Origin of the sequence: Pantoea sp. CCBC3-3-1 (genome assembly GCF_007981265.1) — a bacterium.
Lineage (GTDB): Bacteria > Pseudomonadota > Gammaproteobacteria > Enterobacterales > Enterobacteriaceae > Erwinia.
In genome coordinates this window covers 4,700,404-4,931,089 of record NZ_CP034363.1, presented here as the reverse complement: position 1 = coordinate 4,931,089, position 230,686 = coordinate 4,700,404, and the positions used below count along the sequence as shown (strand labels likewise).

At 52.8% G+C, this 230,686-nt stretch carries 201 protein-coding genes, 10 tRNA genes, 5 rRNA genes, 1 other RNA gene, 1 pseudogene and 1 riboswitch (1 of these 219 cut by a window edge); of the genes and pseudogenes, 120 read left to right on the top strand and 98 right to left on the bottom strand.

Going from position 1 to position 230,686, the window contains the following annotated elements:
• Window positions 1-197 precede the first annotated feature (197 nt).
• The gene (gene polA / locus EHV07_RS23115) at window positions 198-2,984 is read left to right on the top strand and encodes a DNA polymerase I (protein WP_147200415.1); all 2,787 of its coding nucleotides are present in this window, start codon (window positions 198-200) and stop codon (window positions 2,982-2,984) included.
• Between the two features lie 672 nt (window positions 2,985-3,656).
• On the opposite strand, the gene yihA is transcribed toward polA, so the two are convergent.
• Window positions 3,657-4,292 (bottom strand): ribosome biogenesis GTP-binding protein YihA/YsxC, encoded by a 636-nt coding sequence (gene yihA / locus EHV07_RS23110; RefSeq protein WP_147200414.1) that lies wholly within the window; start codon window positions 4,290-4,292, stop codon window positions 3,657-3,659.
• A 555-nt stretch (window positions 4,293-4,847) separates the two neighbouring features.
• Between yihA and yihI the strand changes: the two genes are divergently transcribed.
• Window positions 4,848-5,375 (top strand): Der GTPase-activating protein YihI, encoded by a 528-nt coding sequence (gene yihI / locus EHV07_RS23100; protein ID WP_147200412.1) that lies wholly within the window; start codon window positions 4,848-4,850, stop codon window positions 5,373-5,375.
• Between the two features lie 267 nt (window positions 5,376-5,642).
• Entirely contained in the window at window positions 5,643-7,001 is a 1,359-nt protein-coding gene (gene hemN, locus EHV07_RS23090; protein ID WP_147200708.1) for an oxygen-independent coproporphyrinogen III oxidase, read from the top strand.
• 141 nt (window positions 7,002-7,142) lie between these two features.
• Here the strand turns inward: hemN and glnG are convergent, their stop codons facing one another.
• From glnG to glnA, 3 genes are all read right to left on the bottom strand, one after another.
• Window positions 7,143-8,552, bottom strand: a complete 1,410-nt coding sequence (gene glnG, locus EHV07_RS23085) for a nitrogen regulation protein NR(I) (protein WP_147200410.1) — start codon at window positions 8,550-8,552, stop codon at window positions 7,143-7,145.
• A 7-nt stretch (window positions 8,553-8,559) separates the two neighbouring features.
• Window positions 8,560-9,609, bottom strand: coding sequence for a nitrogen regulation protein NR(II) (gene glnL / locus EHV07_RS23080; RefSeq protein ID WP_147200409.1), 1,050 nt, complete (start codon window positions 9,607-9,609; stop codon window positions 8,560-8,562).
• Between the two features lie 146 nt (window positions 9,610-9,755).
• On the bottom strand, window positions 9,756-11,165 hold the full coding sequence (glnA, locus tag EHV07_RS23075) for a glutamate--ammonia ligase (RefSeq protein WP_147200408.1): 1,410 nt from the start codon (window positions 11,163-11,165) through the stop codon (window positions 9,756-9,758).
• 431 nt (window positions 11,166-11,596) lie between these two features.
• On the opposite strand from glnA, the gene typA reads away from it, so the two are divergent.
• From typA to fabY, 5 genes are all read left to right on the top strand, one after another.
• Window positions 11,597-13,420, top strand: coding sequence for a ribosome-dependent GTPase TypA (typA, locus tag EHV07_RS23070; protein WP_147200407.1), 1,824 nt, complete (start codon window positions 11,597-11,599; stop codon window positions 13,418-13,420).
• Window positions 13,421-14,169: 749 nt separating this feature from the next.
• Window positions 14,170-14,778: a glucose-1-phosphatase gene (gene yihX / locus EHV07_RS23065; RefSeq protein ID WP_147200406.1), complete on the top strand. Its 609-nt coding sequence runs from the start codon at window positions 14,170-14,172 to the stop codon at window positions 14,776-14,778.
• A complete protein-coding gene (locus tag EHV07_RS23060; protein WP_147200405.1) occupies window positions 14,765-15,634 on the top strand; it encodes a virulence factor BrkB family protein in 870 nt (289 codons plus the stop codon). The genes yihX and EHV07_RS23060 overlap by 14 nt, the downstream gene beginning before the upstream one ends.
• Window positions 15,631-16,068 carry a D-aminoacyl-tRNA deacylase gene (gene dtd / locus EHV07_RS23055; RefSeq protein WP_147200404.1) on the top strand — a complete coding sequence of 146 codons (438 nt, stop codon included), beginning with the start codon at window positions 15,631-15,633 and terminating at the stop codon, window positions 16,066-16,068. Before EHV07_RS23060 ends, dtd begins: the two co-directional genes overlap by 4 nt.
• 47 nt (window positions 16,069-16,115) lie before the next feature.
• A complete protein-coding gene (gene fabY / locus EHV07_RS23050) occupies window positions 16,116-17,066 on the top strand; it encodes a fatty acid biosynthesis protein FabY (RefSeq protein ID WP_147200403.1) in 951 nt (316 codons plus the stop codon).
• On the opposite strand, the gene rluF is transcribed toward fabY, so the two are convergent.
• The 3 genes from rluF to EHV07_RS23035 all read right to left on the bottom strand — a co-directional run bounded on the left by rluF (window position 17,063) and on the right by EHV07_RS23035 (window position 21,265).
• Window positions 17,063-17,941, bottom strand: coding sequence for a 23S rRNA pseudouridine(2604) synthase RluF (rluF, locus tag EHV07_RS23045; protein WP_147200402.1), 879 nt, complete (start codon window positions 17,939-17,941; stop codon window positions 17,063-17,065). The two genes, fabY and rluF, sit on opposite strands and share 4 nt — an antisense overlap.
• Before the next feature lie 120 nt (window positions 17,942-18,061).
• Window positions 18,062-19,744, bottom strand: a complete 1,683-nt coding sequence (locus EHV07_RS23040; RefSeq protein WP_147200401.1) for an AsmA family protein — start codon at window positions 19,742-19,744, stop codon at window positions 18,062-18,064.
• A 132-nt stretch (window positions 19,745-19,876) separates the two neighbouring features.
• Window positions 19,877-21,265 carry an NCS2 family protein gene (locus tag EHV07_RS23035; RefSeq protein WP_147200400.1) on the bottom strand — a complete coding sequence of 463 codons (1,389 nt, stop codon included), beginning with the start codon at window positions 21,263-21,265 and terminating at the stop codon, window positions 19,877-19,879.
• Window positions 21,266-21,424: 159 nt separating this feature from the next.
• Here EHV07_RS23035 and EHV07_RS23030 point away from each other — a divergent pair, with 159 nt between their 5' ends.
• A complete protein-coding gene (locus tag EHV07_RS23030) occupies window positions 21,425-22,087 on the top strand; it encodes an NAD(P)H-binding protein (protein ID WP_147200399.1) in 663 nt (220 codons plus the stop codon).
• Window positions 22,088-22,092: 5 nt separating this feature from the next.
• Here EHV07_RS23030 and recG read toward each other — a convergent pair whose 3' ends face one another.
• From recG to gmk, 5 genes are read right to left on the bottom strand one after another with little or no spacing between them, the layout of a single operon-like run.
• On the bottom strand, window positions 22,093-24,174 hold the full coding sequence (gene recG, locus EHV07_RS23025; RefSeq protein WP_147200398.1) for an ATP-dependent DNA helicase RecG: 2,082 nt from the start codon (window positions 24,172-24,174) through the stop codon (window positions 22,093-22,095).
• Window positions 24,171-24,869 carry a tRNA (guanosine(18)-2'-O)-methyltransferase TrmH gene (trmH, locus tag EHV07_RS23020; protein WP_147200397.1) on the bottom strand — a complete coding sequence of 233 codons (699 nt, stop codon included), beginning with the start codon at window positions 24,867-24,869 and terminating at the stop codon, window positions 24,171-24,173. Before trmH ends, recG begins: the two co-directional genes overlap by 4 nt.
• Window positions 24,870-24,872: 3 nt before the next feature.
• Complete coding sequence (gene spoT, locus EHV07_RS23015) at window positions 24,873-26,993, bottom strand: bifunctional GTP diphosphokinase/guanosine-3',5'-bis pyrophosphate 3'-pyrophosphohydrolase (protein ID WP_147200396.1); 2,121 nt, start codon at window positions 26,991-26,993, stop codon at window positions 24,873-24,875.
• A 22-nt stretch (window positions 26,994-27,015) separates the two neighbouring features.
• The gene (rpoZ, locus tag EHV07_RS23010) at window positions 27,016-27,291 is read right to left on the bottom strand and encodes a DNA-directed RNA polymerase subunit omega (RefSeq protein ID WP_016191359.1); all 276 of its coding nucleotides are present in this window, start codon (window positions 27,289-27,291) and stop codon (window positions 27,016-27,018) included.
• A gap of 53 nt (window positions 27,292-27,344) precedes the next feature.
• On the bottom strand, window positions 27,345-27,968 hold the full coding sequence (gene gmk / locus EHV07_RS23005) for a guanylate kinase (protein WP_147200395.1): 624 nt from the start codon (window positions 27,966-27,968) through the stop codon (window positions 27,345-27,347).
• A 249-nt stretch (window positions 27,969-28,217) separates the two neighbouring features.
• Here gmk and ligB point away from each other — a divergent pair, with 249 nt between their 5' ends.
• On the top strand, window positions 28,218-29,912 hold the full coding sequence (ligB, locus tag EHV07_RS23000; protein WP_147200394.1) for an NAD-dependent DNA ligase LigB: 1,695 nt from the start codon (window positions 28,218-28,220) through the stop codon (window positions 29,910-29,912).
• Here ligB and EHV07_RS22995 read toward each other — a convergent pair.
• On the bottom strand, window positions 29,887-30,504 hold the full coding sequence (locus EHV07_RS22995; protein WP_147200393.1) for a trimeric intracellular cation channel family protein: 618 nt from the start codon (window positions 30,502-30,504) through the stop codon (window positions 29,887-29,889). The two genes, ligB and EHV07_RS22995, sit on opposite strands and share 26 nt — an antisense overlap.
• A 275-nt stretch (window positions 30,505-30,779) precedes the next feature.
• Between EHV07_RS22995 and EHV07_RS24620 the strand changes: the two genes are divergently transcribed.
• Window positions 30,780-30,938, top strand: coding sequence for a hypothetical protein (locus EHV07_RS24620; protein WP_168199661.1), 159 nt, complete (start codon window positions 30,780-30,782; stop codon window positions 30,936-30,938).
• A gap of 112 nt (window positions 30,939-31,050) precedes the next feature.
• Here EHV07_RS24620 and EHV07_RS22990 read toward each other — a convergent pair whose 3' ends face one another.
• A complete protein-coding gene (locus tag EHV07_RS22990) occupies window positions 31,051-31,389 on the bottom strand; it encodes a zinc ribbon domain-containing protein YjdM (protein WP_147200392.1) in 339 nt (112 codons plus the stop codon).
• 265 nt (window positions 31,390-31,654) lie between these two features.
• On the opposite strand from EHV07_RS22990, the gene EHV07_RS22985 reads away from it, so the two are divergent.
• Window positions 31,655-32,275, top strand: a complete 621-nt coding sequence (locus tag EHV07_RS22985; protein ID WP_147200391.1) for an SHOCT domain-containing protein — start codon at window positions 31,655-31,657, stop codon at window positions 32,273-32,275.
• A 339-nt stretch (window positions 32,276-32,614) separates the two neighbouring features.
• Here EHV07_RS22985 and EHV07_RS22980 read toward each other — a convergent pair whose 3' ends face one another.
• The 8 genes from EHV07_RS22980 to EHV07_RS22940 all read right to left on the bottom strand — a co-directional run bounded on the left by EHV07_RS22980 (window position 32,615) and on the right by EHV07_RS22940 (window position 41,362).
• Window positions 32,615-35,809, bottom strand: coding sequence for an SIR2 family protein (locus EHV07_RS22980; RefSeq protein ID WP_147200390.1), 3,195 nt, complete (start codon window positions 35,807-35,809; stop codon window positions 32,615-32,617).
• 339 nt (window positions 35,810-36,148) lie between these two features.
• Window positions 36,149-36,397: an ogr/Delta-like zinc finger family protein gene (locus EHV07_RS22970; protein WP_147200388.1), complete on the bottom strand. Its 249-nt coding sequence runs from the start codon at window positions 36,395-36,397 to the stop codon at window positions 36,149-36,151.
• Window positions 36,394-37,110, bottom strand: a complete 717-nt coding sequence (locus tag EHV07_RS22965; protein ID WP_254446284.1) for a hypothetical protein — start codon at window positions 37,108-37,110, stop codon at window positions 36,394-36,396. The genes EHV07_RS22970 and EHV07_RS22965 overlap by 4 nt, the downstream gene beginning before the upstream one ends.
• A 369-nt stretch (window positions 37,111-37,479) precedes the next feature.
• Entirely contained in the window at window positions 37,480-40,143 is a 2,664-nt protein-coding gene (locus tag EHV07_RS22960; RefSeq protein ID WP_147200387.1) for a TOPRIM and DUF927 domain-containing protein, read from the bottom strand.
• Window positions 40,144-40,152: 9 nt separating this feature from the next.
• Window positions 40,153-40,527 carry a DUF5375 family protein gene (locus EHV07_RS22955; RefSeq protein WP_147200386.1) on the bottom strand — a complete coding sequence of 125 codons (375 nt, stop codon included), beginning with the start codon at window positions 40,525-40,527 and terminating at the stop codon, window positions 40,153-40,155.
• Window positions 40,524-40,802, bottom strand: a complete 279-nt coding sequence (locus EHV07_RS22950; protein ID WP_147200385.1) for a hypothetical protein — start codon at window positions 40,800-40,802, stop codon at window positions 40,524-40,526. Before EHV07_RS22950 ends, EHV07_RS22955 begins: the two co-directional genes overlap by 4 nt.
• A gap of 31 nt (window positions 40,803-40,833) precedes the next feature.
• On the bottom strand, window positions 40,834-41,190 hold the full coding sequence (locus EHV07_RS22945) for a hypothetical protein (RefSeq protein WP_254446283.1): 357 nt from the start codon (window positions 41,188-41,190) through the stop codon (window positions 40,834-40,836).
• The gene (locus tag EHV07_RS22940; RefSeq protein ID WP_105630453.1) at window positions 41,183-41,362 is read right to left on the bottom strand and encodes a host cell division inhibitor Icd-like protein; all 180 of its coding nucleotides are present in this window, start codon (window positions 41,360-41,362) and stop codon (window positions 41,183-41,185) included. Before EHV07_RS22940 ends, EHV07_RS22945 begins: the two co-directional genes overlap by 8 nt.
• A 136-nt stretch (window positions 41,363-41,498) precedes the next feature.
• Here EHV07_RS22940 and EHV07_RS22935 point away from each other — a divergent pair, with 136 nt between their 5' ends.
• On the top strand, window positions 41,499-41,687 hold the full coding sequence (locus tag EHV07_RS22935) for a toxin-antitoxin system HicB family antitoxin (protein WP_105630452.1): 189 nt from the start codon (window positions 41,499-41,501) through the stop codon (window positions 41,685-41,687).
• A 31-nt stretch (window positions 41,688-41,718) separates the two neighbouring features.
• On the opposite strand, the gene EHV07_RS22930 is transcribed toward EHV07_RS22935, so the two are convergent.
• From EHV07_RS22930 to EHV07_RS22915, 4 genes are all read right to left on the bottom strand, one after another.
• Window positions 41,719-41,865, bottom strand: coding sequence for an AlpA family transcriptional regulator (locus tag EHV07_RS22930; RefSeq protein WP_254446373.1), 147 nt, complete (start codon window positions 41,863-41,865; stop codon window positions 41,719-41,721).
• Between the two features lie 475 nt (window positions 41,866-42,340).
• Window positions 42,341-43,051 (bottom strand): hypothetical protein, encoded by a 711-nt coding sequence (locus EHV07_RS22925; protein WP_147200382.1) that lies wholly within the window; start codon window positions 43,049-43,051, stop codon window positions 42,341-42,343.
• Window positions 43,051-44,271 carry a site-specific integrase gene (locus EHV07_RS22920; protein WP_147200706.1) on the bottom strand — a complete coding sequence of 407 codons (1,221 nt, stop codon included), beginning with the start codon at window positions 44,269-44,271 and terminating at the stop codon, window positions 43,051-43,053. The genes EHV07_RS22925 and EHV07_RS22920 overlap by 1 nt, the downstream gene beginning before the upstream one ends.
• Before the next feature lie 169 nt (window positions 44,272-44,440).
• Complete coding sequence (locus EHV07_RS22915; RefSeq protein WP_147200381.1) at window positions 44,441-45,304, bottom strand: YicC/YloC family endoribonuclease; 864 nt, start codon at window positions 45,302-45,304, stop codon at window positions 44,441-44,443.
• A gap of 177 nt (window positions 45,305-45,481) precedes the next feature.
• On the opposite strand from EHV07_RS22915, the gene EHV07_RS22910 reads away from it, so the two are divergent.
• On the top strand, window positions 45,482-45,898 hold the full coding sequence (locus tag EHV07_RS22910) for a DUF3574 domain-containing protein (protein WP_147200380.1): 417 nt from the start codon (window positions 45,482-45,484) through the stop codon (window positions 45,896-45,898).
• A 101-nt stretch (window positions 45,899-45,999) separates the two neighbouring features.
• On the opposite strand, the gene EHV07_RS22905 is transcribed toward EHV07_RS22910, so the two are convergent.
• Window positions 46,000-47,184, bottom strand: a complete 1,185-nt coding sequence (locus EHV07_RS22905; RefSeq protein WP_147200379.1) for a NupC/NupG family nucleoside CNT transporter — start codon at window positions 47,182-47,184, stop codon at window positions 46,000-46,002.
• Window positions 47,185-47,382: 198 nt separating this feature from the next.
• Between EHV07_RS22905 and rph the strand changes: the two genes are divergently transcribed.
• The gene (gene rph, locus EHV07_RS22900; protein WP_147200378.1) at window positions 47,383-48,099 is read left to right on the top strand and encodes a ribonuclease PH; all 717 of its coding nucleotides are present in this window, start codon (window positions 47,383-47,385) and stop codon (window positions 48,097-48,099) included.
• A 47-nt stretch (window positions 48,100-48,146) separates the two neighbouring features.
• Entirely contained in the window at window positions 48,147-48,788 is a 642-nt protein-coding gene (gene pyrE / locus EHV07_RS22895; RefSeq protein WP_147200377.1) for an orotate phosphoribosyltransferase, read from the top strand.
• Window positions 48,789-48,830: 42 nt separating this feature from the next.
• On the opposite strand, the gene slmA is transcribed toward pyrE, so the two are convergent.
• The 3 genes from slmA to coaBC all read right to left on the bottom strand — a co-directional run bounded on the left by slmA (window position 48,831) and on the right by coaBC (window position 51,197).
• On the bottom strand, window positions 48,831-49,427 hold the full coding sequence (slmA, locus tag EHV07_RS22890) for a nucleoid occlusion factor SlmA (RefSeq protein WP_147200376.1): 597 nt from the start codon (window positions 49,425-49,427) through the stop codon (window positions 48,831-48,833).
• A 119-nt stretch (window positions 49,428-49,546) separates the two neighbouring features.
• Complete coding sequence (gene dut, locus EHV07_RS22885) at window positions 49,547-50,005, bottom strand: dUTP diphosphatase (RefSeq protein ID WP_168199660.1); 459 nt, start codon at window positions 50,003-50,005, stop codon at window positions 49,547-49,549.
• Window positions 49,983-51,197, bottom strand: a complete 1,215-nt coding sequence (gene coaBC, locus EHV07_RS22880) for a bifunctional phosphopantothenoylcysteine decarboxylase/phosphopantothenate--cysteine ligase CoaBC (RefSeq protein ID WP_147200375.1) — start codon at window positions 51,195-51,197, stop codon at window positions 49,983-49,985. Before coaBC ends, dut begins: the two co-directional genes overlap by 23 nt.
• 189 nt (window positions 51,198-51,386) lie before the next feature.
• Between coaBC and radC the strand changes: the two genes are divergently transcribed.
• The 4 genes from radC (at window position 51,387) to mutM (ending at window position 53,655) form a co-directional block, all read left to right on the top strand.
• Window positions 51,387-52,058, top strand: coding sequence for a DNA repair protein RadC (gene radC / locus EHV07_RS22875; RefSeq protein WP_147200374.1), 672 nt, complete (start codon window positions 51,387-51,389; stop codon window positions 52,056-52,058).
• A 282-nt stretch (window positions 52,059-52,340) separates the two neighbouring features.
• Window positions 52,341-52,577, top strand: coding sequence for a 50S ribosomal protein L28 (gene rpmB, locus EHV07_RS22870; protein WP_147200373.1), 237 nt, complete (start codon window positions 52,341-52,343; stop codon window positions 52,575-52,577).
• A 16-nt stretch (window positions 52,578-52,593) separates the two neighbouring features.
• Window positions 52,594-52,761: a 50S ribosomal protein L33 gene (gene rpmG, locus EHV07_RS22865; RefSeq protein WP_001051798.1), complete on the top strand. Its 168-nt coding sequence runs from the start codon at window positions 52,594-52,596 to the stop codon at window positions 52,759-52,761.
• An 84-nt stretch (window positions 52,762-52,845) separates the two neighbouring features.
• Window positions 52,846-53,655, top strand: a complete 810-nt coding sequence (gene mutM, locus EHV07_RS22860) for a bifunctional DNA-formamidopyrimidine glycosylase/DNA-(apurinic or apyrimidinic site) lyase (protein ID WP_147200372.1) — start codon at window positions 52,846-52,848, stop codon at window positions 53,653-53,655.
• Window positions 53,656-53,665: 10 nt separating this feature from the next.
• Here the strand turns inward: mutM and coaD are convergent, their stop codons facing one another.
• The 8 genes from coaD to EHV07_RS22820 form a co-directional block, all read right to left on the bottom strand.
• On the bottom strand, window positions 53,666-54,157 hold the full coding sequence (gene coaD, locus EHV07_RS22855; RefSeq protein WP_147200371.1) for a pantetheine-phosphate adenylyltransferase: 492 nt from the start codon (window positions 54,155-54,157) through the stop codon (window positions 53,666-53,668).
• Window positions 54,154-54,936, bottom strand: a complete 783-nt coding sequence (locus tag EHV07_RS22850; RefSeq protein WP_147200370.1) for a glycosyltransferase family 2 protein — start codon at window positions 54,934-54,936, stop codon at window positions 54,154-54,156. Before EHV07_RS22850 ends, coaD begins: the two co-directional genes overlap by 4 nt.
• Complete coding sequence (gene waaA / locus EHV07_RS22845) at window positions 54,937-56,211, bottom strand: lipid IV(A) 3-deoxy-D-manno-octulosonic acid transferase (protein ID WP_147200369.1); 1,275 nt, start codon at window positions 56,209-56,211, stop codon at window positions 54,937-54,939.
• A gap of 103 nt (window positions 56,212-56,314) precedes the next feature.
• Complete coding sequence (locus tag EHV07_RS22840) at window positions 56,315-57,448, bottom strand: glycosyltransferase family 4 protein (protein ID WP_147200368.1); 1,134 nt, start codon at window positions 57,446-57,448, stop codon at window positions 56,315-56,317.
• Entirely contained in the window at window positions 57,441-58,529 is a 1,089-nt protein-coding gene (rfaQ, locus tag EHV07_RS22835) for a putative lipopolysaccharide heptosyltransferase III (protein WP_147200367.1), read from the bottom strand. The genes EHV07_RS22840 and rfaQ overlap by 8 nt, the downstream gene beginning before the upstream one ends.
• 70 nt (window positions 58,530-58,599) lie before the next feature.
• A complete protein-coding gene (locus EHV07_RS22830; RefSeq protein WP_254446372.1) occupies window positions 58,600-59,550 on the bottom strand; it encodes a glycosyltransferase in 951 nt (316 codons plus the stop codon).
• Between the two features lie 53 nt (window positions 59,551-59,603).
• Window positions 59,604-60,704, bottom strand: coding sequence for a glycosyltransferase family 9 protein (locus tag EHV07_RS22825; RefSeq protein WP_147200365.1), 1,101 nt, complete (start codon window positions 60,702-60,704; stop codon window positions 59,604-59,606).
• 217 nt (window positions 60,705-60,921) lie between these two features.
• Window positions 60,922-62,007, bottom strand: a complete 1,086-nt coding sequence (locus tag EHV07_RS22820) for a glycosyltransferase (protein ID WP_147200364.1) — start codon at window positions 62,005-62,007, stop codon at window positions 60,922-60,924.
• Window positions 62,008-62,332: 325 nt separating this feature from the next.
• Between EHV07_RS22820 and EHV07_RS22815 the strand changes: the two genes are divergently transcribed.
• A complete protein-coding gene (locus tag EHV07_RS22815) occupies window positions 62,333-63,313 on the top strand; it encodes a polysaccharide deacetylase family protein (protein ID WP_147200363.1) in 981 nt (326 codons plus the stop codon).
• Window positions 63,314-63,388: 75 nt separating this feature from the next.
• On the opposite strand, the gene EHV07_RS22810 is transcribed toward EHV07_RS22815, so the two are convergent.
• From EHV07_RS22810 to envC, 8 genes are all read right to left on the bottom strand, one after another.
• Window positions 63,389-64,306 (bottom strand): glycosyltransferase family 2 protein, encoded by a 918-nt coding sequence (locus tag EHV07_RS22810; RefSeq protein ID WP_147200362.1) that lies wholly within the window; start codon window positions 64,304-64,306, stop codon window positions 63,389-63,391.
• The gene (rfaC, locus tag EHV07_RS22805; RefSeq protein WP_147200361.1) at window positions 64,299-65,282 is read right to left on the bottom strand and encodes a lipopolysaccharide heptosyltransferase RfaC; all 984 of its coding nucleotides are present in this window, start codon (window positions 65,280-65,282) and stop codon (window positions 64,299-64,301) included. Before rfaC ends, EHV07_RS22810 begins: the two co-directional genes overlap by 8 nt.
• Window positions 65,270-66,331: an ADP-heptose--LPS heptosyltransferase RfaF gene (rfaF, locus tag EHV07_RS22800; RefSeq protein ID WP_147200360.1), complete on the bottom strand. Its 1,062-nt coding sequence runs from the start codon at window positions 66,329-66,331 to the stop codon at window positions 65,270-65,272. The genes rfaC and rfaF overlap by 13 nt, the downstream gene beginning before the upstream one ends.
• Window positions 66,332-66,347: 16 nt before the next feature.
• Complete coding sequence (rfaD, locus tag EHV07_RS22795; RefSeq protein WP_147200359.1) at window positions 66,348-67,280, bottom strand: ADP-glyceromanno-heptose 6-epimerase; 933 nt, start codon at window positions 67,278-67,280, stop codon at window positions 66,348-66,350.
• A gap of 148 nt (window positions 67,281-67,428) precedes the next feature.
• Window positions 67,429-68,337, bottom strand: a complete 909-nt coding sequence (locus EHV07_RS22790; RefSeq protein WP_147200358.1) for a hypothetical protein — start codon at window positions 68,335-68,337, stop codon at window positions 67,429-67,431.
• A complete protein-coding gene (locus EHV07_RS22785) occupies window positions 68,330-69,565 on the bottom strand; it encodes a glycosyltransferase (RefSeq protein ID WP_147200357.1) in 1,236 nt (411 codons plus the stop codon). Before EHV07_RS22785 ends, EHV07_RS22790 begins: the two co-directional genes overlap by 8 nt.
• Before the next feature lie 66 nt (window positions 69,566-69,631).
• Window positions 69,632-70,555 carry a divergent polysaccharide deacetylase family protein gene (locus EHV07_RS22780; protein ID WP_147200356.1) on the bottom strand — a complete coding sequence of 308 codons (924 nt, stop codon included), beginning with the start codon at window positions 70,553-70,555 and terminating at the stop codon, window positions 69,632-69,634.
• A 3-nt stretch (window positions 70,556-70,558) separates the two neighbouring features.
• A complete protein-coding gene (gene envC, locus EHV07_RS22775; protein ID WP_147200704.1) occupies window positions 70,559-71,866 on the bottom strand; it encodes a murein hydrolase activator EnvC in 1,308 nt (435 codons plus the stop codon).
• A 327-nt stretch (window positions 71,867-72,193) separates the two neighbouring features.
• On the opposite strand from envC, the gene EHV07_RS22770 reads away from it, so the two are divergent.
• From EHV07_RS22770 to cysE, 5 genes are all read left to right on the top strand, one after another.
• Window positions 72,194-72,625 (top strand): rhodanese-like domain-containing protein, encoded by a 432-nt coding sequence (locus tag EHV07_RS22770; RefSeq protein ID WP_147200355.1) that lies wholly within the window; start codon window positions 72,194-72,196, stop codon window positions 72,623-72,625.
• 17 nt (window positions 72,626-72,642) lie between these two features.
• Window positions 72,643-72,894 carry a glutaredoxin 3 gene (gene grxC / locus EHV07_RS22765; protein WP_147200354.1) on the top strand — a complete coding sequence of 84 codons (252 nt, stop codon included), beginning with the start codon at window positions 72,643-72,645 and terminating at the stop codon, window positions 72,892-72,894.
• Between the two features lie 50 nt (window positions 72,895-72,944).
• Entirely contained in the window at window positions 72,945-73,409 is a 465-nt protein-coding gene (gene secB / locus EHV07_RS22760) for a protein-export chaperone SecB (RefSeq protein ID WP_147200353.1), read from the top strand.
• Window positions 73,409-74,428, top strand: a complete 1,020-nt coding sequence (gene gpsA / locus EHV07_RS22755; RefSeq protein WP_147200352.1) for an NAD(P)H-dependent glycerol-3-phosphate dehydrogenase — start codon at window positions 73,409-73,411, stop codon at window positions 74,426-74,428. The genes secB and gpsA overlap by 1 nt, the downstream gene beginning before the upstream one ends.
• Before the next feature lie 67 nt (window positions 74,429-74,495).
• Complete coding sequence (gene cysE / locus EHV07_RS22750; protein ID WP_147200351.1) at window positions 74,496-75,317, top strand: serine O-acetyltransferase; 822 nt, start codon at window positions 74,496-74,498, stop codon at window positions 75,315-75,317.
• A 3-nt stretch (window positions 75,318-75,320) separates the two neighbouring features.
• Here cysE and trmL read toward each other — a convergent pair whose 3' ends face one another.
• The 3 genes from trmL to cpxR are packed head-to-tail and all read right to left on the bottom strand — an operon-like array spanning window position 75,321 to window position 77,917.
• A complete protein-coding gene (trmL, locus tag EHV07_RS22745; protein ID WP_147200350.1) occupies window positions 75,321-75,791 on the bottom strand; it encodes a tRNA (uridine(34)/cytosine(34)/5-carboxymethylaminomethyluridine(34)-2'-O)-methyltransferase TrmL in 471 nt (156 codons plus the stop codon).
• Window positions 75,792-75,845: 54 nt separating this feature from the next.
• On the bottom strand, window positions 75,846-77,222 hold the full coding sequence (cpxA, locus tag EHV07_RS22740; protein ID WP_147200349.1) for an envelope stress sensor histidine kinase CpxA: 1,377 nt from the start codon (window positions 77,220-77,222) through the stop codon (window positions 75,846-75,848).
• Entirely contained in the window at window positions 77,219-77,917 is a 699-nt protein-coding gene (gene cpxR / locus EHV07_RS22735) for an envelope stress response regulator transcription factor CpxR (protein WP_147200348.1), read from the bottom strand. The genes cpxA and cpxR overlap by 4 nt, the downstream gene beginning before the upstream one ends.
• Window positions 77,918-78,068: 151 nt before the next feature.
• Here cpxR and cpxP point away from each other — a divergent pair, with 151 nt between their 5' ends.
• From cpxP to EHV07_RS22700, 7 genes are all read left to right on the top strand, one after another.
• The gene (gene cpxP, locus EHV07_RS22730; protein ID WP_147200347.1) at window positions 78,069-78,578 is read left to right on the top strand and encodes a cell-envelope stress modulator CpxP; all 510 of its coding nucleotides are present in this window, start codon (window positions 78,069-78,071) and stop codon (window positions 78,576-78,578) included.
• Window positions 78,579-78,829: 251 nt separating this feature from the next.
• Entirely contained in the window at window positions 78,830-79,222 is a 393-nt protein-coding gene (locus EHV07_RS22725) for a polymorphic toxin type 44 domain-containing protein (RefSeq protein ID WP_147200346.1), read from the top strand.
• A complete protein-coding gene (locus EHV07_RS22720; protein ID WP_147200345.1) occupies window positions 79,200-79,631 on the top strand; it encodes a hypothetical protein in 432 nt (143 codons plus the stop codon). The genes EHV07_RS22725 and EHV07_RS22720 overlap by 23 nt, the downstream gene beginning before the upstream one ends.
• A gap of 237 nt (window positions 79,632-79,868) precedes the next feature.
• The gene (gene fieF, locus EHV07_RS22715; protein ID WP_147200344.1) at window positions 79,869-80,765 is read left to right on the top strand and encodes a CDF family cation-efflux transporter FieF; all 897 of its coding nucleotides are present in this window, start codon (window positions 79,869-79,871) and stop codon (window positions 80,763-80,765) included.
• A gap of 208 nt (window positions 80,766-80,973) precedes the next feature.
• Entirely contained in the window at window positions 80,974-81,936 is a 963-nt protein-coding gene (gene pfkA / locus EHV07_RS22710) for a 6-phosphofructokinase (protein ID WP_147200343.1), read from the top strand.
• 145 nt (window positions 81,937-82,081) lie between these two features.
• Complete coding sequence (locus tag EHV07_RS22705) at window positions 82,082-83,074, top strand: sulfate ABC transporter substrate-binding protein (RefSeq protein ID WP_147200342.1); 993 nt, start codon at window positions 82,082-82,084, stop codon at window positions 83,072-83,074.
• Window positions 83,075-83,271: 197 nt separating this feature from the next.
• Entirely contained in the window at window positions 83,272-84,024 is a 753-nt protein-coding gene (locus tag EHV07_RS22700) for a CDP-diacylglycerol diphosphatase (RefSeq protein ID WP_147200341.1), read from the top strand.
• Between the two features lie 38 nt (window positions 84,025-84,062).
• On the opposite strand, the gene yhjD is transcribed toward EHV07_RS22700, so the two are convergent.
• Window positions 84,063-85,064: an inner membrane protein YhjD gene (yhjD, locus tag EHV07_RS22695; protein WP_147200340.1), complete on the bottom strand. Its 1,002-nt coding sequence runs from the start codon at window positions 85,062-85,064 to the stop codon at window positions 84,063-84,065.
• A 57-nt stretch (window positions 85,065-85,121) separates the two neighbouring features.
• Window positions 85,122-86,021, bottom strand: coding sequence for a LysR family transcriptional regulator (locus tag EHV07_RS22690; RefSeq protein WP_147200339.1), 900 nt, complete (start codon window positions 86,019-86,021; stop codon window positions 85,122-85,124).
• Between the two features lie 114 nt (window positions 86,022-86,135).
• Here EHV07_RS22690 and EHV07_RS22685 point away from each other — a divergent pair, with 114 nt between their 5' ends.
• On the top strand, window positions 86,136-86,894 hold the full coding sequence (locus tag EHV07_RS22685; protein WP_147200338.1) for an SDR family NAD(P)-dependent oxidoreductase: 759 nt from the start codon (window positions 86,136-86,138) through the stop codon (window positions 86,892-86,894).
• Between the two features lie 57 nt (window positions 86,895-86,951).
• Here the strand turns inward: EHV07_RS22685 and EHV07_RS22680 are convergent, their stop codons facing one another.
• A complete protein-coding gene (locus EHV07_RS22680) occupies window positions 86,952-87,803 on the bottom strand; it encodes a PhzF family phenazine biosynthesis protein (protein WP_147200337.1) in 852 nt (283 codons plus the stop codon).
• A 153-nt stretch (window positions 87,804-87,956) separates the two neighbouring features.
• Between EHV07_RS22680 and EHV07_RS22675 the strand changes: the two genes are divergently transcribed.
• Window positions 87,957-88,580: a glutathione S-transferase family protein gene (locus EHV07_RS22675; protein ID WP_147200336.1), complete on the top strand. Its 624-nt coding sequence runs from the start codon at window positions 87,957-87,959 to the stop codon at window positions 88,578-88,580.
• 6 nt (window positions 88,581-88,586) lie between these two features.
• Here EHV07_RS22675 and EHV07_RS22670 read toward each other — a convergent pair whose 3' ends face one another.
• A complete protein-coding gene (locus EHV07_RS22670) occupies window positions 88,587-90,044 on the bottom strand; it encodes a PLP-dependent aminotransferase family protein (RefSeq protein ID WP_147200335.1) in 1,458 nt (485 codons plus the stop codon).
• A 137-nt stretch (window positions 90,045-90,181) separates the two neighbouring features.
• Here EHV07_RS22670 and EHV07_RS22665 point away from each other — a divergent pair, with 137 nt between their 5' ends.
• Complete coding sequence (locus EHV07_RS22665; protein ID WP_147200703.1) at window positions 90,182-90,766, top strand: LysE family translocator; 585 nt, start codon at window positions 90,182-90,184, stop codon at window positions 90,764-90,766.
• Window positions 90,767-90,840: 74 nt separating this feature from the next.
• On the opposite strand, the gene EHV07_RS22660 is transcribed toward EHV07_RS22665, so the two are convergent.
• From EHV07_RS22660 to EHV07_RS22645, 4 genes and pseudogenes are all read right to left on the bottom strand, one after another.
• Complete coding sequence (locus tag EHV07_RS22660) at window positions 90,841-93,240, bottom strand: phosphoketolase (protein WP_147200334.1); 2,400 nt, start codon at window positions 93,238-93,240, stop codon at window positions 90,841-90,843.
• Window positions 93,241-93,468: 228 nt separating this feature from the next.
• Window positions 93,469-95,040: pseudogene (mqo, locus tag EHV07_RS22655) on the bottom strand (malate dehydrogenase (quinone)); the annotation flags it as partial.
• A gap of 550 nt (window positions 95,041-95,590) precedes the next feature.
• A complete protein-coding gene (gene tpiA, locus EHV07_RS22650) occupies window positions 95,591-96,355 on the bottom strand; it encodes a triose-phosphate isomerase (protein WP_147200332.1) in 765 nt (254 codons plus the stop codon).
• Between the two features lie 119 nt (window positions 96,356-96,474).
• Window positions 96,475-97,068 carry a YiiQ family protein gene (locus EHV07_RS22645; protein ID WP_147200331.1) on the bottom strand — a complete coding sequence of 198 codons (594 nt, stop codon included), beginning with the start codon at window positions 97,066-97,068 and terminating at the stop codon, window positions 96,475-96,477.
• A gap of 92 nt (window positions 97,069-97,160) precedes the next feature.
• Between EHV07_RS22645 and EHV07_RS22640 the strand changes: the two genes are divergently transcribed.
• Complete coding sequence (locus EHV07_RS22640; protein ID WP_147200330.1) at window positions 97,161-97,604, top strand: DUF805 domain-containing protein; 444 nt, start codon at window positions 97,161-97,163, stop codon at window positions 97,602-97,604.
• On the opposite strand, the gene fpr is transcribed toward EHV07_RS22640, so the two are convergent.
• Entirely contained in the window at window positions 97,595-98,341 is a 747-nt protein-coding gene (fpr, locus tag EHV07_RS22635) for a ferredoxin--NADP(+) reductase (protein WP_147200329.1), read from the bottom strand. The genes EHV07_RS22640 and fpr overlap by 10 nt on opposite strands.
• Window positions 98,342-98,636: 295 nt before the next feature.
• Between fpr and emrD the strand changes: the two genes are divergently transcribed.
• Entirely contained in the window at window positions 98,637-99,815 is a 1,179-nt protein-coding gene (gene emrD / locus EHV07_RS22630; protein ID WP_147200328.1) for a multidrug efflux MFS transporter EmrD, read from the top strand.
• A gap of 87 nt (window positions 99,816-99,902) precedes the next feature.
• On the opposite strand, the gene glpX is transcribed toward emrD, so the two are convergent.
• The 3 genes from glpX to EHV07_RS22615 form a co-directional block, all read right to left on the bottom strand.
• Entirely contained in the window at window positions 99,903-100,913 is a 1,011-nt protein-coding gene (glpX, locus tag EHV07_RS22625) for a class II fructose-bisphosphatase (protein WP_147200327.1), read from the bottom strand.
• Window positions 100,914-101,013: 100 nt separating this feature from the next.
• On the bottom strand, window positions 101,014-102,528 hold the full coding sequence (gene glpK / locus EHV07_RS22620) for a glycerol kinase GlpK (protein ID WP_147200326.1): 1,515 nt from the start codon (window positions 102,526-102,528) through the stop codon (window positions 101,014-101,016).
• A 32-nt stretch (window positions 102,529-102,560) separates the two neighbouring features.
• Window positions 102,561-103,406, bottom strand: coding sequence for an MIP/aquaporin family protein (locus tag EHV07_RS22615; protein WP_147200325.1), 846 nt, complete (start codon window positions 103,404-103,406; stop codon window positions 102,561-102,563).
• A gap of 27 nt (window positions 103,407-103,433) precedes the next feature.
• Here EHV07_RS22615 and EHV07_RS22610 point away from each other — a divergent pair, with 27 nt between their 5' ends.
• On the top strand, window positions 103,434-103,838 hold the full coding sequence (locus EHV07_RS22610; RefSeq protein WP_147200324.1) for a hypothetical protein: 405 nt from the start codon (window positions 103,434-103,436) through the stop codon (window positions 103,836-103,838).
• 15 nt (window positions 103,839-103,853) lie between these two features.
• Window positions 103,854-104,093 carry a cell division protein ZapB gene (zapB, locus tag EHV07_RS22605; RefSeq protein ID WP_147200323.1) on the top strand — a complete coding sequence of 80 codons (240 nt, stop codon included), beginning with the start codon at window positions 103,854-103,856 and terminating at the stop codon, window positions 104,091-104,093.
• 54 nt (window positions 104,094-104,147) lie between these two features.
• Here zapB and rraA read toward each other — a convergent pair whose 3' ends face one another.
• From rraA to priA, 7 genes are all read right to left on the bottom strand, one after another.
• Window positions 104,148-104,633, bottom strand: a complete 486-nt coding sequence (gene rraA / locus EHV07_RS22600) for a ribonuclease E activity regulator RraA (RefSeq protein ID WP_147200322.1) — start codon at window positions 104,631-104,633, stop codon at window positions 104,148-104,150.
• A 105-nt stretch (window positions 104,634-104,738) separates the two neighbouring features.
• The gene (locus tag EHV07_RS22595) at window positions 104,739-105,668 is read right to left on the bottom strand and encodes a 1,4-dihydroxy-2-naphthoate polyprenyltransferase (RefSeq protein WP_147200321.1); all 930 of its coding nucleotides are present in this window, start codon (window positions 105,666-105,668) and stop codon (window positions 104,739-104,741) included.
• A gap of 215 nt (window positions 105,669-105,883) precedes the next feature.
• Window positions 105,884-107,215 (bottom strand): HslU--HslV peptidase ATPase subunit, encoded by a 1,332-nt coding sequence (gene hslU, locus EHV07_RS22590; protein ID WP_147200320.1) that lies wholly within the window; start codon window positions 107,213-107,215, stop codon window positions 105,884-105,886.
• Window positions 107,216-107,226: 11 nt separating this feature from the next.
• Window positions 107,227-107,757, bottom strand: coding sequence for an ATP-dependent protease subunit HslV (gene hslV / locus EHV07_RS22585; RefSeq protein ID WP_147200319.1), 531 nt, complete (start codon window positions 107,755-107,757; stop codon window positions 107,227-107,229).
• Window positions 107,758-107,844: 87 nt separating this feature from the next.
• Entirely contained in the window at window positions 107,845-108,825 is a 981-nt protein-coding gene (gene ftsN, locus EHV07_RS22580) for a cell division protein FtsN (RefSeq protein WP_147200318.1), read from the bottom strand.
• A 166-nt stretch (window positions 108,826-108,991) separates the two neighbouring features.
• A complete protein-coding gene (cytR, locus tag EHV07_RS22575) occupies window positions 108,992-110,029 on the bottom strand; it encodes a DNA-binding transcriptional regulator CytR (protein ID WP_147200317.1) in 1,038 nt (345 codons plus the stop codon).
• Between the two features lie 204 nt (window positions 110,030-110,233).
• Window positions 110,234-112,432 (bottom strand): primosomal protein N', encoded by a 2,199-nt coding sequence (gene priA, locus EHV07_RS22570; protein WP_147200316.1) that lies wholly within the window; start codon window positions 112,430-112,432, stop codon window positions 110,234-110,236.
• Between the two features lie 213 nt (window positions 112,433-112,645).
• Between priA and rpmE the strand changes: the two genes are divergently transcribed.
• Window positions 112,646-112,858, top strand: coding sequence for a 50S ribosomal protein L31 (rpmE, locus tag EHV07_RS22565; RefSeq protein WP_147200315.1), 213 nt, complete (start codon window positions 112,646-112,648; stop codon window positions 112,856-112,858).
• A gap of 129 nt (window positions 112,859-112,987) precedes the next feature.
• Here rpmE and EHV07_RS22560 read toward each other — a convergent pair whose 3' ends face one another.
• The 3 genes from EHV07_RS22560 to metJ form a co-directional block, all read right to left on the bottom strand.
• Window positions 112,988-114,586 carry a filamentous hemagglutinin N-terminal domain-containing protein gene (locus EHV07_RS22560; protein ID WP_147200314.1) on the bottom strand — a complete coding sequence of 533 codons (1,599 nt, stop codon included), beginning with the start codon at window positions 114,584-114,586 and terminating at the stop codon, window positions 112,988-112,990.
• A 74-nt stretch (window positions 114,587-114,660) separates the two neighbouring features.
• On the bottom strand, window positions 114,661-116,388 hold the full coding sequence (locus tag EHV07_RS22555; protein WP_254446282.1) for a ShlB/FhaC/HecB family hemolysin secretion/activation protein: 1,728 nt from the start codon (window positions 116,386-116,388) through the stop codon (window positions 114,661-114,663).
• Window positions 116,389-116,647: 259 nt separating this feature from the next.
• Window positions 116,648-116,965 carry a met regulon transcriptional regulator MetJ gene (gene metJ / locus EHV07_RS22550; protein WP_013200201.1) on the bottom strand — a complete coding sequence of 106 codons (318 nt, stop codon included), beginning with the start codon at window positions 116,963-116,965 and terminating at the stop codon, window positions 116,648-116,650.
• Between the two features lie 242 nt (window positions 116,966-117,207).
• On the opposite strand from metJ, the gene metB reads away from it, so the two are divergent.
• The 3 genes from metB to metF all read left to right on the top strand — a co-directional run bounded on the left by metB (window position 117,208) and on the right by metF (window position 121,922).
• On the top strand, window positions 117,208-118,368 hold the full coding sequence (gene metB, locus EHV07_RS22540; protein ID WP_147200312.1) for a cystathionine gamma-synthase: 1,161 nt from the start codon (window positions 117,208-117,210) through the stop codon (window positions 118,366-118,368).
• Between the two features lie 2 nt (window positions 118,369-118,370).
• On the top strand, window positions 118,371-120,800 hold the full coding sequence (locus EHV07_RS22535; RefSeq protein WP_147200311.1) for a bifunctional aspartate kinase/homoserine dehydrogenase II: 2,430 nt from the start codon (window positions 118,371-118,373) through the stop codon (window positions 120,798-120,800).
• Window positions 120,801-121,016: 216 nt separating this feature from the next.
• Window positions 121,017-121,922, top strand: coding sequence for a methylenetetrahydrofolate reductase (gene metF / locus EHV07_RS22530; RefSeq protein ID WP_147200310.1), 906 nt, complete (start codon window positions 121,017-121,019; stop codon window positions 121,920-121,922).
• A gap of 134 nt (window positions 121,923-122,056) precedes the next feature.
• Here the strand turns inward: metF and ppc are convergent, their stop codons facing one another.
• A complete protein-coding gene (gene ppc, locus EHV07_RS22525; RefSeq protein WP_147200309.1) occupies window positions 122,057-124,708 on the bottom strand; it encodes a phosphoenolpyruvate carboxylase in 2,652 nt (883 codons plus the stop codon).
• A gap of 245 nt (window positions 124,709-124,953) precedes the next feature.
• Window positions 124,954-126,105, bottom strand: a complete 1,152-nt coding sequence (gene argE / locus EHV07_RS22520) for an acetylornithine deacetylase (RefSeq protein WP_147200308.1) — start codon at window positions 126,103-126,105, stop codon at window positions 124,954-124,956.
• Between the two features lie 176 nt (window positions 126,106-126,281).
• Between argE and argC the strand changes: the two genes are divergently transcribed.
• The 4 genes from argC (at window position 126,282) to argH (ending at window position 130,752) form a co-directional block, all read left to right on the top strand.
• Window positions 126,282-127,286, top strand: coding sequence for an N-acetyl-gamma-glutamyl-phosphate reductase (argC, locus tag EHV07_RS22515; RefSeq protein ID WP_147200307.1), 1,005 nt, complete (start codon window positions 126,282-126,284; stop codon window positions 127,284-127,286).
• A gap of 15 nt (window positions 127,287-127,301) precedes the next feature.
• Window positions 127,302-128,078 (top strand): acetylglutamate kinase, encoded by a 777-nt coding sequence (gene argB, locus EHV07_RS22510; RefSeq protein ID WP_147200306.1) that lies wholly within the window; start codon window positions 127,302-127,304, stop codon window positions 128,076-128,078.
• Between the two features lie 19 nt (window positions 128,079-128,097).
• The gene (locus tag EHV07_RS22505) at window positions 128,098-129,312 is read left to right on the top strand and encodes an argininosuccinate synthase (protein WP_147200305.1); all 1,215 of its coding nucleotides are present in this window, start codon (window positions 128,098-128,100) and stop codon (window positions 129,310-129,312) included.
• A 66-nt stretch (window positions 129,313-129,378) separates the two neighbouring features.
• The gene (gene argH, locus EHV07_RS22500) at window positions 129,379-130,752 is read left to right on the top strand and encodes an argininosuccinate lyase (protein ID WP_147200304.1); all 1,374 of its coding nucleotides are present in this window, start codon (window positions 129,379-129,381) and stop codon (window positions 130,750-130,752) included.
• Window positions 130,753-130,857: 105 nt separating this feature from the next.
• On the opposite strand, the gene EHV07_RS22495 is transcribed toward argH, so the two are convergent.
• Window positions 130,858-131,589: a glutathione peroxidase gene (locus tag EHV07_RS22495; RefSeq protein WP_147200303.1), complete on the bottom strand. Its 732-nt coding sequence runs from the start codon at window positions 131,587-131,589 to the stop codon at window positions 130,858-130,860.
• A 137-nt stretch (window positions 131,590-131,726) separates the two neighbouring features.
• Here EHV07_RS22495 and oxyR point away from each other — a divergent pair, with 137 nt between their 5' ends.
• Window positions 131,727-132,644, top strand: coding sequence for a DNA-binding transcriptional regulator OxyR (gene oxyR / locus EHV07_RS22490; protein WP_147200302.1), 918 nt, complete (start codon window positions 131,727-131,729; stop codon window positions 132,642-132,644).
• On the opposite strand, the gene sthA is transcribed toward oxyR, so the two are convergent.
• Window positions 132,627-134,027 carry a Si-specific NAD(P)(+) transhydrogenase gene (gene sthA, locus EHV07_RS22485; RefSeq protein WP_147200301.1) on the bottom strand — a complete coding sequence of 467 codons (1,401 nt, stop codon included), beginning with the start codon at window positions 134,025-134,027 and terminating at the stop codon, window positions 132,627-132,629. The two genes, oxyR and sthA, sit on opposite strands and share 18 nt — an antisense overlap.
• 192 nt (window positions 134,028-134,219) lie before the next feature.
• On the opposite strand from sthA, the gene fabR reads away from it, so the two are divergent.
• Window positions 134,220-134,861 carry an HTH-type transcriptional repressor FabR gene (gene fabR / locus EHV07_RS22480; protein ID WP_147200300.1) on the top strand — a complete coding sequence of 214 codons (642 nt, stop codon included), beginning with the start codon at window positions 134,220-134,222 and terminating at the stop codon, window positions 134,859-134,861.
• 12 nt (window positions 134,862-134,873) lie between these two features.
• A complete protein-coding gene (locus EHV07_RS22475) occupies window positions 134,874-135,227 on the top strand; it encodes a YijD family membrane protein (protein WP_147200299.1) in 354 nt (117 codons plus the stop codon).
• 34 nt (window positions 135,228-135,261) lie between these two features.
• Here EHV07_RS22475 and trmA read toward each other — a convergent pair whose 3' ends face one another.
• On the bottom strand, window positions 135,262-136,362 hold the full coding sequence (gene trmA, locus EHV07_RS22470; RefSeq protein WP_147200298.1) for a tRNA (uridine(54)-C5)-methyltransferase TrmA: 1,101 nt from the start codon (window positions 136,360-136,362) through the stop codon (window positions 135,262-135,264).
• 124 nt (window positions 136,363-136,486) lie between these two features.
• Window positions 136,487-136,663: riboswitch (cobalamin riboswitch) on the top strand.
• Window positions 136,664-136,731: 68 nt separating this feature from the next.
• Here trmA and btuB point away from each other — a divergent pair.
• From btuB to EHV07_RS22425, 9 genes are all read left to right on the top strand, one after another.
• Window positions 136,732-138,600: a TonB-dependent vitamin B12 receptor BtuB gene (gene btuB, locus EHV07_RS22465; RefSeq protein WP_147200297.1), complete on the top strand. Its 1,869-nt coding sequence runs from the start codon at window positions 136,732-136,734 to the stop codon at window positions 138,598-138,600.
• On the top strand, window positions 138,545-139,396 hold the full coding sequence (gene murI, locus EHV07_RS22460; RefSeq protein ID WP_147200296.1) for a glutamate racemase: 852 nt from the start codon (window positions 138,545-138,547) through the stop codon (window positions 139,394-139,396). Before btuB ends, murI begins: the two co-directional genes overlap by 56 nt.
• 376 nt (window positions 139,397-139,772) lie before the next feature.
• Window positions 139,773-141,315: ribosomal RNA gene (locus EHV07_RS22455) — 16S ribosomal RNA — on the top strand.
• 74 nt (window positions 141,316-141,389) lie between these two features.
• A tRNA-Ile gene (locus EHV07_RS22450) sits at window positions 141,390-141,466 on the top strand.
• 151 nt (window positions 141,467-141,617) lie between these two features.
• Window positions 141,618-141,693: transfer RNA gene (locus EHV07_RS22445), tRNA-Ala, on the top strand.
• Window positions 141,694-141,898: 205 nt separating this feature from the next.
• Window positions 141,899-144,805 (top strand): 23S ribosomal RNA (locus EHV07_RS22440).
• 103 nt (window positions 144,806-144,908) lie between these two features.
• Window positions 144,909-145,024 (top strand): 5S ribosomal RNA (gene rrf, locus EHV07_RS22435).
• Together the 16S, 23S and 5S rRNA genes with 4 tRNA genes alongside form the textbook arrangement of a ribosomal RNA operon.
• A gap of 101 nt (window positions 145,025-145,125) precedes the next feature.
• Window positions 145,126-145,202: transfer RNA gene (locus EHV07_RS22430), tRNA-Asp, on the top strand.
• A gap of 7 nt (window positions 145,203-145,209) precedes the next feature.
• Window positions 145,210-145,285: transfer RNA gene (locus EHV07_RS22425), tRNA-Trp, on the top strand.
• A 139-nt stretch (window positions 145,286-145,424) separates the two neighbouring features.
• Here EHV07_RS22425 and hdfR read toward each other — a convergent pair.
• Window positions 145,425-146,249, bottom strand: coding sequence for an HTH-type transcriptional regulator HdfR (gene hdfR, locus EHV07_RS22420; protein WP_147200295.1), 825 nt, complete (start codon window positions 146,247-146,249; stop codon window positions 145,425-145,427).
• A 121-nt stretch (window positions 146,250-146,370) separates the two neighbouring features.
• Between hdfR and EHV07_RS22415 the strand changes: the two genes are divergently transcribed.
• On the top strand, window positions 146,371-146,709 hold the full coding sequence (locus EHV07_RS22415) for a DUF413 domain-containing protein (RefSeq protein WP_147200294.1): 339 nt from the start codon (window positions 146,371-146,373) through the stop codon (window positions 146,707-146,709).
• A 72-nt stretch (window positions 146,710-146,781) separates the two neighbouring features.
• Here the strand turns inward: EHV07_RS22415 and EHV07_RS22410 are convergent, their stop codons facing one another.
• The gene (locus tag EHV07_RS22410) at window positions 146,782-148,302 is read right to left on the bottom strand and encodes a YifB family Mg chelatase-like AAA ATPase (RefSeq protein ID WP_147200293.1); all 1,521 of its coding nucleotides are present in this window, start codon (window positions 148,300-148,302) and stop codon (window positions 146,782-146,784) included.
• 339 nt (window positions 148,303-148,641) lie between these two features.
• On the opposite strand from EHV07_RS22410, the gene EHV07_RS22405 reads away from it, so the two are divergent.
• From EHV07_RS22405 to ilvA, 6 genes are all read left to right on the top strand, one after another.
• A complete protein-coding gene (locus EHV07_RS22405; protein WP_147200292.1) occupies window positions 148,642-148,740 on the top strand; it encodes an IlvGEDA operon leader peptide in 99 nt (32 codons plus the stop codon).
• 140 nt (window positions 148,741-148,880) lie between these two features.
• Entirely contained in the window at window positions 148,881-150,527 is a 1,647-nt protein-coding gene (ilvG, locus tag EHV07_RS22400) for an acetolactate synthase 2 catalytic subunit (protein WP_147200291.1), read from the top strand.
• The gene (gene ilvM, locus EHV07_RS22395) at window positions 150,524-150,781 is read left to right on the top strand and encodes an acetolactate synthase 2 small subunit (protein ID WP_147200290.1); all 258 of its coding nucleotides are present in this window, start codon (window positions 150,524-150,526) and stop codon (window positions 150,779-150,781) included. The genes ilvG and ilvM overlap by 4 nt, the downstream gene beginning before the upstream one ends.
• 18 nt (window positions 150,782-150,799) lie before the next feature.
• Window positions 150,800-151,726: a branched-chain amino acid transaminase gene (locus EHV07_RS22390; RefSeq protein WP_147200289.1), complete on the top strand. Its 927-nt coding sequence runs from the start codon at window positions 150,800-150,802 to the stop codon at window positions 151,724-151,726.
• Window positions 151,727-151,786: 60 nt separating this feature from the next.
• On the top strand, window positions 151,787-153,637 hold the full coding sequence (ilvD, locus tag EHV07_RS22385; RefSeq protein WP_147200288.1) for a dihydroxy-acid dehydratase: 1,851 nt from the start codon (window positions 151,787-151,789) through the stop codon (window positions 153,635-153,637).
• Window positions 153,638-153,642: 5 nt separating this feature from the next.
• Window positions 153,643-155,187 (top strand): threonine ammonia-lyase, biosynthetic, encoded by a 1,545-nt coding sequence (gene ilvA, locus EHV07_RS22380; protein ID WP_147200287.1) that lies wholly within the window; start codon window positions 153,643-153,645, stop codon window positions 155,185-155,187.
• A gap of 12 nt (window positions 155,188-155,199) precedes the next feature.
• On the opposite strand, the gene ilvY is transcribed toward ilvA, so the two are convergent.
• Window positions 155,200-156,081 carry an HTH-type transcriptional activator IlvY gene (gene ilvY / locus EHV07_RS22375; protein WP_147200286.1) on the bottom strand — a complete coding sequence of 294 codons (882 nt, stop codon included), beginning with the start codon at window positions 156,079-156,081 and terminating at the stop codon, window positions 155,200-155,202.
• 161 nt (window positions 156,082-156,242) lie between these two features.
• On the opposite strand from ilvY, the gene ilvC reads away from it, so the two are divergent.
• On the top strand, window positions 156,243-157,721 hold the full coding sequence (gene ilvC, locus EHV07_RS22370; protein ID WP_147200285.1) for a ketol-acid reductoisomerase: 1,479 nt from the start codon (window positions 156,243-156,245) through the stop codon (window positions 157,719-157,721).
• A 114-nt stretch (window positions 157,722-157,835) separates the two neighbouring features.
• Here ilvC and ppiC read toward each other — a convergent pair whose 3' ends face one another.
• On the bottom strand, window positions 157,836-158,117 hold the full coding sequence (ppiC, locus tag EHV07_RS22365) for a peptidylprolyl isomerase PpiC (protein ID WP_034938966.1): 282 nt from the start codon (window positions 158,115-158,117) through the stop codon (window positions 157,836-157,838).
• An 88-nt stretch (window positions 158,118-158,205) separates the two neighbouring features.
• Between ppiC and rep the strand changes: the two genes are divergently transcribed.
• The gene (gene rep / locus EHV07_RS22360; RefSeq protein WP_147200284.1) at window positions 158,206-160,224 is read left to right on the top strand and encodes a DNA helicase Rep; all 2,019 of its coding nucleotides are present in this window, start codon (window positions 158,206-158,208) and stop codon (window positions 160,222-160,224) included.
• A gap of 65 nt (window positions 160,225-160,289) precedes the next feature.
• Here the strand turns inward: rep and gppA are convergent, their stop codons facing one another.
• On the bottom strand, window positions 160,290-161,774 hold the full coding sequence (gppA, locus tag EHV07_RS22355) for a guanosine-5'-triphosphate,3'-diphosphate diphosphatase (RefSeq protein WP_147200283.1): 1,485 nt from the start codon (window positions 161,772-161,774) through the stop codon (window positions 160,290-160,292).
• Between the two features lie 7 nt (window positions 161,775-161,781).
• Complete coding sequence (gene rhlB / locus EHV07_RS22350; RefSeq protein ID WP_147200282.1) at window positions 161,782-163,074, bottom strand: ATP-dependent RNA helicase RhlB; 1,293 nt, start codon at window positions 163,072-163,074, stop codon at window positions 161,782-161,784.
• A gap of 117 nt (window positions 163,075-163,191) precedes the next feature.
• Between rhlB and trxA the strand changes: the two genes are divergently transcribed.
• From trxA to EHV07_RS22260, 18 genes are all read left to right on the top strand, one after another.
• Window positions 163,192-163,524, top strand: a complete 333-nt coding sequence (gene trxA, locus EHV07_RS22345) for a thioredoxin TrxA (RefSeq protein ID WP_067709696.1) — start codon at window positions 163,192-163,194, stop codon at window positions 163,522-163,524.
• 350 nt (window positions 163,525-163,874) lie between these two features.
• The gene (gene rho, locus EHV07_RS22340) at window positions 163,875-165,134 is read left to right on the top strand and encodes a transcription termination factor Rho (RefSeq protein WP_147200281.1); all 1,260 of its coding nucleotides are present in this window, start codon (window positions 163,875-163,877) and stop codon (window positions 165,132-165,134) included.
• 311 nt (window positions 165,135-165,445) lie between these two features.
• Entirely contained in the window at window positions 165,446-166,525 is a 1,080-nt protein-coding gene (gene wecA, locus EHV07_RS22335) for a UDP-N-acetylglucosamine--undecaprenyl-phosphate N-acetylglucosaminephosphotransferase (RefSeq protein WP_147200280.1), read from the top strand.
• A gap of 46 nt (window positions 166,526-166,571) precedes the next feature.
• A complete protein-coding gene (gene wzzE, locus EHV07_RS22330) occupies window positions 166,572-167,600 on the top strand; it encodes an ECA polysaccharide chain length modulation protein (protein WP_147200279.1) in 1,029 nt (342 codons plus the stop codon).
• A 43-nt stretch (window positions 167,601-167,643) separates the two neighbouring features.
• Window positions 167,644-168,774: a non-hydrolyzing UDP-N-acetylglucosamine 2-epimerase gene (gene wecB, locus EHV07_RS22325; protein WP_147200278.1), complete on the top strand. Its 1,131-nt coding sequence runs from the start codon at window positions 167,644-167,646 to the stop codon at window positions 168,772-168,774.
• Window positions 168,771-170,033, top strand: a complete 1,263-nt coding sequence (gene wecC, locus EHV07_RS22320) for a UDP-N-acetyl-D-mannosamine dehydrogenase (protein ID WP_147200277.1) — start codon at window positions 168,771-168,773, stop codon at window positions 170,031-170,033. The genes wecB and wecC overlap by 4 nt, the downstream gene beginning before the upstream one ends.
• Before the next feature lie 17 nt (window positions 170,034-170,050).
• Complete coding sequence (gene rffC / locus EHV07_RS22315; protein ID WP_147200701.1) at window positions 170,051-170,743, top strand: dTDP-4-amino-4,6-dideoxy-D-galactose acyltransferase; 693 nt, start codon at window positions 170,051-170,053, stop codon at window positions 170,741-170,743.
• A gap of 4 nt (window positions 170,744-170,747) precedes the next feature.
• Window positions 170,748-171,878, top strand: coding sequence for a dTDP-4-amino-4,6-dideoxygalactose transaminase (rffA, locus tag EHV07_RS22310; protein ID WP_147200276.1), 1,131 nt, complete (start codon window positions 170,748-170,750; stop codon window positions 171,876-171,878).
• 1 nt (window position 171,879) lies between these two features.
• Window positions 171,880-173,130: a lipid III flippase WzxE gene (gene wzxE / locus EHV07_RS22305; protein WP_147200275.1), complete on the top strand. Its 1,251-nt coding sequence runs from the start codon at window positions 171,880-171,882 to the stop codon at window positions 173,128-173,130.
• The gene (locus EHV07_RS22300; RefSeq protein ID WP_147200274.1) at window positions 173,127-174,200 is read left to right on the top strand and encodes a TDP-N-acetylfucosamine:lipid II N-acetylfucosaminyltransferase; all 1,074 of its coding nucleotides are present in this window, start codon (window positions 173,127-173,129) and stop codon (window positions 174,198-174,200) included. Before wzxE ends, EHV07_RS22300 begins: the two co-directional genes overlap by 4 nt.
• A complete protein-coding gene (wzyE, locus tag EHV07_RS22295; RefSeq protein ID WP_147200273.1) occupies window positions 174,197-175,543 on the top strand; it encodes an ECA oligosaccharide polymerase in 1,347 nt (448 codons plus the stop codon). The genes EHV07_RS22300 and wzyE overlap by 4 nt, the downstream gene beginning before the upstream one ends.
• A gap of 30 nt (window positions 175,544-175,573) precedes the next feature.
• Window positions 175,574-176,314 (top strand): lipopolysaccharide N-acetylmannosaminouronosyltransferase, encoded by a 741-nt coding sequence (gene wecG, locus EHV07_RS22290; protein WP_147200272.1) that lies wholly within the window; start codon window positions 175,574-175,576, stop codon window positions 176,312-176,314.
• 179 nt (window positions 176,315-176,493) lie between these two features.
• Window positions 176,494-176,570 (top strand) — tRNA-Arg (locus EHV07_RS22285).
• Between the two features lie 72 nt (window positions 176,571-176,642).
• Window positions 176,643-176,718 (top strand) — tRNA-His (locus EHV07_RS22280).
• A gap of 15 nt (window positions 176,719-176,733) precedes the next feature.
• Window positions 176,734-176,820: transfer RNA gene (locus EHV07_RS22275), tRNA-Leu, on the top strand.
• Between the two features lie 34 nt (window positions 176,821-176,854).
• Window positions 176,855-176,931 (top strand) — tRNA-Pro (locus EHV07_RS22270).
• Between the two features lie 76 nt (window positions 176,932-177,007).
• Window positions 177,008-177,084 (top strand) — tRNA-Pro (locus tag EHV07_RS22265).
• 32 nt (window positions 177,085-177,116) lie between these two features.
• Window positions 177,117-177,230, top strand: a non-coding RNA gene (locus EHV07_RS22260) — RtT sRNA.
• 547 nt (window positions 177,231-177,777) lie between these two features.
• On the opposite strand, the gene hemY is transcribed toward EHV07_RS22260, so the two are convergent.
• From hemY to hemC, 4 genes are read right to left on the bottom strand one after another with little or no spacing between them, the layout of a single operon-like run.
• Window positions 177,778-178,968: a protoheme IX biogenesis protein HemY gene (gene hemY / locus EHV07_RS22255; RefSeq protein ID WP_147200271.1), complete on the bottom strand. Its 1,191-nt coding sequence runs from the start codon at window positions 178,966-178,968 to the stop codon at window positions 177,778-177,780.
• 2 nt (window positions 178,969-178,970) lie between these two features.
• Entirely contained in the window at window positions 178,971-180,101 is a 1,131-nt protein-coding gene (hemX, locus tag EHV07_RS22250; protein ID WP_147200270.1) for a uroporphyrinogen-III C-methyltransferase, read from the bottom strand.
• A gap of 23 nt (window positions 180,102-180,124) precedes the next feature.
• Window positions 180,125-180,865 carry a uroporphyrinogen-III synthase gene (gene hemD / locus EHV07_RS22245; RefSeq protein WP_147200269.1) on the bottom strand — a complete coding sequence of 247 codons (741 nt, stop codon included), beginning with the start codon at window positions 180,863-180,865 and terminating at the stop codon, window positions 180,125-180,127.
• Entirely contained in the window at window positions 180,862-181,803 is a 942-nt protein-coding gene (hemC, locus tag EHV07_RS22240; protein WP_147200268.1) for a hydroxymethylbilane synthase, read from the bottom strand. Before hemC ends, hemD begins: the two co-directional genes overlap by 4 nt.
• A 287-nt stretch (window positions 181,804-182,090) precedes the next feature.
• Between hemC and EHV07_RS22235 the strand changes: the two genes are divergently transcribed.
• The 9 genes from EHV07_RS22235 (at window position 182,091) to corA (ending at window position 191,667) form a co-directional block, all read left to right on the top strand.
• Complete coding sequence (locus tag EHV07_RS22235) at window positions 182,091-184,646, top strand: class I adenylate cyclase (RefSeq protein ID WP_147200267.1); 2,556 nt, start codon at window positions 182,091-182,093, stop codon at window positions 184,644-184,646.
• Between the two features lie 149 nt (window positions 184,647-184,795).
• A complete protein-coding gene (locus EHV07_RS22230) occupies window positions 184,796-184,990 on the top strand; it encodes a lipoprotein (RefSeq protein WP_147200266.1) in 195 nt (64 codons plus the stop codon).
• Window positions 184,991-185,016: 26 nt separating this feature from the next.
• Window positions 185,017-185,841, top strand: coding sequence for a diaminopimelate epimerase (gene dapF, locus EHV07_RS22225; protein WP_147200265.1), 825 nt, complete (start codon window positions 185,017-185,019; stop codon window positions 185,839-185,841).
• A gap of 25 nt (window positions 185,842-185,866) precedes the next feature.
• Entirely contained in the window at window positions 185,867-186,574 is a 708-nt protein-coding gene (locus tag EHV07_RS22220; protein WP_147200264.1) for a DUF484 domain-containing protein, read from the top strand.
• Complete coding sequence (gene xerC, locus EHV07_RS22215) at window positions 186,571-187,479, top strand: tyrosine recombinase XerC (RefSeq protein ID WP_147200263.1); 909 nt, start codon at window positions 186,571-186,573, stop codon at window positions 187,477-187,479. The genes EHV07_RS22220 and xerC overlap by 4 nt, the downstream gene beginning before the upstream one ends.
• Entirely contained in the window at window positions 187,479-188,195 is a 717-nt protein-coding gene (gene yigB, locus EHV07_RS22210) for a 5-amino-6-(5-phospho-D-ribitylamino)uracil phosphatase YigB (protein ID WP_147200262.1), read from the top strand. Before xerC ends, yigB begins: the two co-directional genes overlap by 1 nt.
• A 57-nt stretch (window positions 188,196-188,252) precedes the next feature.
• Window positions 188,253-190,415 (top strand): DNA helicase II, encoded by a 2,163-nt coding sequence (gene uvrD, locus EHV07_RS22205; RefSeq protein ID WP_147200261.1) that lies wholly within the window; start codon window positions 188,253-188,255, stop codon window positions 190,413-190,415.
• Window positions 190,416-190,519: 104 nt separating this feature from the next.
• A complete protein-coding gene (ysgD, locus tag EHV07_RS25240; RefSeq protein ID WP_370569929.1) occupies window positions 190,520-190,576 on the top strand; it encodes a YsgD/CorL family protein in 57 nt (18 codons plus the stop codon).
• Window positions 190,577-190,713: 137 nt separating this feature from the next.
• Window positions 190,714-191,667: a magnesium/cobalt transporter CorA gene (gene corA / locus EHV07_RS22200; RefSeq protein ID WP_147200260.1), complete on the top strand. Its 954-nt coding sequence runs from the start codon at window positions 190,714-190,716 to the stop codon at window positions 191,665-191,667.
• 134 nt (window positions 191,668-191,801) lie between these two features.
• Here the strand turns inward: corA and rarD are convergent, their stop codons facing one another.
• Together rarD and EHV07_RS22190 are read right to left on the bottom strand one after the other, a co-directional pair.
• The gene (gene rarD / locus EHV07_RS22195) at window positions 191,802-192,701 is read right to left on the bottom strand and encodes an EamA family transporter RarD (RefSeq protein WP_147200259.1); all 900 of its coding nucleotides are present in this window, start codon (window positions 192,699-192,701) and stop codon (window positions 191,802-191,804) included.
• Window positions 192,702-192,785: 84 nt separating this feature from the next.
• Entirely contained in the window at window positions 192,786-193,256 is a 471-nt protein-coding gene (locus EHV07_RS22190; protein ID WP_147200700.1) for a thioesterase family protein, read from the bottom strand.
• 173 nt (window positions 193,257-193,429) lie between these two features.
• Here EHV07_RS22190 and pldA point away from each other — a divergent pair, with 173 nt between their 5' ends.
• Both pldA and recQ read left to right on the top strand, forming a co-directional pair.
• The gene (gene pldA, locus EHV07_RS22185) at window positions 193,430-194,308 is read left to right on the top strand and encodes a phospholipase A (protein ID WP_147200258.1); all 879 of its coding nucleotides are present in this window, start codon (window positions 193,430-193,432) and stop codon (window positions 194,306-194,308) included.
• A gap of 52 nt (window positions 194,309-194,360) precedes the next feature.
• Window positions 194,361-196,184, top strand: coding sequence for an ATP-dependent DNA helicase RecQ (gene recQ / locus EHV07_RS22180; RefSeq protein ID WP_147200257.1), 1,824 nt, complete (start codon window positions 194,361-194,363; stop codon window positions 196,182-196,184).
• Window positions 196,185-196,250: 66 nt separating this feature from the next.
• Here recQ and rhtB read toward each other — a convergent pair whose 3' ends face one another.
• Window positions 196,251-196,874, bottom strand: coding sequence for a homoserine/homoserine lactone efflux protein (gene rhtB, locus EHV07_RS22175; protein WP_147200256.1), 624 nt, complete (start codon window positions 196,872-196,874; stop codon window positions 196,251-196,253).
• Window positions 196,875-196,979: 105 nt separating this feature from the next.
• Here rhtB and pldB point away from each other — a divergent pair, with 105 nt between their 5' ends.
• Both pldB and yigL read left to right on the top strand, forming a co-directional pair.
• Window positions 196,980-197,972 (top strand): lysophospholipase L2, encoded by a 993-nt coding sequence (gene pldB, locus EHV07_RS22170; protein ID WP_147200255.1) that lies wholly within the window; start codon window positions 196,980-196,982, stop codon window positions 197,970-197,972.
• A 65-nt stretch (window positions 197,973-198,037) separates the two neighbouring features.
• The gene (yigL, locus tag EHV07_RS22165; protein WP_147200254.1) at window positions 198,038-198,838 is read left to right on the top strand and encodes a sugar/pyridoxal phosphate phosphatase YigL; all 801 of its coding nucleotides are present in this window, start codon (window positions 198,038-198,040) and stop codon (window positions 198,836-198,838) included.
• Between the two features lie 41 nt (window positions 198,839-198,879).
• Here yigL and glpQ read toward each other — a convergent pair whose 3' ends face one another.
• Both glpQ and glpT read right to left on the bottom strand, forming a co-directional pair.
• Window positions 198,880-199,926 (bottom strand): glycerophosphodiester phosphodiesterase, encoded by a 1,047-nt coding sequence (glpQ, locus tag EHV07_RS22160; protein WP_147200253.1) that lies wholly within the window; start codon window positions 199,924-199,926, stop codon window positions 198,880-198,882.
• Entirely contained in the window at window positions 199,923-201,290 is a 1,368-nt protein-coding gene (gene glpT / locus EHV07_RS22155; RefSeq protein WP_147200252.1) for a glycerol-3-phosphate transporter, read from the bottom strand. The genes glpQ and glpT overlap by 4 nt, the downstream gene beginning before the upstream one ends.
• A 284-nt stretch (window positions 201,291-201,574) precedes the next feature.
• Between glpT and EHV07_RS22150 the strand changes: the two genes are divergently transcribed.
• Window positions 201,575-202,429 carry a carboxylate/amino acid/amine transporter gene (locus EHV07_RS22150; RefSeq protein WP_147200251.1) on the top strand — a complete coding sequence of 285 codons (855 nt, stop codon included), beginning with the start codon at window positions 201,575-201,577 and terminating at the stop codon, window positions 202,427-202,429.
• Window positions 202,430-202,483: 54 nt separating this feature from the next.
• Here EHV07_RS22150 and EHV07_RS22145 read toward each other — a convergent pair whose 3' ends face one another.
• The 3 genes from EHV07_RS22145 to metR all read right to left on the bottom strand — a co-directional run bounded on the left by EHV07_RS22145 (window position 202,484) and on the right by metR (window position 204,445).
• Window positions 202,484-202,729: a hypothetical protein gene (locus tag EHV07_RS22145; RefSeq protein WP_147200250.1), complete on the bottom strand. Its 246-nt coding sequence runs from the start codon at window positions 202,727-202,729 to the stop codon at window positions 202,484-202,486.
• A 199-nt stretch (window positions 202,730-202,928) separates the two neighbouring features.
• Window positions 202,929-203,408 (bottom strand): DUF1456 family protein, encoded by a 480-nt coding sequence (locus EHV07_RS22140; protein ID WP_147200249.1) that lies wholly within the window; start codon window positions 203,406-203,408, stop codon window positions 202,929-202,931.
• A gap of 95 nt (window positions 203,409-203,503) precedes the next feature.
• Complete coding sequence (metR, locus tag EHV07_RS22135) at window positions 203,504-204,445, bottom strand: HTH-type transcriptional regulator MetR (protein WP_147200248.1); 942 nt, start codon at window positions 204,443-204,445, stop codon at window positions 203,504-203,506.
• A gap of 135 nt (window positions 204,446-204,580) precedes the next feature.
• Here metR and metE point away from each other — a divergent pair, with 135 nt between their 5' ends.
• Window positions 204,581-206,851: a 5-methyltetrahydropteroyltriglutamate--homocysteine S-methyltransferase gene (metE, locus tag EHV07_RS22130; protein WP_147200247.1), complete on the top strand. Its 2,271-nt coding sequence runs from the start codon at window positions 204,581-204,583 to the stop codon at window positions 206,849-206,851.
• A gap of 28 nt (window positions 206,852-206,879) precedes the next feature.
• Here metE and EHV07_RS22125 read toward each other — a convergent pair whose 3' ends face one another.
• Window positions 206,880-207,707 carry a dienelactone hydrolase family protein gene (locus tag EHV07_RS22125; protein WP_147200246.1) on the bottom strand — a complete coding sequence of 276 codons (828 nt, stop codon included), beginning with the start codon at window positions 207,705-207,707 and terminating at the stop codon, window positions 206,880-206,882.
• Between the two features lie 275 nt (window positions 207,708-207,982).
• On the opposite strand from EHV07_RS22125, the gene udp reads away from it, so the two are divergent.
• The 9 genes from udp (at window position 207,983) to tatD (ending at window position 216,195) form a co-directional block, all read left to right on the top strand.
• Complete coding sequence (gene udp / locus EHV07_RS22120) at window positions 207,983-208,744, top strand: uridine phosphorylase (RefSeq protein WP_147200245.1); 762 nt, start codon at window positions 207,983-207,985, stop codon at window positions 208,742-208,744.
• Between the two features lie 205 nt (window positions 208,745-208,949).
• Entirely contained in the window at window positions 208,950-210,482 is a 1,533-nt protein-coding gene (gene rmuC / locus EHV07_RS22115) for a DNA recombination protein RmuC (RefSeq protein WP_371419656.1), read from the top strand.
• Between the two features lie 74 nt (window positions 210,483-210,556).
• A complete protein-coding gene (gene ubiE / locus EHV07_RS22110; protein WP_147200244.1) occupies window positions 210,557-211,312 on the top strand; it encodes a bifunctional demethylmenaquinone methyltransferase/2-methoxy-6-polyprenyl-1,4-benzoquinol methylase UbiE in 756 nt (251 codons plus the stop codon).
• A gap of 12 nt (window positions 211,313-211,324) precedes the next feature.
• Window positions 211,325-211,930, top strand: coding sequence for an SCP2 domain-containing protein (locus EHV07_RS22105; RefSeq protein ID WP_147200243.1), 606 nt, complete (start codon window positions 211,325-211,327; stop codon window positions 211,928-211,930).
• Window positions 211,927-213,564 carry a ubiquinone biosynthesis regulatory protein kinase UbiB gene (gene ubiB / locus EHV07_RS22100; protein ID WP_147200242.1) on the top strand — a complete coding sequence of 546 codons (1,638 nt, stop codon included), beginning with the start codon at window positions 211,927-211,929 and terminating at the stop codon, window positions 213,562-213,564. Before EHV07_RS22105 ends, ubiB begins: the two co-directional genes overlap by 4 nt.
• 107 nt (window positions 213,565-213,671) lie before the next feature.
• Window positions 213,672-213,917: a Sec-independent protein translocase subunit TatA gene (tatA, locus tag EHV07_RS22095; RefSeq protein ID WP_147200241.1), complete on the top strand. Its 246-nt coding sequence runs from the start codon at window positions 213,672-213,674 to the stop codon at window positions 213,915-213,917.
• 3 nt (window positions 213,918-213,920) lie between these two features.
• Window positions 213,921-214,571 carry a Sec-independent protein translocase protein TatB gene (tatB, locus tag EHV07_RS22090; RefSeq protein WP_147200240.1) on the top strand — a complete coding sequence of 217 codons (651 nt, stop codon included), beginning with the start codon at window positions 213,921-213,923 and terminating at the stop codon, window positions 214,569-214,571.
• A gap of 2 nt (window positions 214,572-214,573) precedes the next feature.
• The gene (tatC, locus tag EHV07_RS22085) at window positions 214,574-215,332 is read left to right on the top strand and encodes a Sec-independent protein translocase subunit TatC (RefSeq protein ID WP_147200239.1); all 759 of its coding nucleotides are present in this window, start codon (window positions 214,574-214,576) and stop codon (window positions 215,330-215,332) included.
• 68 nt (window positions 215,333-215,400) lie between these two features.
• The gene (gene tatD, locus EHV07_RS22080) at window positions 215,401-216,195 is read left to right on the top strand and encodes a 3'-5' ssDNA/RNA exonuclease TatD (protein ID WP_147200238.1); all 795 of its coding nucleotides are present in this window, start codon (window positions 215,401-215,403) and stop codon (window positions 216,193-216,195) included.
• Window positions 216,196-216,224: 29 nt separating this feature from the next.
• Here tatD and rfaH read toward each other — a convergent pair whose 3' ends face one another.
• Complete coding sequence (rfaH, locus tag EHV07_RS22075) at window positions 216,225-216,713, bottom strand: transcription/translation regulatory transformer protein RfaH (protein WP_147200237.1); 489 nt, start codon at window positions 216,711-216,713, stop codon at window positions 216,225-216,227.
• A gap of 292 nt (window positions 216,714-217,005) precedes the next feature.
• Here rfaH and ubiD point away from each other — a divergent pair, with 292 nt between their 5' ends.
• Window positions 217,006-218,508 carry a 4-hydroxy-3-polyprenylbenzoate decarboxylase gene (ubiD, locus tag EHV07_RS22070; RefSeq protein WP_147200236.1) on the top strand — a complete coding sequence of 501 codons (1,503 nt, stop codon included), beginning with the start codon at window positions 217,006-217,008 and terminating at the stop codon, window positions 218,506-218,508.
• Between the two features lie 21 nt (window positions 218,509-218,529).
• Window positions 218,530-219,231 (top strand): NAD(P)H-flavin reductase, encoded by a 702-nt coding sequence (gene fre, locus EHV07_RS22065; RefSeq protein WP_147200235.1) that lies wholly within the window; start codon window positions 218,530-218,532, stop codon window positions 219,229-219,231.
• A gap of 55 nt (window positions 219,232-219,286) precedes the next feature.
• On the opposite strand, the gene fadA is transcribed toward fre, so the two are convergent.
• Together fadA and fadB are read right to left on the bottom strand one after the other, a co-directional pair.
• Window positions 219,287-220,450 carry an acetyl-CoA C-acyltransferase FadA gene (gene fadA, locus EHV07_RS22060; protein ID WP_147200234.1) on the bottom strand — a complete coding sequence of 388 codons (1,164 nt, stop codon included), beginning with the start codon at window positions 220,448-220,450 and terminating at the stop codon, window positions 219,287-219,289.
• Window positions 220,451-220,460: 10 nt separating this feature from the next.
• Entirely contained in the window at window positions 220,461-222,647 is a 2,187-nt protein-coding gene (gene fadB, locus EHV07_RS22055; RefSeq protein ID WP_147200233.1) for a fatty acid oxidation complex subunit alpha FadB, read from the bottom strand.
• A 179-nt stretch (window positions 222,648-222,826) separates the two neighbouring features.
• Here fadB and pepQ point away from each other — a divergent pair, with 179 nt between their 5' ends.
• The 7 genes from pepQ to EHV07_RS22020 form a co-directional block, all read left to right on the top strand.
• Window positions 222,827-224,158, top strand: coding sequence for a Xaa-Pro dipeptidase (pepQ, locus tag EHV07_RS22050; RefSeq protein ID WP_147200232.1), 1,332 nt, complete (start codon window positions 222,827-222,829; stop codon window positions 224,156-224,158).
• Complete coding sequence (locus tag EHV07_RS22045; protein ID WP_147200231.1) at window positions 224,158-224,769, top strand: IMPACT family protein; 612 nt, start codon at window positions 224,158-224,160, stop codon at window positions 224,767-224,769. Before pepQ ends, EHV07_RS22045 begins: the two co-directional genes overlap by 1 nt.
• Window positions 224,770-224,887: 118 nt before the next feature.
• Entirely contained in the window at window positions 224,888-226,339 is a 1,452-nt protein-coding gene (gene trkH / locus EHV07_RS22040; protein ID WP_147200230.1) for a Trk system potassium transporter TrkH, read from the top strand.
• A 17-nt stretch (window positions 226,340-226,356) separates the two neighbouring features.
• The gene (gene hemG / locus EHV07_RS22035) at window positions 226,357-226,890 is read left to right on the top strand and encodes a menaquinone-dependent protoporphyrinogen IX dehydrogenase (RefSeq protein ID WP_147200229.1); all 534 of its coding nucleotides are present in this window, start codon (window positions 226,357-226,359) and stop codon (window positions 226,888-226,890) included.
• 414 nt (window positions 226,891-227,304) lie between these two features.
• Window positions 227,305-228,845: ribosomal RNA gene (locus EHV07_RS22030) — 16S ribosomal RNA — on the top strand.
• Window positions 228,846-228,934: 89 nt separating this feature from the next.
• Window positions 228,935-229,009: transfer RNA gene (locus EHV07_RS22025), tRNA-Glu, on the top strand.
• A 217-nt stretch (window positions 229,010-229,226) separates the two neighbouring features.
• Window positions 229,227-230,686, top strand: a 23S ribosomal RNA gene (locus EHV07_RS22020) (it continues 1,450 nt past the right edge of the window).

The following is a 230,686-nucleotide window of genomic DNA, read 5'->3' as shown; positions in this document are numbered from 1 at the left end:
GGATTTCGATCTTCGATTATATATTTATACTTATGTGTTATGAATTTTACACACAAACTTATCCACAGCTTTTCATTGCGAGGCTGACCGCAGAACCGTCACATTTTACCGGTTAACCCGCGGAGTTATTTCATTTTTCAGGTGTAGCTGTGGCATCCTTACCGCATTGTTTAAATCAACGAAGAACGTGACAACTTATGGCACAAATTGCAGAAAACCCGCTTATTCTTGTGGATGGATCTTCTTACCTTTATCGCGCTTATCACGCGTTCCCTCCACTGACCAATAGCGCCGGTGAGCCTACTGGAGCGATGTACGGCGTGCTGAATATGCTGCGCAGCCTGCTGTTGCAATATAAGCCCAGCCACGTTGCTGTGGTTTTTGATGCCAAAGGTAAAACGTTCCGTGACGAATTGTTTGAGCATTATAAATCCCACCGTCCACCGATGCCGGATGATTTGCGGGCTCAAATCGAGCCTCTGCATAATATGGTCAGGGCGATGGGACTGCCCTTGCTGGCGGTATCGGGTGTAGAAGCAGACGATGTTATTGGGACGCTGGCGCTGGAGGCTGGCCGTAAAGGGATACCGGTTCTGATCAGTACGGGTGATAAAGATATGGCGCAGCTGGTGACGCCAGATATCACGCTGATCAACACCATGAATAACGCCATCCTTGGCCCTGAAGAAGTGATCACCAAATACGGTATCCCGCCTTCGCTCATTATCGATTTTCTGGCATTAATGGGTGACTCCTCGGATAACATCCCGGGTGTGCCCGGCGTGGGAGAGAAAACAGCCCAGGCCTTACTACAGGGACTCGGTGGTATCAAAGATATCTATGAGAACCTTGATAAGGTCGCTGAGCTTTCTTTCCGCGGTGCAAAAACCATGGCCGCTAAACTTGAGCAAAACAAAGAGGTCGCTTTCCTTTCTTATCAGCTAGCGACCATCAAAACCGATGTACAGTTAGATCTCACCTGCGAGGAACTCACGGTCAGTGAGCCTGCCGTCGGGGAACTTGTTGGTCTGTTCCGCCATTACGAATTTAAACGCTGGATCGCTGACCTTGAAGAAGGCAAGTGGCTTCAGGGCAAAAAGAGTCATCCGGCCGCTCAGAAAGCGCTGGTCGAACAGGTTGAAGAGCAACCCATTGCGACCAGTACGCTTTCCTCCGATGGGTATGTCACCATTCTTGATGAAGCGACTTTCGACAGCTGGCTGGATAAGTTACAGAGCAGCGCGCTGTTTGCCTTCGACCTGGAAACCGACTCACTTGATACGCTGAGCGCCAACATTGTCGGCATTTCTTTTGCAGTAGCGCCAGGCGAAGCTGCTTATCTGCCGGTGGCGCATGATTATCTGGATGCGCCAGCGCAGTTGGATCGCCAAAGCGTGCTGGCACGTCTGAAACCCTTACTGGAAAACAGCGATTTGTTGAAAGTCGGGCAAAACCTGAAGTATGACCGCGGCGTGTTAAAAAATTACGATATCGAACTACAAGGCATTAAATTCGATACCATGCTGGAATCCTACGCGCTGAATAGCGTGGCAGGACGACATGATATGGACACATTGGCATCACGCTGGCTTAATCATAAAACGGTGACCTTCGAAGAGATCGCCGGGAAGGGTAAAAAGCAGCTGACGTTCAATCAAATCGCGCTGGAGCAGGCAGCGCATTATGCGGCGGAAGATGCGGATGTGACGCTACAGCTGCATCTGAAAATGTGGCCTGAACTGGAAAAAGAGCAGGGTCCGAAGCAGGTATTTGAAGAGATTGAAATGCCTCTGGTTTCGGTAATCTCGCGTATTGAACGCAACGGGGTGCTGATCGATCAGGGGATTCTGGCTAAACATTCGCAGGAACTAACCACGCGACTGGCGGAGCTGGAGTTAAAGGCGCATGAGCTGGCAGGCGAGCCGTTCAACCTCTCGTCAACAAAGCAGCTGCAAACTATCCTCTTTGAAAAACAAGGTATTAAGGCGACCAAAAAAACGCCTGGCGGCGCGCCTTCCACTTCAGAAGAAGTTCTGGCCGAGCTGGCGCTGGATTATCCACTGCCAAAAGTGATCCTGGAGCATCGTGGCCTTTCGAAGCTGAAATCGACCTATACCGATAAGCTGCCGCTGATGATTAATCCGTTAACAGGACGCGTTCACACTTCTTACCACCAGGCAGTGACGGCCACGGGCCGTCTTTCCTCTACCGATCCTAACCTGCAAAATATCCCGGTTCGTAATGATGAGGGACGACGCATTCGTCAGGCTTTTATTGCCTCAAAAGATCATCAAATTGTTGCTGCGGACTATTCTCAGATTGAGCTGCGCATCATGGCTCATCTCTCTCAGGATAAAGGGTTACTGAGCGCCTTCTCTGAAGGTCAGGATATCCACCGCGCCACCGCAGCAGAAGTATTTGGTATGGCACTGGATAAAGTTACCGGTGAACAGCGACGCAGTGCTAAGGCAATCAACTTCGGTCTGATTTATGGCATGAGCGCCTTCGGTCTTTCACGTCAGTTAAATATTGGTGCCGGCGAAGCGAAGAAGTATATGGATCTCTACTTTGAACGCTACCCTGGCGTGCTGGAGTATATGGAAAGTACCCGCCAGCAGGCGGCAGAAAAAGGTTATGTTTCCACGCTCGATGGGCGTCGTCTCTATCTGCCAGATATTAAAGCCAGCAATGCGATGCGTCGTAAGGCGGCAGAGCGTGCGGCAATTAACGCACCTATGCAGGGAACGGCTGCCGATATTATCAAAAAGGCGATGATTGCCGTTGATGAATGGCTGACGCCACAGAAGAAACCTGAAGTGAAAATGATCATGCAGGTTCACGATGAACTGGTGTTTGAAGTTAAAACATCGGAAGTGGAAGCCGCAACGGCAAAAATTCGCCAGTTAATGGAAGGGAGTATGCTGCTGGATGTACCGCTTCGCGTTGATGTTGGAGTGGGCAATAACTGGGATGAAGCGCATTAATTCTTACCGGTAAAGGGCTAATGAGGCTGATATGACATCAGCCTCATTCCATACTCTTTATCTCAATGATTAATCCTGGCGCGTATTTAATAAAATTATGAACGTGCAGGAAATAATATAAGCTATCTCGTTATTTATTGATTTATAAAAATGATTTTTAAATTTAATTTAATAATATTCAAAATTGATATTTTCTTATAAAAAATAAGCATTGCCGGAGATGTAAAAGTTTTTTTCGCCATTGCAGTACCTCTCATAATCAGCTCCGCTATAAAGCGCTGGGCAGTAAGCATCCTACCCTGACTGTTTTTTCCGCCATGCCTGCAAAGCTCGTCGTATCGGCGTCCAAAGCCGATAAACGATGTACATTAGTGCTCAGATATTCGCCTAAGCCGTTATCGTGCAAGCATTTTTCTTGTAATTAAGCTACAAGCAATACTTTTTTCTGTGAGCTGGATTAGATAACAGACGGACTTTTATGAAAATTAACTACAAAAAACCCTTTTGAGGGTGCGCAAAATCATGTAGAGTTTAAGACGTAGGGTACAGAGGTAAGATGTTCTATCTTTCAGACCTTTTACTTCACGTAATCGGATTTGGCTGAATATTTAGCCGCCCCAGTCGTTATGACTGGGGCGTTTTTTATTGGGCGCTATTCAGGATTTCCAGCCATTACTCCGCGGGAAAATCTGCTTCTGTCGCAGGGGGGATTTCTCTGAACCAGTCATCCAGCTTAAAGCGCAGCTTATCCACTCCAATCTTTTTCAGGGATGAGAACATCTCAACCTGCACATCACCGACAAAGCCTTTTGCCGCTTCACGTACCAGATTCAGCTGAGCTTTACGGGCACCGGAAGCGAGTTTGTCAGCCTTGGTTAAGAGTACCAGCACCTGAATGCCGCTCTGCACTGCCCACTGAATCATCTGCTGATCGAGATCTTTCAGCGGATGGCGAATGTCCATCAGTACGACTAACCCTTTCAGACACTCACGCTGTTGCAGGTATTCTGCCAGCGCGCGCTGCCATTTCAGCTTCATCTCTTCCGGGACTTCGGCGTAGCCGTAACCGGGTAAATCGACCAGACGATAGCCTTCAGCAACCTGGAACAGATTGATTAGCTGCGTCCTTCCTGGCGTCTTACTGGTACGGGCCAGGCTTTTCTGATTGGTCAGCGTATTCAGCGCGCTGGACTTGCCCGCGTTAGAACGTCCGGCAAAGGCAACTTCAATACCCAGATCGGGTGGAAGGTGACGAATGTCAGGTGCGCTGGTGACAAAATGGGTAACGTGATAATTCCAGCCAGACAAGATAAAAACTCCAGATAATAAGAACAATTGCGCAGAGTATACCCTGTATAGATTGAAAGCGCCCAGCCGAGCGCAGCCTGGCCAGGATTTTGTGAGAGATCGGCTATTATCAGTGCCAGCCGTTTCCTCTTTTTTGAGCAGGTTTAAATTAAAAATAACTTTAATATCAAAACATTAATAATCTTAAGTGCATAAAAAATTAAATTACTTCACTACCTAACTTGTTAGTTTATCCATATGGTCTACATTAGTTGACAGAACCATGAAGGTTCACTTCAGGATGAAGCGCTCAGGGAACATCAGGAAGATGTAGAGCAGGGAAGGAAAGGCATCAGGGATGCATGTCTGTAAAGGAAGAGGAAGCGTCCGGAGGGACGACCTGGCAAAGGAAAACCGGGACGTTGTATGCTAAAAAGGATGCTGACTAAGTCAGTCCTTCTGCGGAAGGTGTGAAAAAAGGCGACAGGGTGACCTGGCGCCTTTTTTCTTTGTCTGCTTTCTGCTAGATTCCGCCGCAATTCTATACTGAAGATAAATAGTCTGAGAGCAGAAACCATGAAACAACCTGCACGCGAGCCCCAGAAGAAAAAACCGGCGGCCAAACGCAAAACGCGCGATGAAATCAACACGGAAGCACGCGATCGTAAACGTGATAAAAAACATCGCGGTAACGCATCGGGAAGTCGTGCCAATCCAGTGACGGCTGAAAATAAAAACGGCGGAAAAAACAAAGATCAGGATCCCCGTATCGGCAGCAAAAAGCCCGTTGCGTTGGGCGCCGCGGCGGCACAGGCCCAGCCAGCGAAAAAAAGCGTCAAGCCAGCCAAAGCTGCGGTAGAAAAAAAACCGAAGCTGGCGCCGGAAGAAGAACTGGCCATGCTGGAAAATGACGAGCGCCTGGATGAGCTGCTGGATCGTCTGGAAAAAGGCGAAACCTTAAAAGCAGAAGATCAGGCATGGCTTGATCAAACGCTCGATCGCATCGATGTGCTGATGGAGCAGCTCGGCATCGCGCTGGATGATGATGTTGAAGATGAAGAAGCAGAAGAAGACATGTATCGCTTGTTGAAAGGCGGCAACTGATCCTCTGAGCACGCTTTTAGACGCTAAACCGGGGGACGCCTGTAAGCGTCCCCCCGTTGCAAAAGGTTTCTCTGGCAATGAATTGGCCTGGATCAATTTACATGCTGATTCTGCTCTGCGGGCTCGGCTGGGTCTTCGTTAAACTACGTCGTCTGTCCAGGCTGAAAAAACGCCTGCGCAGAACGACCGTCTCTCCGCCTTCAATGGCTCCATTCGTCCGACGGTCTGCATCCCGGCGCCAGCGAAGGAGTGAATACCGTGACACAGATGATTGAGTGGGATCAGAACCTGATCCAAAAGTATAACGTCTCCGGACCTCGCTACACTTCTTATCCTACCGCGCTGGAATTTCATCAGGACTATGACGAGTCCGCTTTCATACATGCCAGCCAGCGTTATCCCGATCGCCCGCTCTCACTGTATATTCATATTCCCTTTTGTCACCGGCTTTGCTATTTCTGCGGCTGCAATAAGGTTATCACCCGACATCCGCATAAAGTCGATGACTACTTGCAGGCGCTGGCCGTTGAAATTAAAGCGCGTTCCACGTTGTTCAGGCACCGTATCGTCACGCAAATGCACTGGGGAGGCGGCACGCCCACTTACTTGAGCAAAGCGCAGATAACCCGGTTAATCGATCTGTTGAAGCAACATTTTACCTTTAGTGATAACGCTGAGTTATCCATTGAAGTGGATCCGCGCGAGATTGAGCTGGATGTTCTGGACCATCTTTACGCCGCGGGTTTTACCCGCCTGAGCATGGGCGTGCAGGATTTTAATAAAGAAGTGCAGGAGAAGGTTAATCGCATTCAGGATGAAGAGACCATTGTCGCTCTGCTTCAGCGTGCGAAACGGCTGGGGTTCACTTCGACCAATCTGGATCTGATTTATGGCTTACCAAAGCAAACCCCGGAAAGCTTTGCTTTTACGCTACAGAAGGTTGTCAGCCTGAAGCCGGATCGGCTCAGCGTATTTAACTATGCGCATATGCCGATGCTTTTCGCCGCCCAGCGTAAAATCAAAGAGGCCGATCTGCCTGACACTCAGCAAAAGCTGACGATTTTGCAGCAGTCCGTCGCCTTTCTGACGAAAGAAGGCTATCAGTTTATCGGCATGGATCACTTTGCGCGTCCTGATGATGAACTGGCGATAGCCCAACGAGAAGGGCGTCTGCACCGCAACTTCCAGGGATATACCACTCAGGGCGACACGGATTTACTGGGGATGGGCGTTTCAGCAATTAGTATGATCGGCGACAGCTATGCACAGAATCAAAAAGAGCTGAAAAGCTGGTATGCCGCAGTCGCAGCGCAGAAAACCGCGCTCTGGCGTGGCGTAAAGCTTACGGAAGATGACTGTCTGCGGCGAGAGGTCATTAAAACGTTGATGTGTAATTTTTCTCTGGAATTTTCCCGTTTTGAAACGGCAGAAAGACCATTTCAGCGCTATTTTGCGGAAGATTTGGCGCTGCTGGCGCCTTTTATTGAAGATGGGCTGGTGGAATGCCACAGAGACGGCCTCCAGGTCACGCCTCAGGGGCGAATGCTGGTCAGGAATATCTGCATGTGCTTTGACGTTTACCTGCGTCAGAAGGCGCGCAGGCAGCAATTCTCGCGGGTCATCTGAAGCGCTCAACAAGAAAAGCCGGCATCCATTTTTGATGCCGGCTTTTTTAGTCAGAATCCTACAGCGAATCCGCTTTTACGAGCGGAATACCACAGGCTGAAAGGGATTTCCCTCCAGGGGAGGGAAATTTTTGGCTGACACCTACTCCATTCCCAGCTCTTTCAGCTTGCGGGTCAGGGTGTTTCGTCCCCAGCCCAGCAGCCTGGCCGCCTCCTGCTTGTGACCCTGCGTATGGCGCAGAGCCGTGGTCAGCAGCGTTCGCTCCATCTCTGGCTGCGCTTCCGACAGCAGATTTTGATGACCGGAACGCAGCGCGCGGTCGGCCCACTGCGCCAGCAGCGTTGCCCAGCTGTCCGGCAGGGACTGTACCGGGTTATCAGGCGTTGAGGTTTCGAACAGCTCAGGCGGCAGGTCCTGAATCAATACTTCCTGCCCCGCCGCCATAACGGTTAACCAGCGGCAGGTGTTCTCAAGCTGGCGAACGTTACCCGACCAGTGCAAACGGGTTAGCGCCGTTTCTGTTTCCGGATGCAGAATTTTCGCTTCCACACCCAGTTCGCGAGCGGCAACCTGCAGGAAATAGCGTGCCAGCCGTGGAATATCCTCACGGCGCTCGCGCAGCGGGGGAAGATGCACGCGGATCACGTTCAGGCGGTGGAATAAATCCTCACGGAATTTGCCTTCCTGCACCCGAAGCTCCAGGTTTTGGTGGGTTGCGGCGATAATGCGTACGTCCACCTTAACCGGCGCGTAACCGCCAACGCGATAGAACTGGCCATCAGCCAATACGCGCAGCAGGCGAGTCTGCACATCCAGCGGCATATCGCCGATTTCATCCAAAAACAACGTGCCGCCATCGGCTTGCTCAAAACGCCCCTGACGAATCTGATTTGCGCCGGTAAACGCCCCCTTTTCATGGCCGAACAGCTCCGACTCAATCAAATCTTTAGGGATCGCAGCCATATTCAGCGCAATAAAAGGGGCCTTTGCTCGTGGACTGTGCCGGTGGAGTGCATGAGCCACCAGCTCTTTACCTGTACCGGATTCGCCATTAATCAGTACGCTGATCGAAGAGCGTGAAAGACGGCCGATAATGCGGAAAACGTCCTGCATCGCCGGGGCTTCACCGATGATATCCGTCGTTGGTCCACTGACAGGCTGATTGCGCGGCTGCTGCTGCTCCTGATAGTGACTGATAGCGCGTTCGACGAGCGCTACCGCTTCATCAATATCAAAAGGTTTCGGTAGATAATCAAATGCCCCTTGCTGATAGGCGCTTACTGCTGCATCCAGATCGGAATGCGCCGTCATTATGATGACCGGAAGCATCGGGTGACGCTGTTTTATCTGTTTCAGTAATGCCAGTCCGTCCATGCCGGGCATACGAATATCTGAAAGTAAAACGTCTGGGGTTTTGGTGGCAAGGGCATCCAGCACCTCGTTACCGCTGTCAAAGGTCGCACAGCTTAAACCGGCTCCAGTGAGCGCGCGTTCAAGCACCCAGCGGATGGAGCTATCGTCATCGACGATCCAAACTATCCCTCGTTGCATAGAAACCTCACTGGCGAATAGGCAGAAAAACCGAGAATTCAGTGTGACCAGGCCAGCTGCTGAACTCTATTTTTCCCGAATGCTGGTCAATCAGGCTGCGGGCTATCGATAAACCTAACCCCGTACCGCCCTCACGACCGCTCACCATCGGGTAAAACAGCGTATCCTGCAGCTGAGCAGGAATACCCGGGCCGTCATCTTCAATATCAATGCGGGCCACCAGGCGATAACGTACGCCGTGCAGCGTGAGTTGAAACGCTGTGCGGGTACGGAGTGTTATAGTTCCGCCACGCTCACCCAACGCTTGCAGCGCGTTGCGTACCACATTCAACAGAACTTGTTCGATTTGATCCGGGTCGTGCGGTAACTCTGGCAGGCTGGGATCGTAATCCCGCACCAGCGTTACGTTATCCGGAAGCTCCATCGATACCAGGTTAACCACGCGTTCGGCCACCTGATGGATACTTTGCGTTACGTGCATACCTGGCTGTTGCGGGCCAAGAAGACGATCGACCAAATTGCGCAGGCGATCGGCCTGTTCAATGATCACTTTGGTGTATTCAGTTAACGAAGGATCGGGCAGGGCTTTCGCCAGCAGCTGTGCTGCACCGCGTAAACCACCCAGCGGATTTTTAATTTCATGCGCCAACCCCCGAACCAAATCACGGGCGGCCACCTGCTGAGCATGTTGGATCTGTTCCTGGCTGAGACGGCGTTGATTATCCATCGGTGCCATTTCCAACAAAATTAAGCCATCGGGTAAAAGCTGCGCGGTTAACGACATAATATGTGCGCGACTGTCGACAACCAGTGTCACTTCGCTGTCGGTAAAACCCTGTCCTGCATTCAGACTCTCGCGCATTACGTCGATATTTAAAGAAAAATATCCCATCAGGTCTGGCAGTGGCGTACCAAACAGCTTGCGGGAACTTTGCGCTAACAATTGCTGTGCCGCGGGGTTGGCGTAATGAACAACCAGCTCGCTATCTACCAACAATATACTGTTAATCAAAGAATTAAGAATCTGCCCGGCATCGGGCAGCATGCCAGTTGCCATGCACACACTCCTGCACCATTTTAGTGCATTATAGTCATGGAACCCGAGATCCGTCTCCCTGAACAATGATTTCGTGGAGAAAAAAGCCCATCCTGAGATGGGCTAGAGTTTCCACGGCAACAATCCCTGAGAACTTACAGCTTTTATTACACGCTGTAGTACAGTTCGAACTCAACCGGATGCGGCGTCATACGAACGCGGTCCATCTCGGATTTACGCAGTTCGATGTAGGCATCGATGGTGTCGTCAGTGAATACGCCGCCACGAGTCAGGAACTCACGGTCTTCGTTCAGCGCATTCAGTGCTTCTTCCAGTGAACCCGCTACTTTTGGAATCTCAGCTTCTTCTTCCGGCGGCAGGTCATACAGGTTTTTGTCCATCGCGTCGCCAGGATGGATTTTGTTGATGATGCCGTCCAGGCCAGCCATCAGCAGCGCAGAGAACGCCAGGTATGGGTTTGCTGCTGGATCTGGGAAGCGAGCTTCGATACGACGCGCTTTCGGGCTGGCAACCACTGGGATACGGATAGAAGCAGAACGGTTACGTGCAGAGTAAGCCAGCATAACAGGCGCTTCATAACCCGGGACCAGACGCTTGTAGGAGTTGGTCGTTGGGTTTGCCAGGGCGTTGATGGCTTTAGCGTGTTTGATTACGCCACCAATGTAGAACAGCGCCATTTCAGACAGGCCGCCGTATTTGTCGCCAGCGAACAGGTTGGTGCCGCCTTTAGACAGAGACATATGGCAGTGCATACCTGAACCGTTGTCGCCAAAGATTGGTTTTGGCATGAAGGTCGCAGTTTTGCCGTAAGCGTGTGCCACGTTGTGAACGACATATTTGTAGATCTGAATTTCGTCCGCTTTTTTAGTCATGGTGTTGAAGCGGGTTGCCACTTCGTTCTGACCTGCGGTCGCCACTTCGTGGTGGTGAGCTTCAACAACCAGGCCCATCTGCTCCATGGTCAGGCACATTGCAGAACGGATGTCCTGTGCGGAGTCGACTGGTGGAACCGGGAAGTAACCGCCTTTCAGACCTGGACGGTGACCTTTGTTGCCGCCTTCGTATTCTTTACCGGTGTTCCAGCACGCTTCGATATCATCGATAGCAACGTGTGAACCGGAAGTGGTTGCGCCAAAACGCACGTCGTCAAACAGGAAGAATTCTGGCTCTGGTCCAAACAGGACGGTATCGGCGATACCTGAAGAGCGCAGGAAATCTTCAGCGCGTTTAGCGATAGAACGTGGATCGCGATCGTAGCCCTGCATGGTGCCTGGCTCAAGAATGTCGCAACGGATGATCAGCGTAGAATCTGCGAAGAAGGGGTCAATGACAGCAGTAGTTGCGTCAGGCATCAGCACCATGTCGGATTCGTTGATGCCTTTCCAGCCACCAATCGAGGAGCCGTCAAACATTTTGCCTTCTTCGAAGAAGTCAGCGTTAACCTGATGAGCAGGAATAGTAACGTGCTGTTCTTTACCTTTGGTATCGGTAAAGCGCAGGTCAACAAATTTGACTTCGTGCTCGTTCATCATCGACAGAACGTGTTCAGCGGACATACTTAACTCTCCTGGATTTTGCCATTGTCATCGTAGTGAGAGAACTTTTGCGATGGACTTTGCTTATCTTACGCAGTCGACCGATAATTAAGTTCTCTGACAGGCTACCGTTGTGGAAACGGGTAGTTTTCGCTTAGTAAGATAAAGCGAAATCTATGCCAACTTTCTCAATTAGCGAAAAAAGCGCTATGATGCGCCCTCTCGTGTAACGAGACCTGCACCATGATGGAAGTCGCGCACCATTTTGGTGCTTCTGAGTGCCTGAAGAGCACTATTCTGGTGCATTTTTTCGATGAAGTGCAATTCTTGCACTGAAAATGGCTCTGAAAGCAATCCTGACAGTTATCTTTAATTGAAAACTGTGATCCTGTTCAGTCCTTCGATTAATCCGTGTACAATAGCGCGCTATTTCTAATGCCTGAGGCAAAGCTGTGATCGAAAATTTGCGTAACATCGCCATTATTGCCCACGTTGACCATGGTAAAACTACCCTGGTTGATAAGTTGCTGCAGCAGTCCGGTACCTTTGATGCCCGTACTGAAGCAACCGAACGCGTAATGGACTCCAACGATTTGGAGAAAGAGCGTGGGATTACCATCCTCGCAAAAAACACCGCCATTAATTGGAAAGACTACCGCATCAACATCGTTGATACCCCAGGACACGCCGACTTCGGCGGTGAGGTAGAGCGTGTGATGTCAATGGTCGACTCGGTGCTGCTGGTTGTGGATGCAACGGATGGCCCTATGCCGCAAACCCGCTTCGTGACCAAAAAAGCCTTCGCTAATGGTCTGAAGCCGATCGTGGTAATTAACAAAGTTGACCGTCCGGGCGCACGTCCTGACTGGGTTGTGGATCAGGTATTCGACCTGTTCGTTAACCTGGATGCGACCGATGAGCAGCTCGACTTCCCGGTTATCTATGCATCTGCACTGAACGGCATCGCCGGTCTTGATCATGCCGATATGGCTGACGACATGACCCCGCTGTATCAGGCTATCGTGGATCACGTTTCACCTCCACAGGTTGAAATGGATGCGCCATTCCAGATGCAGATTTCCCAGCTGGACTACAACAACTACGTTGGTGTGATCGGCATCGGCCGCATCAAGCGCGGTAAAGTGAAGCCAAACCAGCAGGTTACGTTGATCGACAGCGAAGGCAAAACCCGTAACGGTAAAGTCGGTAAAGTACTGACTCACATGGGTCTGGAGCGTATCGAAGCGACCGAAGCTGAAGCGGGCGATATCATCGCTATTACCGGTCTGGGCGAGCTGAACATCTCTGACACCATCTGCGATACGCAGAATGTGGTCGCGCTGCCAGCACTGAGCGTTGATGAACCTACCGTAACCATGTTCTTTAACGTCAACACTTCTCCGTTCTGCGGTAAAGAAGGCAAGTTCGTTACCTCACGTCAGATCCTTGACCGTCTGCGTAAAGAACTGGTGCACAACGTTGCATTGCGTGTTGAAGAAACTGAAGATGCTGATGCATTCCGCGTTTCTGGTCGTGGTGAGCTTCACCTGTCCGTTCTGATCGAAAACATGCGTCGTGAAGGTTTCGAGCTGGCGGTATCCCGTCCGAAAGTTATCTTCCGCGAAATCGACGGCCGTAAGCAAGAGCCGTTCGAGAACGTAACGCTGGACATCGAAGAACAGCATCAGGGTTCTGTGATGCAGGCGATGGGCGAACGTAAAGCCGACATGAAAAACATGGATCCAGATGGCAAAGGTCGCGTACGTCTTGACTACGTTATCCCAAGCCGTGGTCTGATTGGCTTCCGTAACGAATTCATGACCATGACGTCTGGTACCGGTCTGCTGTACTCCACCTTCAGCCACTACGACGATATCCGTCCAGGCGAAGTGGGCCAGCGTCAGAACGGCGTACTGATCTCCAACGGTCAGGGTAAAGCTGTTGCGTTTGCACTGTACAGCCTGCAGGACCGCGGTAAGCTGTTCCTGGGTCACGGTGCGGAAGTCTACGAAGGCCAGATCATTGGTCTGCACAGCCGTTCTAACGACCTGACAGTTAACTGTCTGACCGGTAAAAAACTGACCAACATGCGTGCTTCCGGTACTGACGAAGCAACCACGCTGGTTCCAGCTATCAAGATGACGCTTGAGCAGGCTATCGAGTTCATCGATGATGACGAGCTGGTAGAAGTTACGCCACAGTCAGTACGTATTCGTAAACGTCACCTGACTGAAAACGATCGTAAGCGCGCAGGCCGCGGCAGCAAAGAATCTTAATCTTTGATGTGATCTGATATGCAACGCTCCCTGGGAAACCGGGAGCGTTTTTTATATCAGCTGGCAAACCCTTTCAACTGCAAATAATCTTATTTGAGGGTTGTTCAAGTCCAGACCATTCAGCACAGCAGGATTATGTGAGGTAAACAGGATTTGCTGTCTTTTCTGGCTCAGAATCCACTTTGACATTTTTCTTATTAACAGAGAAGCCAGCTTTAGATTAATCGCCATATCAATATTATCTATAGCGAAGCACTCATAAATCGATAAATAAACTTAATACTCTCTGTCGTTCTTCCTACCGAAGGTGATAATAGCGATCCGGGTTGAGAAGTCGTCGTAATATCACTCACTCAGTCAAATTGCAAATTGTTGCAGTGTTTCCATCAATATCCAGGCCGGATTATCACGCGTTAACTCAATTAGTTTGAGTGCAGCAAGTCCAGACGTTGCATCAAGATCAATTTTTTCCTGACACTATTAAGCTTCAGTGAGTGAAGGGATTTAAACCCCTCAATTTTCAGTTCATCAATCATGAATGCTCCTTGTTCTGACGATAATGCATCATAAGATGATATGAGAAATTTTATAAATGTTTTATGTCAGATGATTGTCAGGTTCGCGAGGCTTTGTCAGTAACAAAGATTTATATAACCTGCGAGCTTTTGTACAGATGCGTAAGGTGTCACTGTTCAGTCACCCTTTTTACCGCTAGAGTGAATAGCTCACCGGAACAAATGGAGATGACCATGCTGTATATCTTTGATTTAGGTAACGTCATTGTTGATATTGATTTTAACCGGGTGCTGGGCGTGTGGAGCGATCTGGGACGTGTTCCGCTTTCCACACTACAGAGTCATTTTACGATGGGAGAGAACTTTCATCGTCATGAACGGGGTGAAATCAGTGATGAAGCTTTTGCTGAGCAAATGTGCGATGAGCTGGATCTGGCTTTAAGCTACGAACAGTTTGTCGCGGGCTGGCAGGCCGTCTTTGTCGACGTTCGCCCGGAAGTCATTCAGCTAATGAAAAAGCTGCGTGAACGCGGCGATCGCGTGGTGATTTTATCCAACACTAACCGTCTGCATTGCAGCTTCTGGCCAACGCAGTACCCGGAAGTGCAGCAGGCCGCAGATAAACTCTATCTTTCGCAGGATATGGGTATGCGTAAGCCTGAAGCGCGCATCTACCAGCAGGTGCTGCGGGAAGAAGGCGTTACGGCCGATCGGGCGATCTTCTTTGATGATAATCAGGAGAACATTGACGCGGCGCGTGCGGCAGGTATTCAGAGCATTCATGTCACTGATGCCGGCGTAATCCCAACTTTCTTTGCCAAAGCTGAACATGTCACTGATTAATCATTACCATCATCGCATGCGGGCTTTCTGGCAATGGATAAAACTGCTGTGGCAGCGTATTGATGAAGATGGCATGACCATTCTGGCCGGTCATCTGGCCTATGTGTCGCTGCTATCCCTGGTGCCGTTAGTTGCCGTTGTTTTCGCCCTGTTCGCTGCATTCCCGGCTTTTTCCGAGGTCAGCAGGCAGTTAAAGCTTTTTATTTTCAGCAACTTTGTGCCGGCATCAGGGACGGTTATCCAGAGTTACCTTGAACAGTTTGTCGCCAACGTCAATAAAATGACGGCAGTGGGTGCCTGCGGGCTAGTCGTGACCGCGCTGCTACTGATGTATTCCATTGATAGCGCGTTGAATACCATCTGGCGCAGCAAGCGTAAGCGGCCCGTGGTCTACTCCTTCGCCGTGTATTGGATGATCCTGACGCTTGGCCCAATGCTTGCCGGAGCAAGCCTGGCAATCAGTTCCTATCTGCTTTCACTGCGTTGGGCTTCTGTCACCGGCGTCAGTTGGCTGGTTGATTATGGGCTACGGGTTTTTCCGCTGCTGCTCTCCTGGCTGACCTTCTGGCTGCTTTACAGTATTGTCCCGACTCGCCAGGTGCCGGGTAGAGATGCGTTGGTGGGCGCGCTGGTGGCCGGGTTGCTGTTTGAACTGGGGAAAAAAGGATTCGCGCTTTACGTGACGATGTTTCCCTCATACCAGCTTATCTATGGCGTGCTGGCCGTGATCCCCATCCTGTTCCTGTGGGTCTACTGGACCTGGTGTATTGTCTTACTTGGCGCTGAAATTACCGCCACGCTGGGCGACTATCGCCAGCTCAAACAACAAGAACAAGAAAGGGAAAACGAAGAATGATTGCCTTAATTCAACGCGCGTTGAACGCCAGCGTCACGGTCTCTGGTGAGACCATCGGTGAAATCGGCCCGGGATTGCTAATCTTATTAGGTGTGGAAAAAGGCGACGATCGGCAAAAAGCGCAGCGGCTTTGCGATCGCGTGCTGGGCTACCGTATTTTCAGCGATGAGCACGGCAAAATGAATCTTAATGTGCAGCAGGCTGGCGGCAGCGTGCTGGTCGTTTCGCAGTTTACGCTGGCCGCCGACACGCAGAAAGGAATGCGTCCTGGCTTCTCTGGCGGGGCAGAACCCGCAGCAGCAGAACAGCTGTATACGTTTTTTGTCGACTGCTGCCGTGATAAAGGTATTAGTACCGAAACCGGTCGCTTTGCGGCCGATATGCAGGTCGCGCTGGTTAATGATGGGCCCGTAACCTTCTGGCTGCAGGTTTGAAGCGGGCGGAACGGCAGGGAAGCGGCCCGGAACGAGAGAACCATTATATGTATCATCTTCGAGTACCTGAAACCGCAGAAGAGCTGGATGCTTACTATCAGTTCCGCTGGGAAATGCTGCGCAAACCGCTTCATCAGCCAATGGGCTCTGAACGGGATGCATGGGATGCGCTGGCGCATCATCAAATGGTTGTGGATGAGCGGGGCGAGCCGGTTGCGGTAGGGCGGCTTTATATTAATGCCGAGAACGAAGCGGCTATTCGCTTTCTTGCCGTGCATCCCTCGGTGCAGGGAAAAGGACTGGGAACGCTGGTGGCCATGACGCTGGAGTCCGTCGCGCGTCAGGAAGGTGCCAAGCGGGTAGTCTGTAGCGCTCGTGAAGATGCCGTCGAGTTTTTCTCTAAGCTCGGGTATCACAATGAGGGTGAAATTACCGCGCCGCAAACGACCCCGGTTCGCCACTTTCTGATGATCAAACCGGTCATCACGCTGGATGATATTCTGCATCGCGCTGACTGGTGTGGGCAGCTGCAACAGGCCTGGTATAACCACATCCCGCTGAGTGAAAAAATGGGCGTGCGCATTTTGCAGTACACCGGCCAAAAATTTATCACTACCATGCCTGAAAACGGCAACCAGAACCCGCACCATACACTTTTCGCTGGCAGCCTGTTTTCTCTGGCTACGCTAACCGGCTGGGGGCTGATCTGGCTGCTGCTGCGTGAACGTCATCTGGGCGGGACGATTATCCTGGCGGACGCGCATATTCGCTACAGCCATCCGATTACGGGAAAACCTGGCGCGATTGCCGATCTTGGCTCGCTGAGCGGCGATCTGGATCGCCTCGCTCGCGGCCGTAAAGCGCGCGTACAGCTCGAAGTGGAGCTGTACGGCAACGAAGAGTGTGGCGCGGTATTTGAAGGCGTCTATCTGGTGCTGCCAGCCGATCCGGATGGCCCGCTGGAGCCAGCCGGTTCTAACCACTGGCCGGAGCCTTAACGCCCTTTCTTTTTACGGCCTGGCTGGACAAAGCGTTTACGAGATGCCGCGTTGCCAGCCGGTTTTTCCGCACCTTTAACGCCGCCTGCCGACGGTTTCCTGGCTGCGGGCGCTTTGGCTTTAGCCGGTGCCTTCTTCGCGGGTTTATCTTCTGAAGACGAGTTTTCCAGCAGCTTAAAAAGCTCAATCAGTTCATCGTCGGTGAGATCGCGCCATTCACCCAGCGGCAGTCCTTTCAGGTTGACGTTCATAATTCGCGTACGTTCAAGCTTAGTGACTTCATAACCAAAGTGCTTACACATACGGCGGATCTGACGGTTAAGACCTTGTACCAGCGTGATGCGGAACACAAAGGGCGCTTCGCGGGTTACTTTACATTTTTTGGTAACGGTGCCCAGCATCGGAACGCCTGCGCTCATGCCCTGAATAAATTCATCGGTGACCGCTTTGTTGACCGTGACCACATACTCTTTTTCGTGATTGTTCCCGGCACGCAGGATTTTATTCACCAGATCGCCGTGGTTGGTCAGGAAAATTAGCCCCTGAGAGTCTTTATCGAGACGGCCGATAGGAAAGACGCGCTTGCTGTGATTAACAAAATCGCTGATGTTATCCCGCTCGCCTTCTTCCATGGTGGTGATAATGCCAACCGGCTTATTCAGGGCGATAAGCACCAGATCTTCTTCATCACGCGGCTCAATCAGCTGACCGTTTACCTTCACCACATCGCCGGGGAATACCTGATCGCCTACGGCAGCTCGCTTGCCGTTAATAAAAACGTTGCCCTGTTCGACATAGCGATCGGCGTCACGACGAGAACAGATACCGCTCTCGCTAATGTATTTGTTAAGACGAATAGATGAGTTGGTCAGCATGGTTCCTCCGTAAAAAAGCGGACTATACCTTACCCGGGTTGTGTTGCGAACAGGGGTAGCCCGCTTATGTGCAGATAAATCGCCGCGGCTGCGGCGATTGGGCGGAAAGAGTGGCTGATTTTACTGCGAACCGGCGACCTGGCCCGCCTGCATGGTTTGCTGCAAGGATTTGTCGCCAGCGGAAACGGAAAGCGTGCCGTTGACGGTTGGACGTAATGGCATCTCCTGTGCCAGGCTGGCCTGTGCCTTCAGCTGCAAATCACCGTTTCCTTCTAAAGAGAGCGCTGGCCATCCCCAGTCATGCAGCAGGTTCACCGGCACCTGGCGACCATTCAGCGTTAACGACAGCGCTCGCCGTGGCTGCTGTGAAATTGTCGCTGTCCCTTCAACCATCCCTTCTCCGGCAAAAGCGCTCAGTTCAGTGAGGTTGATAGTGTTGCCATCGGCATTGAGCGCCACGGAAGGATGGCGTAAATCGACGCGATTGAACGTCGCTTCCGCGGCATTGAAACTTAACTGTCCTGACCAGATGCCCCATTGACGATCGCGGGCCAGCAGTAAATGGCTGCCGTTACCATCCAGCGAAGTCATTTGCAGCGGGAAGGCCGGATCGATATCAATAATCAGATTGTGGCTGGCGGAGAATTTTGTCAGTTCTACGCTGTTCAGCCAGGCGGGGAGGTTAGCCTGCCAGCGCTGACGCCAGTTGCCCGGCAGAGTATATTCCATGCCCGCGATTGCCAGTTCATCCAGCGTTAGTTTTTTGTCGCTGCGGGTCCAGTTACCGGAAGTACGAATCAGTCCATTCGCCCAGCGAGAACTGGCCTGCGTGAGAGCGATGCCGGTCGGTGAAAAGGTCATGTTCACAATGGGATCGTTCAGTTGCAGGCTGCCGTTAACAAAGGTGCTGGCATTCATCGACAGCGCCCCGTCATCGCTCTGCCAGTCGCCATCCTGTAGCCTGATGTTTTTCAGCGCTAAATCCAAATCGGTGATGGCCCAGTCGTTGCCTTCCAGGCGGGCATCGGTGATATCCACGCGATCAAAATGCACGGAGGGGAGCGTCATTAGCGGTGCAAGGAAATCGTTGAGCGAAAGCTGACTTTGCAGACGAATACTGTTCAACCGTAAAGACGCTACCTGCCAGTTATTCTGTGCGTCGCGTTGCGCGCTGGCGGTGATGGAACCTAACGCCACGTCAGCGCCAAAATTATCAATCGCCAGCTGTTTATTGCTGGTACGGCCTTGAAGCAGCAAATTAGTGACAGGAATACCTTTAACGTTCAGCGAGGCGGCGCTCAGCTGGAACCGAGCATCGTTACCAATGAAATCATTAGCGGCAGGTTTCCACGGCATCACACCGCCGTCCACGCCTTGCGCGGTGATGGGAAATTCGCCATATGCCCTGTTGACCGCCATCTTGTTAAGTTGCAGACGGTTTGCAGAAAGGGGCACAGATCGGGAATGCTCTGCCAGTGTCAGCGAGCCCTGTTCCAGCCAGATGCTGGCAAAATGCAAGGGCTCGGTAAACTGTACGACGCTCAGGCCCAAATCGACTTTTTTTGCTGTTAGCGTGGCGGGCCGATCTCGCTCACCGAACGAGACGTCATTGAGGATCAGATGCGCGGGATCGGAAAAGTTGTGCTCCATTTTGCTGAAAGTCAGGTGCCAGGCACTGTTTGCACTGATCGTGGCGCTGATCCAGCGTGCGCCAGGCCGGGTTTGTAGCAACAGGTAGATCACCACTATTGCCAGCAGTACGAGCAGCAGCAGCGACAGCAAAATTTTCCCAATTGATTTCATTGCACTTGTCCCTATGAGCTTTCTGATAAAGGGGTGTTATGCCTTAAACCGGCTCAAAGCTCAACCTTCCGTTAGCCGCAGGCGAAGTGGAGATCGCCTGCGGTTTATGGGGCAGAGTGACGGCAGAAGGGATTATTTCTCGTGAGGAAACAGCAGATTCAGAATGATGGCGGTGATGCCGCCCGCCGCAATACCGGAAGAGAGCAGGGTTTTCAGCCAGTCTGGCGCAAACTGCAAAATCAACGGCTGTTGTGACACGCCAAGGCCAACTGCCAGCGACAGCGCAATAATCATGATAGCGCGGCGGTTCAACGGCTCGCGGGAGACGATACGCACGCCGGATGCTGCGATAGTGCCGAACATCACAATGGTTGCACCGCCGAGTACTGGCTCTGGAATATGCTGCACAAATCCGCTCACCGCCGGGAACAAACCCAGTACGATCAGCATGAGCGCGACAACAAAGCCCACGTAACGACTGGCTACGCCGGTCAGCTGGATCACACCATTGTTTTGACCGAAGCAGGAGTTAGGGAACGTGTTGAACAGCGCGGAAACACAAGAGTTCAGGCCGTTAGCTAACACGCCGCCTTTCAGCCGCTTCATATACACAGGCCCACTCACCGGCTGTTCAGAAACATCAGAGGTGGCAGTGATGTCACCGATTGTCTCCAGTGACGTGACCATAAAGACCAGCATCAGCGGCACCAACAGATTCCAGTCGATCCCCAGTCCGTAATAGAACGGCATCGGGACCGTAATTAACGGCTGACCGGTTGGCGTACTGCTTTCCGGCAGCATGCCCATCGCCCAGGCCAGCAGATAACCCACGGCCATTGCGATCACCAGCGAAGCCACGCGTAAATAAGGATTACGCTGGCGATTAAGCAGAATAATCACCAGCAACACGCTGCCCGCCAGTAACAGATTTTTCGGCGCACCGAAGGTATGGTCGCTCATTGCAGCAAAACCACCGCCAATGGAAGTCAATCCGACCTGAATCAGCGACAGACCGATGATCATCACCACAATGCCGGAAACCAGCGGCGTAATAATACGCCGGGCAAGATGCAGCACGCGTGACAGCACCATCTCCGTACAGGACGCCAGCATCAGGGTGCCAAAGAGCGCGGCCATCATCGTTTTTACGTCCGCGCCGCCATTTTTGAGCGCCATACCGCCCATGATCAGCGGGGTAACAAAGTTAAAACTGGTGCCCTGAATCGACAGCAGACCGGAACCGACCGGCCCCCAGGTTTTGATTTGCAGAATGGATGCCACGCCGGAAGCAAACAGCGACATGCTGATAATATGCTGCGTATCCTGCGCTGGCAGGCCAAGCGCCTGGCAAATCAATAGCGCGGGCGTAATAACCGCCACAAACATCGCCAGCAGATGCTGACAGGCGGCAAACAGGGTCTGCGGCAGCGGAGGACGATCCTCAAGGCGATAAATCAGTTCACTTTTTGCAGTGGGAATAGCGCTGCGGTTGACATCGGCATCGGAGGTGTTGACGGACATTCTGACGGAACCCTTGCGAGCAAAGAGGCGATTTTAATCTTATAACCGCCAAAAGCAAACGATTGCCAGTAGTGAAAGTTCTCACGTGTAGAGGATACACAGCAAAATTGGCCAGGATTCACTAAGATCGGTACAGACCAAAACAACAAGGGGAACACTATGCAGGTATTTATTATTGGTGCGACAGGAGGCGTGGGTCGCCGTCTGAGAAGACGCCTGGTTAACGCGGGCCATCAGGTTGCCGGAACGCACCGCCGTGACAGTCAAAAAGAACAGCTGGAAACCGATGGCGTAACGCCGGTGAATATCGATTTAATGAATACCAGTAGCGAAAGGCTGGCGGCGGCAATGCAGGGCAGTGACGTAGTGGTATTCTCTGCGGGCGCGGGCGGTGCAGGCGTTGATCTGACCGACGGTATTGATGGTCGCGGCGCACGCTTTGCGGCAGAAGCGGCGCGGCTGGCTGGCATCAACCGTTTTCTGCTGGTCTCAGCCTTTCCCGATGCCGGACGCGGAAAAGCGCCGTCGCCGGGGTTTGAGCATTATATGCAGGTGAAGAAGCAGGCTGACGTCATGCTGGCGGCCACGCCGCTGGACTGGGTGATTTTGCGGCCGGGCACGCTGGTTAACGAAGCCGGAACCGGCAAAGTACGTACCGGGCTGGCCATCCCTTACGGTACGGTACCCAGAGATGACGTTGCCGCCGTGCTGCATGCTCTTGTTGAACAGCCAGAAGTAAAAAGGGTGATTATTGAACTGACCGCCGGCGAGCAGGATGCCAGCGAAGCGGTTGCCGCTATGGCAGCCTTCAGCGGGCGTTAGCCGCCTCAGGCGTTAGTATAGCGCTGCGTTTCCGGCAGCCAGCGTTCAATCAGCGCCTGTGCCTGTTCGGGGTAGTGTTGATGAATGTGGCGGGCGACACGCTGGACTTCAGGGATCATCGCGCCGTCGCGCAGCAGATCGGCAACTTTGAATTCAGCATTGCCGGTCTGTCGCGTGCCCAGCAGTTCGCCAGGCCCACGAATTTCCAGATCGCACTGGGCAATCACAAAACCGTCGTTGCTGTCCCGCAGAACCTGAAGACGTTTTTGCGCCGTTTTGCTGAGGGGCGCTTTATACAGCAGAACACAGTGTGAAGCGACAGAACCTCGGCCTACCCGGCCTCTGAGCTGATGCAGCTGCGCCAGGCCAAGACGCTCAGGATTCTCGATAATCATCAGGCTCGCGTTAGGCACATCCACGCCAACTTCAATAACCGTGGTGGCGATAAGCAAGTGGATCTCACCCTGTTTGAACGCCTGCATGACGGCCTGTTTCTCAGCCGGCTTCATGCGGCCGTGCACCAGCCCAACCTGCAATTCAGGCAGCGCCAGCTTCAGTTCTTCCCAGGTTGCTTCCGCCGCCTGAGCTTCCAGCTGTTCCGATTCCTCAATCAATGTACAGACCCAGTAAGCCTGGCGTCCTTCGCCGCTACAGGCGCTCTTCACCCGGTCGATGATATCGGCACGGCGGGTATCGGGGATCGCAACCGTCGTAACCGGCGTCCTGCCAGGCGGCAGTTCATCAATGGTCGACGTTTCCAGATCGGCATAGGCCGTCATCGCCAGCGTACGTGGAATGGGCGTGGCGGTCATGATCAGCTGATGAGGATGAAAACCCTGTTCTTCCCCTTTTTCCCACAGCGCCAGCCGCTGGTGGACGCCGAAGCGGTGCTGTTCGTCGATAATGACCAGCGCCAGCCCGTTAAACTGTACCTGTTCCTGGAAAATAGCATGGGTGCCGACAATCATCGAAACCTGCCCGCTGGCGATAGCTTCCTGCTGCGCGAGGCGTGCTTTTCCTTTCTGCTTACCGGCCAGCCAGCCAACCTCAATGCCCAGCGGTTCAAACCACTGGCGGAAGTTATTGGCATGCTGCTCGGCCAGCAGCTCAGTCGGTGCCATTAGCGCGACCTGCTTGCCCCAGGCGATAACTTCAAGTGCGGTCAAAGCGGCCACCAGCGTTTTGCCCGATCCGACATCGCCCTGCACAAGACGCATCATTGGGTAGTCCTGCGCCAGGTCCTGTTCAATTTCTCGCACTACACGTGCCTGAGCGCCTGTCGGCTTGAATGGCAAACTGGCCAGCAGCTTATCGCACAGCTCGCGGCGAGCCGGCATTGGCAGTGCGTGATAACGCTGCGCGCCAGCACGTACGGCCAGCATGCTGAGGTTATGCGCCAGTAATTCTTCCATAATCAGACGGCGTTGTGCAGGATGCGTACCGCTATCCAGATCGGCCAGCGCCATATCCGGCGGTGGGCGGTGCAGCGTACGCAGCGCATCCGGCAGGCTGATCATGCCCCGGCTCAGTTCAGGCGGGAGCAGTTCGGCGATAGGGCAGGTTTTCAGCAGCTCAAGCGCCTGATCGGTAAGATTGCGCAACGTAGCCTGACGAATGCCTTCCGTTGTGGAATAAACTGGCGTCAGCGTTTCCTGCAATTCCACACCGCTGTTTTCACCCTGCACGCGATACTCAGGATGAATAATCTCCGCCCCGCGCTGGCCGCGTTTAATTTCACCATAGGCGGTCACGCGCCGTCCTGCGGCAAGGCTGTTTTTCATGCCAGCATTAAAATTGAAAAAACGCAGGGTGAGAACGCCGGTGCCATCGCTAATCTGACAGGTCAGCATGCGACGACGGCCAAAAGAGATGTCGCTTTGCAGGACTTCGCCTTCAACCGTGGCATAGATATTCGGCAAAAGATCGTTGATAGCGTAAAGCTGGGTGCGGTCTTCGTAACGAAGCGGCAGATGCAACAGCAGATCCTGCACGGTTGCCAGGCCCAGCTTCGCCAGCTTGCCGGTCTGGCTTGCGCCAACGCCGGAAAGCGTACTGAGTGGGATGGCATCCAGCAGGCGGCCCATCATTTTTTACGTACCGACGCTTGCATGGTTGCCCACCATTCCGGGCTGGCAACCACCTGACCCGTGTCGCTGATTTCCGGGTAAGGCAAACCTTTATGTTTCGCCACTCGCGCCAGCACCGGGTAGCCGCCTTCAAACAGCAGGCGCTGCTGCTCGTCATAAGGCAGATCGCTTTCCTGACGCTGATACATGCCCGCATTCTGCCGCTGGCGCTGCGCTTCATACAGGATAAGCGCAGAGGCAACGGAAACGTTGAGCGACTGTACCATGCCGATCATCGGAATAATGATGTCCTGGTCGGCGAGATCCAACGCTTGCTGAGTAATACCGGTTTTTTCCTGACCCATCAAAATGCAGGTCGGGCGGGTATAGTCGATTTCCCGAAAGTCTACCGCGTCGTCGGAGAGGTGCGTGGCCAGAATTTGCATTCCCTGGCCTTTCAGGTGACTGACGGCGTCGGTGATGGTGGTGTGCGTTTTGACCTGCACCCAGCTGTTGCTGCCCGCAGCAGAAGAAACCATGGTTCGCATTCGGCTGCCGGGCCACACCGCATGGACTTCGTGTACCCCAACTGCATCCGCCGTACGAATAACGGCGGAAACGTTATGCGGTTTATGCACCTGTTCCATACAAACGGTCAGATCGTGCTGACGAGCGGCCAGCATCTCCTGGATACGGGCAAAGCGTTGAGCATTCATGCACTAATTTCGATTACGGTGAACTTTAATCACATCCGGCATTACGCGGATTTTACGCATAATGTTCGCCAGATGGACGCGATCGCGGGCTGTCAGACGGATAAAGGCGCAGTAAACACGGCCATCTTTCTCTTCCGTATTCAGGCTCTGAATATTGGATCCTGCCGTATTGATGGCTGCCGTGAGGTTCGCCAGCGCGCCCTGGTGGTTAAACATATCCACTTTGATCTCCGCGACAAATTCCTGCTCGGTGTCTTTATCCCATTCCACCGCCATAAACTTCTCTGGCTCTTTCTGATAGCCACGAATATTACGGCAGGATTCATGGTGCACCACCAGCCCTTTACCGGGGCTGACATGCGCCACGATGGGGTCGCCAGGAATTGGGCGGCAGCACTTGGCAAAGGTGATAAGCACGCCATCAGCGCCCTTAATCGGTAATTTGCTGCGCGACGGCGTGTTGGAAGTCTGAGTCACCGGGGCAGGCTGATCGTTCTGCTGAAGATTTTTCGCCACTACCACGCTCATGGCGTTGCCAAGGCCAATTTCGGCCAGCAGATCGTCCAGCGTAGCCAGCTTCATACGTTCCAGCTCGTGCTGAACGCTTTCCGGCGCGATTTCAGCCAGCTTGCGGCTACCGCCTAACGCATGATTCAACAGGCGGCGTCCCAGGCTGACCGAATCTTCCCGCTTGAGGTTTTTCAACAGCTGGCGAATTTTTGCACGCGCTTTTGAACTGACCACAAAGTTAAGCCAGGCAGCGTTAGGACGCGCGCCGGGTGCGGTAATGATTTCGACAGTCTGCCCGCTGGTCAACGGCTGCGACAGCGGATAAGGCTGACGGTCGACGCGCGCGCCGACGCAGGCATGGCCGATATCGGTATGAACGGCGTAAGCAAAGTCTACCGGTGTGGCATCGGCGGGTAGCTCAACGATACGGCCTTCTGGCGTAAAGACGTAAATTTCATCCGGGAACAGATCGGATTTAACGCTCTCAATAAACTCAAAGGAGCTACCGGCACTCTGTTGCAGTTCCAACAGGCTTTGCAGCCAGCGTTGGGCACGGATTTGCGCCGTGGTGCTGCTTTCACCCTGTTCTTTATAAGCCCAGTGCGCAGCCACACCCATTTCAGCCATCTGATCCATATCTTCTGTGCGGATCTGCACCTCAACCGGCACGCCATGTGGCCCGATCATTGAGGTATGCAGCGACTGATAGCCGTTAGCTTTGGGAATGGCGATATAATCTTTTACTCTGCCAGGACGAGGCTTGTAGAGGCTGTGCATCTGTCCAAGCACCCGATAACAGGTGTCGACATCGCTGACGATGACCCGGAAAGCGTAGATATCCATAATTGAATGGAAGCGCTGCTCTTTCAGGTGCATTTTGCAATAAATCGAGTAGAGGTGCTTTTCCCTTCCGCTGACGCGGCAGGGGATACCCGCTTCCTGAAGGCGACCGTCAATTTCAGAAAGGATCTTTTGAATCATCTCTTTACGATTGCCACGGGCCGCTTTCACCACTTCTTTGATGACGCGGTAGCGGTTGGGGTAGAGCGCTTCGAAGCCCAGCTCTTCCAGCTCGGTTTTCAGGTGATGAATACCCAGCCTGTGGGCCAGCGGACTGTAGATTTCCAGCGTTTCCAGCGCAATACGGCGCTTTTTATCCGGGCGTAATGCGCCCAGAGTCCGCATGTTATGCGTACGGTCGGCCAGTTTGATCAGAATGACGCGAATATCCTGCACCATTGCCATGATCATTTTGCGGAAGTTTTCGGCCTGCGCTTCTTTCTTATCGCGGAATTTCAGCTTATCGAGTTTGGAAACCCCTTCAACCAGTTCAGCTACGGTTCGGCCAAAAAGCTGTTCCATATCCTGATAGGTGGCGGGGGTGTCCTCGATAACATCGTGCAAAAGCGCGGCCATGAGTGTTTCATGGTCGAGCTTCATTTCCGCCAGGATGCAGGCAACGGCAACCGGGTGGGTAATGTAAGGCTCACCGCTGGAGCGCGTCTGTCCCTCGTGAGCATCACGTGCGACAAGGTATGCTTGCTTGAGGCGCTTTATCTGGTCCTCAGGCAAGTATTTTTCAATCAGTTGATTGAGACTTTCAAACAGATACAAGGGCGAGCCTTCCGGCTAATAATTAACGACGACCTTCAGCGATAGCGGTAACAGCCTGTAACTCAGCGGCTTCCTGCTCTTGCTGCTCCTGACGATCACGCACATCCAGAATCTGGTTGGTGATCAAACCTTCTTCGATCTCACGCAGTGCGATTACGGTAGATTTATCGTTTTCTTCCGGAACCAGCGGATCTTTACCGCCAACCTGCATCTGGCGAGCGCGACGAGCGGCGACCAGAACCAGGTCAAAACGGTTACCAATTTTTTCTACTGCGTCCTGTACGGTTACGCGTGCCATAAGTGTGATACTCCACGGTTGACGAAATGACTGGGCATCATACTGAGTTGTCCTCAGTCTGCCAACAGTTTGCTGATTAAAGCATCATGACGGGACTTTTGACGGCCCATTCGCAGACGCTCGGCGCGAATAATGGTTTTCAGATCGGACAGCGCCAGATCGAAATCATCATTCACAATGAGGTAATCATATTCTGCAAAGTGGCTCATTTCCGCGACGGCTTGCGCCATTCGTTTGGTGATAACCTCTTCGCTGTCCTGGCCGCGGCCACGCAGGCGGCGATCCAGCTCATCTTTTGATGGCGGCAGGACAAAAATAGTGCGTGCCTGCGGCATCTTTTGGCGAATTTGCTGGGCACCCTGCCAGTCGATATCTAAAAAGACATCCACGCCGGTAGAAAGCACCTGTTCAATCGCTTTACGGGAAGTACCGTAATAATTGCCAAACACTTCAGCATGTTCCAGAAAAGCTTCTTCTTCGATCATGCCACGGAATTCGTCGTGGTTGACGAAATAGTAGTGTTCACCATGATTTTCACCCGGACGTATTCCCCGTGTGGTATGGGAAATAGAAACTTGGGTGTCGTATAACGGTTGTGTCTTCAGCAGTGCATGGATCAGGCTGGATTTACCCGCGCCGCTGGGAGCTGAAACAATAAAAAGTGTGCCTTGAGCCATGATTCTTCTTGATATGCCAGTCGGAGTCTACTTCCTGCACAGTATACACGGCTGCCACTCATCATGCAGCGTTTCAGGCCGGTCAGAACGTTTTTTCTCAGAAAATGCGATGCGTCTCGCGGCGAAGATGAAGCATTTCATGCTAGGGCGAAAACTTTTCGAGGCGATTCCCGTCATTACAGCTCGCCCCTCGCAAGCTCCAGCGATCCGGTTTTTAATCCGCCTTGCAGAGTAACAGGGGGTAAAGAGATGCGAAGAAGCCTGATGTTAATTATCGGCTTGTGCTGTAGCGCGGCGCAAGCTATCTGCCCGGTTTGGGCACCTGGTCGCGCTGAAATGGAAATGGGGGCGTTGCAGGAACAGCTGAGCAAATGGGACGATGCCTATTATCGACAGGGGCTCAGCCTGGTTGAGGACGAGCGCTATGATGCGCTGGAAAAGAAATACCATGACTGGCAACGTTGTTTTCGACCGCTAAGTGAACTCCGCCTGCCTGAATTAATGCAAGGCGGTAAAGTTGTGCATCCTGTTGCGCACGTTGGTGTTAAAAAACTGGCGGACAAACAGGCGGTGGCGCGCTGGATGGCGGGAAAGAACGCGCTTTGGGTGCAGCCAAAGGTAGATGGCGTTGCCGTTACTTTGCATTACCAGCGGGGGAAACTGGTCAGGCTGATCAGTCGGGGAGATGGATTGCATGGCGAAGACTGGACGGAGAAGGCGAAAGCGATAACGGCTATTCCTCAGCAAATTCCGCTGGTTGCGCCTTCTGTCGTTTTGCAGGGAGAGCTATTCTTGCAGATGACCGATCATCATCAGGCTGAACAGGGCGGCATCAATGCCCGATCGTTAGTCGCAGGCGCAATGAGGCGTAACGAAGCATCAACAGTCCTGCAAAAGCTTGGCATTTTTATCTGGGCATGGCCTGAAGGGCCGAGAGCGATGCCACAGCGGCTGGATCAGCTGAGCAAAGCCGGATTTGGCGTCGCGGCTAACTGGAGTAAACCCGTCGCCAGCGCTGATGACGTAGCGATATGGCGTGAGCGCTGGTTGCATGAGCCGCTGCCTTTTGTTACCGATGGCGTGGTCATTCATGCCACGCCGCCTGACGGGGCAAACTGGCGTCCGGGGGATAATACCTGGTCCGTAGCCTGGAAATATTCTCCGGCAAAGGCCAATACGGGAGTTCGTTCCGTCGAGTTTCCTGTGGGGCGCACGGGAAAAATTAGCGCGGTACTCAATCTGGAACCTGTACAGCTGGATGATAAAAAAGTCAGTCGGGTCAGTCTCGGTTCATTCAGACGCTGGCAGCAGGCTGATATTATCGCAGGCGATCAGGTTGCTATCAGTCTGGCGGGCCAGGGAATCCCGCGCCTGGATGGTGTTACATGGCGTGTAGCGCAGCGTGACGTTCCGTCGATACCCGATATTACTGCGTTCAATGCAACAAGTTGCCTGGTTTATACCCCTGCCTGCCGCGAACAGTTCCTGGCAAGGTTAGTTTGGCTAAGTGACAAAAATGTCCTGGCACTGTCTGGCGTGAGCCGCAGTCGCTGGCAGCAGCTGATGCAAAGCGGACTGTTAACGCATCTTTTTTCCTGGCTGGAGCTTTCGCGACAACAGCTCGACGCTATTGAAGCGCTGACGCCGAACCGGGCGGAGCAGCTCTATCATCAGTTTTCGTTGAGCCGCCAGCAGCCCTTCAAACGCTGGGTAAAGGCGTTGGGCGTGCCTCTCCCTGCGGGCGCGCTTAATGCGATGCCTGACGACAACTGGCAAATGCTGCTGGCAAGAAGTGAGGCTGCGTGGCAGCAATTGCCCGGCGTCGGTAAACGCCTGTCACAACAGGTCGTACAGTTTCTTCATCATCCTCAGGTTCAACCATTGATTACGTTTTTGGAAAAAAATCAACAGGCACAATTTAGTGATCGCCATGTGGATAATTAAAAATGGGTAAACCCAGCCGGAACCGCAGCGCCAGCAGACGAGCCGTGAAACCGAACAGTAAGGTAATGAGGACGATTAGCTCATGGGAAAGCGCGGTTTTCAGCAGGAGGATATAAAGCCAGCCCGAAGCAAAAGCGATGCCTGCATACAGCTCTTTTTGAAAGACCAACGGAATGCGGTTGCAAAACATATCGCGCAGCACGCCGCCAAACACGCCGGTAATGACTGCGCAAATCGCGGCTATGATCGAAGCATGACCCATATCCAGCGCAACTTTCGTGCCGATAATGGAGAAAACCGCCAGCCCCAGCGCGTCCAATACCAGGAAAACTTTGCGCAGGTGCGGCATCAGCGGCGCAAGCTGAGTGGTTATGACCGCCGCCGCCGCAACAATCATGATGTATTCAGGATGTTGTACCCAGCCGAGCGGATAGTGACCCAGCAGCATATCGCGAACCGAGCCACCGCCAATAGCGGTAACGGAAGCGATGATAATAACGCCGAACATATCCATTTTTCGGCGGCCCGCTGCCAGTGCGCCAGTCATAGCTTCTGCCGTAATACCAACAATATAGAAAACAGTAAGTAACATAGCCCGCTCCTGAGGAATCGGCGGCAAGCCTGAAGCATCTGTCACAGGCTGGCGATTGAATTTTTTTAACGATCAATTTCCAGATTATTTTAACTAATGCGAACACTGAATTTCTTAAGCGGACATTTGATAATAATGATTATTTATTAGCGGGTTACAAATATATAAAGCGCCACCAAAGATTAGCCTGTCAGGGTGCTGTCAGCTAAAAATGATCATGATGGCGGTTTTACTCAGGGCTCACAGAGCATTCCATCATTTAAGGAGAAAACGCAATGATGGCTGGAGAAGTACTCAGGCTGCTGGCAAAAGGGATCCATCCTGAGACAGGCGAACCTCTTACACCGGGAGCGGTAGTTCACAGCCCGGAGGCTATAAGATTATTGTTCCTGCTGGCCGAAAAATTCAGCTTTACCCATTTTTGTTCGGTTTGAACAATTTACGAGAGGCGATATCGCTCTGTGGAAGAGTGAAGCTAAACAACCGTTACTGCTTTACTATCAATTTACAAACCAGTAACGGCTTATGAAGAGAGACGGTTTAGGGTTAGTTTTTCTTCACGAACTCTGATTTCAGCTTCATTGGGCCAAAGCCATCGATTTTGCAATCGATATTATGATCGCCTTCAACCAGGCGAATGCTTTTCACTTTTGTGCCGATCTTGAGGGGAGTGGAACTTCCTTTCACCTTAAGGTCTTTGATGACGGTTACGCTATCGCCATCAGCCAGCAGATTGCCGTTCGCGTCTTTTACTATCAGCGTATCTTCTGTGGAAGCGTCTGCGCCCTCAGTCCATACATGTCCGCATTCCGGACAATTATTGAGCTCGCCATCCTGCCAGGTATATTCAGAATGACATTTAGGGCAGGGAGGAAGGGTTTGCATAGTCAGCCTCAAATTAATCCATAAAAAAATAGGGGGCATTTTAGCCTGGTAAGGTAGATTAGCCTATTCATCTTTAACGCTTCGGCGTTTAATCTTTTAAGACTGCCATCAGCGGAGCCTTACCCGTACCCTCAAGCTGTCTGGCAAAAAAGTTTACAATTCGGTAGACAACCGGGCAGATAGTAAATATTTTTTAATAAATCATCGTAAAAAAAGTCTATTTATCGCGATCTCATTTGATTGCTATCACACAGCAGGAGCCTTTATGAGTAGTACTGATACACAGCAAACCATTGTTCCAGAAAAGGGATTAGAGAAAGCGTTCAGCTACCTCACTTCTATGCTGGTGCCGGGCGAATCATTATTAAAAGTTGCCATTCAGCGCCGGTTGTTTGCGCTAACCCAACGCAGAATAATAGCCAGTGCGACATCAGGACGTTTTATTGGCATGAGCCGGGGTTTACTGGGTGGCTTCACACCTGTTGACGTCCGTTGGCAGGATTTAAAAAACATGCAAATCAAAGCAGGGATTTTTGGTAGCACCCTGTATATAAGTGCCCTGGAACAGCCCGATCTGGCCACAGAAGGTAAAGTCGTTCGTTACCAACTTAACGGATTACGTAAAGACGAAGCCCAGGAAATCTACAAGATTGGCCAGGAGCATGAGCAGTCCTGGCGTGAAAAAAGACGTCTGCGTGAACTGGAAGAGCTGCGCGCTAAATCAGGTGGTTTTGGTAACTTCGGAAATCATTCGCCTGCCGTTGAACCAGATAAGGAAAGCAGCGCAGTGGAACGCCTCAAAAAAGCGAAGAAATTACTCGAAGAAGGTCTGATTAGCGATTCAGAATATGAAACGACCAAAGCAAAGATCATCAATGAACTGTGATCAACCTGCTGCGTGCTTTGTAATAAGCGCTGTAAAACGACGCGGGTGATCAAAACCTAAGCATACTCAAATAACGGTCTGCATAAATGAGAGTGGGTAGTTTCTAAATCAGATTTTTTAGAGGTCGGTTATCAGAATATTTTAAGCTGATAATAAAGAACACAGACTGCCTTTTTTTATAGAGCAGCCTAAACATTGAAACAATAAAACCCGCAAATCGCGGGTTTTATCAGACGTAAATTCCGTACGTTAAAGAGACACGAACTTACTCGATATTCTGGATCTAATTGCTGACTCATTATTATATAATTGAAATATATACATTTTTTCTTATAATGTTTATTTTGGTACATCAATTGGTACATTTGAGAGTGGCATCCTTTTAAGATCATCGCCTTCATTGTGACTGATTCTAGTAATTAGAAGGTTATGAAATAATGCAGCCACTTCAGAGCTTTCAAATTCGGCTCTCCTTTCATATAAATAATTTAAGTATTTCGTATCATTTTCAGTATCACCATTTAGCCCCCAGATGATTGAACTATGCCTATATAAGTTTAATAAGGACTGAATGTTTTTTTCTTGATTGTAAACTTCCCATAATACTTCGTGGCAGATTATGGTTAGTTTATCAAGGCGCTGAGTAAAAAGATATATATATGCATTCTTCACTTCTTCCTTATCTTCTATTGTAATCGTGTCAAAAGATTCATTTTGTATATTGTTTTTAGCTTTGTTTATGATAGCCCTTATTTTAGTATATTCATCTTTGCTCTTTTTTATCACACTATCATAAAGCATTGCTTTCTCAGTCTTATCATTTAAATTTTTAGCTATCTGTAATACTATGTTGTTTTCCCTGAAAATTAAATTAAGATTTTTAGCCTTTCTCCTAAGGTATTTTAATCTTTTTATTCTTGCCTCTTTTGGAATGTAATTTGATAATATACTTTCGATACCTATCCAATAAGAGCTTTTATTATGAGTTAAGGACTTAACAATGTTAGCATATTTTTTCACAGCCTCCTCATCTGAAAAATGGTCTCTGATATGTGCTAACTCAATATAAATCCCTATTTTTTCATTCTTAGTGATTTTTACTTTGCTATTTATTATTTCGGTTAATATAGTCTCAGCTTCAGAATGCATTTCAAGCATCCTCATTGAATCAGCCTTCCTAACAAGGAACTTGTAAGTACAAAGGTCATTTTCTTTTAAACTAAACAAATAATTAATTTCTTCTGCTGCCAAATATGCATCGTTAAATCTCCCTTTATCATATAAAAGATCGATATAACATAAAGAACTATAAAATATAGCCTTATATTCTCTTTCTAAATTCATTTTAAGAGCGTTTTTCAAAAAAACACACATTAATGAGTGTACATTTCCAGGTCCAGAATGATGTGGTTCAAGTATCTGCTCTATAACGGTATGATTAAATTTTATATTTCCCGACATCCATTCATTGCCTAGTAATAATTCTAGGGCTTGTTTAACTAATTCATTTTTTTCTTGAGGCTGAATAAGGGTGTCAACGTAATTGAATATTAGTGGGTTGATGGTTATTATTATAGAACCGTGGTTATTTATTTTTCTTGGTATGTTCACCATTCTATGACTAATGTTAACCAAGCCGTGGTTTAATAACCAATGCATTGAGGTTAATTTAAATTTGTAACTAGAGTAATATCTTTTTATATTTGAAAAGGTCTCACCAAACTCTAGGATTGTTAATATTTTTAATAACGATAAGATATCTTTGTTCTCTTTCTTTTCGGAAAGGGATAAGTCGTTAATAAGCTCTTTATAATAGCTTGGTACATGAATGAATGAGTTGATTTTCCTTTCATCGTCATCTTGAAAACTTTGCTCATCATTAATGTAATCTTCCAACGTTATTAAGGTTAAGTCATAGAAAAGAGAATCTATTTTTTCTGGAAGAGATTGTGTTATATCTTTTATTTTATAATAACTAGAGCTCTTAAGGGATATGTCATCAAAACGAGAGTGATTGTTGATGTAAGAATAAAAATCAGGCGCATCGAGAGCCGTAATATTTACTAAAGGTAGAGAAAGAAGATTTAAGGTGTTATCGCCAGATATAATTAACTTTATACTTGATTTTCTATTTATAGTATCTATTATCGTAGTGAAACTTTCACGCCAATTAATCAGGTCTAAAAGCATTACATTGTCAACAATTAGTATACAGCTGTTCTTTTCATTATGCATGCTGATAAATGGTGCTAAGTTCACTCCAATTTGTTTTTCAAACTCCTTATTAAAATCGTTAATGTCATCAATCTTGGAGAGGTCAACTTTATAAACATCTAAGCTAAATAATTCTTTGGTGTTATAAATAAGCGAACTGATAAATCCATATCTATCGCTACCTAGCGTTGATGTAAGGGAGATTATTCTTTTATTTTCTAGAGATGAAGAGGCATATTGCCTCTCCTTTAACCTTATAAAGTCATGGTTTCTTTTTTTTTCAATTAAAATTTTTTTTGTTAACGTATCCTGATTTATTATCGTTGATTGATTAAATTGTTTAGGGGGTTTAAGATTATCTTGAGCAATAACTATTGCATCTTCATTTATAGATGGGGGAAAGTTATTTTTTTCTGAAATAAAATCGTTTAACTCTTTAAATAATGTTTTGCAATTAACCCCGCCATAGCATCTAAACTTGTTTTTTAAAATACCTCTCGAAACTGCTGATAATAATTTACTATATCTATCATTTATATTTATACTCTCGCTTTCATAAAAGGACAAAATAATGTCTCCATTTATTTTTTTTGTTTCAAAAACACTCTTTAGGGATTCGGTGAAAATATCATCCCATCCTCCGTATCCTAGAACTAAAAGCGTGGAATCCCCTATAATCTCTTTTAATGAATCAGAAAGGTGACTTCTTTCATGCGTTAACTGGCTAATTGTATGAAGCGTATCTGAGTCCCTCCAGAATCCATGGATATGATAAATATCAATCACTTCAGAATTTGTACCTTGCGGGCGCTGTATAAAACCCTCATCATCTAACACATAATAATTGTATTTTATCCCATTCTTATCAAAGCACGCTTGAATAAGTGGATCAAAGTTTGTAGTTATAATTGCTTGTGGTTTTATTTTTTCGTTTTTTATGAATTTTGCAAAGTCATTTATTGAATTAGGGTAATTTAATGTTTCCCCGTTATCATTTGAACATCCAGTAATTACAGCTTCTTCAATAATGGAGTTGGCGACTTCCTGGTCGTGCCATCCACATATGTACTCGAAAGATTTCTGATATTTTTCAGCAGGATGTGTTGCTTGTGTATTTTCTTGATAATCATCAAATGAGTTAAGCTCTCTCATTCTTTTTTCAATTATTTTTATTATGCCATTTACATCGGGAACGCCGGGCCCGCCCGGTTCATCTGGCATTGTAAAAGGTGAACCAAAGACGAAAGAAATCTTTTTTTCCTTGTCAAGGAAGTTATAGATTGTGTTTAATAAGGCTTTCTTGGGATATACTTTAGCCAATTCATTTCACCTTTAACTGTGTAATATCAGATGTCCGGAAATTTACGTTTGTCGAATTATGGACGTAGCTTTTATTGAAAAGCTATTGCGTCAGCCTCTGCGCGCAATGCTATCCCCGCCACGCCTGCCCGCTTTATGCATTGCTTTTCATGCAGCTGCATGCACAGGCTCCGGCCGCGCCGGTACTGGCCTCGTTCGTGCTTCTCACGCGCATTTTTTGCATGCAAATCCATGCAGCTCTTGCATGCATTACTATTTATACTCGTCACCGTGCAGAAAATCTTTAGCTTTGCGCAAAAAAATCCCCGCCGGATGGCAGGGAGCGAATTAGGTTTTGGTTCAGTGGCGGAACGCGCTTCCGTAGCGTCCCAGCGTCTGGGACTGGCGCTGAAGCGGCGGTGGAGGCGGCGCCGCGCAGACTTCGGGCTGCGGCGGCGCGGTGATTACCCGGGTGATACTTTCGCTGGTTTTGAACGCGCAGGAACAATCGAGATTGGTGCACTGATGATAACGTTCCTTAACCTGTTCGGACATGTAGCGGCTTGACCTGGCGTGCGCCGGGCTTTTGCAGTACGGACAGTGCATCATGCCTGGCTCTCCTTCTGCTGTTTCTCAAGCTTCTCTTTACGTCCCTGTACCAGCAGGTGCATAGCGCACGGACTCTTATACAGCTTCATATCTACGCCGGTCAGCGCCGGACGATAAACGCCAATCTCCGACACGACAGGCTCCGCGTCCATATCCAGCCGCGCGGCTTCCGCCTTATCGGCCAGCACCTTACCGACCTCACGGGCGAGTATGGCTTCCGGCTCCTGATGACGCGGGTCAGTATGGCGTCCCCGGTCGTTGAGCCGGAGCGACAGCAGCTTAAGACGGACAGCGCGTACCAGCGTCGGGCTGAGGTTGCGCATGGCGGCCTCCCACTGGCCCTCCACGTACTGCGTAAAGGCCGCGTTGTGCGCGTTAACGTAAGCGTGACCGGTGTGCACCGCCTTTATCATCTCCCCCTCGTGCTCAAACTCCAGCTCCTCAATCAGGCCGGTGAACTCTTCGGCCAGCTCGCGGCTGACGATGCGCTGGCTGTGCTGCGCCCTCAGCTCGTCGGTAAGGTTGCCGCGCAGGCTGCGAAAGCGGGTGCGCCAGTTGGTTTCCGCTTCTTTCCCGTTCTCGATGGCCGCCTCGCGCTCTTTCTTGCTGCGGGCAATGGCGGCGGTGATATCGTTGATTTTCATCATCTGCGCGGTGTGTTCGGTTCTGGCTTCGGTCAGGCGGATGACGGCGGGGCTTTTATTCTCGCTCATGATAATTCTCTCTCTGTAAAGGATGTTTGTATTCTGCCGTGGCCCAGCGGACAACGCCTGCTTTCCCCGTCTGCTCATGGCTCAGCAAACAAACCCGGTGGCCCGCCAGGAAAAAGGCCCGGAAGGGCGTGTTGGCCGCGTCTCTGTCGGTATTGGGGTGTAACAGGGGTAACACGGGTTACATCGCTGTTTTAATTGCGTTTTCATGAAATACTTCTGTGTAACAACATGGGTTACAGCGGGTAACAGATGTGGTGTTACACCTGTTACCCTTTTGCTTTTATGCGGTGTAACAGCGCCAGCGCCCGGCTGACGCGGTTGTTACACCTGTTACCTCTGTAACCCTTAATGAATAAGACTCGCGCACCATTAGCCCGGCACCTCGCTGTTAAAGACGTAGAGCCTGCGCACGTTCATCTCTGGCGGGCGAATGCTGGTCTGTAGCTTGCCGTCGTTGGCCGCCAGCAGGTATCCCTTGTCCGCACAGAGTCGGGCCACCTTGCGCGGGTCAAAGCCCCGGCAGATTTCCTTCCAGCCCGACGGCATCACGTAGAAGGTGGTCACCGTTTCCCGGCCCTGCGCGGCGTTGCCTTTTTCCACCCTGCGCCAGCCCACCATGTTGCCGGGGCGGTTGCGTTCGTCGTGCCAGTCGGCAAAGCGGCTGTACTGGTTGGCGGTGAAGAAGGTGCGCACCTGCTCCAGCGCGGCCATGTCTTCCTGGTTGGCCGTGTGTCCCCGGTCTTTCAGCCAGGCGTTCAGGCAGACGCGCGTTGCCCGAAGCGCCTCGCCCTCCGGCCAGCCGGTGATACCCATGCGCGTCGCCAGCTCCCCGGCCATCGCCACCAGGGCAAAGCGGTTGACCGCGCGACCCACCTGATTGCCCGCGTCCTGCGGGGCCAGCGCGGCGGTGTACTCCTTCATCAGCGCCTTTGCCTGCGTCGTCAGCCCGTTGAGGTCGGCGGTCAGCGCCTTCAGCCACTCGCGGAACGGCGAGCCGTAGTAGCTGGCCGTGGCCCATTCCAGATGCTCCGCCAGCGCCTTGCCGCTCTCAAAGCCGTGCAGCTCCTCAAACACGCCGAACTTACCGGAGTCGCTGGGTATCTGTATCATCCTGACCTCCATCCCGGCGAAGGTGCGCTCGCCCGCCTTCGCGGCATGCTCCGTCAGCGACAGCTCGCCCGTGGACAGGAACAACAGCCGCCACTGTTTGCGGGTGCGCAGCTCGCCGTCGGTTCCGGCCCGGCCCTTGCCCTGGCCGTTTGCCAGCATGTAGGCAATGTTGCCCGCCTCACGCCCGTCCACCTCGCGGATTTCATCGAGCATCATCGCCGCGTCGTTGCGGCGGCTGGCGGAGCCTTCCAGCGAGTTGCCGGTAGCCCGCCACGTCTGCCAGTAGTCCGGGCCGCCGCATACCGAGGTGGCCGCCTTCATGGTGGTGGTCTTGCCGTCGGTGGATTCGCCCTTCAGGTGGTAGCCGCCGCCGTCCATGCCAATCAGGCGCAGCAGCGGCGCGGCAAAGGCCAGGCTCACCGCAAAGGCCACGCGGGAGTTGCCGGTACAGTAGCGGGAGACGTGCTCGCGCCACTCCTCCGTCGTGCCCGCCACCCGGAAGTCGCGGCCCTGCACCGAGGTGGTCTGGAGAATGACGCCCTCTGCGTCCTCGCCGTTCACCTCGTCCTGAAGCACGTAAACCTGCCCGTGCCAGCCGGTGCGGCTCACGCAGGTAACGCGCCGCTCCGGCTTGCACAGCGAGATATACTCCATCAGCCGGGCGCGGGCCTCGCCGGTGGTACTGATGTACGACAGGCCGTTAACCAGCAGCACCCGGCGCAGCTCCTCGCCGCTGCCGCTGAGCATTTCCATCGGCATCGCCCACCTGCGTCGCTCGCCCCAGGTATCCTCCCACTCCAGCAGGCGGCCAAAGTTGCCGCCGTCGGCGTCGCAGGTAATGGCGGTGACGCGCAGCGGGTTGCAGATTTTCACGTTCTGGATTTCCGTTTCGCCGTTGCGCTGCACCTGCTTTTCATACCAGAGGTAATCCTGCGTCAGCCGGAACCCCTGCGGCAGACGCGTGCGGCCCTCACCGGATATCACCAGACCGTTACGGAAGGCTTCGCGGGCGCGGGTCACGCCGTGCTGGCGGTGAAAGTCGTTCCAGTCGGCGCGGATTTCGCCCGGTGGCAGCGTCACCCAGCCGCCCACCGCCTTCGCCGCCTTTTCCGCGAACGCCTTGCCGGGATTCTCACCGCCGTCCTGAAAGTCGTTGTCCCCGGCAAGGATGATTTTCACCTCCGGCCAGCGGGCGCGCAGCGCCTGCGCCACGTTCGGCAGGTTCCCGGCCGACACGGCTGCCACCACGTACCCGGCGGTCAGCTGGCTCACGGTCAGCGCCGTGGCCCAGCCTTCGGTAATCACCGCCTGCACCGGCGGCTCAGCGGGCAGCGGGGCGAGCGTCACGAACGCGCCCTTCATGCTGCTGCCCGGCAGCAGGCTTTTTTCCCCACCGGGCGCTATCAGCTGCGCGCCGGTTATCGCGCCGTCCGTGGCCACCAGCGGCAGCAGCACGGAACCCGCCGGGAACGTCGTGCCGCTGATGCGCTGCGCCTGGCCGGTCAGCGTGACCGGATGGCCGGTAAAGCCTTTTGCGGTCAGATAGTCGCTCTCGCCGGTGTGGCCTGCTGCCAGCAGCGCGTTCACCGTGGCGGTCATGTCGCGCTTCGGGGCTTTTTCCCTGGCAGGCTTAACCGGCGCGTCCTGCACGTCGCGGAACGCCAGCACCTGCGCCACGGCCTGCGCCGCTTTTTTTACGCTGTCGCCCGTAACCCGTTTTACCAGGTCGAGGCCGTCGCCGTTGCCGCAGTGGCTGCAAATCCACGTCCCGCGCCCCTCCATATCGTCAAAGCGAAAGCGGTCTTCTCCGCCGCAGTGCGGGCAGGGGCCGTGCCGGCCGTTGTCCGGCACCGTAATACCCAGCAGCGGCAGGATAACCGGCCAGCGGCCCCGTGCGGCCGTGGCAATCTGTGTCACAGTCATAGCTCCCCCTTACCGGTCGTACAGCGAAATGCCGGTATCGCAGAAATCATCGAAGGCCGCCGGTAATACCTGATACAGCTCCGTCATCACCTGCACGCCGCGCTCCGTGAGTACCGGTGGCGCGGTCAGCAGCTCCGGCCTCACCATATCGCTCATGAGCGCCAGCGCGGCGGCGGCACCCTGCGCCTCGCCATATTCGTTCACCATCACGCTTTCAATGTGCAGGGCGACGGCCATTTCGATGCGCTCCACCGACAGCTTGTGCGGCCCCAGAATTTCGCTGCCGGTGTCGGCCAGCATCTTTGCCCGCCAGGCGGAAGCGATGGCGCGACGGTACAGGGCGGTGGTCAGCTCCGCCGGGAAAACCGATACGTGATGGTTCATACCTTTGCCTCCGTCAGCGGGGCACAGTGGCGCGCCACCTCTTTCAGGTCGGCGTACAGGTAGTCCATCAGCGCGGCCACGCCCGGTACGTTGCCGCCGAACGGCAGACCGTCGTTCTGCGGGTGCTGCGCAAACAGCTGTTGCAGCAGGTCGCAGGCGTCTTTGGCCCGCTCCAGCTTCTCGAATGCGTCTTCCGGCAGGCCGTAGGCGTAGAAACGGCGGTTTAACGGCAAGGGGCGGCCCTGAGCAGCATGCTGCCCGTTTGATGTGTTCATGGATAACTCCGTTACTGAAGGCGGTTACGGCTTACAGAAAGCGCGAATAGTGGTCTGCGCCCGGTGTCGGGCGTGAGCTGACGTCGGCGGTACGCTGGCGAACAAGCGTCACGGACGGATGCAGAGACAGGGGGCTGGAGCCGCCTTTCCCGCCGGTAGCGTCGGTCAGCCTGCGCGGTGCCGCCGAGATACGCTGATAGCACGCCTCAAACCATGCCAGCGGGCCGGACGTCAGCTGGCCGTCGCTGTCGTGGCGATACAGCACCTCATGGCTGAACGCCGGGTTGGCGGTCGCCACGGCAAAGGGCGCGGCGGTCAGGCGGATAATACAGACCGTCCAGCCCTGCTTATGCTGCCAGCGCTCGCCGGGTTGCGGATAATTACGCATGACGACCTCCCCGGCACGGCAGACGACCGGCAAAAAACAGCACATAATCGGCGGCCAGACGACGGCGGGCGCTGCGCTCGTCGTTTGCGGTTACCCGCAGCATCACCGGACGGCAGGAGCGCTGCGCACGGTTGATTGCGGCAAAGATCCAGGTACACTTTGATGTAGCCATATATGTGACTCCCAAGTTCATTTGTGGTCAGGCTTTGTGAGGTATTGCGAGTACCTTACAGAGCCGCTTGTTTTCATAAGCTTTGTTGTATAAGGTACGTACCTTATGGTACTTATTAAAGTAAAAGGTACGTACAATGTCAAGAGCTAAAGATCGCACTCCCAAAACCGGCGGCAAATCGCCGACCTTCCAGATCCGTATTAATCCTGAGCTAAGAGAACAACTCGATCTCGAAGCGGCCAAAGACCAAACCACTCTCGGCAACTGGTTCAAAGAGGTTGCAAGACAAGAACTTAAACGTCGTGGCATTGAACCTAAAGGATGATGTTTCGCGGTGATGCGTCGCCGCATATCTATCAATGAGCACACTGCTGACCTATCCATTCTTTTACCTCCTCGGCACGCCAGGCAGTGATACGGGCGGAAATTTTTATCGGCTTTGGAAATGATCCAGACGCGACCCGCCTCCACAGTGTTGCTGACGAAAATGGTAGGCAGTGCATTAACTGTTTTTGCCTGACAAACCCGGTTTCGGGGATGATTCCGTAGGGTGTTTGATTCAAAGAATGATCTCCTATCTCGTTGATTACAAATGGTGTGGGGTGAGACTAACGGAGACGAGGTGATCTATTCCACTGAAAATGGAATTCCATCAAGAAACGAGGAATTCCATATATAAAATAGGATTCCAGCAAGATGCCAATGATAGGTAGCGTAGGAGGGATTTTTTAATCTTCTGAATTATAAGGTTTTTATTTTAAAGGGAATCTCTCTGCCTGTTATTGCCCTATATATCCATTTATATACTCACAGGTTCAACAAAATTGGCCAATACCGGCCAATACCGACCTCACACCGACCAATACCGATATCAGAAGCATCGTTAAAGGTACTTTGTAGGTATGGTTTGGCACATTGACGCACATTCTGACTGTAAGCATGGCGCCCTGACATCCTCACACCGGGCGCGGTAAATGTTTATTCGTCATAGAGTGAGGTAAGCGACGTTCGCAACTTGTCGTAGAAAGAAGATTTACCCATCCCCTTTTTGCTTATGCCATTTGATTCCGCATAGTCGTTTAACAGCTTGTGCAGAGGTTCAATGCTGGGAGAACCGGCTTTGTTAATCCATTTCGTCGACCCGCTAGTCGACTTCTCCATAGCCAGATTGATCGCGAGCAGCCCTATGATTTTATGTAGAGATGCATTTTCCTCATTTTTCTTATGCTCGCCGCGCTTATCCTGGAAATTTTCTTTAGCGATCGAAAGAGCCTTGTCATCTCCACACTGCAAAATGAGCTTTTCTCCATACTTTTTATACATGCGGCATAAAGAGAAAATACATCGTTCAGATAAAATTTTTGGTGTTATATCTTCTTCTATAAGATTAATGCAGGATGCAAAAATTATATTTGCTTCTATAGGGCTATTAGTTGCAATAGGCTTTGGATAAAATAAATCCAGCTCTTTTTTCTTCTCATTTGATTTCAAGAAAGCATAAATGCTTCTGTTAACCCGGATAAGATAATCAGAGTATGCACTGACTATACCTATCTTATCTTCTGGCAAGTCTTCAGTTTTCGTATACGGATCAACATTAGCTAAAGCCCTTGCCAGCTCCTTTATTTCAATCTGGGGGTAATAGGTCAGCCTGTCAATAGCGCTACCCTTTGAAAAACTAAAATGCATTATACTGCCGCCTCTATTCCAGCCAGAAAATCAGCCATTTTATTTAGCGCTAATTTCCTTTCATTAAAATAATTATGTCGGTTGTAGATGCCTTCAACACCTTTGATGCGGTGGTTAAGACAACGCTCTGCCACCACAGGATCGATACCTAAAAAGGCCAGATGCGTTCTGGCGGTTCGCCTGAAATCGTGGATAGTAAAGCCTTCTACACCTTCCATATGCGGCTTAAGCTTCGCCAGTGCCACAGGAAGGGTGCTTTCTGCAATATGAGGTATCATCCTGTTCTGCATCTTTCTTGCCGGGAGAACCCATTCGCTGCCTAAGGAGAGCTGCTTTAGCTCATTCAGCCAAATCAGAGATAATTCAGGAAGAGGGATATCGAGATTATCGCCGTTCTTAGTGTTTTTTAAAAACCACACGCCTTCTTCAAGATTGAAGTCTTCCCATTTAGCTGAACACAGCTCCATTTTTCTACAGCAAAGAAGTAAAAGTAACTTAAAAGTTATCTCATTCTGTCGGCTAAATCCTTTAGCCATTTTCATCGCGCGGAAAAGTAATACAAGCTCTTCTTCTGACAGAAAACGATCTCTGGATTTTTCCTGACCACCTGCATCATTGTTATCAAACGCTGCCGCTGGATTAACACTCAAATACTGACGCTTTATACCGTAATTAAATATGCGTTTTATCCAACGTAACACGTCATTAGCGATAGTGGGCGCGCCCCGTTGGACGATGCTCTGCAACATCCTATCAATATCCCCGGGCTTAACGTCTTCTACCTTTATGTTACCTATGTGAGGATTGATATCTTTTTCAATACGCCTGCGAAGAATATCAGGGTGTTTCCAGCGCCCCACAATTTGCTTTTCGTAGTACTCAAGCGCCAGGTCAGCAACTCGACGAGCATTCTTCTCTTTCTCGATTTTGGCAAGGGTAGAGGCCTTACGCTCCTGCTTCTCTCCGGCGACGTCATAGCCTAAAGCGACTCGTGCCGATAACTCTCTGGCTCTTTCACGCGCTTTTGCAAGGGTTAGATCACCATACGAACCGATCCACATTGCACGCGCCTTGCCTCCATAGCTGTAGCGAAAACGCCATTTTGGGATTGAGAACTCTTTTCGGTAGCACAGATACAATCCGTTTCCGTCAGAGCGTCCCTCAAAGCGTTCCTGCGACCTTAGCCAGGCTTTTATCTGTATGTCTGATAGCTTTCCCATTCTTCCTGCTTGTACCAAAACGATAACGGTAAAAAATGTAATTGGTACATCGTATGGTACAGCAAAATCGGGAGATTTGGCGAGAAGGGATGATTCTTCATGAGACAATAAAACCCGTAAGCTACGGGTTTTATTGGCATTATGACATCATATGAAATCTGATGAGATTTTACTCAATATTCTGGATCTGTTCGCGCATCTGCTCAATCAATACTTTCAGCTCAATAGCTGAGGTAGTGACTTCAGCATTAATCGACTTCGACGCCAGCGTATTCGACTCACGGTTAAACTCCTGCATCATGAAGTCGAGGCGACGGCCAACGGCCTCTTTCTTCTTCAGGATGTTATAGGTTTCCTTAACGTGTGCCTCGAGGCGATCTAACTCTTCCGCCACATCAACACGCTGAGCCATCATGATCAGTTCCTGCTCCACGCGATTACCGTCCAGCTGCACCTGAGCTTCTTCCAGCTTGGTAACCAGGCGCTCGCGTTGCCATTTCAGCACGTCGGGCATTTGCGCGCGCACTTTGGTGACTTCGGTGCTGACGCCTTCCAGGCGCTGCTCAATCAGTGATTTTAACGCTGCGCCTTCGGTTTCACGCGAGGTGATAAAGTCATCCAGAGCCACGTCCAGCGCTTTTAGCAGCTCGGCAGAAATAGCATCCAGATCCTGTTCTTCTGCCGACATAACGCCGGGCCAACGCAGAATATCGACCGGGTTGATTTCCCCTTCATCACTCTGCATTTTTACCCATTTCGCTGCTTCAACCAGCTGGATAGCCAGCTTCTCGTTCAGCACCAGCGAACTCTGCGCGCTCGGGTCAGCCTCAAAGCGAAGGTTACATTCGATTTTTCCGCGCGTCAGGCGGTTACGAATACGTTCACGGATTACCGGCTCAAGGCCACGAAACTGCTCGGGAAGACGGATATAGGTTTCTAAGTAACGCTGGTTGACGGAACGAAGCTCCCAGGCTGCGCTGCCCCATTCGCCTTTCGTTTCACGCCGTGCGTAGGCGGTCATGCTGCGGATCATTTTGCGTACTCGTTTTAGAAGTAAGATGAGGGGATTATAGCGGCGCGGGCGTTGGCTTAACAGGCATTCGCTCAAAGTGCTGTAAATCAGCCGTTACCTGTGAATTTTTATCAGCAGGGGATTAAGCTTTAGCCTGCAAAATGCGTAGCATTTAATAACTGGATCGAAAGGAAGCTAATGAAAACCACGTCTCTAATGATTGCTCTCTGTGCTTTTACGCTGGCTGGTTGTAACACACCTGCGCATCTGACGCCCACTCACTGTAAAACAGGCGATGTGATGACACAGACGACACTGTACTTTGGCCTGAGCAGGCCGCATGGCGCTGATATTTCCTCGACCGAGTGGCAATCTTTTGTGGATAAGCAAGTGACGCCGCGTTTTAAAGCCGGCTTAACGGTTTTTGCTGCAAATGGTCAGTGGCTGGGTGAGGATGGCAAAGTGGCGCGCGAACAGAGTAAGGCGTTGCTGCTTATTCATCCGGATACGCTGCAAAACGAAAAGGATATTGAGGCATTACGGACCGGTTATAAACAACAGTTCCAGCAGGAGTCAGTTATGCGGGTGGATGAGCCAGTCTGCGTAGCATTTTGATGCTTAAACAGCGCTAAGAACCGCTCGCGCCCGATGTGGAACTCCAGCCGGAACAGGCACGATCGCCTCTGCCTGTTCCGGTAGCATATCCCTTCTGCGAGTTAGAGCACTAACCCGGCAAAAGCGGCGGAAAGCAGGCTGACCAGCGTGGAGCCATAGACAAGTTTCAGTCCATAACGTGACACAACGTTGCCCTGTTGCTCGTTCAGGCCTTTGATCGCCCCCGCTACAATGCCGATTGAAGCGAAATTGGCAAAAGAAACTAAAAAGACGGACAGTATCCCCAAACCGCGCGGGGAAAGTCCTGCGGCCACTTTTTTCAGCTCAATCATTGCCACAAACTCATTAGCGACCAGCTTAGTCGCCATGATGCTTGCTGCCTGTAAGGCATCGGCCGCTGGAATGCCAATCAGCCAGGCGAATGGCCAGAAGACATAGCCCAGCACCTGTTGAAAACTGATGCCAAAAATCGTCGAAAACAGCGCGTTTACGGCAGAAATTAAGGCAATAAAACCAATCAGCATCGCCAGGATGATCATGGCTACCTTAAAACCGGCAAGTATGTATTCACCCAGCATTTCAAAAAAGCTCTGATCTTCGTGCAGCTTTTCAAGAACGATTTCCGGCTCATCGCCTGGCGGAATCGGATTGATAATCGACAGAACAATAAACGTGCTGAACATATTGAGCACCAGCGCGGCAACAACATAACGCGGCTCGATCATCGACATATAAGCGCCCACGATGGAGAGAGAAACGGTCGACATCGCGGCGGCAGCCATCGAATAAAGTCGGCGCGGAGAGATATCAGCCAGAATGCCTTTATAGGCAATGAAGTTTTCTGACTGCCCTAAGATCAGCGTACTCACAGCATTAAAAGACTCCAGCTTGCCCATGCCATTCACTTTAGAGAGCACGGTACCCACTACCCGGATCAGCACGGGTAAAATGCGGAGATGCTGCAAAATGCCAATAAGCGCAGAGATAAAAATAATTGGGCACAGCACGCCAAGGAAAATAAACGCCAGCCCCTGACTGCTCATCCCGCCAAAAACAAAATCAGAACCGTTGGCGGCAAATTTTAGCAGGGTGGTGAAAAAGTCGGACACTGCCGCAACCAGCGTGAGGCCGCTGGCAGCATGCAAAAAGAACCAGGCCAGTGCCCCTTCGATAACAAGCAGTTGAAAAATTACGCGCGGGCGGATTTTTTTGCGGTCATGACTAAACAGCAGCGCCAGCAAAAAAATAGCCGCAACGGCCAGAATAAAATGAAGTATCTCAGGCATATCAGCACTGTCCAACAGAAGGAAGAAGGCTGCATTTAGCCATATTTTCTGTCCTGTTTCATTCAACCTTGCGATATCTTGTTATTTTGTTCCGGGTTAAGTACCGGCGTGCATAAGAAGCGGCGGCTGTCATAGGCATTCGGCAGTGAAATCCGTATAATGCGCAGCCAAACATGATTCGTAAGCCGGAGAGAAACCATGCGTCCAGCAGGCCGTAGCGCACAACAGGTGCGTCCCGTCACACTGACCCGCCATTACACCAAACACGCAGAAGGTTCAGTTCTGGTTGAATTCGGTGAAACTAAAGTTCTGTGTACTGCCACCATTGAAGAAGGTGTGCCTCGTTTCCTGAAAGGTCAGGGACAGGGCTGGGTAACGGCTGAATACGGTATGTTGCCGCGTGCCACCCACAGCCGTAACGCGCGTGAAGCCGCTAAAGGTAAACAAGGCGGTCGTACACTGGAAATCCAGCGCCTGATTGCTCGCTCTTTGCGTGCTGCACTGGATTTAAAGGCGTTAGGTGAGTTCACTATTACGCTGGATTGCGATGTACTTCAGGCGGATGGCGGTACCCGTACCGCTTCTATCACCGGTGCCTGCGTGGCGCTGGCCGATGCGCTTAACCACCTGGTCTCTATCGGTAAGCTGAAAGCGAATCCGATGAAAGGCATGGTTGCGGCTGTTTCCGTTGGGATCGTGAAAGGCGAAGCGCTTTGCGATTTAGAATATGTCGAAGATTCTGCCGCAGAGACCGATATGAATGTGGTGATGACCGAAGATGGCCGCATGATTGAAGTGCAGGGCACGGCAGAAGGTGAGCCCTTCACTCATGATGAGCTACTGACGCTGTTGTCCCTGGCAAGAGGCGGCATCGATACCCTGATTCAGGCACAGAAAGCAGCGCTACAAGACTGATTTTTCCAGGCGAGCCGCCTTTTTTATAACTGATTGAGGATTGAGACATGAAAGCCTGGCAGCGCCAATTTATCGAGTTCGCCATCAACAAGCAGGTGCTGAAGTTTGGTGAGTTTACGCTGAAATCAGGGCGTAAAAGCCCTTATTTCTTTAATGCCGGCCTGTTTAATACTGGCCGCGATCTGGCGCTTCTGGGCCGTTTTTATGCTCAGGCGCTGGTTGATTCCGGCATCGATTTCGATCTGGTTTTTGGCCCGGCCTACAAAGGCATTCCAATTGCGACTACCACTGCCGTCGCGCTGGCCGATCATCATGACCGCGATGTGCCTTACTGCTTTAATCGCAAAGAGGCAAAAGACCACGGCGAAGGCGGTACGCTGGTCGGCAGTCCGCTTCAGGGACGCATTATGCTGGTAGATGATGTGATTACTGCCGGGACGGCTATTCGTGAATCGATGGAAATCATCGCGGCGAATCAGGCTACGCTGGCAGGCGTGCTTATCTCCCTCGATCGGCAGGAACGCGGACGTGGGAAGGAGTCAGCAATTCAGGAAGTGGAGCGTGATTACGGCTGTAAAGTGATCGCAATCATTACGCTGAATGAGCTCATTACTTATCTCGAAGAAAAGCCCGAACTGGCTGACCACCTTGCCGCGGTTCGTGCCTATCGCAAAGAGTACGGTATCTGAATCCGATGCGGGCCAACCGTTGTGGCCCGCTTGCTTTCCCGGCTACACCAGCTGGGATGCCATTAATGGCCAGCGCGTCTCGAATTCTACCGTAGGGCGGTAGCGGAATCCTGAGCGGACAAAGCGCGACAGCAAGCCCTCACAAAAAGCCAGAAGCTGACTGGCCAGCAGCGCCTCATCCGTTTTAAAACCTTCGCCATCACGCATCTTTTGCTCACGTAGCACCTGGCGTAGCTGGACTTCTATGCGTTCAAACAGCTGATTGATCCGTCCCTGCAAACGATCCTGTTCAAACATCAGCGCGTGGCCGGTCAGAATACGCGTTAAACCCGGATTACGCTCACCAAAGCCCAGCAACAATTGAATAATCAAACGCAGACGCGGCTGCGTCTCTTTTTCGTCTTTCAAAATCAGATTGATGCGCGTAATCAGGCTGTCTTCAATAAACTCGATCAGGCTGTCGAACATTCGAGTCTTGCTGGGAAAATGCCGGTAAAGCGCAGCTTCAGAAACGCCAACATTCGCCGCAAGCTTAGCGGTTGTAATCCGCTGGCTGCCGTCACTCGATTCCAGCATTTGCGCCAGCGCCTGCAGTATTTCTTCGCGACGATTCCGTTTCGCACTCTTTTTTTCTGCCATGTCCTGAAAGACCCCTGAAATATCACCGTGTACGGGCAAGCGCCCACGCAACGTCCGTGAGCGCAGGCTCACGGCGGAATTAAGGATTAATTAACTGCTTCGGCGTGCCGGGCTGGTGGCTATTGGCGACCAGAATGGCCGAATCCACCTTCACCGCGATCGCTGGTATCAAAATCGTTTACCAGATTGAATTCAGCCTGCACAACCGGCACAAATACCATCTGGGCAATGCGCTCGCCGGGTTCAATGCTGAACGCGTCCTGGCTGCGGTTCCAGACGGAAACCATCAGCTGCCCCTGATAGTCTGAATCAATCAGGCCAACCAGATTACCCAGCACCACGCCATGTTTATGACCTAAGCCCGAGCGAGGCAGGATGACCGCCGCCAGCTGCGGATCGCCGATGTGAATAGCCAGTCCGGTCGGCACCAGCGTAGTGGCACCAGGCGCGAGCTGGATGGCTTCATCCAGACATGCACGCAGGTCAAGACCCGCCGAACCAGAGGTGGCATAAGCGGGTAGTGGAAAAGTCGTACCCACGCGCGGGTCTAAAATCTTAACGTCGATTTTTTTCATCATAACGGCTGACTATCTCGTCTAGTAAATGTTGGCCAAGGAGTTGCTTATCGCTGAGCGGTAAGACTTTCTCTCCTTCCTGCCAAAAAAGATGCAGGGCATTGTTGTCGCTGTTAAAGCCTTGCCCGGCCTTAGATACATCGTTGGCACAGATTAGATCAAGATTTTTCCGTACCCTTTTTTGTCGGGCGTATTCTTCCACATTCTGGGTTTCTGCTGCAAATCCCACCACAAAAGGCCGGCTTTGCTGCATCGCCCCTACGCCAGCGACAATGTCAGGATTTTTCACCATGCTCAGGGTGATGACATCCCCTTGTTTCTTGATTTTTTCCGCCGCGACTTCGGCCGCGCGGTAATCTGCAACGGCTGCGGTAGCAATGAAAATATGCTGATTAGCCGCCTCTGCCATAACTGACCGTTCCATTTCTAAAGCGGTCAGCACATCGATTCGCTTAACACCTGGTGGCGTTTCTAAGGCAACAGGGCCAGCAACGAGCGTCACATCAGCACCACGTTTAGCTGCTGCCGCCGCGATGGCGAAGCCCATCTTACCCGAGCTGTGATTGCTAATGAACCTTACCGGATCGAGCGCTTCGCGCGTTGGGCCAGCGGTAATCATGATTTTAAGGTGCTGTAAATCTTTAGCCGGCAGCGCCCAGTTTACGGCTTCATCTACAATTGCCAGTGGATCTAACATTCTGCCAGGGCCAATGTCGCCACAGGCCTGACTTCCGCTGTCAGGTCCCCAAATCATCACGCCGCGTGAAGCCAGCATCTGAAGATTATGCTGCGTCGGCAGCGCCCGATACATTTGCTGGTTCATGGCGGGCACCACCGCGATCGGGGCGGCTGTAGCAAGGCAAATCGTGGTGACCAGATCGTTTGCCATCCCTGCGGTTACGCGGGCGATAAGATCGGCCGTCGCCGGTGCCAGAATCACTAAATCGGCCCATTTTCCCAGCTCGATGTGGCCCATTGCCGCCTCGGCTGCGGGGTCAAGCAGATCGTCAGAGACCGGATAGCCAGAAACCGCCTGCAGGCTGAGCGGAGTAATAAACGCTTTTGCCGCGTCGGTCATAACGACCCGCACTTCCGCGCCACGATCGCGAAGGCGCCTGACCAGTTCAGGCGCTTTATAAGCGGCAATACCGCCACTGACGCCCAGAACAATGTGTTTACCGGTTAATCCTGCCATGTTGATCCGCCCATTGAGTCAGATTGACGCGACGTGTGCGTCGGAATCCTGCCATTTTATCACACTCTCTGTCTTCGCCTTCAGGCACGGTAATGCCTTTGTGACGCTTCACGAAGAGTCGCGAAAAATGCATGGAAAACTACTGTATATAATGCCATGCTTTTGTCGATTGAGGAAGGAGGGATGCAAATGGAAAAGCAATGGGTAACACAGCCACCGCGTGAAAAACTTATGCAAAGCGGGGCGGGGGCGCTGACGGATACAGAATTACTGGCGATTTTTCTGCGAACCGGCGCGAACGGGGTGCATGTAATGACGCTGGCGCAGCAGCTGCTTGATGAATTTGGTTCGCTTTACCGCTTGATGAGCGCCGGAGAGCAGGCGTTCAAACAGATTAAGGGCGTGGGAATCGCTAAATATGCGCAGCTGAATGCGATTGCGGAGCTGGGACGGCGCTTCTTTACCTGCAATGAGAAGATTGAAAAACAGGTGATGCAAAGCCCGGTTGATATGGTGAATTTCCTGTCCAGCAAGCTTGCACACCGCGAGCGCGAGATTTTTATGGTGATCTTTTTCAATAATCAGCACCAGGTGATTCATTGCAGCGAAATGTTTTCCGGCACCATCGCCAGCGTAGAAGTTCACCCACGCGAAATCGTGCGTGAAGCGCTGAAACATAACGCTGCGGCTCTGGTGCTTGCACATAATCATCCCTCAGGGTTATCCGCGCCCAGCGTGGCCGATCGCGATGTAACTCAACACGTTATCGAAGCCTGCCAGCTGTTAAGCATTCGCGTACTTGACCATATAGTGGTAGGGCGGGGAGAATATACGTCCTTTGCGGAACTGGGCTGGATTTAGCGGGCGGCCAGGAAGCAAATTGCGCTTTTTCACCCCTTGTCGGCGTCAGATTTCGGTTCAAATGGAGCAATTTTGCACGATCCACAGGGATCTTTATCTGTTCGGGACTTGAGCACCGGCCTTGCAGGGCGTATACTACGCCACCTTTGAGAATCTCGGGTTTGGCATTTGGGCCTGCTCAGCGGGTTCACATAGAACTCGCCTGGATGGGCTAAGAGCCTGACGAGGCGGCCAAGACCTTATTTTTAAAGCTCGAGCTTATTTGATTTTTGGAGAATTGACATGTCACGAGTCTGCCAGGTAACTGGAAAGCGCCCGGTGACGGGTAACAACCGTTCCCACGCAATGAACGCGACGAAACGCCGTTTCCTGCCGAACCTGCACTCTCACCGTTTCTGGGTTGAGAGCGAAAAGCGCTTCGTTACACTGCGCGTATCTGCCAAAGGCATGCGCGTAATTGATAAAAAGGGTATTGAGACGGTTCTGTCCGATCTGCGTACCCGCGGTGAGAAGTACTAAGGTAAGGAACTGAAACATGGCTAAAGGTATTCGTGAGAAGATCAAGCTGGTTTCTTCTGCTGGTACAGGTCACTTCTATACCACCACGAAGAACAAGCGTACTAAGCCGGAAAAACTGGAACTGAAGAAATTCGATCCTGTTGTCCGCCAGCACGTGATCTATAAAGAAGCTAAAATCAAGTAATTGAATTTAGTGGATGAAAAACCTCGCTTCGGCGGGGTTTTTTCTTTTGTGGGAAACGAAAAGTTTATCAGCAGGAGGTCATCAATGCCGGAACTACCAGAGGTTGAAACCAGTCGACGCGGTATTGAGCCGCATCTTGTTGGCGCCACTATTCTGCATGCGATTGTTCGCAATGGCCGCCTGCGCTGGCCGGTCTCTCATGAAATTCACAGCCTCAGCGATCAGCCCGTACTCAGCGTACAGCGTCGGGCGAAATATCTGCTGCTGGAGCTGCCTGCCGGCTGGATAATTATCCACCTTGGCATGTCCGGCAGCCTGAGAGTGTTACCGGAAGATTTACCCCCCGCTAAGCATGACCACGTCGATCTGGTGATGAGCAACGGCAAAGTTCTGCGCTATACCGACCCGCGACGCTTCGGAGCGTGGCTGTGGAGCACCGATCTGGCTGCCAGTAACGTTCTGGCTCATCTCGGCCCGGAGCCGCTGAGCGAAGCGTTCAGCGCCGATTATCTGTTTGAAAAATCGCGCAGCAAGCGTACGCCCGTTAAGCCGTGGCTGATGGACAACAAGCTGGTGGTAGGCGTGGGGAATATTTACGCCAGCGAGTCGCTGTTTGCGGCCGGGATCCATCCCGATCGACCGGCAATGGCGCTGACAAAGGAAGAGGCGGAGCTGCTGGTTGCTACCATCAAAGCTGTGCTTTTGCGGTCGATTGAGCAGGGCGGCACAACGCTGCGGGATTTTTTACAATCGGACGGCAAGCCAGGCTACTTTGCGCAGGAACTCCAGGTTTATGGTCGTGCTGGCGAACCTTGCCGCGTTTGCGCCACGCCAATCATGAGCGCCAAACACGCTCAGCGTAGCACTTTCTTTTGCCCGGTCTGTCAGAAGTAAGGCTGAGCGACTATCCGTTCGGCAGCGCCAGCTTTGTCAAAAGCGCCGTATAGACCGGCTCAGGCAGGAAGGCGCTGACGTCGCCGTTATGGCGCGCGACTTCCTTGACCAGCGTTGAAGAGATGAAGGAATACTCTTCAGAGGGCATCATAAAAACGCTTTCGAGGCTTGAGAGCAGATGGCGGTTCATCTGCGCCAGCTGCATCTCATATTCAAAATCAGAAACTGCTCGCAGGCCACGCACCAGCACGTTTGCCTGCTGATCGCGGGCAAAATTCGCCATCAAATCACTGAAGCCCACCACTTCTACATTCGGCAAATGTGCCACCACCTGCTGTGCCAGCGCCACGCGCTCTTCCAGTGAAAAAAGCGGCTTCTTGCTCGGACTGGCAGCGATAGCTAACACGATGTGGTCGAACATCAGCGCAGCGCGGGTAACGATATCAAGATGACCATTGGTCATCGGGTCGAAGGTGCCGGGATAGATCGCTTTCGTGCTCATAAGCCGCCCTTGCTGGAAGCGTGAGAAGAGTGATTTAGCGCCCAAAGCGCCGTGTACTTATTAAAAGTATACTGCGCGTTGACCACGGCCAGTAGCCAGCCCTGCTTTCCATCCAGAAAACCGGCACGCAGTATCAACGTTTTACAGAAGGCGCCAAGCGTGTGGGTAAACACTGACAGAATGCTGCAACGTTTGCCCTGGTGATAGCGCTGCTTTGCCCAGGCTTCCGCATAGGCGAACTGCTTCCACTGAAAAGCGGAAAAATCACGGCAGGTCAGATGAAGGAGGTCGCCCTTTAGCGCCACAACGGGTGCGTTCTGGGTTTCAAGTGATTCATGAACCTGATGATCGTTATAGCTGAAGTCGGCAGGGTACAGACGGACAACGCGATCCGGATACCAGCCGCTGTGCCGCATAAAACGCCCAAGAAACAGATTACGGCGCCCGATGCTGTAGACCGTGTTTGAGGCGGGCTGCTGCAAAACATGCTCGATAGCCTGCTTCAGATGTGGCGTCACCCGCTCGTCGGTATCGATCATCAATATCATCGGGTGCGTGGCATAGCGTTGGGCCAGCTGTCGCTGTTTGCCGTAGCCGTGCCATTCGGTGGAATGAAAAACTTTCGCGCCGTGTCGGGCGGCTATTTGCGGTGTTCCGTCGCTGCTCCCGGAGTCCAGCAGGACGATCTCATCCGCCCAACTGACAGACTCCAGGCATTCCGGCAGTAGTTCAGCTGCGTTTTTAGCAATGAGTACGACGGAAAGAGGCCTTAAAGACATTTAGTGATTCCGCTGTGGCAGATAAGGTTCGAGTAACTGTAGCAGACGCTGCAACGCGCCCTGATTCTGATGAAGCACTTCAACGGCATGGCGGCCGTAGTAGAGCCGGTAGTCTTCATCCGTCAGCAGCGTACCAATCTCTTTATCCAGCGAAGCGGCATCGGTGACGGTAATCAGGCCATCGGCCTGCTGTAATTTGGCGCAGATATCTTTAAAGTTGAAGATATGCGGCCCCATTAAGACCGGAATGGCATGTGCTGCCGCCTCCAGAGGGTTATGTCCGCCTCGTTCAACCAGGCTGCCACCCACGAAGGCCAAATCGGCAATGCCGTAAAGCAGCATCAGTTCGCCCATGGTATCGCCAATCACCACCTGCGTGTCGCCTGACGGGATTTCACCGCTGCTGCGCAGGGTGTAGCTGAAGCCGGCTTTCTGCGTCATTTCACGGGCGGTAGCAAAGCGTTCCGGGTGACGCGGCACCAGAATGAGCAGCAGCGTCGGGAAACGTTCCAGCAGCTTACGGTGCGCTTCCAGAATCACGCTCTCTTCACCTTCATGAGTACTGGTTGCAATCCAGACCTGGCGGCGTGGCGCCCACTGGCGGCGCAGCGTAATGGCGCGAGCGGCCAGCTCAGGCGTTACCGAAATATCAAATTTCAGGCTGCCGGTCACGGTCAGTTGAGATCGCTTCAGGCCAAGCGTGATAAAACGTTCACCATCTTCGGCATTTTGCGCTGCGATCAGCGTAATTTGTTGCAGCAGGCGGCGCATAAATTTGCCGAGCTTGCCGTAACCTTTCGCGGATCGTTCCGACAGACGGGCATTGGCAATGACCAGAGGGATGTTGCGAGCGTGCAGCTGGGCGATCATATTCGGCCACAGCTCGGTTTCCATGATGATAACCAGCCGCGGATTCACGTTGTTGAGAAAGCGATTCATGGAGCCTGGTAAATCGTAAGGCAGATAAACGTGGTCAACGTCTTTGCCGAAAGCTGAGGCGGCCCGTTCAGATCCTGTCGGCGTCATCGTGGTTACGGTGATGGGCATCGAGGGATAGCGATGACGTAGCGCCCGCACCAACGGCACGGCCGCCAGCGTTTCTCCTACCGAAACGGAATGCAGCAGAATACCGTCCGGCTTAACTTTGCCTTTACAAAAACCGTAGCGCTCCGCCCACCGCTTACGGTAGGCAGGGGCTTTTCTGCCTCGCAGCCAGAGCCGAAGCCAGATGAGAGGCTGAATAAGGTACAGCAGGGCGGTATAAATTGTTGTCATCACAGTGTTTACGAAGTACGGAGAAACTCGCGCCAGAAAATGCTGGAAAAGAGAAATATTACCGCATGTTAGCAGATAAGTCGTTGCCGCTCACACCTTCTTCTCAGGGCTGCTGCAACACGTGTTGATACAGCGCATGGAGTTGGTCTGCCAGCCGCTGTGGCGAACAGGGTAGCACGCGTTGACGCGCTGCATCGCCCATTCGCGCATCCACAGTTCTCAACGGGATGGCTTGTGCTGCTGCCGTAAGGGCGGCGACATCAAGCGCATCGCAAACGAATCCCTGTTCACCTTCCACGATAAACTCGGCACCACCGCAGGTAAAACTGGTAATGACTGGCAACCCGCAGGCCATCGCTTCCAGAATGACATTAGGAAAAGGATCGTAAAGCGTCGGCAGCATCAGGCCGTCAGCCGCATGATAATAAGGAATGACGTTATGCTGTACGCCCACAAAATGAACCCGCGTTTCACAGCCCAGGCTGCGTGCCAGGCTGACATAGCGTGACTGCTGTTTATCCTGCCCAACGACGATTAGATGGGCATCGGTCGCGGCCAGCGCGGTAATACTGGCGTGCAAGCCTTTGCGCTCAAAGCCCGAGCCAACATAGATAAAAACCTTGGCCTCAGCAGGAAGGTTCAGCTGCGCGCGTGATTTCTGGCGCTCGGCAGGTGTGGCTGGCTCAAACCGCTGGCAATCGATAGCGTTATAGATGACCGCAAATTTCTCTTCCGGCACCTGAAAACAGCGGATGATGTCGTTTTTGACCATCACAGAGTTGCAGATAATTTTCTTGAGCGACGGCGAACGGAACATCTCCTCTTCTGCCGCCATAACATAGCGGTGATAGGCGCTCAGGCCGGCCAGCATACGTTGCAGCGGCGAAACGATACGTGCCCGTTGCTCAAGCCATACGCGATGCACGCCGTCGCCCGCACGGAAAATATCACAGCCTGCAATGCGTTCATGGCTTTGCACTATATCGAATTCCTCCCGTTGCCAGCAGGCACGGGCCGCTTGTGCAAAGCCACGTTCGCGTGAGATTCGGCCCCACTTTTTCGGGTTGCAGATATGCAGGTGCCAGTCTGGCTTAGGTTCGCCCTGCCAGCTGCGCGTGATAATATTCAGTTCGAGACTGCCATCTTCCAGCGCTTCCAGCGCACGGGAAATAAAGCGCTCTGCGCCGCCATCTGGACGATATTTCTGCCGTACTATTGCCAGTCGAACTTTACTCATCCAGAGATTTCCTTGCGGCTTTGATCACCTCTTCCAGCGGGATTGCCGAGAGATAACGGGTTTCAGTTTTTGTATCAATACTGTCCGGTGCGGGAAGCGGAGCATAGTCGCCAGCCCAAATCACCTGGTTATTCTCCCCCCACGGACGCCACTGCTTCAGCTTCGTTGGCCCGAACAGGGCGATGCAGTGAGTATCCAGCGCGGCGGCCATATGCATTGGCGCTGAATCTACGCCGATAAACAAGCGTGCGTGATCGATCAGGGCAGCCAGCTGCGGCAGCGTTAGCTTGCCCGCCAACGAGATAACCCGCTGTTCCGGGCAAAGAGAGCGGATATGGTCAATCATCGCCAGCTCTTTTTTGTCGGGTGCGGCAGTCAGGACGATATCCCTCTGATCCGATGCCAGCGCAGTAATCAGCCCGGCAACCTTCTCATCTTCCCAGCATTTAAATATCCAGCGTGAGGTCGGTTGAATCACAATATAGGGTCTGGGCGAAGGCTGACGCTGGGCCAGTGCGGCCTGAGTATGTTCCCAGTCGGCGGCGCTGTAATGCATAGCCGCTGGAAATCCGCTAAAAGGGATATTTAGCGGCTGGAGCGCGGAAAGATTTTGCTCAACGGTATGCAGCTGGGCGTGATTTTCTGTCGACACCCGATGCGTGTGGGCATATTCCCACAGCTTATTGCGCCGTTTATGGTAATCGAATCCGATACGGACTTTCGCACCCGAGAGACCGGTAATGATTGCGCTACGCCACTGATCGGCAAGATTAATCACCAAATCATAGTGCTGCCGGCGAATGGCCCGCACTAACGCGACCTCATGCCGAATGTGCTGCCAGCTTCCCTCTTTTTTCCAGTTACGATCGATAAAATGAATGTGACGGATTGACGGATGGGCTTGCAGCATCGGGCGCGTCTCTTTATAGAGCAGCACGTCGATATTCGCCTGCGGATACTGCTGGCGAAGCGCCTCAATGACCGGGGTGGTAAGCAGCATGTCACCATGATGGCGTAGCTTAATCAGCAAGATATTCAGCGGCGTAAACGAGATCATCGATTGAGGAGTAGCCATACTCATTGCATCTCAAAGTGAAGTGGACCGATTGTAAGGGAAACCCCTGGCAGGGAAAAGCCGCAGCACTGCAACATTACTGCTTACGCCAGCGATAAATGCGGCTCAGCCAGAGCAGCAGTTGGTACCACTGACGAAGGCCGCGAGCATTGCGCAACATTCGGCCTGGCGTTTTGCTGGCAATCAGATCGGCGATCATTGCCTGTCGCGCTGCTTCATCCGGCTCACGACGAATGGAGTGGCAGACCGTTAACGCTTCTTTCGTGACCTGACGATACAGCGCGGAGCCGATTTTTACTTTGTGCCGATAACGCTGGTTAATTTCATCCAGCATGCGGGCTATTTTCAGGTAGTGGCGCTGATAGGCAACGTTTGCCTGGCCCGTGCGCTTTTGATTACTGATTGACTGGTCGTGAACGTAATAGCAATACATCACCTCGTCGGTATAGCGTACACGCTGGGCGTTTAACATCAGTTCCGTTGTCCAGGGAATGTCCTGATGATGCAGACCAGGTTCAAACAGCAGGTTCAGCTCGGCGATCAGCGATCGGCGATAAATGCCCAGCCAGACCACGTGAAGATAGCGATTGGTGGCCAGCGCTTTGCTCAGCCACTCTGCACCGCTAAGCACTGAAGTCGACTGCAGGCGGTCGGTTGGAATAAGCGTTTTGGCCTTGCCAGATCCCCAAAAAACGCGCTCAGCATTACACTGTGCGACATCAAGATCGTCTTTTTCCGCCATCGCGATAAGCGTGCTGTACATCTCCGGGTTAAGCGTATCGTCCGCATCCGGAAAGGTCACGTACTTGCCACGCGCAACCGCCAGGCCAGCGTTACGTGCACGGGATACGCCGCCGTTCTGCTGATCGATGACCTGCACGTGCTCATATTGATCGGCATAGCGGTGAGCCATCAGCGCCGATTCATCGGTAGAACCGTCGTTAACGATAATAATCTCAATTGACTGGAGCGTTTGCGCCAGTGCTGACTCAATGAATGCCTTGAAACTCTTCCCGGCGTTATACATTGGAACAATGATGCTCAGCTGAGGCGCTGAGGTTTTATCATGCGGCTTCATACTCAGGATAGGGTCTTCTTCTCAGCAAACTGCGGCGTACGCGCGCAAATAAAATCGTAAATATCATCCAGCTTACGCTGATCAAGCTCAAAAAGTTGTTCAACAGGATGGTTGAATTTATACAGGGCATGGAACACAAAAGACGAGGGTGCAATATGGTTAGGGCCGATCAGCAAGACATCGCCTAAAGGACGCTGTTCTTCCACGCAACAAGGGCCATAAATCAGGATCACCGGCACATTTTGTGAATCCGCGATGTACACATTGCCGGAGTCGGACGCCACGTAAAAATCCATCTGGCTGAGAGCATAAGGCAGTCCTTCCAGCGAGACTTTACCAATCAGGTTAACGATATTATCACGCTCACCAACGACTTTATTGAGCTCATTCAGGCGGGTAAGTTCATTCGGCGCACCAAAAACATAAAACAGACAGGGCAGCGTGCTCAGGCGATCGAAAAACTTCTTCCAAATTTCCGGCGGGATGGTTTTCGCCTGATTGCCAGCGGAGATGCTCAGGCCGATTTTAATTTTATCGGTGCGGAAAACCTCTGGCGGCGTATCGTCCGGCTTGAACAGTGGCAGCGTGGCATGTTTAGGGTAGCTCTCTTTAGTAAGGGAACGATCTGCCAGCTTGAGATAGTTTTCCAGCGTCAGTGAGGTTTTTTCATGCTCTACCGTACCGCTCGCGGTGAGATAGAAAATGCCCTGATACCATTTTCTGCGATACATCGACAGGAACTGTTTGTTGTCGGCATTGCAGCAGGCTGCATAAAACAGGTTGATATTATTGGGGTGCAGAAGGTAGACGTTTTCATAACGGTTCATCAGTTTGAACGCCAGTTTCAGCTTGCTGAACGTGCTGGTTTTGAAATCTTCTACATAGAAAATTTCGTCCAGAGTCGCATCATGCTGCGCCAGCGGCGCAACGGTACGACTAAGGAGCGCGTCGCTGCGCTCAAGATGACTAAGTAACGGCGTGATGTTGATAAAATCACCGATCTTAGCCGTCTGAATAACCAGATTGCGTTTTGGCTTTTTATGACCCAGTTTCAGCAGCAGTTTTACAGGCAGCAGAAGTAAAAATAACAGCACGTAATTCAAGCTCTTTTCTCCCTGAGCAAAGACGTCGGTATACCAGTTGGCACTACGGGCAAGGCTGGATGCTGCACCGTGCTTTGATATCCGTTCTGGGTTATGAGCGTTATCATGGGCTGAAACCTTAAATAGTAAAAACACACTTACCTGAATCTGAATCGGGCAATTTTTGAAAGGCGCTAGTTTATCCTGAACTTACGCAGTGATATGCCTGTGCAGTGCCTTAATGCGCGCTGAGTTCCAAATATTTTTGGCATATGGTTTCTACGCTATAGGCTTCCAGCTGAAGTTGTGAAACATCAGGCGGGTTCAGATAAATTTCCCGTATCGTTGCGGCGAGCGACTCATCATTTAACGCTGCCAGCCCCCGAGCCAGATCGCCCGTTAGAATTGAAACGGGTCCGCCAGGGCAGCTTGTGCTGACTACCGGCGTCTGGCAAATCAATGCTTCAACAATGACGTTACCAAATCCTTCGCTGTCAGAGCTCACCACCAGCAGCTTTGCATGGCGTATCCACGGATAAGGATTACTGATAAATCCTTTAAAAATAACCCGTTCTTCAATTCCCAGCTCGACGGCCAGCTGCCTGACCGCCGCCGTGGCTTCGCTGCTACCCTGACCAATAAGTACCAGCGGCGCACTCACCCCGGATTTTGCATAGGCACGTAACAAACGGTCATGCCGTTTGGTTTTGTGAAAGCGCCCAACGTGGATCAGGTAATCCTCACCTGCCATCTTGCAAGGTTCGAGTGACTGCTGGTGGATAGCGTCAAAGTCAAAGGGATTAAAAACAATCCGCTCCTGCTTTGGCTGCACATTAAAAGCCCGTTTCAAATCATCAACCACGTACTGGGACACACCCAGGACGTTTCGGTTCTGATAAACGCGGTGTGTTTTGACTTTTTTTTGCCACAAAGAGAAACCCTTGCGATGGGCAAGGTAGGAGGCTGAAAAAACGCCATGCAAACAAAACCAGGTTTTATCCGGCTGTAAACAGCGGCAGCGGCTGACAATGCGATCGGTCTTATGCAGATGAGAAACGATTAAATCAAAAGGATCATCCTGCGACTCTGCTTTAACTATGGCTTTATCAAGTTGAGCGGCACGTCGCCGCAGTTCGGTTAGCTTTCTCCAGGGAGATTTGCACTGGTCTTGAATCACCTGATAATCAATCCCTTCGGGGATCGTGTAATCACATATGGCCCGAAGGGAAAACAGCGATACGCGGTGGCCGCGCTCAATTAACCCGCGCGACAGCGTCAGCACGACTTTTTCTGCGCCACCACCGGGTAGACCATCAATGATCATCAATATGCGCCTGGACAATTTTTCACCCTTAAGCAAAGAACAATTATGTGGCGAGAGTCCGTTCCTCGCTTGCATTCACATAAGTAGAAAACCTTTTTTTATCTTTTCAGGCAGTTCCTTTGCCGAACCCAATTCGTTCTGTTTTGCTTCGCGGCCTAATCTACAAGGATTTACCCTCTTCCTCTAATGAGGGTATCTTAGAAAAATAAAAAAGATAGCGCTACAGCGAATCGGTAACGTGTCGTCTTAACCGGCAAATCTCTTTGCGTCAGTCGGAGCGGCTGCGTAACATACCGACAGGAATAATACGGAGCCTGAAACTGGCATGAAAAAACCGGCATTTTTGATCACCATAGATACCGAAGGTGACAATCTCTGGCGTAATCGCACGGGCATTGTAACCACTCAGAACGCAGCTTATCTCTCTCGCTTCCAGCAACTGTGCGAAAAATACGCCTTTAAACCCACCTGGCTGACCAACTATGAGATGGCAATTGATCCGGTTTATATCGATTTCGCCAGCGACGTTATTGCTCGCGGGCAAGGTGAAGTTGGCATGCATCTGCATGCCTGGAACAGCCCGCCCGCGTATCAACTCACCGATAATGACTGGCAGCATCAGCCATATCTGATCGAATACCCACGTGAAGAGATTCGCAAAAAAGTTATATTCATGACTGAACTGCTGGAAAAAACGTTTGGGGTAAAAATGCTCAGTCACCGGGCTGGTCGCTGGGCGTTTAACGAATATTACGCTCAGCTACTGATTGAGTTTGGCTATCAGGTGGATTGCTCCGTCACGCCTAAGGTGAACTGGGCGTTTTCATCTGGCGCGCCTCAGGGGAACGGCGGAACGAACTATACTCACTTCCCGTCTGGAGCCTATTACCTTGATGCGGAAAATATTGCGCGGCCAGGCTCATCGCCACTGCTGGAAGTACCAATGAGCATCCAGTACAAGCATTCAGGCCTGATGAACAGCCTTAAGCAGGGCTACGATCGCCTGCGAGGGAAACAGCGTAGCCCTTCCGTACACTGGCTGCGGCCTGTTGGCGGTAATGTTGAGCAGATGATTGCCGTGGCGGAAAAAACCCTGGCCGGGGGGGCGGATTATGTCGAATTCATGCTGCATTCCAGCGAGTTTATGCCCGACGGTAGTCCGACGTTCAAGAATGAAGCGGATATCGATCGCCTTTACAGCGATTTGGAACAGCTGTTCAGCTGGCTGCAAGGCAGAACGCAGGGCATGACGTTAGCGGAGTATGCGGCTGAAAAACATCACAGCAGTGCCGCATCGGTAAGCTGACCATCGCTTTTACAGCATGTTTTGGGTTGCGAAAACCCAAGCCAGAACCGCTTATCCGGGTTTCGGGCGGGGTGGTTACAAGCCCCGCTTACGCACCTTCAGCATCTTTCTTTTATAGCTCGTCCTGATTTTTCCGTTCAGTAAGAATCGCATCAGGCTAACGCGTGCGATCCGTTCCCCAATCCGCCTGCCCTGTGGCGTTCCCTGAAGCATCTCGTGGTAACGATTAGCGATATCTAACCAATGGCAGGTAATCAGATGTTCATACTGCGCGGGCAAGACATCATCCATATGCGCGGTGGCGTCGATCAGACAGGTAATTTTACGCTCGTCGATAGCGGAGGACAGGCTTTGCTGATGTTTACGATAGAGATAAAAACCGGCGCGGGTAAACAGCGTTTTTTTACTTTTGGTCAGTAATAGCGGAAACAGCCAGGTGTCTTCATAACAGATAAAGTCCGGAAAGGCATGTTGCTGCAACAGCTGACGCGCAAAAAACTGCCCAATGAAATGGGCCTGGTAGTCTTTATGGATCAGAAAACGCTCGATAGCCTGATGCTGCGTCAGATCCTCATACCCGGAAACCTGCCATTTCAAATCGGCATCGGGGTCACGAACTTCAATGATATGACTCAGAAAAATATCCGGCGCGGTTTCCTGAACCGTAGCGAGCTGGGTTTCCAGTGCGCCAGCAAGCAGCACGTCGTCGCTATCGACCATCAGAATATAATCACCCGATGCCAGCTGTACGGCGTGATTACGCACTTTACCGACATTACGAAAATCGGTGCGGCTGCTTTTGAGCTGGGGCAGACGTCTGGCGTAATCATCAACGATCGCCTGGGTGTTATCCGTTGAGGCATCATTGACGACGATAATTTCGGTGGTTGCCAGTGCATTGCCCAGTGACGAGACGATGCTGTCGAGCGTGGCGGCCAGATAATTACCGCAGTTGTGTGCGGCAATCAGGATGCTTAGCTGAACGTTATTCATTGGTGCCCGGCGGAATGAGAAGCGCATTAAGCTGGGTTGCTACGCTCTCCGGGGAGATATCAGCCATGTTATTACCCTGGGCCGGACGCAGTACAAACTGGTTTTTACCATAGCCGCCAATCAAACCCGGATCGGTTGGACCATAAAGCGTGATATTAGGTCGGTCCAGCGCGGCCGTTAAATGGCTAAGGCCGGTATCAACTGAGACGACCGCTTTGGCACCCGCCAGCGTACGGGCCACCTGCTCCAGAGTCAGCTTAGGCAGCACTTCAACGTGCTCAAAGCCTTCTGCCAGGCGTTTTGCCCGCTGATGTTCATGTTCGGCCCCCCACGGCAGTTTGATTTTCATGCCGCTGCCGAGCCGCTCAATCAGCTGCCGCCAGTTTTCTTCAGGCCAGTGTTTTTCATCACGCGTGGTGGCGTGCAGGAAAACCAGATATTGTCCTGCATCGACGGGCGGCTCTGCCAGAAAATGCCCGGCAATCGCATAGTCGCCGGTACTCTCCGGCAGCGCGTAGCCCAAACTTTTCGCGAAGAGTTCGCGTGTACGCTGCACGGCATGCTGCTGCCGGTTGATCTCATGACGCTTGTCATACCACCAGCTGGCAAAAGGCTCGCGCGCGCTACGACTGTCCTGCCCATGTTTAACGCCTTTGGCAATACGCGTCACCAGCGCAGCGCTTTTGATCAGACCCTGAGCATCGATCACCAGATCATACTGACGTGACTGCACTTCACGCTTAAACAGGAAACGTTCTTCACGAACTTCACTGCCAAACCAGTGCTTGCGCCAGCGACGAATCGCAACGGGAATGACGCGATCGACGGCCGGATGCCAGCCCGGAATTTGTGCAAAACCTTCTTCCACCACCCAGTCAAAACGGATACCTGGAATGGCCTGCATGGCGTCGGTCAGCGCAGGCAGCGTGTGTAACACATCTCCCATTGAGGAAGTTTTCACAATCAGGACGTGCATGTATTCTCCTGGCTTTTATCCAGCAACGTAGCCAGTTCGGCGATGACCCGCTCGGGTTGAATATCAATCAGGCTTTGATGATAGCCCTCGGCAGCATCCCCTTTACGCACCTTGTGATAACCGGTAATCAGCCGGATAACGCGGGCCTTATCTGACAGCGGTGGCGTGAAGTCAGGGCTGCTTGGACCATATAATGCAACCAACGGGCGATCCAGCGCGGCAGCAATATGCATTAACCCGGAATCATTACTGACCACGGCGCGGCAATGTGCCAGCAAAATGACCGCCTGCTCAAGCTGGGTTTCCCCCGCCAGATTGTGGCAGTGCTGGCGGGAATCTGCCTGCAAGCTCTGCATGATTTGCTCGCCGGTCTCTTTATCTTTCGCCGAGCCAAACAGCGCAATCTGGTAGCCGTCATCAATCAGCTTTTGCGCCAGCGCGGCATAGTGATAATGCGGCCAGCGCTTAGCCGGGCCAAATTCTGCGCCGGGGCAGAAGCCAATAACTGGCCGTGCCGCAGAAAGCCCAAATTGTGCAGCAGTAGCCTGTTTCTCTGGCTCGTGAACGGAGAGAGCAGGCCACAAGAGCGGCTGGGGAAGATCGGCTGCGCTACGAATACGCGCTTTATCGTAGGCCAGCGCCACATAGCGTTGAACCATCAGTGGGAAGGCGGTTTTATCCAGTACCCGAACATCGTTCAGCAAGCCGTAACGCATCTCGCCACGCCAGCCTGTGCGGGTTTTGATATCGGCGAAAAAGGGTACCAGGGCCGATTTAAACGAGTTTGGCAGGACATACGCCCGGTCATAACCTTTATCACGCAGGGCTTTACCCAGACGTCGACGTTCGCCAAGCTCCAGCGCGCCATGACCTAACGGCATCGCCAGCGCTTCATTGACTTCAGGCATACGCGACAGTAATGGACGGCACCAGGCGGGCGCCATCACATCGATCACGGCATCAGGATTCTCTGCCTTCAGCGTGCGATAGAGACTTTGCGACATCATCATATCGCCGACCCAGGAAGGACCGATAACCAGAATTTTCATTGCCGGATCCGTCCCGTTATGCGTTGCGGTTCAGCCAGGCCATATAGTCAGCCACGCCTTCTGCAACGGTTTTGAAAGGCTTGTCGTAGCCAGCTGCACGCAGTTTGGTTTGGTCCGCCAGCGTATAAGCCTGATAACGGCCCTTCAGTTTTTCCGGGAAAGGAATGTATTCAATTTCGCCTTTCTGATGGAAATTCAGCGCGGCATCAGCCACTTCCTGGAAAGATTCGGCGCGGCCTGTACCGCAGTTGAAAATACCGGATACGGCGTTTTCCCAGAACCACAGATTAACGGCAGCCACATCTTCCACGTAGATGAAGTCGCGTTTAAACGTGTCGCTACCTTCGAACAGCTTAGGGTTTTCACCGTTGTTCAGCTGGGTGTTCAGATGGAAAGCGACGCTGGCCATGCTGCCTTTATGACCTTCACGCGGGCCGTAAACGTTGAAGTAACGGAAACCGCATACCTGAGAGGTCGCTTCTGGCAGGATCTCACGGACGTAATGGTCAAACAGCATTTTCGAATAGCCATAAACGTTCAGCGGCTCTTCATACTGGCGCTCTTCAATAAAGTTATCATTACGGCCGCCGTAGGTGGCTGCGGAAGAGGCATACAGGAACGGGATCTGGCGCTCAAGGCAGTAATGCAGCAGCTCTTTTGAGTACTGATAATTGTTATCCATCATGTACTTGCCGTCCCACTCGGTGGTGGATGAGCAGGCACCTTCATGGAAAACCGCTTCCACGTCGCCAAAATCTTCATCGGCAAGAATAGCGATCAGGAAATCTTCTTTGTCCATGTAGTCGGCAATGTTCAAATCCACCAGGTTGGCGAACTTAGTGCCGTCTTTCAGGTTGTCGACCACCAGAATATCGGTGTGGCCTTTATCATTCAGCGCTTTGATAATGTTGCTACCGATAAATCCTGCGCCGCCAGTAACGATAATCATGAGTTTTAACCTTTAAAGAGTGTGGGTGAAACGGAGGGTTTCACGCGCTAATGCCTGTTATCATAACATCTCATTACGCCTCAGGCAGCCGGATGACTCCGTAAGCATTGGTAAATACGGTGCTGCCTGAATGTGACGGGCTGTCAGATTATTTTAACTTTTCCGCATCGGTCAGATAACGTACTTTGCGCGTATAGTCCTGGCCTTTAAAAGAGAGCTCGCTGCGGGATGACTGCAAATACTTCTGCCATTCGGCCAACGGGAAACCACCGTGTGCGCCCACCACTTCCTCAGGTATTACTGCCGTCGTACCGCCAATTTTTTTCGAAACTGGCCAGTTCATCCAGTCACCCAGATTCACCGTTTTTAAGTCCAGCAAATCGAGCAGTGCAGCCAGTGGCAGCTGATCTGTGGGGGGCTGAGAGTCGTCCATCAGCTCCCAGGTATCCTGGAATAGCGTTAGCCAAAGCGGACAAATACGTTTCCAGGTTTGCCGTGTAGCGGCCAGAAAAGCGCCATTAACATGGTCGACCATAAACGGGCGAATGCTGTTGCGGTAATAGGCGGGGCGATTTTTCTCAGGCGCATTCATCAGCTTGGCAATCATTCTCCCCTGACGAAAGCTGGAATAGAGATGGCTTTCGAGCATATTAATGACCGGCATTTGCAGCAGATTAAGATCGGAATCGATCATCAAAACCCCTTCGGTACGAGCTTGCAAAGGTGCTTGTAGCTTGATCAGCCGGCTGCGATAAATCTGCTTATAGCGATAGCTTTCTTCCCGCAAAGGCACGTCCAGCGTAACGACCCGCGTTTTGTCCGGCAATTCGCCAAACTGTTCTGCGGATTGGTCGCTCACAATGACGATTTCTTCGGCCGCAGGCGCAAAGCGGGAAGCAAACAGCGCGCTTAACTTCGCTTCTTCGACAAAGTCTGCGCCCGTGCAGGGGATCACAATTGAAGTGACCGGCACCTGTCCCTGTACCTCTTTTTGCTGATAAGCGAGATTATGACGGGCACGAATATGACGGAACTGAGGATTCAAAAATTCAAACATGCGAAGAGCTTCCATTAGGCGCATTTTTCAAAATGGTTTCCACGCCAGCCACATAATGTTCAATGGCATAGTGTTCTCTGACGTGAGTATTGGCCTGCTGGAGTAGCAGGTTACGCTTTTGGGCATCAAGCCACAGCGTTTTCATTTGTTCAAACAGATCCTGCACATCGCCATAGTCAAACAACAGGCCTGTTTTATCATGTTCGATGAGTTCAGCTGTGCCGGTCACGCGTGAGCCAATGACGGCGGTTTTCAGCAGCATTGCCTCAAGAACGACCCGAGGCAGGCCTTCACTTTTCGAAGCCAGAATAAAGACATCGAAAGCCGCAAGATATTCCATTGCGTTGCTGCAAAATCCGGTAAATATTACGCGATCCTGCAAGCCCGCCTGTTGCGCCTGACGTTGCAGAGCATCGTGTTCCGGGCCTTCGCCAAGGATAACCATGCGCCAGTTGGCATCGGGAAAAGCGGCGACGAATTTAGCCAGCGCCTGAAGAATATGGTGGTTTGATTTTCTGGCAATGAGTGAGCCAATGCTGCCGAACACAAAGGTGTCATCGTTTACGTCCAGCAGCTGGCGGCGCATGGCCTCACGTTCCGGTAGCGGCTGCCAGATATCGATCGCATTAAAGACGGTGAAGCATTTTTTTGCCTCGACGCCATGCTGTAGCAATACGTCACGGACGCCGTTGGAAACGGCAATCACCGCGTCAGCACGCTGATTGACCATATTTACCAGCGCCTGATTCAGTACCGGTTCGATACGGCAGTGCTGAACGACGGCGACAGGCAGATCGGCGGCGGCCAGATAGCCTTCAGCATTCGATCCCGGCTGGTTATTCATGTAAAGCATATCGCTTTGTTGCTGAACGAGAAGCTGGCGAATTTTCTGGGCGTTAGGACGGATTCGCCACAGCGTGTCGATGTAGCGTGTGGCTTTCAACCGTAAAGGCCGATGAAAAAACACCAGCGAACGCAGTAGCTCTTTAGCTATTTTTGCCCATCGCGGCTGTTTACGTTGAGCAATAAACGTAACCGGGATGCCCAGCGAGGCCAGCACCTGAGCAATAGAGTCGCCTTTACCTCGCGTATAGTTTTGATAGAAGCAACAGCCGATCTCAAACTGGTTGCGATCGATGCGTTTCAACAACTCCAGCATGCTGTTCGTGCCGCCGCCCCATTCATTACCGGTATCCAGTAACAGGATTTTCTTTCGCTGTTGCTCCATGGCGAGCTTACCCTTCCGTTCAGTCTGCGCCAGTCGCACAGGGCGCAGGACGCAGCAGAAAATTAATTATTTCCCCAGATCGAGCGTCAATCCGGAAAAATAAGTATTGATGTAGCGTACGCCAGCACTGTCGGTGACGCTTTCGGTCATGACGGCCACTGCACGGCTGGCTGGAACGGGCACCACTTTTACCGGACAGGTCGTCACACCGTGGAACGGGTTACGCGCGGGCTGGCGCTCAGACGGCAGCGGCTTGCGGTTAATATTTTGCGGCTCGTTCAGCAGCTGGCTCGGCCGTACAAGAGTAATATCAGCAGGCAGCGTGGGCAGCATTTCCTTTAGAACTTTTACCGTAGTCGGGTGCGGATGACCAATAGCGATGGCTGAACCATCACGCTGCGCCAGATGCACCGCGCGCATAAATTGTTTACGAATATCCGCTTCGTTTTGCGTATCGTCCAGGAATACCCGACGTTTAATGACTTTTACACGGGTGCCCACTGCGGCGCGAGTGGACTGACTGTTGCCGATAGTCATGCTGTCGAGAAAGTAAAAGTTATAGTTGTTCAGCACCTGCATAACTTTCTGCATGCCCGGCAAACTGGAGGTCATCGCGCTGCCCATATGATTATTCAGCCCGACAGCGAAAGGCACGTTGGCTATGGCTTCGCGGATGATCCTCTCAATTTCGCCACTGGACATATCGGGCCGCAGGGTATTTTTCTCAAGTGGCTGCTTGCTGAGCGGCGCCATTGGCAGATGGATCAACACTTCATGGCCGCGCTGATGGGCTTTGACGGCCATTTCATGTGCATGGGTCGCATCAGGCAACACCGCAACAGAAATGGCGGCAGGCATTTGCAGCACCTGATTTTCCTGCTGAGGACGATAACCAAAGTCGTCAATAACAATCGACAGTTTTCCAGCATGAGCCGAGCAGGCCATCAGCAGACCTGCCAGCACGCCGCTAAGTTTATGCAGTGATGACAAAAGCTATTTCCCTAACCATGGAAGTGGATTAACCGCCTGTCCCTGACGACGGATTTCAAAATAGAGTGACGGCGTACCGCGACCTCCGCTGGTGCCAACCAGCGCGACAGGTTGTCCTGCCTTCACCTGAGTGCCGACAGTGACTAATGCGCTCTGGTTATAACCATACAGGCTCATATCACCTTTACCGTGTTCCACGACCACAACCAGCCCGTAGCCTTGCAGCCAGTCGGCCATCAGAACACGACCATCGGCAATGGCTTTAACTTCTCTGCCTTCCGGTGCATCAATAACCAGACCTTTCCAGCGCAGTTCGCCCTGGAGCTGTTCGCCAAACCGGTGCTCAATACTGCCGCGGACTGGCCATAACAGCTGGCCGCCAGGACGGCCCAAACCGCCAGTACGGGCCATTAGCGAGCGCTCACCTTCGGTTGGTTTGTAGGTTGAACCTTTACTCTTCGCCTGGGCTTCACGTTCGCGAACGCGTTGCGCCTCGCGAGCTTCCTTTTCTGCCCGGGCGCGCGCTTCCCGCTCGGCTTTGGCGATTTTATCGCGCAGGCGACTTTCGTTCTGACGCATCTCAACCAGCTGCGCCTGATCTTTTTCCAGCGACGATTCCAGCGTGGTTAATGTTTGCTTACGCGCTACGCGCGCGCCTTCCAGTTTCTGCTGCTGTGCTTCCTGCTGAGCTAACAGGTTTTTTTGTTTAGCCTGTTTATCAACAAGGGCCGCTTTCTGGTCGGCCAGATCGCTGCGGGTTTGTTTCAGATCGTCAATCGACTTCTGACGCGCGTCATTAAGATAGCCGAAATAAGCCAGCATACGTTCGCTACGCAAACTCTCTTCATTGCTCAGCAGCAGCTGTAGGCCATTATGCTGACCTTGACGAAAAGCGGCATCAAGCTGTTCAGCCAGTAGCTTTTCCTGACGAGCCTGCTGGCTTTGCAATTTGCCGATTGAGGCCGTCAGCGAGGCGATATCCTGATTGGTTGCGGTGAGGGTAAGTTGAGTGTCACGCAATTGCCGACTGGCCTGAGCGATGATTTTTTCCTGACTTTGCAGCTGATCCAGCAGTTTTCCACGCTGTTGCTTTTGCTGCAGGACGCTTTTTTCCTTGGCGGCGATATCCTGCTGAAGGCTGGAGAGCACGGATTTATTATCGTCAGCCGCCTGGCTGTGAAAAGGCAGCAGCAAAAGACCCGCATACAGCACGCTGGCGGGCAGGGTGAAAATGCCAGATCGTAACGTTACGCCTGCGGCCAATCCGTTACCTCGGGTTCGTTGAAATGAAACTGTCGCTTTTTCCCTCATAGGAGGAGGATTATTCCACGATGAACAGCGGCTTACCAGTATCCATAGCGGGTTTTGCGTTTCCATCGGTGACAAACCGGGGATGATAAGAGGTCGACAACCTGAACCCAGGCCTGTAGCGCAGTGATAATTTGAACAACAAATAACCGCTCAAGATTGACGCTATCCTGACCCTGGTGAACGATTTGCACTTAAGGCAATTTTTTTTGAGAATCTTCCCCAGAAAACGCAACTCTGGCCGCAACACGACTGTACATGACAGTCCTGGCAGGTATACTCAGAAGCCTTGTTTTCGCTTATTAACCCTTTCGGGAGTTGTTACCCCTCATGCAAGATATTATGCAGTTCGCAGGCAGCCATACCATCCTTAGTCTGGCGTGGGTTGTCCTGCTGGTTTTGGTGATCGTGACCACCGTTAAGGGCATGTTCTCCAAAGTAAAAACGATTAGCCGTTCTGAGGCGACGCGTTTAATTAATAAAGAAGAAGCCGTGGTAGTCGACGTGCGTGGACGTGATGACTTCCGTAAGGGCCATATTTCAAATGCGATCAACCTGCTGGCTGCCGACATCAAAAAAGGCAGCGTTAGCGAACTGGAAAAACATAAAGCTCAGCCGATCATCATTGTTGATGCTAACGGCACAGCAGCGGCAGACTCTGCTGCACAGCTGAATGCGGCTGGCTTTGAGCACGTTTTCATCCTGAAAGATGGCGTTTCTGGCTGGAGCGGTGAAAACCTTCCGCTGGTACGCGGCAAATAATCTCTGGAGATTAAGGTATGGCTAACGTTGAGATCTACACCAAAGCAACTTGTCCCTTCTGCCATCGCGCCAAGGCGCTGCTGAGTCAAAAGGGCGTGAACTATCAGGAAATCGCTATTGATGGTGATGCCGATAAACGCGAAGAGATGATCAAACGAAGCGGTCGTACCACCGTCCCGCAGATTTTTATCGATGCACAGCACGTTGGCGGCTGTGACGACCTGTATGCGCTCGACGGCCGTCAGGGCCTCGACCCGCTATTAAAATAAACCGGGCGAGTGGCGCAATAACGGATTATTAACCCATAGGATTACGTAACATGTCAGAACAAAACAATACCGAGATGTCTTTCCAGATCCAACGCATCTACACTAAAGATATCTCTTTTGAAGCGCCTAACGCGCCTCAGGTTTTCCAGAAAGAGTGGGAACCGGAAGTTAAGCTGGATCTGGATACCGCTTCCAGCCAGCTGGCAGATGACGTGTACGAAGTGGTTTTACGCGTCACCGTGACCGCAACGGTTGGTGAAGATACGGCATTCCTGTGTGAAGTTCAGCAGGCAGGTATCTTCTCTATCTCCGGTATCGACGGCAATCAGATGGCGCATTGCCTGGGTGCATACTGCCCTAACATTCTGTTCCCGTATGCGCGCGAATGCATCACCAGCCTGGTTTCCCGCGGTACTTTCCCGCAGCTTAACCTGGCACCGGTTAACTTTGACGCGCTGTTCATGAATTATTTACAGCAGTCAAACGAAGGCGCCGCACCTCAACAGGATGCATAATGCCTCACGCTAATGCTGCAATGAGCGTTATCGGTGCCGGATCTTACGGCACCGCTTTGGCTATCACGCTGGCCCGTAACGGCCACGACGTGGTGCTGTGGGGACATAACCCCCAACATCTGGCACAGCTTCAGGCTGACCGCTGCAACGCGGCTTTTCTGCCCGATGTTCCCTTTCCCGACTCGCTAAATTTAGAGCAGGATCTGGCAACGGCAATTGCTGCCAGCCGCGATCTGCTGGTGGTTGTTCCCAGCCATGTGTTTGGCGATGTATTAAAGCAAATCCAACCCTTCCTGCGCGCGGACTCGCGAATTGTCTGGGCGACAAAAGGCCTCGAAAAAGAGACGGGCCGTTTGTTGCAGGAGGTCGCGCGCGAAATCCTGGGCGATGACATACCGCTGGCAGCGATCTCCGGCCCGACATTTGCCAAAGAGCTGGCCGCAGGCTTGCCTACTGCGATTGCGCTGGCCGCGACAGATGCCGCGTTTGCAGACGACATACAAGAGTTACTGCACTGCGGTAAAAGTTTTCGGGTCTATAACAATCCCGATTTTATTGGCGTGCAGCTTGGTGGCGCGGTAAAAAACGTGATTGCGATTGGTGCCGGAATTTCAGATGGTATCGGTTTTGGCGCAAATGCCCGTACCGCATTGATTACCCGTGGTCTGGCAGAAATGAGCCGACTGGGAGCCGCTCTGGGTGCCGATCCTACAACCTTTATGGGCATGGCGGGGCTGGGCGACCTGGTGCTGACCTGTACTGATAACCAGTCGCGCAACCGTCGTTTCGGCATGATGCTGGGGCAGGGAATTGATGTGGAATCTGCGCAAAACAATATTGGTCAGGTTGTGGAAGGTTTCCGTAATACGAAAGAAGTGAAGGCACTGGCCGCGCGCTGCGGCGTTGAGATGCCTATCACCGAGCAAATTTACCAGGTGTTGTATTGCGAAAAAAACGCCCGGGAGGCAGCATTGAGCCTGCTCGGACGCACAAGGAAAGACGAAAACAGCAGCAGCTAAGTCAGGGAAGCATCGCGCCGTAGCATTCTGGCGTCCACAGGACGCTATATTTGATGGGGAGAGAGTAATGCCGTGTGTTGAGCCTGAATTGATCTGGGATTATATCAAAGAAGAAGCGCGAGCCCTGGCGGAGTGCGAGCCAATGTTGGCCAGTTTTTACCACGCCACGCTGTTAAAACATGACGATCTTGGCAGCGCACTCAGCTATATGCTGGCCAACAAGCTCGCTAATCCCATCATGCCTGCCATCGCCATACGTGAGATTGTTCAGGAAGCCTACAAGCAGGACTTCTCCATGATTGTTTCTGCTGCCTGCGATATTCAGGCTGTGCGCCAGCGTGACCCTGCTATCGACAAATACTCCACGCCTCTGCTGTACCTTAAAGGTTTCCATGCTTTGCAGGCTTATCGCATTGGTCACTGGCTCTGGAATGAGGGCCGTCGTGCGCTTGCCATCTACCTGCAGAATGAAATCTCCGTCTCCTTCGCGGTGGATATCCACCCGGCGGCAAAAATCGGCCGTGGCATTATGCTCGATCATGCGACCGGCATTGTGGTGGGAGAAACCGCCGTCATTGAAGACGACGTTTCTATTTTGCAATCCGTGACGCTGGGCGGTACCGGGAAAACCAGCGGCGATCGCCACCCTAAAATACGTGAAGGCGTAATGATTGGCGCAGGTGCTAAAATCCTTGGCAATATTGAGGTCGGACGCGGTGCAAAAATCGGTGCAGGATCTGTCGTGTTACAACCCGTGCCGCCGCATACAACTGCGGCTGGCGTGCCCGCGCGTATTGTGGGCAAACCCACCAGCGATAAGCCTTCCATGGAAATGGATCAGCATTTCAATGGTATGGTGCCGGGTTTCGAGTTCGGCGACGGCATCTGAGTTTTATTTAATCAGCGCGCCAGCATAATCCAGCTGGCGCCAGGCCTCATAAACCACCACTGAAACCGCATTCGACAGGTTCATACTGCGGCTGTCTGGCTGCATTGGAATGCGGATCTTCTGCTCTGCTGGCAGCGCATCTAAAATCGTTGCGGGCAGGCCTCTGGTCTCCGGACCAAACAGTAAATAATCTCCCGCCTGATAGCTTACTGCGCTGTGCGCAGGCGTTCCTTTAGTGGTTAATGCAAAGAGGTGCTGCGGATCTTCTGCGGCGAGAAAAGCGGCATAATCAGCATGACGTGCAATAGCGGTGAACTCGTGATAATCGAGGCCAGCACGGCGCAGTCGCTTATCATCCCAGGTAAAGCCCAGCGGCTCGATTAAGTGCAGGCGAAAGCCAGTATTAGCGCACAGGCGTATGATATTGCCTGTGTTAGGTGGAATTTCAGGTTCAAATAATACGATATTTAGCATCGACAGCGGCCCTCAGTCAGAAGGGCCGCAGCATAGCAAATTATCCGCAGCGGATCAGTTGTTGCTGGTATAGAGCGGCAACCAGAGCGTCAGCCGCAGGCCTCCGAGCGGGCTGTCATCTGCTTTTACCCAGCCGCGATGCTGTTGGATAGCGGTTTCCACAATTGCCAGCCCAAGCCCGGTGCCGCCAGATTCACGATCCCTCGCTTCATCGGTGCGATAAAACGGGCGGAAGATTTGCTCACGATCTTCGGCACTGACGCCAGGGCCATCATCATCAACATGAATGGTAATGCCTTGTTTATCGACGGAAAAGCTAACTGATATTTTCGAATTTGAATAGCGTAAGGCGTTGCGCACGATATTTTCCAGCGCGCTATCCAGGGCGCTCGGATTACCGTACAGCGGCCACGGCCCGGGCGGATAAGGGATTTCCAGCGTTTTTCCCATCTGCTCGGCTTCAAATTTGGCATCATCCAGGACACCAGACCAAAGATGATTCGCTTTCATCGCTTCGCTGACCAGTGCGTTTTTATGCTGGGTACGAGACAGGACTAACAAATCGTTGATCATGCCGTCCAGGCGCTGGGCTTCCATTTCAATACGCTGTAGCTCTTTGCCCTCGCCCTGACGTCGCCGCATTAACGCTGTCGCCAGCTGTAAGCGCGTCAACGGCGTACGCAGTTCGTGGGAAATATCAGAGAGCAGCCGCTGCTGCGCCGTCATCATTCTTTCCAACGCACTGACCATCTGGTTGAAGCTTGATCCTGCCGCCAGAAATTCCTGCGGGCCTGCCTCCAGTTCCGGACGCTGACGCAGATTTCCGGCTGCCACGTCATCAGCAGCATGCTTAAGCTTACGAGCCGGTTTCGCCAGGCTCCATGCCAGCCAGAGCAGCAGCGGTGAGCTGATCAGCATGGTGACAATCAGCAACAGCAACGGGCGGTCGAACAGCAGGTTGATAAAGTCGAGCTGGGAGCTGCTCGCTGGCCTGATCAGATAGAGCTGATAGTTATCTTCCCCATCACGTACGGAGAAAGGCCCAATCATTTCCACCCGGCCATATTTTTTCTTTTGCGGGTGATCGGCATTGTCGGACTGGCCGATAAAGTTACGGATCACCTGCATTTCATTATGCTGTGCGCCAATGACCCGACCTTCGCTGGTGACCAGCAGCAGACGTTGGCCAGGGGGCGCCCATTTATCTATTGCGCGAAACAGCCTGCGCCACCACATCAGGTCATTGGGCGGATCCTGCATCAGCTCCGCTTCAACATGCTGTTCGATCATCGTACCCTGCCGCTGTTCATTATCGAGCAGCGGCGTCATCTGGCGCGTGTCCAGTTTAGGCACCATCAACACCAGCATCAGTACCAGTGCCAGCGTCAGCCAAAAAATAGCGAAAATACGGGTGGTCAGGCTGGAGATCATGTTGCAGAAACCATCAAATAGCCTCTGCCGCGTAACGTTTTAAACCACGGATGTCCATCTTTGCGATCGGGCAGTTTGCGGCGCAGATTGGAAATATGCATATCGATAGCGCGGTCAAAAGGCGTCAGGCGTTTACCAAGCACTTCCTGACTCAAATGCTCGCGGGAAACGACCTGTCCCAGGTGCTGAGCAAGAAGATAAAGCAGGGTGAACTCCGTCCCTGTCAGATCCAGCGTCAAATCGTCAAAACTCGCTTCCTGGCGGCCTGGATTCAGGCGCAGGTGATCCACTTCAAGCGTAGGAGAACTGTTGTCGTGATGCTGTTGCTGCTCGCTCCAGTTTGAACGACGCAGGATAGCGCGTATCCGAGCCACCAGCTCGCGGTCGTTAAAAGGCTTAGGCAAATAGTCATCTGCGCCCAGTTCCAGCCCCAGAACCCGATCCAGTTCGCTACCGCGAGCGGTTAACATAATGACCGGTGTCTGGTGCTGCTGACGCAGTTCTTTCAGGGTATCAATGCCGTTTTTCTTCGGCATCATGACATCAAGTAACAACAGATCAACAGAGTTATCAAGCAGGCTCAGCGCCTGTTCACCGTCACCGGCAACCAGGACATCAAACCCTTCCATTTCAAGCAATTCTTTCAACAGCGAAGTTAATTCGCGATCGTCATCAACCAACAGGATCTTATTCATTTTTATTACCCTCCGTAGGCAAAATACCGTGAACGAATGCTGTCAATCCATGACTTTACGTACTTTTACACCCCCTGACGCATGTTTGCAGCGGGGTCCGTAGACTGGCTTTCGTTGAATCGAAATATGGAAACCAACCTGGGAGTTAGCGATGCGCAAAGTTACCGCCGTCGTTGTGGTTCCGGCGCTGATACTCAGTTTCTCCGCCGCATGGGCTGCAGAAGTGACGACGAATGACGAGATGCATCAGGACGGCGCGGCGCTACGCAGTATGACGCAAATTCCGCAAAGTCACATGTTTGATGGCATCAATCTCACAGAACAACAGCGTCAACAGATGCGAGATTTGATGCAGCAGGCTCGCCACGAGCGTTCTTCCATAAGTATTAACGATTTAGAACAGCTGCACGAGATGATTATTGCAGATAAATTCAACGAAACGGACTATAAAGCGCGGCTGGACAGGATTGCAAAAGAAGAAGTAACGCGACAGGTCGAAATGGCCCGTGTACGCAATCAAATGTATCACCTGTTAACGCCAGCTCAGCAGGACGTTTTGAAGCAGAAACATCAGCAGCGCATGAGTGAAATGCGCAAGCTGGCCCAGATGCAGCAGGCTGTATCACTGCAGGCAGTGAGTAGTCCCGAGAGTAAGCAGTAACTCAGTATCCCTTTTTTCCTTGCCATAGACACCATCCCTGTCTTCCCCCCGCATGATGCGGGGGTTTTTTTTATCCATTATTACATCCTGGCCCATGAAAAACTCATTCTTAAAAAGCCACCTTAAAGGCGGTGCTTAATCTCTCAGGATGTGATTGTGATTTTCTTTTGGCCAGCACAAGCATGCTATTTTATCAGCCATAAAGTTAGAAGGAATTTCACTTATCAACTCTGTCAGGAAGACAAATTATCATGGCTGTTATCCCGCTTATGCCCTCAGGAGAGTTCTCTCTTTTAGCAAAAAACCTTTTGGAAGCTCGCCATCGTGGAATGCCGCGTAATATGGCCTCACCAACTGTATATTACTGGTTTTATCATCAAGTACGTAACAAGGGACCTTGGGATTACAAGCAGCAGGGGGCGAAATATCAGAATTTTGGCAATTTTAATTACGGTGCAACGGGTATTGTTGCCGGTATACCTGAAGGGATATTGTTGCGTGAGGCTGGCTGGGCGCAGAGCAGAGCTGGTACTGCCGATCCCCGATGGGGATACTGGTATAAAAACATCCCGTATGGGGATGACCCACGTGACCAGTACTGGATCCAACAGGGAATAGATTATGCCAATCAACATCGCTATTAAGTGGGGACACAGGGCACTAACAACCGTTCTGTTGCTCATAGTGATTTTAGGAGGGCTATTTGGATATTGCGGAAACGCCTCTCGAAATGACCTTCTGGTCAGTCAGAAACAGCTATCAGAAAATGTCTGGCTGTACGTGACAAAATATCAGGATGCCGGGGCGACTGACTCTGACGTTTATCGTTACTATCTTAACAAATATCTCAGCGATCCGATGGCGGTACTGCAGAAATCCGCGCCGTTTCTGCAGGCTGATGTCGGTAATGCGACCGTCACGGCTGTTGGCGATCACGTATTAGTAAAACTGACAGGCAAGGTTAACTCCTTCTCTAACTCGGCTTTTTACTATGACGGTAACACACCTGTGATGCCTCGTATCGATCTGAATGCTTATGCTTCTGACCCCTAGAAATAGCACCGAGCAGGCGCTTTGTTACATGCAGGCCGCTTCTTACTGCCAGATATTGCGCACACCATCCCTGTCTTCCTCCCGCATGATGCGGGGGTTTTTTTTATCTTAAATTCCGTCGCATAATTGCAATCCGCTTTGGAAAAAGCCCGTTAAAACAAATTGAACGGCTGCCGCTTTTCCCGCAGTAACGCAAATCCGGTATACTTAAGGTCATTGACCTGAACGGAGTGTGGTATGGAACAACACTATGCGCGCCTGGTAAACTCTGCCGCGCTTGCTGCAACAGTTCTGGCTTCGATGCTACTTTTGGTAAAAATTGTTGCCTGGTGGTACACCGGCTCGGTCAGCCTGCTTGCCGCGCTCGTTGATTCTCTGGTTGATATTGCCGCCTCCCTGACCAACCTTTTTGTGGTTCGCTATTCCCTTCAGCCCGCCGATGAAGAACACACTTTTGGTCATGGCAAAGCCGAATCACTGGCGGCGCTGGCGCAAAGCATGTTTATTTCCGGCTCGGCGCTGTTTCTGTTTCTCACCGGTTTACAGCATCTGACCACGCCTGCTGAAATGCGAGCGCCGCTGGTGGGGATAATCGTAACGCTGATTGCGCTATTTTCTACACTGCTTCTGGTCACTTTTCAGCGCTGGGTGGTGCGCAAAACCCGCAGTCTCGCCATCCGTGCAGATATGCTTCACTATCAGTCTGACGTTATTATGAACGGGGCCATTCTGGTGGCGCTGGCGCTTAGCTGGTACGGTTTTAAACGTGCTGATGCTTTATTTGCGCTAGGGATCGGCGTGTGGATTTTATATAACGCGCTGCGTATGGGCTACGAGGCGGTGCAGCTGCTGCTCGACAGAGCGTTGCCGGAAGCGGATAAAGAGCACATTGAAACGATTGTTGTTAACTGGCCTGGCGTAGAAGGCGTTCATGATATTCGTACCCGCCAGTCAGGCCCGACACGCTTTATTCAGCTGCATCTTGAGCTGGACGACCATCTCACGCTTTTCGACGCGCACCTGATTGCTGAGCAGGTAGAGCGTGAATTACTGAAAAAATTTCCCGGTTCTGATGTGACCATCCACCAGGATCCCTGCTCGGTGGTTCCCGAAAAGCCGCCCGGTGAGCTATGATTTTTAATCAAATAAATGCGTTAGCTGAAAGGCAGCACACCATGTTATTTTGCGTTAAAAAAATAGCACAGGGTTCACTGACCTGAATCAATTCAGCCCAATGGCTTTGATATACTATTGCCAACATTAGATAACAGATCGCTCGCGTGCGCCGGTCCCCATGGCGTTCAGAATGTACAATTTTGCATTAACAAGTTCAGAGGTTGTCATGATCAAAAAAATCGGTGTACTGACAAGCGGCGGTGACGCGCCTGGTATGAACGCAGCTATCCGGGGCGTTGTCCGTGCCGCGCTGAGTGAAAATCTGGAAGTTTTTGGCATTTATGATGGTTATCAGGGACTGGTAGAGGACCGGATGGTCAATCTGGACCGCTACAGCGTGTCAGATATGATTAACCGTGGCGGTACGTTCCTTGGCTCAGCGCGCTACCCGGAGTTCCGTGAAGAAGCGACTCGTGCCATGGCTATCGATAACATGAAAAAACGCGGTATCGACGCACTGGTGGTTATCGGCGGAGATGGCTCCTACATGGGGGCGAAACGCCTGACCGAAATGGGGTTCCCATGTATTGGCCTTCCGGGCACGATTGATAACGATGTGGCCGGGACGGACTACACGATTGGCTACTTCACCGCGCTGGAAACGGTAGTAGAAGCAATTGACCGCCTGCGCGACACCTCTTCCTCACACCAGCGTATTTCTATTGTCGAAGTGATGGGCCGCTACTGTGGCGATTTGACGCTGGCGGCTGCAATTGCGGGCGGCTGTGAGTTTATCGTACTGCCAGAAATCCCCTACACGCGTGAAGAGCTGGTGCAGGAAATCAAAGCGGGTATTGCGAAGGGTAAAAAGCATGCCATCGTGGCGATTACCGAGCACATTTGCGATATCGATGAGCTGGCAAAATATATCGAATCGGAAACCAAACGGGAAACGCGCTCAACGGTTTTAGGCCATATCCAGCGCGGTGGTGCGCCAGTGGCTTACGATCGAATTCTGGCTTCACGCATGGGCGCTTACTCGATTGAGCTGCTGCTACAGGGCTATGGCGGTCGCTGCGTCGGCATCCAAAACGAAAAAATGGTGCATCACGACATCATTGACGCTATCGAAAACATGAAGCGTCCGTTTAAAGGCGACTGGCTGGATACCGCCAAGAAACTTTACTGACAGAAATCAAGGCGCTATCCCGAAGCGCCTTTTTTATGCAAAACGTTATTCCATTCGGTTATGAAAGCTATTTTTTAATTCTTTAAATCGTGAATCACTTTGTGTCACGCTCTCTTACAGCAAAAAAACCTTTGGGAGATGCGTGATGAAGAAGTGGAGTGTCGGATTAACCCTGTTACTGGCATCAACAAGTGTTCTGGCGAAGGATATCCAGCTGTTAAACGTCTCTTACGATCCGACTCGTGAGCTGTACGAACAGTACAACAAAGCCTTCAGCGCGCATTACAAGCAGGAAACCGGCGATAACGTGGTGATTCGTCAGTCACATGGCGGCTCGGGCAAGCAGGCAACTTCGGTGATCAACGGCATCCGTGCCGATGTGGTGACGCTGGCACTGGCTTCTGATGTTGACGCCATTGCACAACGCGGACGTATTGATAAAAATTGGATAAAGCGTATGCCGGACAATTCCGCGCCTTATACCTCAACAATTGTTTTCCTGGTCCGTAAAGGCAATCCCAAACAGATTCATGACTGGCAGGATTTGATCAAGCCGGGCGTTTCCGTGATTACGCCTAACCCGAAAACATCCGGTGGCGCGCGCTGGAACTATCTCGCAGCCTGGGGATGGGCGCTGGATGAAAACAACGGCGATGCTTCGAAAGCAGAAGACTACATCAAAGCGCTGTTCAAAAACGTTGAGGTACAGGATTCAGGTGCGCGTGGTGCAACCAATACGTTTGTAGAGCGCGGCATTGGCGACGTGCTTATCGCATGGGAAAACGAAGCTTACCTGGCGGTGAATAAACTGGGTAAAGATCAGTTCGAAATCGTGACGCCGAGCGAATCTATCCTGGCGGAGCCAACGGTTTCCGTGGTTGATAAAGTCGTGGATGAGCGCGATACCCGTAAAGTAGCCGACGACTACCTGAAGTATCTCTATTCTCCGGAAGGCCAGGACATTGCGGCGCAGAATTTCTATCGTCCACGCGACCCCGCCGTGGCGAAGAAATACGCTGATAAATTTGCACCAGTTAAGCTGTTCACCATTGACGATCCTAAGTTCGGTGGCTGGACAAAGGCGCAGAAAACGCACTTTGCTGATGGTGGTACCTACGACAAGGCCATGCAGCGCTAATCGCTATTCTCTGTTTCACAGGCCGATCTCAGATCGGCCTTTTTGTTATCATCGTTTCAATCCATTCCCCCAACGCCTGCCTATGTGACTGAATTTTCACCGCTTCCGTGAAATAGTCACTCTTGTTAACTATTTAACATGACCTTAGCCAACAGTTCGTTTACATTATGCCCAGTAACAGACCAGAGGTTTTGATCATGCAGGGACGAAAGCGTGTCCTGATTGTGGCGACAGTTATCCTGATCCTGACGGCAGGATGTGCTTCCGTAGCCATGAATTTCCACCATAATTCCAATGCGCTATGGAAAATAGTTAGTCAGGAATGCATCCCTAATCAGCAACAAAATAACGATCCGACACCTTGTCGACAGGTCGATATTCGTAATGGTTATGTGGTACTGAAAGATCGCGATGGTCCACTGCAATTTTTACTGCTGCCGACGGAAAAAATTAGCGGTATCGAAAGTCCCGAGCTGCTTAACCCGTCCACGCCTAATTTCTTTGCCGAGGCATGGCGTTCACGTCATTTCATGGAAGAACGACGAGGCTCGCCGGTCGATGACAGTGCTGTGGCGCTGAGTATTAATTCACAGCGTGGCAGAACGCAGAATCAGCTTCATATCCATATTTCCTGCCTGCGTCCTGATATTCGCCAGCGGCTGGATAGCCTGGATGCTTCGCTGACCAATCGCTGGCAGCTGGAGCAGTTAGGTGAGCATCAGTATCAGGTCAAAATCATTACCAGAGATGAATTTAAGCGAACCAGTCCGTTTATCCGTATTGCTAACGAACTGCCTGATGCCCGTGAAGAAATGGGGAAATACGGTGTGGCGGTGGCAGCGATGCCGAATGGTCGGCGTGCGCTGATGGTGATTAAACGTAATTTGCTGTTGTTGAATCAGGGTTCGGCAGAAGAACTTCAGGATCACAGCTGCAAAATATTGAAATGAAAAGGGAGCACGAAGGCTCCCCTTTAGATCGCCAACCTTTAAACCTGTTCGGCTTCCTCTTCAGGTTTATCATCGGCATATTTTGCGGTGGCTATCCAGGCGGCGCAGAACAGCGTCAAACGGGCGAAGAAGTAGAAAAACGCCATCAGGCCCAGTACTGAACCAAATGCGGCACCAGAAGGCGAAGAAGCCAGTTTTGGCAGCGTCAGCGTCATGATAAATTTAATCACCTCAAAGCCAATTGCCGCCAGCAGCGTGCCGCGGAACAGCGCTTTTTTGCGAGGTTTATGGCGCGGTAATCTCCAGAAAATCCACAAGAACAGCAGATAGTTGGCCAGAATTGAAATCGACAGCGCGATAAGCGTCATCACCGGCCGCAGCCATTCAATACCGTCCAGGCCAAGCGCGCGGACTATGGCATCCTGTGCTGCACCCGCCACGGAGGTGAGTGAAATGGTGATAATCAGCGCCAGCACCAGCCCAATCAGCGAGATGAAATCGCGAGTATATTTAAAATAAATTTTTTCTTCGTCCTGCTCGTTACGTTCCCAGACATCGCGTGACTGAGCGCGAACCGCTTCACGCAAATTGCCCATCCAGCTGATGCCGGAATAAAGCGCCACAAGCAATCCGGTAATCCCTACGGTTGTACGCTGCTGAACCGCCGTGGTAACGGTATTTTTTAGCGTGGTAGCCAGCGTAGGATCGCTGATACTGTTTACCAGCTTATTGATTAACTCCGTAAGCAAATCCTGGTTGGAAGCCAGCACAAAACCCACTGCGGCGAACGACACCATCAGAATGGGGATCAGTGACAAAAAAGAGAAATAGGTGATGGCCGCGCCAAACTGGCTGCCCAGCCGATCGCTAAATCGTTCCCCGGCACGGATGAAATGTGCCACCGTTGGAATGGCCTGAAACCAGCTAACCAGTCTGGAAACCCGGGTAATCGATTTATCGACGGTTTTGTTTCCGGTTTTAATATTGATCAGTGGCTTATCGTCGCCTTTAGCGCTATCTGCTGGTTTATTTTCCGTCATGAAGCCTTCTTCATATCCTTTAAGTGTTTAGATTAAAGACAAATTATAGCCAGGTGGTCAGGCTACGTAAGCTTTCATTGCTTTTGTCAGCCATTCCATAAAAACGTGAACGCGACGAGCAAGGTTACGTCGGTGCGGATAAATTAGCGAAACGGGCATCGGCTCGGCGCGAAAATGCGGCAGGATTTCGACCAGTTTTTTCTGTTTTAGCGCTTTACGCATGCCGCTTTCCGGTGCCTGAATAATGCCAAGGCCCGCCATGCAGGCGTTGCGATAGGTTTCGGTGCTGTTAACAGTCAGCGTGCCGCCGGTCTTCACGTAACGGCAGATTTTACCATCGTAAAATTCAAAACCCGGCGGTGGCGCACCCAGCTGCTGACCGTAATGCACCATGGCATGCGCTGAGAGGTCTTCCAGCGTGGTCGGTGTACCAAAACGTGAAAGGTAATCGGGGCTGGCGCAGTTAATAAGGGTCAGTTTCCCCAACGGTCTTGCAATAAGTCCTGAACTCTCCAGCGTGCCAACGCGAACAACGCAGTCAAAACCTTCGCGGATCACATCAACACGGCGATCGCTGCTGCTTAACTCCAGTTCAATACCGGGGTAGTGCTGCATAAAGTCGGGCAGCAGCGGCAAAATATAATCACAAGCCAGGCTAACCGGCATATCGACCCGCAGGCGGCCGCTGAGCGTGGCAGGATCTTGCTGGAAAAGTGAATCCATCTCTTCAAGCGTTGCCAGCACGTCCCGACAGCGCTCGTAATAAACCAGTCCGTCCTGCGTCAGCTGCACGCGCCTTGTCGTACGATGAAGCAGCTGCGCACCCATGGTGTTTTCCAGCGCCTGAATTTGTCGCGAAAGGCTACCTTTTGGCAACCCCATGCTTTCTGCGGCACGGGTAAAACTTGCTAATTCGGTTACTCTGACAAAGATTTGCATCGCATGAATTTTATCCACTTGTGCGCCTTTTGTTGTTTGAAATGAAACAGTGATGCGTATCTGAGAGTATTTATAGATCGGATTGCAGGCAATATGCTGTTTTTTATCCACAGTAAACTGGAGGTAGATCAAATGAGCCATAAAATCGCGATTATTACCGGCGGAAGTCGGGGCCTGGGCCGAAATGCGGCGCTAAAACTGGCTGAAAAGGGTGTTGATATTATTTTGACCTGGCGTAATAAAGAGGCTGAAGCGCTGGACGTCGTTAAGGCCATTGAGGCGCTCGGCGCCCGTGGGCTGGCGCTTCAGCTGGATGTAGGCGACAGCGATGCCTTTTCTGATTTTGCCAGTGAGGTTCAGAAACAGCTTAAAACGCTTTGGCAGCGTGATAGTTTTGACTACTTATTAAACAATGCCGGATCGGGGCTGCATGAACCCTTTATTTCCACTTCCGAAGCGCAGTTTGATGAGATGGTGAATATTCATTTCAAAGGGCCTTTTTTCCTCACGCAAAAACTGCTGCCACTGATGGTAAATGGTGGAAGGATTTTGAATATCTCCAGTGGTCTGACTCGCTTTAGCCAGCCCGGTTCGGGAACCTATGCCGCAGTGAAGGGCGCGATAGAAGTCCTGACCCGTTATCAGGCCAAAGAGCTGGGTGCGCGGGGTATTACGGTAAACGTACTGGCGCCTGGCGCGATTGAAACGGATTTCAGCGACGGCAGAGTGCGTGATAATCCTCAAATTAACGCCTTTATCTCCTCGGCTACCGCATTAGGCAGGGTTGGATTGCCGGATGATATTGGCAATGCCATTGCGCTGATCCTTAGCGAGGAGAGTGGCTGGATAAACGGTCAGCGTATTGAGGCGTCAGGTGGCATGTTTCTCTAAGCAGGCAGATGCGGTTTTCCCCGGCTGGCCTGCGCCGCCGGGGAGGCAAGAGCGGCATCAGAGTTTGATGGTACCGTTGATTACCGTTACCGTATGGCCACCAATCCACACGCCGTCGGCAGCCCATGTGACGCTTAACCGACCTGCACGCTGCATGGCCGTACCCTGACGAACCCGATAGTCTAACTCCACGCCCTGCGCCTGAAGATAGCGGGCGAGACACGCATTGGCGCTGCCGGTAACGGGATCTTCACTCAGCGATCCCTGTTCAATCAGCAAGCCACGCACCTCATACTGTTCCTCCTGATCCTTCAGCGGGCCAAAAGGCATCACGCCCGTCACGCGCGCTTTTTTAAGCAGGCGCTCAAACTCAATCGCATTGGGCTTAATAGCCAGCACGTCTTCTGCTGAGATCATCGGGACCAGCAGCCAGCGAATGCCCATATCGGCAACCATCACCGGCAGCCGGGTTTCGATGGCGTTGCTGTTTAGCGCGCTGCCGAGAGGCGCATCACTAAATTCTGTAAGCGTTGCTTCGGGCGCGGAAAAGGCCAGTGCGCCATCTGCACTGATTTTAATCGTCACCAGTCCCAATTCGCACTGCTGCACAATCTGTCCCGGCGTTTTCAGGGTAATCCCGTTTTCCAGAAGTGCATGAGCCGTTCCCAGCGTGGGATGTCCGGCAAAAGGCAGCTCGCTATCCGGGGTAAAGATGCGCACGCGATAGTCCGCCGCCGGGTTGTCTGGCGGTAAAACAAACGTGGTTTCCGACAGGTTGGTCCAGCGCGCGGTGCTCTGCATTTGCTCATCGCTGAGGCCGCTGGCATCAACGATCACCGCCAGCGGATTGCCGTTCAGAGGAGAAGAAGTGAAGACATCAACCTGTTTAAAAGTGCGTAACTGCGTCATAGTTAACGTTACCGTTTAATTTTTTGAAGGTATCAGGAAATTTTTGCCACAAAGCAAAACGGTTGAAACATGCTGGCTTACAGAGTACGGCCATTGTCAGTCCGGCTGCAATGGGTATTAATAGTTAAAACCTGAACAAAAAGTGACGGAATTATGCTGAAAATACTGGGACGTGCATCGTCTATCAATGTCAGAAAAGTCCTTTGGATCTGTGAAGAACTGGAGATCCCTTTCCGCCGTGAAGACTGGGGAGATGGCTTTAAATCGCTTCAGGAAGCGGAGTTTAAAGCGATGAATCCTAATGCGCTGATCCCGGTGATCCAGGAGGACGATTTCACCCTATGGGAGTCCCATGCCATCATTCGTTACCTGGCTAATGCCTGGGATGGCGAATGGCTCTATCCCCGCCATCCTCGCACCCGTGCGCCGATCGATCAGTGGATCGACTGGCAGGCTACCGAGTTGAACACCTCCTGGCGCTATGCTTTTATGTCGCTGGTACGGCATTCGCCTGCACACCAGGATCCGCGGTTGCTCGCTGCTGCCTGCAAAGGCTGGTCATACACCATGAGCATTCTCAATCAGCAGCTGCAACGTACCGGCGCGTACGTTGCCGGTAACGCCTTTTCGCTGGCCGATATCCCCATTGGATTGTCGGTTAATCGCTGGTATGAGACCCCGCTGGAGCACCCTGATTTTCCGGCCGTTCGCGCCTATTACGAACGGCTTACCGGGCGTAAAGGCTACGCGAAATGGGGCCGGAACGGGACGCCCTGATCGCAATCAGATCATGCCTGCTGGGATGCCGCTCATTTCGCAAGCCAGCGCGCCAGTTCGTTTCAGCGCCCAGGTATAGCGTTCATCAAAGGGATAACAGCAGGTAAGGCGCAATGCGCTGTTGCAACGGTCGCTCAGGGTATAGAGCGCGCCTGGGGTCAGGCAGATTTTTTCCTGTAGCAGGCGGTGGAACAGTGCAATGCAGTCGATCTCGCCGGGCAGCTCGACCCAGAAAATAAAGCCGCCGCTGGGCTGGGTAGCTCGGGTTCCCTGAGGAAAATGCCGGGCAATCAATCCCCGCGCTTCATCCATCTGGGCGGCATAACGGCGGCGCATGGTGCGCAGATGATGATCGTAGCCGCCGGATTCCAGAAAATGTCCGAGCGTTTCACTGAGCAGGCGTGATTCGGTCAGAGAGGACACGGATTTCAGCCTCGCCAGATCTTCGCTGAAGCGGCCTGCGGCAATCCAGCCCACATGAAAATCCGGCGCCACCGTTTTAGTGAAGCTGGCGCAATGCAGTACCCAGCCGTCACTGTCGAACGCTTTAACCGCGGGTGACAAGGGCCAGCAGAACTGCAATTCATCATACAGACCATCCTCAATCAGCGGGATCTGGTAACGATTCACCAGCTTCGCCAGCCGCTTTTTATCTTCCAGCTTCATGGTACAGCCCAGCGGATTTTGTACGGTGGGCATGGCGACCAGCGCCTGAATGCGTTTCTCCTGCAATACCAGTTCCAATGCATCAAGCGACAGACCATGCTGCGGATCGGTTGGGATTTCAACGACGTTCAGCCCCAGACTGGCAAGCAGCGGAAAGAGATAGAAGTAGGTTGGCGTTTCCAGCCCAACGCAGTCGCCCGGCTTAGTGACGACGCGAAGCGCCAGCTGCAACGCCTCCATACAGCCGTGTGTTAGCGTGATATCGTCGGTGGTTAATGTCATACCCAAGTCCCTTGCCCGACGCGCTATCTCCCGACGTAAACGTTCACTGCCGGGCGGAAGGGCATAGCGGCCAATCAAATTCGGTTCACGGCGCAGCAGCGAAGCCATAATACGGCTGATTTTTGCCGTCGGAAAAAAGTCGCTGTTTTGCGGACAGGCAAGAGAGATATTGGTGTAATCCGGGTGGTTCTGGGCGGCAAAAACGGCTTCAATCAAATCCAGCTTGCTGCTGCTGGGCGAGCTCACTTTTGCCCGATGGCTGGCCTGGGCCTTAACCGAAGGTAAAACGCCGCGAACGTAATAACCGGACTGCGGACGCGCTTCAATCAGCCCACGATCTTCCAGTAAGCGGTAGGCGGTTAATACCGTATTAATGCTGACCTGATGGGTGGCGGCGCAGCGGCGAATGGCGGGTAGGCGGCTGCCGGGAAGCCAGGTGCCATTATGTATGGCGTCTGCCAGCGTTTCGGCAAGCTGATGATACAGCGTGCTCTCCTGCGGTTCGATGATGGACACAGTAGTTCCTCCAGAGCATGGGTACAACAGGTATTTGGATAGGATTGTACTCATGACAATAGTGTATTTCTGAATCTGTTACCATCGCCCGTCTGCTTGTATTTTGGTGCTATCAAATGACTCGCAGGATACAGCCGATGATCGATCCCTCTTTTTTCAGTTACGTTACCGTTATGTCGATAACGCCAGGTCCGAATAACCTGCTGCTGGCAACTTCTGGCGTTAATTTCGGCCTGCGCCGTACGCTTCCCATGGTATTGGGGATTATGGTTGGCTGTGCAGTACAGATCGTGATGGCCACCCTGATGCTGGACTTTTTACTGCAATGGATGAGCGCGATTCGGACGCCGCTCACGCTGTTGGGCTGTGCCTATTTGCTGTGGCTCTCGTGGAAAATTTTTCGGGCGGGCGCGCCGGAACTTCAGGAGAAAGCCAGGCCGATGACGCTGGTGGGCGGCGCAATGTTTCAGGCTGTCAATCCGAAAGCATGGCTGATGGCGATCAACGTGGCGCTGATGTACACGGCCAGCAGCAGCCTGATGGTGGTGGCAGGCGGGTTTATGCTGTTAAATCTGCCCTGTATTCTTATCTGGGCAATGATGGGCGATCGGCTTGGTCAACATTTACAGGTGGCCTGGAAACGACGTCTGTTTAACGCATTGATGGCGTTCTCGCTGGTTCTGACCACGCTGTGGATGCTGGTTGAACTGCTTCATCCCTGAAGCAGCCTTCGCTGTCACAGGCCGGCACCGATGGCTCCGGCCTGTAAACCCTGGGCTAACGGCCACTTATGCCGTTAATCGCCCACGTCGCTGCTTCCTTCTTGCGATGGCCATTTCCAGTTCTGTACTTCCGGTACGTCTTCACCATATTCACGAACGTAAGCGTGATGAGCTGCCAGCTTCTCCTGCAAGGCGTCCAGCACGTCGCCCGCTTTTTCCGCCAGCCCCGGAACACGTAAAATTGCCTCCTGAGCCAGATGGTAGCGATCCACTTCGTTAAGCACTGTCATATCAAACGGCGTAGTTGTTGTGCCTTCTTCATTAAATCCCCGGACGTGGAAATTACGATGATTGTTGCGCTGATAGGCCAGTCGATGGATTAGCGCCGGATAGCCGTGGAAAGCAAAGACGACCGGTTTATCGACGGTAAAGATGGCGTCGAAGGCCTCGTCTTCCAGGCCATGTGGATGCTGATCTTTTGTTTGCAGTGCCAGTAAATCCACCACGTTAACCACCCGGACCGCCAGGTCAGGCAGGTACTGACGCAGCAGGTCGACTGCGGCAAGGGTTTCCATTGTCGGGACATCTCCTGCGCAGGCCATCACCACATCGGGCGGCGTATCGGCTTTTTCATTGCCTGCCCAAGACCAGATGCCCATCCCCTGTTCACAATGGGCAATCGCTTCGTCCATGCTCAGCCACTGCGGTTCGGGCTGTTTACCGGCAATGATCACGTTGATGCGATCCCAGGTTTTCAGGCAGTGATCGCCAACCCAGAGCAGCGTGTTGGCATCAGGTGGCAGGTAAACACGCACAATATCGGCTTTCTTGTTGACAACGTGATCGATAAAGCCGGGATCCTGGTGGCTATAGCCATTATGATCCTGCCGCCAGACGTGAGAAGAAAGCAGGTAGTTTAGGGAGGAGATCGGTTCACGCCATGGCAGCTTGCGAGAGACTTTCAGCCACTTGGCGTGCTGGTTAAACATCGAGTCGACGATGTGGATAAAGGCTTCATAGCAGTTGAACAGCCCATGCCTGCCGGTGAGCAGATAGCCTTCCAGCCAGCCCTGACACTGGTGCTCGCTCAGGATCTCCATCACGCGGCCATCCGGTGCCAGCTGCTCATCGTAATCCTGGATTTTTTCCATCCAGGTGCGGTTAGTCACATCAAAGACTTTGCTGAGCCGGTTAGAGGCGGTTTCATCCGGGCCAAAAAGCCGGAAATTATCTGGATTATGCTGGAAGATGGCGCTCAGATAACTGGCGAGAACCGCAGTGGACTGCGCCTGCGTTTCGCCGGGCTTGCCGACATCAACAGCGAATTGACGAATGTCCGGTGTCTTAAGCTCTTTACGCAGACGACCACCGTTTGCGTAAGGCGTGGCGCCCATACGTTTATCGCCTCGGGGAGCCAGTGCCTGTAGCTCAGGTTTTAATCTTCCTGCATCGTCAAAGAGATCGGCAGGATGATAGCTCTGCATCCATTCCTGCAAAATCTGACGGTGGTCGTCGTTTTCACGACATTCGGAAACGGGAACCTGATGGGCACGCCAGAAACCCTCGACCTTTTTACCGTCCACCGTTTTGGGACCGGTCCAGCCTTTGGGGCTGCGCAGGATAATCATCGGCCAGCTCGGAATGTTTTCCTGTGCATCGCCCCGCCGGGCTTCCAGCTGATACTGGCGAATGCTGTCGAAAGCGCAATCCAGCGCTTCGGCCATCAGCCGGTGCATTTTTAGCGGTTCGTCACCCGAGACGAATAGCGGCTCATAGCCATATCCGCGGAAAAGCTGCCGCAAATCTTCATCGCTACTGCGTCCCAGCAGCGTGGGATTGGCAATTTTGTAGCCATTCAGATGCAGAATAGGGAGCACCGCGCCATCACGAGCGGCATTAAGAAATTTGTTACCGTGCCAGCTGGCGGCCAGCGGACCGGTTTCGGCTTCGCCATCGCCGATCACGCAGGGGACGATCAGATCCGGATGATCGAAAGCGGCACCAAAAGCATGAACCAGTGAATAGCCCAGTTCGCCGCCTTCATTAATTGAGCCTGGCGTTTCCGGCGCGGCATGGCTGGGAATGCCGCCGGGGAAAGAGAATTGCCGAAACAGCTTTTGCATACCTTCAGCATCGGCACTGACGGCCGGATAAACTTCGCTGTAGGTACCTTCAAGCCAGGTATTCGCCACCATGCCCGGACCACCATGGCCCGGGCCGCAGACATAAAGCAGATCCACATCCCGCTGGCGAATAATACGGTTCAGATGAGCATAGATAAAGTTCAGGCCAGGAGTGGTTCCCCAGTGGCCCAGCAGGCGAGGTTTTATATGCTCGGGCCGTAACGGCTCACGCAGCAGGGGATTGCTCATTAAATAAATTTGCCCGACCGAGAGATAGTTGGCAGCACGCCAATAGCGATCGAGAAGCTCAAGCTCAGCGTCGGTGACTGGCTGTGGCAAAGACGTATCCATTTAGCTGCTCCTCTGTTTAAGGTCAGATAAAAGCATAGTCGTCTGAGTGAGTTGTGCAGGGAATGGTCGGCCAGGCAGGGTAAATTCAGAGAATGGCGAAAAATTGAGTACCGGGAAACAGGCAGAAGGGCGGAGCGAAGGCCAGACTCCGCCCTTTCTACCGGCTAGTTTAGCCGGCTGTAGCGATTACTTGCCAATAACCGCAGCACCGGCAATGGCTGCTTCATCGTTAGCAGCGGTAAACGGCGAGTAGTTCAGCTGCAGTATACGGCTGGTTTCCGCCATGATGTGCTCCGTCGTCGCGACGTTACCGTTCAGCTTCTGACCGTATGAAGGCAGCATTTTTTTCAGCTTTGACTGCCACGCCGACGTGTTGAAGCGGTCAGAAAAGACTTTATTCATCAGATCCAGCATGATAGGCGCACCGGTTGATGCGCCAGGCGAAGCGCCCAGCAGCGCAGAAATGGTGCCATCCTGCGATGCCACCACTTCCGTACCCAGCTTCAGCACGCCGCCTTTTTCAGCATCTTTCTTGATGATCTGCACGCGTTGGCCTGCTTTCACCAGACGCCAGTCCGCTTTCTCCGCATCCGGGAAGTACTCTTGCAGCGCCTTGTGGCGATCGTCATCGGTCAGCATGACCTGACCCACCAGGTATTTTACCAGGTTAAAATTATCCAGCCCGACATGAACCATCGGCTTAAAGTTCGACGGCGTCATTGAGCCAAACATATCCCACAGCGAACCCTGCTTCAGAAACTTGGTAGAGAAGGTGGCAAAAGGCCCGAACAGCATGACCTGCTTGCCGTCCAGCATGCGCGTATCAAGGTGTGGAACGGACATCGGCGGCGCGCCGACCGAGGCTTTGCCATACACTTTCGCCAGATGGCGTTTCACCACGTCTTCGTTTTCGCTGACCAGGAATTCGCCACCCACTGGAAAACCAGCATAGTCTTTCGCTTCCGGGATACCGGTCTTCTGCAACAGCGTCAGGGCTGCGCCGCCCGCGCCGATAAAGATGTAGCGCGCGCGCAGGGTTCGCTCGGCATCGTTTTTCAGATCGGCAATCGTCACGTTCCAGCTGCCATCGTCGTTACGTTTAAACCGGCGAACTTCGTGACGAGTATGCAGTGAGAAATTCTCATTTTTCTGTAACGAAGCGACCAGCTGACGCGTGATTTCGCCGAAATTAACATCGGTTCCTGTCGGGATGCGCGTAGCGGCCACGCGTTCCTGTTCGCCGCGTCCTTCCATCACTAAGGGGATCCACTTTTTGATTTGCTCGGGATCTTCGGAATACTCCATGCCACGGAACAGCGAACTCTTCTGTAAAGCTTCAAAGCGCTTCTTCAGGAAGGCGATATTGTCGTCGCCCCAGACAAAACTCATGTGCGGCACGCTGTTAATAAAGCTGTGCGGATTTTTCAGGCCGCCACGTTGCACCTGATAAGCCCAAAACTGGCGAGAGAGCTGGAACGCTTCGTTGATGTCCACGGCTTTTTTGATATCGACGCTGCCGTCTGTTTTTTCCGGGGTGTAGTTCATTTCCGCCAGCGCGGCATGGCCGGTGCCTGCATTGTTCCAGCCATTTGAGCTTTCTTGTGCAACGTGCTCAAGACGCTCAGTCATACTGATGCGCCAGTCCGGCTCAAGCTCCTGTAAAAAAGCACCCAGCGTGGCGCTCATAATTCCGCCGCCGATCAGCAACACATCGACGTCAGCGTTTTCGGTTATCTCGGCTGTTTTCGCAAAGCCTGTTTTGTTGCGGGAGGCAGCCAGGCGTACTTGTTGATTTGGCATGGGGCGACTTCTCCGTATGTTGAATAATCAACATGTTTAGCGGGTGAAACAGAGTCGGTTTCTGTTCGAGCCGTTTTCTGTTCCACTGAATGCAGGGATGCTCTTATCAGAAAGGCCTACAGAGTAAAGGGTCTGTTAGCACAGATTTACATCACCTGAAATATACCATTGTTACGTGGCATTTAAAAAATTGTTTAAAGATTAAAAATGAGAATGAAGAGTGCAACGAAATTAGCAACATTGATACTCTGCACAGAATGGCTTTTTTTATGCACAAAATGCGGTTGTTTTTGCACCTAAAATCAAAAGGTTATTATTCCGGATTACTGATAGCGACTGAAAAACGTCGGATTTGGGTGCGAGGAGAGGAGAAGCTGAATCGATCCGCTAAAAAAATTCAGGCGTAGAAATAATGAACGGTATTTGTTGTGTAAATGTTACATAGAGGTGAATTTGATGTCGGGTGAGCGTCAAAGCCCTGGAGTGGCAGAACCGGTAAAAAGAAGAAGAAAGGAAAAACCTGCCCCGTTTCCGGGACAGGGGGTAAACATCAGGCTTTAGCCGCCGCAGCCGCTTTAACGATCACCGCAAAAGCATCGGCTTTCAGTGATGCGCCGCCTACCAGCGCGCCGTCGATGTCTGGCTGAGCAAAGAGTTCAGCAGCATTTTTATCATTGACTGAGCCACCGTACTGAATGATGACCTGAGCCGCCACGTTCGCATCTTGTTTCGCAATATGGTCGCGGATAAATTTGTGTACTGCCTGTGCCTGCGCAGGCGTCGCTGATTTACCGGTGCCGATTGCCCACACAGGTTCGTAAGCGATAACCACGCCATTGAACGCTTCCGCGCCCTGGGTTTTCAGCACGGCATCAATTTGGCGAGCACACACTTCTTCGGTTTTACCCGCTTCGTTTTCCGCTTCGGTTTCGCCAATGCACAGCACGGGGATCAGGCCCGCGGCCTTCAGCACTTCGAATTTTTTAGCAATTAGCTCGTCGCTTTCTTTATGGTAAGTACGACGCTCTGAGTGGCCGATAATGATGTATTTCGCACCAATATCTTTCAGCATGTCGGCAGAGACTTCACCGGTAAAAGCGCCGCTCAGGTTAACATCAACGTTCTGCGCGCCAAGCGCGATATGGCTACCGGAAGCGGCATGTTTCGCCAGATCCAGATACATCACCGGTGGGGCAATGGCTACGCCGCAGCCATCAACGCTGCTCAGCTCATTGCGCAGACCTGCAATCAGCTCGTTGACCATAGTTTTGCTGCCGTTCAGTTTCCAGTTACCCATTACTAACGGATGTCGCATTCTATCCTCCACGCTTAGCGCGATACGGTTAAATTACCCTGCCTTAGCAGCGTTGTCTGCCAGACAGTATAGAGATCAAAACCTTCGAAGGCTTTGCTTTTCGTCATCTTTGCGCCGGGTCAGTTATTTCCCATCGCCAGTTTTATCGGCTCAATGGCAAAGGTCAGTCCCTTGTCACCGTTATCCGCGATCACGTAGCGAACGGCGCCTTCGGTCTGAGCAAAATAGCGTGAACCTTTACCCTTGCTTAACAGATCCTCCAGCCTTTTAAGACTCTGCTCTTCGCTAAGCGTTGGCTCAAAAAAACGTTCCAGCGCGGTCATGTAGGCCAGCGCTTTGTCGCGTGCCGCTTTCTCCTCCGGGCCAGGAACCGGTAGCCAGGTAATCTGCAACGTTTTGATCTTTCCTGTTCCCTGTTCCAGCGCGGTAGAACTATAGAGATTTTCATTGATCTTACTGGCGGCACGCGTCAGATTACTTTTGTCACCCCGGCTGTCTGTTGCGCGATACTCAGGAATCGGTAACGCAGAGTTCACCGCATTATACTTTTCGCGAAACTGGCCGATAGTCATATCGAAGGTGGGCGATCCCGCCAGAAGATAAGGCGCCGTTGGCATATGTTCGGTACGATCCTGCGGATCGGCATTGGCCTGCGCTGCTGCTGTTGCCAGCGAGACCAGTAACGTGATGCCCGTCAACATCGCTTTATTCATTATCGTCTGCCCTAACCAGTACATTCAGTTGAAGATTAGAACGGACAATGACTAAAAAAGTCAAAGCCTGACGCTGTTCTGAGGGAGAATTTATGACCTTACAAGCATGGTGTTTTTCGTGGCATGGCAGACTGGGTAGACGCGATCTTTGGATCTGGCTGACCCTGTGGCTGGTGCTGATGACGCTGCTGTTTACCCTGGCCGCTCGCGGTTGGATGACGACCCAGACGGCAGCTTTCTGCGTGGTCAGCCTGTTATGGCCCTGTAGTGCGGTAGTGGTGAAGCGGCTACACGATCGTAATAAGTCTGCTTACTGGGCTCTGTTGTTGATCGTCGCCTGGATGCTGATGGCGGGTAACTGGGACATGCTGCCCGCCAGTTGGCAATGGGCGCTGGGCCGCTTTATTCCTGCGCTGATTATGGTGACGATGACGCTGGAACTCGGCGTATTTCGTGGTAGTCCAGGCGAGAACCGCTTTGGTAAAAAAGCGCGGCCGGTTAACTATTTCAACCGTAAAACGCCGGATTACCAGTAGTGTTCGCTGGTCATGTGGCCCGGTTTACGCTTCAGATGCTTGCGCATTCCGCGGGTCTCTTTTAGCAGCTGCTGCGTATCCCTGACCATTTGTGGATTGCCACAAAGCATGATGTGGCTCTCTTCTGCCGTCATCGGTAAGCCTACGGCCGCTTCCAGCTCGCCGTTTTCTATCAGTGCGGGAACCCGGCCGGTTAACGACCCCGTGGCTTCTTCACGGCTAACCACGGTCTGAATCCTTAACTTACCGTTATAACGCTGCTGTAGCTGCTGCATGAGCGGCAAATAGCTCAGATCCTGCGCGTAACGTGCAGCATGGACCAGAACGATATGATCGAAACGATCCAGCCCCACGCCTTCCTGCAAAATAGACAGGTAAGGGCCGATGGCCGTTCCGGTCGCCAGCATCCAGAGGGTTTTGCACTCGGGGATTTCGTCCAGCACAAAGAAACCTGCCGCTTCTTTGGTGATCATTAGCTCCTGGCCGGGCTGCAATGCGTGAAGGCGAGGGCTGAGCTTGCCTTCCGGCACGGTCACCAGATAGAACTCAAGATTCTCATCACTCGGCGCATTAACATAAGAATAGGCACGCTGTACGCGTTCCCCGTCTATTTCCAAGGCCAGCTTGGCAAACTGACCCGCAATAAACGGATCGATAGGGGCGTTGACGGTGATGCTGAAAAGACTGTCCGTCCAGTCATGTACCTGTTTGATCCTGGCGTTGACCCATTCGGCCATTACTGACTCCTTAGTTGGGGAAAGCAGGTTAATAACCGTATCTTCGTCACTACACGACGATTTTTCCAGTCGGTGGCAGGGGACAAAGCTCGTATCGACAAATTAAACCCACTTTTTGACTATAACGTACAGTTTCATTTACGGCATTGCCTGCTTTTGCTGACGCCGGGCCGCCTCTTTTTTTTGCTGCCCCTCTCGCTTTGTCATTTATTCCTGATATTTTCCTCGCCATAAAATTCCCTTTCCCGGCCGGTCGTCTTTATCGGGACGATAGCGCCAATAAATGTTGAAAAAAATGAAAAAAATAGCAAACGGGCATCTGCTGGTAATGCTGATCGCGCTGGTGGCCGTCGGGCAGATGGCGCAAACCATTTATGTGCCCGCCATGGCTACCATTGCTGAAGCCTTTAACGTTCGTGACGGCGTGGTCCAGCGGGTAATGGCGGCTTATCTGATGACCTATGGCGGCTCACAGCTTTTATATGGTCCGCTCTCGGACAACATTGGCCGGCGGCCGGTAATCCTTGCCGGGCTGGGTGTCTTTCTGGTTGGGACGCTGATTGCGCTCAGCGCGCCGACTTTCGATCTGCTGGTACTGGGCAGCGCTATTCAGGGCTTAGGCACGGGCGTAGCGGGCGTAATGGCCAGAACGATGCCGCGAGACCTGTATGCGGGTGGCGCGCTCAGGCAGGCTAACAGCCTGCTGAATATGGGGATCCTGGTTAGCCCACTGGTTGCGCCCGTTATTGGCGCTGTGTTGACGCACTGGGTTGGCTGGCATGCCTGTTTTGTCTTTCTGCTGGCGCTTTGCCTGTCGGTCGGTGTGGCTATGCTGCGTTGGCTGCCGGAGACTCGTCCGCCGCAGCCGGAAAAACGCGCTTTGTTTTCACGCTATCGGCCCTTGCTGGCAGACGGCACGTTTATTCGCTACCTGGTGATGCTGATGGGTGCACTGGGTGGCATAGCGGTGTTTGAAGCAAGCTGCGGTGTGCTGATGGGCGGCGTGCTGGGCCTCAACAGTATTACGGTCAGCCTGCTGTTTATCCTGCCAATTCCGGCCGCTTTCTTCGGTGCATGGTTTGCTGGTCGCGATAACAAACCTTTCCCACAGCTGATGTGGTGGTCGGTGAACAGCTGTTTGCTTGCTGGCGCACTCATGTGGATACCGGCATGGTTTGGCATAATGACCATCTGGACGCTGATTGTTCCCGCCGCGCTGTTCTTCTTTGGTGCGGGAATGCTGTTTCCGTTAGCCACAACGGGCGCGATGGAGCCCTGGCCTTATATGGCTGGCACGGCGGGTGCGCTGCTGGGCGGCTTACAAAATCTGGGATCGGGTCTGGCGGCATGGCTGTCGGCGTTGCTGCCGCAGAAAGGCCAGTTCAGCCTTGGCATGCTGATGTTTGCCATGGCGTTGCTTATTCTGCTCTGCTGGTTGCCTTTATCGAAGCGGCCTGAGCCGCAGACGGCATAGCGGGGCAACAGGTAGTCCAGGTCGTTCAGTCGACTGACATCGGGAGTGGCAGAATGGCGGGCAGCAAACTGACCCGCCATTTTTTATCTACAGAAGGTACGGGTGCAGGCTTTCGTCTTTACGATCCAGATAGTGAATGGATTGTATACGGCGAATGGTGCGTGATTTACCGCGTATCAATAACGTTTCGCTGGTGGCGATGTTGCCCTGACGGGTGATCCCTTTCAGCAAGTCGCCGCTGGTGATGCCGGTGGCTGAAAAAATCACATTATCGTTATGGGCCATATCATCCAGCTGCAATATTTCTCCCGCTTTAATGCCCATCTCCAGACAGCGTTTTTCTTCCTGCTCGCCCATGGCGCGATTTTCCGGCGTGTCGCCTTTTACCCTATGGCGCGCCAGCAGACGCCCCTGCATATCGCCATCCAGCGCGCGGATGACCGCGGCGGAAATCACGCCTTCGGGCGCGCCACCAATGCCGTACAGCACATCGATTTCGCTGTCTGGCATGCAGGTCAGGATAGACGCGGCTACATCGCCGTCAGGGAAGGCAAAGATGCGCACGCCTAACTGCTGCAATGAGCGGATGATGTCATCGTGTCGGGGTTTGGCAAGAATCGTCACGGTCACTTCTGACAGCGGTTTCTGCAATGCCTGCGCCACGCGCTTCAGGTTTTCTTCCAGCGGCTGCGCCAGATCGATTACGCCTTTTGCGCCCGGGCCGACAACCAGCTTCTCCATATACATATCAGGCGCCTTGAGAAAGGTGCCTTTATCACCAACGGCCAATACGGTCAGCGCGTTTGCCTGGCCCATCGCCGTCATTCGCGTGCCTTCAATAGGATCCACGGCAATATCTACCGCATCGCCTTCACCGCTGCCGACTTTTTCGCCGATGTAGAGCATGGGAGCTTCATCGATCTCCCCTTCGCCAATGACGATTTGCCCGTCAATATTCACTTTATTGAGCATAATACGCATCGCATGGACCGCCGCGCCGTCAGCGGCATTTTTGTCGCCGCGTCCGAGCCACTTATAGCCAGCCAGCGCTGCGGCTTCCGTTACGCGTGAAAATTCAATGGCGAGTTCTCGTTTCATGATTAGCCCTGGAAAGAGGATGAGGCGGAAAGCTTAGCATGGCGGGCGCGGAAAAAGCCCGCGATCGTGGCGACCGCGGGCAGAGGGCAGAGGGTAAGGCTTACGAGTCGTCCTGCTCTTCCCATGCGCGGGCGCGGGCAACGGCTTTTTTCCAGCCTGCGTAGCGGTAATTACGCTCGGTGGTCTCAATGCTTGGGCGGAATTCACGTTCGATAACCGCTTTTGCACGGACTTCGTCCAGATCTTTCCAGAAGCCAACGGCCAGGCCCGCCAGATAAGCGGAACCCAGCGCGGTCACTTCCAGGACTTCAGGACGTTCAACGCGCGCGCCCAGAATGTCGGACTGGAACTGCATCAGGAAGTTGTTGGCGACCGCGCCGCCATCCACACGCAGTGATTGCAGGCGGGTATTGGCATCAATCTGCATCGCTTCCAGCACGTCGCGGGTCTGGTAGGCGATAGATTCCAGCGTGGCGCGTATGATGTGGTTAGCATTGGCACCGCGCGTCAGGCCGAAGATGGCTCCGCGAGCATACGGATCCCAGTACGGCGCGCCCAGGCCCGTAAAGGCTGGCACCATATACACGCCGTTACTGTCTTTCACTTTCATCGCGAAATATTCAGAGTCGGTCGCATCACCGATTAGCTTCATCTCATCACGCAGCCACTGGATAGACGCGCCGCCGATGAATACCGCACCTTCCAGCGCATAGTTCACTTCGCCCCGTGGGCCGCAGGCGATAGTGGTTAACAGGCCGTTGTTGGACGTGACGGCTTCGGTGCCGGTGTTCATCAGCATAAAGCAGCCGGTGCCGTAGGTGTTTTTCGCCATACCCGGCTGAACGCACAGCTGGCCATACAGCGCTGCCTGCTGATCGCCCGCGATACCCGCGATAGGAATACGCGTTCCGCCTTTACCGCCGATATTGGTCTGGCCGTAAATTTCAGAAGAGGACTTCACTTCTGGCAGCATCTCACGCGGGATATCCAGGATGTCCAGCATGCGCTGATCCCATTCCAGCTTGTGGATGTTAAACATCATGGTACGGGAGGCGTTGGTGTAATCGGTGATATGCACCCGCCCCTGGGTCATTTTCCATACCAGCCAGGAATCCACCGTACCGAATAGCAGCTCGCCGCGTTTAGCACGCTCGCGAGCGCCATCAACGTGGTCAAGGATCCATTTCACCTTCGTCCCGGAGAAGTAAGGGTTAATGACCAGGCCCGTGGTGTGCTGAATGTACTCTTCCAGCCCTTCTTTTTTCAGTTTGGCACAGTAGTCAGCGGTGCGCGGATCCTGCCAGACAATGGCGTTGTAGATCGGCTTACCGGTTTCTTTGTCCCAGACGATAGCCGTTTCACGCTGGTTGGTGATGCCGATAGCGGCAATCTCATCCGAGCGAATGTCGGCGTGAGCCAGCACTTCGACCAGCGTGGAGCTTTGCGATGCCCAAATGTCCATCGGATCGTGCTCAACCCAGCCCGTTTTAGGGTAGATCTGCTGAAACTCGCGCTGGGAGACCGCCACAATATTGGAGTCATGATCCAGGATAACGGCACGGGAACTGGTGGTACCCTGATCTAACGCGACTATATATTTTTTTTCTGTGGTCATAAATCCTTCCTGATGGTGTAGAGGGTTAGCACTTACGCTTTACGCTGCTCAGCACGAGCTACCGTCTTTTCTTCTTTCTTTACCGCAACTGCGCCTGGCAGATTACGGCCGATCAGAGAACGATAGCCAACTGCCCCAACGCAGGCGCCAACGATCGGGCCAAAGATTGGCACGAGGAAATAAGGGATGTCACGGCCACCGGTAAAGGCAACATTGCCCCAGCCCGCCAGCCAGGCGAAAATCTTAGGACCGAAATCACGAGCCGGGTTCAACGCAAAGCCGGTCAGTGGGCCCATTGCGCCGCCGATAACGGCGATCAGCAGGCCGATGAGCAGGGGAGCCATTGGACCGCGTGGCAGCCCGTTACCGTCGTCGGTCAGCGCCATAATCAGACCCATCATCACAGCGGTAATCACGGCTTCCACCAGGAAGGCCTGACCAACGCTGATGTGCGGATTCGGATAGGTGGAGAAGATACCCGCCAGCTCAAGGCTGTCTACGCTGCCTCGCACCATATGGTGGGTCTGCTCGTAGTCCAGGAACAGATTGTAGTAGAGGGCATAAACCAGCGCGGCAGAGCAGAAAGCGCCCGCAACCTGCGCCAGAATATACGGAATAACTTTACGACGTTCAAAATTAGCAAACAGGCAGAGGGCGATAGTCACGGCAGGATTCAGGTGAGCGCCGGAAACGGCGGCGCTGAGGTAGACCGCCATCGCAACGGCAATCCCCCAGATAATGCTGATTTCCCACAGTCCTAACACTGCCCCGGCGACTTTTGCCGCTGCGACACAGCCGGCGCCAAAGAAAATGATGGTGCCGACACCCAGAAACTCGGCGATGCATTGCCCTTTAAGCGTACTTGTTGATTGACTCATGATGGTGTTTCCTGAAGGCGAGGTTTAATGTTCTACAGCGTTTTTTTTTCTCATTCCGTGAGTCGCCCCGATCTTTTGCGGAGCTGTTGTGAATTTATCGTTAACGAGCATAAACGAGAAATAGCGAAATCAAAAGTTGTGTGCTGTGTCAAAGAAATGAGCGTTTACGCGTCTTTCTGGCGGATTTTAGGCAGTTTCAGGCTTTCGTTTGAGTTTCTGTTTCGCAATCTGTTAACAATGACCTTACTTTCGTGGGGCGTAAATGTTGCAAAACCGGAACTTTACAGAAAATTCCCACTATCCGGCTACCCTACCGGTTCGCTGCTGGACTTGGCGGGCTGGTCTACTTACAATCGGAACATCGTTGCTATCCGCAGTCTGCTGGCTAAACCCTCACGATCGGCAATAGCAACATCAACGCCTTGCGATTAGGAGAGGTCATTTACGATGTCATTTGAAGTGTTCGAGAAACTGGAATCAAAAGTACAGCAGGCGATTGATACTATCACCCTGTTGCAAATGGAAATTGAAGAGCTGAAAGATCAGAATAATAATCTGAATCAGCAGGTACAACAGGCCGCTGGCAACAGCGAGAATCTGGTGCGTGAGAACCAGCACCTGAAAGAAGAGCAACTTGTCTGGCAGGAGCGTCTGCGAGCACTGCTGGGAAAAATGGAAGAAGTCTGATTTCCCAGTCAGGCTAACAGTAAAAAGACGGGTGCCTGTGTGCACCCGTTTTTGCTATTCGATATCGAGAGGCGCTTCGGAAAGGATAATACCGGTATTGTCGGCATACAGATGATCGCCGGAGAAGAAGGTGACGCCGCCGAAATTAACCCGGATATCGCTTTCACCAATACCTTCACCCGCCGCGCCAACAGGAATAGCGGCAATGGCCTGAATACCAATGTCGAGTTCTTCCAGGTCGTCTACCTGGCGCACCGAGCCATAGACCACAATGCCTTCCCATTCATTCTGTAGCGCCAGCCGTGCCAGATCCGCGTCAACCAGCGCGCGCCGTACTGAGCCACCGCCGTCTACCAGCAAAATGCGCCCGCGTCCGTTCTCTTCCAGCAGGTCATACAGAAGCCCGTTATCTTCGAAACATTTTACCGTAATAATTTGCCCGCCAAACGAGGTGCGGCCACCGAAGTTTGAGAAGAGCGGTTCAACGACATTCACATCTTCTTGATAGATGTCGCAAAGTTCGGAAGTATCATATTTCATAAGGGTTCATCTGTTTGCCACAGGGAGAGTAAGTATATCGCTATCTGCCGGTTGTTGGCAAAATCATCACGGGTTAAAACTTGCGATGGGTCAATCACATCTTCGTTAATTCATTACCAGACCGATGGCGAAAAGCAGATTAACCAGCAGGGCGCTTTTGACCGTTTTCGCCAGCATTGGGCGCATTGCGCTGGCTGAAGCTTCCCGCAGAATAAAATGGCCCTGATGCGACAGCAGCGGCGCGGCCAGCATAAACAGCCAGCCTGTCAGGCTCAGCGAAGCCATGACGGCAAATAAACCGAAACAGAGCAGCGAGCCAAAAAGTAAAAAAGCATGGTAGCAGCGAGCATTTCTGGTGCCCAGCCGTACGGCCAGCGTAAATTTGCCATTTTTCCGATCGCTTTCAATATCCCGCATATTGTTAACGTTCAGCACCGCGACCGCCAGTAAGCCGCAGGCACTGGCAGGCAATAACAGGACCGCGTTTAAATGATGTGCCTGAAGGTAATAGCTGCCTAAAACCCCAAGCCAGCCGAAGAAAATCAATACCGAAACATCGCCCAGGCCGAGATAGCCGTAGGGCTTTTTACCTACCGTATAGGCAATGGCAGCAACGATTGCCAGCGCGCCCAACGCCAGAAATCCCAGCATATCGTTCAGTGACTGGCACGAATTTACCACCAGAAAAACCCCTGAGATAAGCGTAAGCGCAACGGTAAGCACCAGCGCGACACGCATCTGTTTCTGGCTAATAAGACCTTTTTGCATACCACGCAGCGGCCCGATACGTTCAGGCGTGTCACTGCCTTTAACCGCATCGCCATAATCGTTAGCCAGGTTAGAAAGGATTTGCAGCAGCGCCGTGGTGAGCAGCGCTAACACGGCAGTAGAAAAATGAAACTGGCCTTGCCACCAGGCTAACGCTGAACCGGTTATTACCGAAGCGCACGCAAGAGGAAGCGTGCGTAAGCGAAGGCTTTCCAGCCAGGCTTGAGAGGAGGTCAGGGCTGGAACGGCACAGATGTTTTCCGTCATAGGGGTTCGCATTTGGCTTAAAAGGAATGGGGATGATAAGCAGTTTACTGTCTGGCCAAACCGGAAGAATTAATCCACATCAATGATAGTTACGACGTCGGGGGTTCTGTTAACACAGTGCTGATTAAAAGCGGATGAGATGCGCGTTCAGGCGGGGTTTTTGATGACGAAAGCGTTAAAAAAAAGGAGGCCGAAGCCTCCCGATCGTTGTGCGCTTACAGAATGAAGCGGCTGAGATCTTCATCGGCCACCAGCTCATCCAGATGCTTACCAACATAGTCAGCATCGATGGTAATGGAGGTACCGTTGAGATCGCTGGCGTCGTAGGAAATCTCTTCCATCAGACGTTCCAGCACGGTATGCAGGCGACGGGCACCGATGTTTTCAGCGGTTTCGTTAACCTGCCATGCGGCGGCGGCGATGCGGGTGATACCATCTTCAGTGAAATTGATATCCACGCCTTCAGTTTTCATCAGCGCTTTGTACTGAACGGTAACGGAAGCGCTTGGCTCAGTCAGAATGCGCTCGAAGTCGTGTGTTGTCAGCGCCTGTAGCTCAACGCGAATTGGCAGACGACCCTGAAGTTCCGGGATCAAATCTGACGGGCTGGCAACCTGGAACGCACCGGAAGCAATAAACAGGATATGGTCAGTTTTAACCATGCCGTGTTTGGTGGAAACGGTACAGCCTTCAACCAGCGGCAGCAGATCGCGCTGTACGCCTTCACGAGAAACGTCCGGGCCGGAGCTTTCGCCACGCTTACAGACTTTATCGATCTCATCAATAAACACGATGCCATGCTGCTCTACGGCTTCAATGGCTTCCTGCTTTAACTCTTCCTGATTGACCAGCTTGGCGGCTTCTTCTTCCACCAGCATTTTCATTGCGTCTTTGATTTTCAGCTTGCGCGGCTTTTGCTTCTGACCGCCCAGATTCTGGAACATTGATTGCAGCTGGCTGCTCATCTCTTCCATGCCCGGAGGCGCCATGATTTCCACACCCATTGGCGCAGCAGCCAGATCGATTTCAATCTCTTTATCGTCAAGCTGACCTTCACGCAGTTTTTTGCGGAAGGACTGGCGGGCAGCGGAAGGTTCCGCAGCGGCTTCTGCCTGGCCCCAGTTGTTTTTAGCCGGTGGGATCAGCACATCAAGAATCCGTTCTTCAGCCATCTCTTCGGCGCGATAGCGGTTTTTTTCAATCGCCTGAGAACGCACCATCTTAATCGCTGAGTCGGTAAGATCGCGGATAATGGAGTCAACTTCCTTACCTACATAGCCCACTTCGGTGAACTTAGTCGCTTCGACTTTAATAAACGGTGCGTTGGCCAGCTTGGCCAGACGACGGGCGATTTCCGTTTTACCAACACCGGTCGGGCCGATCATTAAAATATTTTTTGGCGTCACTTCATGGCGTAACTCGTCATCAAGCTGCATGCGGCGCCAGCGATTACGCAGGGCAATCGCTACAGCGCGCTTGGCGCCATCCTGGCCAATAATAAATCTGTTCAGTTCGCTGACAATTTCGCGCGGCGTCATTTCGGACATAGTTGGGATCCTTACGCTTTAGACGGTAATTCTTCGATAGTAAGATTGTGGTTGGTATAGATGCAGATATCGCCTGCAATACCCAGCGCTTTTTCCACGATGTCGCGCGCGCCGATCTCGGTGTTTTCCAGTAACGCACGGGCTGCTGCCTGCGCGTAAGGACCACCGGAACCAATGGCGATTAAATCATTTTCAGGCTGAATGACGTCGCCGTTACCGGTAATGATCAGCGAGGCGTTTTCGTCCGCTACTGCCAGCAGAGCTTCCAGCTTGCGTAGCATGCGGTCAGTACGCCAGTCTTTTGCTAATTCCACGGCCGCTTTCACCAGATGACCCTGATGCATTTCCAGCTTGCGTTCGAACAGCTCAAACAGCGTGAAGGCATCTGCAGTACCACCGGCAAAACCAGCAATGACTTTATCATTATAGAGACGACGCACTTTTTTGACGTTGCCCTTCATTACGGTGTTGCCGAGAGTAGCCTGGCCATCACCGCCAATTACTACCTGGCCGTTGCGTCGTACACTTACAATTGTTGTCACGGGCAGACCCCTTGTTGCAGTCGGAAGATTTCCCCGCGTTACCGCGGGGCAATGATGCAATCAGATATGGGGCGAGTTTGAAGGGTTTCAACCCCCGATGGCGAGAGGAATACAATTTGAGTGGCCCGCACCGCGCAGGCGTTTTAGCGTGCTGTCGGCGCTTGCCCGGTTGTTGTAGGGACCCACAACGACCCGATTCCAGCCGCCACCGGTGGTAATACGGCTTTCAAAACCTTCAAAAGCCAGCGCAGCGCGAGCAGACTCGGCCTGGTCGGTACCTTTGAACGAACCGCACTGCACCATCCAGCGCTGACTTTTCTCTTTTTCTGCCGGTTTCTCTACCGGTTTCGGTTTTTCTGCCTTCGGCGTCGTTACCGCTGGGGCCTGTACCTGACGAGCTGGCTCGTGGGTAACGGCAGGCTGGCTACGAGCAGGTTGAGTCTGCTGCATACGCGACTGCTGTTGCAGCTGCGTTTGCTGCTGTTGGCGCTGTATATTTTGCTGCTGCTGCTGCTGCTGCTGCTGCTGCTGCTGCTGCTGCAATTGTTGCTGTTGCTGCTGACGCTGCATGCTTTGCAACTGCGTTTGCTGTTGCTGACGCTGAAGCGTCTGCTGGCGCTGCGCTGGCGTCTGTTCGTTCCACGGTACTTCGTTAAGCTGGGTTGGCTGCTGGCGCATGTCGGCCTGCATCTGCTCAAGCAGCTGACGCTGTTCATCGGTCAACTGCGTTTGGGAATGCACTTCTCCCCCTGCGGAAGGTTCCGTAGGCGCAGGCACGGTAATCTGTCGATTTTCCAGCTCTTTGATATAGCGCCAGCGTTCTTCTGGTTTAGGCGGCAGACCGTTGCCCGCAGCTTTATGATCCGGAATGACAGGCGTTTCTTCTTCTTTTTTATGATGGGCGATAAACCACAGCCCGCCGACGAATGCTACCAGCACCGCAACGGCAAGCATCACCATGACTTTTGATACACCTGAACCACTGCTGCGCTTTTTACTGCGGCTGTTGCTCTTCTTGCGACGCGTCCCTGTCGAACGCCCGCGGCTTACGTAATCTTTTTGTGCCACTATCGTTCCGCTAATATTCAATGAAAGGTGAGCCCGGACCAGCGCTGGTGCCCCGGCTGTCAGCTCGCCATGTTACTCAAGGGCCGGAAGTTTGACCAGCAGCGATACGAGTAAGAATCTGCTGAATCTCGTTTTTAAGGTCGCCCGGGAGCGATTTTCGCGGCGATCAGTCCCTCGCATGCAGCGCTGGCGCCGTGCTGCCACGGATTTTTAATTCGAAATCCAACAGGCGAGATCCACTGTTAACCGGTTTACCCTGTAACTGCTCCAGTAACAGGTTCATCGCTTCACGACCAATATTAAACCGGGGTTGGGCAACGGTAGTTAACTGAGGATCGCTATAGCGCGACAGCTCAATATCATCAAAGCCAATCAGCGATAAATCCTTCGGTACCCGCAGCCCCATCAGTTTTGCCTGAGCCATGGCACCCAGCGCCATAATATCGCTGTGGCAGAAAAGCGCGTCCGGCGGTTTAGGCAGCGCCATCAGCTGCTTTAACGCCCGGCTACCGGCATCAAAGGTAAAATCTCCCCGCACAATATAGTGGGGATCCAGCGTAATGCCATTCCGCCTGAGTGCCTGAATATACCCTTGCAGGCGATACTGGCAGAGCGGCATATCCTGTGGCCCTGCAATGCAGGCGATGCGGCTGTGCCCCAGTTTAAGCAGGTGGTTGACGGCTTCAAATGCCGCTGTCAGGTTGTCGATATGAACCGTGGGGAGATCAAGCTCTGGGGCAAATTCATTTGCCATCACCATCGGCGGCAGGTTGCGTTGTTCCTCAGAACTGGTTTCAAACGGGACTTGTGAACCCAGTAACACCATACCGTCAATCTGACGGGTCATCATAAGGTTGAGAAAAGCATTCTCCTGGCTGTTCTGATGGGCGCAATCGCCAATCAACACCAGATAACCCCGATCGGCGGCTACCGTTTCAATCCCACGAATCATCTCGCTGAAAAAGGGATCGCAGATATCCGGCACGATAACCAGAATCGTACGGGATTCGTTGCGCCTGGCGCTGCGGGTCATTGCGTGGGGAGAATACCCAACGGCAATCACCGCCTCTTCAACTTTTTGTCGCGTTGCGGCAGAGACTTTTTCCGGATTCATTAGCGCACGTGACACGGTTGCTGTTGATACGCCCGCTTTTTCCGCCACGTCTTTCATGGTGGCGCCAGTGGCCTCTTGATTCTGCTCCAACGCTATTCTCCTCACGTCAGCTTGCGCTGACCTGACTGTCCAGGATATTGAAAAAGGGCATCGTCAGCGCTCTTGCCTGCTCAATGCCCTCTACAAAACTAACCGATGTCCATTAATGAAGTTACTTAATTTGCATAAAAACGCTGACTTGTGCGAATTTTTTCGAAACGTCTCGCAGCGCATTGTCACCATAGCAGGGCTGTTTCAACCTTCCGTTGGATCCACATCGAGGGTCCATTTAACTTTGCGCGCCTGCGGAAGTGTACCAATCAGCGGCAGAGTGGCCTTAATCAGTCTTTGCAGCACGCCTCTGGAAGGGTGTTGTAACAGAAGCTGCCAGCGATAGCGTCCACCGCGTTTCGGCTGGAGCGCCGGCACCGGTCCCATTACCCAAAATGCGTCATCTTTCAACGGGCTGGATTCCAGCAAGTTGCGTAGCTGCTGTAAAAACAGCGCCGACTGCTGGTTATCGTGATCGTCTGAGCGAAACAGAATGTGGCTGGTAAAAGGAGGTAAAAAGACGGTCTGGCGTTCATTCAGCGCCTCTCGGGCAAAGGCATCGTAGCCCTTGTGCAGCAGCGTTTGCAGGAGCGGATGGTCAGGATGGTGCGTTTGCAGCAGCACTTCGCCCTGTTTACCTGCGCGTCCAGCACGCCCGGCTACCTGGGTATAGAGCTGAGCAAAACGTTCGGCTGAACGGAAATCAGCAGAAAAGAGTGCGCCGTCAACGTCCAAAAGCGACACCAGCGTGACATCAGGAAAATGGTGACCTTTTGCCAGCATCTGCGTGCCAACCAGGATACGGGCACCGCCGCGATGAACATCCGCCAGATGTTGCTCCAGCGCGCCTTTACGGCTGGTGGTGTCACGGTCAATGCGGGAAAGCGGCACATCCGGGAATAGTTCGCTTAAGTTGTGTTCCAGCTGTTCGGTACCTAAACCGACAGGCACCAGATTTGTTGAGCCGCATTGTGGGCATTGATGGGGAACAGGCCGCTGGCTGTCGCAATGGTGGCAGCGAAGCTGACGATGATGCTGATGCAGCGTGTAATAACGATCGCAGCGCTGGCATTCGGCAATCCACCCGCACTCATGGCAGAGCATTGCGGGCGAAAAGCCGCGGCGGTTAAGAAACAGTAAGACTTGATTATCTGCCTTAAGATGCTCACCCATTTTTTTGATCAGCATGGGAGAGAGGCCGCCCTGAAGCTTAACGCCTTTCAGGTCAATCAACTGCTGCGTGGCCTGGCTCGCGTTCCCGGCTCGTTTATTCAGGTTGAGCTGGCGGTATTTTCCCATCTGGACATTGTGCAAGGTTTCCAGCGCGGGCGTGGCCGTGCCCATAACAATCGGAATATCTTCCTGGCGGGCGCGGAACACAGCAAGATCGCGGGCCTGATAGCGCCAGCCTTCCTGTTGCTTATAGGAGCTGTCGTGTTCTTCATCGATAATAATGACGCCAAGGCGGGCGAAAGGAGTGAACAGCGCCGAGCGGGTACCGATCACAATCGCCGTTTCGCCGCTGCGTGCTCTTAACCAGACCGCCAGCCGTTCGCTATCGTTTAGCGCCGAGTGCAGAACGTCTACGGGTGCATTAAAGCGTTCGCGAAAGCGAGAAATTGTCTGTGGCGTCAGGCCAATCTCCGGGACCAGTACTAACGCCTGGCCACCGTTGGCCAACACGTTTTCCAACACGCTGAGATAGACTTCTGTTTTGCCCGAGCCGGTGATGCCAGCCAGTAGCCATGCGGCAAAATGGTCATCTTCGCTGCGCATAGCGCCGACAGCGGTGGCCTGCTCGGTATTCAGTCGTAAACGCTCGCCTTTAACCGCATAGCTGGCGCGCCAGTCCTGCTGCGTACGACGCTGTTCCTGCAAATCACACAATCCTTTCGCCCGCAGAGCCTGCAACGTTGCGTCTGTAATATCGTGCTGGCTGATTTCGTGGCGGTAGAGATTACGCTGGCGCAGCGCCGCAAGTGCCTGCTGTTGTTTAGGCGCGCGTTTCAGACTCTCCGGCGCGGTTTCTCGCCCGGTCTCGGTAATAAACCACTGCCAGAGCGGCGCTGCCTGCGCGGGTTTCCCCTGACGCAGTAATACGGGCATAGCATGGAACAGCACTTCACCCAGAGGATAATGATAATACTCGGCTGCCCACAGCAAAATACGCCATAATGACGGCGACCAAATCGACTCGCTGTCCAATACTTCCTGAACCGATTTTAACTGATCGACAGGAAAATCGCTGGTCTCGCTAAGCCCGACCACGACGCCAATGGCTTTGCGTTTGCCAAAAGGCACGCTGACGCGCGCGCCAACCACTGCCGCAGGCAGATGGGGCGGTAACAGGTAGTCAAAGTTACGGGCCAGAGGGACGGGCAGTGCGACCTGAACAACGGGCATATATCATCCGGATGAAATAGTGAGCGAGATAGTGTACACTGTGTCTTCCGGATTGTGCGGATTCGATTGCAGCGAGCGGTTATTTTCTGTATAGTTCGCCGCCGTTGATACGGCTTTTCGGTATCAAAACACCTGAATTTTTAATCTTCGTGTGGTGCCGGTGCAGGGTTATCCTGGCACGGGAGAGCGACACGGCCTTAACTGAGGTTTCCCATGAAAAAAGGTATTCACCCAAATTACGCTGAAGTTACTGCTAAATGTTCTTGCGGTAACGAAATCAAAACCCGCTCAACCGTGGGTCACGACCTGAACCTGGACGTGTGCGGCAAATGCCACCCGTTCTATACCGGTAAGCAGCGTGATGTTGCCAGCGGTGGTCGTGTTGACCGCTTCAACAAGCGTTTCAGCATCCCAGGCGCTAAATAAGCAGCCCGACAGAAACGGTTCCCGTTTCGGATGTAATAAAAAACCCAGCCTCGGCTGGGTTTTTTTATGTTCCGGATGCGATCGTTATTTATGATGCAGGTCCGGAACATCATGTGAAGCGAACCGTCATTAAAAGCCGGTAGTCTCAGGCTTATTGAGTTCAACGACTTGGGCGATGATGTTGCCACCAAGATCACTGATCTTACTGACTTTTGGCGCATTAATGGCTAATTTTTCTGCGGAAATTGTGCCTTTTTTGCACAGTGCAAACCAGGAGCAGGAAGTACTACTGATTTTGCCTTCGGTGTTAAGCGTTAACGTTTTGCCTTCCAGCGTTCCGTAGTTGCTGATCCCGCTCACACCCGTAACCGTCAGCTGGTTTGAGGCCTGCAGCGTTCCGGTATTTTCAAAAGTGTTGGCATAAACAGTAATATTATTGCCGCTCAGGCTTGTTGCATTATTTACAGTCTCTGCGCTCAGGTAAGCAGCAGCCTGCGTAGCGACAGATCCGGTCGTCAATGTAATCGCCTTAGTTGCCTGTAGTGTTACACCTGTCGCGCCAGTGATGCTGCCGGTATTGATAATGCTGGTGTTCGCTATCGGAGCCAGAACATAGCTTTCGTTAGGCATATAGCCGGTACGCGCATAGACTGCACCCTCTGACTCAATCACACCGTTGTTCTCAATATCACCGGTATAAGAGACGATCTGATATGCGCTGGTTCCGCTCAGTGTTCCTTTCGCCGAGTTAGAAATCTTCCCGTTCGCCAGCGTGTACAGAACATTATCTGCTTTCACTGTTCCACTATTATTAAGCGCATTTGAGGAAACCAGCTGCACATTTTTACCCCTGATCGAACCTGAATTGTTCATTGAAGCAGCAGAGGAAAGCACAGCGCTACCGCTGGCCTTCATTGTGCCAGTATTCGTCAGCGAGCCATTTGATGAGATCTGAATAGCGTCTGCGGAGAGCGTGCCGTTGTTATTGACCCCGATGCCAGCTTTCGTCGTTTGCAGCTGAATAACGCCTGCCGTCACGCCGCCCAGCGCGCTGACATCGATAGCCGTCGTGAACAACGTGTGGCCGCCAGCAGAAGTTGACGTGCTGCTTGCGCTATCCCAGCTATATTTTCCGGCAACCGCGTTTAAAGAGTCAGTTTCAACCAAACCGTTGATGCGAACAGTTTCTGCCAGAATATCGGTATAGCTTTGCTTGTTCTTCAGGCCATTACCGTTGATAGTGACGCGGCCCTGAGTAACATTAAAACCTGTCAGCGCGCCGTCCGCCATGACCGGTGTGCCGGTCGTCAGTGTGGTGCGGCTGGTGTTAATAAAGCTACAGCCAGAACAGGTAATACCGTTAGGGTTAGCGATAATAACATCGGCTTTCTGGCCGGCGACTTCGATAAACCCACTCAACGTACTGGCCTTATTGGAAATAACTTCATTCAGGATGACTTTGGCGGCAGTATCCAGATTATTATTTTTCGCAATATTACCGCTATCACGTATTAAGTTTTCTGTACTATTGTTTAACACCATGCCTTTTTTACTAACGTTAAAATCTGTCCACATGTTATGGGAAAGCCCGTTGGCATCAGCTTTATTGATATCAACTACGGTTGAACCATTCCGGTGGGTGTAACTGGTTGGATTGGCAAACGCAGAGTGTGAAGCAATAGCAAATGTAGTTATTAAAAATAGTGCATTAAATTTATGAAGTTTCATTTATTAGTCCTTTAAGATTGGTTTTTCCTGTTTTTTAATATTGAGATGATAGTGAATGGGTATGTAGTCTCCTTTTAATATTTCCACTGAAGCGAAAAACCTAAGTTTAGCGGATCGGTATGGAACCCCTGTGGTTTTTTTAGAGGTGTTCCGGCATAAATATCATAGCCGGTGTTCCATGCTCTGCCACGTAAGCCGATAACGCTGCCTGCAAGCATTTTTCCCGAATAGTATTGTTGATTTTTATTGCCAATGACTCTTCCAACATCCAGGCCTAAATAAGGTTGAAAGCTTTTATCTGGTAAAACCCAGGTAATATCGTTTCGCCAATACCATCCCTGATTTTCCTGCAAGTTAGCTTCCCCATCGAAACCGCGAACCGTCCAGCGATTGCCCAGCGCGAATCCATCCAGTGATGAAAGCGTGTCAGGTGAAAGCTGTAGCATAAAATGAGGAGAATAATTTAGCGTCTGTGTAAGCAGAGCAATATTCATTGAGGCTTGTAAATCAAAGCTGATAACCCGCCCTTTACTGTCGATGAAATTCATTTGTTGTTCTTGCGTGGAAGAACTACCAAACCAGGGCATCTTTTTTTGATAACTCAGGCTGCCATTTACCACTGCTTTCTCAAAGTAGTGCTGGTGCTGTAGGACTGCTTTCCATCCAGCATTATGTTTACGCATGCTGGCTAGCTCGACATCCTCATAGTAGTAGCGTGAGCGGGCATTAAAAATCTGCAAGCCCATCGTTGTGCGCTGATGCACGGTGTTCGACAGCTGACGGTTAAGCTGTACGCTGTAATAAAAGTTATCGTTATTCAGCATCCAGCCTGACCAGTTACCTTGTACATGCTGCTGGTAGCGACTGCGGCTGGCGTACAGATCCATCCACCAATATTCCCATGGAATGCTGTAGCCAAAAGACTGGTTGCTGCTACCCTGAGGCTTATTTCGCGTATCAATATCATGACTCAGGGAGAGATACAGTGTGTCACTCAGTGAAGTAATATTATTGAGATAAAATACTGTTCCCGCCTGGTAACGCCCCGTTGCTTTGCTTCCTGCATCATTGAGCCAGGCACCCACCTGCCAAAATTTATCCTGTTCACGATGGATTAGGATATCGCTTTCCCCTTTTTCGGTACCTGGGATGAGATTAATTTTCACCGTAGAGCCAGGCACGCGTTGCAGGTTAAAGCTACCTTGTTCCAGATCGCTGAGATTAAGAAGATCGCCTTCGGCGAAAGGGAGCGTGTTTTTCAAATTAATATAGTTTGCTCCTCCTTCGACGAGTTTAATTTTACCAATATTCCCTGCTATAATATCAAAGTGTAATTCATGGCTGTTAAGATTTTGCTGCGGCATGCTTATTCTGGTTGTAATGTAACCCAGTCGAATAATCTCATTTTGCATAACATCTGCCAGTAATTTGATACCTTTACTGCCCAGGCATTTTTCCTTTGCCTGATCGGTAAAGTAATGCAATGTGCTGAGGTTTAACTTATCATTATCTTTTTTATAATAAATGTCATTAATCAGGTAGCAGGGTGATTCTTCAGGAAAACTAATGGCGAATTTTTCCAGGTTTTTTTTAGAAGAGCGCATTTCTTTTGCCGTTTTTTGCAGGTTTTCTTTACGGCTCTTATCCTGTTCGACACGATTTGCTGTCTGAGTGTTAAATTTTTTTTCAGCATTTTTTAGTTGAGGGAGTACCGTTTCTGCTGCCCGGGATTCCATAGTGTGAATAAAAAAAGCAGCAAGAAAAGGCAGCAACATCATTTTGATGTTGACGTATCTGTCCATGATTAAATCCAGGTTTAATAATCCATTATTATTGCCATATTTTAGTGTTTTTATTTAATTCGTACAATAGCGATAATTCTATATAGTAATTTACATTTCGATTGCAGGTTAGAAGAGGTTTACTGGATATAGGACGTTTTGTTATAAAAAAGTGCAGCAGCCAGGGGGGTTAAGAAAATAAAGGTACTGGCAGCAAATTTCCGCAGGAAAGTTTGCTGCCAGGAAGAGAAAGCGGACAGTGCGAGTTCCGCAGGGAACGTTAGTATTCCCAGGTATCCGGATCGACGCCCATCTCCCGCATGATGGCTTTTGCCTCTTCCGGGATTTCGTCGCTGCGTTCTTTGCGCAGGTCGACATCATCCGGCAGCGGTTGCCCAGTGAAAGCATGCAGGAATGCTTCGCACAGCAATTCGCTGTTGGTGGCATGGCGTAAATTATTGACCTGACGGCGCGTGCGCTCATCGGTCAAAATCTTCAGCACCTTTAACGGAATGGATACCGTGATTTTTTTGACTTGCTCGCTCTTCTTACCGTGCTCAGCGTAAGGGCTGATATATTCGCCGTTCCATTCAGCCATGGGTTACCTTAAATTAATTAAAAGTGAAAAATGCCGAAATCCGGCTAATTATGCCCGAAGTTGGAGCCCATCACACGCGACAGAACCACTTTCTGCTGGCTCAAGAAGCATAATATTAACGGTTATTGCCGAATTGCTCAATCTATACGCAAAGACATTTAGATGTCCAGATGTATTGACGTCTATCGACACCCTGTTATGCTGGTCGCTCTTCTTAATTCTCCTGCAGGAATTTATGCACCATGACGCGTAAACAGGCAACCATCGCAGTTCGCAGCGGTTTGAATGATGACGAGCAATATGGCTGCGTTGTCCCCCCGATTCATCTTTCCAGCACCTATAACTTTACCGATTTTAATGAGCCACGCGCGCACGACTACTCTCGTCGCGGTAATCCAACGCGTGACGTCGTACAACGTGCGCTGGCCGAACTGGAAGGCGGTGCTGGTGCGGTCATGACCAATACCGGTATGTCGGCGATTCATCTGGTCTGTACCGTCTTTCTGAAGCCTGGCGATCTGCTGGTTGCGCCACACGATTGTTACGGCGGCAGCTATCGTCTTTTCGATAGCCTGAGCAAGCGTGGCGCTTATCGCGTGAAGTTTGTCGATCAGGGTGATGAGGCGGCCTTAAAAGCGGCGCTGGCTGAAAAGCCTAAGCTGGTGTTGGTAGAAAGCCCAAGTAATCCTCTGCTGCGCGTAGTGGATATTGCATCGATCTGTAAAGCGGCGGCCGAAGCGGGCGCTGTCAGCGTTGTGGATAACACGTTCCTCAGTCCCGCGCTACAAAATCCGCTGGCGCTGGGCGCAGACCTGGTCATCCATTCCTGCACCAAATATCTTAACGGTCATTCCGATGTGGTTGCCGGTGCGGTCATTGCTAAAGATCCTGCGCTTGTCACCGAACTGGCATGGTGGGCAAATAATATCGGTGTGACAGGTGCAGCTTTCGACAGCTATTTATTGCTTCGTGGCCTGCGTACGCTGGCACCACGTATGGCGGCGGCTCAGCGTAACGCGCTGGCCATTGTTGACTATCTGAAGCAACAGCCGCTGGTGAAAAAGTTGTATCATCCTTCTTTACCCGAAAATGCGGGCCACCAGTTTGCCGTACGTCAGCAAAAAGGCTTTGGTGCCATGCTCAGTTTTGAGCTGGATGGCGACGAACAGACCCTGCGCCGTTTCCTGAAAGCGCTGGAATTGTTTACCCTGGCGGAGTCGTTAGGCGGCGTGGAAAGTCTTATCTCGCATACGGCTACCATGACCCATGCAGGAATGTCAGCAGAGGCACGGGCAGCGGCGGGTATTTCCGAAACGCTACTGCGGATATCCGTAGGAATTGAAGACCACGAAGATTTAATCGCCGATCTGGATAATGCATTCCGGATAGCGGCCGAGAGGTAAGCATGAGTCAGTCAGCAGTGGCAGCAGGAACGCGTCAGTTGCATAAGTTTGGTGGCAGCAGTCTTGCCGATGCTAAATGTTATCAGCGGGTCGCGGGGATTATGGCGGAGTACAGCAATCCTGGCGATGTGATGGTGGTCTCGGCGGCAGGTAGCACCACCAATCAGTTAATCAGCTGGCTTAAGCTGAGCCAGAGCGATCGGTTGTCTGCTCATCAGGTGCAGCAGGCGCTTCGTCGCTATCAGAGCGAGCTAATTAGCTCGCTGCTGCCGGCACCCATGGCGGAGACGCTGGTAACTGAGTTTATTCATGACCTGGAAAAACTCGCTGCGCTGCTGGATGGCCCCATTACCGACGCGGCCTATGCCGAAGTAGTCGGGCACGGTGAAATTTGGTCAGCCCGCCTGATGGCCGCTGTTTTGCACCAGCGTGATATTGCTGCGAGCTGGCTGGACGCAAGGGATTTCCTGCGCGCCGAGCGGGCTGCGCAGCCGCAGGTGGATGAGGGAAAATCCTGGCCGCTGTTACAGCAGCTGCTTGCTCAGCATCCCGGGCAGCGTCTGGTGGTAACAGGTTTTATCAGTCGTAATGATGACGGCGAAACCGTTTTACTAGGCCGTAACGGTAGTGACTACTCCGCTACCCAAATCGGCGCGCTGGCTGGCGTATCTCGCGTCACCATCTGGAGTGATGTCGCCGGGGTATACAGTGCCGATCCGCGCAAGGTGAAAGATGCCTGCCTGCTGCCTCTGCTGCGTCTGGACGAAGCCAGCGAGCTGGCTCGCCTGGCCGCGCCGGTTTTGCATACCCGCACGCTGCAACCGGTTTCCGGCAGCGATATTGATTTGCAGCTGCGTTGTAGCTATCAACCCGAACAGGGATCGACCCGTATTGAACGCGTGCTGGCCTCCGGCACCGGTGCGCGCATTGTCACCAGTCATGATGACGTCTGCCTGATTGAGTTCCAGGTACCGCCGCAGCATGATTTTTCCACCACGCACAAAGAAATTGAACGGCTGTTGCAGCGCGCGCAGCTACGTCCGTTGGCGACGGGTATCCATCCGGATCGCAACCTCATCCAGCTTTGCTACACCTCGGAAGTGGTGAGCAGCGCACTGACGTTGTTGCAGGATGCGGGCATTCCGGGTCGCTTACAGTTACGTGAAAGCATGGCGCTGGTTGCGCTGGTTGGTGCAGGCGTGTGTCGTAATCCGCTGCACAGCCACCGTTTCTGGCAGCAGTTAAAAGACCAGCCGGTCGAGTTTATCTGGCAGTCAGAAGAGGGCATAAGCCTGGTCGCCGTGCTGCGTGTTGGGCCTACTGAGCATCTGATTCGAGGTCTGCACCAGTCGCTGTTCCGCGCTGAAAAACAAATCGGTCTGGTACTGTTTGGTAAAGGCAATATTGGTTCCCGCTGGCTGGAGCTGTTTGGCCGCGAGCAGGAGAGCCTTTCTGCCCGTACCGGTTTTGAATATGTGCTGGCTGGCGTCGTCGACAGCCGGCGCAGTTTGCTGAGCTATGACGGGCTGGATGCCCGTCGTGCGCTGGCATTTTTTGAGGATGAAGCGGTTGAGCAGGATGAAGAATCGCTGTTCCTGTGGATGCGCGCACACCCGTTTGACGACCTGGTAGTACTGGACGTTACCGCCAGCGAACAGCTGGCCGATCAGTATCTTGATTTCGCCAGTCATGGTTTCCACGTTATTAGCGCTAATAAAGTGGCCGGAGCTTCCAGCAGCGATCGTTACCGCCAAATCCGCGACGCTTTTGCGAAAACCGGGCGTCGCTGGCTCTACAATGCCACGGTCGGCGCTGGATTACCGGTTAACCATACGGTGCGCGATCTGCGGGAAAGCGGCGACAGTATTCTCTCTATTAGCGGCATTTTCTCCGGCACCCTGTCATGGCTGTTTCTGCAATATGACGGCACGGTTCCGTTTACCGAACTGGTCGATCAGGCCTGGCAACAGGGGTTGACCGAGCCGGATCCGCGCGTCGATCTGTCTGGTCAGGATGTGATGCGCAAGCTGGTGATCCTGGCGCGTGAAGCTGGCTATGACATTGAACCGGATCAGGTGCGCGTTGAATCTCTGGTGCCAAAAAACTGCGAAGGCGAGTCCGTGGATCACTTCTTTGAGAATGGTGAAACGCTGAACGATCAGATGCAGCAACGTTTTGAGGCCGCGCAGGAAATGGGGCTGGTGCTGCGTTATGTCGCACGCTTTGATGCTAATGGCAAAGCGCGTGTTGGCGTAGAAGCCGTGAGAAGCGAGCATCCTCTGGCTTCCCTGCTGCCTTGCGATAACGTGTTTGCGATAGAAAGCCGCTGGTATCGTGATAACCCACTGGTGATCCGTGGGCCGGGCGCGGGACGCGACGTGACCGCCGGAGCAATCCAGTCAGATATTAATCGTCTGGCGCAGCTGCTGTAACTGCTTTCCGGGCCGGTATTCTCCGGCCCGTTGATTTTTCTCTCATCTTCTCCATTGCATGAATTTTATTCAACTTCGCTGAGATTTTGTCACGTCAGTTGATGATTTATCAGTTGACTCAATGAGGCCAATCGGTCATTTTGAATGTCTGGACGTCTAAACGTATGGACGTTTATTGCGGGTAAGTTAACCATTCTGCGATCGATGAGGTAAGCCATGAGTTTTTTCCACGCCAGTCAGCGCGAAGCGTTAAACCAAAGCCTGGCCGAGCTGAACGGGCAAATTAACGTTTCGTTCGAGTTCTTCCCGCCGCGCACCAGCGAAATGGAACAGACCTTGTGGAGCTCAATCGATCGCCTTAGCAGCCTGAAACCTAAATTTGTCTCGGTGACATACGGCGCCAATTCAGGCGAGCGTGACCGTACGCACAGCATTATCAAAGGCATTAAAGATCGTACCGGGCTGGAAGCCGCACCTCATCTGACCTGCGTGGATGCCACCCGCGACGAGCTGCGTGCCATCGCGCAGGACTACTGGGATAACGGGATACGTCATATTGTGGCACTGCGCGGCGATTTACCGCCGGGTGGCGGCAAGCCTGAAATGTACGGTGCGGATTTGGTGGCTTTGCTGAAAGAGGTGGGCGATTTCGATATTTCCGTGGCTGCCTACCCGGAAGTGCATCCGGAAGCAAAAAGCGCCCAGTCGGACTTAATTAACCTGAAGCGAAAAATTGATGCCGGTGCTAACCGTGCCATTACGCAGTTCTTCTTTGATGTGGAAAGTTATCTGCGCTTCCGCGACCGCTGCGTGAGCGCCGGTATTGATGTGGAAATTGTGCCGGGTATTCTGCCCGTTTCAAATTTTAAACAGCTTCAGCGTTTCGCGGCTATCACCAATGTCCGCGTACCCGGTTGGATGACCAGCATGTTTGCCGGACTGGATAACGATCCTGAGACCCGTAAAATGGTCGGCGCTAACGTGGCGATGGATATGGTGAAAATTCTCAGCCGTGAAGGCGTAAAGGATTTCCACTTCTACACGCTGAACCGTGCGGAAATGAGCTACGCGATTTGCCATACGCTGGGTGTGCGTCCGGCAACTTTAGCGCCAGCTGTCTGAAAGCACTAATTAAATTTGTTAATTCCTTCTTTACTTCTTCGAATGAAATGACAGGCTATGCTGGTTGTAAAGCTGATAAAAAGAGCGAAGGTTATAGCGTTTATGCCTTTTCAGACATAAACGCCTTAATAAAGTTAACCCGTATTACGCATTCCCGCCGCGACACCGGCAATCGTCACCATCAACGCCTGCTCGACACGAGGATCTACCTCTTCGCCATTGGTTTCCTGCTGGCGCGAACGATGCAGCAGCTCGGCCTGCAATACGTTTAGCGGATCGGTATAGACATTACGTAGCGCAATGGACTCTGCTATCCACGGCTGGTCAGCCATCAGATGCGCATCGTTAGCGATGGTCAGCACCGCTTTAATATCCGAATCAAGCCGATCGCGCAGCTGTTTGCCCAGTGGCCATAAGGATTGATCAACCAGACGCTGGTCGTAATATTCCGCTAGCCAAAGGTCAGCTTTGGCAAAGACCATTTCCAGCATGCCAAGACGGGTTGAGAAGAACGGCCAGTCGCGGCACATCGCTTCCAGCTGATCCTGATGGCCTGCCTGCATCGCTTTTTGCAGCGCCGCACCCGCGCCCAGCCAGGCCGGCAACATCAAACGGTTCTGCGTCCAGGCAAAAATCCACGGAATGGCGCGCAGTGACTCAACGCCGCCAGTAGGGCGACGCTTGGCCGGGCGTGAGCCCAATGGCAGTTTGCCCAGCTCCTGTTCGGGCGTTGCCGAGCGGAAATAGGGAACAAAATCGGCATTTTCACGCACGTAGCCACGATACATTTCGCAGGAATCTTTCGATAACTGGTCCATGATCTTCTGCCATTCTTTCTTCGGTTCCGGCGGTGGTAACAGGTTGGCTTCAAGGATCGCGCCGGTATAGAGCGAGAGGCTGCTGATGGTGACTTCCGGTAAACCATATTTAAAGCGGATCATCTCGCCCTGTTCGGTAACACGCAGACCGCCTTTCAGGCTTCCCGGCGGTTGAGAAAGCAGCGCTGCCTGCGCGGGTGCGCCGCCGCGACCAATGGTGCCGCCGCGCCCGTGGAAGAGCGTCAGTGCGATACCGGCTTTTTCGCAGGTTTTGATTAGCGCATCCTGCGCCTGATACTGTGCCCAGCTGGCCGCCATCACGCCGGCATCTTTCGCCGAATCGGAATAGCCAATCATCACCATCTGTTTGCCCTGAATAAAGCCGCGATACCAGCCGATATCCAGCAGCTGACGCATCACATCGTTAGCGTTGTTCAGATCATCCAGCGTTTCAAACAGCGGCGCGACCGGCATTGCAAAAGGAATGCCCGCTTCTTTCAGCAGCAGATGCACGGCCAGCACGTCGGAAGGGGTTTTCGCCATAGAGATCACGTAAGCAGCAATCGATCCTTTTGGCGCTTCCGCCGCCACGCGGCAGGTATCCAGCACTTCCTGCGTGTCGGCGCTCGGTTCCCATTGACGAGGCAGTAATGGGCGCTTGGAGCTCAATTCACTGATCAGGAACGCCTGTTTGTCGGCTTCAGACCAGCTGGCGTAGTCGCCCAGCCCCAGATAACGCGTTACTTCAGCAATGGCATCGGTATGACGCGTGCTCTCCTGACGAATATCGATACGCACTAACGGCACGCCGAAGCACTTCACGCGGCGCAGCGTATCCAGCAGCTGGCCGTTAGCAATGATGCCCATGCCGCACGCTTGCAGAGACTGATAGCAGGCGTACAGCGGATCCCACAGCTGGTCGTTAGAGATAAGCAGATCCGCCGGGCGCGGCAGACGCTCGCCTTTCAGACGCTGCTCCAGGTACGTTTGAGTGCTTATCAGCTGGCCACGCAGCTTTTTCATGATCTCGCGATAAGGCTCGAGCGCCTCCGGGTTACCGCACAGCTCGCGCACTTCTGGCGTACATTCCGACATCGACAGCTCGGAGACCAGCACCGCAATATCACGCAGGAACAGGTCGGTGGCTTTCCAGCGGCTCAGTTGTAGCGCATGACGGGTGATTTTGGCGGTGACGTTCGGGTTGCCGTCGCGGTCGCCGCCCATCCAGGAGGTAAACTGCACCGGCACAAAATCGACCGGCAGTTTCATGCCAAACGAGGCCTCTACCTGGTCGTTCAGCTCGCGTAAAAAGTTGGGTACGCCTTCCCACAGGCTGTTTTCCACCACGGCAAAGCCCCATTTAGCTTCATCGATAGGAGAAGGGCGGTATTTGCGGATTTCATCGGTATGCCAGGCTTGTGCAACCAGCTGGCGAAGACGACGCATAATCAACCCGCGGTCGTAATCGGATAAATCGTTATGATCTAACTGCTTCAGGCAGTTATTCACCTCGACCAGCTTATGAATCAGGGTGCGGCGGGTAATTTCAGTTGGGTGGGCAGTCAGCACCAGCTCCAGCGACAGCGACTCGATCGCCTCACGGATTTTCGCTTCCGTCAGGTCAGGCTGCTGCTTAAGACGTTCAAAAACGCCGCGCAGCATTTCCGGGTGGTTCGCGCCTTCGCCTTTCGGTGAAATAGTGTGGTACTGCTCGGCGACATTGGTTAAATTCAAAAACTGGCTGAAAGCGCGAGCCACGGGCAGCAGCTCATCATTAGACAGATTTTGCAGTGTTGACAGCAGTTCCTGACGATGGGCGTCGTTTCCCGCACGTGATGACTTCGAGAGCTTACGGATAGTTTCCACCCGATCCAGGATGTTCTCTCCAAGCGCATCCTTAATCGTATCCCCGAGCAGTTTGCCGAGCATACTGACATTACTTCGCATTGCGGAATATTGTTCGTTCATATGACCCCTGACACCCTTCTTGTTTTTGTCACTGTATGTCGCCGTCGCCGGCATAACGTTGTCTTTTATCAAGCCACGTTCACAACCGTTCGTCAATTGCCTTAATTATGCAAAAAGCTGTCGCTAACTGACGGGAATTTATGAAATTTAACAGTAGCGAAGTGAGATAAGTTAAACTTATCGTGAAAGACGGAATAATGCCGGGGCAGACCACTGTTTTTCCAGCTGAATGCCCCACATCACTTTTAGTGATGGCAAAAATGCTTCACTACCTGAGCGATCAGCTCACGAGTCGGTTTAATAAAGGCGGTATCGATATATTCATCTGGCTGATGCGCCTGATTAATCGATCCCGGCCCTAACACCAGCGTTGGACAAAGCTGCTGAATAAAAGGCGCTTCCGTGCAGTAATTAACGATTTCTGTCTCCGTTCCCAGCAGTTTCTCTACCACTTTGACCAGCTGATGGTCGGCAGGACATTCGTAGCCAGGAATGGGCGGATGCAGCTCATCAATAGTCAGACGGCCCGGCCAGCGTTCACTTACCGGTGCCAGCGCTTCGTTCAGCAGGCCATTGAGATCACTCAGCGCCAGCCCCGGCAGCGGGCGAATATCCATATGCAATTCACAGCAGGCACAAATACGGTTTGCCGCATCGCCGCCATGGATGTGGCCAAAATTCATCGTTGGGTAAGGGATCGCGAAGCCGTCGTGGTGATAGCGCTCCTGCAACGTTTTGCGCAAGCCCATTAGCTGGGTGATAGAAGCGTGCATCAGTTCAATGGCGTTGACGCCGCGGGAAGGATCGCTGGAGTGCCCGGATTGCCCCTGGATACGGATAGCGTTCGACATATGGCCTTTGTGCGCGCGCACCGGTTTTAGCGAGGTCGGTTCGCCAATAATTGCGCAATCAGGACGGATCGCCGTGCTTTCTGAAAAATATTTTGCGCCCGCCATCGTCGTTTCTTCATCTGCCGTTGCCAGAATGTAGAGCGGCTTTTCCAGCTTGCTAACGTCAACGTCACGCAGGCTATCAAGGATGAAGGCGAAAAAGCCTTTCATATCAGCAGTGCCCAGACCGTACAGCTTGTTGTCGTGTTCAGTCAGCGTAAAGGGATCGCGCGTCCAGCGGCCATCGTCAAAGGGAACGGTATCGGTATGACCGGCTAGCAGCAGGCCGCCTGCACCGCTTCCGGTCTTAGCCAGCATATTAAATTTATGGCGCGTACCCGGAACCGGTTGGACTTCTACCGTAAAGCCAAGGTCCTGAAACCAGCCGGAGAGCAAATTGATTAAACCTTCATTACTCTGATCGATGGCGCTGTCGGTTGCGCTGATAGAGGGTGTGGCAATCAACTCACGGTAAAGCTCAATAAAAGGCGGTAATTTTGTCTTCACTGTTGACAGTCCTTGCGTTAGGATAGTATCAATATTCATGCAGTAATAGTGAATAAAAATACATTAGTGGCGTAGGGATGGGAACCGATTATTTCACAAGCTCCCGCCGCCAGCCTCGTGGGAAAGCCGCGTTAAAACGCAGTAACCCGAATCTTGAGACCGTCATAGGGTGTCCGATGTTGAATACGCTAATTGTTGGTGCCAGTGGCTATGCTGGCGTAGAGCTTGCGACTTACCTGAATCGTCATCCTCAGGTGAACATAACCGCTTTAGCGGTTTCAGCGCAAAGCCCGGACGCAGGAAAATTACTCTCCGATCTTCATCCGCAGCTGAAAGGCATTATCGATATGCCGTTGCAGCCGCTCAGCAGTGCAGCAGAATTTGCAGATAAAGTCGATGTGGTCTTTTTGGCTACGGCACATGAGGTCAGCCATGACCTGGCGCCAGAGTTCCTTGCCGCAGGCTGCGTGGTGTTCGATCTCTCCGCCGCATTTCGCGTGAATAAAGAAAGCTTTTTCACCGAGAACTATGGTTTTGCGCATCAGCATCTGGACTGGCTGGATAAAGCCGTTTACGGCCTCGCCGAGTGGCAGCATGAAAAAATTAAAGAAGCGCAGCTGATTGCCGTACCGGGTTGTTATCCAACGGCGGCTCAACTGGCACTGAAGCCGCTGATTGAAGCCGATCTGCTGAACGACGCGCAGTGGCCGGTAATTAACGCGACCAGCGGCGTTAGCGGGGCAGGACGTAAAGCGTCGGTTAATACCAGCTTCTGTGAAGTCAGCCTGCAACCTTACGGTATCTTCACGCACCGTCATCAGCCAGAAATCGCGGCGCATCTGGGCACGCCAGTCATTTTTACACCGCATCTGGGCAATTTCCCTCGCGGCATCCTGGCGACGACAACCTGTCGTTTAAAAGCGGGTGTGACGCGTGAAGATGTGGCGGAAGCTTTCCATAACGCTTATCACGATAAGCCGCTGGTGCGGGTCTACGATAACGGCGTCCCGTCCATTAAGGGCGTGGTTGGACTGCCCTTCTGCGACATCGGCTTTGCCGTCCAAGGCGAACATGCGATCCTGGTTTCAGCAGAAGATAACCTGCTGAAGGGGGCTTCCTCGCAGGCCGTGCAGTGTTTGAATATTCGTTTCGGTTTCCCGGAAACGCAGTCACTTATTTAACCCGTGGGTAGGCCAATGACTAATCCTTTAATTATTAAACTCGGCGGCGTGTTGCTGGACAGCGAAGAAGCGCTGGAAAAGTTATTCAGCGCGCTGGTTGCCTGGCGCGAAGCGCACCAGCGTCCGCTGCTGATTGTGCATGGCGGCGGCTGCCTGGTTGATGAGCTGATGAGCAAACTCAGCCTGCCGGTGAAAAAGAAGAATGGCCTGCGTGTGACGCCAGCCGATCAGATTGACATTATTACCGGTGCGCTGGCGGGAACCGCCAACAAAACGCTGCTGGCGTGGGCTAAAAAACACGCTATCAACGCCGTTGGCCTCTGTCTGGGCGACGGTAACAGCGTCAATGTAGACGCTTTTGATGAAGAACTCGGCCATGTTGGCCTGGCCACGCCAGGTTCCCCGGTACTGATTAATACGTTGCTGACCGCCGGTTTCCTGCCGGTTATCAGCTCAATCGGTATCACCCAGGACGGCAAGCTAATGAACGTTAATGCCGATCAGGCTGCGACGGCCCTGGCCGCCACGCTGGGTGCCGATCTGATCCTGCTTTCTGACGTTAGCGGGATTCTGGACGGCAAAGGCCAGCGCATCGAAGAGATGACGGCGGCTAAAGCCGAACAGCTGATTGCGCAGGGCATTATTACCGACGGCATGATAGTGAAGGTCAATGCCGCCCTGGATGCTGCCCGCACGCTGGGTCGTCCGGTTGATATTGCCAGCTGGCGCCATGCGGAACAGCTGCCGACCCTTTTTAACGGCGTGTCGATTGGCACCCGGATCCTCGCTTAACAGATTCAAGGAAAAGACAATGCAAGATAAAAGCATCAAAAAAATCGTTCTGGCTTACTCCGGTGGTCTGGATACTTCCGCGATTATTCCGTGGCTGAAAGAGAACTACGGCGGCTGTGAAGTGGTCGCGTTTGTGGCGGATATCGGTCAGGAGCGTGGCGATCTGGAAGGTGTTGAGCAGAAAGCATTGCAGTCTGGCGCTTCAGAATGTCACGTTGTTGACCTGCGTGAAGAGTTTATCAGCGACTACGTTTATCCCGTGCTGCAAACCGGTGCGCTGTATGAAGGCACTTACCTGCTGGGCACCTCAATGGCGCGTCCAATCATTGCTAAAGCGCAGGTTGAGCTGGCGCTGAAGGTCGGCGCAGACGCGCTGTGCCACGGGGCAACCGGTAAAGGTAACGACCAGGTTCGTTTCGAAACAACCTACACCGCTTTGGCTCCACAGCTGAAAGTTGTTGCGCCATGGCGTGAGTGGAACCTGCGTTCCCGTGAAGCCCTGCTGGATTACCTGAAAGAGCGTAATATCCCGACTACCGCTTCTCTGGAAAAAATCTACAGCCGTGATGAAAACGCCTGGCATATTTCTACCGAAGGCGGCGTGCTGGAAAGCCCGTGGAATGCACCGAACAAAGATTGCTGGGTATGGACCGTTGATCCGCTGGAAGCGCCGGACCAGCCTGAGCAGGTTACTGTGGCCGTTGAGAAAGGCCGCGTTGTTGCCGTTAACGGCGAAGCATTAAGTCCGTTCCAGTGTCTGGAAAAACTGAACGTGCTGGGTGCCAAACATGGCGTGGGCCGTATCGATATCGTCGAAAACCGTCTGGTTGGCATCAAATCTCGCGGCTGCTACGAAACCCCTGGCGGCACCATTATGGTTAACGCGCTGCGTGCCGTTGAGCAGCTGGTTCTGGATCGTGACAGCTTCAAATGGCGTGAGCAGCTGGGCCACGAAATGTCTTATGTGGTTTACGACGGTCGCTGGTTTGCACCGCTGCGTAAATCAATCCAGGCTGCTGCCGAGTCACTGGCTGAAGAGGTGAATGGCGAAGTGGTGCTGCAACTCTACAAAGGTCAGGTAACGGCGATTCAGAAGAAATCCGCTAACAGCCTGTATTCAGAAGAGTTTGCTACCTTCGGCGAAGATGAAGTGTACGACCACAGCCACGCGGGCGGCTTTATCCGTCTGTTCTCGCTTTCTTCACGCATCCGCGCGCTGAACGAGAAGAAGTAAGTTTGTAAGGGCGGAGACGCTCCGCCCTTGATTAGAATGACTCAACGAATTTAATGGAGCACTGACATGGCACTTTGGGGTGGACGGTTTACTCAGGCAGCAGATCAACGTTTCAAACTATTTAATGACTCGCTGCGCTTTGACTATCGTCTGGCAGAGCAGGACATCGTCGGCTCCGTGGCCTGGTCCAAAGCCCTGGTGACGGTCAATGTTCTGACAGCAGATGAACAGCAGCAGCTGGAAGAAGCACTCAATGTGCTGCTGGAAGAAGTCCGCGCCAACCCGGAGCAGATTCTGCAAAGCGACGCTGAAGATATTCACAGCTACGTGGAAGGCCGCCTGATTGAGAAAGTCGGCGCGCTGGGCAAAAAGCTGCACACCGGCCGCAGCCGTAACGATCAGGTCGCTACCGACCTGAAACTGTGGTGTAAAGCACAGGTTAGCGAACTGCTTATCGCCACCCGTCAGCTACAGCAGGCGCTGGTCGCTACCGCAGAAGCGAATCAGGATGCGGTGATGCCGGGCTATACCCATTTACAACGCGCTCAGCCGGTGACGTTTGCCCACTGGTGTCTGGCCTACGTTGAAATGCTGGCGCGTGATGAAAGTCGCTTACAAGATACATTGAAGCGTCTGGACGTCAGCCCGCTGGGCTGCGGCGCACTGGCGGGAACAGCCTATGAAATCGATCGTGAGCAGCTGGCAGGCTGGTTAGGTTTTGCTTCCGCGACGCGCAACAGTCTGGATACGGTTTCTGACCGTGACCACGTGCTGGAGCTGTTATCCGATGCGTCTATCGGTATGGTGCACCTTTCCCGTTTCGCCGAAGATCTCATCTTCTTCAATACCGGCGAGTCGGGTTTTGTTGAGCTTTCAGACCGCGTGACGTCCGGTTCTTCCCTGATGCCACAGAAGAAAAACCCGGATGCGCTGGAGCTGATCCGTGGTAAGTGCGGCCGCGTACAGGGCGCGTTAACCGGCATGATGATGACGCTGAAAGGTCTGCCGCTGGCTTATAACAAAGACATGCAGGAAGACAAAGAAGGCCTGTTCGACGCGTTGGATACCTGGTCAGACTGCCTGCATATGGCCGCGCTGGTGCTGGATGGTATTCAGGTGAAACGTCCACGCTGTCAGGAAGCGGCGGAACAGGGCTATGCTAACGCCACCGAACTGGCTGATTATCTGGTCGCGAAGGGCGTGCCTTTCCGTGAAGCGCACCATATCGTGGGCGAAGTGGTCGTTGCGGCTATCGCGAAAGGCGTGGCGCTGGAAGCGCTGAAACTGAGTGAACTCCAGCAATACAGCAGCGTAATTGGCGACGATGTCTACCCGATTCTGTCGCTGCAATCCTGCCTGGACAAGCGTAATGCCAAAGGTGGCGTGTCGCCTCATCAGGTTGCTCTGGCGATTACCGACGCCAAAAACCGTTTGGTTTGATCGAAAAAAGGCGGCCATCCGGCCGCCAAACAAGTTTCGACTTATTATTGATTTTTTAGCACATAAGAGGATGGCAGCCGTGGCGCTGCCCGCCTGCTTAATAAGTTAAGCCGCGAAGAACTGCTCTAAATCATCACTACCGCCAATATGACGTCCACCGATAAAGACCTGTGGCACCGTCGCGCGGCCGGTTACGGCACGCAGGCTAACGGTCGTCGCATCCTGACCCAGCACAATCTCTTCGTACTGAATACCGCGATCCAGCAGCAGCTGTTTGGCTTTAGCGCAGAACGGACAGCCAGGCTTGGTGAACAGCGAAACGGATTCCTGCACCTTAAATTCTGGTGCCAGATAGCGCAGTATTGTATCCGCATCGGACACTTCAAACGGGTCGCCCGGCTTGTTCGGTTCTACAAACATTTTTTCCACCACGCCGTTACGTACCAGCATGGAATAACGCCATGAACGTGGACCAAAGCCCAGATCGGCCTTCTCTACCAGCATTTCCATACCACGGCTGAAATCGCCGTTACCATCTGGAATAAAGGTGATGTTTTCGGCGCGCTGATCGGCTTTCCAGGCGTTCATCACGAAGGTGTCGTTGACCGACACGCAAAGAATATTATCTACACCGTGTTTTTTGAAAACGTCAGACAGCTCGTTATAACGAGGCAGGTGGCTTGACGAACACGTTGGGGTAAATGCGCCCGGTAAAGAAAACACGATGACAGTTTTGTCTTTAAACAGCTCATCAGTCGTGACGTCTACCCAGCTGTCGCCCTGACGCGTATGAAAAGTGACCTGCGGGACTGACTTACCTTCCTGACTTGCAAACATAAACTACCTCTTGATTAGGGGTAAAAAGTGATTCGTTTCTCGAACGGGGGACATTATTACTATTCGAGCTTGATAGGGATAATCGTTGATTGCTATTCTATCTATCGCCACGAACTATCGTGGTTCGGAGGAATGAGATGAATATTCGTGATCTTGAATACCTGGTTGCGCTGGCTGAACACCGTCATTTTCGACGTGCAGCCGATGCCTGTCATGTTAGCCAGCCAACGCTGAGCGGCCAAATCCGTAAGCTGGAAGATGAGCTGGGCGTCATGCTGTTGGAGCGCACCAGCCGTAAAGTGCTGTTCACGCAGGCGGGTCTGCTGCTGGTGGACCAGGCGCGCACCGTGCTGCGTGAAGTGAAAGTGCTGAAAGAGATGGCCAGCCAGCAGGGTGAGGCAATGTCCGGGCCGTTACACATTGGGCTGATCCCAACAGTCGGGCCCTATTTGTTGCCGCAGATCATTCCTACGCTGCACCAGACTTTCCCTAAGCTTGAGATGTACCTGCATGAAGCTCAGACGCAACAGCTGCTGGCCCAGCTGGACAGCGGCAAGCTCGATTGCGCGATCCTTGCACTGGTTAAAGAGTCTGAGGCTTTTATCGAGGTGCCGTTGTTTGATGAGCCGATGAAGCTGGCGATCTATCAGGATCACCCATGGCATGACCGCGATCGTGTGCCGATGTCCGATCTTGCCGGCGAGAAGCTGCTGATGCTGGAAGATGGACACTGCCTGCGTGACCAGGCGATGGGCTTCTGCTTCCAGGCCGGTGCAGATGAAGATACCCACTTCCGCGCAACCAGTCTGGAAACGCTGCGCAATATGGTCGCGGCGGGCAGCGGGATCACTTTACTGCCTGCGTTGGCCGTGCCGAAAGAGCGCGTCCGTGATGGCGTTTGCTATCTGCCGTGCTACAAGCCGGAACCCCAGCGCACTATCGCGCTGGTTTACCGACCGGGATCGCCACTGCGCGGTCGCTATGAGCAGCTGGCAGAGGCAATCCGCGTCCATATGCAGGGCTATATGGGCTCAACGTTAAAACAGGCGGTTTAAGCCATTTAGCGCCGCCACACGGTAGGCTTCGGCCATCGTTGGATAGTTAAAGGTGGTATTTACGAAGTATTCGATCGTGTTGCCCCCGTTTTTCTGTTCCATGATGGCCTGACCGATATGAATGATCTCCGCCGCACGCTCACCAAAGCAATGGATCCCCAGGATCTCTTTGGTATCGCGGTGGAACAGGATCTTCAGGCTACCCACGTTCATCCCGACAATTTGCGCTCTTGCCAGATGTTTAAACTGCGCCCGACCCACTTCATAAGGCACTTTCAACGCGGTCAGCTGCTGTTCAGTTTTGCCCACGGAGCTGATTTCCGGAATGGTATAAATGCCGGTAGGAATATCCTCGATCAGATGCGCATTCGCTTCGCCTTTAATCAGCGCCTGTGCGGCAATACGGCCCTGGTCATAAGCAGCTGATGCCAGACTTGGATACCCGATGACATCGCCTACTGCATAGATGTGTGGCTGCGCGGTCTGATACATGCTGTTGACTTTCAACAGGCCACGACCATCCGCTTCCAGCCCAACGTTTTCCAGCCCCAGTGCATCAGTGTTACCGGTACGGCCATTCGCATACAGCAGGCAGTCCGCCTTCACTTTCTTACCGGATTTGAGATGCATGATCACGCCATCGCTGACCCCTTCAATCTTCTCAAACTCTTCGTTATGGCGAATAACCACGCCGCTGTTCCAGAAGTGATAAGAGAGCGAATCTGAGATCTCCTGATCGAGAAATGCCAGCAGATGGTCGCGGGTATTGATCAGGTCAACTTTTACGTTCAGTCCACGGAAAATCGACGCGTATTCACAGCCAATGACCCCTGCGCCATAAATAATGACGTGGCCCGGCTCATGATGCAGGTTAAGAATAGAATCGCTGTCATAAACGCGGGGATGGGTAAAATCGACATCGGCAGGGTGATAAGGTCTTGATCCGCAGGCAATCACAAACTTTTCAGCCGTCAGGCGCTCAGTGGTGCCATCGGGGCTGATAATTTCGATGGTATTCGCATCAACGAAGCGTGCATCACCCTGAAACAGTTCACAGCGGTTGCGCTCATAAAAGCCCTGACGCATGCGCGTTTGCTGGCTGATCACATTTTCCGTGTGGTTTAGAATATCGGCGAAGGAAGATCGCAGAAGGCGCGTATGATCGCTGTAAAGCGGATTCTGATTGAATTCGATAATGCGGCTGACGGCATGGCGAAGTGCTTTGGAGGGGATAGTTCCCCAATGCGTACAACCGCCGCCAATATTGTGATAGCGCTCGATTACCGCAATACGGGCGCCTTGTTTCACCAGGCCCATCGCTGCGCCTTCGCCGCCCGGGCCGGAACCAATCACAATGGCGTCGTAATCATAAGACTGTTGCATACCAATACGTCCCATTTTTTTATACAAATTTTCAACTTTATTCTAACATCTTGTGAGCCACTTCCCAATTCAGACCGCTTTTTTTGCCATTATTTGTCAAATCCAGAGTTAACAGGCGGTCACAAACTAGATGCCACTGTACGCTGAAATTTTTGATATAGTGCCAGCCTGGCAAGTAAAACAGGCACAAACATGGGCGTCAGAGCACAGCAAAAAGAACGGACGCGACGTTCGCTGATCGAAGCGGCATTTAGTCAATTAAGTGCTGAGCGAAGCTTTGCCAGTCTGAGCCTGAGAGAAGTTGCCCGGGAAGCGGGGATCGCGCCGACATCATTTTATCGTCACTTTCGTGATGTAGATGAGTTAGGACTCACAATGGTGGACGAAAGTGGTCTGATGCTGCGCCAGCTGATGCGCCAGGCGCGTCAGCGTATTGCCAAAGGCGGCAGCGTCATCCGTACCTCCGTTTCCACCTTTATGGAGTTTATCGGCAATAACCCTAATGCTTTCCGTCTGTTGCTGCGGGAGCGTTCTGGCACCTCAGCCGCTTTTCGTGCTGCGGTTGCCCGCGAAATCCAACATTTTATCGCCGAACTGGCGGATTACCTTGAGATTGAAAACCGGATGCCGCGCAGTTTTACTGAAGCGCAGGCGGAGGCGATGGTGATCATCGTCTTTAACGCCGGAGCAGAAGCGCTGGATATTGATTTCGAACAGCGCCGCCAGCTGGAAGAACGGCTGGTGTTGCAGCTACGGATGATTTCGAAAGGGGCTTATTACTGGTATCGACGTGAACAGGAGAGGCTGGCGGTCACGCTGGAATCCCATGATTGAAGGTGATTAGACATGAGTTTAGCGACTGGCCGGGACAAGGGTACGCTGCTGCTGGCATTTCTTACCGGGTTATCGATTAACGGATCGTTTACGGTATTATTCAGCTCTCTTGTGCCGTTTTCTGTTTTCCCGCTTATTGCACTGGGTCTTTCTGCCTGGTGTTTGCATCAACGCTATCTTAACCGCGCGATGCCGGACGGCATGCCTTCCATTGCCGCCGCATTTTTCCTGCTGGGAATTTTAGTGTACAGCGCAATTGTACGGGCAGAATATCCTGATATCGGCTCGAACTTTGTGCAGACTATATTGATGGTTGCGTTGGTATTCTGGATTGGCCTGAAGCTGCGCTCACGCAGAGGCGGGTAAAAATAAGGGCGACCTGATGTCGCCCTTTATTCTGTTAACGTCGCGTAAGCAGAACGCCGCATTCCATATGATGCGTGTAGGGGAACTGGTCAAACAGCGCCAGACGCGATACATCATGCGTTTCTGACAGCGTCGCCAGGTTGTCGCACAGGGTTTCCGGGTTGCAGGAGATATAAAGAATGCGCGGATATGCCTGCACCATTTTCACCGTCTCTTCATCCAGACCGCTGCGCGGTGGATCGACAAAAATCGTTTCGCACTGATAGCTGCTGAGATCGATGCCTTCCAGACGATTAAACGTTCGGGTGCCGTTCATCGCCTGGGTAAACTCTTCGGCCGCCATGCGGATAATTTGCACGTTCCCGATATTGTTAACCGCAATATTGTATTGCGCCGAAGCCACCGATGGCTTGGCAATCTCTGTCGCCAATACGCGGTTGAAATTGCGCGCCAGCGCTAAAGAAAAGTTACCGTTACCGCAGTACAGCTCCAGCAAATCCCCGCTGGACCCTTTTGTGACGTTCAGCGCCCACTCCAGCATCTGAATATTCATGGCGGCATTTGGCTGGGTAAAGCTATTTTCTACCTGACGGTAAACAATCTCTTTGCCCGCCACCGGCAGGCATTCGTCAACGTAGTCGCGATCCAGACAGATTTTCGTTTTGGTGGCGCGGCCAATCAAATGCAGGTCAAAGCCCTGAGCGCGTAGCTCATCACGCAGCGCAACGGCAGCCTGCTGCCACTCGTCTGTCAGCGCACGGTGATAAAGCATCGACACCACAATCTGATTGCTCATTGTCGAAAGATAGTCGATTTGGAACAGCTTAAAACGCAGGGCGCGATTGTCGCGAATGGCGTCCATCAGCTTTGGCATCAGGCTGTTGATTAACTCGCTGGCCGCGGGGAAGCTGTCAACGCGAATACGCTGGCGAGTCTGCTGGTCAAAAATAATGTGGTAAAGGTCGTCGCCATCGTGCCAGATCCGGAACTCAGCCCGCATACGATAGTGGCTGACTGGCGAGCGAAACACTTCGACGTCCATCGTCGTAAAAGGGGTCATCAGCGTTTGCAAACGGACGACTTTCTCCTCCAGTTGGGCATCATATTGTTCGATCGGCAGCTGTTCGGGGGTCATGGTCTTTCCTGGGTTAAAGGGCCTTCAAAGCCCTGCGATTGTAGGCATCCGTCACTCAATGTCCAGCGTTGTGCTCGACAGGCCGGTTTTGCCTGTTGAGATGCCTGGATTTCTATGATTTTTGAACATAAGATGCGAACCCGGCCTTGCAATAAGTTAAAAGGGAATCCAGTACCAAGCTGGAGCTGACGCGCAGCGGTGTGGAATGTCGTGGTGGATGTCAGACACTGTCTTTTGATGGGAAGTCTTCACCATTTAATGATTCCGAGCCCGAAGACCTGCCGGGGTAACGTCGCACTTCTTACGATCATCGCGTGCTATCGATCGTCTGCTGCGGCATCCTGCAAGACTTTTTGGATGCTAGTCATAATGATAACTAAACCTAAGCTGTTGGCATTTAGCGCAACGGCAATCTCTCTCTGGGCGCAAAACGGCTTTGCACAAAATAGTGAAACGCTGGTGACCACCGCTAACCGTTTCGCTCAACCCGTCTCTTCCGTGCTGGCACCCACGACTGTTGTCACTCGCGAAGAGATCGACCGCTGGCAGTCAAAAAGCGTGGCTGACGTGATGCGTCGTTTACCGGGTGTGAATATCGCTCAGACCGGTGGTCTGGGTCAGCAAACCTCACTGTTTATTCGCGGCAGCAATGCCAGCCATGTGCTGGTGCTGATTGATGGTATCCGTCTGAACCAGGCCGGTATCAGCGGCTCTTCCGATCTCAGCCAAATTCCGATTTCACTGGTACAGCGTATTGAGTACGTCCGTGGTGCGCGTTCGGCGGTATATGGTTCCGATGCGATTGGTGGCGTGGTTAACATTATTACCGGACGCGATAAGCCGGGTACGACGCTAACGGCAGGGATGGGATCTAATGGCTATCAAAGCTATGACGGTTCTACTCAGCAGATGCTGGGTAAAGATACGCGCGTCACTCTGGCGGGTAACTATACCTATACGCACGGCTTTGACGCCGTTGCTAACCTGCCAGATGTCTACGGTGATGCCGCTCAGAAAGATCGCGACGGATTTATGAGTAAGACGCTCTACGGTATGATTGAGCATCAGTTTAATGATGAGTTTAGCGGTTTTGTTCGCGGTTATGGCTACGACAACCGCACTGCTTATGACAGCACGCCGAGTTTCTCTGTGCCCGGAGCGCTGGTCGACACTCGTCAGCTCTACAGCCAGACCTGGGATACCGGCCTGCGTTTCAATCGTGACATCTACTCTACTCAGCTGATTGCCAGCTACAGCCATACGAAAGATTATAACTATGATCCCCGCCTGGGCCGCTATGCCGATCCGGCGACGCTGGATGATGTAGAACAATCCAATCTGCAATGGGGTAATACTGTTGCGCTGGGTAACGGTACGGTCAGCGCTGGCGTTGACTGGCAAAAGCAGACCTCTGAACCGAATACCAATTACGTCAGTGAAGGCCAGCAGCAGCACAATACGGGTATTTATGCCACTGCGCAGCAGAAACTGGGTGAGGTGACGCTGGAAGGCGCGGTGCGTGGAGACGATAACAATACTTTTGGCTGGCACAATACCTGGCAGACCAGCGCATCCTGGGAATTCGTTGACGGTTACAGCGTGTTCGCTTCTTACGGTACTGCCTTTAAAGCGCCTAACCTGAGCCAGGTATATAGTGCGACTTATGGCAACCGCGATCTCGACCCGGAAAAAAGTAAACAGTGGGAAGGGGGCTTTGAAGGGCTGAGCGGCCCGGTTAACTGGCGCCTTTCAGGTTACCGTAACGACATTGATGATTTAATCGACAGCGATCCAACAACTTACCGTTATTACAATATCAGTAAAGCGCGTATTAAAGGCGTTGAAGCAACCGCCTCATTTGAAACCGGGCCGGTAAGCCATACCGTTTCTTACGATTACCTTGATCCGCGAAATGCTAACACTAACGAAATTCTGGTACGTCGCGCGAAGCAGCAGGTCAAATACCAGTTGGATTACAGGGTCTACGATTTTGACTGGTCGCTCAGCTATCAGTATCTCGGTGAGCGCTACGATAAAGATTACAACTCTTCTTATACTACGCGCACCGTTAAGCTTGGCGGCGTAAGCCTGTGGGATCTCGCGGTTTCGTATCCGGTCACATCCCAGCTAACCGTTCGTGGTAGAATTGCCAACCTGTTCGATAAAGATTACGAGACAGTTTATGGCTATCAAACTCCAGGACGAGAGTACTACCTCAGCGGCAGCTACACCTTCTAAAGAACGCCCCACCGTGCTGGTTTTTGACTCCGGCGTTGGTGGGCTTTCTGTCTATGATGAAATCCGGCAGCTGCTGCCGGATCTGCACTATATCTACACCTTCGATAATGTCGCCTTTCCTTATGGTGAGAAAACAGAAGAATTCATTGTTGAACGTGTAGTAGCGATTGTGACTGCGGTAAGCCATCGTTATCCGTTGGCGCTGGTCGTTATTGCCTGTAACTCTGCCAGTACAGTTACTCTCCCTGCATTACGTGAGCGTTTTAACTTCCCCGTTGTCGGCGTTGTTCCTGCTATTAAACCTGCCGCACGTTTGACACGTAACGGTATTGTCGGGCTACTGGCGACCCGTGGCACCGTAAAGCGTCCTTATACTCACGAGCTGGTGGCGAGATTCGCCCGCGAATGTAAAACAGAAATGTTGGGCTCGGCTGAACTGGTAGAACTGGCAGAAGCCAAATTACAGGGCCAACCTGTTCCACTGGAAGAGGTGAAACGGATTCTACAGCCCTGGCTTCGCATGAAAGAGCCTCCTGATACCGTGGTGCTCGGCTGTACCCACTTCCCTTTGTTAAACGAAGAGCTGCAACAGGTCTTGCCAGAAGGCACCCGTTTGGTGGATTCCGGGGCGGCAATTGCACGAAGAACGGCCTGGCTGCTGGAGCATGAGTCTCCGGTAGCCACTTCTACAGAAAGTAATATCGCTTTTTGTCTTGAAAGAACTGAACAAACAGTACAATTAATGCCCGTTTTACAGCGTTATGGCTTCGAAAGGCTGGAAAAATTGCCTCTTTGAGTCGTTTTTGAGTAAAAAAACAGCGGTTGAAAAGTTTTTTGCAATTAGGGGTTGTCAGCCTCCAGAAAATCCCTATACTGCGCCTCCACTGACACGGAACAACGACTTACAGGTCGCCGGGTCAGGAAGAGAAAAGTGAGAAAATCCTTGACTCTTCAGCGGGAAAGCGTAATATCTGCACCCCGCGCCACAGAGAATATGTGGCACTGCTCTTTAACAATTTATCAGACAATCTGTGTGGGCACTCGCAGGATTGATATCAAGACACCTTCGGGTGTCAAAAAATATCAAGTCTTAAGAGTGAACACATAATGAAAATTCATTATGACGTTTTACACTTGAGCATCGCTGCACTTGTTGCAGCAAATCGAACTTTTAATTGAAGAGTTTGATCATGGCTCAGATTGAACGCTGGCGGCAGGCCTAACACATGCAAGTCGAACGGTAGCACAGAGGAGCTTGCTCCTTGGGTGACGAGTGGCGGACGGGTGAGTAATGTCTGGGGATCTGCCTGACAGAGGGGGATAACTACTGGAAACGGTAGCTAATACCGCATAACCTCGCAAGAGCAAAGAGGGGGACCTTCGGGCCTCTCGCTGTCAGATGAACCCAGATGGGATTAGCTAGTAGGTGGGGTAATGGCTCACCTAGGCGACGATCCCTAGCTGGTCTGAGAGGATGACCAGCCACACTGGAACTGAGACACGGTCCAGACTCCTACGGGAGGCAGCAGTGGGGAATATTGCACAATGGGCGCAAGCCTGATGCAGCCATGCCGCGTGTATGAAGAAGGCCTTCGGGTTGTAAAGTACTTTCAGCGGGGAGGAAGGTGTTGAGGTTAATAACCTCAGCAATTGACGTTACCCGCAGAAGAAGCACCGGCTAACTCCGTGCCAGCAGCCGCGGTAATACGGAGGGTGCAAGCGTTAATCGGAATTACTGGGCGTAAAGCGCACGCAGGCGGTCTGTCAAGTCAGATGTGAAATCCCCGGGCTTAACCTGGGAACTGCATTTGAAACTGGCAGGCTAGAGTCTTGTAGAGGGGGGTAGAATTCCAGGTGTAGCGGTGAAATGCGTAGAGATCTGGAGGAATACCGGTGGCGAAGGCGGCCCCCTGGACAAAGACTGACGCTCAGGTGCGAAAGCGTGGGGAGCAAACAGGATTAGATACCCTGGTAGTCCACGCCGTAAACGATGTCGACTTGGAGGTTGTTCCCTTGAGGAGTGGCTTCCGGAGCTAACGCGTTAAGTCGACCGCCTGGGGAGTACGGCCGCAAGGTTAAAACTCAAATGAATTGACGGGGGCCCGCACAAGCGGTGGAGCATGTGGTTTAATTCGATGCAACGCGAAGAACCTTACCTACTCTTGACATCCACGGAATTTGGCAGAGATGCCTTAGTGCCTTCGGGAACCGTGAGACAGGTGCTGCATGGCTGTCGTCAGCTCGTGTTGTGAAATGTTGGGTTAAGTCCCGCAACGAGCGCAACCCTTATCCTTTGTTGCCAGCACGTAATGGTGGGAACTCAAAGGAGACTGCCGGTGATAAACCGGAGGAAGGTGGGGATGACGTCAAGTCATCATGGCCCTTACGAGTAGGGCTACACACGTGCTACAATGGCGCATACAAAGAGAAGCGACCTCGCGAGAGCAAGCGGACCTCATAAAGTGCGTCGTAGTCCGGATCGGAGTCTGCAACTCGACTCCGTGAAGTCGGAATCGCTAGTAATCGTGGATCAGAATGCCACGGTGAATACGTTCCCGGGCCTTGTACACACCGCCCGTCACACCATGGGAGTGGGTTGCAAAAGAAGTAGGTAGCTTAACCTTCGGGAGGGCGCTTACCACTTTGTGATTCATGACTGGGGTGAAGTCGTAACAAGGTAACCGTAGGGGAACCTGCGGTTGGATCACCTCCTTACCTGAAGATACTTTCCCGCGTAGTGCTCACACAGATTGTCTGATAGAAAAGTAACGAGCAGAAAAAACCTCTACAGGCTTGTAGCTCAGGTGGTTAGAGCGCACCCCTGATAAGGGTGAGGTCGGTGGTTCAAGTCCACTCAGGCCTACCAAATTTCATCTCATGCTGCGTTATGTGTTCGGTCGTTTATAAGCATAAACTTCCCTCTCACATGCCTTGCCTGAGAAGAAATTAACATGTTCACGAAAGTGGAAATGTGACTCCTGGTGAGTGGTAGTAGATGGTCTCTGCAGTAACTGTATGGGGCTATAGCTCAGCTGGGAGAGCGCCTGCCTTGCACGCAGGAGGTCAGCGGTTCGATCCCGCTTAGCTCCACCATGCAGTTTACTGAACTATCTCAAAACTGATTTTACCGTAAGGTGAGTCACGTTTGAGATATTTGCTCTTTAACAATCCGGAACAAGCTGAAAATTGAAACGACACGTCGTGTTTATCCTCCGTAATAAGGATAAACAAAACGATGTGTTCGAGTCTCTCAAATGCTTACAACAGCAGTGTCTTTCGGGACGCTTGTGGGTTGTGAGGTTAAGTGACTAAGCGTACACGGTGGATGCCCTGGCAGTCAGAGGCGATGAAGGGCGTGCTAATCTGCGATAAGCGTCGGTAAGGTGATATGAACCGCAACAACCGACGATACCCGAATGGGGAAACCCGGTGCACTACGGTGCATCATCGCAACATGAATACATAGTGTTGCGAGGCGAACCTGGGGAACTGAAACATCTAAGTACCCAGAGGAAAAGAAATCAACCGAGATTCCCCCAGTAGCGGCGAGCGAACGGGGAACAGCCCAGAACCTGAATCAGTTTGTGCATTAGTGGAAGCGTCTGGAAAGTCGCAGGGTACAGGGTGATACTCCCGTACACAAAAATGCACTTACTGTGAGTTCGATGAGTAGGGCGGGACACGTGATATCCTGTCTGAATATGGGGGGACCATCCTCCAAGGCTAAATACTCCTGACTGACCGATAGTGAACCAGTACCGTGAGGGAAAGGCGAAAAGAACCCCGGCGAGGGGAGTGAAACAGAACCTGAAACCGTGTACGTACAAGCAGTGGGAGCCTACTTGTTGGGTGACTGCGTACCTTTTGTATAATGGGTCAGCGACTTATATTCTGTAGCAAGGTTAACCGTATAGGGGAGCCGCAGGGAAACCGAGTCTTAACTGGGCGTTAAGTTGCAGGGTATAGACCCGAAACCCGGTGATCTAGCCATGGGCAGGTTGAAGGTTGGGTAACACTAACTGGAGGACCGAACCGACTAATGTTGAAAAATTAGCGGATGACTTGTGGCTGGGGGTGAAAGGCCAATCAAACCGGGAGATAGCTGGTTCTCCCCGAAAGCTATTTAGGTAGCGCCTCGTGAACTCATCTTCGGGGGTAGAGCACTGTTTCGGCTAGGGGGCCATCCCGGCTTACCAACCCGATGCAAACTGCGAATACCGAAGAATGTTATCACGGGAGACACACGGCGGGTGCTAACGTCCGTCGTGAAGAGGGAAACAACCCAGACCGCCAGCTAAGGTCCCAAAGTCATGGTTAAGTGGGAAACGATGTGGGAAGGCACAGACAGCCAGGATGTTGGCTTAGAAGCAGCCATCATTTAAAGAAAGCGTAATAGCTCACTGGTCGAGTCGGCCTGCGCGGAAGATGTAACGGGGCTAAACCATGCACCGAAGCTGCGGCAGCGACGCTTATGCGTTGTTGGGTAGGGGAGCGTTCTGTAAGCCGTCGAAGGTGGACTGTGAGGTCTGCTGGAGGTATCAGAAGTGCGAATGCTGACATAAGTAACGATAAAGCGGGTGAAAAGCCCGCTCGCCGGAAGACCAAGGGTTCCTGTCCAACGTTAATCGGGGCAGGGTGAGTCGACCCCTAAGGCGAGGCCGAAAGGCGTAGTCGATGGGAAACAGGTTAATATTCCTGTACTCGGTGTTACTGCGAAGGGGGGACGGAGAAGGCTATGTTGGCCGGGCGACGGTTGTCCCGGTTTAAGCGTGTAGGCTTGAGTTCCAGGCAAATCCGGAACTCTTTAAGGCTGAGGCGTGATGACGAGGCACTACGGTGCTGAAGTAACAAATGCCCTGCTTCCAGGAAAAGCCTCTAAGCATCAGGTAACACAGAATCGTACCCCAAACCGACACAGGTGGTCAGGTAGAGAATACCAAGGCGCTTGAGAGAACTCGGGTGAAGGAACTAGGCAAAATGGTGCCGTAACTTCGGGAGAAGGCACGCTGGCGCGTAGGTGAAGGGACTTGCTCCCGGAGCTGAAGCCAGTCGAAGATACCAGCTGGCTGCAACTGTTTATTAAAAACACAGCACTGTGCAAACACGAAAGTGGACGTATACGGTGTGACGCCTGCCCGGTGCCGGAAGGTTAATTGATGGGGTTATCCGCAAGGAGAAGCTCTTGATCGAAGCCCCGGTAAACGGCGGCCGTAACTATAACGGTCCTAAGGTAGCGAAATTCCTTGTCGGGTAAGTTCCGACCTGCACGAATGGCGTAATGATGGCCAGGCTGTCTCCACCCGAGACTCAGTGAAATTGAACTCGCTGTGAAGATGCAGTGTACCCGCGGCAAGACGGAAAGACCCCGTGAACCTTTACTACAGCTTGACACTGAACATTGAGCCTTGATGTGTAGGATAGGTGGGAGGCTTTGAAGCGTGGACGCCAGTCTGCGTGGAGCCAACCTTGAAATACCACCCTTTAACGTTTGATGTTCTAACCTGGCGCCGTAATCCGGCGTGGGGACAGTGTCTGGTGGGTAGTTTGACTGGGGCGGTCTCCTCCCAAAGAGTAACGGAGGAGCACGAAGGTCAGCTAATCACGGTCGGACATCGTGAGGTTAGTGCAATGGCATAAGCTGGCTTGACTGCGAGAGTGACGGCTCGAGCAGGTGCGAAAGCAGGTCATAGTGATCCGGTGGTTCTGAATGGAAGGGCCATCGCTCAACGGATAAAAGGTACTCCGGGGATAACAGGCTGATACCGCCCAAGAGTTCATATCGACGGCGGTGTTTGGCACCTCGATGTCGGCTCATCACATCCTGGGGCTGAAGTAGGTCCCAAGGGTACGGCTGTTCGCCGTTTAAAGTGGTACGCGAGCTGGGTTTAGAACGTCGTGAGACAGTTCGGTCCCTATCTGCCGTGGGCGCTGGAGAATTGAGAGGGGTTGCTCCTAGTACGAGAGGACCGGAGTGAACGCACCGCTGGTGTTCGGGTTGTCATGCCAATGGCACTGCCCGGTAGCTAAGTGCGGAAAAGATAAGCGCTGAAAGCATCTAAGCGCGAAACTTGCCTCGAGATGAGTTCTCCCTGTGGCTTTAAGCCACCTGAAGGGACGTTGAAGACTACGACGTTGATAGGCCGGGTGTGTAAGCGCAGCGATGCGTTGAGCTAACCGGTACTAATGACCCGTGAGGCTTAACCTTACAACGCCAGAAGCGTTCTGGTAGCGTTGAGAGACGCAAAGATTTTCAGCTTGAACCGGATAAATTTGCGCGGCCTTTATGGCGGCGTGAATAACAGAATTTGCCTGGCGGCTTTAGCGCGGTGGTCCCACCTGACCCCATGCCGAACTCAGAAGTGAAACGCCGTAGCGCCGATGGTAGTGTGGGGTCTCCCCATGCGAGAGTAGGGAACTGCCAGGCATCAAATTAGACCAATTATGTGGTCATGACCTTCCAGTGACTTGGAAAGGGCGAAATACCTGATATCAGAAGCAACATTCTGAGTTCAGTACCGAATCGGTGGAGCGGTAGTTCAGTTGGTTAGAATACCTGCCTGTCACGCAGGGGGTCGCGGGTTCGAGCCCCGTCCGTTCCGCCACCCTTTTAGGGGCGTAGTTCAATTGGTAGAGCACCGGTCTCCAAAACCGGGTGTTGGGAGTTCGAGTCTCTCCGCCCCTGCCATTTAAAATAATCCTTTGCTTCGGCAAAGGATTTTTTTTGTCCTTAAAATACCTTTCTCCCTCGATTTTCCTCTTTTTTTTCCAGTTCTGACCAGAAAATGGCCAGCCGACTGACCATTTTTTATCTTAAATGCTCACAATCAAGACGTATTAACCGGGAATTTCAGCAGCTGGCGTATATGATTTTGCTGATCGCTGTTCTGTAACCAGACACCGTATAACGGACGCATAGCGACAGGCGTATCAGGAATAACCAGCAAATCAGGATATTCGCTGTGCCAGATGTCGGGCAAAAAGGCACAGGCACCCGTGGTATGCAGCAACTGGCGGGTAAGGTGCGCCGAAGTTGTAGTTAATACAGGTACATCGTCAGCCCCCGCAAGATAGCTTTCGTGCTGATGAAAATCGGCTCCCCATTCCAGTTTGATGTAATCATATTTCTCGCGTTTATCTGATTTTCGCGAACGGTACAGCGTTAATGAAATATGCCCAATTTGCTGGCTGGTTAACTCATCCATCTTAGGGGCTTCGGTGGTAATCAGGAGATCCAGCTGGCGTTCATGTAATTGTTTAACCAGCAAATGACGCTGAGCGACACGGGCCTCCAGATGGAGATTCTCACGGCTTTCATACAGCGTCTGTAGCCATGGTGTGAGGTAAGCCTCCCAGAGTGATGCACTGGCTCCGATTGACAGTTCGTGGTGCTGCTGAGTGTGCGATACCTCTTTTTTCGCCATCATCCATGTACTCATCAGGCTTTCAGCATAGGGTAATAACCGTTCTCCTGCAGACGTTAGCCTGATGTTATTACGATGTCGGGTGAACAAATTTACGCCCAGCTGATTTTCGAGCTGCCTGATGCGAAAACTGACGGCTGATTGCGTGAGATAGAGCGCTTCAGCAGCACGTCCGAAGTGGCGCGTTCTACTCACCTCCAGAAAGGTCTTCAATAATTCCGTATCCACATCCATCTCCTAAAAAACATTTGTCGTTATGATTTAAATGTTTTGTTTTACACTCTGTCAAGCCTATCTAATACTCCGCGCCATAAATAGCACGGCCATAAAAGAGTTAGGAGCGTGTAAAATGGCGGAAAGCTTCGCAACAACGAATCGTTTTTTTGATAACAAACATTACCCACGCGGTTTCTCCCGTCACGGTGATTTCACCATCAAAGAAGCTCAACTTCTTGAGCGTTATGGTTACGCTTTCAATGAGCTTGATTTGGCAAAGCGTGAGCCTGTGACAGAAGAAGAGCGTCTGTTTCTTGAAGTGTGCCGCGGTGTGCGCGAGCCACAGACAGAAGCCGAGCGGGTGTGGTCGAAGTATATGACACGTATCAAGCGTCCTAAACGTTTTCATACCCTTTCTGGCGGCAAGCCGCAGATGGAAGGTGTGGAAGACTATTCGGATAGCGATGATTAAAAATAAAGGGGCTCAGGCCCCTTTTTCCTTTAATTTTAAATGCTTTAAGTCCCTCACGCACTATTCCTGCTTCTAATCCAAACTCTTCAGTAAATTAATCAGCAATCTGTCGATCCCTCTATAGCTTAGCGCTTCATTCAGATGGATGCGTTGTACGTTCTCCACGCCCGCCAAATCAGCAATAGTTCGGGCAACTTTCAGGATACGTTGCCATGCGCGTACGGAGAGTCCAAGATGGTTGAGCACATCTTCGAGCCATTGCGCATCTTCCCTCTCTATCTCACAGTAGCATCGGATCTCTTTTGGTCCCAGAGCGCCGTTAATCATGCCTGCTCGTTTCAGTTGAACCTCGCGGGCTGCCAAAACGCGTTGCCGGACGGTTGCGCTGGACTCACTTTCCTTACGCTTACCGCTCAGCGTACCGGAGGGAAGAAGAGGCACTTCAAGCGACAGGTCAAAGCGGTCGAGGAAAGGGCCAGAGAGACGGCTGAGGTAGCGTAGTGTCTGCTGAGGCGTACTACGACTATGCGACCCGCTATGGTGTCCAGTCGGGCTGGGATTCATCGCCGCAACCAGTTGAAAGCAGGCGGGATAAGTGATTTTAGCCCGTGCGCGTGACAGACTGATTTTTCCTGATTCAATAGGTTCTCTCAGCGCATCCAGGGTTTTACGTGCAAATTCAGGAAGCTCATCCAGAAATAACACGCCATTATGAGCCAGAGAAATTTCACCGGGTTTTGGTATGGCTCCACCGCCGACCAGAGCATAGCTCGACGAGGTGTGGTGAGGTGCCCTGAACGGGCGCTGGCGCCATTGCTGATGCAGCAGAGGGGAACTGACCAGGCTGGCTATAGCGGCGCTTTCCAGAGCTTCACGATCGTTAAGAGGCGGAAGCAAGCCATTTAGCCGATTAGCTAACATTGTTTTACCCGTACCTGGCGGGCCGATCAACAATAAATTATGGCCTCCAGCCGCAGTGATTTCTAATGCTCTTTTCGCCTGCTGTTGTCCAATAATTTCATTAAGATCGCCTGAAGAAGCGGGAGGCTGATCCAGATGGCAATATGCAACTTCCAACGGCGACTGGCCATTAAGAAAGGCGCAGACCTCAAGCAGATTGGCCGCAACAAGACTTTGCCCATGATGAATTAATCCAGCATCCTGATGATTGTCCGTAGAAAGAATAAGTTGCCGCTGGTCAGCGATCGCGGCCATTGCTGCGGGAATGGCGCCCTGTACGCTCCGTAGCGCACCCGTCAGGGCCAGCTCCCCCAGAAACTCATACTGCATTAATTTATCTGCTGATATCTGCTCTGAGGCGGCGAGAATGGCAATGGCAATCGGTAAATCGTACCGGCCTCCCTCTTTAGGCAGGTCGGCGGGAGCCAGATTCACGGTAATACGCTTTGCCGGAAACGTGAATCCACAATTGATCATTGCGCTACGTACACGTTCACGAGCCTCTTTTACCGTGGTTTCAGGCAACCCGACCAGCGTTAGCGCAGGTAATCCGTTGCTAAGATGGACCTCTACCGACACCAGTGGGGCTTCAACGCCTATGGCAGCGCGGGTATATATGACTGATAGCGACATACGTTCTCCTTATACCCCTACATTCTGGATATCACTGGCAGGCAATACGACGCTTTCATTTTCGTTATGAGGGATCGCTCCAGGCAAATATTACAGTAATGAAAATGTTGCAAGAGGTGAGGAAGCTGCGCCGAAAAAAGGAATATTCAGCTAAGACTCATTGCGACGCGTGAGTAATGAATTTATTTCATTATTTGTCTTAATGACTGAATACACGCTGTTTTTTTAATTATCTCGCGCTGCGTCATAAAATTAAATGATGAAAAAAGTTGAACGTTAGCAGCTAACTGTGATAACTCTGTAGGCATTACTTCGAACAAGTGAAATTGCCGAATCATTATGAAAGCCCTTCTACGAGTCCTACGCCTTGTCATTATTAACGTCGTCGTGATTATTATCACGCCGTGCGGGGCTACGCTCGGAGGAAGAAAGGCTTAAAAATCAAGCCTGATTTCGAAAGAACCCCCGCACCGAAAGGTCCGGGGTTTTTTTTTTGGCGAACTATTAACGACAGAGGAACAGAAGATGAACAGTAGAATAAAATGCTGTTGTTCCCAGCGAGAGGCGGGGAAATAACTATGAATGGTGCACAGTGGGTGGTTCAGGCGTTGCGTGGGCAGGGTGTCGAAACAGTTTTCGGCTATCCGGGAGGGGCGATAATGCCCGTCTATGATGCTCTCTATGACGGAGGCGTAGAACACCTACTGTGTCGTCATGAACAAGGCGCTGCAATGGCGGCCATTGGTTACGCCCGCGCGACCGGGAAAGTGGGCGTTTGCATCGCCACATCCGGGCCTGGCGCCACTAACCTGATTACCGGACTGGCTGATGCAATGATGGATTCTGTGCCGGTTGTTGCTATTACCGGTCAGGTTGCCGGTGGATTGATCGGCACTGACGCTTTCCAGGAAATCGATGTATTAGGCTTATCACTGGCCTGCACCAAACATAGTTTCCTGGTCACTTCGCTGGAAGAATTACCCGTGGTGATGGCCGAAGCCTTTGCTATCGCCTGCTCTGGTCGTCCGGGGCCAGTATTGATTGATATTCCGAAAGACATCCAGTTAGCCAGCGGCGAGTTCACTGCACATCTGACACCGGTTGAGGATGAAGCCGATCATCCTCATGAGGCGCTACAACAGGCTCGCGCCATGCTGGCTAAGGCTCAGAAACCCGTATTGTACATCGGCGGCGGTGTAGGGATGGCGAACGCCGTTCCCGCCCTGCGCGCCTTTGCTAAAGAAACCGGTATTCCAACGGTAGCCACCCTGAAAGGACTGGGGACGCCAGACGCTCAGGATCCTTGTTATCTGGGGATGCTGGGAATGCACGGCACTAAAGCAGCAAACTTTGCTGTCCAGCAATGTGACTTACTGATTGCTGTAGGCGCCCGTTTTGACGACCGCGTGACCGGCAAACTTGATACCTTTGCGCCGAACGCCAGCGTTATCCACATGGACATCGATCCGGCAGAGCTGCACAAACTGCGTCAGGCCCATGTGGCGCTGCGTGGCGACCTTAACAAAATGCTGCCTGATTTATACCAACCGGTTGAGATTGGTGAATGGCGTGCGCATGTGCAGGCGCTGAAAACCGGGCATAGCTGGCGTTACGATCATCCGGGTGAGGCAATTTATGCGCCGCTGTTTTTGAAGCAGCTGTCCGATAAAAAACCTGACAGTGCGGTTGTCACTACCGACGTAGGCCAGCATCAGATGTGGACCGCACAGCATATGGCCTTCAGTCGCCCGGAAAATTTCATTACCTCCAGCGGTTTGGGAACGATGGGATTCGGTCTGCCAGCAGCCGTTGGCGCTCAGGTTGCCAGACCTGACGATACCGTTATCTGCGTATCCGGCGACGGTTCTTTCATGATGAACGTGCAGGAGCTGGGAACAATCAAACGTAAACAGCTGCCGGTTAAAATCGTGCTGCTGGATAACCAGCGTTTAGGCATGGTTCGCCAGTGGCAGCAGCTGTTCTTTTCTGAGCGCTACAGTGAAACCAATCTCTCCGACAACCCCGATTTTTTAATGCTTGCCAGGGCATTCGATATTCCCGGCCAGCGCATCACCCGTAAAGACCAGGTCGACGCCGCATTAGACGCTTTGCTACAGAGTGAAGGGCCCTACATGCTTCACGTCGCTATCGACGAACTTGAAAACGTCTGGCCGCTGGTACCGCCAGGTGCCAGTAATGAAAATATGATGGAGAAAACATCATGATGCAGCACCACCTGTCTATTGAGGCGCGTCTGCGTCCTGAAATTCTGGAACGTATCCTGCGCGTGGTTCGTCACCGTGGTTTTCAGGTCTGCGCCATGAATATGGCGACGGGCGATAATAACGACAATATTAATATTGAAATGACCGTTGCCAGCCAGCGTTCAGTCGATTTACTGTCAACACAGTTATGCAAGCTGATGGATGTAGCCAGCGTTAACATCCAGCACCAGACAACACAACAAATCCGCGCCTGAGCGCGAAAGGAAACAAGAATGACGAAGAAAGCTGACTTTATCTGGTTCAATGGCGAGATGGTTAAGTGGGAAGACGCGAAGGTTAGCGTGATGTCTCACGCACTGCATTACGGTACGTCTGTCTTTGAAGGCGTCCGCTGCTACGACTCGCACAAAGGCCCGGTAGTCTTCCGCCATCGTGAACATATGCAGCGTCTGCACGACTCCGCAAAAATCTATCGTTTCCCGGTCAGCCAGAGCGTGGATGAACTGATGGAAGCCTGCCGTGAAGTGCTGCGCGTGAACAAACTGCAAAGCGCTTACATCCGTCCCCTGGTCTTCGTGGGCGATGTCGGTCTGGGCGTGAACCCACCGGATGGCTACAGCACTGACGTGATTATTGCTGCCTTCCCATGGGGCGCTTATCTGGGTGCTGAAGCGCTGGAGCAGGGTATTGACGCGATGGTTTCTTCATGGAACCGCGTTGCGCCAAACACTCTGCCAACTGCGGCGAAGGCCGGTGGTAACTACCTTTCTTCTCTGCTGGTGGGCAGCGAAGCTCGCCGTCACGGCTATCAGGAAGGCATTGCGCTGGATACTCAGGGCTACATCTCTGAAGGCGCGGGTGAAAACCTGTTCGAAGTGAAAGACGGCATTCTGTTCACGCCGCCGTTTACCTCTTCTGCACTGCCTGGCATTACGCGTGACGCCATCATCAAGCTGGCAAAAGATATGGGTATTGAAGTTCGCGAGCAGGTACTGTCCCGTGAATCCCTGTACCTGGCCGATGAGATCTTCATGTCCGGCACCGCCGCTGAAATCACCCCGGTGCGTAGCGTCGACGGCATCCAGGTCGGCGAAGGTAAGCGCGGTCCTGTGACGGCCCGCATCCAGTCCGCATTCTTTGGCCTGTTCACTGGCGAGACCGAAGACAAGTGGGGCTGGTTAGATCCGGTAAACGCATAATAATGACATTACACGGGCGTCGTTTGACGCCCGTGCACTATCTGATTCTGGAGTATGAGCATGCCTAAGTTACGTTCCGCTACCACCACTCATGGCCGTAATATGGCCGGTGCCCGTGCCTTGTGGCGCGCCACCGGCATGACCGATGATGATTTCGGTAAGCCGATTATTGCCGTAGTTAACTCCTTTACGCAGTTCGTGCCGGGTCACGTCCATCTGCGTGATTTAGGGAAACTGGTTGCCGAGCAGATTGAAGCCTCTGGCGGCGTCGCTAAAGAGTTCAACACCATTGCCGTTGATGATGGTATTGCGATGGGACATGGCGGCATGCTGTACTCCCTGCCTTCTCGTGAACTGATTGCCGATTCCGTAGAATACATGGTGAACGCCCACTGCGCCGATGCCATGGTCTGTATCTCTAACTGCGACAAAATCACCCCGGGCATGCTGATGGCATCTCTGCGGCTGAATATTCCGGTGATCTTTGTTTCCGGCGGCCCGATGGAAGCCGGTAAAACCAAGCTTTCCGACAAAATTATCAAACTGGATTTGGTCGATGCGATGATCCAGGGGGCTAACCCGAACGTTAGCGATGCTGACAGCGAACAAATCGAGCGTTCTGCCTGCCCGACCTGTGGCTCCTGTTCCGGTATGTTTACCGCCAACTCAATGAACTGCCTGACCGAAGCGCTGGGTCTGTCTCAGCCGGGTAACGGCTCGCTGCTGGCAACGCACGCCGATCGTAAAGAGCTGTTCCTGAACGCCGGTAAACGTATCGTTAACCTGGCCAAACGCTACTATGAGCAGGACGACGAAAGCGCGCTACCACGCAGCATTGCCAGCAAAGCAGCGTTTGAGAACGCAATGACGCTGGATATCGCCATGGGCGGCTCTACCAATACCGTTCTGCATTTGTTGGCGGCGGCGCTGGAAGGCGAAATAGATTTTAATATGTCTGACATTGACCGCCTGTCACGCAAAGTACCGCACTTGTGCAAAGTGGCACCAAGCACCCCGAAATACCATATGGAAGACGTGCACCGTGCTGGTGGCGTATTAGGCATCCTTGGCGAGCTGAGCCGGGCAGGCCTGATGAATAACGATGTCCGCAACGTGCTGGGCCTGAGTCTGCAAGAGACGCTGGATCAATACGACATCATGCTGACCAAAGACGAAGCGGTGAAAAAAATGTTCCGCGCCGGTCCGGCCGGGATTCGTACTACCCAGGCATTCTCGCAGGACACCCGTTGGGATACGCTGGATGACGACCGCCAGAATGGCTGCATCCGTTCCCGTGAATTTGCCTTCAGTCAGGATGGCGGCCTTGCCGTGCTGTACGGCAACATCGCTGAAGATGGCTGTATCGTTAAAACGGCGGGCGTGGAGAAAGAAATTCATACTTTCCGTGGTCCGGCGAAAGTCTACGAGAGCCAGGATGATGCGGTAGCGGCAATCCTGGGCGGCAAAGTCGTCGCTGGCGACGTGGTGGTTATTCGCTATGAAGGGCCAAAAGGTGGCCCGGGCATGCAGGAAATGCTCTATCCAACCACCTATCTGAAATCAATGGGACTGGGCAAGAGCTGCGCGCTGATCACCGATGGTCGTTTCTCGGGCGGGACCTCTGGTCTGTCTATCGGCCACGCATCACCGGAAGCGGCCAGCGGCGGCACCATCGCGCTGGTGAAAGATGGCGATATGATTGATATCGATATTCCTAATCGCGGTATCAAGCTGGACGTGCCGGATAACGAACTCCATGCGCGTCGTGAAGAAGAAGAGGCGCGTGGTGCTGCGGCTTATACGCCTCACGGTCGCGAGCGTCAGGTCTCCTTCGCACTGCGTGCCTATGCATTACTGGCAACCAGCGCGGATAAAGGCGCCGTGCGTGACAAGAGTAAGCTGGGAGGCTAACTGACATGGCAGAGTTCCAACCGTTACCCGCCGAGCCTTGCGGCGCGGAGTATCTGCGAGCGGTACTTCGCTCGCCGGTTTACGAAGTGGCGCAGGTAACGCCGTTGCAAAAGATGGAGAAAATCTCTTCCCGTCTGGGCAATACGATCCTGGTCAAACGTGAAGATCGGCAGCCGGTGCACAGCTTTAAGCTGCGCGGGGCTTACGCAATGATCGCCACGCTGAATGAGGAACAGAAAGCGCGCGGCGTCATCACTGCTTCGGCCGGCAATCATGCTCAGGGCGTGGCGATGTCGGCGACACGGCTGGGGATCACATCCCTGATCGTGATGCCAGTAGCAACGGCCGATATTAAAGTGGATGCCGTGCGGGCGTTTGGCGGTGAGGCCTACCTGTTTGGCGCTAACTTTGACGAAGCAAAAGCGAAGGCTATTGAACTGGCAGAGCAAAAAGGCTACACCTTTGTTCCGCCGTTCGATCACCCGATGGTGATTGCCGGACAGGGTACGCTGGCAATGGAACTGTTACAGCAGGATGCGCATATCGATCGCGTATTTGTGCCGGTTGGCGGCGGCGGCCTGGCGGCTGGCGTTGCAGTGCTGATCAAGCAGCTGATGCCACAGATCAAAGTGATCGCCGTGGAGGCGGAAGACTCTGCCTGTCTGAAAGCCGCGTTAGAAGCGGGTCATCCGGTCGATCTGCCTCGCGTTGGTTTATTTGCCGAAGGCGTGGCGGTAAAACGAATCGGTAGCGAGACCTTCCGGCTGTGTCAGGAATATCTGGATGACATTATCACCGTCGACAGTGACGCGATCTGCGCGGCGATGAAAGATCTCTTCGAAGACGTGCGTGCGGTCGCTGAACCTTCCGGCGCACTGGCGCTGGCTGGGATGAAAAAATATATCCAGCAGCATCAGATCAAAGGCGAACGTCTGGCGCATGTACTATCTGGTGCCAACGTCAATTTCCACGGCTTGCGTTATGTTTCCGAGCGCTGTGAGCTGGGTGAACAGCGAGAAGCGTTGCTGGCCGTGACCATTCCCGAGCAGAAGGGCAGTTTTTTGAAGTTTTGCCAGCTGCTGGGCGGACGTTCCGTTACCGAGTTCAATTACCGCTATGCCAAGTCTGACGATGCCTGCATTTTTGTCGGCGTACGTCTGACGAGGGGTCTGGAAGAGCGCAGTGAGATTCTGCAATTGTTGGATCAGGGCGGCTATAAAGTGGTCGACTTATCCGATGATGAAATGGCGAAGCTGCACGTTCGCTACATGGTGGGTGGCAGGCCGTCAAAACCGCTGCGTGAGCGGCTGTTCAGCTTTGAATTCCCTGAAGCGCCTGGCGCGCTGCTACGCTTCCTGCAAACGTTGGGTACGCACTGGAATATTTCGCTGTTCCACTACCGCAGCCACGGCACCGATTACGGTCGTGTGTTAGCCGGATTTGAACTGACGGAAAACGAGCCGCAGTTCGAGGAGCACCTTGCCGCGCTGGGTTATGATTTCCATGATGAAACCAACAACCCGGCATTCAGTTTCTTCCTCGCGGGTTAGCGGCAAACCGGATTACAACAGGCTCCAGAACGCACTGATAAGCGGCTCGTTCAGCCGCTTACGCTGCACGCAGACGCCCAGCTCTAACGGCGCGACGATTTCAATATTTTCCAGTTCGAGAATGCGATTACGTATCGGTTCCGGGCTGTTCTCCAACACCACGTCGGGCAGCAAAGCAATACCGCAGCCCAGCGCGACCATCGATACAATCGCTTCATGACCGGCAACGGTGGCATAAATCAGCGGGTTTGGAATACGACGACGACGGAACCACAGATCGATACGCTGTCTCGTCGGCCCTTGATCCGGAAGGATAAAAGGGATTTGCGACCAGTCCGGTTCTGGCTGGGTGGCCTGGCTTCGCACTGGACAGGGCAACGCTGGGGCAATCAGTACCAGCGGGATCTCGCACAGCGGCATAAAATCAATACTGGCTGGCAGCGTTTCAGGCCGCCCGGCAATCGCGATATCTGCTTCAGCGCTCTGCACTTTTTCCACCGCATCAGCGGGATCGCCGGTAGTCAGTTTAATTTCAACCAGCGGGTGCTCGGCGCGGAAGCGATCGAGAATGGACGGCAGATGACTGTAGGCGGCCGTTACCGAACAGAACAGCCGTAGTTCGCCGCTAAGCGAAGGGCCACTCTGGCCGATAGCATGGCGAAGCTGCTGATATTGCAGAAGAGTCTGCTGGGCAAACTGCCGGAGCCGATCGCCCGCGTCGGTCAGCGTGACGGTGCGATTATCACGCAGGAACAGCGTCTGGCCGAGATCTTCTTCCAGCCGCTGGATTTGACGGGAAAGGGTCGACGGGCTGACGTGCATCGCCCGGGCACTGCGGCCAAAATGGCGGCTTTCCGCCAGATGCAAAAACAGTTTCAGATCGCGTAAATCCATGCGCTTAAGGCCTCATTTTAGCGTTGCAGTTATTGCAATATCACGTTGTTAATATATCAATTTAAGCAATACATTTCCTGTCATATGATGGGGATAAATCAGGGTGAGCCTCAGGCCTCGCCAACAAATAAAAGACAAACACAACCCTATACGGAGTCTCCATGGCTAACTATTTCAATACTTTGAACCTGCGCAACCAGTTAGCGCAATTAGGTAAATGTCGCTTCATGTCGCGTGATGAATTTGCTGATGAAGCAAGCTACCTGAAAGGCAAAAAAGTCGTCATCGTTGGTTGTGGTGCTCAGGGCCTGAATCAGGGTCTTAACATGCGCGATTCCGGTCTGGACATCGCTTATGCGCTGCGTGCCGAAGCGATTGCGGAGAAACGTGCGTCATGGCGTAAAGCCACCGAAAACGGTTTTAAAGTCGGCACCTATGAAGAACTGATCCCGCAAGCGGATCTGGTGGTAAACCTGACGCCAGACAAGCAGCATACTTCTGTGGTGCAGGCCGTTCAGCCGCTGATGAAAGATGGCGCGGCGCTGGGTTACTCACATGGCTTCAATATTGTTGAAGTCGGCGAGCAGGTTCGTAAGGACATCACCGTAGTGATGGTTGCGCCAAAATGTCCTGGCACTGAAGTTCGTGAAGAATACAAACGCGGTTTCGGCGTGCCGACGCTGATTGCGGTTCACCCGGAAAACGATCCGAAAGGCGAAGGTATGGCGATTGCCAAAGCCTGGGCAGCCGCGACGGGCGGCCACCGTGCAGGCGTGCTGGAATCTTCCTTTGTCGCCGAAGTGAAATCTGACCTGATGGGCGAGCAGACCATCCTGTGCGGCATGTTGCAGGCGGGTTCTCTGCTGTGCTTCGACAAGCTGGTGGCCGAAGGCACCGATCCGGCTTACGCAGAAAAACTGATCCAGTTCGGCTGGGAAACCGTGACCGAAGCGCTGAAGCAGGGCGGCATCACGCTGATGATGGATCGTTTGTCTAATCCCGCTAAGGTGCGTGCGTTTGAACTGTCCGAACAGCTGAAAACCATTATGGCACCGCTGTTCCAGAAGCATATGGACGACATCATCTCTGGCGAATTCTCTTCCGGCATGATGGCTGACTGGGCGAACGATGATAAGAAACTGCTGGGCTGGCGTGAAGAAACCGGTAAAACCGCGTTTGAAACGGCACCGCAGTTCGAAGGCAAAATTGCCGAGCAGGATTACTTTGATGAAGGCGTAGTGATGATCGCGATGGTCAAAGCGGGCGTGGAGCTGGCGTTCGAAACCATGGTCGATGCAGGCATTATCGAAGAGTCTGCTTACTACGAGTCGCTGCACGAACTGCCGCTGATCGCCAACACCATTGCCCGTAAGCGTCTGTATGAAATGAACGTGGTCATCTCTGATACCGCTGAATACGGCAACTATCTGTTCTCTTACGCGGCGGTTCCGCTGCTGAAAGAGTTTATGACGACGTTGCAGGCAGGTGACTTAGGTAAAACAGCGTCGGCTTCCACGACCATTGATAATGCGCAGCTGCGTGACGTGAATGAAGCCATTCGCCATCATCCTATCGAATCCGTGGGCCGCAAACTGCGTGGCTACATGACCGATATGAAACGCATTGCCGTAGCCGGTTAATGACCAGGGCGGATGATGCCGTCCAGCCTCAATAAAAAAGAGCGGTGACCCGCTCTTTAACAGGCCCTCAGGCGCATGGCCCGGAGGGCTTTTTTTTACCGGTAAAACGGTAAATCAGTTGCGGTACAACACTTTAATGATGTGGTAACCGAACTGAGTATGCAGGGGTCCGTAAGGGGTGATAAGCGGGCAGGAAAACACCACTTTATCAAACGCTGGCACCATTGCGCCCTGTTTGAATTCACCTAAATGGCCGCCTTTTTTCCCTGATGGACAAATGGAATGCTTTTTGGCCAGTTTTTCAAAATCAGCGCCCTGTTCCAGCTGAGCCAGAATGTCCTGCGCCTGTTTTTCTTCCTTTACAAGGATATGGAGTGCTGCTGCGGTTTTTGCCATGATCGTACCTTGAGTCGTATGGATGCTGCTGGCTATACTACCACGCTGTGATTTCTTTCCCTCTGTCATTTCATCGAGCGACTTCCTTATGCGTCTTAATCCTGGGCAGCAACACGCTGTCGAATTCGTTACCGGGCCTTGTCTGGTACTGGCCGGTGCAGGCTCGGGCAAAACGCGGGTCATTACCAATAAAATTGCCCATCTTATCCGCGAATGCGGCTACCAGGCCCGCCACATCGCTGCCGTGACCTTTACTAATAAAGCCTCGCGCGAAATGAAAGAGCGCGTGGCGCAAACGCTGGGACGCAAAGAAGCGCGAGGCTTGATGATTTCCACTTTCCATACGCTGGGTCTGGAAATTATTAAACGTGAATACGCTGCGCTGGGAATGAAGTCGAACTTCTCGCTGTTTGACGATCAGGATCAGATGGCACTGCTGAAAGAGCTGACCGAGCAGTGGCTGGAGAATGACAAAAATCTGCTTCAGCAGCTGGTCTCGACGATCTCAAACTGGAAAAACGATCTGATGGATCCTTCCCGGGCAGCGGCTTCAGTGAGCTCGGAACGCGATAAGATTTTTGCACACTGCTACGGGCTGTATGACCAGCACCTGAAATCCTGCAACGTGCTGGATTTCGATGACCTGATCCTGCTGCCGACGCTGCTTTTCCAGCGCAACCTTGAAGTCCGTGAACGCTGGCAGCAGCGTATCCGCTATCTGTTGGTGGACGAGTATCAGGACACCAACACCAGCCAGTATGAGCTGGTAAAGTTGCTGGTGGGTGCACGCGCACGTTTCACGGTGGTGGGTGACGATGATCAGTCAATCTACTCCTGGCGTGGCGCGCGGCCGCAAAACCTTGTGCTGCTAAAAGAAGATTTTCCGGCCTTACAGGTTATCAAACTGGAACAAAACTACCGCTCATCGGAACGTATTCTGAAAGCCGCCAATATCCTGATTGCCAATAACCCACACGTTTTTGAAAAGCGTCTTTTTTCCGAACTGGGTTATGGCGCAGAGCTGAAGGTGGTGATGGCCAACCATGAAGATCATGAGGCCGAGCGCGTGACCGGTGAACTGATCGCCCACCATTTTATCAATAAAACGCAATACAAGGACTACGCAATCCTGTATCGCGGCAACCATCAGTCACGCGTGTTTGAAAAAATGCTGATGCAGAACCGCATTCCCTATCGTATTTCCGGCGGCACCTCGTTCTTCTCGCGGCCAGAAATCAAAGATTTGCTCGCTTATTTACGCATTCTGACCAACCCCAACGATGACAGCGCTTTTATGCGCATTGTTAACACACCGAAGCGAGAGATTGGCCCGGCAACATTGCAAAAGCTGGGTGAGTGGGCGAATCAGCGTAATAAAAGCCTGTTTACCGCCAGCTTCGATATGGGCCTGGGTCAGACGTTAACGGGGCGAGGGCTGGAATCCTTACAGCGTTTCACTTTCTGGTTACAGGAAGTTGCGGTGCTGGCCGAACGCGAACCTGTTGCGGCGGTACGTGATTTGATTCGTGGAATCGATTATGAAAGCTGGCTGTTTGAAACATCCGCCAGTCCGAAAGCGGCCGAAATGCGCATGAAAAACGTCAATATGCTGTTCCAGTGGATGACGGAAATGCTGGAAGGCAGTGATATTGATGAGCCAATGACGCTGACTCAGGTCGTCACGCGCTTTACGCTGCGCGACATGATGGAACGCGGTGAAAGCGATGAGGAAACGGATCAGGTCCAGCTGATGACGCTGCACGCTTCAAAAGGACTCGAGTTCCCCTACGTCTATCTGGTTGGCATGGAAGAAGGACTACTGCCGCATCAAAGCAGCATTGATGAAAACAATGTTGAAGAAGAGCGGCGACTGGCCTACGTGGGGATTACCCGTGCGCAGAGAGAGCTGACGTTTACGCTTTGCCGTGAGCGCCGCCAGTATGGTGAATTGATCCGTCCCGAACCCAGCCGCTTTTTACTGGAGCTGCCACAGGACGATCTGAACTGGGAAACCGAACGCAAAGTTGTCAGTGCTGAACAGCGTATGCAAACGGGGCAAAGTCGGGTTGCCAGTTTGCGGGCGATGCTGGATAAATCCAAAGGCTGAGGGACATTGCAGAAAAAATGGCGTCCTTGCGGGCGCCATTTTTTATAAGGGACAGAGCGAACGGCTTAGCTAATTACCAGCGACCAGTGTACGTAGCTCTGCCAGTGACATTCCTGCTCAAGCAGCTCGGCCCGAAGCGGATGCGTGTCCATCCAGCCGGGTGGCAAGGTAAGACTCAAATTATCGTCTTCAGCATGCAGCCGGACAGCAGGCAAGGTATCATCGCGACGGCGGCTGGCAAAAATGATCGCCAGGCGCAGCAGTCGACACAGTCTTTCCGCCATGCGCGGCGGTACGGCATTTTGCTGGCTGAGCAGCGCCAGATCGATGCTGTTAACCTGATTCTGTAGCAGGGTTGCCAGCAGTTTTTTCTGTGCGGGAGTAAAGCCAGGAAGATCGAGATTGCGGACAAGATAGGCGGCGTGTTGTGGAGCCTGTTTGAAATCTACGCTGAGGCCGATTTCGTGGATCATACAGGCGCTGTCAAGAAGTTCCCGACATCGGTCGTCCAGCTTCCAGCTGTGACTAACCTGACGCACAAAGCTCTCTGCCAATAAGCGCACCCGCTCAGCCTGATCGATATCAATCGTGAAACGGCGCTGGATGTTGTGCAGCGTGCGACCACGGATATCCCGATCGACCGGCAGTTGCAGCATGCCATAGACCAGGCCTTCACGCAGCGCTCCGCCAGCAAGCGTCATGCTGCTGATATTCAGTTCAGTAAAGATAGCGATCAGAATCGACAGCCCGCTGGGGAAAACCAGCGCACGTTCCAGGGTTAACCCTTCGATTTCCAGCTCTTCCAGCTTGCCGCACTGAATAGCGCGCTGTTTCAATTGCTGCAGCTTGCTCAGGGTGATGCGTTCATCCATTCCCTGCGCCACCATAATTTCCTGCAACGCCTGCACGGTGCCGGAAGCACCTACGCAAATTTGCCAGCCCTGTTCGCGCAATTGTTTTGCAACCGGACGAATAATATTGCTGGCGGCCTGTTCAGCCTGCTCGAAATTGGTCTTGCCTAAATGTCGTTCGCCAAAAAAACGCTCCAGCCAGGTCACGCAGCCCATTGAAAGACTGAATAACGCGGTGGTTTCAGAACCGCTGCCGGTAACCAGTTCCGTACTGCCGCCGCCGATATCCACCACAAGACGTTTATCCGAACCGCCAGTCGTATGCGCCACGCCCTGGTAAATCAGGCGCGCTTCTTCCTCACCACTGATAACATTGATAGCACAGCCGAGGATCTGCTGCGCTTTTTCAAGAAAAGCGCCGGCGTTTGCAGCGATCCGCAATGTGGCCGTAGCGACAACGCGGATTTGCTCAGGCGGAATATCCTGTAACTGTTCGGAGAACAGACGCAGGCATTGCCAGCCACGCTCCATGGCATCCACCGAAAGATGGCTGTCATGGTCGAGGCCAGCAGCCAGACGCACTTTACGCTTGATGCGCGCAACGGTCTGGATATTGCCAGCTACCTCGCGCACCACCAACATATGAAAACTGTTAGATCCCAGATCTATCGCGGCATAGAGCGATGATGCGCTTAGCATAGGCCGTTTAACCTGAACGTTTGCGGTTATTGTTGCGCGGTGCGCCGCTGCGGCGATTGTTGGTGCCGCCACGACGCGGACCGTTGCCGGCGCGATTACGCGTTAAGCGCTTCGGCGGCGGCAGATCGGTCATTAGCGCGTCACTGTTGTAACGGCTTACGGTGATGCTGTGGCCGATATACTCTTCGATCGCCGGCAGGTTCAGCGCATATTCTTCACAGGCCAGGCTGATTGAGTGACCGTTAGCGCCAGCACGTCCGGTACGACCAATACGGTGGACGTAATCTTCACGATCGTCAGGCAGATCGTAGTTGAAGACGTGGGTTACTGCTGGAATGTGCAAACCACGAGCGGCGACATCGGTCGCAACCAGGATATCCACATCGCCTTTAGTAAAGTCATCAAGGATACGCAGACGCTTCTTCTGCGCCACGTCGCCGGTCAGCAGACCCACGCGGTGTCCGTCAGCGGCCAGGTGGCCCCAGATATCTTCACAGCGGTGCTTGGTATTGGCGAAGATGATGGCGCGATCGGGCCACTCTTCTTCCAGCAGCGTTTGCAGAAGACGCATTTTTTCTTCATTAGAAGGATAAAAAAGCTCTTCCTTAATACGGTGGCCGGTTTTTTGCTCTGGCTCAACTTCCACATACTCAGCGTTGTTCATGTTTTCAAAGGCTAGTTCACGAACGCGGAAGGAGAGGGTGGCGGAAAACAGCATGTTCAGACGCTGGTTTGCCGCAGGCATGCGGCGGAACAGCCAGCGAATATCTTTGATAAAGCCGAGGTCGAACATCCGGTCGGCTTCGTCGAGCACGACAACCTGGATTGCGCCTAAATTGACGTGATTCTGTTTAGCATAATCAATCAGCCTGCCGGTGGTGCCGATCAGAATATCGACGCCGCTCTCCAGCACCTTAAGCTGTTTGTCGTAGCCGTCACCCCCGTAAGCCAGCCCGAGCTTAAGGCCGGTCACCGCTGCCAGTGGTTCTGCATCTGCATGAATTTGCACGGCTAATTCGCGAGTAGGTGCCAGAATCAGCGCACGTGGCTGATTAACCTGACGGCCTTCCGGCGCAGGGTGAGAAAGAAGATGATGGAACGTTGACGTTAAGAACGCCATCGTTTTCCCGGTACCGGTTTGCGCCTGTCCCGCAACATCACGCCCTGTCAGCGTGAAAGGCAATGCCAGCGCCTGAATAGGCGTGCAGTTATGAAAGCCTTTTGTTTCAAGGGCTTCGATAACCTGAGGGTGCAGGGCGAAGTCGGAAAACTTCTGTTCGGTTAAGTGTGTTTTGCTCATAGTGTGGTAGAATATCAGCTTACTATTGCTTTACGAAAGCGTATCCGGTGAAATAAAGTCAACCTAAGTTGGCAGATTTTACGCCAACCAGCCAGGCATAATCTTTTGGAGTAAGACATGAGCAGCGATAAAATTGTTCACCTGACCGATGACAGCTTCGAAACCGACGTACTGAAAGCAGAAGGTTTGACGCTGGTCGACTTCTGGGCAGAGTGGTGTGGTCCATGCAAAATGATCGCCCCGATCCTCGATGAGGTCGCCGAAGAATACGACGGCAAGCTGACAATCGCAAAACTGAATATCGACGATAACCCAGGCACTGCGCCGAAATACGGTATCCGTGGTATTCCTACTTTGCTGCTGTTCAAAGACGGCGAAGTGGCAGCAACGAAAGTGGGCGCCCTGTCCAAAGGCCAGCTGAAAGAGTTCCTGAACGCGAACCTGGGCTGACAGCCCGTCTGGCGGTGGGCGAATTTTTAGCCCGCCGCTAGACGTCCGCCATTAAGCATGCTAACTTACTTTTACTGCACTACGCACTTACCTGTAGTTTGAATCTAAGATTTACTCCTTGTTGAACACTGTATCATTCTCAGTTTTACAGACATTCAGCAATCTGACGGTTAGTATCACCAGAATTTCCGGCGCTTGTCCTTACCGTCCCCCCGTTTCAGATTTGCGTTTTCCTGCACGTGATCACCGAGCGGACACTGACAAGAGAGCCATTAACAGGCATGGATTTTTCGCCATACCATTGACGACAAACATTTCGAGATTTACCCCGAGTTTAAGAACCCACCACTATGAATCTTACCGAATTAAAAAATACGCCGGTTTCTGACCTGATTAGTCTCGGCGAAAATATGGGGCTGGAAAACCTGGCGCGCATGCGCAAACAGGACATCATTTTCGCCATCCTCAAGCAACATGCGAAAAGCGGCGAAGATATCTTCGGCGATGGCGTGCTGGAGATATTGCAGGACGGATTTGGTTTCCTCCGTTCTGGAGACAGCTCCTACCTCGCCGGTCCCGATGATATCTACGTTTCTCCCAGCCAAATCCGCCGTTTTAACCTCCGCACTGGTGACACCATTTCCGGCAAGATCCGTCCGCCGAAAGAAGGTGAGCGTTATTTCGCCCTGCTGAAAGTTAACGAAGTTAACTATGACAAGCCGGAAAACGCCCGTAGCAAAATCCTGTTCGAAAACTTAACCCCGCTGCACGCAAACTCTCGTCTGCGTATGGAACGTGGTAACGGTTCTACCGAAGACTTGACCGCGCGCGTTTTGGACCTGGCTTCCCCAATTGGTCGTGGCCAGCGTGGACTGATCGTGGCGCCGCCAAAAGCCGGTAAAACCATGCTGCTGCAAAACATTGCGCAGAGCATCGCTTACAACCATCCTGACTGCGTCCTGATGGTTCTGCTGATCGACGAACGTCCGGAAGAAGTGACCGAGATGCAGCGTCTGGTGAAAGGCGAAGTTATCGCTTCTACCTTCGATGAGCCTGCTTCCCGCCACGTGCAGGTTGCTGAAATGGTGATCGAGAAAGCCAAGCGCCTGGTTGAGCATAAAAAAGACGTTATCATCCTGCTGGACTCCATTACCCGTCTGGCGCGTGCTTATAACACCGTCGTTCCGGCTTCCGGTAAAGTGTTGACCGGTGGTGTGGATGCCAACGCCCTGCATCGTCCAAAGCGTTTCTTTGGTGCTGCACGTAACGTGGAAGAGGGCGGAAGCCTGACCATCATCGCGACCGCGCTGGTTGATACCGGTTCGAAGATGGACGAAGTGATCTACGAAGAATTTAAAGGTACAGGTAACATGGAACTGCATCTGGCGCGTAAAATCGCCGAGAAGCGTGTGTTCCCGGCTATCGACTACAACCGTTCTGGTACGCGTAAAGAAGAGCTGCTTACCAGCTCTGAAGAGCTACAGAAGATGTGGATCCTGCGTAAAATTATCCATCCAATGGGTGAAATCGACGCCATGGAATTCCTCATCAATAAGCTGGCAATGACCAAAACGAACGATGAGTTCTTCGATATGATGAAACGATCGTAAGTCGTTTCTTCTGCTGAGAAGAGAAAGGGTTGAGCGTATCAACCTTTTCTTTTGGCTTCTTTTGAACAAAAAAGGGACCAGAGGCAGGAAAAGTAAGAAAACTCGGGGAACGCCACGCTCAGACGTGGCGTTTTTTATTTATGGGTTATACGATGAGGTCACTGGAGAATTAAATAAAGGTGTAATTCAGGCTAAAATTCAGTAACAACGCTCAATTTTTGCGCTGAAGCACAATGGACATCAGAATCGACGGTACTTAATGGCATAGAAATTGCTAGTAATCCGTGATTCTTAGCAGAGAGCTGGTTAATGTGAATTTACTCAATATGAGTACTGAGCTTGCTTTAATATTTGTGTTTTCACTGGGTTTTCTTTTTTTCGCCCGTAAAGCAGCCAAACGAGTAGGTTTAGTGGATAAACCTAACTACCGTAAGCGTCATCAGGGCGTTATCCCCCTGGTGGGCGGTATCTCCGTTTTTGCTGGCATCTGCTTTGGCTTTACCTATACCGATTACTATATTCCTCACAGTCTGCTCTACCTGAGCTGCGCCGGCTTACTGGTGCTGGTGGGTGCGCTGGACGACCGTTTTGATATCAGCGTCAAAATTCGCGCCTGCGTTCAGGCCGGCATTGCTGTCGTTATGATGACGATGGGCAAACTCTATCTGCTCAGCCTTGGTTACATTTTTGGGCCATGGGAGCTGATTGTTGGGCCGTTTGGTTATGTGCTGACGCTGTTTGCCGTCTGGGCTGCAATTAACGCATTTAACATGGTAGACGGTATTGATGGCCTGTTGGGCGGTCTCTCCTGCGTTACCTTTATGGCAATGGGCATTATCCTGCTGATTGACGGGCAGCAAAGTCTGGCGATGTGGTGTTTTGCGATGATCGCCGCTATCGTGCCGTATATTTTGCTGAACCTTGGCGTATTTGGCCGTCGCTATAAAGTCTTTATGGGTGATGCTGGTAGTACGCTGATAGGTTTTACCATTATCTGGATCCTGCTTGAAGCCACGCAGGGGCCCTCTCATCCCATCACGCCTGTGACCGCGCTTTGGCTGATCGCGATTCCGCTGATGGACATGGTCGCCATCATGTATCGCCGTCTCAGTAAAGGAATGAGCCCTTTTTCTGCCGACCGACAGCATATCCATCATCTGATTATGCGGGCTGGCTTCACCTCCCGGCAGGCCTGTTTTCTGATTACGCTGGCCGCCGCACTGCTGGCTGGCGTGGGCGTACTGGGCGAATCATTAAGCTTTGTCCCGGACTGGATGATGCTGGTGTTGTTTCTGCTGGCCTTTATGCTTTACGGCTACTGCATTAAACGCGCGTGGCGCGTGGCGCGGTTGTTAAAACGATTAAAAAGAAGGCTGCGTAAAGCACAGTAACGTGACGTTTTCTCTGATTTTACCCTGATGACAAGGAATATGACGTATGACGCATCCTGACGTTGCAGATAACGAACTGGATATTCGCGGACTTTGCTGCACTTTATGGCGGGGTAAAGGCTGGATTGTGGGTAGCGCGCTGCTTTTTGCCGTGCTGGCATGGCTCGGTTCGCTGCTGATAACGCCAAAATGGAGTACGACAGCGGTAACTGACCGCCCGGCAGTGAATATGCTGGGAAGTTACTATTCTCAACAGCAGTTCCTGGACAACCTGGACGTACGCGCCAGTAATGTCGCGGTGACGCCGCCATCCGTCGCGGACGAGGCGTATCAGGAATTTATTATGCAGCTTGCTTCCTACGATACCCGCCGTGAATTCTGGCTACGGACGGGGTATTACAAAACGCGTCAGACTGGCAGTGCCCGTGATGACGCCGCGTTGCTGGATGAGCTGATTAACAATATTCAATTTCAACCTGCCGAGGCGGCAAAAAATCTTAACGACAGCGTAAAACTGATTGCTGAAACCGCGCCGGAAGCGAACACGCTGCTGCGTCAGTATGTTGCGTTTGCCAACCAGCGTGCAGCTTCCCATCTGAACGCAGAGTTAAGCGGTGCATGGATGGCCCGTACCGTGCAGCTTAAAGCACAGGTGAAACGTCAGGAGGCGGTTGCCAGCGCGATTTACGGCCGCCAGGTTCACAGCGTGCAGCAGGCGCTGAAGATTGCTCAGCAGCAGGGGTTTGAGCAGGCGAAAACCAGCACGCCTTCTGAACAGCTGCCAGATTCAGAACTGTTCTTACTTGGCCGTGCTTTACTCCAGGCGCGTTTGGAAAACTTGCAGGCTTCCGGGCCGAATTTTGATCTGGACTATGATCAAAATAAAGCAATGCTCAACACCCTTAACGTTGGGCCGCAGCTGAGCAAAACGTTTCAGACATGGCGCTATTTGCGCACGCCAGAAGAACCCGTTAAGCGCGACAGTCCTCGTCGCCTGTTTTTAATGATCATGTGGGGCGCTGTGGGGGCATTAGCTGGCGCAGGGATTGCACTGGTACGCCGACCGCGTCAGTAAGCGCACAGGCCGTAACCAAACAGACGAAGGAAAGAAAGTAACAGTGAAAGTACTAACTGTTTTTGGCACGCGCCCGGAAGCAATAAAGATGGCGCCGCTGGTTCATGCACTCGCTCAGGATAGCGAGATAGAAGCGCGCCTGTGCGTTACCGCGCAGCATCGCGAGATGCTGGATCAGGTACTGCAACTGTTCGCTATTGTTCCGGATTACGATCTCAATATCATGCGCCCAGGCCAGGGACTGACCGAAATCACCAGCCGTATCCTTGAAGGGCTGAAAGCCGTTTTTGCGGAGTTCACCCCGGATGTCGTGCTGGTCCATGGTGATACGACAACCACTTTCGCCGCCAGTCTTGCGGCCTTTTATCACCGTATTCCTGTAGGGCATGTGGAGGCGGGTCTGCGCACCGGCGATCTCTATTCCCCATGGCCGGAAGAAGCTAACCGCACGTTAACGGGACATCTGGCTTCGTGGCACTTCACTCCGACGGAGACGGCGCGGCAAAACCTGCTGCGTGAGAATTTGCGTGATGTTCGCATGTTCGTCACCGGCAATACTGTTATCGATGCGCTGTTTTGGGTACGAGATCGCGTGTTGAGTGATGATGCGTTACGCAACGGTCTTGCGTCGCGTTACCCGTTCCTCGATCCGCAGAAAAAACTGATCCTGGTGACGGGGCATCGGCGGGAAAGTTTTGGTGACGGGTTTGAACGCATTTGCAGCGCGCTGGCGGAAATTGCCCGTACGCATCCTGAAGCGCAGATTGTTTACCCGGTTCATCTCAATCCTAACGTCAGCGAGCCGGTAAACCGTATCCTCAGCGATATCGATAATGTCGTGCTGATTGAACCTCAGGAATATCTGCCGTTTGTCTGGCTGATGGATCGCTCCTGGCTAATCCTCACCGATTCTGGCGGCATTCAGGAAGAAGCGCCTTCACTGGGCAAACCGGTGCTGGTGATGCGTGAAACAACTGAGCGCCCGGAAGCGGTGGAAGCGGGAACGGTCAAACTCGTTGGCACAGACATCCAAAAAATCGTCAGTGAGGTGACTCGCCTGCTGACCGATGAAGACGCTTATCAATCCATGAGCCGTGCCCACAACCCCTATGGGGACGGCCTGGCCTGCGAACGCATTGTGCAGGCACTTAAAAATAATCGGGTTTCGCTATGATTTTCAATACCATTTCTGTTATCGGGCTGGGCTATATTGGCCTGCCTACCGCTGCGGCTTTTGCCTCCCGGCAAAAATCTGTGATTGGCGTGGATATTAACCCGCAGGCGGTCGACACCATTAACCGCGGCGAAATCCACATTGTCGAGCCGGATCTTGATCTTGTGGTAAAGAAGGCGGTTGAGCAGGGTTATCTGCGTGCCACCACGCAGCCCGAACCGGCAGATGCCTTTCTGATTGCGGTGCCAACGCCGTTCAAAGATGACCACCAGCCCGATCTGTCATGGGTTAAAGCGGCGGCTGAATCTATTGCTCCCGTATTAAAGAAGGGCGACCTGGTTATTCTGGAGTCGACCTCGCCAGTTGGCGCAACGGAGCAAATGGCCGAATGGCTGGCCATAGCGCGTACCGATCTGACTTTCCCACAGCACGCCGGTGAGGAAGCCGATATTCACATCGCCTATTGCCCGGAACGCGTTTTGCCGGGGCAGGTGATGGTGGAGCTGATTAAAAACGATCGGGTGATCGGCGGCATGACGCCGCTTTGCTCGCGTATGGCCCGCGAGCTGTACAACATCTTCCTTGAAGGAGAGTGTGTAATCACTAACTCGCGTACTGCGGAGATGTGTAAGCTAACGGAAAACAGTTTCCGCGACGTTAACATTGCCTTTGCCAACGAGCTTTCGCTGATTTGTGCTGATCAGGGTATTAGCGTCTGGGAGCTTATCAGCCTGGCGAACCGTCATCCCCGCGTCAATATTTTGCAGCCGGGCCCGGGCGTGGGCGGTCACTGCATCGCCGTCGATCCCTGGTTTATCGTGGCGCAGAATCCGGTTCAGGCTCGCCTGATCCGCACCGCGCGTGAAGTTAACGATGGCAAACCACACTGGGTGCTGGAACAGGTGAAAAACAAACTCGCCGAATGCCTGGTCGCCAGTGATAAACGCGCCAGTGAGCTGAAAATTGCCTGTTTTGGGCTGGCCTTCAAGCCCAATATCGACGATTTGCGCGAAAGCCCGGCGATGGAAGTTGCTGGCATGATTGCCGACTGGCACCAGGGCGAAACGCTGCTGGTTGAACCGAATATTCATCAACTGCCAAAAGCACTGTCGGGTCGCGCTACGCTGGTCGAACTGGAGACCGCACTGGAGCAGGCTGATGTGCTGGTGATGCTGGTGGATCACCAGCAGTTTAAAACTGTCGATACTGCCCGTTTTAAATCGCGCTGGCTGGTGGATACTAAAGGTGTCTGGCGGTGAGTGCGGAAAAAGCGCCGCTGGGCGTTGAAGGTCAAATCGCTCCGCTGAGCTGGGAAAACAGTTTCTTTGGCCTTAACAGCGGGCTACTGACGCTTGCTAACGGCGTGTCGCTTGAAACGACTCAGTTACAAGACTATGACCTTGTGCAGGTGAAAGTGCTGTCGCAGCAGACGGCCGAGCTGGATGCGCTAAGTTCGCTGGGCTTCCGCCTGGTGGAAGGCGAAGCGGATTTTGTACTGGGAACAGGCGCTGGCGGAAGGCCCGAAGGGATCCGTATCGCCCGCAAAGAGCATATTCCCGCTTTGCGTGAAGCCGCCAGCGGCGCTTTTGCTTACAGCCGTTTTCGTGAACCCTGGTATCAGCCAGGCGACAGCGCGCGCTTTTACGCGCAGTGGATTGAAAATGCCGTGCTGGGGACGTTTGATCATCAGTGTCTGATCGCCGTTAGTGACACGGGCGATCTTCAGGGGTTTATCTCGCTGCGTGAACTGGCAGACGGCAGTGGCAGAATCGGCCTGCTGGCTACGCTGCCGGAAGCCCAGGGCCTGGGTGTGGGACAGCGCATGATTGAAGCGGCTTCTGACTGGTGTCGCGCTCGCCGCCTGAGCCGTCTGCACGTTGCCACACAACTGGGCAATCTGCCTGCGCTCCGGCTCTATCTTCGTTGCGGTGGCGTAATTGAACGCACCGCTTACTGGCTCTACAGGTAACGCTATGATCCCGTTTAATGCCCCGCCGGTGGTAGGAACCGAGCTTGAATATATGCAGTCGGCCATGGGAAGCGGCAAGCTGTGCGGTGACGGTGGGTTTACCCGTCGTTGTCAGCAGTGGATGGAAAATAAGTTCGGCAGTAAAAAAGTCCTGCTAACGCCATCCTGCACCGCCTCGCTGGAAATGGCCGCCATTTTGATCGATATCCAGCCTGGCGATGAAGTGATCATGCCAAGCTACACCTTCGTGTCGACCGCTAATGCGTTTGTGCTGCGCGGCGCGACGATTGTGTTTGTGGATATTCGTCCCGATACGCTGAATATGGACGAAACACTGATCGAAGCCGCTATTACCGAAAAAACCAAGGCGATTGTGCCGGTTCACTATGCGGGCGTTGCCTGTGAGATGGACGCGATTATGGCGCTGGCAGACAAGCATAAGCTGTTTGTCATTGAAGATGCGGCGCAGGGCGTCATGTCTACTTATAAAGGTAAAGCGCTGGGCACCATCGGCCATATCGGCTGTTTCAGCTTCCACGAAACCAAAAACTACACCGCTGGCGGGGAAGGCGGCGCGACGCTGATTAACGATCCATCGCTGGTTGAACGCGCTGAAATCATTCGTGAAAAAGGCACCAACCGCAGCCAGTTTTTCCGTGGGCAGGTGGATAAATACACCTGGCGGGATATTGGCTCCAGCTATCTGATGGCGGATCTCCAGGCCGCGTACCTGTGGGCGCAGCTGGAAGAGGCTAACCGGATTAATGAGCAGCGCCTGCGGCTGTGGCAAAACTACTACGATGCATTGCAGCCGGTTGCCGCCAGCGGCAGAATCACGCTGCCTTCTATTCCGGCGTCCTGCCAGCACAATGCACATATGTTCTACATCAAGCTGCGGGATAACGATGATCGTTCGGCGCTGATCGACTGGCTGAAGGAAGCGGAAATCCTGGCGGTTTTCCACTATATCCCTCTGCATTCTTCGCCAGCCGGGCAGCGTTTTGGCCGCTTCCATGGCGCTGACCGCTATACCCGTTTTGAAAGCGAGCGTCTGCTGCGCCTGCCTCTTTTTTATAACCTCTCTGACAATAATCAGAAGACGGTCATTAACTCTCTGCTGAGCTACTTTTCCTGATATGTCACTGGCTAAAGCTTCGGTGTGGACGGCAGCGTCCACACTGGTAAAAATCGCTGCCGGTTTACTGGTGGTCAAAATGCTGGCGGTTTCGTTTGGGCCGAGCGGCGTGGGGCAGGCGGGCAATTTTCGTCAGCTGATTACCGTCCTTGGCGTACTGGCCGGTGCCGGTATCTTTAACGGTGTCACCAAGTATGTGGCGGAATATCAGCAGCAACCAGAGCGGCTACAGGCTGTTACCGCGACGGCTTCAGCGATGGTGCTGGCGTTTTCCACCCTGTTAGCCGTCGTTTTTCTGCTGTTTGCGCAGCCTATCAGCATCGGGCTGTTCGGCCACGACAACTATCAAAACGTGGTGCGCATAGTTGCCTTTTTGCAGATGGGTATTGCCTGGGCCAACCTGGCGCTGGCGATCGTCAAAGGCTTTCGTGATGCGCGAGGCAATGCGCTGGCGCTGATTATCGGCAGTCTGACTGGCGTGGCGGCGTGGTTTGTTTGTTTCTGGCTGGGCGGCTACAGCGGCGCACTGGTTGGCATGGCGATGGTGCCTGCACTGGTCGTGATACCGGCAGCAATAATAGTGGCGAAACGCGAGCATCTGCCGCTGCATTTCCTCAGGCCCGCCTGGCATAGCGATATCGCCCGCAACCTGGGGAAATTTACCCTGATGGCGTTGATGACGTCCGTCACGCTACCGGTCGCCTGGATAATGATGCGTAATCTGCTGGCGGAGCACAACGGCTGGGAGCAGGTGGGATTATGGCAGGGTGTCACCAGCATTTCAGATGCGTATCTACAGTTCATCACCGCATCGTTTAGCGTTTATTTGCTGCCCACGCTGTCGAAACTGACCGACAGGCAGGCTATCTCGCGCGAAATATTTCGCTCGCTGCGCTTTGTGCTGCCCGCAGTAATGGCGGTCAGTTTAACCGTCTGGCTGCTGCGCGATGTCGCTATCTGGCTGCTGTTTTCCAGCAAGTTTACCGGCATGCGCGACCTGTTTATCTGGCAGCTCACCGGCGATGTCTTTAAAGTTGGCTCCTACGTCTTTGGCTATCTGGTGATTGCTAAAGCGTCGCTGCGTTTTTATCTGTTGACCGAGCTGGGGCAGTTTATATTGCTGACGCTATTTGCCCGCTGGCTGATCCCTTTGCACGGTGCGACAGGCGCGGCACAGGCCTATATGGCTACCTATATCGTCTATTTCGCGCTCTGCGCTGGCGTATTCTTTCTTTATCGTAGACAAGTATGACAACACTGATTCACGTTCTCGGCTCGGCCATTGCACACCATAACCAAACCGTGCTGCGATTTTTTAATGATGTTATTGCCCGGACGCTGCCCACGTCTGCCCCCCGGCAGTTTTGGATTGTCGGGGAAGCGCCTGCCTCGGCAGAATTTGACCGGCTTGCGATTCGCTGGTTTGCAAATAAGAAGGCGATTGCGCGGGCGGTAACGGAACGCGCTCAGGCTGACCGACAGACGAAATTCTTTCTGCATGGTCAGTTCAATCCTCGCCTGTGGCTGTCGATTCTGCTGGGCAAAATTCGGCCATCACAGCTTTGCTGGCATATCTGGGGCGCCGATCTGTATGAGCAGGCGGGTGGGCTGAAATTCCGGCTGTTTTACAGCATGCGTCGGCTGGCGCAAAAAAGAGTGGGGCACGTGTTTGCCACGCGCGGTGATATCGCGCATTTTCATCAGCGGCACCCTTCGGTACCCGCCTCACTGCTCTATTTCCCCACGCGTATGGCGCAGGTCGAACTGCCGCAGACGGCTAAAAGCGAGACCCTGACGATCCTGGTCGGCAACTCTGGCGATGCCAGCAACCGCCATATTCAGGCGTTGCAGGAAATCCATCAGCAATTTGGTCAGCAGGTAAAAGTGATCGTGCCGCTGGGCTATCCGGAAAATAACGGCGCTTATATTCAACGTGTGCGCGAAGCGGGAGAAGCACTCTTTCCTGCCGAAAGCCTGGCGATCCTGAGCGAAAAACTCGCTTTCCCTGACTATTTGCAACTGCTGGCAGAATGCGACCTGGGCTATTTCATTTTTGAACGCCAGCAGGGGATTGGCACGCTGTGCCTGTTGATTCAGGCCAATATCCCCTTTGTTATTAACCGAAAAAATCCTTTCTGGCAGGATTTAACCGAACAGCAGGTACCGGTGTTGTTTGCGGGTGATGCGCTTGACCGCCAGGTGATAGAAGAGGCCCGGCGACAGATGATGGGGTTGGATAAATCGACCATCGCGTTCTTCGAGCCGGCTTACCTGGCGGGCTGGAAACAGGCGCTCGCTCTGGCAGAAGGAGAAGCGGCATGATGCTCTCGCAATTTGCTGGCCTGCTGGTCGTGTGGCTGCTTTCGCTGGGATTAATCCTGACGCTGACCTGGCGTGAGTTTCGCCGCGTACGTTTTAATTTTAACGTCTTTTTCTCGCTGCTGTTTTTCCTGACCTTCTATTTCGGTTTCCCGCTGACCAGCCTGCTGGTGTTCGGTTTCAACGTAACCGTGGTGCCTGCGGAGTATTTGTTGCAGGGAATGCTCGCCGCTACCGGGTTTTATGGCATTTACTATGTCAGCTATAAAACCCGTTTGCGGGCGGTGGATAACAGACCGGATCGTCAGGCTTTTACCATTAACCGGGTGGAGGCACATCTTACCTGGGGCATTCTGGCGCTGATTGCGCTGGGCACGGTTCTGGTCTTTTTCCTGCATAACGGTTTTCTGCTGTTTAAGCTGCATAGCTACAGCCAGATCTTCTCGGCGGAGGTGTCGGGCGTAGCGCTCAAGCGCTTCTTTTACTTCTTCATCCCGGCGATGCTGGTGGTTTATTTTCTCCAGCCTACTTTCCGTAACTGGCTGCTGTTTTTGGTCGCTACCGTAGCATTTGGCCTGCTGACCTACGCGATTGTGGGCGGAACCCGAGCCAATATCATTATCGCTTTTGCGCTGTTCCTGTTTATCGGCATTATTCGGGGTTGGATAACGCTGTGGATGCTGGCAGCCGCAGGCGTGGCGGGCGTGGTCGGGATGTTCTGGCTGGCGCTGCGTCGCTATAACCTTGACGTCAGCGGATCGGAAGCGTTTTACACCTTCCTTTATCTGACTCGCGATACCTTCTCGCCATGGGAAAACCTTGGCCTGCTGCTGCAAAATTACGACAAAATTGATTTCCAGGGGCTGGCACCCATCGTGCGTGATTTCTACGTGTTTATCCCCAGCTGGTTATGGCCGGATCGCCCCTCCATCGTGCTGAATAGCGCTAACTACTTTACCTGGGAAGTGCTGAAGAACCATTCCGGGCTGGCTATCTCGCCAACGCTGTTAGGTTCGCTGGTGGTAATGGGCGGTGCCTGGTTTATTCCGTTGGGTGCCGTGGCGGTGGGGATGATCATCAAATGGTTCGACTGGCTCTATGCGAAAGGTCGTAATGAGACCAATCGCTTTAAAGCAGCGATTTTACAAGGTTTTTGCTTCGGTGCGGTGTTCAATATGATCGTGCTTGCCCGCGAAGGGCTGGATGCGTTTGTGTCCCGCGTGGTGTTTTTCTGCCTGGTTTATGCGGTAGCCGTGATTGCCGCCAAATTGCTGTACTGGCTGCTGGATAGCGCTGGACTGATTCGTCCACGCCCTACCTCCGTTTCTCTTCCGGCGCAGAACTGAATGCCCGCTGCTCTGATTAAGGATTATATAATGGACGCACCTTCGTCTGTGCCTCAGTACGCAATCCGTGGCTTTACGCTGTGGGGTTTCCGCGATATGTCGGCTTTTATTGACTATCTGTGGCAGGAAAATAGCCTGAAAACAGGCACTCTGGTGGCAATCAATGCTGAGAAAGTCCTGACCGCTGAAAGCCAGCAGGAGATATACCAGCTGATTAACGCGGCGGAATATAAATATGCCGACGGCATCAGTATTGTTCGCTCAATCCGCAAGAAGTATCCGCAAGCCGACGTTTCGCGTATTGCCGGAGCCGATCTGTGGGAAGGTCTGATGGAACGCGCCGGGCGGGAAGGAACGCCGGTTTTCCTGGTGGGCGGCAAGCCCGGTATTCTCACGCAAACGGAAGATAAGCTGCGGCGGCAGTGGAATGTAAACATTGTTGGTTCGCAGGATGGTTATTTTGCGCCTGCCGATCGCGACGCTCTGTTTGCCCGCATCGCCGCCAGTGGCGCGAAGATTGTCACCGTAGCGATGGGATCGCCGCGTCAGGAGATATTGATGCGTGATTGTAAGGCGGTGTATCCGCAGGCGCTCTATATGGGCGTAGGCGGTACCTACGATGTTTTTACCGGCCATGTCAGGCGTGCGCCGCTCATCTGGCAAAAAATGGGGCTGGAATGGCTCTACCGCCTGATTGTGCAACCTTCGCGGATACGTCGTCAGCTAAAACTGCTGAAATATCTGCGCTATCACTGGCGTGGCGATCTTTAATTTTTGCCTTTTCCACCTCGTCAGTGATTCAAAAGCAACGGATTAACGGCTAAAAATAGCCTAAAACGTACGTAGTTTAGACAGAATGCACAAAGCGTAAGCAAACAGTGGTTTTTGTGAAAAAAGCCCTGGACAGGATCGGCTCTAGTCCGTAATATGCCCATCCGCAACGGCGCAACGCGCCCGTAGCTCAGCTGGATAGAGCGCTGCCCTCCGGAGGCAGAGGTCTCAGGTTCGAATCCTGTCGGGCGCGCCATTAAGTTTGTGCGCAAGAGCTGCGGTGGTAGTATTACCGCGTTAGGAAGTAAGCAGTACAGCAGTAGGGGTGGTGGCTATAGCTCAGTTGGTAGAGCCCTGGATTGTGATTCCAGTTGTCGTGGGTTCGAGTCCCATTAGCCACCCCAGATTTTGTCAGGTATGCGAAGGTGGCGGAATTGGTAGACGCGCTAGCTTCAGGTGTTAGTGTCTTAACGGACGTGAGGGTTCAAGTCCCTCTCTTCGCACCACAAAATCGAAAGCAGTAAAGAAAGCAGTATCGTTCGGCGAGTAGCGCAGCTTGGTAGCGCAACTGGTTTGGGACCAGTGGGTCGGAGGTTCGAATCCTCTCTCGCCGACCATCTTTCGAAATCTCGCTAAGGCGGGGTTTTTTGCTTCAAGTCTGTGGATTTGAGCAGCAGCAGTTAAAAAAGTTTTCGGCGAGTAGCGCAGCTTGGTAGCGCAACTGGTTTGGGACCAGTGGGTCGGAGGTTCGAATCCTCTCTCGCCGACCATCTTTCAAGAAACCCGCTTCGGCGGGTTTTTTTGTCTCTGTGGCTCACAGAGGATGAGAACCTCCGAAGGAGGTTTGAGCCGAGCGCAGCGAGACAACGTTGCTTTAGCAACGGCCCGCAGGGGAATAATCCTCTCTCGCCGACCATCTTTCAAGAAACCCGCTTCGGCGGGTTTTTTTGTTTTTGTCGTTTATTATCCTGAGGCTGTCTCCGTTCAGAGACGATTAAATTATTGTAAAGTAAAGGTTTTACATAACCATGCTTAGGCTGTCGCCAGTAAGCGACAATCTGCATCAAATTGCGTAAGGGAATGCTGTCTGAAAAGGGATCTGCGACCAAAGATGCAGTGAATGCAGCTGTTAATCATGACATTAAAACGATTACGGTACTTATTGGCAACCTGGCACGCTTAGTGCATCATAAGCAGCGTAGATGCTCATTCCACCTCTTATGTTTGCGCAAGCTTCATAAACCCGGGAATGATGCAGAGCCCTTTACGGTACCTGTTGTCCACCTGCCGCTATCGTCATTTGACCTTAACGGCGACCCGGGCACTGCGTTGAGTCAGGTACCAGCCAAATTGTCTTACGACCTGTTTTTTTACACCTGTCATTACGGCAGGTGTTTTTTTTGCCGGTTATAGCTAAAAAAAAAACCGGGCGGATGCCCGGCTTGTGGAGAGGAATGCAGACGCTACGGATTGTTTTTTAGCGTCAGTAACAGCCCGTCACGTCGCATTTGCGCGGCTTCTTCGGGCTTGTGCTGTTTATCCAGCGTGTCGGCCAGCCAGGCATAGTCAAAGGCATCAGGACGCTGTTGTAATGCTGCCCGGAAAGCCTCACTGGCCCGTTCCCATTCACCGTGCTTCATCAGCAGCTGCCCCAGCGTACTGTGCAGCAGTGGCGTTGCGCCATGCTGTTTGATTTGCTGACGAAGCGCTTTCTCAAGCTGCTCAGGATTACCGGTTTTTAGTCGCGGCATCAGCAGCACCAGACGTTCATCGTAGCCGCGCTTCAGACCATCCAACACAATTTCCTGCGCGGTTTGATGATCGTCGCAGACAATCAGATGGTCGGCCATGGCAACTTGCAAGGCTGTCTCATGCCGCGTTTTACGGCTCTGATTGTGCCACCAGCGTTTCAGCCCATCGCTGCCCTGATCGGCCATTGCCTGGCTCATTAATCCCAGCCAGGCTTCCTGCTGGCGTGCCAGACGATGCGTATCATCCGCCACTTTCGCTTTTTCCATCGCTGGCAGAATGTCGAGCAGCGCGCTCCAGGCACCCGTGCGAACGTAGGCCTGTTCAGCAAGGCGCAAAACTTCAGGATGGCGAGGTGCGACCTCAAGCAGATGATCAATACCGTGACGGGCAGCATGATCTTCGTTACGCGCCAGCTGTAGACGAACACGGGTAATCTCTACCGGCAACTGATCGCTGCCAGCCAGTTCAGCGGCACGCTCAAGATGCTGATTAGCACGGATTTCATCGCCGCGCTGCTGAGCCGCCTCTGCCGCCAGCAGATAGTTAACCACCGGCTGCTCCGCATGATCGGCATTGCGCGACAGCAGTTTTTCCACTTCCTGGTAATCGCCTTCCGCCAGCTTGATTAGCGCAGCGTTAGTCTGCTTACGCGCGCGGCTGCGTTTGCGTCCTCTGAACCAGCCGCGGGTTTTTACACCGGTACGGAACACGCGACGCAGGACCCATTCCACAAACAGGATCACCAGTAATGACAGGATCAGGATGATCGCCATGCCCGTCACGCTGGTTTCGATATTCCAGCTGTCGGTCTGGATCAGGACATAGCCTTGATGACCCGCAATCATTGGGCCAAGCACGATCCCGGCCATCAGTAACAGAAACAGTATCAGGACTTTAAGCATGCTTATTCTCCCTGCTGCTGTTGCCCGGCACCGGGCTGGGCGAGCAGGTTGCGTACGCGTATTTGCATCAGCTTATCCAGTAGCGGCTGGCTTTGCAGAGCATCCGGTACGTCCATGGAGACGTTCTGCTGGCTCAGTTCGTCCAGCTGGCTGAGAAAGGCTTTGGTCGCCGGATCGTTGGTATCAAACCAGGCTCGCACCCAGGTAGAGACCGTGTCGATAGACTGTTTGAAAATTTCATCCTGATGGCGTGGCACGGCCTGAGCGGCAATCAGCAGACGCGAGCGGATATTTTCACGCAGGTAAACATCCTGATTGGGTGCTAACAACGGTTCAGCGGTGGTATCGCGACGACGGATGGTGATGAAATCATCCATAAAGTTATGCCAGCTTTTTACCAGATTCTGACGCCATTCACGCAGGGAAGACGAAAGTTCCCCGCTGTCGGCATCCATCGGCGCATCGTCGCTGTCGTTGTCGGCAAGACGAAGGTTATCGACCCCGTTGGAAAGCTGATTCAGCTTGAGGATAATGCCGTCATAGTCGACCTGGCTGACCGCGGAAAGGGAACTGATATCCTGGGTCAGCGCACGCCGTGCATCGATCAGGCTGGGATCGTTCATGTCTGCCAGACTGGCATCTGCACTTTTTAACAGCGCAGCGGCAGTGGTGACATCCTGATCGCTCCACAACTTGCGTCCCGCCAGTTTTACCAGGTAATCAGCCTGCGCCAGAAGCCAGGTGTGAGCATCGTTACCGGAAATAGTGGCAACCTTTTCTTTCAGCTCGTCCAGCTGCTGGCTCATGGCCGTTTGGCGATCGCGTGCGGTGGCCAGTGCACTGGTTTGCTCATCCAGCTGACGGGTCAGTTTCTGCTTTTCGCCTGCGGAGTATTGTTGTAGCTCGGCAAGTTGACCGGCCAGCGCCTGGTTCGCCGCAGTTTGCTGGCGAGCCTGATGCTGAGCATTAATATAAAGTCCCACGCCCGAGGCCACTGCGATAGCAATAGCCAGCACAGCCAGTGCCGTGGCGGTATTGCGCGGCTTACGGCCGGGTTTTTTCTCTGGCGTTGAAGTCTCTACCGCTGGGGGTGTCTCTTCAACCAGGGCAGAGGAATCTTTTTGTTCCGTCATTTTGGCACATCCCATATTTAAGTTTATTGTAACGCGCGTAACAGGGCGTCGTTATCGGCACCATCGGCTACCCTGATTTTGCGCCAACCCAGTTCCCTGGCGCGGATAGCCAAACGTTCACTGACCACCAGCAGCTGGCAATGCATAAGCCATTCCTCTCGATCAATCTCCGGGAACAGCGAAAAAAGCTGCTGAAGCATTTCGCCGCTGGTCACAACCAGCGTATCGATGCCGCGATCTCGCCAGCGGCGACCCTCGACGGCACCTTGATATATTTTTGCACAGCGTTGATAGCATTCAACAAACTGTACATCAGCACCGCGCTGTTGCAAGGTTTCTGCAAGCAGTTCACGACCGCCATTGCCGCGCAGGATGAGCGCGCGCTTTCCGGCGACCTGCTGTAAAGCAGGCAGCTGTATCAGTATTTCACTGGTTTCCCGCTCGTGCGGCCAGACGACATCCAGCCCGCTGACGGTATGCAGCGCCAGCGCGGTAGTGCGACCTATTGCATAATAGTGCAGGTTGGCGGGCCATGTTACGCCCGCTCGCGTTAAAACCGGCTGGGCATAATGAATGGCGTGCTGTGAGAGGAGGAAAACCAGGTCGCCTTCCTGTTGCAAGGCAAGCTGGGCAGGAAGTCCGTCCAGCCCTGTGCCTGGCGTAAATTCAATTAACGGCATTGACCAGGCGACCCTGCCAGCCTTGCGTAAACGGCTGACCAGCTCTTCAGCCGCTGGCGCTGGGCGGGTCACCAGGATAGTCATTCAGGCGGATTTCCCTGGTAGACCTCGGCCAGGATTTCACGAGCGCCGTTGTTCAGCAGCTCTTCGGCCAGTGAAATCCCCATTTTTTCTGCATCTTCGCGCGGACCACGGCGCTCCCCACGGATCATCGTTTTTCCGTCTGGAGAACCCACCAGCCCGCGCAGCCACAGTTCATCGTCCTCGAGCAGCGCAAAACTGCCGATTGGAACCTGGCAACCGCCTTCAAGACGCGTGTTCATCGCGCGTTCCGCTTTAACACGAATGGCAGTGTCGTCATTATTTAACACGGATAGCAAAGTGATAGTTTGTGCGTCATCAAGCCGACACTCAATTCCCACTGCGCCCTGGCCTACCGCAGGCAGGGACTCTTCGGCGGGCATAGCATGACGGATCCGATCCGACAGCCCCAAACGCTTCAGTCCCGCGACAGCAAGAATAATGGCGTCATAATCGCCGGCATCCAGCTTGCTCAGACGCGTGCCGACGTTACCGCGCAAAGAGCGGATAATCAGATCGGGACGACGGGCGCTGAGCTGACACTGACGACGCAGGCTGGAAGTGCCGACAACCGCACCCTGAGGCAGATCGTCCACACAATTAAAGCGATGAGAAACAAAGGCATCAAGCGGATCTTCCCGCTCGCAGATCGTGACCAGCCCCAGCCCCTGCGGGAAGGCAACGGGCACATCTTTCATGGAGTGCACGGCAAGATCGGCACGTCCATCCAGTAAGGCCTGCTCAAGCTCTTTGACGAACAGGCCTTTTCCGCCGACCTTTGCCAGTGGCGTATCAAGGATGATGTCACCTTTAGTGACCATAGGGACCAGTTCAACGCGCAGGCCCGGATGAGCGGCCATCAGACGCTGTTGAACATAATGTGCCTGCCACAGCGCAAGCGGACTTTGCCTGGTGGCTATTCTTAAAATTTTGTCTAACATGCTTGTTACCGTTTTTATCGTTCATTGATTATCCTATCATTGATACGGGAAGGCTGTCAGTTTCTGCGCTTTGAAACGGCACGGAAGGGACGGATTCCTGGGGCTACGGTCCGGGCGATGGTAAAACGTGCTAAACTGTTAAGTAGCGCAACTTTCTTTACGGTCAACCGACCAGGTGTTAGATTGATCACGTTTCCAGCAATAATTCGCACGACTATTTTTAAAGCAAGCGGCGGAGCTTGGAAACCGGGTTTTTTATAAGCACTGGGATAATCAGGCGAGACGTCTTGTACCTCTACATAGAGACACTGAAACAGAGACTGGATGCCATCAACCAGCTGCGCGTCGATCGCGCCCTGGCGGCCATGGGACCTGCTTTTCAACAGGTATACAGTCTGCTGCCGACCTTATTACATTATCATCATCCATTGATGCCGGGTTACCTTGCGGGTAACGTTCCCCATGGCATCAGTTTCTACACGCCTGATGAAAGTCAAATAAGCTATCTTAATGATTTAGAAGGTGAATCTGGCGCCAGCGCTGCCCTGACGCCGCGTGGCGAAATGCCGATTACCGGCGTCTATTCCATGGGTAGCACCTCCTCGGTGGGTCAAAACGCAAACTCAGACCTCGATATCTGGGTTTGTCATCAGTCGTGGCTGGATAACGAAGAGCGCCTCGCGCTGCAAAAGAAATGTACGCAGCTCCAGAAATGGTGCGCGGGAATGGGGCTGGAAGTTAGCTTCTTCCTGATTGATGAAAACCGCTTCCGTCATAATGAAAGCGGGAGCCTCGGTGGTGAAGACTGCGGTTCAACTCAACATATTTTGCTGCTGGACGAGTTCTATCGTACGGCGGTGCGCATGGCCGGTAAGCGCATTTTGTGGAACATGGTGCCGGGCGAAGAAGAAGAACATTACGACGATTACGTGATGTCGTTATATCAGCAGGGCGTACTGACGCCGAATGAGTGGCTGGATCTGGGCGGGCTCGGCACGCTTTCGGCGGAAGAATACTTTGGTGCCAGCCTGTGGCAGCTCTATAAAAGTATCGACTCCCCCTACAAGGCCGTGCTGAAAACCCTATTGCTTGAAGCCTATTCCTGGGAATATCCCAGTACGCGGCTGCTGGCGATGGATATTAAACAGCGCCTGCATGATGGCGAAATCGTCTCCTACGGTCTCGATCCCTATTGCATGATGCTTGAGCGCGTAACGCACTATCTTACCAGCATTGAGGATCATGCCCGCCTCGACCTGGTGCGCCGCTGCTTCTATCTGAAAGTTCGCGAAAAGCTGTCGCAAGGCAATGACACGCCAGGCTGGCGACGCGAGATCCTCAGCCAGCTGATCGGCGAATGGGGCTGGGATGAAGAGCGTTTAGCCATGCTCGACAGCCGCGCGGACTGGAAAATTGGCCGCGTTCGTGAAGCGCATAACGAACTGCTGGATGCGATGATGCAAAGCTATCGCAATCTGATCCGCTTCGCCCGTCGCAACAATTTAAGCGTCAGCGCCAGCCCGCAGGATATTGGCGTATTAACGCGTAAACTGTACGCGGCGTTTGAAGCGCTGCCGGGCAAAGTGACGCTGTTGAACCCACAGATTTCGCCCGATCTCTCCGAGCCTCACCTGACTTTTATTCATGTACCGCATGGGCGTGCCAATCGGGCCGGCTGGTATCTGTACAATCAGTCGCCGGATATGCAATCGATCATCAGCCATCAGCCGCTGGAATATAACCGCTATCTGAACAAGCTGGTGGCATGGGCCTGGTTTAATGGCCTGTTAACCAGCAAAACCCGCCTGCATATTAAAGGCAATGAAATTTGCGACCTGGCGCGTTTGCAGGAGCTGGTCGCGGACGTATCGCACCATTTTCCTTTGCGGTTGCCCGCGCCAACGCCTAAGGCGCTTTACAGCCCGTGCGAAATTCGCCATCTGGCGATTATCGTCAATCTGGAGCACGATCCGACTGCGGCTTTCCGTAACCAGGTGGTGCACTTTGATTTCCGTAAACTGGACGTCTTCAGCTTTGGCCAGCAGCAGCAATGTCTGATTGGCAGCATCGATCTGCTGTATCGCAACTCGTGGAATGAGGTGCGCACGCTGCATTTCAACGGCGAGCAGGCGGTCATTGAAGGGCTGAAAACCATTTTGGGCAAAATGCACCAGGATGCCGCGCCGCCAGATGCCGTGGAAGTATTTTGCTACAGCCAGCATTTACGCGGTTTGATTCGTACCCGCGTGCAGCAGCTGGTTTCTGAGTGCATTGAGCTGCGCCTCTCCAGTACGCGTCAGGAGCCGGGCCGCTTCAAAGCCGTGCGCGTAGCGGGCCAGACCTGGGGGTTGTTCTTTGAACGGCTGAGCGTTTCGGTGCAGAAACTGGAAAATGCCGTAGAGTTTTATGGTGCAATTTCCAATAACAAACTGCATGGCCTGTCGATTAAGGTAGAAACTGACCAGTCCCGTTTACCTGCGGTGGTTAACGGCTACGCCAGTGAAGGCATCATCCAGTTCTTCTTTGAAGATACCCGGGACGATCACGGCTTTAATATCTACATTCTGGATGAGACTAACAGGGTAGAAATCTATCACCATTGTGAAGGCAGCAAAGAAGAGCTGGTGCGTGATGTCAGCCGTTTCTACTCCTCCTCGCACGATCGTTTTACCTATGGCTCCAGCTTTATCAATTTCAATCTGCCGCAGTTTTATCAAATTGTGCAGGTGGACGAGCGCTTCCAGGTGATCCCTTTCCGTAGCCAGACGCTGGCACAGCTGTGCGCAAACGCGTCGGATAATGATCCTAATGGCGAGCATACGCCGCGCTATCAGATGCATTAACCGACGTCTGGTAACCACTGAGTTGGCGTTGTCCCGGCGCGGACAACCGCTTCCCTTTCTGCGACATTCATTCACCTTTTCCTGTTGCTTTTAGCACTTCACCTGCGATGATAGACAACCAACAGGCATCAATAACGAGCAGAAGAAGCATGAACAAAATGATTTGCCGGATGGCGCTGGCGCTGGCCGTAGTCAGCCTGGCGGGATGCGGACTGAAAGGCCCTTTGTATTTCCCGCCACAGGAGCAGCCGCATAAGCCCGTCGCTCCCCTGAGTAAACCCGCTGGCAGCAAGACGCAGCAGCAGTCAGCCACCTCCGATTCGGACTCGCAATCGGCTCAGTAAATATGACGCACTCGTTGGAGCCAAAAATGCAGTTCTCCAAAATGCACGGTCTGGGCAACGACTTTATGGTGGTCGATGCCGTGACGCAAAACGTCTATTTCTCCCCGGAACTGATCCGTCGCCTGGCGGATCGTCATCTGGGGATCGGCTTCGATCAGCTACTGATCGTTGAACCGCCGTACGATCCTGACCTGGATTTTCATTATCGCATTTTTAACGCTGACGGCAGCGAAGTGGCTCAGTGTGGCAACGGCGCACGCTGTTTCGCCCGTTTTGTGCGGCTGAAAGGCTTAACCAATAAGAGCGATATCCGCGTCAGTACGCAGACGGGCCGTATGGTGCTTAGCGTCACGCCGGACGAGCTGGTTTGCGTCAACATGGGTGAACCCAATTTTGAACCGCAGCAGGTTCCTTTCCGCGCCAATAAAGCCGAAAACCTCTATCTGATGCGCGCAGCCGAACAAACCATCATGTGTGGCGTGGTTTCAATGGGCAATCCTCACTGCGTATTGCAGGTTGATAGCGTGAAAACCGCGCTGGTAGAAACGCTGGGACCGGTGCTGGAAAGCCATGAACGCTTCCCGGAACGCGTAAACGTCGGCTTTATGGAAGTCGCCAGCCGCGAACATATCCGGCTGCGCGTCTATGAACGTGGCGCGGGTGAAACCCAGGCCTGCGGCAGCGGAGCCTGTGCGGCAGTAGCAGTAGGCATTCAGCAGGGGCTACTGGCAGAAAAAGTCAGAGTCGATCTGCCTGGCGGCAGCTTAAATATTGCCTGGAAAGGGCCGGGTCATCCGCTGTATATGACCGGACCTGCCACTCATGTCTATGACGGATTTATTCATCTATGAAACCCAACGGAGCAGCCGCCAGCTTATGAAAAACGTCGGTGAACACCAGACCGCCAGCGAGTTTTTGCTGGACGATCGAGCGGTCAGCGATTATCTGATACAAAATCCAGATTTCTTTATCCGCAATGCGCGTCAGGTTGAACAGATGCATGTTCCTCACCCGGTGCGGGGGACAGTTTCTCTGGTTGAATGGCAGCTGGCGCGCCAGCGTAATCAGATTGGCCAGCTGGAAGAGGAAATTACCCTGCTGATGGAACAGGCCAATGCTAACCACCAGCTGTTCGATCGCCTGCTGGCGCTTCAGGCCCGGCTGGCCTCGGCGCCCAGCCTGCACGATATGCTTAACCGGCTGCACCGTTGGGCGCGGGAACTCGGCCTGGCGGGCGCGAACGTGCGCTTGTTCAGTGAAAAATGGCGTATTGGCGCGCCCTCCGACTTTACCCAACTGTCGCTTTCCCGGCAGGCTTTTGAAGCGATCCGTATTCAGCGTTTGGGTAAGCAAAATCACTATTTGGGCAACCTGAACGGGCCTGAACTGCTGCTGCTGCTGCCGCAGGCGAAAGCGATTGGATCGGTTGCAATGTCGTTGATGGGAGAGAAAGGCGATCTGGGCGTGTTGATTTTCAGCAGCCGCGATACCCAACACTATCAGTCGGGCATGGGAACGGTATTGTTACAGCATCTTGCGGAAATGCTGCCTGAACTGTTGCAGCGCTGGGTGGAACGCGCATGAGTGCCGACTCTCCTCTGCTGCCGGCGGTAGAGGGTTTTCTGCGCTATATGAAAGTGGAGCGCCAGCTCAGCCCACTGACGCAAAGCAACTATCAGCGCCAGCTTACGGCCTGCATCACGCTGCTTGATGAAATGAAACTGACCGGCTGGGATAAACTGGACGCGGCTCAGGTGCGTTCGCTGGCGGCACGCAGCCGGCGCGCGGGCCTCAAACCCGCCAGCCTGGCGTTGCGCCTTTCTGCGCTGCGCAGTTTCCTTGACTGGCAAATCAGTCAGGGCATGTTAAAGGCAAATCCGGCAAAGGGCGTTGTAACTCCACGTGCGTCACGGCATCTGCCAAAAAATATCGACGTCGATGACGTTAACCAGCTGCTGGAAATCGATCTGAACGATCCGCTGGCGGTTCGCGACCGTGCCATGCTTGAAGTCATGTACGGTGCCGGGCTGCGCCTGTCGGAACTGGTTGGGATTGATATTGGCCATCTCGATTTGGCCTCCGGCGAGGTCTGGGTGGTGGGTAAAGGTAGCAAAGAGCGCCGTTTACCTGTGGGTCGGACGGCGGTGATCTGGCTGGAAAACTGGCTGGCATTGCGCGAACTTTTTGCGCCGGAAGATAACGCGGTATTTCTGTCAAAGCAGGGAAAAAGAATTTCCGCTCGCAACGTGCAGAAGCGTTTCGCTGAGTGGGGCGTTAAGCAAGGCGTCTCCAGCCATATCCATCCGCATAAGCTGCGGCATTCATTTGCCACTCATATGTTGGAATCCAGTGGCGATCTGCGAGCCGTCCAGGAACTCTTGGGCCACGCTAATCTCACTACGACGCAAATTTATACCCATCTCGACTTCCAACATCTGGCTTCGGTTTACGATGCCGCCCATCCCCGTGCTAAACGAGGAAAATCCTGATGCACTTTTACCGCCCGCTCCGGCCGATTGCGGCCATGACTTTTGATCTGGATGATACGCTGTACGATAACCATCCTGTTATCAGCCGCACCACAAAAGAATCTCACGCTTTTTTACAGGCTTATCATCCGCAGCTGAACCAGTTTAGCGTCCAGCAATATCAGCAATTGCGTGACAGCCTGCGCGAGCAGGAGCCGGAAATTTACCACGATGTCAGCGAGTGGCGACGTCGTGCGGTAGAGCTGGCAATGCTGAATGTGGGCCTGACCGCCACAGAAGCGGATAAAGGTTCGCGCGAGGTGATGGCGCACTTCGCCCACTGGCGCAGCCAGATTGAAGTGCCGGAAGAGACACATATCACGCTGGCTGCGCTGGCCCAGCGTATACCGCTGGTTGCGATCACTAACGGCAATGCGGAGCCTCATCTTTTCGGCCTGGATAAATACTTCAAGTTTATTCTGCGAGCCGGGCCGCATGGTCGCGCTAAGCCTTACCACGATATGTATCACCTGGCGGCGGAAAAGCTCAATCTTCCGCGGGAAAACATCCTGCACGTTGGTGACGATCTCACTACGGACGTAGCGGGTGCGGTGCGCTGCGGGATGCAGGCATGCTGGATTAACCTGCGCGGCGGCAACCTGATGCACATCGACGACGGGCGTCTGCTGCCGACGCTGGAAATTTCGCAGTTGGCATCGCTGACCGCGCTGATATAATACGCTGGTTAAATATCCAGTGGAGCGCATGACGCTCCCCTTTACCTGACGGTGCCTATGGACGTTTCTGACCTGCTCGACAGCTTGAATGACAAACAACGTGAGGCCGTCGCCGCGCCGCGCAGCAATTTGCTGGTGCTGGCGGGTGCGGGCAGTGGTAAAACTCGCGTTCTGGTTCACCGGATTGCCTGGCTGCTGGCGGTAGAAAACTGTTCGCCTTACTCCATCATGGCCGTGACCTTTACCAACAAGGCTGCGGCTGAGATGCGTCATCGTATTGAGCAGCTGATTGGCACCAGTCAGGGCGGTATGTGGATTGGTACCTTCCATGGCCTGGCGCACCGCCTGCTTCGCGCGCACCATCTGGATGCGAATCTGCCGCAGGATTTCCAGATTCTGGACAGCGACGATCAGATGCGATTGCTTAAGCGCCTGATTAAAGCCATGAATCTGGATGAGAAACAGTGGCCTGCCCGTCAGGCGATGTGGTACATCAACGGCAAGAAAGATGAAGGGCTGCGCCCAAAACATATCGAAAGCTACGGCAATCCGATAGAGCAAACCTGGCTGCGGGTTTATCAGGCCTATCAGGAAGCCTGCGATCGCGCCGGGCTGGTCGATTTTGCCGAACTGCTGCTGCGCGCCCACGAGCTGTGGCTCAACAAGCCGCATATTCTGAATCATTATCGCGAGCGTTTTACCAATATTTTGGTGGATGAGTTCCAGGATACTAACAACATCCAGTACGCCTGGATTCGCATGCTGGCTGGCGACAGTGGCAAAGTGATTATCGTTGGGGATGACGATCAGTCGATTTACGGCTGGCGTGGTGCGCAGGTTGAGAATATCCAGCGCTTCCTGAATGATTTTAACGGTGCGCAGACGATTCGTCTGGAGCAAAACTACCGCTCAACCAACAATATTCTGAAAGCGGCGAACGCCCTGATTGCCAATAATACCGGGCGTCTGGGTAAAGAGCTGTGGACCGACGGCAGCGATGGCGAGCCTATCTCGCTCTACTGCGCCTTCAACGAGCTGGATGAAGCCCGCTTTGTGGTCAACCGCATTAAGGTGTGGATGGAAAACGGCGGCGCGCTGAACGACTGCGCCATTCTTTATCGCAGCAACGCCCAGTCGCGCGTGCTGGAAGAAGCGCTGTTGCAGACCAGCATGCCTTACCGCATCTATGGCGGTATGCGCTTCTTCGAGCGCCAGGAAATCAAAGATTCTCTGGCCTATCTGCGGCTTATTGCCAATCGTAATGATGATGCTGCTTTCGAACGCGTGGTGAACACGCCGACCCGTGGCATTGGCGATCGCACACTTGATGTGGTGCGTCAGACGGCCCGCGAGCGCCAGCTGACGCTCTGGCAGACGGCCCGCACGCTATTGCAGGAAAAAGCGCTGGCTGGCCGCGCCGCTTCTGCACTGCAACGCTTCACCGAGCTGGTGGATTCTCTGGCGCAGGAAACCAGCGAACTGCCGCTGCACGTGCAGACCGACCGGGTGATTAAAGATTCCGGCCTGTGGCTGATGTACGAGCAGGAAAAAGGCGAAAAAGGCCAGGCGCGTATTGAAAACCTTGAGGAACTGGTCAACGCCACGCGGCAGTACAGCTATCAGGATGAAGATGAAGACCTGATGCCGCTCCAGGCATTTTTGTCCCACGCGGCGCTGGAAGCGGGCGAAGGTCAGGCCGATAAGTGGCAGGATGCGGTGCAGCTGATGACCATGCACGCAGCGAAAGGCCTGGAGTTTACCCAGGTGTTTATCGTCGGGATGGAAGAGGGCATGTTCCCAAGCCAGATGTCGCTGGAAGAGGGCGGCAGGCTGGAGGAGGAGCGCCGTCTGGCCTATGTGGGCGTCACGCGCGCCATGCAGAAACTGACGCTAACCTATGCGGAAACGCGTCGTCTGTACGGTAAAGAAGTCTATCACCGCCCGTCGCGTTTTGTCGGGGAGCTGCCGGAAGAGTGTGTGGAAGAGGTGCGCCTGCGCGCCAGCATCAGCCGACCGGTCAGCCATCAGCGTATGGGTACGCCAGTGGCGCAGAACGACAGCGGCTTTGCTTTGGGTCAGCGCGTGCGTCATGCGAAATTCGGTGAAGGCACCATTGTGAATCTGGAAGGCAGTGGCGACCACAGTCGTCTTCAGGTGGCTTTTCAGGGCCAGGGGATCAAATGGCTGGTTGCCGCCTACGCGAAGCTGGAAACCGTCTGAGGCCCCCTGTTTCATTCTGAATCTTTATTATCCGGGGTTGATGTTGACGCCATTTTCAGCACAGCGTAACATGCGCGCACCATCATCCTGAGAGGACATTCGCCTTGGACACACCCAGTAGATACTGGCTCATTGACCTGCACACCAGGTACAACTCCTAAGGCTATCCTCTTCCGCCGATAGCCTTCGTGGTTGTTGGCGACCCGCATTTAAGTCGCTCTGAGTCAGATCGACCGAAACGTCGACGTTTCCCGTGTTCAAGCGCCAGTCCCTGTTATTTCGAATTGGGAGTACAGCTATGCTGAGCGCATTTAAACTGGATCAAAGCCGCCTGTCTCGTCTTGAGTTGGATGAAGCCAATGATGAACTGGTCAGTTCGGTCTGGGTTGATCTGATCGAGCCAGAGGAAAACGAGCGCGATCGCGTGCAGAGCGAATTAGGTCAGAGTCTGGCCACGCGTCCTGAACTGGAAGATATTGAAGCTTCAGCACGTTTTTTTGAAGATGAAGACGGCCTGCATATCCACTCCTTTTTCTTCTATGAAGATGCGGAAGACCATGCCGGTAACTCAACCGTTGCTTTTACCATCCGTGAAGGACGCCTTTATACCCTGCGTGAGCGCGAGCTGCCTGCTTTCCGCCTTTACCGTATGCGTGCGCGTAACCAGGTATTGATCGATGGCAATGCTTACGAGCTGCTGCTGGATCTGTTCGAAACCAAAATCGAACAGCTGGCCGACGAAATCGAAAACATCTACAGCGATCTGGAAAAGCTCAGCCGGGTCATTATGGAAGGGCAGCAGGGTGATGAGTTTGATGCAGCGCTTTCTACCCTGGCAGAACTGGAAGATATTGGCTGGAAAGTGCGCCTGTGCCTGATGGATACTCAGCGAGCGCTGAATTTCCTGGTGCGCAAAGCGCGTCTGCCGGCAAACCAGTTAGAGCAGGCGCGTGAAATCCTGCGGGATATCGAATCGCTGCTGCCGCATAATGAATCGCTGTTCCAGAAGGTTAACTTTCTGATGCAGGCGGCCATGGGCTTTATCAACATCGAGCAGAACCGCATCATCAAAATCTTCTCGGTAGTTTCTGTGGTGTTCCTGCCGCCAACGCTGGTCGCTTCAAGCTACGGTATGAACTTTGAATTTATGCCTGAATTGAAATGGAGCTTCGGCTACCCTGGCGCGATTTGCCTGATGATCCTGGCTGGGCTGGCACCTTACGCTTACTTTAAGCGAAAAAACTGGCTTTAACGCGGATGGATTACGGGCGTCAGTGATAAACGCTCCGTTGATCGAGCCTGTTGTAAGACAGGCTCTTTTTTCTGAGTGTCTGCCCTTCGCGCAGCCGTGCTCCTTTGATTATCCGAGCGTCACTCGTTCAGTTATCACACGGCTTCCTTCTTCCCTCGTTTCAACGCCCACAGCGCATCAAATATAAATAACGCCAGCGCCGCCCAGATAAAGCTGAAGGTGACGGCCTTGTCCGGCGTCATGTGTTCGCCATAAAAGATCACTGCCAGCAGGAACATCAGCGTTGGCCCAAGATATTGAAAGAAACCTACCGTTGATAGCCGTAAACGGGTACAGGCTGCGGTGAACAACATCAGTGGAATAGTGGTGACAATCCCGGCGGCAATTAACAGCAGATTGAGCGATAAGGCATTGTGGCTCAAATGACTGGTACTGCTGTCGGCAAAGCCAAACAGATAAAGCGCAGCAAAGGGCAACAGCCAGCTGGTTTCCAGCAGCATGCCGGTTTGGGCATCAACGGCAATTTTTTTACGCAGCAGACCATATAAAGAGAAGGTGACTGCCAGGCCGAGCGCAATGACCGGGACCGAGCCAAATTTCCAGAGCTGCACCAGCACGCCGCAGGCGGCCAGCGCGACGGCAAGCCACTGCAAACGGCGAAACCGCTCGCCCAGAAAGACCATGCCGACCAGCACATTTAGCAAGGGATTAATAAAATAGCCCAGGCTGGCTTCCAGCAGATGTTGGTTATTGACCGCCCAGATAAAAATCAGCCAGTTGCTGCACACCAGGATGGCAGAAACAGCCAGCAGCAGCACCTTTTTAGGCTGTTTAAGGGTGGCCTTCACTTTATGCCAGTTACGGCTCAGGCTCAGTAAAATCAGCATAAAAAAGAATGACCAGATCACGCGGTGAGTCATGATTTCGCCCGGCGCAACCTGCTGTAGCAGTTTGAAATAAGCGGGGGCGATGCCCCAGATAAAATAGGCACCCAACGCATAAAAAATACCCTGTCGGGTTTGCTGTGCGTCCATCCAGATTGGCTCCTTGTCAGTAACAGCGATATTGCAATAGTTAACGGCCGCAGGCGGTATGAAATACCGATCGGCCAACGGGGACTAGCCAACGAGATAGGTTGCCGTCGCGCTGGCGATATAAAGGCCGGTGTCATTGTGCAGCTCCACTCTGGCAACCGCGACTTTATTACCTCCGCGTAACAGGCTGCTGGTGGCGATAAAGCGCTCACCGCGTCCCGGGCGCAGGTAATCGACACGTAAATCGATTGTCCCCATGCGTGACAGGCGCTGGCGCAGCTCTTCTTCGGTAATTGTCGGCTGACGCGTTAATGCGCTACCGACGCACACTAAACCTGCGGCAACGTCCAGCACTGAGGCAATCACCCCGCCGTGCAAAATTTTTTGCGCAACGTTACCGACCAGTTGAAGCTGGTTTACAAAACTAAGCTCGGCATAGTCCGGTTCAAGCCTGTCCAGTGTTAAACCGAGCGCTCGATTAAAAGGCATATCGTAAACAAAAATTTCACCGATCAGGCGGCGAGCGGCGTCCTGATCTAATGGCGTAGCAGACATCATCGGGTGATTCCTTTAGGGAAAACAGGTGGAAGCGCTTCATCTTACTGACTATTTTATGCCGCGCAAAAATGGCTTTCCACTTTACAAAAACAGCACTAATGCCCTCCACTTTTTCTGTGTAGAATGGCGTGCTTTTTACTCATCCCCTGTTTTTTGTTCTGGAGAACACTATGTCTATGCTGAAGGGCCTGCTGGCCGCAGCGCTTCTGATCCCCACGTTAGCGATGGCACAAGAGGCCACGGTAACGGAAGTGCACGATCAGCCTGCCGTACGTGGCAGTATCATTGCTAACTTATTGGAAAAACACGATAACCCGTTTGTGCTTTTCCCTTATGAGAGCAATTATGTGCTGTACACCGATACCAGCAATATCAATAAAGAGGCCATCCAGTCCTATAACTGGGCGGATAAAGCTAAGCATGATGAAGTAAAATTCCAGCTGAGCCTGGCCTTCCCGCTCTGGCGTGGCATTTTAGGTGATAACTCGGTACTGGCCGCTTCGTATACTCAGGGGTCCTGGTGGCAGCTGTCAAACCGCGGCGCTTCTTCACCGTTTCGTGAGACCGACTATCAGCCACAGATCTTTCTGGGCTGGGCAACCGACTACAGTTTCGCTGGCTGGACGCTGCGTGACGTGGAAATGGGCCTGAACCATCAGTCAAATGGCCGTTCGGAGCCGACTTCTCGCAGCTGGAACCGTGTTTATGCACGTCTGATGGCGCAGAACGGTAACTGGATGGTAGAGGCAAAACCCTGGTACCGTCTTCCAGAAAGTGAAAATAATGACGATAACCCGGATATCACTAAGTACATGGGGTATTATCGCCTGACGGTAGGTTATCAGCTGGGCGAGAGCATCTTCAGCGTCCAGAGCAACTACAACTGGAACAGCGGCTACGGCGGCGCGCAGGTTGGCTGGAGCTATCCAATTAGCGAACACGTTCGCTTCTATACGCAAGTCTTTAGTGGCTATGGTGAATCCCTGATTGACTATAACCATCGCCAGACCCGAGTCGGCGTCGGTGTGATGCTGAACGACCTGTTTTAATGCATTCCGGGCAGTCCGATCGGGGCTGCCCGCCATCAGATTTGGGGAATACGTGTCTACGGCTGCAGTGATCGATCAGGAAGCGCTGGCGGAACAGGTTTTACAAGAAACCTTTGGCTACCAGCAATTTCGTCCGGGACAGCAAACTATTATTCAGGCCTCGCTGAAAGGGCGTGACTGTCTGGTTGTGATGCCGACCGGCGGCGGCAAATCGCTTTGCTATCAAATTCCGGCGCTGGTGCGCGAAGGGCTGACGCTGGTAGTGTCGCCGCTGATTTCACTGATGAAAGATCAGGTCGATCAGCTGCTGGCGAACGGCGTGGCTGCCGCCTGTCTGAACTCCACGCAGACCCGTGAAGAGCAGCAGGACGTGATGGCGGGCTGTCGTACCGGCCGCGTGCGGTTGCTGTACATCGCGCCAGAACGCCTGATGATGGACAACTTCCTCGACAACCTGCTGCACTGGCATCCGGCAATGCTGGCGGTCGATGAAGCACATTGTATTTCGCAGTGGGGCCACGATTTCCGACCTGAATATGGTGCGCTCGGCCAGCTGCGACAGCGCCTTCCCGATGTGCCGGTCATGGCCCTGACCGCGACCGCTGATGAAACCACGCGTAACGATATTGCGCGCTTGCTCCAGCTTGACGATCCGCTGATTCAGGTCAGCAGTTTCGATCGCCCAAATATCCGCTACACGCTGGTCGAAAAATTCAAACCTACCGACCAGCTGATTCGCTACGTGCAGGATCAGCGCGGTAAATGCGGCATCATCTACTGCAACAGCCGGGCAAAAGTGGAAGACACCGCTGCCCGCCTGCAAAGCCGTGGCTTGAGCGTGGGCGCTTATCATGCGGGCATGGACAATGCTCATCGTGCTCACGTGCAGGAAGCGTTCCAGCGTGACGATCTGCAAATTGTGGTCGCTACCGTGGCATTCGGCATGGGTATCAATAAACCGAACGTGCGCTTTGTGGTGCATTTCGATATCCCGCGTAACATCGAATCCTACTATCAGGAAACCGGCCGCGCCGGTCGTGACGGACTCCCCGCCGAAGCGCTGATGCTTTACGATCCGGCTGATATGGCCTGGCTGCGTCGCTGCCTTGAAGAGAAAGCGCCGGGTCCGTTGCAGGATATTGAACGCCACAAGCTGAACGCGATGGGTGCCTTTGCGGAAGCGCAAACCTGCCGCCGCCTGGTGCTGCTGAACTACTTTGGTGAAGGTCGACAGCAGCCGTGCGATAACTGTGATATTTGTCTCGATCCGCCGCGCCGCTATGACGGTTTGGTCGAGGCGCAGAAAGCCCTGTCGGGTATTTATCGCGTCGGTCAACGCTTTGGCATGGGTTATATTGTCGAAGTGCTGCGTGGCGCCAACAATCAGCGTATTCGTGATATGCAGCACGACAAATTACCGGTCTACGGTATCGGCCGCGATCAGAGCCATGAGCACTGGATTAGCGTTTTGCGCCAGCTGATCCATCTTGGGCTGGTGACGCAAAATATTGCCATGCATTCGGCGCTACAGCTGACCGAGGCGGCCAGGCCTGTTTTGCGCGGTGAAGCACCGCTAATGCTGGCCGTACCGCGTATCGTGAGCAAGCCGAAAAGCAGTACTCAGAAGGCGTTTGGCGGCAACTACGACCGCAAGCTGTTCGCCAAGCTGCGTAAATTGCGTAAGGCGATTGCCGACGAAGAAAATATTCCGCCGTATGTCGTGTTTAACGATGCGACATTGATTGAAATGGCGGAGCAGATGCCCTTGACCGCTTCAGAAATGCTAAGCGTAAACGGCATTGGCCAGCGCAAGCTGGAGCGTTTCGGTAAGCCATTTATGGTGATGATCAGAGAGCACGTCGACGGCGAAGAGTAATTCTGTGACTAAACCTCAGGCGGCGCCTGAGGTTATCTGAAGGCGCGTTCAGCGCGTTTTGTTCTCTCAGGCAATCCGCCTGGCGCAGGCCAGCAACGCACCAACTGCCATAAACATCCCGCCAAAGAGGCGATTGAGCAGCTTCATCTGTTTTGGCCCTTTGATCCAGGCGGCGATGTGCTTTGCCAGCGTGGCGTAACCAATCATTACGATGATATCTACTACCACCGTTGTTACGCCCAGCACCAGGTACTGCATCGCCTGCGGCTGATGCGGAATAATAAACTGCGGGAACAGCGCCGCCAGAAAGACAATGCTTTTTGGGTTGGTCAGATTGACCAGTACGGCACGTTTGAACAGCTTACGGCGCGGCATCGCTTTCGCGACGGCTTGCAGATCGATAGCGCCCGCCGACCGCCATTGCTGAATACCCAGCCACACCAGATACGCCGCACCTGCCCATTTCAAGACTTCGAACGCCAACACGGACTGTGAGAACAGTGCGCCAAGACCGATGCCAACCAGTACAATATGCGATGCCAGCCCGACTTGCAGGCCTGCAATGGATGCCACCGCGCCGCGATAGCCGTGACTGATGCCGGTACTCATGGTGTTAATCGCACCGGAACCGGGTGAAAGACTCAATATACTGGTCGTCAACAAATAGGCCAGCCACCATTCGATGGTCATGGGTAATACTCCCTGATAGCGCAGAAGTATGACACAATACGCCATTGTTAAGGCTCAGGCTACGGTACGATCGGGGCGTAACAGATGACAGAAAAGGGGAGGCCGATGAACAACCTTGCCGCCAGCTGGCTAACGCGTGAAAAAGCGTTTGCCGCTTTCGCTACAGGCCCGCTGCTGGATTTCTGGCAACGTCGGGAAGAAGGTGAATTTGCTGGCGTTGAAAACGTGACTATCCGCTATGTCCGCTTCATCTCTGCGCAACACGATCGGGTTATTTTGCTTTGTCCAGGACGGATAGAAAGCTATGTGAAATACCCTGAACTCGCTTACGATTTGTTTCACTGTGGCTATGACGTCATCATCATCGACCATCGCGGGCAGGGGCGTTCGGAGCGTCTGTTGCAGGACTCTCACCGTGGGCACGTTGAGCTTTTTGAGCATTATGTCGACGATTTAGAAACGCTGTATCTGAAAGAGATCCTCAGCCGTCACTATCGTCATCGCTATGCGCTGGCCCACTCGATGGGCGGGGCGATCCTGACGCTGATGCTGGCAAGACAGCCAAAAGCATTCGACGCCGTGGCGCTGGCTGCTCCCATGTTCGGTATCTTTCTGCCGATGCCAATGTGGATGACAAACTGCATTCTTAATTGGGCGGAAAAACGGCCAACGCTGCGCGATGGGTATGCGATTGGCACCGGGCGATGGCAACCCCGGTCGTTTGGTATCAATCAGTTGACCCACAGTCGTGAACGCTACCGGCGCAATTTGCGTTTTTACGCCGACGATCCGGGTTTACGCGTCGGCGGCCCAACTTATCATTGGGTGCGGGAAGGTATTCTGGCCGGTCAAGATATTCTGTCTAAAGCAAAAGAGATCGTCACGCCGCTGCTGCTGTTGCAGGCTGGCGCAGACAAAGTCGTGGATAACCGCGCCCACGATCTGTTTTGTCAGGCGATGTCCGCCGCAGGCCATCCCTGCGAAGGCGGCAAGCCGTATGTTATTGCTGGCGCGCGTCATGAGATCTTGTTTGAAAAAGACAGTATGCGCGCCGAAGCGCTGGATGCCATCGTGACTTTTTTTGCCCGGCATCCGTAATTTTACTCAGATGTGGCTCATCAGCGGGAAGCAAAGGCTCCCGACAACCATTAACCAGAGGTTTTATGTACCCTATTGTTGCTTCCGATCTTGATGGCACCCTGTTATCTCCCGATCACCGTTTATCGCCTTTCGCTCGCGAAACGCTACAGCTGTTAACGCGTAAAGGCGTTCATTTTATCTTTGCCACTGGCCGTCACTATATCGATGTGGCGCAGATGCGAGACAGCCTTGGCATTGACGCCTTTATGATCACCTCAAACGGTGCCCGCGTGCATAACACTGCCGGAGAATTGGTTTTCAGTCATAATCTGGAAGAGGATATCGCGCTGGAGCTGTTCGCCATGCATCACAGCAACCCGGATATCTACACCAATATTTACCGTGATGAAGAGTGGTTTCTGAACCGTCATCGCCCGGAAGAGATGGATTTTTTCCGCGAGTCAGATTTTAACTATCAGATCTATGAGCCGGGTTCGTTACCGACAGATGGCATCAGCAAGGTGTTCTTCACCTGCGGCAATCCGGATCTGTTGATCCCGCTGGAAGAAGCGTTGATTGCCCGCTGGGGCGATCGCGTGAACGTCAGCTTCTCGCTGCCAACCTGTCTGGAAGTGATGGCCGGTGGCGTATCAAAAGGCCATGCGCTGGATGCCGTGGCGAAATCGTTGGGCTATTCGCTGAAAGAGTGTATCGCCTTCGGTGACGGGATGAATGATAAAGAGATGCTGAACATGGCGGGAAAAGGCTGCATCATGAGCAACTCACACCAGCGGCTGAAAGATTTTCTGCCCGAGCTGGAAGTGATTGGCACCAATGCCGATAACGCAGTGCCAAATTACCTGCGCAAATTGTACAACGTCTGACCGGCTTTCCCCCTGTTCAGGCAGGGGGAAAGCTGTCCGCATTAGCGTTGAAGAAAGTGGACGGCTTTGTCGGGGAAATCAGTAAATAACCCGTCGACCTGCGCCTGGTTGTAGAGCACGTCATAGAGTTCGTCCACACTGCCTGCCCAGTCTGGCAGCTGATCCGCCCGCACGGTATACGGATGAACAAGCAGATGGCTTTGATGCGCTTCATTCACCAGATTGGTCAGCTGGATATGACCTCGTAATGAGCCTTCGGCAATCAGCATATGATAATCCGGGCCGATGCCATCGGCATACTGTGCAATGGTTTTCATCGCGCCGGGTTTGAACATCCAGTCGTAGCGGTAATTTACCCACTTACCGTTTTGCTGTTCCTGCGTCTCTTTCGAATCGCTGGTGGTGATAAGCTGCACCAGCTTCACATCCATGCCACGCTGCGGTTCCAGTTCCGTTTTGATCCGTTTCACTTCGTTGTAGTCAAAGCATTGCAGATAAACGTTGTCGCTTTTTTTCGTATAACCGTACTGTTTAAGCACATCCAGCACGTTAGCCGAGATATCTTTTCCTTCCTGGCGGTGAAACCACGGCGCTTTGATCTCCGTATAAATACCGACGTTTTTCCCGGTCGAATGGTTCAGTCCCTGGATAAATTCGATCTCTTCGCTGAACGTGTGCACGTGAAAATCAGATTTCCCCATGGGGAAGCGCTGCGGGAAAGTCTGCTCTTTTTTACCGTCTTTCAGCGTAAAACCTTCGGTAAATTTCAGGCCTTTTATCTCTGCCAGCGTGAAATCGATCGCGTAAAAGCGACCATCTTTTCTGGCCCGGTTGGGATAACGTTCGGCAACATCCGTCACCCGATCGAGATAATGATCGTGCAGAACCACCAGCTCATCATCCTTAGTCATCACCAAATCCTGCTCAAGGTAATCGGCGCCCTGAGCATAAGCCATCGCTTTAGCGGGGAGCGTATGTTCGGGTAAATAACCGCTTGCGCCACGATGGGCAATAACGATTTTTGGTGATGTGACTGCCAGCACGGACAGTGAGCAGGCCATTATCAGAAGCGCCAGCAGCGTTTTCATCGTTGCGATTCTCCACTATGAAGTTTTTCAAGCTGTTGTTTATGCTTGTTTTCACTCAGCATGGTCATCATTAGCAGAAGGATTGCCAGCACGCAGCCACCAACCATAATGATAAAGCCGCCGTTCCAGCCAAAAAAATCCACGGTATACCCAACAATGGCGCTGGCGGCAACCGAGCCACCGAGATAACCAAATAAACCGGTGAAGCCTGCTGCCGTTCCCGCTGCCTTTTTCGGCGCAAGCTCCAGCGCATGTAAGCCGATCAACATCACAGGCCCATAAATCAGAAAGCCAATGGCGATCATGCAAATGATATCGACCTGCGGGTTGCCCACGGGATTCAGCCAGTAAACAACGGTGGCGATGGTGACCAGCGTCATAAAGAACACGCCGGTTGCGCCACGGTTGCCGTTAAACACCTTATCAGACATCCAGCCGCAAAGTAGCGTACCGGGGATACCGGCATATTCGTACAGAAAATAGGCCCAGGACGATTTATCGAGCGTAAAGTGCTTCACCTCTTTCAGATAGGTGGGAGACCAGTCGAGAATGCCATAACGCAGCAGGTAAACAAAAACGTTAGCCAGCGCGATGTACCACAACAGCTTGTTTGGCAGCACGTACTGCATGAAAATCTGTTTTGCGGTCAGCTCTTCTTCCTGTTTTTCATCATAGTCCGGCGGATAATCGTTTTTATACTCTTCGATGGGCGGCAGACCGCAGGATTGAGGCGTATCTCGCATCATGACAAACGCGAAGACGGCCACGATAATTGCGCCAAAAGCGGGCATATAAAAGGATGCTTTCCAGTCGTTAAACCAGTACATACCCAACAGAAACAGCAGCGGAGGAATACCACCGCCCACGTTGTGCGCGCAGTTCCAGACAGATACGACGCTACCGCGCTCTTTCTGTGACCACCAGTGAACCATTGTCCGGCCGCAGGGTGGCCAGCCCATGCCCTGAAACCAGCCGCAAAGAAATAGCAGGACGAACATCACCATAATGCTGGAGGTCGCCCAGGGTACAAATCCCATAAACAGCATGACCGCCGCGGCAAGAATCAGTCCGGCAGGAAGAAACACGCGTGGATTGGAGCGATCGGAAACTGACCCCATAATGAATTTTGAAAAGCCGTAGGCAATTGAAATGCCCGACAGGGCAAACCCCAGGTCGCCTCGCGAAAAACCTTGTTCAACCAGAGAGGGAATAGCAAGAGCAAAATTTTTACGCACCAGATAATAGGCTGCATAGCCAAAAAATATTCCCAGAAATATTTGCCAGCGTAATCGACGATAAAGAGGATCGATGTATAGCGCATCGACAGGTTTTTTATGCGCGACAGGTTTGAAAATACTTAACATGCGTGCCTCCAATGGCGCAGAATATATTATTAATTGACGCTGTGGCGGGAAATAAAACGCAGCTTCCATGCCGTATGATTTATGAAAGCGAAAAGCGTAGAGAAAATAAGGCCAGGGAAGTGTGAAGATCCGCGCAAAGGTTAAATTTTTATTGAATATAAGCGAGTTATGCGTGCTGGCTCGCTTCATCTGATTTATTTTTGTACGAATGTAAACCAGATATTTCCCTGCTATTCGCTTTTGTTCGCTACACTAGGTTCCCATTTCAATGCAGAGTTCTTATCGTGACGTTATTGATTGTCACCACAATCTTGTGGGCTTTTTCCTTCAGCCTGATAGGCGAATACCTGGCGGGACAGGTAGACAGTTGGTTTTCGGTGTTAATTCGCTTAGCGCTGGCCGCCGTGGCGTTCCTTCCTTTCCTGCGCTGGCGTGGCTACCGGCCTTCTACGTTACTGTTGTACATGGGCGTAGGTGCATTGCAGCTGGGCATCATGTACCTGATCAGCTTCCAGGCTTATCTGTATCTGAGCGTGTCGGAACTGCTACTGTTTACCGTGATGACGCCTCTGTATGTCACGCTGATTTACGATCTGATCAGTGGTCGTGGCATTCGCCCTGGCTATGTCCTCAGTGCGCTACTGGCGGTCGCGGGCGCGGCAATTATCCGTTACGACAAAGTCAGCGATCATTTCTGGTTTGGTTTGCTGCTGGTTCAGTTGGCTAACCTCTGTTTTGCGCTTGGCATGGTGGGGTACAAACGTCTACAGGAGACGCGCCCGATGCCGCAACACACGGCATTTTCATGGTTCTACGTTGGCGCGGTCAGCGTGGCGATTGTTGCCTGGTTTTTGTGGGGGAATCCGAACAAGCTGCCGACGACCACCTTCCAGTGGGGCATTCTCATCTGGCTTGGCGTAGTGGCTTCAGGACTGGGCTATTTCATGTGGAACTACGGCGCAACGCAGGTCGATGCGGGTACGCTGGGGATTATGAACAATATGCACGTGCCTGCGGGGCTGTTGGTTAACCTGGCAATCTGGCAGCAGCAGCCACACTGGCCAAGTTTTATTATTGGTGCTGCGGTGATATTTGCTTCGCTATGGGTTCATCGCCACTGGGTAATAAAAAAGAGTTAAACAGAGATTGCCTTTTCCCTCAGGGAGCATATTGCGCCCTGAGGGTTGGAACACTTAGTTAACTAATGAGCTGAGTGCGGTAATAAATTTATTAAGCTGTGTTTCAATCACGCCGCCAATACGTTCACCAAGGTTTTTACCGGCGGTAGTCGCTTGCTCTTCGGTATAACCCAGGCCCGCCAGCGGCGTAAGAATGTTAAATAAATGAGTGAATGCCGTTCCGAAAAAATCCGTTACGTTGTCCTGAATTTTCCCTGCGCCACTGACTTCAGCAATCTCAATAGAATTAAGCTCTCTCATGATATCTCCTTTTTCATGGTAGTTTTTATTAAGTTGAAGTGTAACTTCGTGGAGGAGAGTAAAGTCGTGGTTTTATTATGTCAATGCTATTAAAAGGAAGGATTTTGAATGATCGGGAATAATTTAGAAAGTCAGTATGCTGTTAATTGTTACGCTGGCCCGCAATGAATAAAGGGCAGCCATAAAGCTGCCCTTTATATTACGCTGGTTTAGCAGCGGACGGACGAATTTTTAACGTCAGGCCTTTCAGGAAATTTCGTAGAATTTGATCGCCGCACTCGCGGTAATTTTTATGACCAGGCTTGCGGAAAATAGCACCGATTTCCGACTGGCCTACCGCAAAGTCGGCAAGTTTCAGAATGTCGAGAATATCGGTAGTTTTCAAATCGAACGCCACACGCAATTTTTTCATGATGATATTGTTGGTCATTTTGCGTTCGATGGACGGTGCAGGTGCGTCTTCACTCTTACCACGACGTTGATAAATCAGGCCGTTCAGGAAGTAACCCATAATAACATCCGGGCAGGCCTGGAAACCGGCTTCGTCATCCTTCTTCAAAAAGCGCTGCATTTCTGCTTCGCTGACGATAGTTTCTGCCAGCGCCAGAACGGAAACCATTTGAGCATCGCTCAGGTTCAGCATGTAGCGCACGCTGCGCAAAACGTCGTTATTAGTCATAAAAATCTCATCAGGAAATACGGGAATTATGGCGCATTATAGAGACAAATGACTTCGGATACAGGAATACCGCCAGCAAAACGCTGGCGGTAGGGTCAGATTTGGGTTAGCGAAGCGGGCAGCGGTGTGCCAGGCGCAGAAGCGTCTCTGACCAAAGGCAAATGTTCACAGGCGTGCTGACGGGCAGAACGAATGAAAGCCTCAATGACGGGCTGACGCTGCTCGCCATCGCGCACCGCCGCATACAGGCGGCTCCACAGTCCTTCTCCCAGCGTTTTAGTGACCACCAGTCCCTGATGTTCAAAACTTTCCACCACCCAGTGCGGCAGTGCGGCAATGCCCATCCCGGCAGAAACCATCTGGATCAGCAGCAGCGTATTGTCCACGCTTTTCAGGGCCGGGCTGACGCCAGCAGGCTGAAGGAAATGGCGCCAGATATCCAGCCTCTGCCGCTGCACCGGATAAATCATCAATACTTCGCCAGCCAAATCTTCCGGGGAAATATGGGCAACGTTTGCCAGCGGATGGTCCGGAGCCAGCACCAGCCGCACTTCAAAATCGAACATGGGCGAATAGAACAGCCCGCTGCGCGGCAAAATATCTGAGGTAAGCACGACATCCAGCTCTCCCTGCTGCAAAGCGGGCTGAGGATCGAAGGTTACACCAGACTTGAAATCCATGACCACCTGAGGCCAGCTCTGGCGAAAATTATTCAGCGCTGGCGTCAGCCACTGAATGCAGCTGTGGCACTCAATAGCAATGCGCAGCGTGGTCTGATGCGGTTCGTGGCAGGCCTGCAGCGCATGTTGAATTTGCGGCAAAATCTGTTCGGCAAGCTGCAACAGAATTTCGCCCTGTGGGGTAAAACGCAGAGGCTGGCTTTTACGCACGAATAAACGAAAGCCCAGACGCTGTTCCAAATCGCTGAACTGGTGAGATAACGCCGATTGCGTCTGGTGAAGCTGTGCGGCGGCGGCGGCCAGCGAACCGGTATGACGCAGCGCTTGCAGCGTCCGCAGGTGTTTGAGTTCGATCATGAGAGTCCTTCACATCGACAATGAACAAATTGCGCTTGTGGTGACTACAGTACCTGCGGAATATAGATGTGTAAACATCTGGACGTCTAAAAGCCCGATTGCAGCGACATTGGGCGGTAACTGAGGAAAGAACTGATGACCATTCTTAACCATACGCTCGGCTTCCCACGTGTCGGCCTGCGTCGCGAATTGAAAAAAGCGCAGGAAAGTTACTGGGCAGGTAACAGCACTCAGGAAGAGCTGCTGGCTGTAGGCCGCGAACTGCGCGCCCGTCACTGGGAACAACAGAAACAGGCCGGTGTGGATTTGCTGCCGGTTGGCGATTTCGCCTGGTACGATCACGTACTGACCACCAGCCTGCTGCTGGGTAACGTTCCGGCTCGCCATCAAAACAAAGACGGTTCTGTCGATCTGGATACTTTATTTCGTCTGGGTCGTGGCCGCGCGCCAACCGGTGAGCCAGCCGCTGCGGCTGAAATGACCAAATGGTTTAACACCAATTATCACTACATGGTGCCGGAATTCACCAAAGGCCAACAGTTCAGGCTGAGCTGGACGCAGATTTTGGAAGAAGTGGACGAAGCGCTGGCGCTGGGCCACAAAGTGAAACCTGTCCTGCTTGGCCCGGTCACTTATCTGTGGCTGGGCAAAGTGAAAGGCGAACAGTTTGACCGGCTGAGCCTGTTGAAAGATATCCTGCCGGTGTATCAGCAGGTGTTGGCCGAGCTGGCGAAACGCGATATCGAGTGGGTGCAAATCGACGAGCCCGCGCTGGTGCTGGAATTACCGCAGGAATGGCTGAACGCCTTCAAACCGGCTTATGACGCCCTGCAAGGACAAACCAAACTGCTGCTAACCACCTATTTCGAAAGCGCGGGAACGCACCTGGACACTATCCGTGCGCTGCCGGTGCAGGGACTGCACGTCGATCTGGTTCATGGTAAAGATGATATCGCTGAACTGAACAGCAACATTCCTGCTGACTGGCTGCTCTCCCTGGGCGTTATTAATGGCCGTAACGTGTGGCGTGCCGATCTGAGCAGCTGGTTCGAACGCCTGCAACCTCTGATCGGCAAGCGGCAACAGCTGTGGATTGGTTCATCCTGTTCGCTGCTACATAGCCCGATTGATCTGAGCACTGAAACGCGTCTGGATGAAGAAGTTAAAAGCTGGTTCGCCTTCGCCCTGCAAAAATGTGCCGAGCTGTCGCTGCTCAGTCGTGCGCTAAACAACAACGATCCCCACTCTCTTGTAGCCTGGAGTGCGCCAATCCGTGCTCGTCGCGCATCTACCCGCGTACATAACGCGGCCGTCGGCAAACGTCTGGCTGCGATTACCGCACAAGACAGCCAGCGTGACAGCAGCTATAAAGTCCGTGCTGAAGTTCAGCGTCAGCGTTTCCAACTGCCCGCATGGCCGACCACCACTATCGGCTCGTTCCCGCAAACCACTGAAATTCGCGGCCTGCGTCTGGACTTCAAACAGGGGCGTCTGGATGGTAGCCATTACCGGACCGGCATTGCTCAACATATCAAGCAGGCCATTGTTGAGCAGGAGCGTCTGGGTCTGGACGTGCTGGTTCATGGCGAAGCAGAGCGTAACGACATGGTGGAGTACTTCGGCGAAAACCTGGACGGTTTTGTCTTTACTCAAAACGGCTGGGTACAGAGCTACGGTTCACGCTGCGTGAAGCCGCCGGTTATCATCGGTGATGTCAGCCGTCCTGAAGCCATTACCGTTGAATGGGCTAAATACGCCCAGTCACTGACGGACAAGCCGGTAAAAGGCATGCTAACCGGTCCGGTAACGATTCTGTGCTGGTCCTTCCCACGCGAAGACGTTTCTCGTGAAACCATCGCTAAGCAAATCGCGCTGGCGCTGCGTGACGAAGTCGAAGATCTGGAAAAAGCCGGTATTGGCATCATCCAGATTGATGAACCGGCGCTGCGTGAAGGCCTGCCGCTGCGTCAGTCCGACTGGGCTGCTTACCTGAAATGGGGTGTAGAAGCCTTCCGCCTGAATGCTGCCGTCGCTCGTGACGAAACCCAGATCCACACTCACATGTGTTACTGCGAATTTAACGACATTATGGATTCAATCGCTGCGCTGGATGCCGACGTGATCACCATTGAAACCTCGCGTTCTGATATGGAACTGCTGGAGTCGTTTAAAGCGTTCGAATATCCAAACGAAATGGGGCCAGGCGTGTATGACATTCATTCCCCGAATGTGCCGAGCGTGGAATATATTGAGGAACTTCTGCTGAAAGCCGCGCAGCGCATTCCTCGTGAGCGTCTTTGGGTTAATCCGGATTGCGGCCTGAAAACGCGTGGCTGGACGGAAACGCGTCAGGCGCTGGCAAACATGGTGAAAGCCGCGCAGAACCTGCGTAAAACCGAAGCCTGATTTTGGGGCGCCTGGCGCCCCTTTTTCCTTACTTCACACCGTACTGCCTGAACCACATCAGCATGCGTTGCCAGCCATCTTTGGCGGACTCTTCATGGTAGCTGGGACGATAGTCAGCATTAAATGCATGCCCGGCATTGGGATAGACCACGATTTCGGAATTTGAATTAGCCGCTCGCAGAGCCTGACGCATGGTTTCCACGCTTTCCTGAGGAATGCTGTCATCCAGTCCGCCATATAATCCCAGCACGGGCGCATTGAGATCGACGGCGATATCGACCGGATGTTTCTGCTGCTGCATGGTTTTATCCCCTAGCAGCTTGCCATACCAGGCAACACCCGCTTTCAGTTGCGGATTATGTGCAGCATAAAGCCAGGTGATGCGTCCGCCCCAGCAGAAGCCGGTAATGCCCATGTTACGCATGTCACCGCCGTGACGTGATGCCCAGTTTGCCACATGATCCAAATCGGCCAGCACCTGAGTATCGGGCACTTTACTCACCAGCTCGCTGAACAGCGTGGGAATATCATGGTAGTCAGTCGGATCGCCCTGGCGGAAATAGAGTTCTGGCGCAACGGCCAGATATCCTTCTACTGCCAGACGGCGGCAAATATCACGGATATGTTCATGTACGCCAAAAATCTCCTGTACCACCAAAATGACCGGCAACGGGCCGCTGGCATGACGAGGTTTGGCGTGGAAAGCGGGCATATTCTCGCCCTGTGTAGGTACAGACGTTTCTCCGGAAATAATATCGGCACTGTCGGTGATAAGCGTGGTAGATGCGACAGGCGATACGGCGGGAGCAAACCCGTCGTGAGGCGTTTTTTGGGTCGGATGTTCTTCGGTTTTCATTGTCCTCTCCATGCATGCATTAGCGCAATCAGCTAACTATAGCCAGGATTACGTTTTGGCTACCCCCTTCATCTTTACCATTGGCAGCCTTTTCTGACAGGGCAGGTTGAAGCACAATAGTCAAAAAAAGCCTTTTTATGTGATGTATGTCACTAATTCGTTTTAAGAAAATGTAACTTTCATTATCTGTGGTGAAGTTACTCACACTATTTGGCGCTGCGTTACGTTAATGTAGCGGTTTCTAATATGCCGCCTTTCCCGTACAGGAGCTTGCTATGGCAGAGTCAGACGTTTTTCACCTGGGTTTAACACGAGCAGATTTACAGGGCGCTACACTGGCCATTGTGCCGGGCGACCCGGAAAGGGTGAAAAAAATTGCCGCGCTGATGGACAACGCCGTTCATCTGGCCTCGCATCGTGAATTCACCACCTGGCGTGCTGAAATTGAAGGCAAACCGGTGATCGTTTGCTCCACCGGCATTGGTGGCCCATCAACCTCAATCGCTGTTGAAGAACTGGCGCAGCTTGGCATCCGTACATTCCTGCGCGTGGGGACGACTGGGGCGATCCAGCCTGAAATTAGTGTCGGTGATGTGCTGATTACGACAGGTTCCGTCCGCCTTGATGGTGCCAGCCTGCACTTTGCGCCGCTGGAATTCCCCGCCGTAGCTGACTTTGCCTGCACAACCGCACTGGTTGCCGCCGCAAAAGAGGCTGGCGCGACAACGCATATCGGCATTACCGCTTCTTCTGACACTTTTTATCCTGGACAGGAGCGATACGACACTTTCTCCGGACGTGTAGTCAGTCGTTTCCAAAACTCCATGAAAGAGTGGCAACAAATGGGCGTGCTGAATTATGAGATGGAATCTGCCACCTTACTGACCATGTGCGCCAGCCAGGGGTTACGTGCCGGTATGGTGGCTGGCGTCATCGTTAACCGTACTCAGAAAGAGATCCCGGATGCAGAGACGATGAAGAAAACCGAAAGCGATGCGGTACGTATCGTGGTTGATGCCGCACGCCGTCTGATATAAACGTTTTAGCGAGCGCAGTCTGTTGCAGGTTGCGCTCAAAGGAGGCCTGATAAGTGTCACTGCCTCCGTCGTCTAAGTTCTACGAGACGCCTTCCTGTTTTCAATGAAATCCTTTTCCGCATCGTTGCATCCTGCTTTTTGTCTGGACATTCATACAGTGCGCCTCTACCTTTTGCCGTAGTTAAGATTGCGCAGGAGAAACCGCGTGGATGCGACCCTCACTTACAGCGTTTGTCTTGGTCTGGCGGGTTTACTGGCCGGCTGGATCATTGCCTGGTTCATGAACCAACAGCAGTTGGCCAGACAGGAAACGGCACGCCAGCTGCTGATGCAGTCGGCCGAACAGCTCCAGCAGGAGCGAGACCGCTTACTCCACCAGCTGGCCACGGAGCAGCAGTCACAAAAGCAAAATGAGCTTGAGCTGCGACAGCTGCATGGGGCGCTTTCAGCCGCGCAGGAAAAGCTTCACCACCTCGACCACTGGCGCAGCGAAACGGAACAGCTGACGCGTGAACTCCGTAATCAGCTGGAGATCAACAGCGCCCAGGAAGCTGAGCTGCGAGAAGTCACTATCCGCCTTGAAGAGACCCGGATGGCTGCGGAGGAGAAGCAGCGTCTGTTGGTGAACAGCGAGCAGCGGCTCAATACGCAGTTCGAAAATCTTGCTAACCGCATTTTTGAAAACAGCAACCGACGCGTTGATGAGCAAAATCGTCAAAGCCTGCATGGACTTATCGCACCGCTGCGTGAACAGCTGGACGGTTTTCGTCGGCAGGTGCAGGACGGTTTCGGCCAGGAAGCACGTGAACGGCATACGCTTTCCCATGAAATCCGCAATCTGCAACAGCTTAATGCGCAGATGGCGCAGGAGGCCATTAACCTCACCAAAGCGCTGAAGGGCGATAACAAGATGCAGGGTAACTGGGGCGAAGTTGTTCTCAGTCGCGTACTGGAAGCATCCGGCCTGCGTGAAGGGCATGAATATGAAACGCAGGTCAATATTCAGCTGGAACAACAGGGTCGTATGCAGCCCGATGTCATCGTGCGTCTGCCTCAGGGCAAAGACGTGGTGATCGATGCCAAGATGACGTTGGTAGCCTACGAGCGCTACTTCAATGCGGAAGATGAAGCGACGCGGGAAGCCGCCGTTAGCGAACACATTGCCGCAGTGCGAGGCCATCTTCGTCTGCTAAGCCGAAAAGATTATCAACAATTGCCCGGTTTACGCTCGCTGGATTATGTGTTGATGTTTATTCCCGTCGAACCCGCATTTTTGGTCGCCATTGATCGTCAGCCAGAGCTGATCAACGAGGCGCTAAACCAGAATATTATGTTAGTCAGCCCAACCACACTGCTGGTGGCACTGCGAACCATTAACAATCTCTGGCGCTATGAGCATCAAAGCCGCCATGCTCAGCGCATTGCCGATCGAGCCGCAAAGCTGTACGACAAAATGCGGCTGTTTGTCGATGATATGTCGGCGATGGGGCAAAGCCTGGATAAAGCGCAGGACAGCTACCGTCAGGCAATGAAAAAGCTGGCGGAAGGGCGGGGTAATCTGATTGCGCAGACCGAAAGCTTCCGGCAGCTCGGGGTGGAAGTGAAGCGGCCGATTAACCCCCGGCTGGTTGAACAGGCGATGCCGGAAGAAGCGGAAGCATCCGATTCTGAGGATAACGAGGATTTGCCGTTCTTTGGCTCAGACAGAGATGACAGCGCAGCGCGCGTTAACGAATAACCCGCAAGGCAGTGCCTGGCCTGCGGGACTCTGATACACTTGGCAGATAATTGATTGCAGAGCAGGCAAAACAAATGGCAGATGAATCAAAGGACACCACCCACTTCGGCTTTCGTACGGTAGCGAAAAGCGACAAGGCTGAGATGGTCGCTGATGTTTTCCATTCCGTTGCGGCCAAGTATGACCTGATGAACGATTTAATGTCGTTCGGCATCCACCGTATCTGGAAGCGTTTTACTATCGATTGCAGCGGCGTACGTCGCGGACAACGTGTGCTGGACCTGGCTGGCGGAACCGGCGATCTCACCGCTAAATTCTCCCGGCTCGTTGGTGAAACCGGTGAAGTCGTGCTGGCCGATATCAACAGCTCTATGCTGAAAGTCGGACGCGAAAAGCTGCGCAATAACGGCATTATTGGCAATGTGAGCTACGTTCAGGCCAATGCTGAAGCGCTGCCGTTCCCGGACAATCATTTTGACTGTATCACCATCGCTTTTGGTCTGCGTAACGTGACCGAAAAAGAGAAGGCGCTGGCCTCAATGTTCCGCGTTCTGAAGCCAGGCGGACGCCTGCTGGTGCTGGAGTTTTCCAGGCCGCTTCTGGAACCGCTGAATAAAGCTTATGACGCTTACTCGTTCCATATCCTGCCGCGTATTGGCGAGCTGGTTGCTAAAGATTCCGAAAGTTATCGCTACCTGGCTGAATCCATTCGCATGCATCCCGATCAGGATACGCTTAAGCAGATGATGGATGACGTCGGTTTCGAGAACACCACCTATCATAATCTCACCGGTGGCATCGTCGCATTGCACCGCGGATTCAAGTTTTAAACAGGATAGCGAATGACTTTAACGCCGCTGTTAACCGCGGGGCTGGAAACAGCACTCAACCAGGTTCTATATCGCGATCGCGGGCTGAAAGCGGCGCGTCAGCGCCTGAATGGTAAAACCCTGGCGATTGAGCTGTCTGAACTAAAGCAGCCGCTGGTGTTTATCTTCAGCGAAAAACAGGTCGACGTGCTGGGCACCTGGAGCGATACCCCGGATTGTACGGTGAAAACCCGTTTAGCTACGCTGCGCAAGCTACGCGATCGTCAGCAACTGACCAGCTTGATCCGTAGCGGTGAACTGGAGGTGGAAGGCGATTTGCAGGTAGTCCAGCAGTTTTCTGCGCTGATCGATCTGGCTGAACTCGATCCTGCTGAATACCTCGCGCCCTGGATCGGCGATATTGCCGCTCAGGGTATCAGCCAGTTCGCCCGCCGGGGATTGCAGCTTGTGCGCGGTGATGTTGAACGTAAGCAGAGCTATCTGAGCCAGGCGCTCACGGAAGAGTGGCGCCTGGCACCCGGCAACCTTGAACTGGCCTGGTTTGCTGAAGAAGTGGACGCGACCTGTCGTGAGCTGTCTGAACTTGAAACCCGCCTCAACAAGCTGGAGGGCAAATGACCCTCGGAGAAATACGTCGTCTCTATTTTATTATCCGCATTTTCCTCAATTACGGTCTCGATGAACTGATCCCTAAAACCCGGCTGGCATTGCCGTTGCGGTTGTGGCGTAAGAGCCTGTTCTGGATGCCAAACCTGCACACTTCGCAGGCACTGGGCGAACGTCTGCGTCTGGCGCTGGAGCAGCTCGGCCCGGTGTGGATCAAATTTGGCCAGATGATGTCCACACGTCGCGATCTGTTTCCGCCGCATATTGCCGATCAGCTGGCTATGTTGCAGGACAAAGTCGCGCCGTTTGATGGCGTCCTGGCCAAACAGCAAATTGAGCTGTCGCTGGGTTGCCCGGTTGAAACTCACTTTGACGACTTTATGATCACGCCGTTGGCGTCCGCCTCAATTGCGCAGGTACATACCGCGACGCTAAGAGAAACGGGCAAAAAAGTGGTCATTAAGGTTATCCGCCCGGATATCCTGCCGGTCATCAAAGCGGATATGAAACTGATTAATCGCATGGCGCGGTGGGTGCCTCGCTTGCTGCCTGACGGGCGGCGTCTGCGTCCACAGGAAGTGGTTGCCGATTATGAAAAAACGCTGATTGACGAACTGAACCTGCTGCGTGAAGCGGCGAACGCCATTCAGCTGCGCCGCAATTTCGACAGCAGCAAAATGCTTTACGTACCGGAAATCTACTCGGACTATTGCAGTGAAACAATGCTGGTCATGGAACGTATCTACGGCATACCCATTTCAGACGTTGTTCAGCTGGAACAGCATGGCGTAAACATGAAGCTGCTGGCTGAACGTGGCGTGCAGGTGTTCTTCACTCAGGTCTTCCGCGACAGCTTTTTCCATGCCGATATGCATCCCGGCAATATCTTCGTCAGCTATGACCACCCGGAAGATCCGCAATATATCGGTATCGACTGCGGTATTGTGGGATCGCTGAACAAAGAAGATAAGCGCTATCTTGCTGAAAACTTTATTGCTTTCTTCAACCGCGACTATCGTAAGGTTGCCGAGCTGCACGTGGATTCAGGCTGGGTGCCGCTGGATACTAACGTCGAAGATTTTGAATTTGCGATTCGCACCGTTTGCGAACCGATCTTCGAAAAACCGCTGGCGGAGATCTCTTTTGGTCATGTGCTGCTGAATCTCTTCAATACGGCTCGTCGCTTCAATATGGAAGTGCAGCCGCAGCTGGTTTTGCTACAGAAAACCTTGCTGTATGTTGAAGGGGTCGGACGACAGCTTTATCCGCAGCTGGATTTGTGGAAAACCGCTAAGCCGTTCCTGGAAGACTGGATTAAGGATCAGATTGGTATTCCGGCCATCGTGCGTGCACTGAAAGAAAAAGCGCCGTACTGGGCGGAGAAATTGCCGGAACTGCCCGAGCTGTTTTATGACAGTCTCAAGCAGCACAAGCATCTGCAACACAGTGTCGACAGGCTGGCTAACGATCTGAAAGGCGAACGTGTCCGGCAGCATCAGTCGCGTTACCTGTTTGGTATTGGCGCCACGCTGCTGTTGAGCGGCACGGCAATCTTGTTGACCAGACCTGAATGGGATTTGTTGTCTGCGGCGATGATTGCTGGCGGTATTGTAGGCTGGCTGATCGGGTGGCGAAAAACGGGCTGATTGTCATAAAAGGTAAACAGGCGCTGGCGAGGGCTTGAGCATCGTCAGCGTGGTTTAAGCTGTTATATACTGCGGTGCTCTTACAACTAACATTCAGAGGCAAAAACATGGGCGGTATCAGTATCTGGCAATTGTTAATTATTGCCGTAATCGTTGTTCTCCTCTTCGGTACCAATAAGTTACGTGGTCTGGGTTCCGACCTCGGCTCATCAATAAAAGGCTTTAAAAAGGCCATGAGCGATGACGACGAGAAAGAAAAAAATCATGCTAATGATGCTGATTTCAATGCCAGAGTGGCGGACAAACAGCAGACAGAAGCGAAAAAAGAAGACGTTAAGAACGACAAGGTATAAACCGTGTTCGACATAGGCTTTAGTGAACTGATATTGGTGTTCGTTATCGGACTGGTCGTGCTGGGCCCTCAGCGTTTACCTGTGGCGGTAAGAACCGTAGTCGGCTGGATCCGCGCTTTGCGTGCGCTTGCCAGTAACGTGCAAAACGAACTGGCTCAGGAACTTAAGCTACAGGAGCTGCAGGACAGCCTGAAGAAAGTGGAAGAGGCGAGCAAAAATAGCCTTTCTCCCGAGCTGAAAGCGTCCATGGAAGAGCTCAGGCAGTCGGCAGAATCGATGAAACGCTCCTATCTGGGCGATCATGAGAAAGCCGATGACGAAGCGAATACCATTCATAATCCGATAGTAAAAAACCCTGAAGACTCTCATGAGGGCGTAACGCCATCTGAGGCCGACCATCAGGCCAGTGCTCCTGTGCAGGCGCCGACAACTTCTGAGCAGGCCCAGACCCCTGAGGCAGCGACCCCTGCGTCAGACCAGAGCCCGCAGGCTACAAGCAAGCCGGTGGTACATGTCTCTGAGGCAGCCAGCGCGCCGGCTCAGAAACCTGCGGCGTCGGCTGTGGTTAAAGCGGACGAGGCAACGAGAGGCGAAGCGGCAGTTCTGTCCAGCCGAGCGCCTGTTTCTACTACTCAACCGAGCGATGAACGTTAAACATGGCTGTTGAAGATACCCAACCGCTTATCAGTCATCTGATTGAACTGCGTAAGCGTTTGCTGAACTGTATTATTGCTGTCGTCGCCATTTTTTTGTGTTTGGCTTACTTCTCTAATGACATCTACCAGCTGGTCTCAGCGCCGCTAATCAAACAGATGCCTGCGGGTGCCAGCATGATTGCGACCGATGTGGCCTCGCCCTTTTTCGCGCCCATTAAGCTGACGATGATTGTCTCGGTGTTCCTTGCCGTGCCGGTGATCCTTCACCAGGTGTGGGCTTTTATTGCGCCTGCGCTGTACCGTCATGAACGCAGGCTGGTGGTGCCGCTGCTCTTTTCCAGTTCATTCCTATTCTATGTAGGGATGGCTTTCGCCTACTTTGTTGTCTTTCCGTTGGCCTTTGGCTTTTTTGCCAAGACGGCGCCGCAGGGCGTACAGATCGCTACTGACATCAACAACTATCTTGATTTCGTGATGGCGTTGTTTATGGCGTTTGGTGTCTGTTTTGAAGTGCCGATTGCCATTGTGTTGCTGTGCTGGACCGGTGTGACAACACCCGAAGAGCTGAAGAAGAAACGTCCCTATGTGTTGGTAGGCGCTTTTGTGGTGGGCATGCTCCTGACGCCACCCGACGTCTTATCTCAGACGCTTCTGGCAATCCCGATGTACTGCCTGTTTGAAGTGGGGATGTACTTCTCTCGCTTTTACGTCGGCAAACGTCGCGAGGACAACGAACCGGAAGATGCTGGCTCAGAATAGCGATATCTGTGCTCTGCCTGGATTTTTAAATAACCGCCCGAAAGGGCGGTTACTGTTTGGAAAACACTATGTTTGATATTGGGGTTAACCTGACCAGCACGCAGTTCGCAAAAGATCGCGACCAGGTCGTTAAACGTGCGATTGACTCAGGCGTGACCGGCTTGCTGATTACCGGCACTAATGCGCTGGAAAGCCAGCAGGCACGCAGCCTGGCCGCGCGTCGCCCCGGCTATTGCTGGTCGACCGCGGGCGTCCATCCTCATCATGCCAGCGAATGGTCCCGGGAAACGGCATCAACGCTGAAACGACTGGCTGCAAGCCCGGAAGTGGTGGCGATTGGTGAGTGTGGCCTGGACTTTAATCGTAACATCAGCGAACCGGAGCAGCAGGCTTATGCCTTTAATGCACAGCTTGAACTGGCTGCTGAGCTGAATTTGCCGGTCTTTCTTCATTGCCGCGATGCCCATGAACGGTTTATGGCCATCCTGACGCCATGGCTGCCAAAACTGCCCGGCGCGGTCGTACACTGCTTTACCGGCACCAGGTCAGAACTGGAAGCTTGCCTGGCGGCCGGGCTTTACGTTGGAATAACAGGCTGGGTATGCGATGAGCGTCGCGGAACAGAACTGCGTGAGCTGATGCCGTTGATACCACAAAACCGCTTGCTGTTGGAAACGGATGCGCCTTATCTGCTGCCGCGTGATATGCGGCCCAGACCCGCCACGCGCCGTAACGAGCCATGCTTTTTACCGCACATTGTTGAACAGGTAGCCGTGTTACGCGGTGAAGAGATGACGGCATTAGGGCAGCAGTGCGACCGCAACGCCCGTGAGCTGTTCCGCCTGGCTAATCAGGCTGGATAAGGTCAATGCCAGCAGACGAAGCGGAACTGTCAGAGCTTCTGAAATTGCTTGTTGTCCATACTGCGAACGATTTGTTTATTCAGCAGATTCAGCAGCAGCATTGAGCGCGCTTCGCCATCCGGCTCGGTAAAGATCGCTTTCAACCCTTCAAACGCGCCTGCGGTGATCAATACTCTGTCGCCTGGCTGAGGAAGCTCGGGATCGGGCAGCGTTTCAATGGGTTGGGTCTGTAACGCTACGATCACATCCTGCGGCACAGTAGCAGGCAGGCTGCCAAAGCGAACGAAATGGCTGACGCCGCGCGTTGCGCTAATCGTTGTGGTGTGAATCGCTTCCGGATCGAATTCAATAAACAGATAATTCGGAAACAGCGGTTCGTTCACCTGGGTTCGCTTGCCGCGCACCAATTTCTCTAAGGCAATCATGGGGCTGAGGCAATGCACCGCCTGACGCTCAAGGTGTTCTTTCGCGCGAAGCATCTGACCACGTTTGCAATAAAGTAAATACCAGGATTCCATAACGTCACTTTGCAATTACAGGGGCGCTAAGAATAACAAAATTGCCGGGAGAGTTATAGCGACAAGCGGGCCAGTCAGGGGCTAATGATGCATTTCCGTAACAGGAAGTATTAAGATGATGCGCTTATTTACTGTAGTAATGATCGGATCGATATCGCGCCTTTCTTCCCGAATGCGTTTCTGAATCTGTTTTGTTTTCCTGATGCGTCCCGCATCCTGCCGCGAAAAACTAAGCAACATGCCTTAATCCTCCCTATAATGGCCGATTCACTGACCGTATTGATGAGAAGTCATGAAATACCACGACTTACGCGACTTCCTTTCTCTGCTGGAGCAGCGCGGGGAATTAAAACGCATTACGCAAGAGATCGATCCCGATCTGGAAATGACTGAAATCGCTGACCGCACCCTGCGGGCTGGCGGGCCGGCGTTGTTATTCGAAAATCCTAAGGGATACAGCATGCCGGTTCTGTGCAATCTGTTCGGTACGCCGGACCGCGTTGCACTGGGCATGGGACAGGAAGATGTCACCGCGTTACGTGACGTAGGCCGGCTGCTTGCTTTCCTGAAAGAACCCGAACCGCCGCGTGGATTCCGGGACTTCTTCGATAAGATGCCGCAGTGGAAGCAGGTATTAAATATGCCGACGAAGCGCCTGCGGGATGCACCCTGTCAGCAACAAGTTTGGCAGGGGGAAGAGGTCGACCTGACCCGTATTCCGGTGATGAAATGCTGGCCGGAAGATGCCGCGCCGCTCATCACATGGGGCCTGACCGTCACCCGTGGCCCGCATAAAGAGCGGCAGAATCTGGGTATCTATCGCCAGCAGGTGATTGGTAAGAACAAGCTGATTATGCGCTGGCTTTCCCATCGCGGCGGCGCGCTGGATTTTCAGGAATGGACACAGCAGCATCCCGGCGAACGCTTCCCGGTCTCTGTTGCGCTTGGTGCCGACCCGGCGACTATTCTTGGTGCCGTTACGCCGGTTCCTGATACGCTTTCCGAATACGCGTTTGCTGGCCTGCTGCGCGGCACGAAATCGGAAGTCGTAAAGTGTATTTCTAACGATCTGGAAGTTCCCGCCAGCGCCGAAATCGTGCTTGAAGGTTATATTGAGGCAGGCGAGATGGCGCCCGAAGGGCCCTATGGCGACCACACCGGTTACTATAATGAAATAGACAATTTCCCGGTATTCACCGTGACGCATATTACGCAACGTCGCGATGCCATTTATCATTCAACTTATACGGGCCGTCCGCCGGACGAACCTGCCGTATTGGGTGTGGCGCTGAACGAAGTTTTTGTCCCGATTCTGCAAAAACAGTTCCCGGAAATCGTTGATTTTTATCTGCCGCCGGAAGGGTGTTCATATCGCCTTGCGGTTGTCACCATAAAAAAACAGTACGCCGGGCACGCGAAACGCGTAATGATGGGCGTCTGGTCTTTTCTGCGGCAGTTTATGTACACCAAATTTGTTATCGTCTGTGATGATGACGTTAACGCGCGCGACTGGAATGATGTGATCTGGGCCATTACCACCCGAATGGATCCGGCCCGGGACACGGTTCTGGTGGAAAACACGCCGATCGATTATCTGGACTTCGCGTCGCCAGTTTCTGGCCTGGGTTCAAAAATGGGGCTGGATGCGACCAATAAGTGGCCGGGGGAAACCCACCGTGAATGGGGCCGCCCGATTCGTAAAGATCCTGCCGTTACGGCCCGGATCGATGCGATCTGGGATGAACTAGGCATCTTCAGTGAGACGCCCACGCGCAAAACTGCGCCCGGCAAATAACCGACCCGACAGAGGGAACGCATGACAACGTTAAGCTGTAAAGTGATCTCGGTAGAGGCAATAACCGATACCGTTTACCGAGTCCGCATGGTGCCTGAAGCTGATTTCAGCTTCCGGGCCGGTCAGTATTTGATGGTAGTGATGGATGAGCGCGACAAGCGCCCGTTTTCGCTGGCCTCAACGCCGATGGAAAAAGACATTATCGAATTGCATATTGGCGCTTCGGAGCTGAACCTCTATGCGATGGCGGTAATGGAACGTATTCAGGAACAGCGTACCATCACCGTGGATATTCCTCATGGTGATGCGTGGCTGCGTGAAGAGAGCGATCGTCCTCTGGTACTGATCGCGGGCGGAACAGGCTTCTCCTATGCCCGCTCTATTCTGCTTACCGCGCTGTCACAGCAGCCCGATCGCGATATTGCGCTCTATTGGGGCGGCCGCGAGCTGAAGCACCTTTATGATATGGATGAGCTGGAAGCGCTGGCGGTGAAGCATCCTAACCTGAAAATTATTCCTGTTGTTGAGCAGCCGGAGCCGGGTTGGGAAGGGCGCAACGGTACGGTATTGACGGCCGTCATGAATGATTACGCCAGCCTGGGCGACCACGACATCTATATTGCCGGACGCTTTGAGATGGCAAAAATCGCCCGCGAGCGTTTCTGTGCCGAGCGTGGCGCGAAAGAAGATCACATGTTTGGCGATGCTTTTGCCTTCATCTGACAATCACTGGGGCAGAGTGCTGCCCCAGTTATCGCTTTGTGTTCGGACACTTCTCTCAGGCTCGTTCCAATATTGTCGCTATCCCTTGCCCCAGGCCAATGCACATCGTTGCCAGACCAAACTGGCTGTCGCGTCGCTCCATCAGATTTAATAAAGTCGTGGCGATCCTTGCGCCAGAGCAGCCCAGCGGGTGGCCGAGCGCTATCGCGCCGCCGTTCAGGTTTACTTTATTATCCAGCTCGTCCATCAGACCCAGTTCCTGAATACAGGGCAGAACCTGTGCAGCAAAAGCTTCGTTAAATTCAAATACGCCAATATCACTGACGTCCAGTCCGGCTTTCTTTAATGCCAGTTTTGACGCCGGAACAGGGCCGAACCCCATCGTTGAAGGATCGCAGCCCACCACCGCCATGGCTTTAATCCAGGCTCGAGGCTTTAATTCCAGCTCACGCGCGCGGGTTTCGCTCATCAGCAACATGGCCGCAGCGCCGTCTGACAGCGCCGAAGAACTGCCCGCTGTTACCGTACCGTTTACCGGGTCAAAAGCGGGCCGCAGGGCGGCAAGTGTAGAAACTGACGTTTCCGCGCGGATTACTTCATCTATCTCATAGCGTTTAAGTATGCCATCGGCATCATGGCCGCTGGTCGGTACGATTTCGCTGGCGAACTGACCGGCCAGGGTTGCAGCCCAGGCTCGCTGGTGCGAACGGGCGGCGAACTCGTCCTGCATCTCCCGACTAATTTGATACTTGCGCGCCAGCATTTCTGCGGTCAGTCCCATCATGCCGGCTGCTCTGGCGACGGTTTTCCCTAAGCCAGGATGAAAATCCACGCCGTGATTCATGGGTACATGCCCCATGTGTTCAACGCCGCCGATCAAACACGCGCCGGCATCGCCAACCATAATGGTACGTGCGGCGTCGTGCAGCGCCTGCATTGACGAACCGCAAAGACGGTTAACGGTGGTGGCCGGAACGTGGTGAGGAATTTCCGCCAACAAAGCGGCATTACGGGCAATGTTGAATCCCTGCTCAAGCGTTTGCTGGACACAGCCCCAGTAAATATCGTCAAGGCTTTCTTCCGGCAGTGCCGGATTACGGCTTAATAATGCACGCATCAGATGCGCAGAAAGATCTTCCGCACGAACGTGGCGAAAAGCGCCGTCTTTGGAACGACCCATTGGCGTGCGAACGGCATCAACAATGACAACTCTTTCCATTTTCTTTCCCTCACGCCGTTTTCAGGATGGCAGCACCGATCGGTTCTGCCTGTGGATACCAGCTTTCATCATGCTGCGCTTTTGCAGCCAGCAACGCAGGAACCTGGTAGAGTGCGCCCAGCGACTGGAAAGGTTCTGTCATATGCACAAACTGGCTGTTACCGAGCGTGTCCAGGTAACGGAATGCTCCACCGTGGAAAGGAGGAAAACCTAATCCATAAACCAGTGCCATATCCGCTTCTGCGGGTGATGCAATAATGTTTTCTGCAAGGCAGCGCACGACTTCATTGATCATCGGGATCATCATGCGCGCAATGATCTCTTCATCACGGAATTCGCGCTGCGGCTGGCAGACGCTTTTCAAGAGTTCATCGACCGCCGGATCGGCTTTTGGCAAAGATTTGCCTTTGCTGTCAGTTTCCCAGCGGTAAAAGCCGAACTGGTTTTTTTGCCCAAAGCGTTTTGCGTCGAACAGCACATCCACGGCGTCGCGGTATTCTTTTTTCATGCGCTGCGGAAAGCCTTCGGCCATTACGCTCTGAGCATGATGAGCGGTATCCATACCCACCACGTCCAGCAGCCGGGCCGGACCCATCGGCCAGCCAAAGCGTTTTTCCATGACGTTATCGATTTGTCGAAAATCCGCGCCATCCCTCAGCAGCAGGCTGAAGCCAGAAAAATAGGGGAACAGCACACGGTTAACAAAGAAGCCCGGACAGTCGTTGACGATAATTGGCGTTTTGCCCATTTTGCTGGCCCAGGCGACCACTTTTGCCAGCGTCGTGTCTGAGGTTTGTTCGCCGCGAACCACTTCAACCAGCGGCATCCGATGCACCGGATTGAAGAAGTGCATGCCACAAAAGTTTTCAGGATGCGTCAGCGATTTAGCGAGCTGGCTAATTGGGATGGTTGACGTATTGGAAGCCAGAATCGCGCCCGGTTGCAGATGATGTTCGGTCTCAGCCAGCACTGAGGCTTTCACATTGGCATTTTCCACCACGGCTTCTATAACGATATCGGCCCGGCCAAAACTCTCGTAGCTCAGCGTGGGCTGGATGGCGCCAAGAGTGGCAGCCAGCTTTATTCCATCAATTTTTCCGCGTTCAAGCTGTTTGTTCAGCAGCCTGGCGGCCTCTTTCATTCCCTGCTCCAGCGAGGCGGGGCTGATATCTTTCATGATCACCGGCACGCCTGTACTTGCCGACTGATAAGCGATACCGCCACCCATAATGCCAGCGCCGAGAACGGCAGCCTGTTTTGGCGTTTCCACATCACGCGTCAGCTTTTTGGCTTTGGCTTTAATTGCCTGATCGTTAAGGAAAATGCCAACCAGCGCACGGGCTTCATCAGAACGAGCCAGCGGCACGAATGCCGCGGTTTCCAGCTTCAGCGCATCATCGCGATGCATTGTCGCCGCGGCTGCGATTGTATTTACCGCCTTGAGCGGTGCCGGATAATGTTTTCCAGCCGTTTGCAGCACCACGCCTTTGGCGATAGTGAAACACATCGCGGCTTCTGTTTTGCTCAGTTTTAGCGGTTCAAGCTTTGGCTGGCGACGTTCGCGCCACGCCTGCTTACCGGCAATTGCCTCACGCAAAATGGCGATGGCCGCATTATGCAATTTATCGGCTGATACGACCGCATCGATAAGACCTACGGCCAGCGCTTTTTGCGCATCCAAATCTTTACCCGCCGCGATGATTTCCAATGCGCTATCGGCACCCAACAGACGCGGCAGGCGAACAGAGCCGCCAAAACCGGGCATAATGCCAAGTTTGGTTTCAGGCAGGCCAATGCGGGCATCCGGCGTGGCAATGCGGAAATCCGTAGCAAGCACGCATTCGCAGCCGCCGCCCAGTGCGTAGCCCTGAATGGCGGAAAGCGTGGGGACCGGTAAATCCTCAAGCCGGTTAAAAATACTGTTTGCAAAGCCCAGCCAGTGCGTCAGTTTTTCGGCAGGGGCCGTGAACAGTGACAAAAACTCTGTGATATCAGCACCGACAATAAATGCAGGTTTGCGGGAGCTCAGCAGCAGCGCTTTCAGCGATGGTTGCTGCTCCAGCACTGCAATCGCCTCACCGAGACTGGCGACGGTTCGGGTATCCAGCTTGTTGACCGAGCCGGGCGCGTCGAAAACGAGTTCCGCAATGCCATCGTCCAGCCAGTTCAAGGTCAGGGTCTCGCCTTGGTAGAGCATAATCATCTCCTGAAGCCATGCTAAGGGAATCTGGTCATACCAGATGATCGAGAGTGTGGAATTTATGTTAATTATTTGCAAACCAGACTTTGCTTATTTGCAGGCAAGATCACAGGCGTCGCAAAACCGCAGGCCGTGATAAGATGCGCTCACTTTGGTGATAACGTGGAGGCAGAATTATGGAATCGTTGGGCGCCCTTTATCAGGACCATATCAAGACATTACAGGCGCGGACACAACAGGTACTGGCACGCTTTGAACTGGATGCGATGCTGATCCACTCCGGGGAACTCTTGACGGTTTTCCTGGACGACCATGACTATCCGTTTAAGGTTAACCCGCAGTTTAAAGCTTGGGTGCCGGTGACCAGCGTGCCGAACTGCTGGCTGTGGGTGGATGGCGTCAACAAGCCTAAACTCTGGTTTTATTCACCTGTCGATTACTGGCATAACGTAGAACCGCTGCCGCAAAGTTTCTGGACGGATGAGATCGAGATTGTGGCGTTGAAAAACGCCGCCGAGATTGGACACCTGCTTCCTGCTCAACGGCAGAATGTTGCTTATATCGGACCCACGCCTGAACGTGCCTTGCAGCTTGGCATCAAAGCCGACCAGATCAACCCGAAAGGGGCCATTGATTTCCTGCATTATCATCGCTCATATAAGACGGATTACGAACTGTACTGCATGCGTGAAGCGCAAAAAACGGCGGTGATCGGTCATCGGGCGGCGAAAGAAGCCTTCCTTTCTGGCATGAGCGAATTTGATATCAACGTTGCGTATCTCAGCGCGACCGGACACCGCGATATTGATGTGCCTTACGGCAATATCATTGCCCTGAACGAGCATGCTGCTGTCCTGCACTACACTAAACTCGACCATTTGCCTCCTGAACAGTCACGCAGCTTCCTGATTGATGCGGGTACCGAATATAACGGTTACGCGGCAGACTTAACGCGAACGTATGCGGCGCATGGCGACAGTGAGTATGCTCAGCTCATTCGCGATATGAATGACGAGGAGCTGGCGCTGATAGCTACGCTGAAGGCGGGCGTACGTTACACCGAATATCATCAGCAAATGCATCAGCGTATTGCGAAGCTGCTGCTAAAACATCAACTGGTGAAAGGCCTCAGTGAAGAGGCCATGGTCGCGGAGAATCTGACCGGGCCGTTTATGCCGCATGGCGTGGGCCATCCTCTGGGATTACAGGTACATGATGTCGCTGGCTTTATGCAGGACGACAGCGGTACACATCTGGCTGCGCCACAGCAATATCCTTACCTGCGCTGCACGCGGATCCTGGAACCTCGTATGGTGGTGACTATCGAGCCGGGCATCTACTTTATTGAATCCCTGCTTGCACCATGGCGCGAAGGGAAGTTCAGCCCGCATTTCGACTGGGCACGAATTGATGCGTTGAAGCCTTACGGCGGGATTCGTATTGAAGACAACGTGATCATCCGTGAGCAGGGCGTGGAAAATATGACCCGGGATCTGAAGCTGGACTAATGGACGCTTACGACATCCCCGCCGGGCTTTTCAGCTTCAGCGAGGAAATTAAAAAAAGCCGCTTTATTACGCTGTTAGCGCATACTGATGGCGTTGAGGCGGCACGCGCTTTCGTTCAGCAGATCAAAAGTGAGCATCCTTCTGCCCGGCATCATTGCTGGGCTTGGGTGGCAGGCGCACCTGCGGATTCGCAACAGCTTGGATTTTCGGATGACGGCGAACCTTCCGGGACCGCAGGGAAACCGATGCTTGCTCAGCTAATGGGAAACAACATCGGCGAAATTACAGCCGTAGTCGTACGCTATTATGGCGGCATTCAGCTGGGGACCGGTGGGCTGGTTAAAGCCTATGGCGGTGGCGTGCAGCAGGCATTGAAAGGCTTGCCTCGCCAGCAGAAGGTGCCAATGCTGACGTTTACGCTCTCCGTGGACTATGCGCAGCTGGCTGAAATAGAAAGAATGGTTGCGCGTTTTCAGGGAGTTATGTTGAACAGCGAGTTCTTACAGTGCGTTTCGCTGACGCTGGCCTTACCGCATGCCCAGGTTGCTGGCTTTACGCAAAATCTTACGGATTTCAGCAGAGGGACGCTGCATCTGACCCCAGTCAGGTAGCTACTGATTAAACAGCGTTAATCCAGGCGTGACTCGCCGCAGGCAACATTTATCCCGTCGGGGAGAACGCATCAGGATCCCCGTCAAACATACATACTGTCAGGAAAGGAACGGCTGCATGCATTTTCGTGCCATTACCCGCATTGTGGGTTTACTGGTCATTTTGTTCTCGGGAACGATGATTGTTCCGGGGCTGGTGGCGTTGATCTACCGTGACGGCGCCGGGCGTGCCTTTACCCAGACCTTCTTTATGGCGCTGCTGATTGGCTCATTGCTGTGGTGGCCTAACCGCAAACAAAAAAGCGAGCTGAAACCCCGGGAAGGCTTTCTGATTGTCGTACTGTTCTGGACCGTTCTGGGCAGCGTAGGGGCCATGCCGTTTATCTTTGCTGAACATCCCAATCTTTCGGTGACAGACGCGTTTTTTGAATCTTTCTCCGGCCTGACGACCACGGGCGCCACGACGCTGGTGGGGCTGGACTCTTTACCAAAAGCCATTCTTTTCTACCGGCAAATGCTGCAATGGTTGGGCGGGATGGGGATCATCGTGCTGGCGGTGGCTATCCTGCCGATTCTGGGCGTTGGGGGTATGCAGCTTTATCGTGCGGAAATGCCGGGTCCATTAAAAGACAATAAGATGCGGCCACGTATCGCCGAAACGGCGAAAACCTTATGGCTCATCTACGTGCTGCTGACGGTCATATGCGCCATATCGCTCTGGCTGGCGGGTATGCCACTGTTCGATGCCATTGGTCATAGCTTTTCTACTATCGCTATTGGCGGATTCTCTACGCACGATGCCAGCATCGGCTTTTTCCATAGCTCGACAATCAATACTATTATTGCTGTCTTCCTGCTGATCTCCGGTTGTAACTATGGTCTGCATTTCACGCTGCTAAGCGGCCGTAATTTACGCGTTTACTGGCGCGATCCGGAATTCAGGATGTTTATCGGCGTACAGCTTACGCTGGTCGTCATCTGTACGCTGGTACTTTGGTTTCACAACGTTTATCAAAGTGGGATGCAGACACTTAACCAGGCGTTCTTCCAGGTAGTATCAATGGCGACCACCGCAGGTTTTACCACGGACAGCATTGCGCGTTGGCCACTCTTCCTGCCGGTACTGCTCCTTTGTTCGGCTTTTATTGGGGGTTGTGCAGGGTCGACCGGTGGCGGACTGAAGGTAATCCGTATCTTGCTGCTGTTCAAACAGGGCTCGCGCGAATTGAAGCGCCTGGTGCATCCTAATGCCGTCTATACCATAAAGCTGGGGCAGCGAGCGTTACCGGAACGTATCCTCGAAGCCGTATGGGGATTCTTCTCCGCTTATGCGTTGGTATTCCTGCTAAGCATGCTGGCAATCATTGCAACGGGCGTGGATGACTTTTCTGCCTTTGCCGCAGTGGCGGCGACATTAAATAATCTGGGCCCAGGGCTGGGCGTAGTAGCGGACAACTTCACTACTATGAATGATACGGCGAAATGGATTTTGATCCTGACCATGTTGTTTGGTCGCCTTGAGGTCTTTACGCTGTTAGTCCTGTTTACGCCAACTTTTTGGCGCGAATAACTTAGGTTGAATGTTATATGAAAGCGTTAATCCTTTATTCCAGCCGCGATGGGCAAACTCGCGAAATCGCCTCTTATATAGCGAACAAGCTGAAAGAGCAGCAGGAGTGCGATGTAATGAACATCCTGCATGCTGATGCTGTTGACTGGACTAAGTACGATCGCGTGTTGATAGGCGCCTCAATTCGCTATGGTCACTTCCATCCAAAGGTGGAGAAATTTGTAAAACAGCATCTTAATGAACTCAGTAAGCGACCTTCGGGATTCTTCTCGGTTAACCTTACTGCCCGAAAACCAGAAAAACGCACGCCGCAGACCAATGCCTATACACGTAAGTTCCTGCTGGCTTCGCCATGGCAGCCAGAATGCTGCGCTGTCTTTGCCGGAGCGCTGCGTTATCCACGTTACGGCTTCTTCGATCGCATTATGATTCAGCTTATTATGCGTATGACCGGCGGCGAGACCGATGCCAGTAAAGAAGTTGAGTATACGGATTGGGAACAGGTGGGTCGTTTTACCCATGAATTTGCTGCATTATCAGGCAAAGTGTAGGCAAAAGAGCCGCTTTGTTGAAAAAAGAGGCTGTCAGTCATTTATTTGTAATAAACACTTGTCAGCCGGCGAGAACTCCCTATAATGCGCAACCACTGAGAGGGCACAACGGCTTACAGCCCGCCGGTTCAGGAGGTTCAGGAAGCTGAATCGCCGGAGAAAAACTTCCCAAAAAGAAGTTGACTCTGAAGGAGGAAAGCGTAATATACGCCACCTCGCGACAGGAAGCGAAAGCACTGCTCGCAACGCTCTTTAACAATTTATCAGACAATCTGTGTGGGCACTCGCAGGATTGATATCAGACACCTTCGGGTGTCAAAAAATATCAAGTCTTAAGAGTGAACACATAATGAAAATTCATTATGACGTTTTACACTTGAGCATCGCTGCACTTGTTGCAGCAAATCGAACTTTTAATTGAAGAGTTTGATCATGGCTCAGATTGAACGCTGGCGGCAGGCCTAACACATGCAAGTCGAACGGTAGCACAGAGAGCTTGCTCTTGGGTGACGAGTGGCGGACGGGTGAGTAATGTCTGGGGATCTGCCTGACAGAGGGGGATAACTACTGGAAACGGTAGCTAATACCGCATAACCTCGCAAGAGCAAAGAGGGGGACCTTCGGGCCTCTCGCTGTCAGATGAACCCAGATGGGATTAGCTAGTAGGTGGGGTAATGGCTCACCTAGGCGACGATCCCTAGCTGGTCTGAGAGGATGACCAGCCACACTGGAACTGAGACACGGTCCAGACTCCTACGGGAGGCAGCAGTGGGGAATATTGCACAATGGGCGCAAGCCTGATGCAGCCATGCCGCGTGTATGAAGAAGGCCTTCGGGTTGTAAAGTACTTTCAGCGGGGAGGAAGGTGTTGAGGTTAATAACCTCAGCAATTGACGTTACCCGCAGAAGAAGCACCGGCTAACTCCGTGCCAGCAGCCGCGGTAATACGGAGGGTGCAAGCGTTAATCGGAATTACTGGGCGTAAAGCGCACGCAGGCGGTCTGTCAAGTCAGATGTGAAATCCCCGGGCTTAACCTGGGAACTGCATTTGAAACTGGCAGGCTAGAGTCTTGTAGAGGGGGGTAGAATTCCAGGTGTAGCGGTGAAATGCGTAGAGATCTGGAGGAATACCGGTGGCGAAGGCGGCCCCCTGGACAAAGACTGACGCTCAGGTGCGAAAGCGTGGGGAGCAAACAGGATTAGATACCCTGGTAGTCCACGCCGTAAACGATGTCGACTTGGAGGTTGTTCCCTTGAGGAGTGGCTTCCGGAGCTAACGCGTTAAGTCGACCGCCTGGGGAGTACGGCCGCAAGGTTAAAACTCAAATGAATTGACGGGGGCCCGCACAAGCGGTGGAGCATGTGGTTTAATTCGATGCAACGCGAAGAACCTTACCTACTCTTGACATCCACGGAATTTGGCAGAGATGCCTTAGTGCCTTCGGGAACCGTGAGACAGGTGCTGCATGGCTGTCGTCAGCTCGTGTTGTGAAATGTTGGGTTAAGTCCCGCAACGAGCGCAACCCTTATCCTTTGTTGCCAGCACGTAATGGTGGGAACTCAAAGGAGACTGCCGGTGATAAACCGGAGGAAGGTGGGGATGACGTCAAGTCATCATGGCCCTTACGAGTAGGGCTACACACGTGCTACAATGGCGCATACAAAGAGAAGCGACCTCGCGAGAGCAAGCGGACCTCATAAAGTGCGTCGTAGTCCGGATCGGAGTCTGCAACTCGACTCCGTGAAGTCGGAATCGCTAGTAATCGTGGATCAGAATGCCACGGTGAATACGTTCCCGGGCCTTGTACACACCGCCCGTCACACCATGGGAGTGGGTTGCAAAAGAAGTAGGTAGCTTAACCTTCGGGAGGGCGCTTACCACTTTGTGATTCATGACTGGGGTGAAGTCGTAACAAGGTAACCGTAGGGGAACCTGCGGTTGGATCACCTCCTTACCTGAAGATACCTTCCCGCGCAGTGCTCACACAGATTGTCTGATAGAAACGTTAGAGCAAGACGGCTGCGAAGTCGTGACACTATCCGTGTCCCCTTCGTCTAGCGGTTAGGACTCCGCCCTTTCACGGCGGCAACAGGGGTTCGAATCCCCTAGGGGACGCCACTTGCTTGGTGACAGGTGAAAGGTGTCTCCACAAAGTATCTCAAAACTGGCTTACGAGCTACGTTTGAGATATTTGCTCTTTAACAATCCGGAACAAGCTGAAAATTGAAACGACACGTCGTGTTTAACCTCCGTAATAAGGGTAAACAAAACGATGTGTTCGAGTCTCTCAAATGCTTACAACAGCAGTGTCTTTCGGGACGCTTGTGGGTTGTGAGGTTAAGTGACTAAGCGTACACGGTGGATGCCCTGGCAGTCAGAGGCGATGAAGGGCGTGCTAATCTGCGATAAGCGTCGGTAAGGTGATATGAACCGCAACAACCGACGATACCCGAATGGGGAAACCCGGTGCACTACGGTGCATCATCGCAACATGAATACATAGTGTTGCGAGGCGAACCTGGGGAACTGAAACATCTAAGTACCCAGAGGAAAAGAAATCAACCGAGATTCCCCCAGTAGCGGCGAGCGAACGGGGAACAGCCCAGAACCTGAATCAGTTTGTGCATTAGTGGAAGCGTCTGGAAAGTCGCAGGGTACAGGGTGATACTCCCGTACACAAAAATGCACTTACTGTGAGTTCGATGAGTAGGGCGGGACACGTGATATCCTGTCTGAATATGGGGGGACCATCCTCCAAGGCTAAATACTCCTGACTGACCGATAGTGAACCAGTACCGTGAGGGAAAGGCGAAAAGAACCCCGGCGAGGGGAGTGAAACAGAACCTGAAACCGTGTACGTACAAGCAGTGGGAGCCTTGATTTATCAGGGTGACTGCGTACCTTTTGTATAATGGGTCAGCGACTTATATTCTGTAGCAAGGTTAACCGTATAGGGGAGCCGCAGGGAAACCGAGTCTTAACTGGGCGTTAAGTTGCAGGGTATAGACCCGAAACCCGGTGATCTAGCCATGGGCAGGTTGAAGGTTGGGTAACACTAACTGGAGGACCGAACCGACTAATGTTGAAAAATTAGCGGATGACTTGTGGCTGGGGGTGAAAGGCCAATCAAACCGGGAGATAGCTGGTTCTCCCCGAAAGCTATTTAGGTAGCGCCTCGTGAATTCATCTTCGGGGGTAGAGCACTGTTTCGGCTAGGGGGCCATCCCGGCTTACCAACCCGATGCAAACTGCGAATACCGAAGAATGTTATCACGGGAGACACACGGCGGGTGCTAACGTCCGTCGTGAAGAGGGAAACAACCCAGACCGCCAGCTAAGGTCCCAAAGTCATGGTTAAGTGGGAAACGATGTGGGAAGGCACAGACAGCCAGGATGTTGGCTTAGAAGCAGCCATCATTTAAAGAAAGCGTAATAGCTCACTGGTCGAGTCGGCCTGCGCGGAAGATGTAACGGGGCTAAACCATGCACCGAAGCTGCGGCAGCGACGCTTATGCGTTGTTGGGTAGGGGAGCGTTCTGTAAGCCGTCGAAGGTGGACTGTGAGGTCTGCTGGAGGTATCAGAAGTGCGAATGCTGACATAAGTAACGATAAAGCGGGTGAAAAGCCCGCTCGCCGGAAGACCAAGGGTTCCTGTCCAACGTTAATCGGGGCAGGGTGAGTCGACCCCTAAGGCGAGGCCGAAAGGCGTAGTCGATGGGAAACAGGTTAATATTCCTGTACTCGGTGTTACTGCGAAGGGGGGACGGAGAAGGCTATGTTGGCCGGGCGACGGTT

What these genes read in the sequence shown, in the direction of transcription:
- wzyE (WP_147200273.1), top strand. Translation starts at nt 174,197, where the DNA reads ATGATGCTCTCGCAATTTGCTGGCCTGCTGGTCGTGTGGCTGCTTTCG.
- pepQ (WP_147200232.1), top strand. Translation starts at nt 222,827, where the DNA reads ATGGAATCGTTGGGCGCCCTTTATCAGGACCATATCAAGACATTACAG.
- EHV07_RS22505 (WP_147200305.1), top strand. Translation starts at nt 128,098, where the DNA reads ATGCAAGATAAAAGCATCAAAAAAATCGTTCTGGCTTACTCCGGTGGT.
- EHV07_RS22815 (WP_147200363.1), top strand. Translation starts at nt 62,333, where the DNA reads ATGAAAAAACCGGCATTTTTGATCACCATAGATACCGAAGGTGACAAT.
- metB (WP_147200312.1), top strand. Translation starts at nt 117,208, where the DNA reads ATGACGCGTAAACAGGCAACCATCGCAGTTCGCAGCGGTTTGAATGAT.
- EHV07_RS23030 (WP_147200399.1), top strand. Translation starts at nt 21,425, where the DNA reads ATGCAGGTATTTATTATTGGTGCGACAGGAGGCGTGGGTCGCCGTCTG.
- gmk (WP_147200395.1), bottom strand. Translation starts at nt 27,968, where the DNA reads ATGGCTCAAGGCACACTTTTTATTGTTTCAGCTCCCAGCGGCGCGGGT.
- EHV07_RS22785 (WP_147200357.1), bottom strand. Translation starts at nt 69,565, where the DNA reads ATGGAGCAACAGCGAAAGAAAATCCTGTTACTGGATACCGGTAATGAA.
- cpxA (WP_147200349.1), bottom strand. Translation starts at nt 77,222, where the DNA reads ATGATCTCCAGCCTGACCACCCGTATTTTCGCTATTTTTTGGCTGACG.
- dapF (WP_147200265.1), top strand. Translation starts at nt 185,017, where the DNA reads ATGCAGTTCTCCAAAATGCACGGTCTGGGCAACGACTTTATGGTGGTC.
- EHV07_RS22790 (WP_147200358.1), bottom strand. Translation starts at nt 68,337, where the DNA reads ATGTTTGAATTTTTGAATCCTCAGTTCCGTCATATTCGTGCCCGTCAT.
- EHV07_RS22675 (WP_147200336.1), top strand. Translation starts at nt 87,957, where the DNA reads ATGCTGAAAATACTGGGACGTGCATCGTCTATCAATGTCAGAAAAGTC.
- EHV07_RS22680 (WP_147200337.1), bottom strand. Translation starts at nt 87,803, where the DNA reads ATGACGCAGTTACGCACTTTTAAACAGGTTGATGTCTTCACTTCTTCT.
- pfkA (WP_147200343.1), top strand. Translation starts at nt 80,974, where the DNA reads ATGATCAAAAAAATCGGTGTACTGACAAGCGGCGGTGACGCGCCTGGT.
- EHV07_RS22410 (WP_147200293.1), bottom strand. Translation starts at nt 148,302, where the DNA reads ATGTCGCTATCAGTCATATATACCCGCGCTGCCATAGGCGTTGAAGCC.
- radC (WP_147200374.1), top strand. Translation starts at nt 51,387, where the DNA reads ATGGAAAAGCAATGGGTAACACAGCCACCGCGTGAAAAACTTATGCAA.
- EHV07_RS22915 (WP_147200381.1), bottom strand. Translation starts at nt 45,304, where the DNA reads ATGATCCGCAGCATGACCGCCTACGCACGGCGTGAAACGAAAGGCGAA.
- hemC (WP_147200268.1), bottom strand. Translation starts at nt 181,803, where the DNA reads ATGTTAGACAAAATTTTAAGAATAGCCACCAGGCAAAGTCCGCTTGCG.
- rffA (WP_147200276.1), top strand. Translation starts at nt 170,748, where the DNA reads ATGATCCCGTTTAATGCCCCGCCGGTGGTAGGAACCGAGCTTGAATAT.
- EHV07_RS22920 (WP_147200706.1), bottom strand. Translation starts at nt 44,271, where the DNA reads ATGGGAAAGCTATCAGACATACAGATAAAAGCCTGGCTAAGGTCGCAG.
- EHV07_RS22560 (WP_147200314.1), bottom strand. Translation starts at nt 114,586, where the DNA reads ATGAAACTTCATAAATTTAATGCACTATTTTTAATAACTACATTTGCT.
- fieF (WP_147200344.1), top strand. Translation starts at nt 79,869, where the DNA reads ATGGAACAACACTATGCGCGCCTGGTAAACTCTGCCGCGCTTGCTGCA.
- EHV07_RS22930 (WP_254446373.1), bottom strand. Translation starts at nt 41,865, where the DNA reads ATGCACTGCCTACCATTTTCGTCAGCAACACTGTGGAGGCGGGTCGCG.
- argB (WP_147200306.1), top strand. Translation starts at nt 127,302, where the DNA reads ATGACTAATCCTTTAATTATTAAACTCGGCGGCGTGTTGCTGGACAGC.
- envC (WP_147200704.1), bottom strand. Translation starts at nt 71,866, where the DNA reads ATGAGGGAAAAAGCGACAGTTTCATTTCAACGAACCCGAGGTAACGGA.
- tatA (WP_147200241.1), top strand. Translation starts at nt 213,672, where the DNA reads ATGGGCGGTATCAGTATCTGGCAATTGTTAATTATTGCCGTAATCGTT.
- wecC (WP_147200277.1), top strand. Translation starts at nt 168,771, where the DNA reads ATGATTTTCAATACCATTTCTGTTATCGGGCTGGGCTATATTGGCCTG.
- pyrE (WP_147200377.1), top strand. Translation starts at nt 48,147, where the DNA reads ATGAAAGCCTGGCAGCGCCAATTTATCGAGTTCGCCATCAACAAGCAG.
- ubiB (WP_147200242.1), top strand. Translation starts at nt 211,927, where the DNA reads ATGACCCTCGGAGAAATACGTCGTCTCTATTTTATTATCCGCATTTTC.
- wzzE (WP_147200279.1), top strand. Translation starts at nt 166,572, where the DNA reads ATGACGCATCCTGACGTTGCAGATAACGAACTGGATATTCGCGGACTT.
- corA (WP_147200260.1), top strand. Translation starts at nt 190,714, where the DNA reads ATGCTGAGCGCATTTAAACTGGATCAAAGCCGCCTGTCTCGTCTTGAG.
- EHV07_RS22820 (WP_147200364.1), bottom strand. Translation starts at nt 62,007, where the DNA reads ATGATCATTGATGGTCTACCCGGTGGTGGCGCAGAAAAAGTCGTGCTG.
- gpsA (WP_147200352.1), top strand. Translation starts at nt 73,409, where the DNA reads ATGCCTCACGCTAATGCTGCAATGAGCGTTATCGGTGCCGGATCTTAC.
- EHV07_RS22985 (WP_147200391.1), top strand. Translation starts at nt 31,655, where the DNA reads ATGAGTAGTACTGATACACAGCAAACCATTGTTCCAGAAAAGGGATTA.
- argC (WP_147200307.1), top strand. Translation starts at nt 126,282, where the DNA reads ATGTTGAATACGCTAATTGTTGGTGCCAGTGGCTATGCTGGCGTAGAG.
- rpmE (WP_147200315.1), top strand. Translation starts at nt 112,646, where the DNA reads ATGAAAAAAGGTATTCACCCAAATTACGCTGAAGTTACTGCTAAATGT.
- btuB (WP_147200297.1), top strand. Translation starts at nt 136,732, where the DNA reads ATGATAACTAAACCTAAGCTGTTGGCATTTAGCGCAACGGCAATCTCT.
- rarD (WP_147200259.1), bottom strand. Translation starts at nt 192,701, where the DNA reads ATGGACGCACAGCAAACCCGACAGGGTATTTTTTATGCGTTGGGTGCC.
- slmA (WP_147200376.1), bottom strand. Translation starts at nt 49,427, where the DNA reads ATGGCAGAAAAAAAGAGTGCGAAACGGAATCGTCGCGAAGAAATACTG.
- rhlB (WP_147200282.1), bottom strand. Translation starts at nt 163,074, where the DNA reads ATGAGCAAAACACACTTAACCGAACAGAAGTTTTCCGACTTCGCCCTG.
- EHV07_RS22415 (WP_147200294.1), top strand. Translation starts at nt 146,371, where the DNA reads ATGGCGGAAAGCTTCGCAACAACGAATCGTTTTTTTGATAACAAACAT.
- glpQ (WP_147200253.1), bottom strand. Translation starts at nt 199,926, where the DNA reads ATGAAAACGCTGCTGGCGCTTCTGATAATGGCCTGCTCACTGTCCGTG.
- trkH (WP_147200230.1), top strand. Translation starts at nt 224,888, where the DNA reads ATGCATTTTCGTGCCATTACCCGCATTGTGGGTTTACTGGTCATTTTG.
- EHV07_RS22840 (WP_147200368.1), bottom strand. Translation starts at nt 57,448, where the DNA reads ATGAGTAAAGTTCGACTGGCAATAGTACGGCAGAAATATCGTCCAGAT.
- coaD (WP_147200371.1), bottom strand. Translation starts at nt 54,157, where the DNA reads ATGAGCACGAAAGCGATCTATCCCGGCACCTTCGACCCGATGACCAAT.
- EHV07_RS22725 (WP_147200346.1), top strand. Translation starts at nt 78,830, where the DNA reads ATGGCTGTTATCCCGCTTATGCCCTCAGGAGAGTTCTCTCTTTTAGCA.
- EHV07_RS22970 (WP_147200388.1), bottom strand. Translation starts at nt 36,397, where the DNA reads ATGATGCACTGTCCGTACTGCAAAAGCCCGGCGCACGCCAGGTCAAGC.
- metE (WP_147200247.1), top strand. Translation starts at nt 204,581, where the DNA reads ATGACCATTCTTAACCATACGCTCGGCTTCCCACGTGTCGGCCTGCGT.
- ppiC (WP_034938966.1), bottom strand. Translation starts at nt 158,117, where the DNA reads ATGGCAAAAACCGCAGCAGCACTCCATATCCTTGTAAAGGAAGAAAAA.
- hslU (WP_147200320.1), bottom strand. Translation starts at nt 107,215, where the DNA reads ATGTCCGAAATGACGCCGCGCGAAATTGTCAGCGAACTGAACAGATTT.
- ppc (WP_147200309.1), bottom strand. Translation starts at nt 124,708, where the DNA reads ATGAACGAACAATATTCCGCAATGCGAAGTAATGTCAGTATGCTCGGC.
- rfaD (WP_147200359.1), bottom strand. Translation starts at nt 67,280, where the DNA reads ATGATTATCGTTACTGGCGGCGCAGGATTTATCGGTAGCAACATTATC.
- EHV07_RS22965 (WP_254446284.1), bottom strand. Translation starts at nt 37,110, where the DNA reads ATGAGCGAGAATAAAAGCCCCGCCGTCATCCGCCTGACCGAAGCCAGA.
- rph (WP_147200378.1), top strand. Translation starts at nt 47,383, where the DNA reads ATGCGTCCAGCAGGCCGTAGCGCACAACAGGTGCGTCCCGTCACACTG.
- EHV07_RS22125 (WP_147200246.1), bottom strand. Translation starts at nt 207,707, where the DNA reads ATGAAAACCGAAGAACATCCGACCCAAAAAACGCCTCACGACGGGTTT.
- rhtB (WP_147200256.1), bottom strand. Translation starts at nt 196,874, where the DNA reads ATGACCATCGAATGGTGGCTGGCCTATTTGTTGACGACCAGTATATTG.
- EHV07_RS22140 (WP_147200249.1), bottom strand. Translation starts at nt 203,408, where the DNA reads ATGACTAATAACGACGTTTTGCGCAGCGTGCGCTACATGCTGAACCTG.
- trxA (WP_067709696.1), top strand. Translation starts at nt 163,192, where the DNA reads ATGAGCAGCGATAAAATTGTTCACCTGACCGATGACAGCTTCGAAACC.
- waaA (WP_147200369.1), bottom strand. Translation starts at nt 56,211, where the DNA reads ATGACAACAATTTATACCGCCCTGCTGTACCTTATTCAGCCTCTCATC.
- metJ (WP_013200201.1), bottom strand. Translation starts at nt 116,965, where the DNA reads ATGGCTGAATGGAACGGCGAATATATCAGCCCTTACGCTGAGCACGGT.
- argH (WP_147200304.1), top strand. Translation starts at nt 129,379, where the DNA reads ATGGCACTTTGGGGTGGACGGTTTACTCAGGCAGCAGATCAACGTTTC.
- tpiA (WP_147200332.1), bottom strand. Translation starts at nt 96,355, where the DNA reads ATGCGACATCCGTTAGTAATGGGTAACTGGAAACTGAACGGCAGCAAA.
- oxyR (WP_147200302.1), top strand. Translation starts at nt 131,727, where the DNA reads ATGAATATTCGTGATCTTGAATACCTGGTTGCGCTGGCTGAACACCGT.
- tatC (WP_147200239.1), top strand. Translation starts at nt 214,574, where the DNA reads ATGGCTGTTGAAGATACCCAACCGCTTATCAGTCATCTGATTGAACTG.
- EHV07_RS22300 (WP_147200274.1), top strand. Translation starts at nt 173,127, where the DNA reads ATGACAACACTGATTCACGTTCTCGGCTCGGCCATTGCACACCATAAC.
- EHV07_RS23060 (WP_147200405.1), top strand. Translation starts at nt 14,765, where the DNA reads ATGTCACTGATTAATCATTACCATCATCGCATGCGGGCTTTCTGGCAA.
- wzxE (WP_147200275.1), top strand. Translation starts at nt 171,880, where the DNA reads ATGTCACTGGCTAAAGCTTCGGTGTGGACGGCAGCGTCCACACTGGTA.
- pldA (WP_147200258.1), top strand. Translation starts at nt 193,430, where the DNA reads ATGTCTATGCTGAAGGGCCTGCTGGCCGCAGCGCTTCTGATCCCCACG.
- ilvG (WP_147200291.1), top strand. Translation starts at nt 148,881, where the DNA reads ATGAATGGTGCACAGTGGGTGGTTCAGGCGTTGCGTGGGCAGGGTGTC.
- EHV07_RS22640 (WP_147200330.1), top strand. Translation starts at nt 97,161, where the DNA reads ATGACCTTACAAGCATGGTGTTTTTCGTGGCATGGCAGACTGGGTAGA.
- udp (WP_147200245.1), top strand. Translation starts at nt 207,983, where the DNA reads ATGGCAGAGTCAGACGTTTTTCACCTGGGTTTAACACGAGCAGATTTA.
- glpT (WP_147200252.1), bottom strand. Translation starts at nt 201,290, where the DNA reads ATGTTAAGTATTTTCAAACCTGTCGCGCATAAAAAACCTGTCGATGCG.
- EHV07_RS22190 (WP_147200700.1), bottom strand. Translation starts at nt 193,256, where the DNA reads ATGTCTGCTACGCCATTAGATCAGGACGCCGCTCGCCGCCTGATCGGT.
- yigB (WP_147200262.1), top strand. Translation starts at nt 187,479, where the DNA reads ATGCACTTTTACCGCCCGCTCCGGCCGATTGCGGCCATGACTTTTGAT.
- ilvY (WP_147200286.1), bottom strand. Translation starts at nt 156,081, where the DNA reads ATGGATTTACGCGATCTGAAACTGTTTTTGCATCTGGCGGAAAGCCGC.
- fabY (WP_147200403.1), top strand. Translation starts at nt 16,116, where the DNA reads ATGTATCATCTTCGAGTACCTGAAACCGCAGAAGAGCTGGATGCTTAC.
- fre (WP_147200235.1), top strand. Translation starts at nt 218,530, where the DNA reads ATGACAACGTTAAGCTGTAAAGTGATCTCGGTAGAGGCAATAACCGAT.
- trmA (WP_147200298.1), bottom strand. Translation starts at nt 136,362, where the DNA reads ATGACCCCCGAACAGCTGCCGATCGAACAATATGATGCCCAACTGGAG.
- hemX (WP_147200270.1), bottom strand. Translation starts at nt 180,101, where the DNA reads ATGACGGAACAAAAAGATTCCTCTGCCCTGGTTGAAGAGACACCCCCA.
- EHV07_RS22105 (WP_147200243.1), top strand. Translation starts at nt 211,325, where the DNA reads ATGACTTTAACGCCGCTGTTAACCGCGGGGCTGGAAACAGCACTCAAC.
- tatD (WP_147200238.1), top strand. Translation starts at nt 215,401, where the DNA reads ATGTTTGATATTGGGGTTAACCTGACCAGCACGCAGTTCGCAAAAGAT.
- EHV07_RS22230 (WP_147200266.1), top strand. Translation starts at nt 184,796, where the DNA reads ATGAACAAAATGATTTGCCGGATGGCGCTGGCGCTGGCCGTAGTCAGC.
- EHV07_RS22770 (WP_147200355.1), top strand. Translation starts at nt 72,194, where the DNA reads ATGCAAGATATTATGCAGTTCGCAGGCAGCCATACCATCCTTAGTCTG.
- ubiD (WP_147200236.1), top strand. Translation starts at nt 217,006, where the DNA reads ATGAAATACCACGACTTACGCGACTTCCTTTCTCTGCTGGAGCAGCGC.
- glnG (WP_147200410.1), bottom strand. Translation starts at nt 8,552, where the DNA reads ATGCAACGAGGGATAGTTTGGATCGTCGATGACGATAGCTCCATCCGC.
- glpK (WP_147200326.1), bottom strand. Translation starts at nt 102,528, where the DNA reads ATGACCACAGAAAAAAAATATATAGTCGCGTTAGATCAGGGTACCACC.
- EHV07_RS22830 (WP_254446372.1), bottom strand. Translation starts at nt 59,550, where the DNA reads ATGTATAACGCCGGGAAGAGTTTCAAGGCATTCATTGAGTCAGCACTG.
- pldB (WP_147200255.1), top strand. Translation starts at nt 196,980, where the DNA reads ATGAACAACCTTGCCGCCAGCTGGCTAACGCGTGAAAAAGCGTTTGCC.
- EHV07_RS22945 (WP_254446283.1), bottom strand. Translation starts at nt 41,190, where the DNA reads ATGCGTAATTATCCGCAACCCGGCGAGCGCTGGCAGCATAAGCAGGGC.
- EHV07_RS22595 (WP_147200321.1), bottom strand. Translation starts at nt 105,668, where the DNA reads ATGACGGAAAACATCTGTGCCGTTCCAGCCCTGACCTCCTCTCAAGCC.
- emrD (WP_147200328.1), top strand. Translation starts at nt 98,637, where the DNA reads ATGAAAAAAATAGCAAACGGGCATCTGCTGGTAATGCTGATCGCGCTG.
- EHV07_RS22955 (WP_147200386.1), bottom strand. Translation starts at nt 40,527, where the DNA reads ATGAACCATCACGTATCGGTTTTCCCGGCGGAGCTGACCACCGCCCTG.
- rpoZ (WP_016191359.1), bottom strand. Translation starts at nt 27,291, where the DNA reads ATGGCACGCGTAACCGTACAGGACGCAGTAGAAAAAATTGGTAACCGT.
- cysE (WP_147200351.1), top strand. Translation starts at nt 74,496, where the DNA reads ATGCCGTGTGTTGAGCCTGAATTGATCTGGGATTATATCAAAGAAGAA.
- EHV07_RS22145 (WP_147200250.1), bottom strand. Translation starts at nt 202,729, where the DNA reads ATGAGAGAGCTTAATTCTATTGAGATTGCTGAAGTCAGTGGCGCAGGG.
- rfaF (WP_147200360.1), bottom strand. Translation starts at nt 66,331, where the DNA reads ATGAAAATTCTGGTTATCGGTCCTTCCTGGGTCGGCGATATGATGATG.
- ilvA (WP_147200287.1), top strand. Translation starts at nt 153,643, where the DNA reads ATGGCAGAGTTCCAACCGTTACCCGCCGAGCCTTGCGGCGCGGAGTAT.
- ilvC (WP_147200285.1), top strand. Translation starts at nt 156,243, where the DNA reads ATGGCTAACTATTTCAATACTTTGAACCTGCGCAACCAGTTAGCGCAA.
- glnA (WP_147200408.1), bottom strand. Translation starts at nt 11,165, where the DNA reads ATGTCCGCTGAACACGTTCTGTCGATGATGAACGAGCACGAAGTCAAA.
- trmL (WP_147200350.1), bottom strand. Translation starts at nt 75,791, where the DNA reads ATGCTAAATATCGTATTATTTGAACCTGAAATTCCACCTAACACAGGC.
- ubiE (WP_147200244.1), top strand. Translation starts at nt 210,557, where the DNA reads ATGGCAGATGAATCAAAGGACACCACCCACTTCGGCTTTCGTACGGTA.
- mutM (WP_147200372.1), top strand. Translation starts at nt 52,846, where the DNA reads ATGCCGGAACTACCAGAGGTTGAAACCAGTCGACGCGGTATTGAGCCG.
- EHV07_RS22555 (WP_254446282.1), bottom strand. Translation starts at nt 116,388, where the DNA reads ATGGACAGATACGTCAACATCAAAATGATGTTGCTGCCTTTTCTTGCT.
- yigL (WP_147200254.1), top strand. Translation starts at nt 198,038, where the DNA reads ATGTACCCTATTGTTGCTTCCGATCTTGATGGCACCCTGTTATCTCCC.
- EHV07_RS22705 (WP_147200342.1), top strand. Translation starts at nt 82,082, where the DNA reads ATGAAGAAGTGGAGTGTCGGATTAACCCTGTTACTGGCATCAACAAGT.
- ilvD (WP_147200288.1), top strand. Translation starts at nt 151,787, where the DNA reads ATGCCTAAGTTACGTTCCGCTACCACCACTCATGGCCGTAATATGGCC.
- EHV07_RS22475 (WP_147200299.1), top strand. Translation starts at nt 134,874, where the DNA reads ATGAGTTTAGCGACTGGCCGGGACAAGGGTACGCTGCTGCTGGCATTT.
- trmH (WP_147200397.1), bottom strand. Translation starts at nt 24,869, where the DNA reads ATGAATGCTCAACGCTTTGCCCGTATCCAGGAGATGCTGGCCGCTCGT.
- EHV07_RS22850 (WP_147200370.1), bottom strand. Translation starts at nt 54,936, where the DNA reads ATGTCTTTAAGGCCTCTTTCCGTCGTACTCATTGCTAAAAACGCAGCT.
- EHV07_RS22910 (WP_147200380.1), top strand. Translation starts at nt 45,482, where the DNA reads ATGAAAACCACGTCTCTAATGATTGCTCTCTGTGCTTTTACGCTGGCT.
- rpmG (WP_001051798.1), top strand. Translation starts at nt 52,594, where the DNA reads ATGGCTAAAGGTATTCGTGAGAAGATCAAGCTGGTTTCTTCTGCTGGT.
- EHV07_RS22535 (WP_147200311.1), top strand. Translation starts at nt 118,371, where the DNA reads ATGAGTCAGTCAGCAGTGGCAGCAGGAACGCGTCAGTTGCATAAGTTT.
- EHV07_RS22810 (WP_147200362.1), bottom strand. Translation starts at nt 64,306, where the DNA reads ATGAATAACGTTCAGCTAAGCATCCTGATTGCCGCACACAACTGCGGT.
- EHV07_RS23035 (WP_147200400.1), bottom strand. Translation starts at nt 21,265, where the DNA reads ATGTCCGTCAACACCTCCGATGCCGATGTCAACCGCAGCGCTATTCCC.
- rluF (WP_147200402.1), bottom strand. Translation starts at nt 17,941, where the DNA reads ATGCTGACCAACTCATCTATTCGTCTTAACAAATACATTAGCGAGAGC.
- recG (WP_147200398.1), bottom strand. Translation starts at nt 24,174, where the DNA reads ATGATGGGCCGCCTGCTGGATGCCATCCCACTCAGTACGCTTTCCGGC.
- hemD (WP_147200269.1), bottom strand. Translation starts at nt 180,865, where the DNA reads ATGACTATCCTGGTGACCCGCCCAGCGCCAGCGGCTGAAGAGCTGGTC.
- EHV07_RS22685 (WP_147200338.1), top strand. Translation starts at nt 86,136, where the DNA reads ATGAGCCATAAAATCGCGATTATTACCGGCGGAAGTCGGGGCCTGGGC.
- EHV07_RS22660 (WP_147200334.1), bottom strand. Translation starts at nt 93,240, where the DNA reads ATGGATACGTCTTTGCCACAGCCAGTCACCGACGCTGAGCTTGAGCTT.
- fabR (WP_147200300.1), top strand. Translation starts at nt 134,220, where the DNA reads ATGGGCGTCAGAGCACAGCAAAAAGAACGGACGCGACGTTCGCTGATC.
- coaBC (WP_147200375.1), bottom strand. Translation starts at nt 51,197, where the DNA reads ATGGCAGGATTAACCGGTAAACACATTGTTCTGGGCGTCAGTGGCGGT.
- metR (WP_147200248.1), bottom strand. Translation starts at nt 204,445, where the DNA reads ATGATCGAACTCAAACACCTGCGGACGCTGCAAGCGCTGCGTCATACC.
- EHV07_RS22405 (WP_147200292.1), top strand. Translation starts at nt 148,642, where the DNA reads ATGAAAGCCCTTCTACGAGTCCTACGCCTTGTCATTATTAACGTCGTC.
- EHV07_RS22950 (WP_147200385.1), bottom strand. Translation starts at nt 40,802, where the DNA reads ATGAACACATCAAACGGGCAGCATGCTGCTCAGGGCCGCCCCTTGCCG.
- EHV07_RS22495 (WP_147200303.1), bottom strand. Translation starts at nt 131,589, where the DNA reads ATGTTTGCAAGTCAGGAAGGTAAGTCAGTCCCGCAGGTCACTTTTCAT.
- EHV07_RS22645 (WP_147200331.1), bottom strand. Translation starts at nt 97,068, where the DNA reads ATGAATAAAGCGATGTTGACGGGCATCACGTTACTGGTCTCGCTGGCA.
- EHV07_RS22905 (WP_147200379.1), bottom strand. Translation starts at nt 47,184, where the DNA reads ATGCCTGAGATACTTCATTTTATTCTGGCCGTTGCGGCTATTTTTTTG.
- yihX (WP_147200406.1), top strand. Translation starts at nt 14,170, where the DNA reads ATGCTGTATATCTTTGATTTAGGTAACGTCATTGTTGATATTGATTTT.
- polA (WP_147200415.1), top strand. Translation starts at nt 198, where the DNA reads ATGGCACAAATTGCAGAAAACCCGCTTATTCTTGTGGATGGATCTTCT.
- gppA (WP_147200283.1), bottom strand. Translation starts at nt 161,774, where the DNA reads ATGCTAAGCGCATCATCGCTCTATGCCGCGATAGATCTGGGATCTAAC.
- cpxP (WP_147200347.1), top strand. Translation starts at nt 78,069, where the DNA reads ATGCGCAAAGTTACCGCCGTCGTTGTGGTTCCGGCGCTGATACTCAGT.
- EHV07_RS22220 (WP_147200264.1), top strand. Translation starts at nt 185,867, where the DNA reads ATGAAAAACGTCGGTGAACACCAGACCGCCAGCGAGTTTTTGCTGGAC.
- dtd (WP_147200404.1), top strand. Translation starts at nt 15,631, where the DNA reads ATGATTGCCTTAATTCAACGCGCGTTGAACGCCAGCGTCACGGTCTCT.
- EHV07_RS22390 (WP_147200289.1), top strand. Translation starts at nt 150,800, where the DNA reads ATGACGAAGAAAGCTGACTTTATCTGGTTCAATGGCGAGATGGTTAAG.
- EHV07_RS24620 (WP_168199661.1), top strand. Translation starts at nt 30,780, where the DNA reads ATGATGGCTGGAGAAGTACTCAGGCTGCTGGCAAAAGGGATCCATCCT.
- EHV07_RS22940 (WP_105630453.1), bottom strand. Translation starts at nt 41,362, where the DNA reads ATGGCTACATCAAAGTGTACCTGGATCTTTGCCGCAATCAACCGTGCG.
- murI (WP_147200296.1), top strand. Translation starts at nt 138,545, where the DNA reads ATGGCTATCAAACTCCAGGACGAGAGTACTACCTCAGCGGCAGCTACA.
- EHV07_RS22720 (WP_147200345.1), top strand. Translation starts at nt 79,200, where the DNA reads ATGCCAATCAACATCGCTATTAAGTGGGGACACAGGGCACTAACAACC.
- metF (WP_147200310.1), top strand. Translation starts at nt 121,017, where the DNA reads ATGAGTTTTTTCCACGCCAGTCAGCGCGAAGCGTTAAACCAAAGCCTG.
- ilvM (WP_147200290.1), top strand. Translation starts at nt 150,524, where the DNA reads ATGATGCAGCACCACCTGTCTATTGAGGCGCGTCTGCGTCCTGAAATT.
- hemG (WP_147200229.1), top strand. Translation starts at nt 226,357, where the DNA reads ATGAAAGCGTTAATCCTTTATTCCAGCCGCGATGGGCAAACTCGCGAA.
- EHV07_RS22045 (WP_147200231.1), top strand. Translation starts at nt 224,158, where the DNA reads ATGGACGCTTACGACATCCCCGCCGGGCTTTTCAGCTTCAGCGAGGAA.
- rep (WP_147200284.1), top strand. Translation starts at nt 158,206, where the DNA reads ATGCGTCTTAATCCTGGGCAGCAACACGCTGTCGAATTCGTTACCGGG.
- hemN (WP_147200708.1), top strand. Translation starts at nt 5,643, where the DNA reads ATGATTGAGTGGGATCAGAACCTGATCCAAAAGTATAACGTCTCCGGA.
- yihI (WP_147200412.1), top strand. Translation starts at nt 4,848, where the DNA reads ATGAAACAACCTGCACGCGAGCCCCAGAAGAAAAAACCGGCGGCCAAA.
- fpr (WP_147200329.1), bottom strand. Translation starts at nt 98,341, where the DNA reads ATGGCCGAATGGGTCAACGCCAGGATCAAACAGGTACATGACTGGACG.
- wecG (WP_147200272.1), top strand. Translation starts at nt 175,574, where the DNA reads ATGGACGCACCTTCGTCTGTGCCTCAGTACGCAATCCGTGGCTTTACG.
- EHV07_RS22665 (WP_147200703.1), top strand. Translation starts at nt 90,182, where the DNA reads ATGATCGATCCCTCTTTTTTCAGTTACGTTACCGTTATGTCGATAACG.
- EHV07_RS22615 (WP_147200325.1), bottom strand. Translation starts at nt 103,406, where the DNA reads ATGAGTCAATCAACAAGTACGCTTAAAGGGCAATGCATCGCCGAGTTT.
- rpmB (WP_147200373.1), top strand. Translation starts at nt 52,341, where the DNA reads ATGTCACGAGTCTGCCAGGTAACTGGAAAGCGCCCGGTGACGGGTAAC.
- fadA (WP_147200234.1), bottom strand. Translation starts at nt 220,450, where the DNA reads ATGGAAAGAGTTGTCATTGTTGATGCCGTTCGCACGCCAATGGGTCGT.
- cpxR (WP_147200348.1), bottom strand. Translation starts at nt 77,917, where the DNA reads ATGAATAAGATCCTGTTGGTTGATGACGATCGCGAATTAACTTCGCTG.
- grxC (WP_147200354.1), top strand. Translation starts at nt 72,643, where the DNA reads ATGGCTAACGTTGAGATCTACACCAAAGCAACTTGTCCCTTCTGCCAT.
- zapB (WP_147200323.1), top strand. Translation starts at nt 103,854, where the DNA reads ATGTCATTTGAAGTGTTCGAGAAACTGGAATCAAAAGTACAGCAGGCG.
- secB (WP_147200353.1), top strand. Translation starts at nt 72,945, where the DNA reads ATGTCAGAACAAAACAATACCGAGATGTCTTTCCAGATCCAACGCATC.
- EHV07_RS23040 (WP_147200401.1), bottom strand. Translation starts at nt 19,744, where the DNA reads ATGAAATCAATTGGGAAAATTTTGCTGTCGCTGCTGCTGCTCGTACTG.
- glpX (WP_147200327.1), bottom strand. Translation starts at nt 100,913, where the DNA reads ATGAAACGAGAACTCGCCATTGAATTTTCACGCGTAACGGAAGCCGCA.
- dut (WP_168199660.1), bottom strand. Translation starts at nt 50,005, where the DNA reads ATGATGAAAAAAATCGACGTTAAGATTTTAGACCCGCGCGTGGGTACG.
- EHV07_RS22610 (WP_147200324.1), top strand. Translation starts at nt 103,434, where the DNA reads ATGTTCTACAGCGTTTTTTTTTCTCATTCCGTGAGTCGCCCCGATCTT.
- fadB (WP_147200233.1), bottom strand. Translation starts at nt 222,647, where the DNA reads ATGCTCTACCAAGGCGAGACCCTGACCTTGAACTGGCTGGACGATGGC.
- rraA (WP_147200322.1), bottom strand. Translation starts at nt 104,633, where the DNA reads ATGAAATATGATACTTCCGAACTTTGCGACATCTATCAAGAAGATGTG.
- yhjD (WP_147200340.1), bottom strand. Translation starts at nt 85,064, where the DNA reads ATGACGGAAAATAAACCAGCAGATAGCGCTAAAGGCGACGATAAGCCA.
- EHV07_RS22935 (WP_105630452.1), top strand. Translation starts at nt 41,499, where the DNA reads ATGTCAAGAGCTAAAGATCGCACTCCCAAAACCGGCGGCAAATCGCCG.
- uvrD (WP_147200261.1), top strand. Translation starts at nt 188,253, where the DNA reads ATGGACGTTTCTGACCTGCTCGACAGCTTGAATGACAAACAACGTGAG.
- EHV07_RS22700 (WP_147200341.1), top strand. Translation starts at nt 83,272, where the DNA reads ATGCAGGGACGAAAGCGTGTCCTGATTGTGGCGACAGTTATCCTGATC.
- glnL (WP_147200409.1), bottom strand. Translation starts at nt 9,609, where the DNA reads ATGGCAACTGGCATGCTGCCCGATGCCGGGCAGATTCTTAATTCTTTG.
- EHV07_RS22990 (WP_147200392.1), bottom strand. Translation starts at nt 31,389, where the DNA reads ATGCAAACCCTTCCTCCCTGCCCTAAATGTCATTCTGAATATACCTGG.
- rfaH (WP_147200237.1), bottom strand. Translation starts at nt 216,713, where the DNA reads ATGGAATCCTGGTATTTACTTTATTGCAAACGTGGTCAGATGCTTCGC.
- EHV07_RS22960 (WP_147200387.1), bottom strand. Translation starts at nt 40,143, where the DNA reads ATGACTGTGACACAGATTGCCACGGCCGCACGGGGCCGCTGGCCGGTT.
- rfaC (WP_147200361.1), bottom strand. Translation starts at nt 65,282, where the DNA reads ATGCACGTCCTGATTGTGAAAACTTCCTCAATGGGAGATGTGTTACAC.
- ligB (WP_147200394.1), top strand. Translation starts at nt 28,218, where the DNA reads ATGCGAAGAAGCCTGATGTTAATTATCGGCTTGTGCTGTAGCGCGGCG.
- sthA (WP_147200301.1), bottom strand. Translation starts at nt 134,027, where the DNA reads ATGCAACAGTCTTATGATTACGACGCCATTGTGATTGGTTCCGGCCCG.
- priA (WP_147200316.1), bottom strand. Translation starts at nt 112,432, where the DNA reads ATGCCCGTTGTTCAGGTCGCACTGCCCGTCCCTCTGGCCCGTAACTTT.
- hemY (WP_147200271.1), bottom strand. Translation starts at nt 178,968, where the DNA reads ATGCTTAAAGTCCTGATACTGTTTCTGTTACTGATGGCCGGGATCGTG.
- rho (WP_147200281.1), top strand. Translation starts at nt 163,875, where the DNA reads ATGAATCTTACCGAATTAAAAAATACGCCGGTTTCTGACCTGATTAGT.
- EHV07_RS22925 (WP_147200382.1), bottom strand. Translation starts at nt 43,051, where the DNA reads ATGCATTTTAGTTTTTCAAAGGGTAGCGCTATTGACAGGCTGACCTAT.
- xerC (WP_147200263.1), top strand. Translation starts at nt 186,571, where the DNA reads ATGAGTGCCGACTCTCCTCTGCTGCCGGCGGTAGAGGGTTTTCTGCGC.
- EHV07_RS22995 (WP_147200393.1), bottom strand. Translation starts at nt 30,504, where the DNA reads ATGTTACTTACTGTTTTCTATATTGTTGGTATTACGGCAGAAGCTATG.
- rfaQ (WP_147200367.1), bottom strand. Translation starts at nt 58,529, where the DNA reads ATGAGTATGGCTACTCCTCAATCGATGATCTCGTTTACGCCGCTGAAT.